Annotated in this window: 213 protein-coding genes, 2 tRNA genes and 1 pseudogene (1 of these 216 cut by a window edge); 149 read left to right on the top strand and 67 right to left on the bottom strand. The window is 71.3% G+C overall.

The window, feature by feature from the left end; genetic code table 11:
• Positions 1-312, top strand: a 312-nt coding sequence (locus AB4030_RS08760) for a hypothetical protein (protein WP_442278834.1), incomplete at its 5' end; no start/stop codon positions are given.
• A 54-nt stretch (positions 313-366) separates the two neighbouring features.
• On the opposite strand, the gene AB4030_RS08765 is transcribed toward AB4030_RS08760, so the two are convergent.
• Together AB4030_RS08765 and AB4030_RS08770 are read right to left on the bottom strand one after the other, a co-directional pair.
• Positions 367-819, bottom strand: a complete 453-nt coding sequence (locus tag AB4030_RS08765; RefSeq protein WP_442278835.1) for a hypothetical protein — start codon at positions 817-819, stop codon at positions 367-369.
• 715 nt (positions 820-1534) lie between these two features.
• On the bottom strand, positions 1535-2092 hold the full coding sequence (locus AB4030_RS08770; protein WP_442278836.1) for a hypothetical protein: 558 nt from the start codon (positions 2090-2092) through the stop codon (positions 1535-1537).
• Between the two features lie 178 nt (positions 2093-2270).
• Here AB4030_RS08770 and gatC point away from each other — a divergent pair, with 178 nt between their 5' ends.
• The 3 genes from gatC to gatB all read left to right on the top strand — a co-directional run bounded on the left by gatC (position 2271) and on the right by gatB (position 5766).
• Entirely contained in the window at positions 2271-2567 is a 297-nt protein-coding gene (gene gatC, locus AB4030_RS08775) for an Asp-tRNA(Asn)/Glu-tRNA(Gln) amidotransferase subunit GatC (protein ID WP_442278837.1), read from the top strand.
• Positions 2568-2687: 120 nt separating this feature from the next.
• Positions 2688-4217 (top strand): Asp-tRNA(Asn)/Glu-tRNA(Gln) amidotransferase subunit GatA, encoded by a 1530-nt coding sequence (gatA, locus tag AB4030_RS08780; protein WP_442279109.1) that lies wholly within the window; start codon positions 2688-2690, stop codon positions 4215-4217.
• Position 4218: 1 nt separating this feature from the next.
• Complete coding sequence (gatB, locus tag AB4030_RS08785) at positions 4219-5766, top strand: Asp-tRNA(Asn)/Glu-tRNA(Gln) amidotransferase subunit GatB (RefSeq protein ID WP_442278838.1); 1548 nt, start codon at positions 4219-4221, stop codon at positions 5764-5766.
• Positions 5767-6024: 258 nt separating this feature from the next.
• On the opposite strand, the gene AB4030_RS08790 is transcribed toward gatB, so the two are convergent.
• The 3 genes from AB4030_RS08790 to AB4030_RS08800 all read right to left on the bottom strand — a co-directional run bounded on the left by AB4030_RS08790 (position 6025) and on the right by AB4030_RS08800 (position 8757).
• The gene (locus AB4030_RS08790) at positions 6025-6711 is read right to left on the bottom strand and encodes a DUF937 domain-containing protein (RefSeq protein WP_442278839.1); all 687 of its coding nucleotides are present in this window, start codon (positions 6709-6711) and stop codon (positions 6025-6027) included.
• 108 nt (positions 6712-6819) lie between these two features.
• Complete coding sequence (locus AB4030_RS08795) at positions 6820-7782, bottom strand: PQQ-dependent sugar dehydrogenase (protein WP_442278840.1); 963 nt, start codon at positions 7780-7782, stop codon at positions 6820-6822.
• 315 nt (positions 7783-8097) lie between these two features.
• On the bottom strand, positions 8098-8757 hold the full coding sequence (locus AB4030_RS08800; RefSeq protein WP_442279110.1) for an MOSC domain-containing protein: 660 nt from the start codon (positions 8755-8757) through the stop codon (positions 8098-8100).
• 74 nt (positions 8758-8831) lie between these two features.
• On the opposite strand from AB4030_RS08800, the gene AB4030_RS08805 reads away from it, so the two are divergent.
• From AB4030_RS08805 to AB4030_RS08815, 3 genes are read left to right on the top strand one after another with little or no spacing between them, the layout of a single operon-like run.
• The gene (locus AB4030_RS08805) at positions 8832-9788 is read left to right on the top strand and encodes a 2-hydroxyacid dehydrogenase (protein ID WP_442278841.1); all 957 of its coding nucleotides are present in this window, start codon (positions 8832-8834) and stop codon (positions 9786-9788) included.
• A 14-nt stretch (positions 9789-9802) separates the two neighbouring features.
• Positions 9803-10885 (top strand): WD40/YVTN/BNR-like repeat-containing protein, encoded by a 1083-nt coding sequence (locus tag AB4030_RS08810; protein ID WP_442278842.1) that lies wholly within the window; start codon positions 9803-9805, stop codon positions 10883-10885.
• 17 nt (positions 10886-10902) lie between these two features.
• Complete coding sequence (locus AB4030_RS08815) at positions 10903-11199, top strand: MoaD/ThiS family protein (protein WP_442278843.1); 297 nt, start codon at positions 10903-10905, stop codon at positions 11197-11199.
• A gap of 12 nt (positions 11200-11211) precedes the next feature.
• Here AB4030_RS08815 and AB4030_RS08820 read toward each other — a convergent pair whose 3' ends face one another.
• Positions 11212-11826 (bottom strand): TetR/AcrR family transcriptional regulator, encoded by a 615-nt coding sequence (locus AB4030_RS08820; RefSeq protein ID WP_442278844.1) that lies wholly within the window; start codon positions 11824-11826, stop codon positions 11212-11214.
• Between the two features lie 58 nt (positions 11827-11884).
• On the opposite strand from AB4030_RS08820, the gene AB4030_RS08825 reads away from it, so the two are divergent.
• The 4 genes from AB4030_RS08825 to ilvD all read left to right on the top strand — a co-directional run bounded on the left by AB4030_RS08825 (position 11885) and on the right by ilvD (position 16976).
• Positions 11885-12568, top strand: a complete 684-nt coding sequence (locus AB4030_RS08825; RefSeq protein ID WP_442278845.1) for a hypothetical protein — start codon at positions 11885-11887, stop codon at positions 12566-12568.
• Positions 12565-14628, top strand: coding sequence for a YhgE/Pip family protein (locus AB4030_RS08830; protein ID WP_442278846.1), 2064 nt, complete (start codon positions 12565-12567; stop codon positions 14626-14628). Before AB4030_RS08825 ends, AB4030_RS08830 begins: the two co-directional genes overlap by 4 nt.
• A 44-nt stretch (positions 14629-14672) precedes the next feature.
• Positions 14673-15206: a SixA phosphatase family protein gene (locus tag AB4030_RS08835; RefSeq protein ID WP_442278847.1), complete on the top strand. Its 534-nt coding sequence runs from the start codon at positions 14673-14675 to the stop codon at positions 15204-15206.
• 69 nt (positions 15207-15275) lie between these two features.
• Positions 15276-16976 (top strand): dihydroxy-acid dehydratase, encoded by a 1701-nt coding sequence (gene ilvD, locus AB4030_RS08840; protein ID WP_442278848.1) that lies wholly within the window; start codon positions 15276-15278, stop codon positions 16974-16976.
• A gap of 12 nt (positions 16977-16988) precedes the next feature.
• Here the strand turns inward: ilvD and AB4030_RS08845 are convergent, their stop codons facing one another.
• The gene (locus AB4030_RS08845; protein ID WP_442278849.1) at positions 16989-17822 is read right to left on the bottom strand and encodes a helix-turn-helix domain-containing protein; all 834 of its coding nucleotides are present in this window, start codon (positions 17820-17822) and stop codon (positions 16989-16991) included.
• A 128-nt stretch (positions 17823-17950) separates the two neighbouring features.
• On the opposite strand from AB4030_RS08845, the gene AB4030_RS08850 reads away from it, so the two are divergent.
• Positions 17951-18778, top strand: coding sequence for a phytanoyl-CoA dioxygenase family protein (locus AB4030_RS08850; RefSeq protein WP_442278850.1), 828 nt, complete (start codon positions 17951-17953; stop codon positions 18776-18778).
• 5 nt (positions 18779-18783) lie between these two features.
• On the opposite strand, the gene AB4030_RS08855 is transcribed toward AB4030_RS08850, so the two are convergent.
• The gene (locus AB4030_RS08855) at positions 18784-19209 is read right to left on the bottom strand and encodes an SRPBCC family protein (protein WP_442278851.1); all 426 of its coding nucleotides are present in this window, start codon (positions 19207-19209) and stop codon (positions 18784-18786) included.
• Between the two features lie 9 nt (positions 19210-19218).
• A complete protein-coding gene (locus tag AB4030_RS08860; RefSeq protein WP_442278852.1) occupies positions 19219-20184 on the bottom strand; it encodes a GNAT family N-acetyltransferase in 966 nt (321 codons plus the stop codon).
• Positions 20185-20487: 303 nt separating this feature from the next.
• Here AB4030_RS08860 and AB4030_RS08865 point away from each other — a divergent pair, with 303 nt between their 5' ends.
• From AB4030_RS08865 to ilvC, 3 genes are all read left to right on the top strand, one after another.
• Entirely contained in the window at positions 20488-22347 is a 1860-nt protein-coding gene (locus AB4030_RS08865) for an acetolactate synthase large subunit (protein WP_442278853.1), read from the top strand.
• A 2-nt stretch (positions 22348-22349) separates the two neighbouring features.
• Positions 22350-22862 carry an acetolactate synthase small subunit gene (gene ilvN / locus AB4030_RS08870; RefSeq protein ID WP_442278854.1) on the top strand — a complete coding sequence of 171 codons (513 nt, stop codon included), beginning with the start codon at positions 22350-22352 and terminating at the stop codon, positions 22860-22862.
• 64 nt (positions 22863-22926) lie between these two features.
• The gene (gene ilvC / locus AB4030_RS08875; RefSeq protein WP_442278855.1) at positions 22927-23955 is read left to right on the top strand and encodes a ketol-acid reductoisomerase; all 1029 of its coding nucleotides are present in this window, start codon (positions 22927-22929) and stop codon (positions 23953-23955) included.
• A 74-nt stretch (positions 23956-24029) separates the two neighbouring features.
• Here ilvC and AB4030_RS08880 read toward each other — a convergent pair whose 3' ends face one another.
• Positions 24030-24794, bottom strand: coding sequence for an SDR family oxidoreductase (locus AB4030_RS08880; RefSeq protein ID WP_442278856.1), 765 nt, complete (start codon positions 24792-24794; stop codon positions 24030-24032).
• Between the two features lie 183 nt (positions 24795-24977).
• On the opposite strand from AB4030_RS08880, the gene serA reads away from it, so the two are divergent.
• The 3 genes and pseudogenes from serA to AB4030_RS08895 all read left to right on the top strand — a co-directional run bounded on the left by serA (position 24978) and on the right by AB4030_RS08895 (position 27676).
• Positions 24978-26561 (top strand): phosphoglycerate dehydrogenase, encoded by a 1584-nt coding sequence (gene serA, locus AB4030_RS08885; RefSeq protein WP_442278857.1) that lies wholly within the window; start codon positions 24978-24980, stop codon positions 26559-26561.
• 142 nt (positions 26562-26703) lie between these two features.
• Positions 26704-27057, top strand: a pseudogene (locus AB4030_RS08890) (ATP-binding cassette domain-containing protein); the annotation flags it as partial.
• Between the two features lie 148 nt (positions 27058-27205).
• On the top strand, positions 27206-27676 hold the full coding sequence (locus AB4030_RS08895; RefSeq protein ID WP_442279122.1) for a hypothetical protein: 471 nt from the start codon (positions 27206-27208) through the stop codon (positions 27674-27676).
• Positions 27677-27678: 2 nt separating this feature from the next.
• Here the strand turns inward: AB4030_RS08895 and AB4030_RS08900 are convergent, their stop codons facing one another.
• Positions 27679-28974 carry an AI-2E family transporter gene (locus AB4030_RS08900; RefSeq protein WP_442278858.1) on the bottom strand — a complete coding sequence of 432 codons (1296 nt, stop codon included), beginning with the start codon at positions 28972-28974 and terminating at the stop codon, positions 27679-27681.
• 303 nt (positions 28975-29277) lie between these two features.
• Here AB4030_RS08900 and AB4030_RS08905 point away from each other — a divergent pair, with 303 nt between their 5' ends.
• The 11 genes from AB4030_RS08905 to cimA all read left to right on the top strand — a co-directional run bounded on the left by AB4030_RS08905 (position 29278) and on the right by cimA (position 41469).
• A complete protein-coding gene (locus AB4030_RS08905) occupies positions 29278-29358 on the top strand; it encodes a 3-isopropylmalate dehydrogenase (protein WP_081633825.1) in 81 nt (26 codons plus the stop codon).
• 111 nt (positions 29359-29469) lie between these two features.
• On the top strand, positions 29470-30534 hold the full coding sequence (locus AB4030_RS08910) for a 3-isopropylmalate dehydrogenase (protein ID WP_442278859.1): 1065 nt from the start codon (positions 29470-29472) through the stop codon (positions 30532-30534).
• A gap of 173 nt (positions 30535-30707) precedes the next feature.
• Positions 30708-31805: a branched-chain amino acid aminotransferase gene (locus AB4030_RS08915; protein ID WP_442278860.1), complete on the top strand. Its 1098-nt coding sequence runs from the start codon at positions 30708-30710 to the stop codon at positions 31803-31805.
• A gap of 13 nt (positions 31806-31818) precedes the next feature.
• On the top strand, positions 31819-32673 hold the full coding sequence (locus AB4030_RS08920; RefSeq protein ID WP_442278861.1) for an HAD family hydrolase: 855 nt from the start codon (positions 31819-31821) through the stop codon (positions 32671-32673).
• A 101-nt stretch (positions 32674-32774) separates the two neighbouring features.
• On the top strand, positions 32775-34307 hold the full coding sequence (locus tag AB4030_RS08925; RefSeq protein ID WP_442278862.1) for an amino acid permease: 1533 nt from the start codon (positions 32775-32777) through the stop codon (positions 34305-34307).
• A gap of 1 nt (position 34308) precedes the next feature.
• Positions 34309-35061, top strand: a complete 753-nt coding sequence (locus AB4030_RS08930; RefSeq protein ID WP_442278863.1) for a FadR/GntR family transcriptional regulator — start codon at positions 34309-34311, stop codon at positions 35059-35061.
• 9 nt (positions 35062-35070) lie between these two features.
• Complete coding sequence (locus AB4030_RS08935; RefSeq protein ID WP_442278864.1) at positions 35071-36432, top strand: glutamine synthetase family protein; 1362 nt, start codon at positions 35071-35073, stop codon at positions 36430-36432.
• Between the two features lie 94 nt (positions 36433-36526).
• A complete protein-coding gene (locus AB4030_RS08940) occupies positions 36527-37909 on the top strand; it encodes an aldehyde dehydrogenase family protein (protein ID WP_442278865.1) in 1383 nt (460 codons plus the stop codon).
• A gap of 49 nt (positions 37910-37958) precedes the next feature.
• Positions 37959-38726, top strand: coding sequence for a 3-oxoacyl-ACP reductase (locus AB4030_RS08945; protein WP_442278866.1), 768 nt, complete (start codon positions 37959-37961; stop codon positions 38724-38726).
• A gap of 51 nt (positions 38727-38777) precedes the next feature.
• Positions 38778-39503 carry a gamma-glutamyl-gamma-aminobutyrate hydrolase family protein gene (locus AB4030_RS08950; RefSeq protein WP_442278867.1) on the top strand — a complete coding sequence of 242 codons (726 nt, stop codon included), beginning with the start codon at positions 38778-38780 and terminating at the stop codon, positions 39501-39503.
• A gap of 385 nt (positions 39504-39888) precedes the next feature.
• Complete coding sequence (cimA, locus tag AB4030_RS08955; protein ID WP_442278868.1) at positions 39889-41469, top strand: citramalate synthase; 1581 nt, start codon at positions 39889-39891, stop codon at positions 41467-41469.
• Here the strand turns inward: cimA and bioD are convergent.
• From bioD to bioB, 4 genes are read right to left on the bottom strand one after another with little or no spacing between them, the layout of a single operon-like run.
• Complete coding sequence (gene bioD / locus AB4030_RS08960) at positions 41448-42152, bottom strand: dethiobiotin synthase (RefSeq protein WP_442278869.1); 705 nt, start codon at positions 42150-42152, stop codon at positions 41448-41450. The two genes, cimA and bioD, sit on opposite strands and share 22 nt — an antisense overlap.
• Positions 42145-43443, bottom strand: a complete 1299-nt coding sequence (locus AB4030_RS08965) for an 8-amino-7-oxononanoate synthase (protein ID WP_442278870.1) — start codon at positions 43441-43443, stop codon at positions 42145-42147. The genes bioD and AB4030_RS08965 overlap by 8 nt, the downstream gene beginning before the upstream one ends.
• Complete coding sequence (bioA, locus tag AB4030_RS08970) at positions 43440-44780, bottom strand: adenosylmethionine--8-amino-7-oxononanoate transaminase (protein ID WP_442278871.1); 1341 nt, start codon at positions 44778-44780, stop codon at positions 43440-43442. The genes AB4030_RS08965 and bioA overlap by 4 nt, the downstream gene beginning before the upstream one ends.
• Entirely contained in the window at positions 44773-45849 is a 1077-nt protein-coding gene (gene bioB / locus AB4030_RS08975; RefSeq protein ID WP_442278872.1) for a biotin synthase BioB, read from the bottom strand. Before bioB ends, bioA begins: the two co-directional genes overlap by 8 nt.
• A gap of 122 nt (positions 45850-45971) precedes the next feature.
• Here bioB and AB4030_RS08980 point away from each other — a divergent pair, with 122 nt between their 5' ends.
• Positions 45972-46529 carry a TetR family transcriptional regulator gene (locus AB4030_RS08980; protein ID WP_442278873.1) on the top strand — a complete coding sequence of 186 codons (558 nt, stop codon included), beginning with the start codon at positions 45972-45974 and terminating at the stop codon, positions 46527-46529.
• A gap of 269 nt (positions 46530-46798) precedes the next feature.
• Here AB4030_RS08980 and AB4030_RS08985 read toward each other — a convergent pair whose 3' ends face one another.
• A complete protein-coding gene (locus AB4030_RS08985) occupies positions 46799-47689 on the bottom strand; it encodes a 3-methyladenine DNA glycosylase (protein WP_442278874.1) in 891 nt (296 codons plus the stop codon).
• A 106-nt stretch (positions 47690-47795) separates the two neighbouring features.
• Between AB4030_RS08985 and AB4030_RS08990 the strand changes: the two genes are divergently transcribed.
• The 9 genes from AB4030_RS08990 to AB4030_RS09030 all read left to right on the top strand — a co-directional run bounded on the left by AB4030_RS08990 (position 47796) and on the right by AB4030_RS09030 (position 55445).
• Positions 47796-49331, top strand: coding sequence for a phospholipase D family protein (locus AB4030_RS08990; RefSeq protein WP_442278875.1), 1536 nt, complete (start codon positions 47796-47798; stop codon positions 49329-49331).
• 49 nt (positions 49332-49380) lie between these two features.
• Complete coding sequence (locus AB4030_RS08995) at positions 49381-50160, top strand: fumarylacetoacetate hydrolase family protein (RefSeq protein WP_442278876.1); 780 nt, start codon at positions 49381-49383, stop codon at positions 50158-50160.
• A gap of 28 nt (positions 50161-50188) precedes the next feature.
• Positions 50189-50368, top strand: coding sequence for a hypothetical protein (locus AB4030_RS09000; RefSeq protein ID WP_442278877.1), 180 nt, complete (start codon positions 50189-50191; stop codon positions 50366-50368).
• A gap of 78 nt (positions 50369-50446) precedes the next feature.
• Positions 50447-51886 (top strand): glutamate--tRNA ligase, encoded by a 1440-nt coding sequence (gene gltX, locus AB4030_RS09005; protein WP_442278878.1) that lies wholly within the window; start codon positions 50447-50449, stop codon positions 51884-51886.
• A 10-nt stretch (positions 51887-51896) separates the two neighbouring features.
• The gene (locus AB4030_RS09010; RefSeq protein ID WP_442278879.1) at positions 51897-52541 is read left to right on the top strand and encodes a GNAT family N-acetyltransferase; all 645 of its coding nucleotides are present in this window, start codon (positions 51897-51899) and stop codon (positions 52539-52541) included.
• Positions 52538-53290: an HAD family hydrolase gene (locus tag AB4030_RS09015; protein ID WP_442278880.1), complete on the top strand. Its 753-nt coding sequence runs from the start codon at positions 52538-52540 to the stop codon at positions 53288-53290. Before AB4030_RS09010 ends, AB4030_RS09015 begins: the two co-directional genes overlap by 4 nt.
• 57 nt (positions 53291-53347) lie before the next feature.
• Positions 53348-53419: transfer RNA gene (locus AB4030_RS09020), tRNA-Gln, on the top strand.
• A 91-nt stretch (positions 53420-53510) separates the two neighbouring features.
• Positions 53511-53583: transfer RNA gene (locus AB4030_RS09025), tRNA-Glu, on the top strand.
• Between the two features lie 134 nt (positions 53584-53717).
• Positions 53718-55445 carry an alpha/beta hydrolase gene (locus AB4030_RS09030; RefSeq protein ID WP_442278881.1) on the top strand — a complete coding sequence of 576 codons (1728 nt, stop codon included), beginning with the start codon at positions 53718-53720 and terminating at the stop codon, positions 55443-55445.
• Here the strand turns inward: AB4030_RS09030 and AB4030_RS09035 are convergent.
• The 4 genes from AB4030_RS09035 to AB4030_RS09050 form a co-directional block, all read right to left on the bottom strand.
• Positions 55430-57595, bottom strand: a complete 2166-nt coding sequence (locus AB4030_RS09035) for a bifunctional lysylphosphatidylglycerol flippase/synthetase MprF (protein ID WP_442278882.1) — start codon at positions 57593-57595, stop codon at positions 55430-55432. The genes AB4030_RS09030 and AB4030_RS09035 overlap by 16 nt on opposite strands.
• Positions 57596-57692: 97 nt before the next feature.
• A complete protein-coding gene (fgd, locus tag AB4030_RS09040; protein WP_442278883.1) occupies positions 57693-58700 on the bottom strand; it encodes a glucose-6-phosphate dehydrogenase (coenzyme-F420) in 1008 nt (335 codons plus the stop codon).
• Between the two features lie 64 nt (positions 58701-58764).
• Complete coding sequence (locus tag AB4030_RS09045; RefSeq protein ID WP_442278884.1) at positions 58765-59730, bottom strand: peptidoglycan-binding protein; 966 nt, start codon at positions 59728-59730, stop codon at positions 58765-58767.
• A gap of 147 nt (positions 59731-59877) precedes the next feature.
• Positions 59878-60630: an IclR family transcriptional regulator gene (locus tag AB4030_RS09050; protein ID WP_020142814.1), complete on the bottom strand. Its 753-nt coding sequence runs from the start codon at positions 60628-60630 to the stop codon at positions 59878-59880.
• A 152-nt stretch (positions 60631-60782) separates the two neighbouring features.
• Between AB4030_RS09050 and leuC the strand changes: the two genes are divergently transcribed.
• The 3 genes from leuC to AB4030_RS09065 all read left to right on the top strand — a co-directional run bounded on the left by leuC (position 60783) and on the right by AB4030_RS09065 (position 63924).
• Complete coding sequence (gene leuC, locus AB4030_RS09055) at positions 60783-62228, top strand: 3-isopropylmalate dehydratase large subunit (RefSeq protein ID WP_442278885.1); 1446 nt, start codon at positions 60783-60785, stop codon at positions 62226-62228.
• 3 nt (positions 62229-62231) lie between these two features.
• Positions 62232-62825 carry a 3-isopropylmalate dehydratase small subunit gene (gene leuD, locus AB4030_RS09060; RefSeq protein ID WP_442278886.1) on the top strand — a complete coding sequence of 198 codons (594 nt, stop codon included), beginning with the start codon at positions 62232-62234 and terminating at the stop codon, positions 62823-62825.
• 286 nt (positions 62826-63111) lie between these two features.
• A complete protein-coding gene (locus AB4030_RS09065) occupies positions 63112-63924 on the top strand; it encodes an HU family DNA-binding protein (protein ID WP_442278887.1) in 813 nt (270 codons plus the stop codon).
• A 79-nt stretch (positions 63925-64003) separates the two neighbouring features.
• On the opposite strand, the gene cofC is transcribed toward AB4030_RS09065, so the two are convergent.
• Positions 64004-64882 carry a 2-phospho-L-lactate guanylyltransferase gene (gene cofC / locus AB4030_RS09070; protein WP_442278888.1) on the bottom strand — a complete coding sequence of 293 codons (879 nt, stop codon included), beginning with the start codon at positions 64880-64882 and terminating at the stop codon, positions 64004-64006.
• Positions 64883-64996: 114 nt separating this feature from the next.
• Here cofC and AB4030_RS09075 point away from each other — a divergent pair, with 114 nt between their 5' ends.
• Together AB4030_RS09075 and AB4030_RS09080 are read left to right on the top strand one after the other, a co-directional pair.
• On the top strand, positions 64997-65797 hold the full coding sequence (locus AB4030_RS09075) for a lysophospholipid acyltransferase family protein (RefSeq protein WP_442278889.1): 801 nt from the start codon (positions 64997-64999) through the stop codon (positions 65795-65797).
• Positions 65794-66792: an NAD(P)H-dependent glycerol-3-phosphate dehydrogenase gene (locus tag AB4030_RS09080; protein WP_442278890.1), complete on the top strand. Its 999-nt coding sequence runs from the start codon at positions 65794-65796 to the stop codon at positions 66790-66792. Before AB4030_RS09075 ends, AB4030_RS09080 begins: the two co-directional genes overlap by 4 nt.
• 181 nt (positions 66793-66973) lie before the next feature.
• On the opposite strand, the gene AB4030_RS09085 is transcribed toward AB4030_RS09080, so the two are convergent.
• A complete protein-coding gene (locus tag AB4030_RS09085; protein ID WP_442278891.1) occupies positions 66974-67579 on the bottom strand; it encodes a phosphatase PAP2 family protein in 606 nt (201 codons plus the stop codon).
• Positions 67580-67675: 96 nt separating this feature from the next.
• Positions 67676-68734 (bottom strand): trans-sulfuration enzyme family protein, encoded by a 1059-nt coding sequence (locus AB4030_RS09090; protein ID WP_442279111.1) that lies wholly within the window; start codon positions 68732-68734, stop codon positions 67676-67678.
• A 76-nt stretch (positions 68735-68810) separates the two neighbouring features.
• Between AB4030_RS09090 and AB4030_RS09095 the strand changes: the two genes are divergently transcribed.
• Positions 68811-69950: a D-alanine--D-alanine ligase family protein gene (locus tag AB4030_RS09095; RefSeq protein ID WP_442278892.1), complete on the top strand. Its 1140-nt coding sequence runs from the start codon at positions 68811-68813 to the stop codon at positions 69948-69950.
• 33 nt (positions 69951-69983) lie between these two features.
• On the opposite strand, the gene AB4030_RS09100 is transcribed toward AB4030_RS09095, so the two are convergent.
• Positions 69984-70349: a hypothetical protein gene (locus tag AB4030_RS09100; RefSeq protein ID WP_442278893.1), complete on the bottom strand. Its 366-nt coding sequence runs from the start codon at positions 70347-70349 to the stop codon at positions 69984-69986.
• A gap of 91 nt (positions 70350-70440) precedes the next feature.
• Complete coding sequence (locus tag AB4030_RS09105) at positions 70441-70674, bottom strand: Lrp/AsnC ligand binding domain-containing protein (protein ID WP_142177321.1); 234 nt, start codon at positions 70672-70674, stop codon at positions 70441-70443.
• A 218-nt stretch (positions 70675-70892) separates the two neighbouring features.
• On the opposite strand from AB4030_RS09105, the gene thiL reads away from it, so the two are divergent.
• Positions 70893-71861, top strand: coding sequence for a thiamine-phosphate kinase (gene thiL / locus AB4030_RS09110; protein WP_442279112.1), 969 nt, complete (start codon positions 70893-70895; stop codon positions 71859-71861).
• A 172-nt stretch (positions 71862-72033) separates the two neighbouring features.
• Here thiL and rpmB read toward each other — a convergent pair whose 3' ends face one another.
• Positions 72034-72222 carry a 50S ribosomal protein L28 gene (gene rpmB / locus AB4030_RS09115; protein ID WP_020142801.1) on the bottom strand — a complete coding sequence of 63 codons (189 nt, stop codon included), beginning with the start codon at positions 72220-72222 and terminating at the stop codon, positions 72034-72036.
• Between the two features lie 168 nt (positions 72223-72390).
• Positions 72391-73167: a fructosamine kinase family protein gene (locus AB4030_RS09120; protein WP_442278894.1), complete on the bottom strand. Its 777-nt coding sequence runs from the start codon at positions 73165-73167 to the stop codon at positions 72391-72393.
• A gap of 141 nt (positions 73168-73308) precedes the next feature.
• On the opposite strand from AB4030_RS09120, the gene AB4030_RS09125 reads away from it, so the two are divergent.
• The 8 genes from AB4030_RS09125 to mutM all read left to right on the top strand — a co-directional run bounded on the left by AB4030_RS09125 (position 73309) and on the right by mutM (position 81009).
• Positions 73309-75105: a DAK2 domain-containing protein gene (locus AB4030_RS09125; RefSeq protein WP_442278895.1), complete on the top strand. Its 1797-nt coding sequence runs from the start codon at positions 73309-73311 to the stop codon at positions 75103-75105.
• A 2-nt stretch (positions 75106-75107) separates the two neighbouring features.
• Positions 75108-77369, top strand: a complete 2262-nt coding sequence (locus AB4030_RS09130; protein ID WP_442278896.1) for an ATP-dependent DNA helicase RecG — start codon at positions 75108-75110, stop codon at positions 77367-77369.
• Between the two features lies 1 nt (position 77370).
• Positions 77371-77952, top strand: coding sequence for a 16S rRNA (guanine(966)-N(2))-methyltransferase RsmD (gene rsmD, locus AB4030_RS09135; protein WP_442278897.1), 582 nt, complete (start codon positions 77371-77373; stop codon positions 77950-77952).
• A 41-nt stretch (positions 77953-77993) separates the two neighbouring features.
• The gene (coaD, locus tag AB4030_RS09140) at positions 77994-78482 is read left to right on the top strand and encodes a pantetheine-phosphate adenylyltransferase (RefSeq protein WP_442278898.1); all 489 of its coding nucleotides are present in this window, start codon (positions 77994-77996) and stop codon (positions 78480-78482) included.
• 89 nt (positions 78483-78571) lie between these two features.
• Positions 78572-79147 (top strand): YceD family protein, encoded by a 576-nt coding sequence (locus tag AB4030_RS09145; protein WP_442278899.1) that lies wholly within the window; start codon positions 78572-78574, stop codon positions 79145-79147.
• 1 nt (position 79148) lies between these two features.
• A complete protein-coding gene (gene rpmF, locus AB4030_RS09150) occupies positions 79149-79343 on the top strand; it encodes a 50S ribosomal protein L32 (protein WP_030146690.1) in 195 nt (64 codons plus the stop codon).
• A gap of 19 nt (positions 79344-79362) precedes the next feature.
• Positions 79363-80142 (top strand): ribonuclease III, encoded by a 780-nt coding sequence (gene rnc / locus AB4030_RS09155; protein WP_442278900.1) that lies wholly within the window; start codon positions 79363-79365, stop codon positions 80140-80142.
• A gap of 6 nt (positions 80143-80148) precedes the next feature.
• Complete coding sequence (gene mutM, locus AB4030_RS09160; RefSeq protein ID WP_442278901.1) at positions 80149-81009, top strand: bifunctional DNA-formamidopyrimidine glycosylase/DNA-(apurinic or apyrimidinic site) lyase; 861 nt, start codon at positions 80149-80151, stop codon at positions 81007-81009.
• 49 nt (positions 81010-81058) lie between these two features.
• Here the strand turns inward: mutM and AB4030_RS09165 are convergent, their stop codons facing one another.
• From AB4030_RS09165 to AB4030_RS09175, 3 genes are read right to left on the bottom strand one after another with little or no spacing between them, the layout of a single operon-like run.
• Positions 81059-81391, bottom strand: a complete 333-nt coding sequence (locus tag AB4030_RS09165; protein WP_442278902.1) for a hypothetical protein — start codon at positions 81389-81391, stop codon at positions 81059-81061.
• A 13-nt stretch (positions 81392-81404) separates the two neighbouring features.
• Positions 81405-83165, bottom strand: coding sequence for a sodium:solute symporter family protein (locus tag AB4030_RS09170; protein WP_442278903.1), 1761 nt, complete (start codon positions 83163-83165; stop codon positions 81405-81407).
• 60 nt (positions 83166-83225) lie between these two features.
• Positions 83226-84500, bottom strand: a complete 1275-nt coding sequence (locus tag AB4030_RS09175) for an NAD(P)/FAD-dependent oxidoreductase (protein ID WP_442278904.1) — start codon at positions 84498-84500, stop codon at positions 83226-83228.
• 23 nt (positions 84501-84523) lie between these two features.
• Between AB4030_RS09175 and AB4030_RS09180 the strand changes: the two genes are divergently transcribed.
• The 3 genes from AB4030_RS09180 to AB4030_RS09190 all read left to right on the top strand — a co-directional run bounded on the left by AB4030_RS09180 (position 84524) and on the right by AB4030_RS09190 (position 88690).
• A complete protein-coding gene (locus AB4030_RS09180) occupies positions 84524-85819 on the top strand; it encodes a hydroxyacid-oxoacid transhydrogenase (protein ID WP_442278905.1) in 1296 nt (431 codons plus the stop codon).
• Between the two features lie 91 nt (positions 85820-85910).
• On the top strand, positions 85911-87836 hold the full coding sequence (locus AB4030_RS09185; RefSeq protein ID WP_442278906.1) for a M3 family metallopeptidase: 1926 nt from the start codon (positions 85911-85913) through the stop codon (positions 87834-87836).
• Positions 87837-87847: 11 nt separating this feature from the next.
• Positions 87848-88690: an MOSC domain-containing protein gene (locus tag AB4030_RS09190; protein ID WP_442278907.1), complete on the top strand. Its 843-nt coding sequence runs from the start codon at positions 87848-87850 to the stop codon at positions 88688-88690.
• A 25-nt stretch (positions 88691-88715) separates the two neighbouring features.
• Here the strand turns inward: AB4030_RS09190 and AB4030_RS09195 are convergent, their stop codons facing one another.
• Entirely contained in the window at positions 88716-90740 is a 2025-nt protein-coding gene (locus tag AB4030_RS09195; protein ID WP_442278908.1) for an acyltransferase family protein, read from the bottom strand.
• 107 nt (positions 90741-90847) lie between these two features.
• On the opposite strand from AB4030_RS09195, the gene AB4030_RS09200 reads away from it, so the two are divergent.
• Together AB4030_RS09200 and AB4030_RS09205 are read left to right on the top strand one after the other, a co-directional pair.
• On the top strand, positions 90848-91162 hold the full coding sequence (locus AB4030_RS09200) for an acylphosphatase (protein ID WP_442278909.1): 315 nt from the start codon (positions 90848-90850) through the stop codon (positions 91160-91162).
• A gap of 18 nt (positions 91163-91180) precedes the next feature.
• Positions 91181-91483 (top strand): chorismate mutase, encoded by a 303-nt coding sequence (locus tag AB4030_RS09205; protein ID WP_442278910.1) that lies wholly within the window; start codon positions 91181-91183, stop codon positions 91481-91483.
• Between the two features lie 22 nt (positions 91484-91505).
• Here AB4030_RS09205 and AB4030_RS09210 read toward each other — a convergent pair whose 3' ends face one another.
• Positions 91506-92165, bottom strand: a complete 660-nt coding sequence (locus tag AB4030_RS09210; protein WP_442278911.1) for an MSMEG_1061 family FMN-dependent PPOX-type flavoprotein — start codon at positions 92163-92165, stop codon at positions 91506-91508.
• Between the two features lie 114 nt (positions 92166-92279).
• Between AB4030_RS09210 and smc the strand changes: the two genes are divergently transcribed.
• The 6 genes from smc (at position 92280) to AB4030_RS09240 (ending at position 102002) form a co-directional block, all read left to right on the top strand.
• Positions 92280-95858 carry a chromosome segregation protein SMC gene (gene smc, locus AB4030_RS09215; protein WP_442278912.1) on the top strand — a complete coding sequence of 1193 codons (3579 nt, stop codon included), beginning with the start codon at positions 92280-92282 and terminating at the stop codon, positions 95856-95858.
• 143 nt (positions 95859-96001) lie between these two features.
• Positions 96002-96184, top strand: coding sequence for a hypothetical protein (locus tag AB4030_RS09220; RefSeq protein WP_442278913.1), 183 nt, complete (start codon positions 96002-96004; stop codon positions 96182-96184).
• Between the two features lie 133 nt (positions 96185-96317).
• Entirely contained in the window at positions 96318-97532 is a 1215-nt protein-coding gene (ftsY, locus tag AB4030_RS09225; protein ID WP_442278914.1) for a signal recognition particle-docking protein FtsY, read from the top strand.
• Between the two features lie 224 nt (positions 97533-97756).
• Complete coding sequence (locus AB4030_RS09230) at positions 97757-99223, top strand: ammonium transporter (RefSeq protein ID WP_442278915.1); 1467 nt, start codon at positions 97757-97759, stop codon at positions 99221-99223.
• Positions 99220-99558 (top strand): P-II family nitrogen regulator, encoded by a 339-nt coding sequence (locus AB4030_RS09235; RefSeq protein ID WP_442278916.1) that lies wholly within the window; start codon positions 99220-99222, stop codon positions 99556-99558. Before AB4030_RS09230 ends, AB4030_RS09235 begins: the two co-directional genes overlap by 4 nt.
• 80 nt (positions 99559-99638) lie before the next feature.
• On the top strand, positions 99639-102002 hold the full coding sequence (locus AB4030_RS09240) for a [protein-PII] uridylyltransferase (protein ID WP_442278917.1): 2364 nt from the start codon (positions 99639-99641) through the stop codon (positions 102000-102002).
• Here the strand turns inward: AB4030_RS09240 and AB4030_RS09245 are convergent.
• A complete protein-coding gene (locus AB4030_RS09245; protein WP_442278918.1) occupies positions 101977-102363 on the bottom strand; it encodes an NUDIX hydrolase in 387 nt (128 codons plus the stop codon). The genes AB4030_RS09240 and AB4030_RS09245 overlap by 26 nt on opposite strands.
• A 95-nt stretch (positions 102364-102458) precedes the next feature.
• Here AB4030_RS09245 and ffh point away from each other — a divergent pair, with 95 nt between their 5' ends.
• The 7 genes from ffh (at position 102459) to trmD (ending at position 109051) form a co-directional block, all read left to right on the top strand.
• Positions 102459-104105, top strand: coding sequence for a signal recognition particle protein (ffh, locus tag AB4030_RS09250; RefSeq protein WP_442278919.1), 1647 nt, complete (start codon positions 102459-102461; stop codon positions 104103-104105).
• Between the two features lie 126 nt (positions 104106-104231).
• Positions 104232-105320: an amidohydrolase family protein gene (locus tag AB4030_RS09255; protein ID WP_442278920.1), complete on the top strand. Its 1089-nt coding sequence runs from the start codon at positions 104232-104234 to the stop codon at positions 105318-105320.
• Positions 105310-106248 carry a GNAT family N-acetyltransferase gene (locus AB4030_RS09260; RefSeq protein ID WP_442278921.1) on the top strand — a complete coding sequence of 313 codons (939 nt, stop codon included), beginning with the start codon at positions 105310-105312 and terminating at the stop codon, positions 106246-106248. The genes AB4030_RS09255 and AB4030_RS09260 overlap by 11 nt, the downstream gene beginning before the upstream one ends.
• Before the next feature lie 191 nt (positions 106249-106439).
• Positions 106440-106916, top strand: a complete 477-nt coding sequence (rpsP, locus tag AB4030_RS09265; RefSeq protein WP_442278922.1) for a 30S ribosomal protein S16 — start codon at positions 106440-106442, stop codon at positions 106914-106916.
• A gap of 2 nt (positions 106917-106918) precedes the next feature.
• Positions 106919-107161, top strand: a complete 243-nt coding sequence (locus AB4030_RS09270) for an RNA-binding protein (RefSeq protein ID WP_442278923.1) — start codon at positions 106919-106921, stop codon at positions 107159-107161.
• A 127-nt stretch (positions 107162-107288) separates the two neighbouring features.
• Positions 107289-107816 carry a ribosome maturation factor RimM gene (gene rimM, locus AB4030_RS09275; RefSeq protein WP_442278924.1) on the top strand — a complete coding sequence of 176 codons (528 nt, stop codon included), beginning with the start codon at positions 107289-107291 and terminating at the stop codon, positions 107814-107816.
• Positions 107817-107857: 41 nt separating this feature from the next.
• On the top strand, positions 107858-109051 hold the full coding sequence (gene trmD, locus AB4030_RS09280) for a tRNA (guanosine(37)-N1)-methyltransferase TrmD (RefSeq protein WP_442278925.1): 1194 nt from the start codon (positions 107858-107860) through the stop codon (positions 109049-109051).
• Between the two features lie 12 nt (positions 109052-109063).
• On the opposite strand, the gene AB4030_RS09285 is transcribed toward trmD, so the two are convergent.
• Positions 109064-109822: an ABC transporter permease gene (locus AB4030_RS09285; RefSeq protein WP_442278926.1), complete on the bottom strand. Its 759-nt coding sequence runs from the start codon at positions 109820-109822 to the stop codon at positions 109064-109066.
• A 250-nt stretch (positions 109823-110072) separates the two neighbouring features.
• Between AB4030_RS09285 and rplS the strand changes: the two genes are divergently transcribed.
• The 9 genes from rplS (at position 110073) to AB4030_RS09330 (ending at position 117501) form a co-directional block, all read left to right on the top strand.
• Positions 110073-110447, top strand: a complete 375-nt coding sequence (rplS, locus tag AB4030_RS09290; protein WP_026863786.1) for a 50S ribosomal protein L19 — start codon at positions 110073-110075, stop codon at positions 110445-110447.
• Positions 110448-110489: 42 nt separating this feature from the next.
• Positions 110490-111260 (top strand): signal peptidase I, encoded by a 771-nt coding sequence (gene lepB / locus AB4030_RS09295; RefSeq protein ID WP_442278927.1) that lies wholly within the window; start codon positions 110490-110492, stop codon positions 111258-111260.
• The gene (gene lepB / locus AB4030_RS09300) at positions 111260-112147 is read left to right on the top strand and encodes a signal peptidase I (protein WP_442278928.1); all 888 of its coding nucleotides are present in this window, start codon (positions 111260-111262) and stop codon (positions 112145-112147) included. The genes lepB (AB4030_RS09295) and lepB (AB4030_RS09300) overlap by 1 nt, the downstream gene beginning before the upstream one ends.
• 17 nt (positions 112148-112164) lie before the next feature.
• Positions 112165-112935: a ribonuclease HII gene (locus tag AB4030_RS09305; RefSeq protein ID WP_442278929.1), complete on the top strand. Its 771-nt coding sequence runs from the start codon at positions 112165-112167 to the stop codon at positions 112933-112935.
• A complete protein-coding gene (locus AB4030_RS09310; RefSeq protein ID WP_030146655.1) occupies positions 112932-113252 on the top strand; it encodes a DUF2469 domain-containing protein in 321 nt (106 codons plus the stop codon). Before AB4030_RS09305 ends, AB4030_RS09310 begins: the two co-directional genes overlap by 4 nt.
• A 146-nt stretch (positions 113253-113398) precedes the next feature.
• Positions 113399-113764 (top strand): YraN family protein, encoded by a 366-nt coding sequence (locus AB4030_RS09315; protein ID WP_442278930.1) that lies wholly within the window; start codon positions 113399-113401, stop codon positions 113762-113764.
• On the top strand, positions 113764-115320 hold the full coding sequence (locus AB4030_RS09320) for a YifB family Mg chelatase-like AAA ATPase (protein ID WP_442278931.1): 1557 nt from the start codon (positions 113764-113766) through the stop codon (positions 115318-115320). The genes AB4030_RS09315 and AB4030_RS09320 overlap by 1 nt, the downstream gene beginning before the upstream one ends.
• A gap of 66 nt (positions 115321-115386) precedes the next feature.
• Positions 115387-116493: a DNA-processing protein DprA gene (gene dprA / locus AB4030_RS09325; RefSeq protein WP_442278932.1), complete on the top strand. Its 1107-nt coding sequence runs from the start codon at positions 115387-115389 to the stop codon at positions 116491-116493.
• Between the two features lie 57 nt (positions 116494-116550).
• Entirely contained in the window at positions 116551-117501 is a 951-nt protein-coding gene (locus AB4030_RS09330) for a tyrosine recombinase XerC (RefSeq protein WP_442278933.1), read from the top strand.
• Between the two features lie 19 nt (positions 117502-117520).
• Here the strand turns inward: AB4030_RS09330 and AB4030_RS09335 are convergent, their stop codons facing one another.
• From AB4030_RS09335 to AB4030_RS09345, 3 genes are all read right to left on the bottom strand, one after another.
• Positions 117521-118063 (bottom strand): murein hydrolase activator EnvC family protein, encoded by a 543-nt coding sequence (locus AB4030_RS09335; protein WP_442278934.1) that lies wholly within the window; start codon positions 118061-118063, stop codon positions 117521-117523.
• Positions 118064-118226: 163 nt separating this feature from the next.
• A complete protein-coding gene (locus AB4030_RS09340; protein ID WP_442278935.1) occupies positions 118227-119408 on the bottom strand; it encodes a pyridoxal phosphate-dependent aminotransferase in 1182 nt (393 codons plus the stop codon).
• Between the two features lie 52 nt (positions 119409-119460).
• Positions 119461-121377, bottom strand: coding sequence for a DUF6541 family protein (locus tag AB4030_RS09345; RefSeq protein ID WP_442278936.1), 1917 nt, complete (start codon positions 121375-121377; stop codon positions 119461-119463).
• Positions 121378-121664: 287 nt separating this feature from the next.
• On the opposite strand from AB4030_RS09345, the gene rpsB reads away from it, so the two are divergent.
• The 14 genes from rpsB (at position 121665) to AB4030_RS09415 (ending at position 136118) form a co-directional block, all read left to right on the top strand.
• The gene (gene rpsB, locus AB4030_RS09350) at positions 121665-122612 is read left to right on the top strand and encodes a 30S ribosomal protein S2 (RefSeq protein WP_442278937.1); all 948 of its coding nucleotides are present in this window, start codon (positions 121665-121667) and stop codon (positions 122610-122612) included.
• 72 nt (positions 122613-122684) lie between these two features.
• On the top strand, positions 122685-123515 hold the full coding sequence (tsf, locus tag AB4030_RS09355) for a translation elongation factor Ts (RefSeq protein ID WP_442278938.1): 831 nt from the start codon (positions 122685-122687) through the stop codon (positions 123513-123515).
• 155 nt (positions 123516-123670) lie between these two features.
• Positions 123671-124279, top strand: coding sequence for an antibiotic biosynthesis monooxygenase (locus tag AB4030_RS09360; protein ID WP_442278939.1), 609 nt, complete (start codon positions 123671-123673; stop codon positions 124277-124279).
• A 111-nt stretch (positions 124280-124390) separates the two neighbouring features.
• Positions 124391-125638 (top strand): type III sulfide quinone reductase, selenoprotein subtype, encoded by a 1248-nt coding sequence (sqr, locus tag AB4030_RS09365; protein WP_442278940.1) that lies wholly within the window; start codon positions 124391-124393, stop codon positions 125636-125638.
• Between the two features lie 21 nt (positions 125639-125659).
• Positions 125660-125974, top strand: coding sequence for a TusE/DsrC/DsvC family sulfur relay protein (locus AB4030_RS09370; RefSeq protein WP_442278941.1), 315 nt, complete (start codon positions 125660-125662; stop codon positions 125972-125974).
• Positions 125974-126501, top strand: coding sequence for a DsrE/DsrF/DrsH-like family protein (locus tag AB4030_RS09375; RefSeq protein ID WP_442278942.1), 528 nt, complete (start codon positions 125974-125976; stop codon positions 126499-126501). Before AB4030_RS09370 ends, AB4030_RS09375 begins: the two co-directional genes overlap by 1 nt.
• An 84-nt stretch (positions 126502-126585) precedes the next feature.
• A complete protein-coding gene (locus tag AB4030_RS09380; protein WP_442278943.1) occupies positions 126586-127332 on the top strand; it encodes a response regulator in 747 nt (248 codons plus the stop codon).
• Positions 127329-130034, top strand: a complete 2706-nt coding sequence (locus tag AB4030_RS09385) for a DUF4153 domain-containing protein (protein WP_442278944.1) — start codon at positions 127329-127331, stop codon at positions 130032-130034. Before AB4030_RS09380 ends, AB4030_RS09385 begins: the two co-directional genes overlap by 4 nt.
• Before the next feature lie 19 nt (positions 130035-130053).
• Positions 130054-131181, top strand: a complete 1128-nt coding sequence (locus AB4030_RS09390) for an aminotransferase class V-fold PLP-dependent enzyme (protein ID WP_442278945.1) — start codon at positions 130054-130056, stop codon at positions 131179-131181.
• A gap of 83 nt (positions 131182-131264) precedes the next feature.
• Positions 131265-131993 (top strand): UMP kinase, encoded by a 729-nt coding sequence (gene pyrH / locus AB4030_RS09395; RefSeq protein ID WP_442278946.1) that lies wholly within the window; start codon positions 131265-131267, stop codon positions 131991-131993.
• Between the two features lie 87 nt (positions 131994-132080).
• The gene (gene frr, locus AB4030_RS09400) at positions 132081-132638 is read left to right on the top strand and encodes a ribosome recycling factor (RefSeq protein WP_442278947.1); all 558 of its coding nucleotides are present in this window, start codon (positions 132081-132083) and stop codon (positions 132636-132638) included.
• Positions 132639-132685: 47 nt separating this feature from the next.
• Entirely contained in the window at positions 132686-133624 is a 939-nt protein-coding gene (locus AB4030_RS09405; protein WP_442278948.1) for a phosphatidate cytidylyltransferase, read from the top strand.
• A gap of 61 nt (positions 133625-133685) precedes the next feature.
• Complete coding sequence (gene rlmN, locus AB4030_RS09410; protein ID WP_442278949.1) at positions 133686-134885, top strand: 23S rRNA (adenine(2503)-C(2))-methyltransferase RlmN; 1200 nt, start codon at positions 133686-133688, stop codon at positions 134883-134885.
• An 84-nt stretch (positions 134886-134969) separates the two neighbouring features.
• Entirely contained in the window at positions 134970-136118 is a 1149-nt protein-coding gene (locus tag AB4030_RS09415) for a N(5)-(carboxyethyl)ornithine synthase (protein WP_442278950.1), read from the top strand.
• A 14-nt stretch (positions 136119-136132) separates the two neighbouring features.
• On the opposite strand, the gene AB4030_RS09420 is transcribed toward AB4030_RS09415, so the two are convergent.
• Positions 136133-137137, bottom strand: coding sequence for a GlxA family transcriptional regulator (locus AB4030_RS09420; RefSeq protein ID WP_442278951.1), 1005 nt, complete (start codon positions 137135-137137; stop codon positions 136133-136135).
• Positions 137138-137208: 71 nt separating this feature from the next.
• Between AB4030_RS09420 and AB4030_RS09425 the strand changes: the two genes are divergently transcribed.
• Both AB4030_RS09425 and AB4030_RS09430 read left to right on the top strand, forming a co-directional pair.
• On the top strand, positions 137209-138576 hold the full coding sequence (locus AB4030_RS09425) for an MFS transporter (protein ID WP_442278952.1): 1368 nt from the start codon (positions 137209-137211) through the stop codon (positions 138574-138576).
• Positions 138577-138580: 4 nt separating this feature from the next.
• Complete coding sequence (locus AB4030_RS09430) at positions 138581-140494, top strand: propionyl-CoA synthetase (RefSeq protein WP_442278953.1); 1914 nt, start codon at positions 138581-138583, stop codon at positions 140492-140494.
• An 82-nt stretch (positions 140495-140576) separates the two neighbouring features.
• On the opposite strand, the gene AB4030_RS09435 is transcribed toward AB4030_RS09430, so the two are convergent.
• The gene (locus AB4030_RS09435; protein ID WP_442278954.1) at positions 140577-141686 is read right to left on the bottom strand and encodes an LOG family protein; all 1110 of its coding nucleotides are present in this window, start codon (positions 141684-141686) and stop codon (positions 140577-140579) included.
• Positions 141687-141768: 82 nt separating this feature from the next.
• On the opposite strand from AB4030_RS09435, the gene AB4030_RS09440 reads away from it, so the two are divergent.
• Positions 141769-142707, top strand: coding sequence for an AEC family transporter (locus AB4030_RS09440; RefSeq protein ID WP_442278955.1), 939 nt, complete (start codon positions 141769-141771; stop codon positions 142705-142707).
• Between the two features lie 89 nt (positions 142708-142796).
• On the opposite strand, the gene AB4030_RS09445 is transcribed toward AB4030_RS09440, so the two are convergent.
• Positions 142797-143339 (bottom strand): hypothetical protein, encoded by a 543-nt coding sequence (locus AB4030_RS09445; protein ID WP_442278956.1) that lies wholly within the window; start codon positions 143337-143339, stop codon positions 142797-142799.
• A gap of 296 nt (positions 143340-143635) precedes the next feature.
• Between AB4030_RS09445 and AB4030_RS09450 the strand changes: the two genes are divergently transcribed.
• On the top strand, positions 143636-144556 hold the full coding sequence (locus tag AB4030_RS09450) for a DUF1996 domain-containing protein (protein ID WP_442278957.1): 921 nt from the start codon (positions 143636-143638) through the stop codon (positions 144554-144556).
• 11 nt (positions 144557-144567) lie between these two features.
• On the opposite strand, the gene AB4030_RS09455 is transcribed toward AB4030_RS09450, so the two are convergent.
• Positions 144568-146007 (bottom strand): aspartate aminotransferase family protein, encoded by a 1440-nt coding sequence (locus tag AB4030_RS09455; RefSeq protein ID WP_442278958.1) that lies wholly within the window; start codon positions 146005-146007, stop codon positions 144568-144570.
• A complete protein-coding gene (locus AB4030_RS09460; protein WP_442278959.1) occupies positions 146004-146516 on the bottom strand; it encodes an Lrp/AsnC family transcriptional regulator in 513 nt (170 codons plus the stop codon). The genes AB4030_RS09455 and AB4030_RS09460 overlap by 4 nt, the downstream gene beginning before the upstream one ends.
• Before the next feature lie 113 nt (positions 146517-146629).
• Between AB4030_RS09460 and AB4030_RS09465 the strand changes: the two genes are divergently transcribed.
• The 8 genes from AB4030_RS09465 (at position 146630) to AB4030_RS09500 (ending at position 156151) form a co-directional block, all read left to right on the top strand.
• The gene (locus AB4030_RS09465) at positions 146630-148078 is read left to right on the top strand and encodes a gamma-aminobutyraldehyde dehydrogenase (RefSeq protein WP_442278960.1); all 1449 of its coding nucleotides are present in this window, start codon (positions 146630-146632) and stop codon (positions 148076-148078) included.
• 100 nt (positions 148079-148178) lie between these two features.
• Entirely contained in the window at positions 148179-149420 is a 1242-nt protein-coding gene (locus AB4030_RS09470; RefSeq protein ID WP_442278961.1) for a polyamine ABC transporter substrate-binding protein, read from the top strand.
• On the top strand, positions 149420-150556 hold the full coding sequence (locus AB4030_RS09475; protein ID WP_442278962.1) for an ABC transporter ATP-binding protein: 1137 nt from the start codon (positions 149420-149422) through the stop codon (positions 150554-150556). Before AB4030_RS09470 ends, AB4030_RS09475 begins: the two co-directional genes overlap by 1 nt.
• Entirely contained in the window at positions 150553-151473 is a 921-nt protein-coding gene (locus AB4030_RS09480) for an ABC transporter permease (RefSeq protein ID WP_442278963.1), read from the top strand. The genes AB4030_RS09475 and AB4030_RS09480 overlap by 4 nt, the downstream gene beginning before the upstream one ends.
• A gap of 35 nt (positions 151474-151508) precedes the next feature.
• Positions 151509-152282, top strand: a complete 774-nt coding sequence (locus AB4030_RS09485; protein WP_442279113.1) for an ABC transporter permease — start codon at positions 151509-151511, stop codon at positions 152280-152282.
• A gap of 19 nt (positions 152283-152301) precedes the next feature.
• Positions 152302-153549 carry a saccharopine dehydrogenase family protein gene (locus AB4030_RS09490; RefSeq protein ID WP_442278964.1) on the top strand — a complete coding sequence of 416 codons (1248 nt, stop codon included), beginning with the start codon at positions 152302-152304 and terminating at the stop codon, positions 153547-153549.
• Between the two features lie 58 nt (positions 153550-153607).
• The gene (locus tag AB4030_RS09495; protein WP_442278965.1) at positions 153608-155077 is read left to right on the top strand and encodes an NAD-dependent succinate-semialdehyde dehydrogenase; all 1470 of its coding nucleotides are present in this window, start codon (positions 153608-153610) and stop codon (positions 155075-155077) included.
• A gap of 57 nt (positions 155078-155134) precedes the next feature.
• Positions 155135-156151: a DnaB-like helicase C-terminal domain-containing protein gene (locus AB4030_RS09500; protein WP_442278966.1), complete on the top strand. Its 1017-nt coding sequence runs from the start codon at positions 155135-155137 to the stop codon at positions 156149-156151.
• Between the two features lie 65 nt (positions 156152-156216).
• On the opposite strand, the gene AB4030_RS09505 is transcribed toward AB4030_RS09500, so the two are convergent.
• From AB4030_RS09505 to AB4030_RS09515, 3 genes are all read right to left on the bottom strand, one after another.
• Positions 156217-156537, bottom strand: a complete 321-nt coding sequence (locus AB4030_RS09505) for a GYD domain-containing protein (protein ID WP_442278967.1) — start codon at positions 156535-156537, stop codon at positions 156217-156219.
• Positions 156538-156644: 107 nt separating this feature from the next.
• Entirely contained in the window at positions 156645-156992 is a 348-nt protein-coding gene (locus AB4030_RS09510; RefSeq protein WP_442278968.1) for a barstar family protein, read from the bottom strand.
• Positions 156989-157447 carry a ribonuclease domain-containing protein gene (locus tag AB4030_RS09515; protein ID WP_442278969.1) on the bottom strand — a complete coding sequence of 153 codons (459 nt, stop codon included), beginning with the start codon at positions 157445-157447 and terminating at the stop codon, positions 156989-156991. Before AB4030_RS09515 ends, AB4030_RS09510 begins: the two co-directional genes overlap by 4 nt.
• A 103-nt stretch (positions 157448-157550) precedes the next feature.
• On the opposite strand from AB4030_RS09515, the gene AB4030_RS09520 reads away from it, so the two are divergent.
• Complete coding sequence (locus tag AB4030_RS09520) at positions 157551-158072, top strand: pyridoxamine 5'-phosphate oxidase family protein (protein ID WP_442278970.1); 522 nt, start codon at positions 157551-157553, stop codon at positions 158070-158072.
• A gap of 33 nt (positions 158073-158105) precedes the next feature.
• The gene (gene dxr, locus AB4030_RS09525) at positions 158106-159305 is read left to right on the top strand and encodes a 1-deoxy-D-xylulose-5-phosphate reductoisomerase (RefSeq protein ID WP_442278971.1); all 1200 of its coding nucleotides are present in this window, start codon (positions 158106-158108) and stop codon (positions 159303-159305) included.
• A 67-nt stretch (positions 159306-159372) separates the two neighbouring features.
• On the opposite strand, the gene AB4030_RS09530 is transcribed toward dxr, so the two are convergent.
• The gene (locus AB4030_RS09530) at positions 159373-160290 is read right to left on the bottom strand and encodes a hypothetical protein (RefSeq protein ID WP_442278972.1); all 918 of its coding nucleotides are present in this window, start codon (positions 160288-160290) and stop codon (positions 159373-159375) included.
• Between the two features lie 175 nt (positions 160291-160465).
• On the opposite strand from AB4030_RS09530, the gene AB4030_RS09535 reads away from it, so the two are divergent.
• The 5 genes from AB4030_RS09535 (at position 160466) to AB4030_RS09555 (ending at position 165127) form a co-directional block, all read left to right on the top strand.
• A complete protein-coding gene (locus tag AB4030_RS09535; RefSeq protein WP_442278973.1) occupies positions 160466-161812 on the top strand; it encodes a M50 family metallopeptidase in 1347 nt (448 codons plus the stop codon).
• Positions 161813-161872: 60 nt separating this feature from the next.
• Positions 161873-163033, top strand: coding sequence for a flavodoxin-dependent (E)-4-hydroxy-3-methylbut-2-enyl-diphosphate synthase (gene ispG / locus AB4030_RS09540; RefSeq protein ID WP_442278974.1), 1161 nt, complete (start codon positions 161873-161875; stop codon positions 163031-163033).
• Between the two features lies 1 nt (position 163034).
• Entirely contained in the window at positions 163035-163712 is a 678-nt protein-coding gene (locus AB4030_RS09545; protein WP_442278975.1) for a uridine kinase, read from the top strand.
• A 113-nt stretch (positions 163713-163825) separates the two neighbouring features.
• Positions 163826-164692 carry a GNAT family N-acetyltransferase gene (locus tag AB4030_RS09550; RefSeq protein WP_442278976.1) on the top strand — a complete coding sequence of 289 codons (867 nt, stop codon included), beginning with the start codon at positions 163826-163828 and terminating at the stop codon, positions 164690-164692.
• Between the two features lie 24 nt (positions 164693-164716).
• A complete protein-coding gene (locus tag AB4030_RS09555; RefSeq protein WP_442278977.1) occupies positions 164717-165127 on the top strand; it encodes a DoxX family protein in 411 nt (136 codons plus the stop codon).
• A gap of 4 nt (positions 165128-165131) precedes the next feature.
• Here the strand turns inward: AB4030_RS09555 and AB4030_RS09560 are convergent, their stop codons facing one another.
• The 5 genes from AB4030_RS09560 to mmsA form a co-directional block, all read right to left on the bottom strand.
• On the bottom strand, positions 165132-165980 hold the full coding sequence (locus AB4030_RS09560; protein ID WP_442278978.1) for a GNAT family N-acetyltransferase: 849 nt from the start codon (positions 165978-165980) through the stop codon (positions 165132-165134).
• A 63-nt stretch (positions 165981-166043) separates the two neighbouring features.
• Positions 166044-166847 (bottom strand): methyltransferase domain-containing protein, encoded by an 804-nt coding sequence (locus AB4030_RS09565; protein WP_442278979.1) that lies wholly within the window; start codon positions 166845-166847, stop codon positions 166044-166046.
• A 154-nt stretch (positions 166848-167001) separates the two neighbouring features.
• A complete protein-coding gene (locus AB4030_RS09570) occupies positions 167002-168105 on the bottom strand; it encodes a substrate-binding domain-containing protein (RefSeq protein ID WP_442278980.1) in 1104 nt (367 codons plus the stop codon).
• Between the two features lie 118 nt (positions 168106-168223).
• Positions 168224-169525 carry a multiple monosaccharide ABC transporter permease gene (gene mmsB, locus AB4030_RS09575; RefSeq protein WP_442278981.1) on the bottom strand — a complete coding sequence of 434 codons (1302 nt, stop codon included), beginning with the start codon at positions 169523-169525 and terminating at the stop codon, positions 168224-168226.
• Between the two features lie 53 nt (positions 169526-169578).
• The gene (gene mmsA / locus AB4030_RS09580; RefSeq protein ID WP_442279114.1) at positions 169579-171126 is read right to left on the bottom strand and encodes a multiple monosaccharide ABC transporter ATP-binding protein; all 1548 of its coding nucleotides are present in this window, start codon (positions 171124-171126) and stop codon (positions 169579-169581) included.
• 420 nt (positions 171127-171546) lie between these two features.
• Between mmsA and AB4030_RS09585 the strand changes: the two genes are divergently transcribed.
• The 7 genes from AB4030_RS09585 to AB4030_RS09615 all read left to right on the top strand — a co-directional run bounded on the left by AB4030_RS09585 (position 171547) and on the right by AB4030_RS09615 (position 178685).
• On the top strand, positions 171547-173313 hold the full coding sequence (locus AB4030_RS09585; protein WP_442278982.1) for a proline--tRNA ligase: 1767 nt from the start codon (positions 171547-171549) through the stop codon (positions 173311-173313).
• Entirely contained in the window at positions 173310-174107 is a 798-nt protein-coding gene (locus tag AB4030_RS09590; RefSeq protein ID WP_442278983.1) for an HAD family hydrolase, read from the top strand. Before AB4030_RS09585 ends, AB4030_RS09590 begins: the two co-directional genes overlap by 4 nt.
• A complete protein-coding gene (locus tag AB4030_RS09595) occupies positions 174104-174886 on the top strand; it encodes a TSUP family transporter (protein ID WP_442278984.1) in 783 nt (260 codons plus the stop codon). The genes AB4030_RS09590 and AB4030_RS09595 overlap by 4 nt, the downstream gene beginning before the upstream one ends.
• Before the next feature lie 122 nt (positions 174887-175008).
• Positions 175009-176430 (top strand): ferredoxin reductase family protein, encoded by a 1422-nt coding sequence (locus tag AB4030_RS09600; protein ID WP_442278985.1) that lies wholly within the window; start codon positions 175009-175011, stop codon positions 176428-176430.
• A gap of 60 nt (positions 176431-176490) precedes the next feature.
• Positions 176491-177078, top strand: coding sequence for an FMN-binding protein (locus tag AB4030_RS09605; protein WP_442278986.1), 588 nt, complete (start codon positions 176491-176493; stop codon positions 177076-177078).
• Between the two features lie 35 nt (positions 177079-177113).
• The gene (locus AB4030_RS09610; RefSeq protein ID WP_442278987.1) at positions 177114-177905 is read left to right on the top strand and encodes an FAD:protein FMN transferase; all 792 of its coding nucleotides are present in this window, start codon (positions 177114-177116) and stop codon (positions 177903-177905) included.
• A gap of 366 nt (positions 177906-178271) precedes the next feature.
• Positions 178272-178685 carry a hypothetical protein gene (locus AB4030_RS09615; RefSeq protein ID WP_442278988.1) on the top strand — a complete coding sequence of 138 codons (414 nt, stop codon included), beginning with the start codon at positions 178272-178274 and terminating at the stop codon, positions 178683-178685.
• Positions 178686-178714: 29 nt separating this feature from the next.
• Here AB4030_RS09615 and AB4030_RS09620 read toward each other — a convergent pair whose 3' ends face one another.
• Together AB4030_RS09620 and AB4030_RS09625 are read right to left on the bottom strand one after the other, a co-directional pair.
• On the bottom strand, positions 178715-179536 hold the full coding sequence (locus AB4030_RS09620) for a response regulator transcription factor (RefSeq protein ID WP_442278989.1): 822 nt from the start codon (positions 179534-179536) through the stop codon (positions 178715-178717).
• Between the two features lie 85 nt (positions 179537-179621).
• Positions 179622-181592, bottom strand: coding sequence for a thioredoxin domain-containing protein (locus AB4030_RS09625; protein WP_442278990.1), 1971 nt, complete (start codon positions 181590-181592; stop codon positions 179622-179624).
• Positions 181593-181682: 90 nt separating this feature from the next.
• On the opposite strand from AB4030_RS09625, the gene AB4030_RS09630 reads away from it, so the two are divergent.
• Both AB4030_RS09630 and AB4030_RS09635 read left to right on the top strand, forming a co-directional pair.
• On the top strand, positions 181683-182177 hold the full coding sequence (locus AB4030_RS09630) for a hypothetical protein (RefSeq protein WP_442278991.1): 495 nt from the start codon (positions 181683-181685) through the stop codon (positions 182175-182177).
• Entirely contained in the window at positions 182119-182304 is a 186-nt protein-coding gene (locus AB4030_RS09635) for a hypothetical protein (protein WP_442278992.1), read from the top strand. Before AB4030_RS09630 ends, AB4030_RS09635 begins: the two co-directional genes overlap by 59 nt.
• Before the next feature lie 8 nt (positions 182305-182312).
• Here AB4030_RS09635 and AB4030_RS09640 read toward each other — a convergent pair whose 3' ends face one another.
• From AB4030_RS09640 to AB4030_RS09650, 3 genes are all read right to left on the bottom strand, one after another.
• Positions 182313-183701, bottom strand: coding sequence for an MATE family efflux transporter (locus AB4030_RS09640; RefSeq protein WP_442278993.1), 1389 nt, complete (start codon positions 183699-183701; stop codon positions 182313-182315).
• Between the two features lie 114 nt (positions 183702-183815).
• Positions 183816-184784: an aminoglycoside phosphotransferase family protein gene (locus AB4030_RS09645; protein ID WP_442278994.1), complete on the bottom strand. Its 969-nt coding sequence runs from the start codon at positions 184782-184784 to the stop codon at positions 183816-183818.
• Positions 184781-185788, bottom strand: coding sequence for a hypothetical protein (locus AB4030_RS09650; protein ID WP_442278995.1), 1008 nt, complete (start codon positions 185786-185788; stop codon positions 184781-184783). The genes AB4030_RS09645 and AB4030_RS09650 overlap by 4 nt, the downstream gene beginning before the upstream one ends.
• 132 nt (positions 185789-185920) lie before the next feature.
• On the opposite strand from AB4030_RS09650, the gene rimP reads away from it, so the two are divergent.
• From rimP to rodA, 8 genes are all read left to right on the top strand, one after another.
• Positions 185921-186565 carry a ribosome maturation factor RimP gene (rimP, locus tag AB4030_RS09655; protein WP_442278996.1) on the top strand — a complete coding sequence of 215 codons (645 nt, stop codon included), beginning with the start codon at positions 185921-185923 and terminating at the stop codon, positions 186563-186565.
• On the top strand, positions 186565-187620 hold the full coding sequence (nusA, locus tag AB4030_RS09660) for a transcription termination factor NusA (protein WP_442278997.1): 1056 nt from the start codon (positions 186565-186567) through the stop codon (positions 187618-187620). The genes rimP and nusA overlap by 1 nt, the downstream gene beginning before the upstream one ends.
• 104 nt (positions 187621-187724) lie before the next feature.
• The gene (locus tag AB4030_RS09665; RefSeq protein WP_442278998.1) at positions 187725-187985 is read left to right on the top strand and encodes a YlxR family protein; all 261 of its coding nucleotides are present in this window, start codon (positions 187725-187727) and stop codon (positions 187983-187985) included.
• 179 nt (positions 187986-188164) lie between these two features.
• Positions 188165-191110, top strand: a complete 2946-nt coding sequence (infB, locus tag AB4030_RS09670) for a translation initiation factor IF-2 (RefSeq protein WP_442278999.1) — start codon at positions 188165-188167, stop codon at positions 191108-191110.
• Between the two features lie 187 nt (positions 191111-191297).
• The gene (gene rbfA, locus AB4030_RS09675) at positions 191298-191804 is read left to right on the top strand and encodes a 30S ribosome-binding factor RbfA (protein ID WP_442279000.1); all 507 of its coding nucleotides are present in this window, start codon (positions 191298-191300) and stop codon (positions 191802-191804) included.
• Positions 191801-192751: a tRNA pseudouridine(55) synthase TruB gene (gene truB / locus AB4030_RS09680; protein ID WP_442279001.1), complete on the top strand. Its 951-nt coding sequence runs from the start codon at positions 191801-191803 to the stop codon at positions 192749-192751. The genes rbfA and truB overlap by 4 nt, the downstream gene beginning before the upstream one ends.
• A gap of 56 nt (positions 192752-192807) precedes the next feature.
• Positions 192808-193779, top strand: coding sequence for a bifunctional riboflavin kinase/FAD synthetase (locus AB4030_RS09685; protein WP_442279002.1), 972 nt, complete (start codon positions 192808-192810; stop codon positions 193777-193779).
• Positions 193743-195005 (top strand): rod shape-determining protein RodA, encoded by a 1263-nt coding sequence (gene rodA, locus AB4030_RS09690; RefSeq protein WP_442279003.1) that lies wholly within the window; start codon positions 193743-193745, stop codon positions 195003-195005. Before AB4030_RS09685 ends, rodA begins: the two co-directional genes overlap by 37 nt.
• A gap of 130 nt (positions 195006-195135) precedes the next feature.
• Here rodA and AB4030_RS09695 read toward each other — a convergent pair whose 3' ends face one another.
• Positions 195136-196857 carry a DUF222 domain-containing protein gene (locus tag AB4030_RS09695; RefSeq protein ID WP_442279004.1) on the bottom strand — a complete coding sequence of 574 codons (1722 nt, stop codon included), beginning with the start codon at positions 196855-196857 and terminating at the stop codon, positions 195136-195138.
• A gap of 273 nt (positions 196858-197130) precedes the next feature.
• Between AB4030_RS09695 and AB4030_RS09700 the strand changes: the two genes are divergently transcribed.
• The gene (locus tag AB4030_RS09700; protein ID WP_442279005.1) at positions 197131-198993 is read left to right on the top strand and encodes an AMP-dependent synthetase/ligase; all 1863 of its coding nucleotides are present in this window, start codon (positions 197131-197133) and stop codon (positions 198991-198993) included.
• A 12-nt stretch (positions 198994-199005) separates the two neighbouring features.
• Here AB4030_RS09700 and AB4030_RS09705 read toward each other — a convergent pair whose 3' ends face one another.
• Complete coding sequence (locus AB4030_RS09705) at positions 199006-200172, bottom strand: MBL fold metallo-hydrolase (RefSeq protein WP_442279006.1); 1167 nt, start codon at positions 200170-200172, stop codon at positions 199006-199008.
• 116 nt (positions 200173-200288) lie between these two features.
• Between AB4030_RS09705 and AB4030_RS09710 the strand changes: the two genes are divergently transcribed.
• A complete protein-coding gene (locus AB4030_RS09710; protein WP_442279007.1) occupies positions 200289-202280 on the top strand; it encodes a TIGR03960 family B12-binding radical SAM protein in 1992 nt (663 codons plus the stop codon).
• Positions 202281-202341: 61 nt separating this feature from the next.
• Here the strand turns inward: AB4030_RS09710 and AB4030_RS09715 are convergent, their stop codons facing one another.
• A complete protein-coding gene (locus tag AB4030_RS09715) occupies positions 202342-202875 on the bottom strand; it encodes an NUDIX hydrolase family protein (RefSeq protein WP_442279008.1) in 534 nt (177 codons plus the stop codon).
• Between the two features lie 335 nt (positions 202876-203210).
• Between AB4030_RS09715 and ileS the strand changes: the two genes are divergently transcribed.
• The 11 genes from ileS to AB4030_RS09770 all read left to right on the top strand — a co-directional run bounded on the left by ileS (position 203211) and on the right by AB4030_RS09770 (position 215499).
• Positions 203211-206504: an isoleucine--tRNA ligase gene (gene ileS, locus AB4030_RS09720; protein WP_442279009.1), complete on the top strand. Its 3294-nt coding sequence runs from the start codon at positions 203211-203213 to the stop codon at positions 206502-206504.
• Positions 206505-206541: 37 nt separating this feature from the next.
• A complete protein-coding gene (locus tag AB4030_RS09725) occupies positions 206542-207102 on the top strand; it encodes a GNAT family N-acetyltransferase (protein ID WP_442279010.1) in 561 nt (186 codons plus the stop codon).
• Complete coding sequence (locus tag AB4030_RS09730; protein ID WP_442279011.1) at positions 207099-208490, top strand: bifunctional folylpolyglutamate synthase/dihydrofolate synthase; 1392 nt, start codon at positions 207099-207101, stop codon at positions 208488-208490. Before AB4030_RS09725 ends, AB4030_RS09730 begins: the two co-directional genes overlap by 4 nt.
• A 37-nt stretch (positions 208491-208527) precedes the next feature.
• Positions 208528-208974 (top strand): hypothetical protein, encoded by a 447-nt coding sequence (locus AB4030_RS09735; protein WP_442279012.1) that lies wholly within the window; start codon positions 208528-208530, stop codon positions 208972-208974.
• A 41-nt stretch (positions 208975-209015) separates the two neighbouring features.
• Entirely contained in the window at positions 209016-209435 is a 420-nt protein-coding gene (locus tag AB4030_RS09740) for a DUF4233 domain-containing protein (protein ID WP_442279013.1), read from the top strand.
• Positions 209432-209860, top strand: coding sequence for a nucleoside-diphosphate kinase (gene ndk / locus AB4030_RS09745; protein ID WP_442279014.1), 429 nt, complete (start codon positions 209432-209434; stop codon positions 209858-209860). The genes AB4030_RS09740 and ndk overlap by 4 nt, the downstream gene beginning before the upstream one ends.
• A gap of 18 nt (positions 209861-209878) precedes the next feature.
• Positions 209879-210913 (top strand): rod shape-determining protein, encoded by a 1035-nt coding sequence (locus AB4030_RS09750; protein ID WP_442279015.1) that lies wholly within the window; start codon positions 209879-209881, stop codon positions 210911-210913.
• A 4-nt stretch (positions 210914-210917) separates the two neighbouring features.
• The gene (gene mreC, locus AB4030_RS09755) at positions 210918-211763 is read left to right on the top strand and encodes a rod shape-determining protein MreC (RefSeq protein ID WP_442279016.1); all 846 of its coding nucleotides are present in this window, start codon (positions 210918-210920) and stop codon (positions 211761-211763) included.
• Positions 211760-212260 carry a rod shape-determining protein MreD gene (locus tag AB4030_RS09760; protein ID WP_442279017.1) on the top strand — a complete coding sequence of 167 codons (501 nt, stop codon included), beginning with the start codon at positions 211760-211762 and terminating at the stop codon, positions 212258-212260. The genes mreC and AB4030_RS09760 overlap by 4 nt, the downstream gene beginning before the upstream one ends.
• Positions 212257-214266 (top strand): penicillin-binding transpeptidase domain-containing protein, encoded by a 2010-nt coding sequence (locus tag AB4030_RS09765; protein WP_442279018.1) that lies wholly within the window; start codon positions 212257-212259, stop codon positions 214264-214266. Before AB4030_RS09760 ends, AB4030_RS09765 begins: the two co-directional genes overlap by 4 nt.
• Positions 214267-214362: 96 nt before the next feature.
• Positions 214363-215499: an FUSC family protein gene (locus AB4030_RS09770; RefSeq protein ID WP_442279019.1), complete on the top strand. Its 1137-nt coding sequence runs from the start codon at positions 214363-214365 to the stop codon at positions 215497-215499.
• A gap of 106 nt (positions 215500-215605) precedes the next feature.
• Here AB4030_RS09770 and mctP read toward each other — a convergent pair whose 3' ends face one another.
• Together mctP and AB4030_RS09780 are read right to left on the bottom strand one after the other, a co-directional pair.
• On the bottom strand, positions 215606-217279 hold the full coding sequence (gene mctP / locus AB4030_RS09775; protein WP_442279020.1) for a monocarboxylate uptake permease MctP: 1674 nt from the start codon (positions 217277-217279) through the stop codon (positions 215606-215608).
• Positions 217276-217581 (bottom strand): DUF3311 domain-containing protein, encoded by a 306-nt coding sequence (locus AB4030_RS09780; protein WP_442279021.1) that lies wholly within the window; start codon positions 217579-217581, stop codon positions 217276-217278. The genes mctP and AB4030_RS09780 overlap by 4 nt, the downstream gene beginning before the upstream one ends.
• Positions 217582-217755: 174 nt before the next feature.
• Between AB4030_RS09780 and lpdA the strand changes: the two genes are divergently transcribed.
• Entirely contained in the window at positions 217756-219153 is a 1398-nt protein-coding gene (gene lpdA / locus AB4030_RS09785) for a dihydrolipoyl dehydrogenase (protein ID WP_442279022.1), read from the top strand.
• Positions 219154-219235: 82 nt separating this feature from the next.
• Here lpdA and AB4030_RS09790 read toward each other — a convergent pair whose 3' ends face one another.
• Entirely contained in the window at positions 219236-219394 is a 159-nt protein-coding gene (locus tag AB4030_RS09790; RefSeq protein ID WP_442279023.1) for a DUF6131 family protein, read from the bottom strand.
• Positions 219395-219636: 242 nt separating this feature from the next.
• Between AB4030_RS09790 and rpsO the strand changes: the two genes are divergently transcribed.
• The gene (rpsO, locus tag AB4030_RS09795; RefSeq protein ID WP_030146552.1) at positions 219637-219906 is read left to right on the top strand and encodes a 30S ribosomal protein S15; all 270 of its coding nucleotides are present in this window, start codon (positions 219637-219639) and stop codon (positions 219904-219906) included.
• A 168-nt stretch (positions 219907-220074) separates the two neighbouring features.
• A complete protein-coding gene (locus tag AB4030_RS09800; protein WP_442279024.1) occupies positions 220075-222327 on the top strand; it encodes a polyribonucleotide nucleotidyltransferase in 2253 nt (750 codons plus the stop codon).
• A gap of 70 nt (positions 222328-222397) precedes the next feature.
• Here AB4030_RS09800 and AB4030_RS09805 read toward each other — a convergent pair whose 3' ends face one another.
• The 4 genes from AB4030_RS09805 to AB4030_RS09820 all read right to left on the bottom strand — a co-directional run bounded on the left by AB4030_RS09805 (position 222398) and on the right by AB4030_RS09820 (position 227274).
• Complete coding sequence (locus AB4030_RS09805) at positions 222398-223438, bottom strand: cytochrome c oxidase assembly protein (RefSeq protein WP_442279025.1); 1041 nt, start codon at positions 223436-223438, stop codon at positions 222398-222400.
• Positions 223439-223481: 43 nt separating this feature from the next.
• Positions 223482-224753, bottom strand: a complete 1272-nt coding sequence (locus AB4030_RS09810) for a YncE family protein (protein ID WP_442279026.1) — start codon at positions 224751-224753, stop codon at positions 223482-223484.
• Positions 224750-225361 carry a polysaccharide deacetylase family protein gene (locus AB4030_RS09815; protein ID WP_442279027.1) on the bottom strand — a complete coding sequence of 204 codons (612 nt, stop codon included), beginning with the start codon at positions 225359-225361 and terminating at the stop codon, positions 224750-224752. Before AB4030_RS09815 ends, AB4030_RS09810 begins: the two co-directional genes overlap by 4 nt.
• A 302-nt stretch (positions 225362-225663) precedes the next feature.
• On the bottom strand, positions 225664-227274 hold the full coding sequence (locus tag AB4030_RS09820; protein WP_442279115.1) for an FG-GAP-like repeat-containing protein: 1611 nt from the start codon (positions 227272-227274) through the stop codon (positions 225664-225666).
• Between the two features lie 140 nt (positions 227275-227414).
• Between AB4030_RS09820 and dapB the strand changes: the two genes are divergently transcribed.
• On the top strand, positions 227415-228203 hold the full coding sequence (dapB, locus tag AB4030_RS09825) for a 4-hydroxy-tetrahydrodipicolinate reductase (RefSeq protein ID WP_442279028.1): 789 nt from the start codon (positions 227415-227417) through the stop codon (positions 228201-228203).
• 28 nt (positions 228204-228231) lie between these two features.
• Positions 228232-229095 (top strand): oxygen-dependent tRNA uridine(34) hydroxylase TrhO, encoded by an 864-nt coding sequence (gene trhO / locus AB4030_RS09830; RefSeq protein ID WP_442279029.1) that lies wholly within the window; start codon positions 228232-228234, stop codon positions 229093-229095.
• A 28-nt stretch (positions 229096-229123) separates the two neighbouring features.
• Here the strand turns inward: trhO and AB4030_RS09835 are convergent, their stop codons facing one another.
• On the bottom strand, positions 229124-229246 hold the final stretch of the coding sequence (locus AB4030_RS09835; protein ID WP_442279030.1) for an MmcQ/YjbR family DNA-binding protein. The gene runs 234 nt beyond the window's last position; only the last 123 of its 357 coding nucleotides appear in the window; its start codon lies off the right edge, out of view; its stop codon occupies positions 229124-229126.

The following is a 229246-nucleotide window of genomic DNA, read 5'->3' on the forward strand; positions in this document are numbered from 1 at the left end:
CATCGAGGAGAGGATCAGGCCATGGGCTGCCTGTTCGTGCTGTTGGCCGGCGTGTTCCCGCGACTGGCCCTGCTGATCGTCTGGATCGCCCGACCGGCCATGGTCAACGCCGCCTTCACTTCGTGGATCTGGCCGCTGCTCGGTCTGCTCTTCCTGCCGTTCGCGACCCTGATGTACGTCATCCTCTGGCGGGCCGGTGGCCTGAGCGGCTGGGACTGTTTCTGGGTTGCCATCGCCGCGCTGCTCGACCTGAGCCACTGGGGCGCCGGCGCGGCCCAGCGCCGCGCGTCGACCTCGGCCACCACCGCGTAGCCGTGGTGGCCAGCCAGGAGGACAACCCGGCTGGGCAGCACGGCATGGCGCGGTTCAGGACGGTGGCTCTCCGGCGATGACGATGGCGCAACCCACCAGGCCGGGAAGGGTGAGCAGTGCCCACTGCCCGAGTGTGGACCGGTCCGAGACCAGGTTGCCCTGGAAGGTCCAGGCCCAGCCCGCCGCAAGCACCGCAAGCAGGATCGCGCTGGCCAGGGCCAGTGGACGTTGTCCGGGCCTGCGCCGCAGGACGGTGACGGCGGTCGCGGCGAAGAGTCCGGCTCCGGCGATGGTCGCGGGGCCCGCGAGCAGTCCCCAGTCGACGATCCGCTGCTTCAACTCCGTGTCACCGCCCTCCCAGAGGCTCCCGAGGAACATCATCGCGATCACGGGCAGCGCGGCCAGCAGGAGCACGGCCTGCAGAATGTGGAGCAGACCCGCGACGTAGGACAACGACCGCCTGCTGGCCAGCGCGTTGCCGTCGCCATGAGCTCTTTCGCCTGGCATGTGCACCCCCCGTGGACAGGTTGCCCCAACTGAGGCCCATCGGTGGCGTAACGGAGCAAGACCGCAGAAACCGCTTCGGACCGGCGAGCTTCTCGGCCCTGCGTAGATGTTCTGGCTGTTGACCTCCTGTGGTGACGCTCAGGGGCTCACCTGTCAGCCCGCTGGCGATCGCGGCGCAACGGTTGTCGGGACTCCGGCGTCAGAAGTACATGACAGCGCTTCACGTCCGGGCCGGCTCGCGGCCGGTCTGGCCCCGTCGCCATGTGTGCCGGATGCAGCGCGCTCCGTCCCGAGCTGCCCCTCCCAGCCCGCATCGGCCGCCCACCCGGCCGGCCGACTGCGACGACCTGCCCCGCTCGGCGGGACCCTGGCTTCCTGCTCGGCAGCGACTGGTCAGGGGAACACCACGACTACCGGGACACGGTCGTGGTCTACGGCTGCGTCTCGACGTCGCTGGGCGGACGCGTGTCACTGCTGACGACCGGGACCGGCGTCCAGAGACGCCCCGCCGTCGTCTCGTTCGACGGTCGGGCAGCGGCATCTTCGCGCTTCGAGTCACCGTCTCCAAAGATGCGTCGGGGGGAGTGCGGCTACAGCAGAACGGCGGTCGTGGTGGGGCCGATCTTCCTGGACCGCTGGTGGCCGTCGAAGGCGACGGCTGGCGCTTCGTCCCTCACGCGGTGTGACGAGTTCGTGGCCGACCGCCGACCCGGCGTCAGGGGGTGAGGATGCGGCGGGCGAGCCGACCGACGACGAGCCACGCGACCGCGCCGAGCCCCCAGTTGGTGAGGGCGTTCTTGACGACGGCGCCGTCGCCGGTGAACTGCTTGACACCCGCGGTGCGGCTGAAGACGCCGAGGTCGGCCCAGTCCGCAGCACGCAGGACGGCCTCCACGAGCGCGTTGCGCGTGTTGGCCTCGAGCACGACGAGCACGGCACCGAGCAGGAGGGCCGTCGCCGCGAGGAGGCAGGCGAACCACACGAGCTGCCCCAGCAGCGTGCGCAGCCGCGCGATGCCGGCACCCGTGAGGCTGACCGCCCTGCGCGCGCTGGCGCGCACGTCGAGGGAGCGACGCGCCGGGACAGCCTCCGCCTTGGCGGTCGCCCGGTCCGTGGGAGACGCCGAGGTCGGGTTGTTCGGCACGGGGCTGGACGGTGCGGACGGAGGCGTCGCCGGTGGTGGCGTGGTCGTCGGCGCGGCGGTCGGCGTGGTTGGTGTCGCGGTGTCCGCAGGCTCGGGCGTCGCGGTGGTCGGGCTGGCCGGGCTCGTCATCGAGGGGTCTCCTTGGGCTGTTCGTGGATCCGGTGTGGTCAACGAGCGACCCCGGCCGCAGGACACGCCCGCACCTGCGTGAGTTCACCCGCGGTCCACCGTGGGCCGGCCGGCGGGCCGCCCCGAGCACCCGGATGCGTGGTCCGCGCCCGAGGGAGCGCCCCATAGACTGGCCCGCATGTCATCCCTGTCCCGCGACGACGTAGCCCACCTGGCCGCCCTCGCCCGCATCGAGCTCTCCGACGCCGAGCTCGACCGCATGGTGGGTGAGCTCGGGGTCATCCTCGAGTCCGTGGCCAAGGTCCAGCAGGCCCCCACCGACGGCGTCGCCCCGATGTCGCACCCGATGCCGCTGACCAACGTGACCCGCCCCGACGTGGTGCGCCCGAGCCTCGGCGCCGAAGCCGTCCTCGCCGGAGCACCGGAGGCCGAGCAGCAGCGCTTCTCGGTGCCGCGCATCCTCGACGAGGACTGAGCGCTCACACGCAGCCCGCGTATGCCGTGTCGCCCACCACCCGGCATACGCCCCGCCCGTCACGGGCACCCACGAGACCTGTTGTCGCAGCTACGAACCGAAGGCACTGACGTGACCGACCTGCCAACCGACCTGACGAGGGCCACGGCCGCCGACCTGGCCGACGCCCTCGCGAGCAAGACCATCAGCTCCGTCGAGGTGACGCAGGCGCACCTCGACCGGATCGCCGCCGTCGACGGCCAGGTGCACTCCTACCTCCACGTCGACACCGACGGCGCCCTCGCCCAGGCGCGCGCGGTCGACGAGCGACGCCAGGCGGGCGAGAGCCTCGGCGCCCTCGCCGGCGTGCCGATCGCGGTCAAGGACGTCATGACGACGAAGGGCGTGCCCACGACGTGCGGCAGCCGGATCCTCGAGGGCTGGATCCCGCCGTACGACGCGACCGTGGTCACGAAGCTGCGCGACGCCGGTCTGCCGATCCTCGGCAAGACGAACATGGACGAGTTCGCGATGGGCTCCTCGACCGAGCACTCGGCGTACGGCCCGTCGCACAACCCGTGGGACCTCGACCGGATCCCCGGCGGCTCGGGCGGTGGCTCGAGCTCGGTGCTCGCCTCGTTCCAGGCGCCGCTCGCGACCGGCACCGACACCGGTGGCTCGATCCGCCAGCCCGCGGCGGTCACGGCCACCGTCGGCACGAAGCCGACGTACGGCGGCGTCTCGCGCTACGGCCTCGTCGCCCTCGCCAGCTCGCTGGACCAGGCCGGCCCCTGCGGTCGCACCGTGCTCGACACCGCGCTGCTCCACGCCGTGATGGGCGGCCACGACCCGATGGACTCGACGTCCATCGACGCACCCGTCCCGGCGGTCGTCGAGGCGGCCCGCGCCGCCGACGTGCGCGGCATGCGGATCGGTGTCGTCAAGGAGCTCGGCGGCGAGGGCTACCAGCCGGGAGTGCGCGCCCGCTTCGACGAGTCCGTCGCCCTGCTCGAGGAGCTCGGCGCCGAGGTCGTCGAGGTCAGCTGCCCAAACTTCGACTACGCCCTCGCGGCCTACTACCTCATCCTCCCGAGCGAGGCCTCGAGCAACCTCGCCAAGTTCGACGCGATGCGCTACGGCCTGCGCGTGCTGCCCGAAGGTGTCGACGCCCCGAGCGCCGAGCAGGTCATGGCGGCCACGCGTGACGCCGGCTTCGGCGACGAGGTCAAGCGCCGCATCATCCTCGGGACGTATGCGCTGAGCTCCGGCTACTACGACGCGTACTACGGCTCGGCGCAGAAGGTCCGCGCGCTCATCGCCCAGGACTTCGACGCGGCATACGACAAGGTCGACGTGCTCGTCAGCCCGACGGCGCCGACCACGGCGTTCAAGCTCGGCGACAAGCTCGAGGACCCGATGGCGATGTACCTCAACGACATCGCCACGATCCCGGCCAACCTCGCCGGCGTGCCCGGCATGTCGATCCCGTCCGGCCTCGCCGACGAGGACGGCCTGCCCGCCGGCATCCAGATCCTCGCGCCCGCGATGAAGGACGAGCGGCTCTACTCCGTGGGCGCGGCCCTCGAAGCCGCCCTCGTCGACCGCTGGGGCGGTCCGATCCTCGACCGCGCGCCCGCGCTGGGCGGCGCTGCTGCTGTGAAGGGAGCCTGAGATGACCACCGTCGCGACCGACGCCGTCATGGACTACGACGAGGCCATGGCGAAGTTCGACCCGGTCATGGGCCTCGAGGTCCACGTCGAGCTGCACACGGCGACCAAGATGTTCTGCGGCTGCCCGACCGAGTTCGGCGCGGAGCCGAACTCGCAGGTCTGCCCGGTGTGTCTGGGCCTGCCGGGCGCGCTGCCCGTCGTCAACGAGAAGGCCGTCGAGTCGGCCATCCGCATCGGCCTCGCGCTGAACTGCGAGATCGCCGAGTGGTGCCGCTTCGCCCGGAAGAACTACTTCTACCCGGACATGCCGAAGAACTTCCAGACGTCGCAGTACGACGAGCCCATCGCCTTCGAGGGACACCTCGACGTCGAGCTCGAGGACGGCACTGTGTACCGCGTCGAGATCGAGCGCGCGCACATGGAGGAGGACACCGGCAAGTCGCTGCACATCGGTGGCGCGACGGGCCGCATCCACGGGGCCGACCACTCGCTCGTCGACTACAACCGCGCCGGCATCCCGCTCATCGAGATCGTCACCAAGCCGATGGTCGGCGCGGGGGAGCGGGCGCCCGAGGTCGCCAAGGCCTACGTCTCGGCGCTGCGCGACCTGCTGCGCGCCCTCGACGTCAGCGACGTCAAGATGGAGCAGGGCTCGATGCGCTGCGACGCGAACGTCTCGCTGCGCCCGCGCGTCGGTGCCCCGCTGGACGAGGCCCAGCTCGCCGTGCCGCTCGGCACCCGCACCGAGACGAAGAACGTCAACTCGCTGCGCTCGGTCGAGCGGGCGGTGCGCTACGAGATCTCGCGCCACGCGGCGATCCTCGACGGCGGCGGCTCGATCCTGCAGGAGACGCGTCACTGGCACGAGGACACCGGCATCACGACGTCGGGCCGCGTCAAGTCCGACGCCGAGGACTACCGCTACTTCCCGGAGCCCGACCTCGTGCCCGTCGCGCCGACTCGCGAGACCGTCGAGGCACTGCGGGGCACCCTGCCCGAGAACCCCGCTGCGCGTCGCAAGCGGCTCCAGTCCGACTGGGGCTACAGCGATCTCGAGATGCGTGACGTCGTCAACGCCGGCGCGGTCGAGCTCATCGAGGAGACGGTGGCGGCCGGTGCCAGCGCCGCCGCCGCGAAGAAGTGGTGGCTCGGTGAGCCCTCGCGGCGGGCCAACGCAGAGGGCCAGGACATCGTCACGTATGCCGCCGGGCTGGGCCTGACGCCCGCGCACATCGCCGAGCTCGACGGGCTCGTCGCCGCCGGACGGCTCAACGACTCGATGGCCCGCCAGGTCCTCGACGGCGTGCTTGCCGGCGAGGGAACCCCGACGGCGGTTGCCGACGCCCGCGGGCTCGAGCTCGTCCAGGACGACGGTGCCCTCGAGGCTGCCGTCGACAAGGTCATCGAGGCCAACCCTGCCGTGGCGGACAAGATCCGCGACGGCAAGGTCCAGGCCGCGGGTGCGCTCATCGGCCAGGTGATGAAGGAGATGAAGGGTCAGGCCGACGCCGGCAAGGCCCGCGAGCTCATCCTCGCCAAGCTCCAGTAACCCCCGCCGCCGCCCTCAACCGTCGAAAGGCCACGTTCGGCCGCTTCCCAACCGTCGAAAGGCCACGTTCGGCCGCTTCGCCCATGTCGAGAGGCCACGTTCGGCCGCTTCCCAACCGTCGAAAGGCCACGTTCGGCCGCTTCGCCCATGTCGAGAGGCCACTTCTGGTCACAGGAAGTGACCTCTCGACGGGCGCAGGGCGGCCATTCGTGGCCTCTCGACGGTTGAGGTTTGAGGTTGAAGGGGGAAAGGGAGGGGTCAGCGCTTGCCGTTGCCGAGGAGGCCGCCGAGCAGGCCACCGAGGATGTCGCCGGCCCCACCGCTGTCGCCCGACGAGCCGGCACCCCCGCCGAGCACCTGGCCGAGGATGTCCTGCAGCGGGCCACTCCCGCCCGATGCCGCGCCCGTCGGGGTCGCGCTGCCCGGAGCCTGGACCGGTCCGCTGTCGGCGCCCGCACCGCCGGGGAAGAGCGGGCCGGCGTCGGCGGAGCCCGCCCCCGCACCGGCACCTGCCCCGTCGGTCGAACCCGGGCCACCGCCGAGCATGCCGCCGAGGCCGCCCTGACCCATCTTCTTCGCGAGCCAGGACATGACGATCGGCGCCAGGAGCGGCAGCAGCTTCTGCACGAGGCTCCCGGACGTGCCGCCCAGGCCACCGAGCCGGCCCACGACCTGGTCGGTGTTGCCACCGAAGATGTTGCCCACGATGGCACGACCATCCTGCTCGTCGACGTCGCCCAGGCTGTTGACGGGCCCCTGGTGGTCCGACAGTGCTGCCAGCAGCGAGTCGGCTCCCGCCGGGTCCGAGGCGTTGGCCTGGAGTCCACCCAGGAGCGCAGGCAGGGCGTGCTCCGCCGCCTGGCGGACCTCGTCGCTGCCAACCCCGAGCTGGCCCGCCAGCTGGTCGATCGGAACCTGGTCGAGGATCTCGTCGTACGAACCCATCTGGTGCCCCTCTGATCGTGGGCGGCGCTGGCGCCGTCCCTGCCCGTCAGGCTAGTCACGTCGTGCGTGGGCAGCAGCGCCAGGCGCGGTGCACGCCCACGGCCAGGGTCAGCCGGCCTTGGTCCCGACGGCGGAGAGGGGCAGCGAGAGCAGTCGGTCGGCGCGGTCGTTGTTGCTCGTCGTGATCCAGACCCTGTTGCCGACGAAGTGGATGTCGCGGATGCGGCCGTAGGCCCCTTGCAGGTGGCGGGTCGGCGTGCCCGCCGAGCCGTCGGGGTTGAGGGGCACGCGCCACACCGACTGACCGCGCAGCGCGGCCAGGTAGACGGCGTCGTCGGGGCCGACAGCGATGCCGCTCGGTGACATCACCGACGTCGGCCACTCGGCAACCGGGTCGACGTACTCCGGGTTGCCGGCTCGGCCCTCCACCTCGGGCCAGCCGTAGTTCTTGCCGGGCTCGATGAGGTTGAGCTCGTCATACGTGTCCTGACCGAACTCGCTGGCCCACAGGCGTTTCCGGCTGTCCCAGGCAAGGCCTTGGACGTTGCGGTGACCGTAGGACCAGATGGGCGACCCGCCGAAGGGGTTGCCCGGAGCAGGATCGCCGTCGGTGGTGATGCGCAGGATCTTGCCGCCGAGCGACCCGAGGTTCTGCGACAGGGAGGTGTCGCCGGCCTCGCCCGTACCGACGTACAGGTAGCCGTCGGGCCCGAAGGCGATGCGGCCGCCGTTGTGGTTCCGGCCGCGGGGTATGCCCGAGAGGATGACGACCGGTTCGCCGATGGTGCCGTCGCGCCATGGCATAGCCGCGATGCGGTTGTCGCTCTCGGTCGAGTAGTACGCATAGAGCACGGGGTCGGCGTCGAAGTCGCCCGGGACGGCGAGCCCGAGGAGGCCACCCTCTCCTTCCGTTCTGGTGATGGGGAGGCGTCCGGCGAGGGTGGCCTTGCCCCCGGTGCCGGGCTTGGGTACGTGCAGGATGCGGCCGGTGTTTCGTTCGCTGACCAGGGCGCTGCCATCGGGCAGCACCGCCACCGACCACGCGATGTCGACGCCACCGAGCAGGGTCACCGGCGGGGCCGAGTCGGCAACGGGCGGAGGGGCTGTCGTGGTGGCCCTCGCCGTGCCGGTGCCGGAGCCGGACGCCGTGGCCGGGCTCCGCGCCGCGGTGCCCTGTGTGGTCGGGCTACGTGTGGTCGGGCTACGTGTGGTCGGGCTCTGCGTGGTCGCGATCCCGGTACCCGGCGGGGGAGCGGCGGGCTCGCCCGCCGAGCACGCTGCCCCGACCATGGAGACGGCGACGCCCACCACGAGGGCGCGCCCGAATGACCGGGACGGGTGCGGCATACCTCATTGTGTCCCACGGGACGAGGCGACCGCTGTGGCTCAACCCTCGCGACGCGAGAGGGTGTCGACGAGCCCGGCCTGGACGTCGGGGTGGACGACGTCCGCGTCCACCACCCGCCGCGCGGCGGCGAGGTCGCCACCGAAGGCCCGGAAGAGCAGGAGGAGGTCGATGTCGTGGCCGGGTCGCTCGACCTCGATCGTTGCGCCGGTGTGCACGACGCCCGGAGTGACGACCGAGAGGTAGGCGCCGGTGCGCCCCGCCTCGGTGAACCGCCGCACCCACCGGGGCTCGCCCATGTGCGCTGCGAACGTCTGGCACGGGATGCGGGGGACCTCGACGCGCAGCACGACGTCCCCGATCCGCCAGAGCTCGCCGACGAGAGCATGGGTCGCCTCGACGCCCCTCGTCGTGATGTTCTCGCCGAATCCTCCTGAGGGGACGGGCCTCCCGATCTGCTGCTCCCAGAACTCCTGGTCCTCGCGCGCGTAGGCGTAGACAGCTTGCAGCTCACCGCCGTGGTGCCTGGGGTTGCCGATCTCGTCACCGACGACCCCGCTGCCGAGCCCTCCGCGCTTGGGTCCCGGGTCGCGCACCTCGAACATGTCGACGGGCTGCTTGTCGATGGCGGTCGGGCGCCCGCCTCCGCTCGGGACGGCGCTTCGACCCGAGCTGAGGGTCAGGACGTGGGGCTGGGGCATCACCGCGCGAGCCTAACCCGCACGGGCGCGGCCGGCTCCCGCGTTTTCGCGCAGTCTTCGTTAGCGTGATCGACATGGCTGCCGATCCGCTTGTCGTGTCCGTCCCCGACCCCGAGTTCGTCGACGCGCTCGCCGACCTCGAGGGCGTCGACGCCGTCGTCTGGGACATGGAGCAGCCGCACCCGCGCGGCAGCGAGATCCGCTTGGCCGTCGTGCCCTACATGACGCAGGTGAGCCTCGCCGGCGTCACGCCGGGGCTCGACGCGCTCGAGGTCGTCCAGCTGCAGAGCGCCGGCTACGAGCAGTACGTCGCCGAGCTGCCCGACGGAGTGAACCTGTGCAACGCGGCAGGAGTCCACGATGCGTCCACGGCCGAGCTGGCCCTCACGCTGACCTTGTCCTCCATCCGTGGCATACCCGACTTCGTTGTCTCGCAAGGGCGTTCGTACTGGGAGCCACTGCGGTTGCGCTCGGCGCTCGCCGACAGCCGCGTCCTCGTCGTGGGATACGGCCAGATCGGCCGTGCGGTCGCCCGCCGGTTCGCGCCCTTCGAGGTGGCCCTGACGGCGGTCGCCTCGCGGGCGAGGTCCGGCGATGAGCTCGTGCCGCACGTGCACGGCATCGACGACCTGCCCGACCTGCTGCCGGAGCACGACGTCGTCGTCGTGATCGTGCCGCTCACCGATGCGACGCGCGGACTCTTCGATGCCACGATGCTCGGTCGTATGCCGGAGGGCGCGCTGCTCGTCAACGTCGCCCGTGGGCCGGTGGTCGACACCGAGGCCCTCGTCGCCGAGTGTGCCTCCGGGCGCCTGCGGGCGGCACTGGACGTCACGGATCCCGAGCCCCTTCCGGAGGGTCACCCGCTGTGGACGACCCCGGGCGTCCTCATCACCCCGCACGTCGGAGGTGCGACCCGGGCGATGCGGCCCCGCGCCCTCGCGCTGGTGCGTCGGCAGGTGCAGGCCATGCTGTCCGGTGAGCCGGTCGACAACGTCGTCGCCGGGCCCTTGTCTGCATCCCACGCATAGTGGACACTGTCAACATGACCGAGACCATCGTCGCCATCGGCACGCGCAAGGGACTCTGGATCGCACGCAGCACCGATCGTCGGGAGTGGGTCCTCGAGGGTCCGCACTTCCTCATGAGCGAGGTCGCGTCCGTTGCCGTCGACACGCGCCAGGGTCGAGCGTCGGTGCTCGCGGGCGTCAAGTCGTGGCACTGGGGGCCGACGGTCCAGGCGAGCACCGACGGCGGGCGCACGTGGACCGAGAGCGCCGAGCGGGCACTGTCGTTCCCGAGTGACACGGACACGGCGCTCGAGCGCGTCTGGCAGCTGACGCCCGACCCCAATGACGCCGACGTCGTGTGGGCCGGCGTCGAGCCGCATGCCCTCTTCCGCAGCACCGACCGGGGTGAGCGCTACGAGCTCGTGCGTGGCTTGTGGGACCACCCGCACCGCCCGAACTGGGAGCCCGGGTTCGGCGGCGGAGCCGTCCACACCGTCCTCCCCGAGCCCGGGCATCCGGAGCGCCTCCTCGTCGCCATGAGCACCGGGGGCGTCTACCGCTCGCTCGACGGCGGCGAGACGTGGGCGCCGAGCAACCCGGGCATCAGAGCCGGTTTCATGCCCGACGACGAGTACCCGGAGTACGGCCAGTGCGTGCACAAGGTCGCTCGCGGTCAGGGTGACGGCGAGCTCTTCGCCCAGAACCACAACGGCGTCTACCGGTCCGGTGACAACGGACAGACGTGGGAGTCCATCGCCGAGGGCCTGCCGACCGACTTCGGGTTCACCGTCCTCGCCCACCCACGCCGGGCGGGCGTGGTGTGGGTCGTGCCGGTCGCAGACGCCGGCGAGCGCATCCCACCGGACGCCCAGCTGCAGGTGCAGCGTTCCGACGACGCAGGCGCGACGTGGCGCCAGCAGGCGAACGGCCTGCCCCGCCACAGCTACACGTGCGTCCTGCGCGACGCGGCATCCCTGGACGAGGCCGACCCGGTCGGGGTCTACCTCGGCACCCGCAACGGTGACGTCTTCGCGTCGGCCGACGAGGGTGAGTCGTTCCAGCGCATCGCCACCCAGCTGCCCGACGTCCTCGTCGTGCGCGCCGCCCAGCTCAACTGAACCGCAAGGGATTCCGTATGCCGCCAGCCCCTGTCCGCGTCATCCTGCCCGGTATGTTGCGCGACCTCGTGGGAGGCGTCGCGGAGATCGAGGTCGAGTCGCCCGCCGAGGCGCAGACCGTTGCCGCCCTGCTCGACCGCGCGTTCTCCGAGCACCGGATCCTCGACGGCAAGGTGCGTGACGAGCGCGGTCAGATCCGTCGCCATGTCAAGGTCTTCGTCAACGGCGAGGACGCCACGCGAGGGGAGGGCGTGCGGACCCCCGTGCCGGCTGGTGCACGGGTGCACATCATCAACGCGGTGTCCGGCGGCTGACGGTCTGCAGCGTCAGGAGTCGACCCCGAGCAGGATCGGCAGGACGGTCCGCTCGAGCTCGCCGACGGAGAGCGAGCTCGGCTCGACGAGGCGCTGGGTCATCGACCCCTGCGCGAGTGAGATCGCCGCGAGCACGAAGAGCTCGGTGGGGATCGGGAGCCTCAGCCCCTGGCGAGCGACGGCTTCGTCGACCACCGTCACGAGCTCGTCCCTGACGCGGCGCTGCTGGGCTGCCCAGGCCCGGCGGGCGTTCGCGTCGCGGATGGCGTGCAGGGTGAACTCCGTCGTCAGCACGAGCCAGCGTTCCTTGCTGCGGCTGTCGTCGGCCAGCGCCGCGAAGACGTCGCGCAGGACCTCCTCGGCGGTCGCGTGCTCGCGCTTGCTGGCCCGGCGGATGCGTTCGACGAGCTTCTCGGCATGGCGCTGCGACAGCTCGAGGACGAGGTCGTCCTTGGAGGAGAAGTTCGAGTAGAAGGCCCCGCGGGTGAAGCCGGCGCGCTCGCAGATGTCCTCGACCGTGGCGCCGTGGAACCCCCGCTCGGCGAAGACCTCGCTCGCCGCCTCCAGGACCCGCTCCCGGGTCGCCTGGCGTCGGGCGCTGATCCGGGGCTCGGCCGTCGTGGTCATGACGACAGGATACGTTGCCGAATTGAATACACACCTGTATTCGATGCATACTCGTATCGTGAATGAAGTTGAAGCAGACCGCCGGTTCGGACCGGACCTGCCCACCGTCGTCGTCGACGACGTCAGCGTCGCCGGCACCCACGAGCCCTTCGTTGAGCACGTCGCCTTCACCGCGCCCTCCCGCGAGGTCACCGTGGTCGCGACCGACCCCGGCATCCCCCAGATCGCCCTCGCGCTGGCCGTCGGCGGCCGTGTCGAGCTGCTCCGGGGCCGGATCAGCATCGGCGGGGTCTCGGACCTGGACGACCTGCAGCTGCTCACCAGGCTCGTCGACGTCGCCGACGTGACTGCGCCGGAGGACAGCATCGCCGTCAAGGCGGTCGTGCAGGAGGAGCTGGCGCTGGCCGAAAGGCCGGCGACGCGAGCGGCCGTGGCGGCCTTCCTCGCAGCGCACGACCTGTCCGACCGAGCGGGTCGGCCGTGGGAGCAGCTGCCGGCAGGGGTCCGCACGGGCCTGCTGCTGGAGCTCGGCGCCATGCACCCGCGGGTGCGCGTCCTGGTCCTCGCCGGTCCGGAACGCCATGGCGGCGACCATGCCGTGTGGTTCGAGACGTGCCGCCGCCTGGCGGCGTCCGGACTCGTCGTCATCGTCCTCACCACGGCCGCAGCCGCCGCGGCGCTGCCGGCGGCCGTCGAGTCCGCGACCGTGGTCGAGCTCTCCGAGAAGGAGCTCTCGGCATGAACCCGGTCCGTCTGGCAGTCGCCGAGCTGCGCCGCCTCACCGCCTCGCGGCTGGCGCGGCTGGCACTCGCTGCGCTCGTCCTCATCCCCACGCTCTACGGCGGTCTCTACCTCTACGCCAACCACGACCCGTACGGCGCCTTCCCGCAGGTGCCCGCCGCCGTCGTCAGCGACGACACCGGCACGACCCTGACCACGGGGGAGAAGCTGCAGGTGGGTGGCCAGGTGGCCGACCACCTCGTCCAGTCGAAGTCGTTCGACTGGCACCGTGTGTCGCACGCCGAGGCGATGAGCGGCGTCGACGACGGAACGTACGCCTTCGCCGTCATCCTGCCGCGGACGTTCTCGGCCGACCTCGCCTCGACCGCCGAGTTCACCCCGCGCCAGGCCACCGTGGTGCTGGAGACCAACGATGCGAACAACTACATGACCTCGATGATCGGTAACCAGGTCATCAAGCAGGTGACCGCGTCCGTGGCGAGTGAGGTCAGCCAGACGGCGGCGAGCAAGCTGCTGCTCGGGTTCAGCCAGGTGCACGACCAGCTCGTCAAGGCCGTGGACGGCTCCGAGCAGCTGCGGGCCGGTGCTGCGAAGGCCGGTTCAGGCGCCCACCAGCTCGCGACGGGCGCCACGAGTCTCGCCGGCGGCCTGCACGATCTCGCGTCCGGCGCCAAGCGACTCGACACCGGAATCGGCCAGGCAGCCTCCGGCGCCGACAACCTCGAGGCCGGCGCTGCACAGCTCGCGTCGGGGCTGGGCACGCTCCAGGCGCGCACGGCGACGCTGCCGTCCCAGACCGACCAGCTGGCCGACGGGGCCGAGCAGGTCGCGGCCGGGAACCGAGCCGTCGCCGGCTACGGCAGCCAGGCCGCGACGGCCTCCGCCGACCTCCGCAAGCGCATCACCGCCGACCGCGCCACGTTCCTCGCCGACCTGCGCGCCCAAGGCCTCACCGACGCCCAGCTCTCGGTCGTCGAGTCGCGCCTCGACGCCATCGACGGCTACGTCGGCACGGCGGACGCGACGATCCAGTCGGCCTCCCGTGACCTCACGCGTCTGTCGACCGGAGCCGACCAGGTGGCCACCGGCGCCAGGTCGCTCGCGAACGCCACCCCGGCCCTGACCGACGGCATCGCGCAGGCGCACTCCGGGGCGGTGCAGGTGCGCGACGGCGCAGCATCCCTTGCCGGCGGCCTCGACACCCTCAAGAAGGGGTCCGCCCAGCTCTCGAGCGGTGCGGCTCGAGCGGCATCGGGAGGCGACACCCTGGCCTCGGGCGCGACGTCGCTCACGTCGGGTGTCGACGCGCTGACCAAGGGCGCCACCGACCTGCACGCCGGGCTCGTCAAGGGTCGCGACTCCGTGCCCGACCCCAGTGACGCCCAGCGCAAGGCGATGGCGCAGACGATCGGCAACCCCGTCGGGGTGTCCAACGGGTCGCTGTCGTCGGCCGGCTCCTACGGCGCCGGCCTGGCTCCTCTCTTCATGAGCCTGGCGCTGTGGATCGGCGCCTACGTGCTCTTCCTCTTCGTCCGGCCGCTGTCGCCGCGAGCCCTCGCGACGAGCCAACGCTCGGTCCGAACGGCTCTCGGCGGTTGGCTCGCACCGACGCTGGTCGGGCTCGTCCAGGTCGCGGCACTCGTGCTCGTCGTCGGGCGCGGCGTCGACATCCGGATCGCCCATCCGGTGCTCGCGTTCCTCTTCCTCTGCTTCACCTCGATGACGTTCGTGGCGATCCTGCACGCGCTGGCGGCGCGCCTCGGTGCGGTCGGCAAGTTCCTCGGACTCGTCTTCATGGTCGTCCAGCTCGTCAGCGCGGGCGGCACGTTCCCGTGGCAGACGCTCCCCGCGCCGCTACAGGCCGTGCACCACGTCGTGCCGATGAGTCACGCCGTCGACGGCCTGCGACGGCTGCTCTACGGCGCCGATCTCGGACCGGTGACCGGCTCGGTCGGCGTCCTCGCCGCGTACCTGCTCGCCGCGCTCGCAGTGTCGACCGTCGCTGCACGCCGGTCGAGGATGTGGACGCCGAAGCGGATCAAGCCGGCCCTGGAGCTGTGACCCCGGGCTGACAAGGGGGCCCAGCGGGGAGCATGCTCGGAACCATGAGCAGCGCCGCGAGAGAGAAGACCCTCGTCCTGATGCGCCACGCCAAGGCCGAGGAGGGTCTGGGCAAGGCCGACCACGACCGCGAGCTCGCAGCCCGTGGCCGGCGGGACGCGAAAGCCGCTGGGAAATGGCTGCACGAGCAGGGGCTGGTGCCCGACCTCGTCATCTGCTCGACCGCGCAGCGCACGCGCCAGACGTGGGAGGAGGCCTGCCGCGGCGGCGCCCACAGCGAGTTCGTCGAGTACCGCCGCAGCGTCTACCTCGGAGGTTCGGAGCAGACCCTCGAGACGGTGCGCGAGGACGCCGGTGACACCGCGACCGTCCTCGTCGTGGGGCACAACCCGACCATGGCGCAGCTCACGAGCATGCTCACCGACGGGGAGGGATCGCTCGAGGCGCACGAGGCCCTGGGCCGGGGGTTCGTGACCGGCGGACTGGCGGTGCTGTCCTACGCGGGGGACTGGACCGACATCGACCTCGGCACATGCGCGCTGAGGCGCTTCCACGTCAGTCGCGGGGCGCGGGACTGAGCTCGCTCGTCAGGATCATGCTGTGAGATGCGGTGTCCACCCAGCGGACACGGTCCTATGCTGCAGGGCATGACGCAGACGCCTGACATCAAGCCCCGCAGCCGCGACGTCACCGACGGTCTCGAGAAGACCGCCGCGCGGGGGATGCTCCGGGCCGTGGGCCTCGGCGACGACGACTGGGTCAAGCCACAGATCGGCGTCGCGAGCTCGTGGAACGAGATCACGCCGTGCAACCTCTCGCTCGACCGGCTCGCCAAGGCCGTCAAGGACGGCGTCCACGCGGGCGGCGGCTACCCGCTCGAGTTCGGCACGATCTCCGTCTCGGACGGGATCTCGATGGGACACGAGGGGATGCACTTCAGCCTCGTCTCGCGCGAGATCATCGCCGACTCCGTCGAGACCGTCATGAACGCCGAGCGACTCGACGGCTCAGTGCTGCTCGCCGGTTGCGACAAGTCGCTGCCGGGCATGCTCATGGCCGCCGCGCGCCTCGACCTGGCCTCCGTCTTCCTGTATGCCGGCACGATCCTCCCGGGTGTCGCCAAGCTGTCCGACGGCACGGAGAAGGAGGTCACGATCATCGACGCCTTCGAGGCCGTCGGGGCGTGCAACGCCGGTCTCATGTCGCGCGAGGACGTCGACGCCATCGAGCGCGCCATCTGCCCGGGTGAGGGCGCCTGTGGCGGCTTCTACACCGCCAACACGATGGCCGCCGTCGCCGAGGCGATCGGCATGTCGATCCCGGGTTCGGCCGCGCCGCCCGCCACCGACCGCCGCCGCGACATGTACGCCCGCAAGTCGGGCGAGGCCGTCGTCGAGCTGCTCCGACGCGGCATCACGGCGCGCGACATCATGACCAAGCCTGCCTTCGAGAACGCGATCGCCGTCGTCATGGCCTTCGGCGGCTCGACCAACGCCGTGCTCCACCTGCTCGCCATCGCGCACGAGGCCGATGTCGACCTGACGATCGAGGACTTCCGTCGCATCGGCGCCAAGGTGCCGCACCTGGCCGACGTCAAGCCGTTCGGCAGCTTCGTCATGAAGGACATCGACCACATCGGCGGCATCCCCGTCGTCATGAAGACGCTGCTCGAGGCGGGACTGCTCGACGGGGACTGCCTCACCGTGACCGGCAAGACGATGGCCGAGAACCTCGACGAGATCAACCCGCCGCACATCGACGGCCGAGTCATCCGCGAGATGGCCCGGCCGATCCACAAGACGGGTGGCCTGACGATCCTCACCGGCTCACTCGCGCCCGAGGGTGCGGTCGTGAAGTCGGCCGGTTTCGACGAGTCCGTCTTCGAGGGCACCGCCCGCGTCTTCAACGGCGAGCGCGCCGCCATGGACGCCGTCGAGCAGGGCTCCCTGAAGAAGAACGACGTCGTCGTCATCCGGTACGAGGGGCCCAAGGGTGGCCCCGGCATGCGCGAGATGCTCGCCGTCACCGGCGCGATCAAGGGCGCCGGGCTCGGCAAGGACGTCCTGCTCCTCACCGACGGTCGCTTCTCCGGTGGCACGACCGGACTGTGCGTCGGTCACGTCGCGCCGGAGGCCGTCGACGAGGGGCCCATCGCCTTCGTCCGAGACGGTGACACGATCCGCCTCGACGTGGCGAGCGGCACGCTCGACGTGCTGGTCGACGACGAGGAGATGGAGCGCCGCCGCGCCGAGGGCATCACGCACCCGGAGCCGAAGTACACCCGGGGCGTCCTCGCGAAGTACCGCAAGCTCGTCGGCAGCGCGAGTGGCGGCGCCGTCTGCGGCTGACGCCGGTCAGGCTCAGCGCCCCGCGTCCCTGTAGGCGCGGGGCGTGAGACCCGTGGCCTCGCGGAAACGCCTGATGAGGTGCCGCTCGTCGGTGAACCCGGTGGTGGCGGCGATGTCGCGCACGCTGAGCCCGGTGTGCACGAGCATCTCGGTGGCGGCGGAGAGCCGCCGGGCCGCCCGGTGCGCGTACGGGCCGGTTCCGGTCTCGGCCCGGAACCGCCGCCGCCACGTCTCGTAGGGCAGCCCGACCTCGGCCGCCACCGAGGACAGCTCGAGGGTCTCGGCGAGGTCGCCCTCGAGAAGCTCGACCGAACGCGCGAGCCAACCGGCGTCGGCGACGGGACCGCGTCGCCGCTGGTGGTCGACGAGCTCTCGCGCCTGGAGCAGGGCTGCGAGCAGGTCGAGCGCCTCGGCGTCGCGCGCGTCGAGGGTGGCGGGTCGCGGCCGGTCGAACGCGGCGAAGCGGGCGGCCCACCGGCGCACCGGCAGGCCGTGCACGAGCGGGCGGTCGGGGGAGAGGGCGCCGGTGCGGCCGGCACAGTCGAAGACCGCGCCGTCGAACACGACGAAGTGCTCGTCCCAGCCGCCGGGGTCTGCGCCGTACCAGTGCGGGTGGCCCGGGTGGACGACGACGAGCGTGCCCGCGCCGATGGGCTCGTCATGACGGGCGTCGCGGTAGCGACCAGTGCCGGACGTGAGGAAGGTGAGACCCCATGTCGGGTGCCGTCGGGTCGTTCCCGGCGGCAGCCCGCTCCCTGCCGTGATGCGGGCCGCGATGAGGACCCGACCGAGGCGTCCGGCTGCCGGCCGCGGTCCGACCTCAGGCGTCGACGGGGTATCGCTCACGCCCACATCAAACCAGAACGTACCCCGGTGACCATGCGGTCCGGGGCACCCTCATGACGCGTCTGGTGGGCTGCACCCATCCGACGGCCACTCCGGTCGTGGATGATCCGCGAAGGACGGTCTGCATCATGCCCACTGAAACGCTTCCCGAGCTCACCACGGCATACCCCATCGACGCCGAGCAGGTGGCGGCCTACCGGGCCCAGGGCTTCCTCCGGCTCTCGGGAGTGGCGGACGCCGGCGACGCGGCGGCCTACCGTGGCCCCATTGCCGCGGCGGTCGAGCGGCTCAGCACCGAGACCCGGCCGCTCGCCGAGCGTGACAGCTACGGGATGGCGTTCCTGCAGGTGATGAACCTATGGCGCCACGACGAGAGCGTGGCCCGCTTCGTCATGGCGTCCCGATTCGCCGACGTGGCCGCGAGGCTGCTCGGCGTCCCGCGGGTGCGGCTCTACCACGACCAGGCGCTGTTCAAGGAGCCTGGCGGCGGCTACACCCCGTGGCACCAGGACGCGATGTACTGGCCGCTCGACGGCGCGCGGTGCCTCACGATGTGGATGCCACTCGTGGACATCACGCCGGCCCACGGTGGGCTCGCCTTCGCGACCGGCAGCCACGTCGACGGCCCGCTCAGCGACATCGGGATCTCCGACGCCTCCGAGGAGCACTTCGACCGGCTGGTCGCGGAGGGCGGCCTCGTCGTCGACGAGCCGGTCGCGATGCGTGCCGGTGACGCGTCGTTCCACTCGGGATGGACGGTGCACAAGGCGCTCGGCAACACCTCGGCGCAGATGCGCGAGGTCATGACGGTCATCTGGTTCGCCGACGGGCTCACCGTGCTCGAGCCGGCCAACTCCGCCCAGGCGAACGACCTCGCGACGTGGCTGCCCGGCCTCGCCCCGGGTGACGTCGCAGCGTCACCGGCCAACCCGGCCCTCGGCGCAGCCTCGGGCTGAGACCTCTAACCCTCGGTGGACTCGGCTCGCGCCTTGAGCCCGGCGGCCTCCAGGGCGAGGTAGCGGTCGGTGAGGGACCGGTAGCCGCGCCCGACGAGCGAGCCGACCCAGCCCGACTGGGTGATCGAGAGGGTGGCCCGGCAGGTGCCCGGCCCGGTCGCCTCGACGGTGTGCCGGCCGGTGGTCCGCCTTCCGGGAGAGCTGGCCTCCCATGTGAAGTCGCGCCCCTCGGTCAGGTCGGTCACGGTCCAGACCGTGGTCGGGATGCGCGGCTGGTCGATGCGCGCCCGTGCCCCCACCCGGAGCGCGCCGTCGAGCAGCGTGACCGCGCGCACCGATGCGGTCCACTCGGGCCACTGCTCCACGTCGCGCATGATCGACCATGCCCGCGCGACCGGGGCCTCGATGTCGATGCTCGCGTGCTGCTCCACGACGCCTCCTCAGGCCTGCGCGGCCACCGGCTCCGGCGTGACGTCCGCCGCCCAGTGGCGCCACACCGACGTGACCTGCATCCCGACCTTCTCATAGAGACCGAGCGCGCCGGTGCGGGAGTCGGTCGAGAGCTCCGACCGGTCCCCACCATGTGCGCGGGCCACCTCGAAGGCGTCCACGAGCAAGGCGCGGGCCAGCCCCTTACCGCGCTCGTCGCGTCGCACCGCAAGCTTGTCGACGTAGGCGCAGCCGCTCGAGACGACGACGAAGGCCATGCCGACGACCTGGTCATCGCGGTCGACCATGAGGCGCAGCTGCCACGGCTGGTAGCCGGGCCGCCGCGACACGTTCGCCGCCCACTCCTCGAAGGTCGCGCGCTCGCGGTCGGACCACTCGAGGAAGGCGTCCTCGTTGACGGTCCACGTCGCTCGCAGATCGCCCTCGTCGCGCGGCTCGCGGATGACGTATCCCTCGGGAACGGGTTGAGGGTCGATCGCCTGCCCGGCCGGCACCTGGAGGACCCACGAGGTCCAGAGCGTGCGGTAGCCGAGGGAGGCGAGCAGCCGCTCGGCAGGGGAGTCGCCGGGGACGGGCTGGCCCACGAGCGTGCCACCGTCCCGCGCGGCGACGGCCCGGGTCCAGTGCGACAGGGCCGTCCCGATGCCGCGTCCCCGGTAGTCGGGGTCGACGGCGGCGTCGGCCCAGCGGCCCTTGTAGACCTCGGCGTACGCGACGAGGCGCTCGCCGTGGAGGACGCCCACCGACTGCGACGCGAGGTCGAACGCGGGGCGCTGCCAGTCGCCGACGATGTCGGCCTCCTCGATGAGCACGTCGCCGACGTCGTGCTGCTCGCACCCGGCCACGAGTGCCGTGACGGCGGCCGCGTCGCTGCGCATCAGGGGGCGGGTGCTGAGACCATCGGTGTCGCCGGGCAGCACGAGCGAGACGGGCGGCGGGGTGCCGACAGTGGTCATGGCGGCCAGTGTCCCGAGCGGGCCGGCGCGCGGACAACCGACTTTCCACCCGAACGTCGCCAGTGACAGTACGTGAGACTCCGAGTTCACATGTTGAGACGCACGAGACGGCCGATTGACACTTCTGGGCCTGGGTAGCACGGTGGTCACGTGGCCAGACTCCTCGTACTTCCCTAGCGCGCCGACCAGCTCGAACGGTCAGCGCGCTCCCTTCCGTCCCACCGCGGGACCGAAGGGTTTTTTTGTGGGTGGAGCCGGCCCGAACCGGCAGGACAACGATGTGCTCGAGACAAGGAAGAGATCGTGAGCGACACGACGAAGCAGGCGCCCTCGCCCGCTGACGTGGCCTCCCTGGCCCGTCCCCGACCCACGGCAGAGCCGCAGCCCGCGGGGGCCGTCACGGCGGCCCTCGAGGTCACCGGGGCACAGGCGCTCGTACTCTCCCTCGAGGCCATCGGCTGCGACACGGTCTTCGGCATCCCGGGCGGCGCGATCCTCCCGGCGTACGACCCGATGCTCGACTCGAAGAAGGTGCGCCACATCCTCGTGCGCCACGAGCAGGGCGCCGGCCACGCGGCCGAGGGGTACGCCTCGGCGACCGGCAAGGTCGGCGTGTGCATGGCGACGTCGGGGCCGGGCGCGACGAACCTCGTGACGCCACTCGCCGACGCGCACATGGACTCCGTCCCGGTCGTCGCGATCACGGGACAGGTCGCCAGCGCGGCCATCGGCACCGACGCCTTCCAGGAGGCGGACATCCGCGGCATCACGATGCCGATCACCAAGCACAACTACCTCGTGACCGACCCGGCGAAGATCCCGCAGGCCATCGCCGAGGCGTTCCACGTCGCGAGCACCGGTCGCCCCGGCCCGGTCCTCGTCGACATCAGCAAGGACGCCCTTCAGGCGAGGACGACGTTCAGCTGGCCGCCGCAGATCGACCTGCCGGGCTACCGTCCGGTCCTGCGCCCGCACGGCAAGCAGATCCGCGAGGCCTCCCGGCTCATGGCCGCGGCCAGGCAGCCGATCCTCTACGTCGGCGGCGGGGTCGTCCGGGCCCACGCTAGCGAGGCGTTGCGCCGCCTCGTGGAGCTGACCGGCATCCCCGTCGTGACCACGCTCATGGCGCGGGGCACCGTGCCCGACAGCGAGCCGCTCAACCTCGGCATGCCCGGCATGCACGGCACCGTGGCCGCCGTCACCGGCCTGCAGAAGTCCGACCTCATCATCGCGCTCGGGGCCCGCTTCGACGACCGCGTCACGGGCCAGCTCTCGACGTTCGCCCCGCACGCCAAGGTGATCCATGCCGACATCGACCCCGCCGAGATCTCCAAGAACCGCATCGCCGACGTCCCGATCGTCGGTGACGTGGGCGAGGTCATCCAGGACCTCATCGAGCAGGTGAGGCTCGACCGGGCGGCCAGCGAGGCAGACGCCGGCGGCTGGGACTATGCCGCCTGGCGCGAGCGCGTCGCCGAGTGGAAGCAGACCTTCCCGCTGGGCTACACCGACAGCGAGGACGGAACGCTCTCGCCGCAGTACGTCATCGAGCGCATCGGCGCGCTGACCGGCCCCGAGGCCACCTACGTCGCGGGCGTCGGGCAGCACCAGATGTGGGCCGCCCAGTTCGTGCAGTACGAACGCCCCAACGCGTGGATCAACTCGGGGGGTCTTGGCACGATGGGCTTCTCGGTCCCGGCGGCCATGGGCGCCAAGGTCGCCGAGCCCGAGCGCACCGTCTGGGCCATCGACGGCGACGGCTGCTTCCAGATGACGAACCAGGAGCTCGCGACCTGCGTCATCAACAACATCCCGATCAAGGTCGCGATCATCAACAACAGCTCGCTCGGCATGGTGCGCCAGTGGCAGACGCTCTTCTACAACGAGCGCTACTCCAACACCAACCTGCAGCCGCTCGAGCAGCGCGTGCCCGACTTCGTCAAGCTCGCGGACGCCTACGGCTGCCTCGGGCTGCGCGCCGAGACGCCCGAGGAGGTCGACGCCGTCATCAGGCAGGCGCTCGAGACGAACGACCGCCCGGTCGTCATCGACTTCATCGTGCACCGGGACGCCATGGTGTGGCCCATGGTGCCGGCGGGCGTCAGCAACGACATGATCCAGGCCGCACGCCACGAGGCGCCGGTCTGGGAGCGGGAGGACTGAGCATGAGCAAGCACACCCTGTCGGTGCTCGTCGAGGACAAGCCCGGCGTCCTGACCCGCGTGGCGGCGCTCTTCTCGCGCCGGGGCTTCAACATCAACTCCCTCGCCGTCGGCCCGACCGAGCTGCCGGAGATCTCGCGCATCACGGTCGTCGTCGAGGTCGAGGGCACCGCCCTGGAGCAGGTGACGAAGCAGCTCAACAAGCTCATCGAGGTGCTCAAGGTCGTCGAGCTCGAGGCGCACGCGTCGGTCCAGCGCGAGATCCTGCTCGTCAAGGTCCGCGCCGACGCAGCGACCCGCAGCCAGGTCATCGACACGATCCAGCTCTTCAAGGCCAAGGTCGTCGACGTCACGACCGACGCGATCGTCATCGAGGCGACCGGCACCTCGGACAAGCTCCGCGCCCTCCTCGACGTGCTCGAGCCGTTCGGCATCAAGGAGCTCGTCCAGTCCGGCCTGGTCGCCGTCGGCCGCGGCTCGAGGTCCATCACCGACCGGAACCTCCGCAGCGCCTGAACGACCCCAGGCCTCACCGTCCCACCCAGACCACCGCACACCGCAACCGAAGGAGAAGGCCACCATGGCCGAGATGTTCTACGACGACGACGCCGACCTGTCGATCATCCAGGGCAAGAAGGTCGCCGTCATCGGCTACGGCAGCCAGGGCCACGCCCACGCGCTCAACCTGCGCGACTCCGGCGTCGACGTCCGCGTCGGCCTCGCCGACGGCAGCAAGAGCAGGGCCAAGGCCGAGGCCGAGGGCCTGACGGTGACGTCGGTCGCCGACGCCGTCAAGGAGGCCGACCTCGTCGTCATCCTCACGCCCGACCAGGTGCAGCGGACCGTCTACGCGAACGACATCCAGCCGAACCTCAAGGAGGGTGCCGCCCTGCTCTTCGGCCACGGCTTCAACATCCGTTTCGGCTACATCAAGCCCGAGCCCGACGCCGACGTCCTCATGGTCGCCCCCAAGGGGCCCGGCCACATCGTGCGCCGCGAGTTCGTCGACGGCCGTGGGGTGCCCGTGCTCCTCGCCGTCGAGCAGGACGCCTCGGGCACGGCGTGGGACCTGGCCAAGGCCTACGGCAAGGCGATCGGTGGCCTCCGTGCCGGCGGCATCAAGACGACCTTCACCGAGGAGACCGAGACGGACCTCTTCGGTGAGCAGGCCGTCCTCTGCGGTGGTGCGAGCCAGCTCGTCATGTACGGCTTCGAGACCCTCGTCGAGGCGGGCTACCAGCCCGAGGTCGCCTACTTCGAGTGCCTCCACGAGCTCAAGCTCATCGTCGACCTCATGATCGAGGGCGGCATCGCCAAGCAGCGCTGGTCGGTCTCCGACACGGCGGAGTACGGCGACTACGTCTCCGGACCGCGCGTCATCGACCCGCACGTCAAGGAGAACATGAAGGCCGTCCTCGGCGACATCCAGAACGGCACCTTCGCCAAGCGCTTCATCGACGACCAGGACGCCGGTGCGCCGGAGTTCAAGTCCTTGCGCGAGAAGGGTGCCCAGCACCCGATCGAGGCCACCGGCCGCGAGCTGCGGGGGCTCATGGCATGGGTCAAGCAGACCGACTCCGACTACGTCGAGGGCAGCGCCGCGCGCTGACTCGTCCCTGCGGTCCGACGGCCGGCGTCCCGTTCGTGGGGGCGCCGGCCGCTCGCACATGCCGGGGGGGTCCTTCAGCGCCCCGTCAGCCGTTCGGGCTGGGTGGCCAGCCAGTCGGCGAACGACAGGCCGCCCAGGTCGGCCGTGCCGGTAGCCGGGACGTTGCGGCTCTCGGAGATCGCCCGCATGAGGCGGCCGAGCGGCGGGACCCGGACGACGCGAGGCGCCGAGGCGCGGCGATGGGCGCGCACCAGCCTCGCCACCTCGCCGATCGGCAGCACGTCGGGGCCGGCGACGTCCGGCGCCCGGACGTATCCCGTCGGCCGGGGCCCTGCCGCGACATCGACGAGACGACGAGCCACGAAGTCGGTGTCGACCGGCTGGAAGGCCATGTCGCCGATCGTCACGGTGAACGGGCCGACACTCAACCTTCGGGCGAAGAACGCTGTGAGGGAGTGGAACTGGGTGGCTCGCAGGACGGTGGCCGGACCACCGGCCGCATCGATGCCCTGCTCGGCGCGCAGCTTGCGGCGGTAGTAGGTCATCGGCTGCTGGTCGATCCCGACGATCGAGATGTGCACGAGGTGGACGTCGTGGGCGGCTGCCGCGTCGGCCAGGCGGCGGGTGGCGTAGACCGTCACCGTGTCACCCCGGGACGGATCGTCGGCGCAGTGCACGACGGTGTCGGCACCGAGGAGGGCATCCTCGAGGCCATCGCCCGTCGCGAGGTCCACGCCGGTCCGGCGGCTGGCCGGCACCACGTCATGGCCACGAGCCGTGGCCTCGCGGACGACTCGCGACCCCAGGTCGCCCGCCCCTCCCGTCACGACGATGCGCATGGTCCAGAGTGTCCTGTGGTCCTGCTGGAGCGCAACGATCCCCCCGACCCTCGCGGATCCGGCCCGGTGGTCGCTCCGTGATTCTCGGAGGCCGAGCCCCTAGACTCGCCGACGGCACGCCGAGGTGCCTCCGACGGCCCGCGCCCGGCACGCGCGGCCTCGCCCCTCCGGAAGGGACCCCTTGTGAGCAGACCTGTCGTCCTCATCGCTGAAGAGCTGTCACCCGCCACGATCGAGGCACTGGGACCAGACTTCGAGGTCCGTTCGGTCGACGGGGCCGACCGCGACGAGCTCCTTCCGGCTCTCGCCGACGTCGACGCGATCCTCATCCGCTCGGCCACGAAGATGGACGCCGAGGCGATCGCCGCGGCGAAGCAGCTCAAGGTCATCGCCCGCGCCGGTGTCGGGCTCGACAACGTCGACGTCCAGTCGGCCACCCGCGCCGGCATCATGGTCGTCAACGCACCGACCTCGAACATCACCTCGGCCGCCGAGCTCGCCGTGGGCCTGCTCCTCGCCACCGCCCGCAACATCGCCCCGGCCAACCAGGCCCTCAAGGCGGGGGCGTGGAAGCGCAGCAAGTACTCCGGTGTCGAGCTGCTCGACAAGACCGTCGGCGTCGTCGGTCTCGGCCGCATCGGCGCGCTCGTCGCCGAGCGGCTCAAGGGGTTCGGCATGAGGATCCTCGCCTACGACCCCTACGCCTCGCCCGCCAAGGCCGGCCAGCTCGGTGCCCATCTCGTCGGGCTCGACGAGCTGCTCGCCCAGTCCGACTTCATCACGATCCACCTGCCGAAGACGCCCGAGACCATCGGCCTCATCGGCGAGGAGGCGCTGTCCAAGGTCAAGCCGTCGGTGCGGATCGTCAACGCCGCTCGTGGCGGCATCGTCGACGAGGCCGCCCTCGCGCGCGCCATCGCCGAGGGTCGTGTCGCCGGCGCCGGCATCGACGTCTTCGCGTCCGAGCCGACCACCGAGTCGCCGCTCTTCGAGCACGAGTCCGTCGTCGTGACCCCCCACCTGGGCGCGTCGACCGAAGAGGCCCAGGAGAAGGCCGGCATCGCCGTCGCCAGGTCGGTGCGCCTCGCCCTCGGGGGCGAGCTCGTCCCCGACGCCGTCAACGTCTCCAGCGGCTTCATCGCCGAGGAGGTCCGCCCCGGGATCCCGCTGGTGGAGAAGCTCGGCCGCATCTTCACGGCCGTCGCCGGCACCGTGCCGGCCCAGCTCGACGTCGACGTCCGCGGCGAGATCACGGCCCATGACGTCAGCGTGTGGAAGCTCGTCGCCCTCAAGGGGCTGTTCACGGACGTCGTCGAGGATCCCGTCACCTACGTCAACGCGCCGGTCCTGGCCGAGCAGCGGGGCTGCGTCGTGCGTCTCGTGACCGACCCGGACTCCGGGGACTTCCGCAACGTCACGACGCTGCGCGGCACGCTGGCCGACGGCACGGTCGTCTCGGTCTCGGGCACGCTCACCGGCCCGAAGAGGGTCGAGAAGCTCGTGGGGGTCAACGGCTACGACCTCGAGGTCCCGCTCTCCGAGCACATGCTCGTCTTCGAGTACTCCGACCGCCCCGGCGTCATCGGCGGTGTCGGCCGCATCCTCGGCGACGCGGGCATCAACATCGGCGGCATGCAGGTCTCGCGGCAGGACGACCGCGCCATCGGCGTGCTCAACGTCGACAGCGCCGTCCCCGCCGCACTGGCGGCCGAGCTCTCCGAGGTCGTCGAGGCCAAGACCTTCTCGGTCGTCGACCTGCACGACTGAGCCGTCGGCGCGGACGCGCCACGCGGCATACGCGATGGGTTCAGGTCTTTCGGCCCTGTCGCGACGCCGTCCCGACGGCGACGGTGGAGGGGGCTACCTCGGGCCCAACGGCGCCGGCAAGACGACGATGTCGCGGATCATCATGGGACTCACCAGGGCCACAGCGGGCCGCGTCGAGCTGGCCGGGCTCAATGCCTGGGCGCGCCGGGACGAGCTGCACCGGAGGGTCGGCTACGTCCCGGGAGACGTCTCGCTCTACCCGCGGCTCACCGGGGTGGACCACGTCGACTACGTCGGTCACCTCCACCGGCTCGGGCGGCCTGCCGGCGCCGGAACGCTGGCGGAGCGGCTCGACCTCGACGTGCGCAAGCCGGCTCGCCAGCTCTCCCGCGGCAACCGGCAGAAGCGGGCCCTCCTGCTCGCGCTCATGATCCGACCCGAGCTGCTCGTGCTCGACGAGCCGTCGAGCGGTCTCGATCCGCTCGTGCAACGGGAGTTCCACGCCCTCCTCTCGGAGCACGTGGCGCGGGGCGGCACGGTGCTGCTCCGCTCGCACGTCCTCAGCGAGGTCCAGCGGGTCGCGACCCGGATCGGGGTGCTGAGCGCCGGCCGGGTGGTGGCGGTCGAACAGCTGGACGCCCTGCGTGGTCGTCGACAAGGCGCTAGCCACGGTGATGGGAACCCTGGGGCTGTCGGCACTGCTCGGCCTCGCCCTCGTGGCCGAGGGAGCGCTGGTCGGCTTGGACCTCCCCGCCGGCAACGTCGCCGCCGCCATGCTCCACCTGGCCCTGCTCGGTCTCGTGTTCGGCGCGCTCGCCCTGGCCATCGGGGCCGGGACGGGTCGGCTCGGGCTGAGCCGGGCCGTCCCGGTCTTCGTTGCCGTGGTGGCCTACGTCGTCAACGGCCTCGGTGGGCTCGTCGACTGGCTGGCTCCGGTGCAGAAGCTGTCGCCCTTCTACCAGTACGGCGCCCACGACCCGCTGCGGAACGGTGTGTCGTGGCCGGCGGTCGGCGTCGCCGTCGGCACGGTGGTCCTGCTCGTGGCCGCGGCAGCTCTCGGCTTCGACCGCCGCGACGTCACCGCTTGGATGTCACCGCTTGATGTCACCGCTTGATGTCACCGCTTGACGTCAGGGGAGTCGTGCGGTTCGCCCGTCGTCCGGGTGGTCGTCACGGTCGTCGTCCGGTCTGCGGGTTCCGGAGCCACCTCGTCGGCCAGGTCGTCGGACAGCTGCTCCTCGTCGTCGACGGGCTCGAGGCTGGCGAGCTCGGGAACGAGCTCGTGGCGCTTGCTGAAGGTGTCGATGATGGCGAGCGCGACGGCGGCGATGGGGATGCCGATGAGCGCACCGATGGGGCCGAAGAGCGCGGCCCCCGCGATGACGGACCCGAGCGCCACCGCCGGGTGCACGTCCATGGTGCGTCGGCTGATGCGCGGGGTGAAGACGTAGTTCTCGAGCTGCTGGTAGACCGTCGCGAACACGGCGATCCACAGGGCGTTGATCGGCTTGTCGAGCAGCGCGAAGAGCGCCGGCAGGGCCACCCCGATGTAGGTGCCGATGGTCGGGATGAACTGGCCGACGATGCCGGCGAAGATGCCGAGCGGGAGCCAGAACGGCACGTCGATCAACCAGAAGAAGGCCACGTGGAAGACCGCTGACACCGAGGCAAGCACGAGCTTCGACACGACGTAGCCGCCGGTCTTCTCGACCGAGATCGTCCAGACGGTGATGAAGACCCGCTGGTAGCGCTGGGGGAGCCAGGAGCCGATCGTCTGACGCAGCCGCGGGCTGTCGGCGGAGAGGTAGTAGGCGAAGACCCCAATCGTCAGGGCGTCGAAGATGAAGGTGAAGAGCGATCCGAAGATGCCGACGATGCCGCCGCCGTACTTGCCCGCGAGCTCGCCGAGCTTGTCCGGGGTCAGGCTGAGAGCCGACTGGATCTGCGCGAGGTCGAAACTCGTGTGGAAGGTCGAGTTGACCCAGTTGATCGCCGAGGTCACCGCGCCGGGCAGCTGCGTCCCGAGCTGGGAGAGCTGCGAGATGAAGACCTGGCCGAAGAGCTCGCCGAGGCCCACGAAGAGCAGGAGCAGGCCGAGCATCGTCAGCCCGGTCGCGAGACCACGCTTCATGCCCCGGCCACTGAGCCAGAGGACGACCGGTTCCATGGCGATCGAGACGAGCCACGCGAGCAGGAGCAGGAAGAGGAAGCTGCTCATGGCCTGGAACGCCCATGTGGCCACGGACAGCAGGACGACGGCCGCGAGCACGGTGAACGTCACGCGACGGGCGTTGCCGGGCGTGATCGCGATCCAGCGGGCCTCGTCGTCGAACGGCACCCCGGGCACGGCGTGGCTGATGTGCCGCTGGTGCGGTGGAGAGCTGGGGTGATCCTGGTGGTGGTCGGCGCTCACGCGCCGAGCCTACGGCCAGCGGTCTCCCGAGCGGGGGATGCGGATCACGGAGGGCGGCGTCGTCCGGCCGAATGCCGGACACCGTGTCTCACGTTCTGGAAACCCCCTGTACCGCTGGGGAGCCCGGCGTACCGTGAAATGCATGACGCGGCAGGTCGTACTCATTCTCCGCCGCGGCGAGTCCAGGTAGTCAGCACTCTCGCCGCGGAGATCCCGCGCACCCCTCGTGCTGACCGGTTCGCCCACCAGGGCTGGAGCCACCTGAGACCACCATCCGCAATGAGACCGAAAGACGTGATCACCATGAGCGAAGACGCCAAGGCAGCCCGCCAGGCCCTGCAGGAGTCGATGGACCTGCGCGACCAGGGTCACACCGAGGACTGAGTCCCGAGCGACCGCTGACGAAGGCCCCGCCCACCCGGGCGGGGCCTTCGTCGTGCGTTCACGAAATGAGACGCTGAGTCCACATCACAAGACGGGTCCTAGGCTGGCGGCATGGCACAGACGCAGGTCAAGGACGCGTACTCGATCGCGGTCATCGGCGGCGACGGCATCGGACCCGAGGTGGTCGCAGAGGGCCTCAAGGTCCTCGAGGCGGTCACCGGTGACGGCGGCCCGACCTTCACGACGACCGACTACGACCTCGGCGCCCGGCGCTGGCACGCCACCGGCGAGACGCTCCCGGACACCGTCCTCGACGAGCTGCGCGGCCACGACGCGATCCTCCTCGGCGCCATCGGCGACCCGAGCGTCCCGAGCGGCGTGCTCGAGCGGGGAGTCCTGCTGCCCCTGCGCTTCGCCCTCGACCACTACGTCAACCTGCGCCCGGCCAAGCTCTTCCCCGGAGTGGCGAGCCCGCTCGACGTCGCCCGGGTGGCACCCGACGGCATCGACTTCGTCGTCGTCCGCGAGGGCACGGAGGGCCCCTACACCGGCAACGGCGGAGCCCTGCGCGTCGGCACGCCACAGGAGATCGCGACCGAGGTCAGCGTCAACACGCGCTACGGCGTCGAGCGCGTCGTCCGCGACGCCTTCGCCCGCGCCCAGGCCCGGCCTCGCAAGCACCTGACCCTCGTGCACAAGCACAACGTCCTCACGTATGCCGGTCACCTCTGGCGCCGCACCGTCGAGGAGGTCGGTGCCGAGTTCCCCGACGTCGAGACCGCCTACCAGCACGTCGACGCAGCGACGATCTTCATGGCCACCGACCCCGGCCGTTTCGACGTCATCGTCACCGACAACCTCTTCGGCGACATCCTCACCGACATCGCCGCGGCCATCGCCGGCGGCATCGGCCTCGCGGCGTCGGGCAACATCAACCCGGCCCGCACGACGCCGAGCATGTTCGAGCCCGTCCACGGGTCGGCTCCTGACATCGCCGGCAAGTCCAAGGCCGACCCGACCGCGGCGATCCTCTCGGTCGGCATGCTGCTCGCCCACCTCGGCCTCGACAAGGAGGCGGCGCGCGTCGACGACGCCGTGGCCGCAGACCTGGCCGAGCGCGGCGACGCCGTCCGCAGCACCACCGCCGTCGGTGACGCCGTGGCCTCCCGACTCTGACGACGCGCGCCTGCAGGCGAGCTCGCCGGGCACCCGGTCACGTATGCCGTGTGGCCGGGGGTGACGGCATACGCCCGCTCCCGCGAGCGCGGGTCCCCGGCTTCTCCGTCTCACGATGTGGGCGATAGCCTGACAACCGGATCACCGCTGATTTTGCCCCTGGAGGTTTTGTCATGACCCAGCTGTCCTTCGAGGTCACGCGCCGCGACGAGGTCACCTCGCCCGAGCGCATCGCCGAGATCCTCGAGAACCCCGGTTTCGGCAAGACCTTCACCGACCACATGGTCGTCGCGACGTGGACGGCCGACGGTGGCTGGGCCGACGCGCAGGTCAAGCCGTACGGCCCCTTCCAGCTCGACCCGGCGGCGGCGGTGCTCCACTACGCCCAGGAGATCTTCGAGGGCATGAAGGCCTACCGTCACACCGACGGCTCGATCTGGACCTTCCGCCCCGAGGCCAATGCGGCCCGCTTCGCCCGGTCGGCCCGTCGCCTCGCGCTGCCCGAGCTCCCCGAGGCCGACTTCATCGAGTCGCTGCGCCAGCTCGTCTCCGTCGACCAGGCCTGGGTGCCGGCGGGTGACGCGGGGGAGAAGAGCCTCTACCTGCGCCCCTTCATGTTCGCGTCCGAGGCCTTCCTCGGCGTGCGTCCGGCGCAGCGGGTCACCTACTCCGTCATCGCCTCCCCGGCCGGTGCCTACTTCTCCGGCGGGCTCAAGCCCGTCACGCTGTGGATCTCGACCGACTACGCGCGTGCGGGCGAGGGCGGCACCGGCGCCGCCAAGTGCGGTGGCAACTACGCCAGCTCGCTCGCGGGCCAGCTCGAGGGCATCGAGCACGGCTGCGACCAGGCCGTCTTCCTCGACTCCTCGACGCACACCTACATCGAGGAGCTCGGGGGCATGAACCTCTTCCTCGTCACCAAGGACGGGCGCATCATCACGCCCGAGCTCACCGGGACGATCCTCGAGGGGGTCACGCGCAGCTCCATCCTCGAGATCGCCAAGGAGCAGGGACTCGAGCCCGAGGAGCGCCGCATCCCGATCGAGGAGTGGAAGGAGGGCGCTGCGAACGGCGACATCGTCGAGATCTTCGCGTGCGGTACCGCCGCCGTCGTCACCCCGGTCGGCGAGCTGCGCTGGGCCGGCGGCTCGGTCGACCACCGCCGCGACGGTCACGAGGACCGCTACGCCGAGGCGATCCGCGCCCGGCTCCTCGACATCCAGTACGGCCGCGCCGAGGACTCGCGCGGCTGGCTCACCCGCCTCGTCTGACGGGCCGTCGTCGATGGGGCCCGTGACCGGATGGGCGCAGCCCGGGTCGGCAGTCGAAGACATCGCCCCGCCCCGGCTCGTCGCGTCCGACCTCGACGGCACCCTGCTGCGCACGGACGGCTCGCTGTCCGGGCGCACGGCCGCGGCCTGGTCCGCCGCGGCGCACGCGGGCATCGAGACGGTCCTCGTCACGGCCCGGCCGCCGCGCTGGCTGCACGATCTGGAGCGGGTCGTCGGGCCGCGCGGCACGGCGATCTGCGGCAACGGCGCGTTCGTCTACGAGGTGGCCACCCACCGGGTCCTCGAGACGCACTGCTTCGACAGTGGCGTCGTCGAGGACGTCGTCGCCGACCTGCGTCGCGCCGTGCCGTCGGTCACGTTCGCGGCCGAGCGGGCCAGTGGTCCCTTCGTGGCCGACGGCTACCCGGACCCGCACCGCGACCGGGGCGCCGAGCGGTCGGTGCGCGGGTCCTGGCGCGAGGTCGCTGCCGAGCCGGTCGGCAAGCTGCTCGCGCTCGCTCCTGACCTGCCCGTCGAGGAGTTCCTGTCCATCGTCGAGGAGGTCGTCGGCGACCGTGGCCACCTGCACTTCTCCGGCGCGCACGGCCTGGCGGAGATCAATGCGCCCGGGGTGACCAAGGCCGCCGGCCTGGAGCGGTGGGCCACCGGACTCGGCATCGACGCCGCGCACGTCTGGGCCTTCGGCGACATGCCCAACGACCTGCCGATGCTCGAGTGGGCCGGAGTCGGCTGGGCGGTGGCCAACGGTCACGAACGGGTGCGCCGCGCCGCGGACCGGCTGTGCCCGCCCAACGACGACGACGGGGTTGCGCACGTCCTCGAGGCGGTCCTCGCTCAAAAGGTTTGATCCAGAACCATTGACGACGTTCGTCGTGCGGGTACAGGATGCCTCACATCATGGTGGAGCAACGAACAATGGTTCGTTGCACGATGTTTGTGAGGTAGTGCATGAGCGTTCCTCCGTCCCCTGAAATCGCCACCGGCACATCCGGTGCCGCCACCGACGAGGCCATGCTGGCCGAGCTCGGCTACAAGCAGGAGCTCCATCGAGGGATGAGTGGCTTCTCCAACTTCGCCGTCTCGTTCTCGATCATCTCGGTCCTGGCCGGCTGCATCACCAGCTACGCGATCGCCATGAACGCCGGCGGCCCGATCGCCATCTCCATCGGCTGGCCCCTCGTCGGCGCGTTCGTCCTGCTCGTCGCCCTCGCGATGGCCGAGATCTGCTCCGTCTACCCGACCGCGGGTGGGCTCTACTTCTGGGCAGGGCGCCTGGCCCGGCGCAACAAGCGGGTGTGGGCCTGGTACGTCGGGTGGTTCAACTTCCTCGGCGAGGTGGCCGTGACCGCCGCGATCGACTTCGGCGCAGCGGTGACGTGGATGGCGCTGCTCAGCCTCGTGACCGGTCTCGAGGTCACCGCGGTGTCGACCTTCGTGGCCTTCCTCGTCATCATCGGGCTGCACGGGCTGCTCAACACCTTCGGCGTCAACCTCGTCAAGCTGCTCTCCAACGTCAGCGCCTGGTGGCACCTCGTGGGCGTGGCGATCATCGTCGCGGTCCTCGCGTTCGTGCCGGACCACCACCAGAGCCTCTCGTGGACGTTCTTCCACTTCGAGAACCGCACCGGCTGGGACGCGCCGTTCTACGCCTTCCTCATCGGCCTGCTCATGGCGCAGTACACCTACACGGGCTTCGACGCCTCGGCGCACGTCGCCGAAGAGACGATCAACGCCTCCACGGAGGCACCGAAGGGTCTCGTCCGCAGCGTGTGGGTCTCGATCCTCGCCGGCTGGGTGCTCCTCGTCGCGGTGACGGCCGCGATCCAGGACTACGACGCGGCCCTGGGCACCGACATCGGTCTGCCACCCGCCCAGATCTTCATCGACGCCGCAGGGCGCTCGCTCGGGATCTTCCTGCTCTTCATCGCCGCCGTCGCCCAGTTCTTCTGCGGCATGGCCTCGGTGACGGCCAACTCGCGGATGTCCTACGCCTTCTCGCGCGACAACGCACTGCCCGGCTCGCGGTGGTGGTCCCAGGTGAACCCGCGCACCGGGACGCCGACGAACTCCATCTGGCTGTGCGTCGTCTGCTCGATCGTGCTGACCGCTCCAGCCCTCTTCTCGACGACCGCGTACCTCGCCGTCACGTCCATCGCGGTCATCGGTCTCTACATCGCCTACGTCGTCCCGGTCTTCCTCAGGCGGACGAACCCCGAGTTCCGTCCCGGGACGTGGAACCTCGGTCGGTGGAGCGCCCCCATCGGATGGGTGGCGGTCACCTGGGTCGGCTTCATCGTCATCCTCTTCATGCTCCCGCCGGCCAGTCCGATCACCGTCAACACGTTCAACTACGCGCCGATCGCGGTGCTGGCCGTCCTCGTCTTCTCGACGGTGACCTGGTTCGCGGGTGGCCGGGTCCACTTCATGCGTGACGTCCCGAAGGGGCACGAGACGAAGCCGGCCACGGAGATCTTCGGCTGACATGGATGCGGTCGGGGGTGGGCGCGACCTCGCGCTCACGGCGTTGCCGGACGCCGTGCTGCGGCCGGCGTCCGGCAACGCGTTCGAGAACACCGTCGAGCAGCTCGCCAGGGCGATCCGCCTCGGGGTGCTGGCCGACGGCGAGCAGCTGCCGCCCGAGCGTGACCTCGCGGCGCGCCTCGGCGTCAGCCGCACCACGTTGCGCGAGGCCATCGCCGCGCTCCGCGACTCGGGCCTCGTCACGACGAGACGGGGGCGTGGCGGCGGCACGACGGTCACGTATGCCGCCGAGATACCTACGTCGTCGCGTGGCGTCACGGGCACGTTCGTCCGCAGCGGTGCGGCGATGCTCGACGCCCTGGCCTTCCGTCGCGTCGTCGAGCCGGGCGCGGCGTGGTTGGCAGCGAACCAGCCGCTGGCCGGCGACCAGCGGGCCTGGCTCACGGGGTGCCTGCGCGAGGTCGAGGACGCCTCCGACGCGGCGGCGCACCGGGTCGCGGACTCGCGGCTGCACCTCGCGATCGCGACGCTCTCGGGCTCGCCGATGCTCGTCGACGCCGTGACGCGTGCCCAGGCCGCCCTGCACGACATGCTCACGGCCATCCCGGTCCTGCGGCGCAACATCGAGCACTCCGACACCCAGCACGAGCAGGTCGTCGCCGCCATCCTCGGCGGCGACGCGGACCGGGCGCGGGCGGTGATGGAGGAGCACTGCGACGCGACCTCCGCGCTGCTGCGTGGCCTCATCGGATAGGAAGAGGACATGGCGAAACCACCACCCCTGACCGTCGACCAGCTGCGTGCGGAGATCGAGGCAGGCGACATCGACACCGTCGTCGTCGCGTTCACCGACATGCAGGGTCGCCTGCAGGGCAAGCGGCTGCACGGCCACTACTTCCTCGACCACGTCCTCGAGGACGGCACGGAGGGCTGCAACTACCTGCTCGCCGTCGACGTCGACATGAACACCGTCGACGGCTACGCGATCTCCTCGTGGGAGCGTGGCTACGGCGACATGTTCTTCGACCTCGACCTCGACACGCTGCGCCGCACCCCGGGCAGCCGGCACTCGGCCACCGTGCAGTGCGACCTCACCTGGCTCGACGGGAGCGGGGCGGTCAAGCAGTCGCCGCGGTCGGTGCTCAAGGCGCAGGTGGACCGGGCGGCCGGCCTCGGGATGGTTGCGCACTGCGGCACCGAGCTCGAGTTCATCGTCTTCCAGGAGTCGTACGAGCAGGCCTGGGACGCGGGCTACACGGACCTCACGCCGGCGAACCGCTACAACGTGGACTACTCCATCCTCGGGGGGGACCGCGTCGAGCCGCTGCTGCGCGAGATCCGCAACGAGATGTACGGCGCCGGCGCGGTCGTCGAGAGCGCCAAGGGCGAGTGCAACCTCGGGCAGCACGAGATCGGCTTCCTGTTCGACGAGGCGGTGCGCACGTGCGACAACCACGTCGTGTACCGCAACGCGGCCAAGGAGATCGCGGCCCACCAGTCCCTCACCTTCATGGCGAAGTTCGACCAGCGCGAGGGCAGCTCGTGCCACATCCACCTGTCGTTGCGCGGCCTCGACGGCGAACCCGTCTTCGTCGACGCCGACCGCGAGCACGGGCACAGCACGATGTTCGAGCACTTCCTCGCCGGCATCCTCGCCACCCAGCGAGAGCTGACATACTTCTACGCGCCGAACATCAACTCCTACAAGCGATTTGCGTCGGCGAGCTTCGCTCCGACGACGGTCGCATGGGGGCGGGACAACCGCACGTGCGCGCTCCGCGTCGTCGGTCACGGCGCCGGGCTCCGGGTCGAGAACCGCATCGGCGGTGGCGACCTCAACCCCTACCTCGCCGTGGCCGCCATGCTCGCCGGCGGCCTCCACGGCATCGAGAACGAGCTCCCGCTCGAGCCGGCCCTCGACGGCAACGCCTACACCTCCGACAAGCCCCACGTGCCCTCGACGCTCCAAGAGGCGCGGGACCTGCTCGCCGGCTCGGCCGTAGCTCGAGCGGCCTTCGGCAACGAGGTCGTCGACCACTACGTCAACGCGGCCGACGTCGAGATCACGGCCTTCAACGCCGCGGTCACCGACTGGGAGCGCAAGAGAGGATTCGAACGACTGTGACCCGCCCCCAAGCCGCCCCGCCCCACCCCGGTTCGATGTATCTCCGCGGCCCAGGGGCCGCGCAGATACATCGAACGAGGGAGAGGGGCGAGGCATGACCACCGCCAGCCAGACGCACGACGTCATCAACCCGGCGACCGAGGAGGTCGTCGCGACGGTGCCACTCGCCTCCCTCGAGCAGGCCGACGAGGCGATCGCCCGAGCGAGAGCGGCCGCCTCGGGGTGGGCCGCCGTCGCCCCCGCGGACCGCGCGCTGCTGCTGCGGCGCTTCTCCGACCTCGTCGGTGAGCACCAGGAGGAGCTCGCACTGCTCGAGGTCGCGAACGCCGGGCACACGATCGGCAACGCCCGGTGGGAGGCGGGCAACGTCCGCGACGTGCTCGCCTACTACTCGGGGGCGCCCGAGCGGAACTTCGGACGACAGATCCCGGTCGCCGGCGGCATCGACGTCACGTTCCGGGAGCCGCTGGGGGTCGTCGGCATCATCGTGCCGTGGAACTTCCCGATGCCGATCGCCGGATGGGGGTTCGGTCCCGCGCTCGCCGCCGGCAACACCGTGGTGCTCAAGCCCGCCGAGCTGACGCCGCTGACAGCGCTTCGGCTCGGTGACCTCGCCCTCGAGGCCGGCATCCCCGAGGGCGTTTTCACCGTGGTGCCGGGCCAGGGTGCCGTCGTGGGGGAACGGTTCGTCACGCACCCCGACGTGCGCAAGGTCTGCTTCACCGGCTCGACGGCCGTCGGACAGCGCATCATGCGGGGCGCGGCCGAACAGGTCAAGCGGATCACCCTCGAGCTCGGCGGCAAGAGCGCCAACATCGTCTTTGCCGACTCCGACCTCGAGCTCGCCGCCGCGCGGGCCCCCTACGGCGTCTTCGACAACGCCGGCCAGGACTGCTGCGCCCGCAGCCGGATCCTCGTGCAGCGCAGCGTGTTCGAGAAGTTCATGGAGCAGTTCGAGACGGCGGTGCGCGGCGTCGTCGTCACCGACCCGCGTGACGAGGCAGCCGAGATGGGTCCGCTCATCAGCGCCGGCCAGCGCCACACCGTGCGCTCCTTCGTCGAGGACGCCGCCGAGGACGTCGACGTCGCGTTCCGCGGGGAGGCCCCGGACGGCAGCGGCTACTGGTACCCCGCGACCGTGGTCCTGCCCCGTTCCACGAGCGACCGGGTCTGGCAGGAGGAGGTCTTCGGGCCCGTTGTCGCGGTCATGCCGTTCGACGACGAGGCCGACGCCCTCGCCAAGGCCAACGACACGGCATACGGCCTCTCGGGGTCGATCTGGACGCGCGACATCGGTCGCGGCCTGCGCGTCGCACGCGGCGTCGAGGCGGGCAACCTGTCGGTCAACTCGCACAGCAGCGTCCGCTACTCGACACCCTTCGGCGGGTTCAAGCAGAGCGGCATCGGACGCGAGCTCGGGCCCGACGCCCTCGAGTCCTTCACCGAGGTCAAGAACGTCTTCATCTCGACCGACTGACGATCACTGCTCACCGGACACGTAATTCACTGGGCTGGAAGGAAATCCCATGGCAGGCAGACTCGACGGCAAGGTCGCGGTCATCACGGGCGGATGCTCGGGCATCGGTCTCGCGACGGTGCGGCGGTTCGCCGAGGAGGGCGCGAAGGTCGTCATCGGCGACCTCGACGAGGCGAACGGCAGCCGCATCGCCGACGAGGTCGCGGGCACCTTCGTGCGCGTCGACGTCGTGAGCAAGGAGGACGTCGACACGCTCTTCCGCACGGCGAAGGAGACCTACGGCGCGGTCGACATCGCCTTCAACAACGCCGGGATCAGCCCACCGGAGGACGACTCCATCCTCGACACCGACCTCGATGCCTGGCGCAAGGTGCAGGAGGTCAACCTCACCTCGGTCTACCTGTGCTGCAAGGCAGCCCTGCCCTACATGCTCGAGCAGGGCAAGGGCTCGATCATCAACACGGCATCGTTCGTCGCCGTCATGGGCGCGGCCACGTCGCAGATCTCCTACAGCGCGAGCAAGGGCGGGGTCCTCTCGATGTCCCGCGAGCTCGGAGTCCAGTTCGCCCGTCAGGGTGTCCGCGTCAACGCGCTGTGCCCGGGACCGGTCAACACGCCGCTGCTCCAGGAGCTCTTCGCCAAGGACGAGGAGCGGGCCGCGCGCCGCCTCGTCCATGTCCCGATGGGACGTTTCGGGGAGCCCGAGGAGATGGCCAATGCCGTGCTCTTCCTCGCCTCCGACGAGTCGAGCTTCATCACGGCCTCGACGTTCCTCGTCGACGGCGGCATCTCGGGCGCCTACGTCACCCCGCTCTGAGGCTGGTAGGAGGAGGCTGGGTAGGACGCTGGGCAACGGCAGGAGGTCGGCATGGCTCGCCCCGTCATCGGGATCACCGCCTACATCGAGCGGGCGTCGTGGGGGAACTGGGTGGACGTGCCCGGGGCCCTCGTGCCGCACCGCTACGTCCGGCAGGTCGAGGATGCCGGCGGGATCGCGGTCGTGATCCCGCCGCGTCCGGACGCCGACGACGGGACCGCCCTCGAGATCGTCGACCGCCTGGACGGCGTCATCCTCGCGGGTGGGGTCGACGTGGCGCCCGAGCTCTACGCCGACGAGCGCCACGCCTCGGTGCAGGCGTCGAGGCCCGACCGGGACTCGACCGAGATCGCCATCGCGCGGGCGACAGCCGGGACCGACGTGCCGGTCCTCGGGATCTGCCGAGGCATGCAGGTCATGGCGGTCGCGGCAGGCGGTCTGCTCGAGCAGCACCTGCCCGACCGCGTCGGCCACCAGGAACACTCGCCCGCGCCGGCGACGTACGGCAGCCACCCGGTGCGTACCGTGGCCGGGACGCGCCTCGCCGGCATCCTCGGTGAGGAGGCCGACGTGCCGAGCTACCACCACCAGTCGGTGCTGACCCACCCCGGCTACGCGGCGTCGGCGTGGGCCGACGACGGCACGCTCGAGGCGATGGAGGACCCGGATGCCTTCTTCCGCCTCGCGGTCCAGTGGCACCCAGAGGTCGGCACCGACCCGCGCCTCTTCAGGGCGCTCGTCGAGGCGGCCGCGAGCCGGCGTCGGCGACCGTCGTGACGCCGGCTCAGGCTCCCTGTTGTGCCTTGGCGTATGCCGTGTGGGCACCGCGCCGTCGTCAGCATGGGCCGCGACGCCGGGTCCACGATCCGGACGTGGTGTTTCGCCGGGGTTTCGCGCGCCCTAGCGTGAGCGTGTGACGAAGCGACCCGTGCCCACCGGCACCCTCATTATCGAATAGCGCGACGAGCACCCCTCGTCGCGCAGACCTCCCAACCCTTGGGGGGTCTTTTTGTTTCCCGAACCACCCCGACGGAGACACCGCGAAGGCCACCACCCCGGCTGACGCGATCACGAGAAGAGACCGGGACGCCACCCACACCCGCGTCGGCCGACCTGCAACAGGTGGTCGGCCGAACCCCCGAGATCAAGGACAATGAAGGTCATGGAAGCGCTGCACGTCTACGACACCACCCTGCGCGACGGCGCCCAGCAGGAGGGACTCAACCTCTCGGTGTCGGACAAGCTCGCCATCGCCGGGCTGCTCGACGATCTCGGGGTCGACTTCATCGAGGGCGGGTGGCCCGGGGCCAACCCGAAGGACACCGAGTTCTTCGAGCGCGCCCGGACCGAGCTCGACCTGCGCCACGCGACCCTCGCCGCCTTCGGGGCCACCCGTCGGGCCGGCGGGGTCGCGTCGCAGGACCCCCTCGTCCAGGCGCTCGTGGACTCGCAGGCGTCCGTGGTGTGCCTCGTCGCGAAGTCGCACACCGGACACGTCGAGCGGGCGTTGCGCACCACGCTCGAGGAGAACCTCGCGATGGTCCGTGACACGGTCGGGCACCTCGTCGGCCACGGGCGCCGCGTCTTCGTCGACTGTGAGCACTTCTTCGACGGCTGGCGCCTCGACCGCGACTACGCCCTGTCCGTCGTCCGCACCGCCCACGAGGCCGGGGCCGAGGTCGTCGTGCTCTGCGACACCAACGGCGGCATGCTGCCGCACCAGGTCGAGGAGGTCGTCGCCGACGTCCTCGACTCGACGGGCGCCCGGGTGGGAGCGCACTGCCACAACGACACCGGCTGCGCGGCCGCCAACTCCGTCGCCGCTGTGCGGGCCGGGGCCACCCATGTGCAGGGCACCGTCAACGGCTACGGCGAGCGCACCGGCAATGCCGACCTCATCACGGTCGCGGCCAACCTGCAGTTCAAGCTGGGGCTGCACGCGATGGAGCCGGACGCCTTCCGCCGGGCCATGCACATCGCCCACGCCATCAGCGAGGTCACCAACGTCCCGGCCTACAGCCGCCAGCCGTACGTCGGCGCTAGCGCCTTCGCGCACAAGGCCGGGCTGCACGCGAGCGCCCTCAAGGTCGACCCCGACCTCTACCAGCACATGGACCCGGCCCTCGTCGGCAACGGCATGCGCACCCTGGTCTCCGACATGGCGGGCCGCGCGAGCATCGAGCTCAAGGCGCGCGAGGCCGGTCTCGACCTGTCCGACCGCCCCGACGTCGTCGCCTCCGTGCTCGCCGAGGTCAAGGCCCTCGAGCTGCGCGGCTGGACCTTCGACGCCGCCGACGCCACCGTCGAGCTGATGCTCCGCGAGGCGCTCGAGCCCGGCTGCACCGACTACTTCGAGGTCGAGTCGTGGCGGGTCATCACGGACTCGTCGGGAGAGGGCGACGCCACCTCGGAGGCCACGGTCAAGCTGCGCGCCGACGGCGCACGCCTCATCGCCACTGGTGAGGGCAACGGCCCGGTCAACGCCCTCGACCACGCGCTGCGTGAGGCCCTGACCCGGGCCTATCCCGAGATGGAGAAGATCGAGCTCATCGACTTCAAGGTGCGCATCCTCGACGCGTCGCACGGCACCGACGCCGTGACGCGCGTGCTCATCGAGACCTCGGACGGCGAGACGTCGTGGGACACCATCGGTGTCGCCGGCTCGATCCTCGCCGCGTCGTGGCGGGCCCTCACCGACGGCATCGTGCACGGCCTGCTCCGTCAGGGCGTCCCGAGGCGCTGAACGAGTCCTGGCAGCCACGCGGGAGCGCTCGTCCGGAACGTCGAGACAGGCAGGGTCGGCGCACCCCGTGGGATCGCGCCGAGGAGTCCCTCGGGCAGCGTCTCGAACTCGTCGCGGTTGGTCCGCTCGATGACGTCCGGGTCGTCCGGCCATGAACCGATGACGATGCCGAGTTGTCGGATCCCTCTGTGCGACAAGGCCTCTCGCGTCAGCATCGTGTGGTTCAGGGTGCCGAGCGTGCTCCGGGCGACGACGAGCACCCCACTGTCGGGAAGCGCGGAAGCGAGGTCGGCCAGGGTCTCACCGGCGTCCGTCAGCTCGACGAGCAGCCCTCCCGCACCTTCGACGACGACGAGGTCGTGGCATACGGCCAGCGCAGCGACGCGACCCACGTGGTCCTCCAGAGTGGGCAGCCCGGCACTCTCGAGACGCGCCGCCGGTCGCGGCGCCATGGGCGCCCTCAGGCGCACCCCCTCGACCGCCGCCGCACCCGTGAGCCGATCGACCTCGGCCATGTCGCCGGGCTCGCCCGGCGCCACGCCCGTCTGCGTGGGTTTGTATGCCGTCACGCGCAGCCCCGCGGCCAGGGCCGTCGCGACGACCGCCGCCGTGACGGCCGTCTTGCCCACGTCGGTGTCGGTGCCCGTGACCAGGACCACCGGGGGCAGCCGCGACTCACTCATCGTCGCCGTGGGGTGAGGCGGCGCCGAGGGGCGACGGAGGCACCGGTCCCTGCGGCCCCTCGACGGCCGCGACCGACGGGAGGCCACGGGCGGGGGAGGGAGCGTCCCCTGCCCGTGGCCCCTCGACGGTATCGGGACGGCGGGGCGCTCCGTGCAGGGCGGCAACGCGAGCGACGAGCCGCGCGGCCTGGGAGAGGTCCTCACCGTCGAGGTCGGCGCGCGCCGTGACCCGGAGCCGCGACACGCCGTCGGGCACGCTGGGCGGCCGGAAGCAGCCCACGAGGACCCCGTGGGCGCGCAGCTCGAGCGCTGCGGCGACGGCGCTGTCGGGCGACGGCATGGGGAGTGACTGCACCGCCCCGGCCGCCTGCTCGATCCCGCAGATCGCCGCGATGGTGCCGGCGTTGGCACGCACTGCCGCGGCGAGCGTCGCGTCGCCAGCGACGATGTCCGCGGCCATGCACGCGGCGGCGGCTGCGGCGGGCGCGAGGCCCGTGTCGAAGATGAAGCTCCGCGCGGTGTTGACGAGGTGGTCGCGCACCGCGGTCGACCCGAGCACGGCGCCGCCTTGCGAGCCAAGGGCTTTCGACAGCGTCACGGTGACGACGAGGTCGCGGGCACCAGCCAGGCCGAGCTCGTGGACGAGGCCGCGCCCGTGCCCGGCCACCCCGATGCCGTGCGCCTCGTCGACGACGAGGAGCGCGCCATGGCGGTGGCAGACCTCGACGAGGTCGCCCAGGGGAGCGGCATCGCCGAGGACGGAGTAGATCGACTCGACGGCGACGACCACCCTCCGGTCGGGCCGGGCGGCCAGCTCTCCGTCTAGGGCTGCGGGGTCGTTGTGGGCGAAGGTGGCATACGGTGCCCGCGCCATGCGGGCCGCGTCGTGCAGGGACGCATGGGCGTGGGCGTCGAGGAGGATCTCCGCCCCACGACCACTGAACGCGGTCAGCACGCCCAGGTTGGCGGCATACCCGGTCGAGAAGGCCAGGCCGCTCGGCTGCCCGGCCAGCCGGCAGAGGGCGGCCTCGAGGTCCCGGTGCACGGGCAGCGTCCCGGTGACGAGACGGCTGGCGGTCGCGGAGGCGCCGTAGCGGTCGAGGGCCTCGTGAGCCGCCCCCACGACACGCTCGTCCCGTGCGAGGCCGAGGTAGTCGTTCGAGGCGAGGTCGATGGGGTCGCGTGGTCCGTGGCGCGGACCACCAAGGCGCAGGACGGCGTCGAAGCGCTCCACGCCCTGAGCGGCCCGGAGGTCGGACCGCTCCGCCAGCCAGGCGTCCCAGTCGCTCATCCGTGCACCTCGGCCACCGCGCCGACGATCGCCTCGGCGACGAGCCGCACGTCCTCGGCGGTGCAGACGTAGGGAGGCATTGTGTAGACGAGGTTCCGGAACGGTCGCAGCCAGACGCCGCGCCGCAGGGCTGCGCGCGTGACCGGGACGACGTCGACCGGTGACGTGAGCTGCACGACTCCGACGGCACCCAGGGTGCGCACCTCGAGGACCTGGGGGAGGTCGGCTGCCGGAGCGAGGTGTTCGGCGAGCAGGCGACCGACCCTGGGGACGTGCTCCTTCCACGTGCTGTCGACGAGCTCCACGGCGGCGTTCGCGACTGCACAGGCGAGCGGGTTGGCCATGAAGGTAGGTCCGTGGAGGAGGGCCCGGAACTCCGATCGGGTGATGGCCTCGCCGACCTCGCGTGTCATGAGTACCGCTGCGAGAGAGAGGTATCCGCCCGTCAGGGCCTTCCCGACGCACATGACGTCTGGGGTGACGTCCGCCCACTCGGAGGCGAACATCCGGCCCGTGCGGGCGAAACCGGTCGCGATCTCGTCGACGACCAGAAGGAGTCCGTGCTCGTCGGCCACGTCGCGCAGGACCCGGAGGCAGTCGGGGTGGTAGACGTGCATGCCGCCCGCACCCTGGAGCACCGGCTCGACGACGACAGCGGCGAGCTCGTCGCTGTGTGTCGCCGCGAGGGCGCGCACCTCTGCGGCCCAGATCTCGAGGGCCGAGCGGTCCGTCTCCCAGCGCTCGTCGCCGGTCGAGGTGGTCACCTGGCGCGCCGCGGGCGGGCGTGGGGCGAAGAGCTGGCGGGCCAGGACGCCCGGGAAGGCCGAGTGCATCCCGTCCACGGGATCGCACACGCTCATCGCGGCGAACGTGTCACCGTGGTAGCCGCCTCGCACGGTGAGGAAGCGCTGTCGCCTCGGTCGTCCGCGCGCCGCCTGGTACTGGAGCGACAGCTTGAGGGCGACCTCGACCGACACCGAGCCGGAGTCGGCGAAGAAGACATGGGCCATCGGTCCCGGGGACATCGCCGTGAGGCGCTCGGCGAGCCGGACGGCGGGCTCGTGGGTCAAGCCGCCGAACATGACGTGGCTGAACCGGCCGAGCTGCTCGTGGGCCGCCGCGTCGAGGACGGGGTTGCCGTAGCCGTGGACCGCGCACCACCACGAGGCCATCGCGTCGACGGCCTCGAACCGCTCGCCCTCCGGCGACGTGAGGGTCAGGCGGACGCCAGAAGCACCCTCGACGGCATACGGCTCAGGGCCGTCGAGGGGTGCGTACGGGTGCCAGACGAGGCCGCGGTCGCGGGCGCCGAGCGGCGAACCCGTCGGGTCAGGCATTGGCGGGGAGGCCGGTTCCGGCCCCGCGTCGGCGCTTGGCGGGGTCGTGCGTGGAGACGGCCTCCGGCCTCGGACCGGTTGCCCGGTCGTCGGCGCCGAGGACGACGAAGCCGTTGTCCCGGATCAGCTCCAGGTCGGACTCCGCCGCCTGGCCCTCGGACGTGAGGTAGTCGCCGAGGAAGATCGAGTTCGCGACGTGGAGGGCGAGCCCCTGCAGTGATCGCAGATGCATCTCGCGGCCTCCGGCGATGCGGATCTCCTTGTCGGGACAGATGATTCGCGCCATGGTGAGGATGCGCAGGCAGCGCCCGGGCGTGAGGTCCCACGTCCCCTCGAGGGGGGTGCCGTCGAAGGGCATCAGGAAGTTCACGGGGATCGAGTCCGAGCCCAGGTCACGCAGGGCGAGCAGTGCCTCGACGAGCTGCTCGTCGGTCTCGCCCAGCCCGGCGATGAGGCCCGAGCACGGCGAGAGGCCGGCGTCCTTGGCCTTGGTGACGGTCTCGACCCGGTCCGCGTAGGTGTGGCTCGTGACGATCTCGTCGTGGTGGGACTCGGCGGTGTTGAGATTGTGGTTGTATGCGTCGACACCGGCCGCGCGCAGCCGCTCGGCCTGCCCGTCCTTGAGCAGTCCGAGGCACGCGCACACCTCGACGTCCGGGTGCTCCTGCTTGAGCGTGCCGACCATGCCGGCCACCCGTTCGACGTCGCGGTCGGTGGGCCCGCGGCCGCTCGAGACCATGCAGATGCGGGTGGCGCCCCCACGGAGCCCGGCAGCAGCCTGCTCGACGGCTTCGTCCGGCTTCAACCACGTGTACCTGAGGATGTCGGCCTGCGAGCCCAGCCGCTGGGAGCAGTAGTGGCAGTCCTCGGGGCACAGTCCCGACTTGAGGTTGACGAGGTAGTTGACCTTGACGGTGTTGCCGAAGTGCTTGCGGCGCAAACGGGCCGCTGCGGCGACGGCTGCGAGCAGCTCGTCGTCGGTGACGCGCAGGACGTCGAGGGCGTCGTCGGCGGTGGCCGGTGTCCCGGCGAGGACGGCATCGGCGAGGTCGTCGAAGCGGCGGGTCATGCGGGCTCCTTGCGCTCGGCGTTGAACGGTGTTCAACTTGAACGGTGTTCAGTATGCCGAGTCGATAGGCTCGGCTGTCAACGCGGGTCCACCGGGACCGTGCGCCGAAGTCGGGGGAGCGCGTGGCACTCAGCCGTGAGCAGGTCGTCACGACCGCCGTCGACCTCCTGCGCCGCTACGGTCTCGCAGACCTCTCGATGCGGCGGCTGGCCCGCGAGCTCGGGGTCGCGCCCGGGGCCCTCTACTGGCACGTGGCGAACAAGCAGGAGCTGCTGGTCGAGGTGGCTGACGTCCTGCTGGCCGAGATCCCCGTCCCGCCACCCGACCGGCCGCCGGCAGAGGCGCTCGTCGGCGTGGCGGTGGCCGTCCGTGACGCCCTCGTGCAGGTCCCCGACGGTGCCGACGTCGTCGGCCTCGCGTATGCCGTGGAGCCAGGTGCCGCGCGCCCGCTCCGAGACCTCGCCCGACTCGTCCACGACGCCGGGGCGCCGGCGTCCGAGCGGGACGAGGTGGCGGCGCTCATCGTGCACCACATCCTCGGGTCCGTTGCCGGACAGCAGGATCGGGCCCTCGCCGCATCTGTCGACCTCGACCTTCCTGCACCCGACGCCACGACGGAGTCCAAGGCGTTCGAGGTCGGTCTCTCGGTCATCGTCCGCGGGCTCGCGCGTTCCCGCTGACCATCCCGGACGTGCAAGTGCTGGGCGGTTCAGGCCCCGCCCAGCACCACCCCTGAGGGCGGAGGTTTGTCGGCGCGCGTGCCTGGACCTTCGCCGACACCTTCCAGAGTGACGGCCCCGCCGGGTTGATACAGGGGAATGGAGGTTTCTCCGGCCGCAACGCGCGGCAACGGGGTTGCCTCCACACGTGACCAGCTGGCGGAGTGTTGCGGAGAGACGGCCCGGTCGGCCTCCACAGAGGCGCAGGTGGCGGCTTGTCGTGGCCGGGGTCAGTCAGGTGCGGCGGTCAGGCACAGCGCCGCGTCGACCGCGTCGACGGCGTCGACGAGACGCGCACGCAGCGCCTGCCCGCGGGCGGAGAAGCCACGCTGCGCGGCGGCATACGCGGCCTTGCCCTCCGGGGTCTCGATGCAGACCGGCTCGTAGCCGAGCTCGCGCAGGTCGTACGGCGCCGCGCGCATGTCGAGCGTCCGAATGTCGCGCGCCAGCTCGAAGCAGTCCAGGACGAGGTCGCTCGAGACGGCAGGGACGAGCTTGTGCGCCCACTTGTAGAGGTCCATCCCGGCGTGGAGGCACCCCGGCTGCTCGAGCGCCGTCTGGCTCTCCCGGGTCGGTTTCAGGGCGTTGAGCGGTGCTGCCTCGGGCGTGAAGAAGCGGTGGGCGTCGAAGTGCGAGCAGGCGATCTGGTGGCTGTCGACGACCGCGTCGGTGCCCGAGGCGCCCAGGCGCAGCGGCCAGCCCGAGTGACGGACGTCGGACGGGTCGAGGCGATAGACCATGGCCCACTCGTGCAGCCCGAAGCAGCCGAACCGTGCCGGCCGTTCGGCTGTACGCACCAGCAGCTCGCGGACGAAGCGCAACGTGTCGCCGCGCGCGCTGCTGAAGGCCTGGACATCGACGCTGACGACGTCCCCGTCGACGGCGTAGAAGCGCCACCCGGGGTGTGGGGACCCGGCCGCTCCGGCGAGACCCGTTCCCACCCCCGGGTGCCAGCGCCGCAGCTGAGCCGGCTTGAAGGAGTAGTAGGTGAAGAGGAAGTCCTCGACCGGGTGCTTGCGGTGGTCGCGACGGCGGGCGAGGTGCGCCGCAGTGGCGGAGTCGACGCGCGCCTCGTGCGCCGCCGCCCGTTCCCGCCACTCCGGCTCGCCCAGGATCTCCACCCGACGAGGGTAGGCGAGGCGCCAGGTCGGCAGGCAATCGTGCGGCGCGCGACCCGCGAGGTCGCCCTCGGCCCGCTGGGCCACCCCACGGCATACGCTCGGTCCCGTGCTTCCCGCCGACTGGTACCTGACCGCCGACGAGCGGGGCAATCCCTCGACCCGGCTCGACCGACGCCATCCCGACGGACGGTCCTGGACCGAGGGCAACCTCGTGACGCCGCTCGTGCACGGGAAGGCCTACTTCGCGGCGCTCGGAGAGCGCGTCTCGCGGATGCGAGAGGGCGACCTGCTGCTCTTCGTCGACTGGCGCGGCGACCCCGACCAGCGCCTGACGGGCGAGCGCGGCAGCGAGGTCGCTGCGCTCTTCGCCGACGCAGCACGTCGCGGCGTCGACGTCCGCGGCCTGGTCTGGCGCTCCCACTGGGACCGCCTGGCGTTCTCGGCCGGCGAGAACCGTCACCTCGGCGAGGACATCAACGCGGCCGGCGGCGAGTGCGTGCTCGACATGCGGGTGCGGCTCGGCGGCTCGCACCACCAGAAGTTCGTGGTCCTGCGACACCCCGGCCGGCCCGAGCTCGACATCGCGTTCCTCGGCGGGATCGACCTGTGCCACAGCCGCCGCGACGACTCCAGCCACGCCGGCGACCCGCAACCACAGACCATGGCGAAGGTCTACGGCCCCCGGCCCCCGTGGCACGACGTCCAGCTCGCCCTCACCGGCCCGGTCGTGGGGGACGTCGAGACCGTCTTCCGCGAGCGGTGGGAGGACCCCCAGGCGCTCAGCCGCTCGCCCATCCGCTGGGCCGGCGACGCCATCCGCCGCGACCAGGCCCCTCGTCGCCCGCTGCCCCCGCAGCAGCCCGATCCGGCGCCGACGGGTCCGCACCCGGTCCAGCTGCTGCGCACCTACGGTCGCCGCCTCGGTGGCTATCCCTTCGCGCCGCGCGGCGAGAGGAGTGTCGCCCGTGCCTACACCAAGGCGGTCGCGAACGCGCGACGCCTGATCTACCTCGAGGACCAGTACCTCTGGTCCTCCGAGGTGAGCGCACTGCTCGTGGCGGCGCTGCGACGGTCACCTGACCTCCGTCTCGTCGCGGTCCTCCCGCACCAGCCGGACCAGGACGGGGCCGTGAGCTACGCCCCGAACCTCGTGAGCCGTGCCCGACTGCTCGACGAGCTGCACGCCGCCGCGCCCGGTCGGGTCGCCGTCTACGGGATCGAGAACCCGGACGGGACGCCCGTCTACGTCCACGCCAAGGTCTGCGTCGTCGACGACGAGTGGGTCACGGTGGGCTCGGACAACTTCAACCGGCGCTCGTGGACGCACGACTCCGAGGTGTCCGCCGCGGTCGTGCACCCGGACTTCGCCCGCAGCCTGCGGCACGAGCTCGCCCGGGAGCACCTCGACACCGAGGCCGACGTGCCCCTCGAGGACCACTTCGGGGCGTATGCCGCCAGTGCCGAAGCGCTCGCGGCGTGGCACCGGGCGCCCGGTGCCGTCCCACGGCCGCCCGGGCGCCTCCGGCCGCTGGACAGTCCCGAGCAGAGCCGGCTGACCCGGCTGTGGGCCGGCCCGCTCTACCGCCTCGTCTACGACCCGGACGGCCGACCGCTGGACCTGCGGCTGCGACGGACCTTCTGACAGGGAACCGCCGCCCGACCCGGGGTGGCTCTCGTCGTAGGGTGGGCGCGTGCGCATCGCGAGGTACACGACCGGGGACGACCCGGCATACGGCATCGTCCAGGGCGACCCCGGCAGCGAGGTGATCACGCCGCTGGCCGGCGACCCGCTCTACATCGGCCTCCAGCCGAGCGGGCAGCCGCCCGTCATGCTCGAGGACGCGCGCCTGCTCGCTCCGGTCATCCCGCGCTCCAAGATCGTCGCGATCGGCAAGAACTACGCCGACCACGCCAGGGAGATGGGCGGCGAGGCCCCGGCCGAGCCGATGATGTTCTTCAAGCCGAACACCGCCGTCGTCGGCCCGTTCGACCCCGTCGTCCTCCCGGCCGGCAGCGAGGAGATCTCCTACGAGGGAGAGCTCGCCGTCGTCATCAGGACGATCACCAAGGGTGTCAAGGCCGAGAACGCCGCCGAGTGCATCTACGGCTACACCATCGCCAACGACGTCACGGCGCGTGACTGGCAGCGCACCGACGGTCAGTGGGCGCGTGCCAAGGGCTTCGACACGAGCTGCCCGCTCGGCCCATGGGTGGAGACCGAGCTCGACGCCGCCGACCTCTCGATCCGCACGACGCTCGACGGCGACGTGAAGCAGGACGGCACGACGGCCGACATGATCCACGACATCGCCACCATCATCGAGTACGCCTCGGCGGCCTTCACGCTGCTGCCCGGTGACGTCATCCTCACGGGCACCCCGGCCGGCGTCGGGCTCGTCGAGGCCGGCCAGCAGGTCACCGTCGAGATCGCCGGCATCGGCTCGCTGACCAACACGTTTGTCAGGCGCTGACGGGGCCGCACCATTTAGGGTCGTGGCCATGAGCAACGACGACCTGAGCCCGAAGACCTCTCCGGAAACCGAGCAGCCCACGGCCGAGACCGGTTACGCCGGTCGCCACGCGCGTCCGGGGAAGCCTGACCAGGGTCCCGACGAGGACGCCACCTACGACGCACGGCACGACGACATCGACGGCCCTCCCGGAGCGGTCGGGGCCTGACCGGTCCGCAGACCCACCTCGTGCAGAGACGACGTCGCCCGACCTGATGGTGGTGACCCGCACGTCGGCACGGCCTACATGTCGCTCTTCAACCTCGCCTTCACGCGGCAGCAGGGCGGCCAGTTCGTCCTGCGCGTCGAGGACACCGACCGTGCGCGCTTCCGCGAGGACAGCGAGGCGCAGCTCTACGACACCCTCGCGTGGCTCGGGCTGCACTGGGACGAGGGCCCGGACCTCGGTGGGCCCTTCGCGCCGTACCGCCAGTCCGAGCGCCTCGACACCTACCGGCCCTACGTCGAGCGCCTCATCGAGGACGGCCACGCCTACCACTGCTGGTGCTCCACCGAGCGCCTCGCGCAGATGCGTGAGGTCCAGCAGAAGACGAAGCAGCCCACCGGCTACGACCGCCTCTGCGTCGGCAAGAGCCGCGAGGAGCGCGCCGCGCTGCCCGGCTTCAGCGAGACGCCCGTGGTGCGCATGCTCGTGCCCGATGACGTGCCGCTCGTCTTCGACGACGTCATCCGCGGCAAGGTGTCGGCCCCGCGGCCCGACGACCAGGTCATCCTCAAGGCCGACGGATTCCCCACGTACCACCTCGCCGTCGTCGTCGACGACCATCTGATGGGCATCACCCACGTCGTGCGCGGCGAGGAGTGGATCAGCTCGACGCCGAAGCACATCCTGCTCTACCGCTGGCTCGGGATCGACGCGCCGAAGTTCGCGCACATGCCGCTGCTGCGCAACACCGACAAGTCCAAGATCTCCAAGCGCAAGAACCCCGCCGCGCGTCTGACCTGGTTCCGCGAGCAGGGCTACCTGCCCGAGGCTCTCGTGAACTTCCTTGCGCTGCTTGCCTATCCGCCGCAGCAGGACGCCGAGGGCGCCGACGTCGAGGTCTTCACCTTCGACGACTTCAGCCGCACCTTCGACTGGGCCAAGGTCAACCCGATCGGCCCGATCTTCGACCTCAAGAAGCTCGACTGGCTCAACGGCGTCTACATCCGCTCGCTCGACGTGGGCGAGTTCGCGAGCCGGCTGCTGCCCTACCTCGTCGCCGAGGACGTCCTCGGCGAGACGCAGTCGCTCGGTGAGCTGGCCCGTCTCAAGGCGGTGGCTGAGCTCATCCAGACGCGGATGGCCCACCTGACCGAGGCGCCGGCGCTCGTGCGCCCGTTCTTCGTCGGCGACGACCAGCTCGTCATCGACGAGGACGCCCGCGCGCAGCTCAAGGACGACGCCCCCGCGGTGCTCGATGCGGCCCTGAAGGTGCTCGGCGACATCGACGACCACGGCGCCGGCGTCCTGGGCACCGGGAGCGCCTGGAACGCCGCGGGGATCGAGGAGGCACTGCGTGCCGCGATCGTCGACGGTCTCGGCATCAAGCCGCGATTCGCCTTCGGCCCGCTGCGCACCGCTGTCTCGGGCGCACGCATCTCGCCACCGCTCTTCGAGTCGATGGAGATCCTCGGCAAGACCTCGACCCTGAGTCGTCTCCGGTCGCTGCGCGACTCGCTCTGAGGCAGGCCGGGTGGAGGGCTGGTCCTGGCCGTTGCACGGCATCCGTCTGCGCACGGCCGACCTCGACCTGCAGGTCATGACCGAGGCCGACCTCCCGAGCCTCTGCGCCCTCCTGCCGGACGACCTCCCGATGAACCCGCACGCGACGACGTATGCCGGTCTCGACGACCGCGCGAACCGCCGGGCGGTCCTCGTGCAGGGCTACTGGCGCGCCCTGGGCCTGTGGTCGCCCGACGACTGGGCACTGCCCTTCGTCGTGCGTTCGGGAGGCGAGGTCGTGGGCGCCCAGTGGCTCGAGGGGCCGGACTGGCGCGCGGACCGCACCGCCGACTCCTCGTCGTGGCTCGTCGCCCCGGCACGGGGGAGAGGCCTGGGCAAGCAGATGCGGGCCGCCGTGCTGGCGCTGGCCTTCGGCCCGCTACGGGCCGACGCGGCGGTCAGCTCGGCCGTCGTCGACAACGGGCCGTCGCTCGGCGTCTCGCGGGCCCTCGGCTACCGCGACACGCACCGCTCGGTCCTCGAGCACTCGGGGGAGACGCTGCAGCACGTGCGTCTCGAGCGTGCCGCGTGGGAGCGGTCGGGCCAGGCCCACGACGTCGTCATCGCCGGGGTCTCACCGGCCCTTCCCCTCTTCGGCATCGACGGGGACGCATGAGCCCCGTGCCCCTGCCGGCTGCGCTGGCCGGCGCGCACGCGCTCCTGCTCGACGTCGACGACACGATCGTCGACACGCAGGAGGCGATGGTGGTGGCCGGCACCGAGGCTGCGGCCGCGATCTGGCCGCACCGGGCCGCGGAGCACCGAGTCATGGCTCAGCGCTACTACGACGACCCCGAGCGGTGGTTCCCGCGGTACGCCTCCGGTGACGTCGCCTTCGAGGCGATGCGTGCCGGACGGCTGACCGAGGTCGCCACGGCCTTCGGTCTCGAGATCCCGAGCGGGGCCCACCGCGCCTTCGAGGAGGCGTATGCGCCGGCCTTCCGCGGTGCCCAACGGCTCTTCCCCGACGTGCCCGACCTCCTGGCCGCAGCCGAGGGCGAGGGCTTGCCGGTCGCGCTGCTGACCAACTCGGCCCACGCGCCGACCCGGGTCAAGCTCGAGGCCCTCGACCTCGTCGAGAGGTTCGACGTCGTCGTGACGACCGACACGCTCGGGTTCGGCAAGCCCGACCCTCGCGTCTACCTCGAGGCGTGCCGACTCCTGGCTGCCGAGCCCGGGCGGGTGGTCTGCATCGGCGACAACGTCGAGTGGGACGTCCTCGGTGCGGAGGCGGCCGGACTGCGTGCCGTGTGGCTCGACCGTGCGGGCCGCGGGACGACCCATCCGGTCACGTCCGTGCGTGGACTGGACGAGGTCGCCGCGGTGCTCGACCGCCGATTTGGGCCACCGCGCACGGACCGGTAGTATTCCCATTCGGTTCACCCCGTACCGGCCGCGAGGCTGGCTTGGAGTGAAACCCCTTGGGGTATGGTGTAATTGGCAACACTACGGTTTCTGGTTCCGTCATTCTAGGTTCGAGTCCTGGTACCCCAGCTCTGGTCCACGGCAACGTGGGCCGATTCGGAGAAATCCACCCTTCACGGTAAGGTTTCTTCTCGTGCCGAGCTCGCTCGGCACCGCTCACGGCCCCGTTGTGTAGCGGCCTAGCACGCCGCCCTCTCAAGGCGGTAGCGCGGGTTCGAATCCCGTCGGGGCTACGTGATGCTCGAGAGAGCGACAGAAGACCCCGGTCCACACGGACCGGGGTCTTCTGCCATCTCCGGGGTGCTCCCTGTCGGCGCGGCCTATGCTGGCGCTCGTCATTGGCCACGCCGAGCAAGGAGCAGACGCCATGACCGCACGGACCGTCGCCTTCCCTCCGACGGTGGTGCAGCGGCGTCGCTCGTGGCGGCCGGCCCTCGGCGCCCCGCGCCACGTCCTCGACACGACGTTCTCGGGCGTCGGCCTCACCATGGCGGCCTGGTTCTTCGCGCTCTCCCTGCTGCCGTCGCTCCTGCCTCGCGCAGCGCTCGTGCAGGGGATCGTCTCGGGCGTCACCGTCATGATCGGCTACGGCATCGGAGCGGGCACCCAGGCCCTCTGGCGCTACCTCGGGATCCCCGGAGTGCCGGGTCGTGCCCGACGGGTCCTCGTGGCGATCTTCGTCGGGCTGGGCCTGTGGGCGGCAGTCTTCACCGGTTGGCGGCTGGTCGGCTGGCAGAACGAGATCCGGACGCTCTACGGCATGGAGCCTGCCTCACCCACCGTCTGGCCCGTCATCCTCGGTCTCACCGCGCTGCTGGCCGTGCTCATCCTCGTCGTCGCCCGAGGTGCGCGCCTGCTCTTCCGCACGGTCTTCCGGTGGCTCGGGCGTCGGCTGCCCCGCCGCGTCGCGGCCGTCGTCGGCTCGGCCGTGCTCCTCGCGGTCATCTGGTCACTGCTCACCGGCGTCCTCGTCAACGGCTTCTTCGCCGTCGCCAACAACATCTTCGCGCCGCGCGACACGCTCATCGCCGAGGACATGAACCGGCCTCAGGTGCCGCAGCGCTCGGGCAGCCCGCAGTCGTTGTCGAGCTGGGAGCTGCTCGGGCGGCAGGGCCGCTACTTCGTCGGTGGCGGCCCGTCGGTGGCCGAGCTCAACGCCGCGAACGGTGGCGGCGCCAAGGAGCCCATCCGCGTCTACGCCGGACTGCGTTCCGCCGACACGGTGCAGGGAAGGGCGAACCTCGTGCTGGCGGAGCTGAAGCGCACCGGCGCCTTCGACCGCAAGCTCCTCGTCGTCGCGACGACGACCGGCACCGGCTTCCTCGACCAGAACGGTACCGACCCGCTCGAGTTCCTCTGGAACGGCGACACCGCCATCGCGGGGGTGCAGTACTCCTACCTCCCGTCGTGGATCTCGCTGCTCGCCGACCAGGACGCCGTGCGTGAGACGTCACGCGTCGTCTTCGACACGGTGCACCAGTACTGGTCGACGCTGCCCGCGTCGAGCCGGCCCAAGCTCTACCTCTACGGGCTCTCCCTCGGCTCGCTCGGGGTCGAGAGCATCCTCAGCTCCGTCAACGTCATCAACGAGCCGATCGACGGCGCGCTCATGTCCGGACCGCCGTTCGTCAACGAGATGCACGCCCGGCTCACCGCGGGACGCCAGCCCGACAGCCCGGCATACCTCCCCGTCTACGAGCAGGGCCGCACGGCCCGCTTCACCGCCGAGCAGGACGGGCTGGAGCGCGGGGGCCAGGACTGGGGACCGACCCGACTCGTCTACCTGCAGCACGCCAGTGACCCCATCGTCTTCTTCTCGCCGAGTCTGGCGTTCTCCTCGCCCGAGTGGCTCAAGGACGGGGAGCGGGGTCCGGACGTGTCGGCCCGGATGGGGTGGTTTCCCCTCGTGACGATGTGGCAGGTCCTGCTCGACCTGCCGGGCGCCGGCAGCATCCCGATGGGCTACGGCCACCTCTACTCCGCCAAGGCCAACCTCGAGTCCTGGGTCGGGGTGACGGACCCGCCCGACTGGACGCCCGAGAAGACGGCCGCCCTGGCGTCCCTGCTCGCGAAGCGGCCCTACAAGGACACGTGATCCTCGTCCCTGCGGGACTGGAGCCCCGCCCGGACCAGGTCCCGCAGGGACGCGTCGGGCAGGTAGGCGGACGTCAGGGCCAGGCCGACCCGGGGCAGCGCCGCCTCGTCGGAGAAGACGAGGTGGACCGGTTCGTGCCGCGGACGGAACTTCCGCTTGAAGCTCTCGAGCGAGCGGAAGCCGTAGAGCGGCTCCAAGGCCTCGCCGAGCTGGTCGAGGAGGCGCTCGAGCGCGGCCCGCTCCGCCGTGCCGCCGCCCGAGTGGGCCAGCGGGGCACCCGAGAGGGAGACGAAGGCGGCCCCCTGCTCACGGAACGACAGGCAGGCGCTCGCGATGAGGAACTCGGTCACGGGCCCGAAACCGTCGGGGAGGCGACGCATGACGTCCAGGGTCCGGCCGGTGACGGTGCCGCCGGCCGAGTACACGGGCAACCACGACGTCACGCCGTGGACCGTCACGTCGGCGTCGAGGGCCAACCCGACCACCGTGTCGGGGTCGAGGGCCTCGTCGACGCCACCCAGCGTGAAGCCCATCTCCGGCAGGCCCTTGTCGGAGACCCACAGCTCCGAGATGGCACGGGCCTGCGAGATCAGCCCGCGCGGCATCTCGGCCAGGCGTCCCTCCCGATAGGTGATCCCGTCCTTCGCGGCACGGTTGAGGGCGGTGCGCACGCTCTGCCACGACTTGCCCTTGAACTCCAGACCGGGCAGGTCGATGATCGCCTCCTCGGCGACGAGCACGTCGCGCCGGCCGTGCCTCCGTCCCCAGTCCGCGACCTCCTGCGTGACCGAGAAGAAGCACACCTCGAGGCCGTGCGTCTCCTCCTCGTCGACGAACGCCTGGATCACGGCAGCGCGTGTGTCCGCGTCGGCCGCGACCGGGTCACCGAGAGCGATGGCGGTGCCTCGGTGCATCTGGAAGGCGACGTAGCCGAGCGGTGCACCGTCGGGGTCGCGGTGGATGAACCAGTGGTTGTCGGGCCACGTGCCCATCCACGACATCGTGGACCCGCCGTGGGTCTTGAGCAGGCCGATCGCGGTGCCACGGTCGCCGGCCCCGGTGGCGAGCTCGGCGCGGCGTCGGCGCCCCGAGCGCGCCTGGAAGGCCGAGCGTCCGAGCACGAGCACGGCGAGCTGCACCGCGGTGATCCCGAGGCTGACGACGAGCTCAGGCAGGGACGACACGGCGTTCCCGCCGGCGTTGAGCTGTTCGGGGGCGACGACCTCGACCACGATGAGCAGGGCCTGGGCCACGAAGGAGAGCGCGGCGATCCCTCCCGCGAGGAACCACACCCGTCGGGAGCCGCGTCGCAGGCCGTTGGCGAGCAGGAGCGAGATGCCCGCGCTGACGAGGACGCCCAGCGCGTCCGTGTCGTCGGTCGACGCCCCGAGCGGCCCGTCGGACGGCGTGAAGTAGAGCAGGATCTGCACCACCGCGCTGGTCACGTAGAACGCGGATGACACGACGCGCCACTCGTGCCGGCTGAAACGAGGAGGGGCCAGTGACGGCCTGCTGCCGAGCAGGAGCGGTCCGAGGGCCAGGCCGCCCATGACGGCGATCGCGTGCTCGAGGTCCCAGAGCAGCCCGACGTAGAGCAGCGCGATGACGGCATACAGGGCGAGGACGGCACGGACGCGCCCGCGCCAGGGTGGTCGGAGCGTGACGCTCGCGGCGGCCGCCGCACCCAGGACCCCCGCGCTGAAGCCGACGTCGAGCACGGCGGCCGTCCGGTCCGCCCAGGGCCAGCCGTCGTCCGACAGCACCAGAAGGACGAGCGAGGCGCCCAGCACTCCGAGAAGGTGGCAGGCGACGGCCGCGATCGCGACCCTCCGGCTGCTGAGGCGCAGCTCGGACCAGCCCAGGAGCAGGAGCGCTCCGCCGGCGATCGGGAGGTACTGCGCCGGCACGAGCCCGAAGAACGCCCCGCTCACCGGCGTCCACCAGCGCCCCTCCTGCAGGGCGGGGAGGCCGTAGGCGACGGTGCGGAGCAGCTCGCGGTCCTTCAGCGGCGACCACAGCGACTGCGTCGCGACGCCCAGGACGACCATGGCCGACACCACGGCGACGGTGAAGGGCACCTGCCGAACCAGACGGGACAACCGGGCGACCGGCGTCTCGTTCGCGGCTTCGTCGATGACCCCTGCCGCCATCCCTCCCGCCCCTACGCGTCGGTGGTCGACCACACCCCTGACCTGGATGCTAGTGGCCCGGCGTCCGCAGCGGCCCGGGTTGCGCGAAGGCCAGGCGTCAGGTCAGCTCACGCAGACCCGGCAGCACGTCGGCGGAGAACTGCTCGAGGAACCGTGCCTGGTCGTGGCCCGGCGCGTGGAAGACGACATGGTTGAAGCCCCAGTCGACGTACTGTCGCACCGCGTCGACCGCCGCGGCGGGGTCGCTCGTGACGATCCAGCGCTTGGCGATCTCCTCGTCGGACAGCTCGTCGGCGAGCCGCTCCATCTCGACCGGGTCGTCGACACCGTGCTTCTGCTCGGCCGTGAGCGACAGGGGGGCCCAGAAGCGCACGTTGTGCAGGGCCTGCTCGGGATCCCGGTCGTAGGACAGCTTGATCTCGATCATCCGGTCGAGGTCGTCGCGGGTGCGCCCCGACTTGGCCAGGCCCTCGTCGACGGCGGGTAGCAGCTTGTCCTCGTAGAGCTCGCGACCCTTCCCGGAGGTGCAGATGAACCCGTCACCCGACCGGCCGGCATACCTCGCCACAAGCGGTCCGCCCGCGGCGACGTAGACGGGGATGGGCTGCTCCGGGCGGTCGTAGACCGTCGCCGCATGGGTCCGGTAGTAGTCGCCGTCGAAGTCGACTCGCTCCTCGGTCCACAGCCTGCGCATCAGCGTCACTGCCTCGCGCAGTCGCGCGAACCGCTCCTTGAACTCGGGCCACGGTGAGCCGGCGGCGCCGACAGCGACCTCGTTGAGCGCCTCTCCGGTGCCGATGCCGAGCACGACGCGGCCCGGGTTGAGGGCGCCGAGCGTGCCGAATGCCTGGGCCACGACGGCCGGGTTGTAGCGGAAGGTCGGCGTCATGACCGACGTGCCGAGCTGGATGCGCTCGGTGCGCTCGCCGACGGCCGCGAGCCAGCTCATCGCGAACGGCGCGTGCCCCTGCTGGTGGCGCCAGGGTTGGAAGTGGTCGGAGATGAAGACCGAGTCGAGCCCGACCTGCTCGGCCTGCGCGGCATACGTGACGAGGTCGCGTGGGCCGAACTGCTCCGCGGACGCCTTCCAACCAACCTTGAGCACACTGACTCCTTCGGGCCGTGGGGGAGTGGTCCCGCCAGCCTACGGCCGGGCCCTCGGCAGTCCGTCACCAGTGGACGACGACCTTGTCGCCGATGCGCACCTCGTTGTACAGCTGGATCAGCAGCGGCTTGTCGCGCACGTTGATGCAGCCGTGCGACGCCCCCGCGTAGCCGAGCCGTGCGAAGTTCGAGGAGTAGTGGACCGCCTGCCCGCCGGAGAAGAACATGGAGTACGGCATGGGCGTGTGGTAGAGGTTCGAGATGACGTCGACCTGCTTGTGGTAGACGGGGAAGACGCCTTCGCGGGTGGGCAGCTCGTCGCTGCCGAAGCGGACGTCGAAGCCGTACTGCGGCACGCCGTCGACGACCCAGGTGAGCATCTTCGTCGTCTTGCTGACGCACATGACCCGACCCGTCATGCAGCGTTCGTCGAGGTCCCACGCGATGGTCTCGGGCTTGGGCTGCGCCGGCTTCGGCACGACGTTGGCGAGCTCGTCGCTCGTGGGCGCGTGCGTCATGGAGACGAGCTTGTCCCAGGTCTGCTCGTCGACGGTGCCGGTGGTCGCGAGACCGCGCTTGGCCTGGAAGCCGTGCACCGCGGTGGTGGTCGTCGACCCGTAGCGGTCGTCGACGTCGCCCTGGAACCAGGCGATCTGACGCAGCCGGGCCTGCAGGGAACGCACCTTGGGGCCCGTGTCACCGGGGCGCAGCACGATCACGGGCGCAGCCACGGGCTTCGGCGGAGCCGGGGGCTTGGTCGTGGCGATGGGGCCTGGCGTCGCGGGCGGCGTGGTGACCGGTGGTGTCGTGGGCGGTGGGGACGTCGGCACCTGGGTGGGGGCCTCGCTCGTCGTCATCGCGGGAGTGCCGGTGCCGGTTGAACTGGTCGCGCCGACGTGCGTGGGGGTGGCGCCGACGTTCTGGTCGGGGGTGCAGGCCGTCGTCGCGACGACCATCACGATGGCGCCGGCGAGGGCGAGGGCCCGGCGCACCCCGGCTGCGGTGCGGAACGGTGAGCTGGCTGCCTGCATCGTGACCCCTTGTCTGAAACGCGACGGTGCCGTGCGTCGTTGCACTGCACTGAGAGTGACGCGACGTCCCGGTCAATGGTTGTCCGGGCGGGGGTGCTGATACAGATCGTGACCGATCCGTTGTGTGGCGGCCGTCCAGCCGTGCGGTCAGGCGTTGTGTTGCTGCTGTTGCTGCTGCTGCATCGCGTGGTGGCGGCGCAGCACCTCCGTCAGCTTGTTGGCGCCGGCGACGACCGTGGCGGCGTGGAGGCGGCCGGGCTGGCGGGACAGGCGCTCGATCGGCCCCGAGATGGACACGGCCGCGACGACGCGCCCCGACGGTCCGCGCACGGGGGCAGACACCGACGCGACGCCAGCCTCACGCTCGGCGACGCTCTGGGCCCAGCCCCGTCGCCGGACCCCGGACAGTGCCGTGGCCGTGAACGCCGCGCCCTGCAGGCCCCGGTGCAGGCGGTCGGGCTCCTCCCAGGCCAGCAGCACCTGCGCGGCAGATCCCGCGAGCATCGACAGCGTCGCGCCGACGGGGATCGAGTCACGCAGGCCGACGGGCCGTTCCGCCGCGGCGACGCAGATGCGCTGGTCGCCCTGGCGGCGGAAGAGCTGGGCGCTCTCGTTCGTGTGGTCCCGCAGGGCGCCGAGGACCGGACCGGCTGCTGCGAGCAGGCGGTCCTCGCCGGCCGCGGAGGCCAGCTCGCCGAGGCGCGGGCCGAGCACGAAGCGTCCCTGCATGTCACGCGAGACGAGGCGGTGGTGCTCGAGGGCCACCGCCAGGCGGTGGGCCGTCGGTCGGGCGAGTCCGGTGGCGCCGACGAGCTGGGCGAGCGTGGCCGGGCCGGCCTCGAGGGCGCCGAGCACGGTAGCGGCCTTGTCGAGAACGCCGACTCCTGAAGAGTTGTCCATGCACTGATATTGACGTCTCAGGCACTGAGACGTCAATCCATGGCACGCACAAAGGGTTCAGTCTTGCCGAAGAGCGATGTCGCGACCGGATCCTCGATGGCGCGCGCGCTCGAGCACCGGAACGTCGCCGCGGAGGGAAGTCAGAGGAAGCCATGGCAGGGACACTGGCCGAGAAGGTCTGGGACGCACACGTCGTACGTCGCGCCGAGGGGGAGCCCGATCTCCTCTACATCGACCTCCATCTGCTCCACGAGGTGACGAGCCCGCAGGCGTTCGACGGGCTCCGTCTCGCCAGCCGCCCCGTCCGGCGCCCGGACCTGACGCTCGCGACCGAGGACCACAACGTCCCCACGACGCCCGGTCCCATCACCGACCCCGTGTCGAAGGTCCAGGTCGAGACCCTGCGCCGCAACTGCGAGGAGTTCGGCGTCCGTCTCTATCCGATGGGCGACGCCGACCAGGGCATCGTCCACGTCGTCGGCCCGCAGCTCGGCCTGACGCAGCCGGGCATGACCGTGGTCTGCGGCGACAGCCACACCTCCACCCACGGCGCCTTCGGGGCACTCGCCTTCGGCATCGGCACCTCCGAGGTGGAGCACGTGCTCGCCACGCAGACGCTGCCGCTCAAGCCCTTCCGCACGCTCGCCGTCAACGTGCGGGGCGCCGTCCCCGACGGTGTCACGGCCAAGGACATCGTCCTGGCCGTCATCGCCAAGATCGGCACCGGCGGGGGTCAGGGCTACGTCATCGAGTACCGAGGCGAGGCCATCGAGGCCCTGTCGATGGAAGCCCGGATGACCGTCTGCAACATGTCCATCGAGGCCGGGGCGCGCGCCGGGATGATCGCGCCCGACCAGACGACCTTCGACTACCTCCAGGGCCGTCCGCACGCGCCGACGGGCACCGACTGGGACGCTGCGGTCGCCGAGTGGACCGCGCTGCGCAGCGACGACGACGCCGTCTTCGACGCCGAGGTCGACCTCGAGGCAGCCGAGCTGACTCCCTTCGTCACGTGGGGCACCAACCCCGGACAGGGGCTGCCGCTCTCGGCCGCAGTGCCGGATCCCGAGGAGTTCGCCGACGAGAGCGACCGCCTCGCCGCCGCGAACGCCCTGGCCTACATGGGCCTCGAGCCCGGAACGCCGCTGCGGGACATCAAGGTCGACACCGTCTTCGTCGGCTCCTGCACCAACGGCCGCATCGAGGACCTGCGCGCTGCAGCCGCCGTCGTGCAGGGCCACCGCGTCGCGGACGGCGTGCGCATGCTCGTCGTGCCCGGGTCGGCGAAGGTACGCCTGCAGGCCGAGTCCGAGGGCCTCGACCAGGTCTTCACGGCAGCCGGCGCCGAATGGCGCCTTCCCGGCTGCTCGATGTGCCTCGGCATGAACCCAGACACGCTCGCCCCGGGTGAGCGCAGCGCATCGACGTCCAACCGCAACTTCGAGGGTCGCCAGGGCAAGGGCGGCCGAACCCACCTCGTCAGCCCGCTCGTCGCAGCCGCCACCGCCGTCCGCGGCACGCTGTCGAGCCCCGCCGACCTCGACGACCGACCCCAGTCGCCGGGCGAGCTGGCGTCCGCGACGACCGGAGAGGCCTGAGCCATGGAGAAGTTCGAGACCCACACGGGTGTCGGCGTCCCGCTGCGCCGCAGCAACGTCGACACCGACCAGATCATCCCCGCGGAGTACCTCAAGCGCGTGACGCGCACCGGCTTCGAGGACGGCCTCTTCGCCGCCTGGCGCAAGGACGAGTCCTTCGTCCTCAACAACCCGGTGTATGCCGACGGCTCGGTTCTCGTCGCCGGCCCTGACTTCGGCACGGGCTCGAGCCGAGAGCACGCCGTGTGGGCCCTGATGAACTGGGGTTTCCGGGTCGTCATCAGCTCGCGCTTCGCCGACATCTTCCGCGGCAACAGCGGCAAGCAGGGACTGCTCACCGCGATCGTGGCGCAGGACGACGTCGAGCTGATCTGGAAGTACCTCGAGAACAACCCCGGTGCCGAGATCACGGTCGACCTCGTCGCCCGGACGGTCCACGCCGGAGAGATCGTGGCGCCCTTCGAGATCGACGACTACACCCGCTGGCGGCTGCTCGAGGGCCTCGACGACATCGGCCTCACCCTGCGACACGAGGATCTTGTCGCTGATTTCGAGGCGCGCCGCCCGAACCACAAACCGGTGACCAGCCCCGCCTGACGAGCCTCCGGCGGGCCGGCGTCGCTGGCCAGAAGATGGAACGGATTCCTTTGCCTTGCAAAGGGATCCGTTCTCATATCCGGAGGAGTCGGTGGTGTTTCGAGGGTGCCGTGTTCGCCACGGGACCTGCCCGAAACTCGTCAAAGTCCTTGCGACACAACGAAAAACCCATCGGAGGGTGATGGACGTGCTCCCCGAGTCGGCCTAACGTCAGGAGGTAGCCGGACCGGTTCCGGACTCACATCGTCGGGTCGCCTGACACCGACAGTCCTCTGGAGGGGAAGACGTGAACAAGGCAGAACTGATCGACGCGCTCGAGGCGAAGCTCGGGAGCAAGAAGGTCGCATCCGACGCGCTGGAGGCGTTCCTCGACGTCGTCATCCGGGAGGTCGCGAGGGGTGGCAAGGTCGGGATCACCGGTTTCGGCACCTTCGAGCGCGCCGACCGCGCCGCGCGCACCGGCCGCAACCCGAAGACCGGGGCGACGGTGAAGATCAAGAAGACCCGCGTCCCCAAGTTCCGCTCGGGCACGAACTTCAAGGAGGTCGTCTCCGGCGCCAAGAAGCTCTCCAAGACCGAGTCGGCCGCATCGCGGGCCTCCGCCGGGTCCACGGCCGTCGCGGCGCCGGCCAAGAAGACGACGGCCAGGAAGACTGCCACCAAGGCCGCCCCGGCCAAGGCGGCAGCGAAGCGGACGGCGGCGACGTCCAAGGCCGCGACGTCGAAGGCCGCGACGTCGAAGGCCGCTGCGACGAAGGCCGCTCCGGCCAAGCGCGCGACCGCGACCAGGGCTGCAGCGTCCGGGGCGACGGCTCGCAAGACGACGACGAAGGCGGCCACGGCCTCACGCGCCGCCACCACGAAGGCTGCGCCGGCCAAGGCGACCGCCAAACGGACGACGGCGACGTCGAAGGCGGCGACGGCCTCGCGCGCCGCCACCACGAAGGCCGCTCCGGCCAAGCGCGCCACGACGACCAAGGCGGTTACGGCCGGCGCCGCCAAGACGGCAGCGACGACCAAGGCCGCCGCGTCCAGGACGGCCGCTGCGAAGAAGACGACGGCTCGCAAGACCACCGCGAAGAAGACCGCCTCCAGGTGACGACAGCCCGGCGCCCGAGCTCGGCCGCCGGTGAGTGCGACGTGGGCCCGGCCGTCTGACGGTCGGGCCCTCGTGCCTGTCAGCGGATGGCTTGCCCCGGACCGACCCCGACGATGTGAAGGGCGACCACGAGGTCGTCGACGACCTCGACCGTGAGCCGCTGGCCGAGACGCAGCAGGCGGAGGCCGCTCGACTCGAAGGCCGATGCCTCGAACGCCAGCTCGACGCCGTCGTCCCGCAGCACGCTGCCGGTGTGGGTCTCGGGATCGAAGCGGTGGACCGTGGCCTGCATGCTCCTGATCCAACCAGATGCTCGGTGCTGCAGGACGGCTCGTGTGGCCGGGCCGAGGCCCAGGCGTCGCGCGTCTGACAGGCTCCGGGCGTCGTCGACGTCGGTGCGCAGGCGCGGGAGCGGCAGCTCGAGGCGCACCGCACCGTCGGCCTCGTGGCGCGAGGCGCTGCCGGCGCCGAAGCGAGGGGTGAAGTCGCGGCCGCAGCGCAGCACCGTGCCCGTCCCGTCCGCGTCCGGCACGAATGACTCAGGGTGCTGCCCCGCGGCCTCGAGGGCCAGTCGCAGGGAGTCGCGGTCGAGCGCGGGGAGGTCTCCGAGCAGGGCGGCCACGGGCACGCCGGGCCCGGCTGCACGCATACCGGCGCAGATGGCGTCGTTGAGGCCCGTGCCCGGGTCGGGCACGACGTGCACCCCACGCGCCCGCCAGGCGGTGGACAGGCCCTCGTCGCTACTGACGAGGACCAGGCGACCGGGGGCGACCGCCTGCACGGCGGCCGAGAGCGTGTCGGTGGCGATCGCAGCACTGAGGTCGGGGCGGTCCGAGCCGACCGCTCGGGCCAGGCGGGACTTCCCGTGGCTCGTGTCCTTGACGGGGACCACGACGTGCCAGCGGGTGGGCCGGCCGGTCGGGGGGTACGGCGGGGACGTGGGGGAGGAGGTCGACATGCTGGCGATATCGTCCCACTCGCCGCGCTGCTGCTCGACACCGCGCCGCGAGGTGGACAAGATGAAGGCCAGCCACGTCGACCGGCGTGTGCACGACGAGAAGGACGTGACAACGTGACTGCCGGCGCACGCAAGAGGCGGCTGCCCTGGGCCTACCGGTCCGTGGCGTTCGTGCTCCGGCCCCTGTTGATGCGGGTGACGAAGCGCGACTGGCGCGGCCTCGAGAACATCCCGGCCGAAGGCGGGTTCGTCGTGTCGACCAACCACATCTCCTACGTCGACCCGATCGTCTTCGCCCACTTCATGTTCGACAGCGGCCGCGAAGCGTACTTCCTCGGCAAGGACAGCCTCTTCGCGATCCCGGTCGTCGGGTGGCTGCTGAAGAAGTGTGGCCAGATCCCGGTCTACCGGAACTCGGTCGCCGCCACCGACTCCTACCGCGCCGCGGTCGACGGCGTGCGCGCCGGCAAGGCGCTGGGCATCTTCCCCGAGGGCACCATCACGCGCGACCCCGACCTGTGGCCGATGCGTGGCAAGACCGGCGCCGCCCGGGTCGCGCTCGAGACGCGCTGCCCGCTGATCCCGGTGGCGCAGTGGGGTGCACAGGAGATCCTGTCCCCGTACGGCCACCGGCCCTCGCTCTTCCCGCGCAAGACGATGATGATGTATGCCGGTCCGCCCGTGGACCTGTCGGACCTCTACGGCCGACCCCTCGACGCGTTGGTCCTTCGCGAGGCGACCGACCGGCTCATGGACCGCATCACCGACCTGCTCGAGGTGCTCCGTGACGAGAAGCGCCCCACCGAGCGGTTCGACCCGCGCACCCACGGTGTCCCCGAGATCGGGAACCCCTTGAAGCACGATGAGATTGGGCGCCACCGGCGATCGAAGGACTCGGACGGGAAGCACTCGTGACGCGGGTCGCCGTCCTGGGCAGCGGCAACTGGGGCACCGCGTTCGCGATGATCCTGGCGGACGCCGGCTGTGACGTCACCATGTGGGCCCGCCGGCGGGAGGTCGCTGACGCCGTCAACGCCGGGCGCAACGACGCCTACCTGCCGGAGCTCGAGCTGCCGGCGAGGGTCCGCGCCACGGTGGACACCGGCGAGGCGCTCGAGCAGGCCGACGTCGTCGTGCTCGCCGTGCCCTCGCAGACCCTGCGGGACAACCTGACCCAGTGGGGCCACGCGATCCCCGCGGGCGTGCCGGTCGTCTCCCTGATGAAGGGGGTCGAGCTCGGCACGACGATGCGCATGAGTGAGGTCATCGCGGAGGCGGGGAACGTCGAGCAGGACCGCGTCGTGGTCGTGTCGGGGCCCAACCTCGCCACGGAGATCGCCCGTCGGCAGCCGGCGGCCGCCGTCGTCGCGTGCCGCGACATGGCCACGGCCGAACGGGTGGCCGCCGCGTGCGCGACGCCGTGGTTCCGGCCCTACACCGACACCGACGTCACAGGTGCCGAGGTCTGTGGTGCGACGAAGAACGTCGTGGCCCTCGCCTCCGGCATGGCCGAGGGCATGGGTTTCGGTGACAACACGAAGGCCACGATCATCACGCGCGGGCTGGCCGAGACGACGCGCCTCGGTCTGGCGCTCGGCGCCGACCCGCAGACGTTCATGGGGCTCGCCGGCGTCGGCGACCTCATCGCGACATGCATGTCCCCGCTCTCGCGCAACCACAGCTTCGGTGTGCGACTCGGGCGCGGCCTGACCGTCGCGGAGGCGACTGCCGAGCTGCGCACGACGACCGAGGGGGTCAAGTCGTGCGAGTCGATCCTCACCCTCGCCGAGCAGCACGACGTCGAGATGCCGATCTGCGAGCAGGTGGTCGCCGTCATCCGCGACGGACACCCGGCCAGCGAGGTGGGACCGCGCCTCATGTCCCGTGACCTCAAGGCCGAGAAGCGCTGAGCCGTAGTCCGGCCCGCCTTGCCGTCAGCTCGGACGCTGCCGGCCGGCACCCGCCGGATGCCGACGGACGACCGTTGCTGCACGGCATACGTCCTCGGCCGGTGTGTCGGCCGGCGTGTCGGGACGGTTCAGTGACCAACGGTCGTCGGCCGGCGCGGCACGCGCCCAAAGGGCGGGGTTCTCACGCCTCCTGGGCGTCGGGGGCGAGCACGCGGTCCACGACGGGCAGCGAACGCGCGCGGTGCACCAGCCAGGTCAGCGGCCGGCGGAGCAGCAGCCAACCGAGACCTGCGACCGCGGCACCGAGCAGCAGCCCGGCCACGACGTCGTGGGGGTAGTGCGCGCCGACGTAGACCCGGGTGGCGGCCATGAGCAGCGCTGCGACGACCGCGAGGGCTCCCAGCCGCTTCGACACGATGAAGAGCCCGACGGCGGCGGCTCCCGCCATCACCGCGTGGTCAGAGGGGCAGGACCAGTCCGTGGTCCGGTCGATGAGCACGAGCGCCGCCGGGTGCGCGGCATACGGCCTGACCTCGGCCACCGCGGCAGCGACGGGCACGTTCACGGCGACGGCGAGCAGGGTCCCGAGTCCTGCCCAGATCGCCGCGGCGAGCAGCCGGTCAGTGTCCCCGCGTCGCCGCCAGACACCCACGAGGATCAGCGCTGCGAACACGACGAGGCCGTACTTCGCGTAGGCCACGGCCGGCGCATGCAACCACGTCGAGGTGCGCGCGAAGTCGTTGACGCGCAGGAACAGGGCGGTGCTGAGGTCGAGCAGGTTGCTCACGGAACGGATCCTTCAGATGGGAGGCGACGACGACGCAGGGTCGCGGCGGCACGCCCACTCTCCCCGACGATTCTGAGGAGAATCTCAGAGACCGACTCAGGCGGCGTCCAGGGCCCGGGCGAGGTCGGCCCAGAGGTCGTCGACGTGCTCGATGCCGACGGAGAGGCGCAGCAGGTTGACCGGCACCTGCTCGGACTCCGAGGGGTGGCGACGGCGGCGTTCGACCTGGGACTCCACGCCCCCGAGGCTCGTCGAGTGCAGCCAGAGCCGAGTGGCGGCACACACCCGTTCCGCTGCCTCGGCGTCGCCCGCGACGTCGATCGACAGGATGGCGCCGGCCCCCGGGTACCGGACCCGCGCCACGGACGGGTGGGCCGCGAGCCGTCGGGCCAGCTCGGCGGCGGTGGCGCTGGCCCGCTCGAACCGCACCGAGAGCGTGCGCAGCCCGCGGAGGGCGAGGAAGACCTCCATCGGCCCCGCGATCGCCCCGTGCAGGGTGCGGTGGCGACGCAGGCGCTCGCCGATCTCACGGCCCCGGTCCGTGTCGGCCACGACGGTCGCACCGAGCACGACGTCGCTGTGTCCTGAGAGGTATTTCGTCACCGAGTGCACGACGACGTCGGCGCCGAGCGACAGCGGTCGGCACAGCAGCGGCGTCGAGAGCGTGTTGTCGACGACGCTCGTCACCCCGAGCTCACGCGCGCGGGCGAGCACGACGTCGAGCTCCGTGACGTCCATGAGCGGGTTCGTGGGCGACTCGAGCCACAGCATGTCGGCCGACTCGAGGGCGTCGCGGAACCCGGCCGTGTCGGTGGCGTGAACGCGTACGACGGTGCCGCCGGCCGCCTCGTGGGCGGCGAGCAGGTCGCCGGTCCCGTTGTACGTCGTGTCGGGCGCGACGACCGTGCCCCCGGCGGGGACGAGCGACAGCGCTGCCGAGATGGCTCCCATCCCAGAGGCGTGCACGAGCGCGCGACCGCCCTCGAGGCCTCCGAGGGCCTCCTCGAAGGCGTTCCACGTGGGGTTGCCGGACCGGGCGTAGTTGACGGACCCGTCGGCGGCATACGTGGAGGTGAGCTCCACGGGCACGTTCACGGACGCACCGGGGGAGCGCTCCGGGCGACCGGACGCCACGAGGAACGTCTCGACCTGCATCTGCTGCGAATCCTCATCCCTGACCACGCCGTCAGCGTACGAGGGGGTCCGGAAGGTCGGGATAGAGTCTCGTCTGATGACCACGGACCAGCCCCAGCCCGAACAGCCGAGCCGCCGCCCCCGCGTCGCCATCGTCTTCGGAGGACGTTCCTCGGAGCACGCCGTCTCCTGCGCCACCGCAGCCGGAGTGCTCCGGGCGATCGACCGGAGCAAGTACGACGTCGTGCCGATCGGCATCTCCCGCGACGGCCAGTGGGTCCTCGCCGCTGACGACCCGAGCCGCTTCGAGCTGACGGCGAGCCGCACACCCGAGGTCGAGCCGAGTGCCGCGCACGTCGTCCTGCCGCTGTCGACACGTGAGAACGCGCTCACCGTCCTCGAGGCAGGTCGGCCGCCCCAGGAGCTCGGGCAGGTCGACGTCGTCTTCCCGCTGCTGCACGGCCCCTTCGGTGAGGACGGCACGCTCCAGGGCTTCCTCGAGCTCTCGGACGTCCGCTACGTCGGCTCCGGGGTCTTCGCCTCGTCAGCGGGCATGGACAAGCACTACATGAAGGTGGTCTTCGCCGGGCACGGCCTCCCGGTCGGGCCGTATGCCGTCATCACCGACCGCGCGTGGCGCACCGACCGGGCGGCAGCCATGGACGCCTGCGCCGGCCTGCGCTACCCGCTCTTCGTCAAGCCGGCGCGGGCCGGCTCGTCCATGGGGATCACCCGTGTCGACGATCCTGCCGGGCTCGAGGCCGCGATCGAGGTCGCGCGCGAGCACGACCCGAAGGTCCTCGTCGAGGAGGGCATCGCCGGGCGCGAGATCGAGTGCGCGGTGCTCGAGGGCCACGGCACGTCCGGGCCGCGCACGTCCGAGGTGGGCGAGATCGCCATCCACGACAACCACGCCTTCTACGACTTCGAGGCGAAGTACCTCGCCGAGGCCGACGTCGACCTCAGCTGTCCGGCCGACGTGCCGGAGGAGGTCGCCAAGGAGGTGCGGCGCCTCGCCGCCGAGGCCTTCGAGTCGCTGGGCTGCGAGGGGCTCGCGCGCGTCGACTGCTTCTACACCGACGACGGCCGTGTCGTCATCAACGAGATCAACACGATGCCGGGCTTCACCCCGCACTCGATGTACCCCCGGATGTGGGCGGCCTCGGGTCTGGAGTACCCCGACCTCATCGACGAGCTCGTGTCGCTCGCCCTGGAGCGCCGCACCGGCCTGCGCTGACGGCCTCGTCGCCCGGCCACACGGCATACGCCCTCAGGAGCAGTGCCGGCCGTTCGCGGGCAGGGACCTCGCGACGGCCGTGAACGCCGGCAGGAGCAGGGGCACGGCTCCGTAGGACCCCGGCGCGAGCACCTCGATCGCGGGGTCGCGGCCGTAGGTCGTGGCAGCCGAGCCGTCGGTGAGCTGCCGCACGACCCAGTCGACCCCGTCGACGGTGACGCAGTCCTGCGTCGTCGGAGCGAGCGGGTCGAGTCCGCAGCGCGCGATGATGGCCGGATCGCCCCACGCCGCCACCGACCGGTCGTCGGGCTGCGTGGCGACGCGGGGGTGGCCGCTGACGTCGCCCGGCCAGGCAGCGGACGAGCACACCGGCGCCGACGCCTGCGGCGCGAGTGCCACCTCCGGTGCGCGCGTGCACGCGGACAGCACGACGGCGGCGCCGATCAGCGCCGCCGTCGTGAAGGACGTGCGTCCGGTCAGGGGGCCGGCCTCAGACGTGGACGACCGTGCAGGTCAGGGTCCGCGTGATGCCCGGGACGTCCTGGAGCTTCGCGATGACGAGACGACCGAGGTCGTCGACGTTGGAGGCCTCGACGCGGGCGATGACGTCGTAGGGACCCGTCACGTCCTCGGCGAGAGTCACGCCGGAGATCCCGGCGATCGCCTCCGCCACGGTCGCGGCCTTGCCGACTTCGGTCTGGATCAGGATGTAGGCCTGGACCACGTGTCACCTCACTGTGTGTCGATCGTTGGACGGTCGAGCACGGGCACGGTGCCACGGCACGACCGGTCGGAACGGCAGGCCTCAGTGTGACTGCGGCCGTGCCCTGACGCTACCTTGCCATGGGGCCTCACGTCCCCTGGAAACCGGGCCCCCGAGGGCCGTCCATCGAAAGGGTGTGTGATCCCGTGCCGAACGTCGACCGGCTCCAGCGAGGGCCGATGATGACGGGCGGCACACCGCTGCGCTCGCTGGACGAGGACGAGCTGCTCGCACGCATCCTGCCGGGATTCCCGGCGGGCGACGACCTCCTCGTACCGCCCGGCGACGACGCTGCCGTGCTGGTCGGCTCGGAGCGCATCATCGCCACGACCGACACCGTGGTCCTGGGCCGCGACTGGCTGGACGCGTGGTCGTCGGGGGCCGACATCGGTCACAAGGTCGTGGCGCAGAACCTCGCCGACGTCGCGGCGATGGGCGGACGTCCGACCGGTGTCCTCGTCACCCTCGTCGCCGACCCCGAGCTCTCCCTCGAGTGGGTGCTCGACCACGTGCGGGGTCTGGCCGAGGCGTGCCGGGCAGCCGGGGTGGCGGTGCTCGGCGGCGACCTGTCGTCGGCGCCCGCCGGGGTCGTCATGGTCTCGGTCACCGCCCTCGGCCGACTCGCGGGTGACCCGGTGCTCCGATCGGGCGCGCGGGCCGGTGACGTCCTCGCGGTGCACGGGTCGCTCGGTCTCGCCGACGCCGGCCTGCGGCTGCTGAAGGCCGAGGCGGTCGACCGGCTCCCGCTCGCGGTCGAGCGCCAGCGCCGTCCGGCACCGCCGCTCGCCGCCGGGCCAGAGGCGTCCGCCGCTGGTGCGACGGCCATGCTCGACGTCAGCGACGGGCTGCTGCGCGACGGTGGGCGCATCGCCCGGGCGAGCCACGTCGTCATCGACCTCGACCTGCAGGCGCTCGCGGGCGACGTCGACGCCCTGGCCGGAGCGGTCGGGGCCGAGGCGGCGCTCGACTGCGTGCTCGCCGGCGGCGAGGAGCACTCGCTGCTCGCGACCTTCCCGGCGGACGCGCTGCCGGACGGATGGCGGGTGGTCGGGGCCGTCCGGGCGCCCGGGGAGGACGAGCCTGCCGGCATCCTCGTGGACGGCCGCCACGTCAGCCACACCGGGTGGGACCACTTCCGCAACGGTTGACCCGCGGTCGGGGCCGCTGCGTCCCCGATCGCGTATGCCGCGTGCCCGGTCCGTCGGTCACCGCCGCCGGCAGGTGGGCGAGGAGCGCCCGACGAGCGGGAGGACGCGCCGCGCGAGAGGAAAGGCCGGCCCCCGTTGTGGGGACCGGCCTCTCAACGTTGGTGAGGGACGTTCAGCGAACGACCTTGCCCGCCTTGAGGCAGGAGGTGCAGACGTTGAGTCGCTTCGGCGTCACACCGTCCACCAGCGTCCGAACGCGCTGGATGTTGGGGTTCCAGCGGCGCTTGGTGCGGCGGTGCGAGTGCGAGATGTTGTGACCGAAGCTCGGTCCCTTGCCGCAGACGTCGCAGTTGGCAGCCACGGGTATCTCCTGAAGTTCGATGTTGACGAAATGCTGAGCTCCACCACCGGATCGGGTCGACGCACACGAGGGCGCGCGTCACCCCGAAGTGCACGGGGGGAACCGGTAAAGAGTAGCCGACGAGTCGCTCGGACGACAAAACGGCGGCGCAGGCGGGCGCACCGCACCTCATGCGAAGGCGCGGGCGGCCTCGACGAGCTGGACGGCATACGCGGGGCCGTGCGACGACGCGTGCACGGCGAGAGGGTGCAGCTGGTGGAGCCCGACGAGGTCGCGCCAGCCGGCGTCGAGCCCGGCGGCCTCCTCGTAGGCGGCTGCGACGCGGTCGAGGCCCGGGCACCCGAAGAGGGCCAGCATCGCGAGGTCGGTGAGTCCGTGCCCGCCGTGGGCGGCCGGGTCGATGAGGACGGCGCCGTCGGAGGTGAAGACGACGTTGCCCGACCACAGGTCGCCGTGGATGCGCGCAGGCGGTCGGTCGTCGTCGAAGTCCCCGGCCGTCAGACGGTCGCAGACCCGGTCGACGGTGCGGGCGCCGGCGTCGTCGAGGTGCCCGCGGTCGAGTGCCCGACGCACGAACGGGCGCACCCGCTGCTCCGCGTAGAACAGGCCCCACGACGGAGTCGGCTCGTTGGTCTGCGGCTGCCGGCCGATCCAGGCGTCACCGGTCCAGCCGGGCGGTGGGGACCCGAAAGCCGTGGCGCCCGCGCCGTGGGTGACGGCGAGGCCCCGCCCGAGTGCCTCTGCGGCCTCGGCGGTGGGGCGGACGGGTCGAAGGCGTGTCAGCTCGATGTGGTCGGTGCCCACGTCGCAGACCTCGACGACGTGTGCGCCCCCGTTGGGCTCCGCCTGCGCGAGCCACCGCAGGCCGGCAGCCTCGGCCTCGAAGAAGCCGGAGGGGGCGTCGGACCACGACTTGCGGTGGCGGGCGGGGGAGGGACTCGACACGGTGACCACGCTAGCTGCCTCCGTCCGGGCCGGAGCGGTGCATGCGACCGTCCGAGCGAGGCGCTAGCCTGCCGAGATCGGCGAGCCCGCTACCCGTCCGATGTCCAGACGCCAGGTCACGCACGACGAGCAGGAGGTCCGATGTCCGGCGCCACGCCGCCGCCCGACGGGCCCCTGACCTCGCTCGACCTCGTCGCCGTGCGCCGCTGGGCGGTTCTGACGCGTTCGCTGTTCGCCGCCCGACGGGTCGAGATCGACGCCATGAACGTCTTTCCCGTGCCCGACGGCGACACGGGCACGAACCTCTACCTCACCTTCGACGGGGCGGTCGAGCGCACCCTGGCCACCGCCGACGTCACCACCGCCGACGAGCTGCTGTCGGTCTTCGCCAAGCACCTGCTGTGGACCGCTCGGGGCAACTCCGGGGTCATCCTCAGCCAGCTGGCCCGCGGCCTGGCCGAGGGCTGTGCGGGTGCCGCCCGGATCGACGGCCGCATCCTGGCTGCTGGACTGCGCCACGCCGAGGTGCGCGCGCGGCAAGCGGTGACCGACCCCAAGGAGGGGACCATCCTCACCGTCGCCAGCGCGATGGCAGAGGCCGCCGAGCGTGCTGCCCACCAGATCGCCCAGCACGCCGGGGGCTCACCGACCTCGTATGCCGCCCACGACGTGAGTCGTGTCCCCCCGTCCGGTGGTGACTCGGCCGACCACGCTGCCGTGAGCGTGCACGACGTCGCGTTGGCGGCGGTCGAGGCCTCGCGGGAGGCGCTCGCACGCACCCCGGAGCAGCTTGCGGTGCTCGCGCGCGCCGGTGTCGTCGACGCCGGCGGCGCGGGACTCGTCGTGCTGCTCGAGTGTCTCGAGCGCGTCTGTGCCGGACAGCGTGCGCGCTCGGGGGCCGACGACTCGGACTGTCGCTTCCGGCGTCGTCCCGACCTGCCTGGTGCTGCCCACGACGTCCACCCGAGCGGGGGTTCCGACGAGGAGGGCATGCCCGAGTACGAGGTGATGTACTTCCTCGCCGACTCCGACGACGCGGCGGTGGACGTCCTGCGCAGCCGCCTCGTGCAGCTCGGTGACTCCGTGCTCGTGGTCGGTGGGGACGGCGAGTGGAACGTCCATGCGCACGTCGACGACGCCGGCGCGGCCGTCGAGGCCGGCATCGAGGCGGGGCGGCCGCATCGTGTGCGCATCACGCGCCTCACGGGAGCCCACGGCCTCGGCCGCAGGGTCGAACCGTCCGAGGGGCGCACCGCGTCGCCGCGCTCGGGTGCCGCGATCGTGGCCTGCGCGGCCGGCGTCGGCCTCGAAGGCCTCTTCGAGGATGCCGGTGCGGTCGTCGTGCGCTCCGGCCCCGGCCGGAGAGCCTCCACCGGCGGACTCATCAGCGCGATCCGCGAGCAGCACGCCCGGGGCGCGTCGGGCGTCGTCGTCCTGCCCAACGACGGCGACACGCTCCTCGCCGCGGCGGCAGCAGTGCGCGCGGTCGCCGACGACGGCATCGAGGCGCACCTCGTCCACGTGCGCACCGCCGTCCAGGGCATCGCCGCGCTCGCCGTCTTCGAGCCGGCCGCCGCCGCCTCGGCCAACGTCCTGGCGATGCAGGCAGCCGCGTCGGCCACCCGGCACGGCGCGGTCACCGTCGCCAACCGGGCGGCGCTCACGAGCGGTGGCCCGTGCCAGGCGGGCGACGTCCTCGGGGTCGTCGACGGCGACGTCGTCATCGTCGGTTCCGACCAGCTCGACGTGACCCGCGAGGTCGTCCGGCGGCTCCTCGCGAGCGGAGGCGAGCTCGTCACCGTGGTTGCCGGCATCGACGCGCCGGACGGCCTCATGCCTGCCGTCGCCGCTGAGGCCCGCCGCGACCAGCACGGCATCGAGGTGTCGCTCATCGACGGCGGACAGGCCGTCTATCCCGTGCTGCTGGGGGTGGAGTGAGGTTGCCCGTGCTCACCGAGGACTCGCCGCTGACCAAGCTCGTCAAGAAGAACGAGGCCGAGCAGCTCGCCCGCACCAAGGGCCTGCTGAGCGTGGCCGACCTCTTCGAGTTCGTGCCGAGGCGCTACGTCCGACCCGGCCAGCTGACCGACCTCTCGTCGCTGCACGTCGGCGAGGACGTCCTCGTCGTGGCCGAGGTCAAGAAGGCGACGACCCGGTCCATGCGCAACCGTCGGGGCAAGATGCTGACGGTCGTCATCGGCGACGACCTCGGCAACGAGCTCGACGTGACCTTCTTCAGTGCCTACGGCCACGAGGGCAAGCTCCAGCCGGGTGCGCGCGGCTTCTTCGTCGGGCAGATCGGCGCCTACGGTCGTCGCCTGCAGCTGACGCACCCGGAGTACGAGCTCTTCGACGACGAGGAGGCGGGGGAGGCCGCGGTCGAGTGGTACCGCACGCACCGCGTGCCGGTCTACTCCACGACGGGCAAGCTCAACTCGCTGCGGCTGCGCAAGCTCGTCCACACCGCGCTCGACACGGTCGACCGCATCCGTGAGCCCGTCCCCGACGACGTACGCGTGGCGCGCGGCCTCGTCGACCGTGCCGTCGCGCTCGAGCTCGTCCACCGCCCGGCCGTCGACGACCAGCCCGCCCGGGGCCTCGACCGGCTCAAGTTCGACGAGGCCTTCGTGCTCCAGACGATCCTCGCCCAGCGCCGCAAGGCCACTGAGTCCGAGCTCGCGACGCCACGGCCACCACGCCCGGGAGGCCTGCTCGCGGCCTTCGACGCCCGGCTGCCCTTCGACCTGACCGAGGGCCAGCGCGAGATCGGTGAGGTCCTCGCGTCCGAGCTCGCGTCCGAGCGACCGATGCACCGGCTGCTGCAGGGGGAGGTCGGCTCGGGCAAGACGGTCGTCGCCCTGCGGGCGATGCTGGCCGCCATCGACGCCGGCGGCCAGGCCGCGCTGCTCGCCCCGACCGAGGTGCTGGCGGCCCAGCACCACCGGTCGATCACGGCCATGCTCGGCGACCTCGCGCAGGGCGGGATGCTCGGCGGCTCCGAGTTCGGCACCACCGTGGCCCTGCTCACCGGCAGCCAGAACGCCGCGGCGCGCAAGCGCTCCCTCCTCGACGCCGCGTCGGGCGGGGCCGGCATCGTCGTGGGGACCCACGCCCTGATCCAGAAGCACGTCCAGTTCGCCGACCTCGCGCTCGTCGTCGTCGACGAGCAGCACCGGTTCGGTGTCGAGCAGCGGGACGCGCTGCGCGAGAAGGGCATCCGTCCTCCCCATGTGCTCGTCATGACCGCGACGCCGATCCCGCGCACCGTGGCCATGACCGTCTTCGGCGACATGGAGACCTCCACGCTGCGCGAGCTGCCCCGCGGACGTTCGCCCATCGCGACGCACGTCGTCGACGCCGACAAGCCCGGCTGGGTCGACCGCACGTGGCAGCGCGTGGCCGAGGAGGTCGCCAAGGGGCACCAGGCCTACGTCGTGTGTCCCCGCATCGGTGACGTCGACGACGAGCCGGGCTCGGCGCCGGCGCTCTCCCGGGACACGTCCGACGAGGACGCCGGCTGGGACGCGCACTGGGACGGCGACGACGAGGCGGGGCCGGACGGCGAGCCGGACGCGCCAGCGAAGGAGCTCACCGGCGTCTACGCGATGCTCAGCACCCTGCGCGCCACCCCGGCCCTCGAGGGTGTGCGCATCGGTGTGCTGCACGGCCGTCTCGACCCCGACGCCAAGGACGCCACGATGCGCGCCTTCTCCGCGGGCGAGATCGACGTGCTCGTTGCGACGACCGTCATCGAGGTCGGCGTCGACGTGCCGAACGCCTCGGTCATGGTCGTCGTCGACGCCGACCGTTTCGGCATCTCCCAGCTGCACCAGCTCCGCGGCCGCGTCGGTCGTGGTGCGGTGCCCGGCCTCTGCCTGCTCATGACCCAGGGCGCGGGGGAGCGGGCGGCCGAGCGCCTCGACCAGGTCGCTGCGACGACCGACGGGTTCGAGCTCGCCCGGGCCGATCTGCTGCTGCGCCGCGAGGGCGACGTTCTCGGCGCACGACAGAGCGGACGGGGCAACTCGGTCCGGCACCTGCGCCTCGGCCGCCTCGAGGACGAGCAGATCATCGCCGACGCCCGCGAGGACGCCTTCGCCCTCGTCGACCGTGATCCCGAGCTGCGTGAGCACCCGGCGCTCGCCGCAGCCGTGGCGATGCGGCTCGACGAGGACCAGGCCGTATGGCTCGAGCGAGGCTGAGATGACGCGCATCATCAGCGGCGTCGCCGGTGGACGGCGTCTGCAGACACCCCCGGGGTCATCGACCCGACCGACGTCGGACCGGGTGAGGGAGGCCCTCTTCAGCCGCCTCGAGCACCGCGGGCTGCTCGAGGGCGCCCAGGTCCTCGACCTCTACGCCGGCTCCGGCGCCCTCGGGCTCGAGGCGGCCAGCCGCGGGGCCGCGCTGGTGCTGCTCGTCGAGTCGGACCGGAAGGCCGCGAAGGTCATCCACAGCAACGTCGGTGTCGTGGGCCACCCCGGGGTCCGGGTCCTCGCCGACACCGTCGAGCGAGCGGTTGCCGCGGGTCCACCCGCCGGCGTCCGCATGGACCTCGTGCTGCTCGACCCGCCCTACGACGTGACCGAGGACGCCCTCGCCGCGGTGCTGGCGGCCCTGGTCGAGCGCCAGTGGCTCGCCCCGGACGCGTTCGTCGTCGTCGAGCGCTCCAGCCGGTCCCCGCAGCCCACCTGGCCGGACGGACTCGAGCTCTCGGGCGAGAAGCGCTACGGCGAGACCGCGGTGTGGTTCGCCGAGCCGACGCCGGGCGACGTCGTGGCGTGAGGCTCCCGCCACGGCGACGACCCGGACGGTAGGTTGGGCGCGTGACGAGCGAAGCGCGCCGCTGTGTGTGTCCCGGCTCCTACGACCCGATCACCAACGGTCACGTCGACGTGGTGACCCGCGCCAGCAGGCTGTTCGACGAGGTCGTGGTGGCGATCCTGCACAACCCGGGCAAACAGGGCACGTTCGGCATCGAGGAGCGCACCGCCCTCATCGAGCAGTCCGTCGGCCACCTGCCCAACGTGCGCATCGGCGCCTGGGCGGAGACGCTGGTCGTCGAGGTCTGTCGGGAGGTCGGTGCGGCGACGATGGTCAAGGGACTGCGCGGCGGCACCGACTTCTCGTACGAGTTGCCCATGGCGAACATGAACCGTCACCTCACCGGCGTCGAGACGCTCTTCCTCGCCGCCGACCCGACGCTGGCCCACGTCTCCAGCTCGCTCGTCAAGGAGGTCGTGCGCTACGGCGGCGACGTCACGGGGCTCGTCCCGGACCCGGTACTCGCGGCCCTGAGCGGGCGTCTCGTCTGATTTGGGCGCACGGCGCCCCTCTAGTAGCCTTGGAGGTCGGTCCACGTCCGTCTTGGCGCGGACCGAATCCTCTACTGTGCGCAGGAGCCATGGACCGTCCTGATCCCCGTTCTTCTCTGGTGCTCGACACCAGGGAGCTGGTTCGGCGACCCGGGACGATGCTCGAGCTCTCGCGCACGGTCACGTTGCCCGACGACCTCGGAACCGACATCATCTCGATCACGTCCGGCCAGCCGGTCGCGGTCGAGGTGCGGATGGAGTCCGTCGTCGAAGGTGTCCTCGTGACGGGTTCGGTCAGTGGCACGGCGACCGGCGCGTGCGTGCGGTGCCTGGATCCTCTCGAGCTCGCTGTCGAGGGGCGCTTCCAGGAGCTGTTCGCCTACGCCGACCGGGCGGCGCACCACCACGAGGTGGGAGCCGACTCGGACGAGGACGAGGTGCACGAGCTGGTCGGTGACCTCATCGACCTCGAGCCCGTGCTCCGGGACGCTGTCGTGCCGACGCTGCCGTTCCAACCGGTGTGCCGGCCTGACTGCCCGGGGTTGTGTTCCGAGTGTGGGATGCACCTCGCGGAGGACCCGGACCATCATCATGAAGTGATCGACCCGAGGTGGTCGTCCCTCAGTGGACTGCTGAGCGACGACCCGCAAGAGAAGAGGAACTGACGTGGCTGTCCCGAAGCGGAAGATGTCGCGCTCCAACACCCGTTCGCGTCGTGCGAACTGGAAGGCAACGCCGACGACGCTCACCACGTGCCCGCAGTGCGGTGCGGCGACCCAGCCGCACATCGCGTGCCCCTCGTGTGGCACGTACAAGGGCCGTCACTACGCCGTTGCCGAGCGCACCGAGCACCAGGCCTGATCACACCGTGAGCAGCCCCATGAGCGACCTTGGCGCTGGGGGTGTTCCGGCGGTGCCGCAGCGGCCCGTCGATGCTCTGATCGCCCACCTCCGTGAGGTGGTCGGCCGGGACATCGACGAGCCGCTGCTGCTGCGTTCCCTGACGCACCGCTCGTACGCCTACGAGAACGGTGGCCTGCCCAACAACGAGCGTCTCGAGTTCCTCGGTGACTCCGTGCTGGGTCTCGTCGTCACCGAGTCGCTCTACCGCGAGCACCCGGACCTGGCCGAGGGGCAGCTGGCCAAGCTGCGCGCGGCCGTCGTCAACATGCGCGCGCTCGCCGACGTCGCCCGGATGTTCGACCTCGGGCAGTACGTCATGCTCGGCAAGGGCGAGGAGGCGACCGGCGGCCGCGACAAGGCCTCGATCCTGGCCGACACCCTCGAGGCGCTCATCGGCACCGTGTTCCTCTCGACGGACATCGACTTCGCCGCGCGCTTCGTGCACCACCACTTCGACCCCCTCATCGAGGAGGCCGCCACGCTCGGGGCCGGACTCGACTGGAAGACGAGCCTGCAGGAGATGGCGGCCGGCTCGGCGCTCGGGTCCCCGGAGTACCGCGTCGGTGAGCAGGGGCCGGACCACGAGAAGGAGTTCCACGCCCGCGTCGTCGTCGGCGAAGAGGTCCTCGGCGAGGGTCACGGCCGGTCGAAGAAGGAGGCCGAGCAGAAGGCCGCCAAGGAGGCCTGGCACACGCTCGACGACCGCCGGGGCACGTCCGGACCCGCGGCCGACACCGCGGGCCCCAGCCCGACCTGACGCCTCGTGCCGGAGCTGCCCGAGGTCGAGGTCGTGCGCCGTGGTCTCGAGGACCACGTCGTGGGTCGCCACGTCACTCGCGCTCGGATCACGGGGGTGCGGGTGGCCCGTCGCCACGACGCCGGTCCCGACGACCTCTCCGCACGGCTTCACGACGTGACCGTCACCGCGGCCTCGCGCCGCGGGAAGTACCTCTGGCTCGCCCTCGACGGCGAGGACGCCCTCATCGTCCACCTGGGGATGAGCGGGCAGATGCTCGTCGAGCCGGCTGACGCGCCGCTGGAGAAGCACTGCCACGCCCGTTTCGACTTCGCCGACGACGGCCCGCAGCTGAGGTTCGTCGACCAGCGCACGTTCGGCGGTCTGGCCCTGTCACCGCTGCGGCCCGACGGCATCCCGGAGTCGGTTGCGCACATCGCGCCCGACCCCTTCGAGCCGGCCTACGACCAGGCCGCCGTCGTGCGCCGGATGAAGCAGCGCGACAGCGCCGTCAAGCGGGCCCTGCTCGACCAGACCCTCGTGTCGGGCATCGGCAACATCTACGCAGACGAGGCTCTCTGGCGCGCCCAGGTGCACGGCGAGCGCCTCTGCTCGTCCCTGACCAAGCCGGCGCTCGCCAGGATCCTCGACCACGCCCGGGACGTCATGGCGGAGGCGCTCGGCCACGGCGGCACGAGCTTCGACGCGCTCTACGTCAACGTCAACGGGGCGAGCGGCTACTTCGACCGCTCGCTTCACGCATACGGACGCGCGGGCACCCCATGCGACCGGTGCGGTGCCATCATGCGCCGCGAGCAGTTCATGAACCGCTCCTCGTTCTCCTGCCCCGTCTGCCAGCCGCGCCCGAGACGCCGCAGCCCGTCCTGACCGTCTGGGACGGGGGACGGGCTGCGAGGTCGCGAGGGCTGCGGGTGGGTCAGTGGCCGGTCGGCCGACGCTTCGGAGCCGGTCGTGAGGGGTCGTCGTCGACGGGCTCGACGTGCGCGGGGACGACGATCGGCTTGATCCTCGCCCACACGATGAAGAACGCACTGATGACGAGCAGGACGATGCCGGCGTAGAGGTTGGCGTTGACGTTGCCCGTGCGGTCGTAGGCCTTGTCCCCGAAGATCCCGAGCAGCGTCAGGATCACGCCGTAGAGGCCGAGCAGGGCGCCGATGAAGTTGCGGATGTCGAAGGCGCCGGCCGTGTGCTTCTGGCCGCGCTTCCCGCCGGCGGCAGAGGAGTCGAGATCGTGGGAGTCACTCATGTCGGAGCTCCTGTCAGAACAAGAAGTTGAGGATGATGACCATGCCGAGCGAGATGCCGGCGAGGGGCAGCGTGCGGCGGAACCACGGCAGCTTGCGCTCCTCCGGGTCCACGAGGTCCTCCCGTGGCGTCTCGGAGTAGACGAGGCCGCGCAGCGAGCCGGCCGGCTTGGGCTCGGTCACGAGGGACACGACGACACTCAGCGCGATGTCGACCACGAAGGCCGCGGAGGCTGCGACGAACGCGGCGCCCTGGCCCTTCAGTGGGATGACCCCGAGGCTGAGGGTCCCGAACGCGTCCTCGCTGAGGAAGGCGACGAGCACGGCCGAGAGCGTTCCGGCCGAGAGGCCGACCCAGCCGGCGGTTGCGGTCATCCGCTTCCAGAACATGCCGAGGATGAACGTCGCGAAGAGCGGGGCGTTGAAGAACCCGAAGAGCGTCTGGAGGTAGTCCATGATGTTGCTGAACGAGCTCGCCACGATCGCAGTGAAGATCGCGATGACCGTCGCACCCACCGTTGCGAGACGCCCGATGCGCAGGTAGTAGTCGTCGCTGTGGTCCTTGCGGATGTAGCGCTGCCACAGGTCGTAGCTGAAGACGGTGTTGAAGGCCGAGATGTTGGCGGCCATGCCGGCCATGAACGCCGCGAGCAGGCCGGCGATCGCGACGCCGAGCAGGCCGTTGGGCAGGATGTCGCGCATCAGCAGCAGCAGGGAGTCGTTGTACTTGACGCCCTCTCCGGAGGCGCCACCGGGCGGCGAGCCACCGGCCTTGAGCTGGCCGATCTCCTTGACGAGGACGGCCGCGATCATGCCCGGCACGATGACGATGAAGGGCACGAACATCTTGGGGAAGGACCCGATGATGGGCGTCTTGCGCGCCGCCGAGATCGAGTTGGACGCCATGGCGCGCTGGACCTCGACGAAGTTCGTCGTCCAGTAGCCGAAGGACAGCACGAAGCCCAGGCCGAACACGATGCCGACCACCGACCAGAACGGTGAGTCGAAGCCGGAGAGCGCCTGGCCCGGCCACGAGTGGAGCTGCTGTTCGGCGGAGGGGACCTTCGCGGCCACCGCGGCGGGTGTGGATGCGAACTCGGTGATCTTGTCCTTGAGGCCCTGCACGCCGCCCACGCGGTTCAGGCCGATGAGGGTCAGCGGCAGCAGCGCGGCGACGATGACGAAGAACTGGAGCACCTCGTTGTAGATCGCCGCGGAGAGGCCGCCGAGCGTGATGTAGGACAGCACGATGGCGGCCGCGACGAGCAGCGTCACCCACAGCGGCCAGCCGAGCAGCGCATGCACGATCGAGCCGAGCAGGTAGAGGTTGACGCCGGCGATGAGCAGCTGAGCGAAGGCGAAGCTGATCGCGTTGACGAGGTGGGCGCCCGTGCCGAAACGGCGGAACATGAACTCGGGGACCGAGCGCACCTTGGAGCCGTAGTAGAAGGGCATCATCACGACGCCGAGGAAGAGCATGGCGGGGATGGCCCCCACCCAGAAGTAGTGCACGGCCGAGATGCCGAGCTGGGCCCCGTTGGCCGACATGCCCATGATCTCGACGGCACCGAGGTTCGCCGAGATGAAGGCGAGGCCGGTGACCCAGGCCGGGAGCGACCGCCCGGAGAGGAAGAAGTCGATCGAGTCGGACACCGATCGCCGTGCCATGACCCCGATGCCGAGGACGAAGACGAAGTAGAGGGCGATGATGACGTAGTCGACGGGATTGGCGTTGATCAGGGTGCCTGCGGTGGGCAGACCCGCCAGAGCGTGCATGCGATCAGTCCCTTCGTTGGGCGACGACCCACGCTAGCGCAGGCTCCGGCGCCGGGCGCGTCAGGGCGAGCGGGTGTCTCGTCCCCTCGTGATGAGCCGCTTGAGCGGGACGGAGGAGTCCGCCGCGGAATCGGCCGGAATCGTCATACCCTTCTCGAGCGCCCTCTTCACGGCGAGGTAGTCCGTCGGGCTCCCCACCGACTCGATGGCGATGAGCAACCCGTCTCGGTAGCTGAGGAGCGAGAACCGCTCTGCCGCAGGATCGCCGCGAACGACGGTGTGGTCGGCGCCGTGGGGGAGGCCGGCGATCTGCAGCCGCAGGTCACCCTGGTCGCTCCAGAACCACGGCACGGACGCGTATGCCGCCGGGCGCCCCGTGAGCGTCGCTGCGGCAGCGCGTGCCTGGTCGGTGGCGTGCGCCACGCTCTCGAGCCGGGTCGGTCCGACCAGCCCCCGGGCGAAGGGGTTGGGTCCAACGGCGCAGTCGCCGGCCGCGACGGTGAGCCCGTCCGACGTGCGGGCGTGCTCGTCGACGACGATCCCGCGCGGGTCGACCGTCAGCCCGAGCTGGGCGGCGAGGTCGGTGCGCGGGTCGACGCCGACGCCGACGACCACGACGTCGGCATCCAGCACGGAGCCGTCGGCCAGCGCGACCCCCACCGCGTGCCCGTCCTCGCCGATGAGGCCGACAGCGCTGGCGCCCAGCAGGACCCGCGTGCCGCGGCGCTCGTGCGCGGCCCGGACCGTGTCGGACAGCAGCGGAGTGACCGAGCGGCCGAGAAGGCGGTCGCTCGCCTCGAGGACGGTCACGGCGGCGCCGAGGGCGCGGGCGCTCGCGGCGATCTCGAGCCCGATGAAGCCACCCCCCACGACGACGACCTCGCGTGCGACCCGGAGCCGCGGCGCCAGCCGGTCGGCGTCGGTCAGGGTGCGCACCGAGTGGACGCGCTCGAGGTCGGCGCCTTCGAGGGGAAGCGTGCGGTTGACCGCGCCCGTCGTCAGGGCGAGGCGGTCGAACTCGAGCGCGCGGCCGGAGCCGGTGACGGCGCGTCCGCCCCGGGCATCACGCTCGATCGTCGTCACGGCGTCGCCGGTGACGAGCTCGACGCCGAGGTCGGCGAACCAGGCGGCGTCATGAAAGACGAGTGTGGGGCGGTCATGCTCGCCGCGCAGGTAGCTCTTCGACAGCGGGGGGCGCTCGTAGGGCGCTTCGGGCTCGTCACCGACGAGGGCGATGGGCGCGGTGTCCCCGAGCTCGCGCAGGGCCGTGACGAGCGAGATGCCGGCTTGGCCGGCGCCGACGACGAGCGTCCCGGCGGTCTCGTCTGTGGCCATGGGTGCCACCCTAGGGTGGGCGCATGACGTGGTCACCAGCCAACCCCGAGTCCGTCTTCACCTACGGAGCTCCACAGCTGAAGTTCGGCGCCGGCGCCGCCGACGAGATCGGGCACGACCTCGGGGCGCTCGGCGTGCACCGGGTCCTCGTCGTCACCGACGCCGGTGTGCTGGCGACCGGATGGCCCGAACGGGTGGCCGAGGGCATCCGGGGGTTCGGCATCGAGGCTGTCGTCCACGACTCGGCGCACGTCGAGCCGACGGACGCCAGCCTGCAGGTCGCGGTCGACCGGGCCCGCGCCGACGGACCGTTCGACGGCTACGTGGCGGTCGGCGGCGGTTCGGCCATCGACACGGCGAAGGCGGTCGACCTGCTGCTCAGCGACGGCGGAGACCTCATGGACTACGTCAACGCGCCGGTGGGGGAGGGGCGGGCCCCCACGCAGCAGCTCGCGCCCCTCGTGGCGGTGCCGACGACGACGGGCACCGGCGCCGAGAGCACGACTATCTGCGTGCTCGACGTCCTCGCGCTCAAGGTCAAGACGGGCATCAGTCATGTCCGGCTCCGTCCCAGCCTGGCGGTCGTCGACCCGCGCCTGACGGCGACGCAACCCGCGGGCGTCACGGCAAGCGCCGGGATGGACATCCTGTGCCACGCCCTCGAGAGCTGGACGGCGCGCCCGTTCACCAGCTACGAGCGCAAGCAGCCGGGCGAGCGCGTGCCCTACTGCGGCAGCAACCCGATCTCCGACATGTGGTCCGAGCGCTCGATGTCGCTGCTGGCCAAGGCCTTCCGCACCGCCGTGCGAGACGGCGGCGACGAGGCCGCCCGCGGCGACATGGCCCTCGCGGCGACGTTCGCGGGGCTCGGGTTCGGCAACGCCGGCGTCCACGTGCCGCACGCCAACGCCTACCCCATCGCCGGTCGGGTTCGCGACTTCCACCCGGACGGCTACCCGCGGGACGAGCCGATGGTGCCGCACGGCATGGCCGTCGCGCTGACCGCACCCGAAGCATTCCGTTGGACGTTCGAGTCCGACCCGGAGCGCCATCTGGCCGCTGCCCGCCTGCTCGACCCCGGCCACGGAGATCGCTGGGACTCCGACTCGCGCGATGTGCTGCCCGGCGTCCTCGTCGACCTGATGCGCGACATCGGACTGCCCAACGGCCTGCGCGCCGTCGGCTACGGCGAGCACGACGTCGACGACCTCGTCGACGGGTCGCTCAAGCAGCAGCGGCTGCTCGCGACGAGTCCGCGCGAGGTCGGCCCCGACGACCTCGTCGGGATCATGACCCGCTCGCTGCAGCTCTGGGACTAGCGAAGGCAACCACGCGGGTTTTTCGGGGGAACACGGGGGCGCAGGCCGGTAGCGGCCGTGAGCTCCCGTGCGTCGGCATACAGTGCCGTCTGTGACGACCGAGCCGACCCACCTGCCCCTTCCCCTCGAGAGCGACTGGCTCGACTGGGTCGGTGCCCGCGGCGAGCAGCAGCTCGCGCTGGCCCGGTCCCTCGTCGAGGGCCTGCGCAGCGACCCGCCCAAGGAGCCGCTCGAGGTCCTGCGGGTCTGGAACGACGCCCAGACGGCACTGTCCAACGCCGCCTCGGTCGGCTCGCTCTTCTCCGAGGTCCACCCGGACGGTGCGGTGCGCGAGCGTGCCGAGTCGGTGGCGCAGCAGGTGCAGAAGCTCGACACCGACCTCGGCCTCGACACCGGGTTGTATGCCGTCCTCGCCGGCCTCGACGCGAGCGGTCTCGACGCCGACGCGACCCGGGTCCTCGAGCGCACCCTGCGCGACTTCCGCCGCTCGGGCGTCGACCAGGACGAGGCGACGCGCGACCGGCTGCGCGAGCTGAGCGAGCGGGCCATCCTGCTGAGCCAGGAGTTCAGCAAGAACATCCGCGAGAACGTCCGGAGCATCCGCGTCACCCCCGACCGCCTGGCCGGGCTGCCCCAGGACTGGGTCGACGCGCACCCCGTCGAGGACGAGGGGCTCGTCACGGTGACGACCGACTACCCCGACGTCGTGCCGTTCCGCACCTTCGCGCGGGACGCTCAGGCCCGCCGCGACCTCGTCACCGAGTTCCTCACCATCGCCTGGCCCGCCAACGACCGCGTGCTCCAGGAGATCTTCGCCGTCCGTCGCGAGCACGCCGCGCTGCTGGGCTACGCGTCGTGGGCCGACTACGACGCCGAGGTCAAGATGATCGGCAGCGGCAAGGCCATCGGCGAGTTCATCGACCGCATCGCCGAGCTGTCGACGGCGAGCGCCGAGCGCGACAAGGCCGTGCTGCTCGAACGGTTGCGGCAGGACCGCCCCGAGGCCACCGACATCGACGGCGCCGACACCTCCTACTACGCCGAGCTCGTCCGCAAGGAGCAGCTGGCCGTCGACGCCCAGCAGGTCCGCACGTACTTCCCGTTCGAGTCGGTCCGCCAGGGCCTGCTCGACGTGACGGGACGTCTCTTCGGGCTCGAGTGGTCACCGGTCCCGCGCGAGGACGCCCGCACGTGGCACGAGGAGGTCGCGACCTACGACGTGTCGTTCTCGGGCGAGCGCGTCGGCCGCATCCACCTCGACCTGCACCCGCGCGAGGGCAAGTACAAGCACGCGGCCCAGTTCGACCTCGTCCGTGGCGTCGCCGGCACGCAGCTGGCCGAGGGCGTGCTCGTGTGCAACTTCAACCGCGGCCTGCTGGAGCACGACGAGGTCGTCACGCTCTTCCACGAGTTCGGTCACCTCGTGCACCACGTCCTGGCCGGCCGGACCGAGTGGGTCCGGTTCTCGGGGGTCGCGACCGAGTGGGACTTCGTCGAGGCGCCGAGCCAGATGCTCGAGGAGTGGGCCTGGGACGCCGACGTCCTCGCCACCTTCGCCCGCAACGCGGACGGCGAGGTCATCCCGGCCGAGCTCGTCGAGGCGATGCGCCGGGCCGACGACTTCGGCAAGGGCTACGACGCCCGCACCCAGATGTTCTACGCCGCGCTGTCCTACGACTTCCACGTGCAGGAGAGCGACGACCTCACGGCCCGCCTGCGCGAGCTGATGGACCGCTACTCCGTCTTCCCGTACCTGCCGGGCACGCACATGCAGTGCCACTTCGGGCACCTCGACGGCTACAGCTCGGCCTACTACACCTACATGTGGTCGCTCGTCATCGCCAAGGACATGTTCTCGGCCTTCGACCGCGGTGACCTCTTCGACCCCGAGGTCGCCGGTGCCTACCGGGACAAGGTGCTCGTGCAGGGCGGCCGACGCGACGCCGCGGACCTCGTCGAGGACTTCCTCGGCCGGCCCTACACCTTCGACGCGTATGCCGCCTGGCTCGCCGAGTGACCCCGCGCGGGATGGAGGGGGTGCACGTCACGTCGCTGACGGCATACCCCGTCAAGTCGCTCGGCGGGGTGAGCCTCGACGCGGCGGTCGTGGAGGCGCAAGGGCTGCGGGGTGACCGTCGGTGGGCGGTCATCGACCCTGACGGCACCAAGGTCACCGCCCGCGAGGAGCACGCCCTGCTCGGGCTGCGGGCCGAGCCGCTCGACGGTGGGGGAGTGCGCCTGCTCGCCCCCGGCGCGGACCCGCTCGAGGTGGCACGGCCCTGCGACGCCGCACCCGTGCCGGTGAGGTTCTCCGGGCAGGACCGCGCCCGACCTGCCGGTCCCGGCGCCGACGGGTGGCTGACCGAACGGGTGGGGCGTCCGCTGCGCCTGGTGTGGCAGGACGACGCGACGCACCGCCCGATCCGACCTGACCTGGGCGGCGTCGAGGGCGACCGCAACTCGCTCTCGGACGCCGCGCCCGTCCACGTCACGTCGGAGTCGTCGCTGGCGCGCCTCAACGACTGGGTGCTCGAGACGGCCCTCGAGCGAGGTGAGGAGCCCCGGGATCCCCTGTCGCACCAGCGGTTCCGGCCCAACGTCGTCGTGGCCGGCGGCGCACCCTTCGCCGAGGACCAGTGGTCGTCGGTGCGCATCGGCAACGTGCCGTTCCGCACGACGATGGTGTGTGACCGCTGCGTCATGACGACGATCGACAGCGACGACCTGCGCTCCGGCAAGGAGCCGATCCGCACCCTGGCTCGGCACCGGAAGTGGGACGGCGCCACGTGGTTCGGCATCAGGCTCACGCCCGTGCTGCCCCTCGACCCCGGCGCGACCCTCCGCGTGGGCGACCCGGTGATCGCCGGCTGAGGTTACGACCGGGCGCCGGCGGCGCTCACGGGATCGGGAGCTCCTTGAGCACGACCGTCTTGCCGGTGTTCCTCGCGGAGAGGTCGGCCATCGCCTGACGCACCGTCTTGGAGAAGAGGTGGGCGCCCCTGATCGTGGGGTGGATGCGGTCGGACTGGACCTGGTCCGGGTGGGCGCGGATGGCATCCGCCCAGTCGGCGACGACGACGTTGGGGCGGCCTCGAGCGACGAGCTCGAGCGTGGCGTTGTCGGTGTCGACGCGTGCGAAGGGGGCCATGATGTTGACGAGGACGACCATGCGGTCGGGGCCGAGGGTGTCGAGCACCTTCTTGACGGCGTCCTCGTCGACCCCGGCGTTCGTGCCGAAGGCGAGGATGACCGCGCGCCGGTTGCCGACGCCGCGGTCCGCGACCTCCCTGAGCCCGTCGGACCACCGACGGTTGGACTTCGCGTCGATCCGGATGCCGGGGAAGTAGTAGCGCAGGGCCTGCAGGCTGCCGACCATGATCGAGTCGCCGTAGGCGTCGATCTCGCCTCCGCTCGGCATCGTGAACGAGGCGTTCGCGGCGGACGCGGTCCCCGACGGCGGGCCGCCCGTGGTCGTCGCCGGAAACGGTGTGCTCGTCGCCGCTGGTGCGGCGCCCGCCGATGCGGCCGGCGTCGGCGTCGCGTCTGCCGCCGCCTCGTTCTCGGCGAGCATCCTGGCGGTCTCACTCTGGTCGGGAGCCGTGACGACGATGACGGCGGTCACGACGGCCAGGACGGCGACGACCGCGCCGAGGCCTCGCTTGCCGCGGAGGGTCAGTCCCGACACGCCCCGGCGCAGGCTCGACGCCACCCCTCGGAAGCCGAGGGTCCGGAACGGGGTCTCGACGAAGCGGAAGGTCAGGTCGGCGAGCGCGAGCGTCACGAGCACGCACCACAGGCGGGTCAGCAGGTGCGAGGTCGTGCCCGGGGCGGACGGGTTGTCGAGGGCCACGAGGAGGATGACGGGCCAGTGCCAGAGGTAAATCGAGTAGGACCTGGCCCCGACCCACGACGCGGCGGGATGGCGCATGACCCGCCGGACCGGGGTCACACCGTTCGCCCGGGTCATGCCGTCGGGGCGCCGCTCGACCAGACCCATGACGAGGACGGCTGTCGCCAACGACGCCGCCACGATGCCGCCGCGGAAGGTCAGCGTCGACTGCTCGTCGAGGAAGGCCATCTCGGCGAGCAGGATCCCGAGAGCGAGGGGCACGGCATACGACCCGAACCGCCCCCAGCGCGACGGCGCCACCCACGACGCCAGGCGCGGACTCGCCCAGGCGAACGCGAGCGCCGCGCCGGCCATGAGCCCCATGACGTGCGTGTCGGTGCCGTAGTAGACGCGCGTCGCGTCGGTGCCGGGCGTGAAGAGCGCGGCCATGAGCAGCGAGGAGGCCGCGCCGACGGCGACCGCCACGGCCACCCGCATCCGGCTCGATACCGCCAGCAGCGCGAGGGTCAGGAGGGGCCAGAGCAGGTAGAACTGCTCCTCGACCGCCAGGGACCAGAAGTTCATGAAGAGCTGCGGTGCGGTCTGGTCGAAGTAGCTCGTGCCCGCCGTGATCTCGAGCCAGTTCGTCGAGAAGGTGAGGGCGCCGAGCATCTGGCGTCCCACGTCGACGAGGAGGTCCTGGCTGACACCGCGGGCGATGAGGACGCTCGTGACGACGCAGAGGACGAGCGCGGGAAGGAGACGACGCGCGCGACGGACCCAGAACTGCGACAAGGCGATCCGGCCGCTGCGGTGGTGCTCGCGCAGCAGCAGCGTCGTGATGAGGAAGCCCGAGACCACGAAGAAGACGTCGACCCCGACGAAACCGCCGGGCAGCCACGACGCGTTGAGGTGGTAGACGAGGACACCGACGATGGCGAGGGCCCGCAGCCCGTCGAGGCCCCCGATGCGCTCCCCGTGTCCCGCCGGGGTCTGCTCCGGGCGAGCACGCCCCGATCGCGGGATGGCCCCCGTGGCCGTCTGGGCGGTCCGGCTCGTGCCGGCCGCCCGTGAAATCGCCGACGTCGTCACGTCGCTCCTTCCGTGGGCCTCGGTGGGTGGAGCCGCCGCTGTGCCTGCCGCGAGCATAGTGACGGGTGGTGCTGACGCTGCGACGCCACGCGGCATACCGTGTCGGGGTGGACGAGGGAGCGAACGAGGCGGCGCGCCCGCCGGTCAGGGTCACGATGTTCGTGCGTGGCACCGTGCAGGGCGTCGGCTTCCGGTGGTGGACGCGCGCACGCGCGCTCGAGCTCGGTCTCGTCGGGCACGCCCGCAACACCACTGACGGACGCGTGGAGATCGTGGCCCAGGGAAGCCCGGAGGCCGTCGACGCCCTCGAGGCCCTGCTGCGCGAGAGCCCGTCGACGACCAGACGGCCCGGACACGTCGAGGGCGTCGTCGCGCAGCCCGGCGTTCCGAGGGACGGGATCGCCGGATTCGCGGAGCGCTGAGCCGCCTAGGCTGGCGGCGTGAGCGACGTGCCCGAGGTTCCCGCAGAGCTCGCCCGGCTGCGCAGCAGCATCGACAACATCGATGCAGCGCTCGTCCACCTGCTGGCGGAGCGCTTCAAGTGCACCCAGCAGGTCGGCCGGCTCAAGGCCGAGCAGCACCTGCCCGCCGCCGACCCGCAGCGCGAGGAGCGGCAGATCGCGCGGCTGCGGTCGCTCGCCGACAGCGCCGGCCTCGACCCGGTGTTCGCCGAGGCGTTCCTGAACTTCATCATCGCCGAGGTCATCCACCACCACGAGCGCATCGCGAACGGCAACGCGTAACCCCAACCCCACCGGGGACGCCTCAGTAGAGGGTCGCGTCCTGCCGCTCGTCGAGGGCCGCGTCGTAGGCCGCGACCTCGGCGTCGGTCGTGAAGCCCCCGGCCTCACGCGTCATCGTCCCCGCGGTGGGCAGCGTGCTCGGGTCGACGCGGGACTCGTTGGCCCACAGCCGACTCCGCTTGACCGCGCGGGCGCACTGGAAGTAGATGCGCTCGACCGTGACGACGAGCACGGAAGTCGGCCGGACACCCCTGACCTCGTGTCGTGCCAGCTCGTCGGGGTCCGTGGAGATGACCGCCGAGCCGCGCACGCGCAGCTCCTCACCGAGGCCCGGGACGAGGAACAGCAGGCCCACCCGCGGGTCGGCGATGACGTTGCGCAGCGTGTCGAGCCGGTGGTTGCCGCGCCGGTCCGGGATGACGAGGGTGCGCTCGTCGCGCACGACGACGAATCCGGGCAGGTCGCCGCGTGGTGACTGGTCGAGACCGCCGTCGCCGACCGTGGCGACGACGACGAACGGCGCCGCCGCGATGATCCGGGCGTGGCTCGGGGTGATCGTCGGGGACTCCTTGGCGAGGCTGTTCGGCGCCGGTGTGCCGGGGTAGACCTCGAGCAGCCCCTCGATCGAGGTGACCCGGTGCGCGTCGTCCGCAGGCTGGTGTCGGTGCTCGTCGGCGTCCACCCGTCCACGGTATGCCGTTCGCACCCGCCAGGCGCTCGCCTCCCCGGGGCAGCGACCGCTGGCTAGTACGCTGACCGGGATCGCTGGCCGGCTGGACAAAGGATTTCTCGGGTCGTGTACGTCAAGAGCCTCACCCTGAAGGGCTTCAAGTCCTTCGCCTCGGCGACCCACATGCGTCTCGAGCCCGGCATCACCTGCATCGTGGGCCCCAACGGGTCCGGCAAGAGCAACGTCGTGGACGCGCTCGCCTGGGTCATGGGCGAGCAGGGTGCCAAGTCGCTGCGCGGCGGGAAGATGGAGGACGTCATCTTTGCCGGCACGTCGGGCCGCGCCCCGCTCGGCCGGGCCGAGGTGGCCCTGACGATCGACAACACCGACGGCGCGCTCCCGATCGACTACACCGAGGTGACGATCGCCCGGACGATGTTCCGCAACGGCGGGTCCGAGTACGCCATCAACGGCACCCCGTGCCGGCTGCTCGACGTGCAGGAGCTGCTCTCCGACAGCGGCATCGGGCGCGAGATGCACGTCATCGTCGGCCAGGGCCAGCTCGACACCGTCCTGCGCGCGACCCCCGAGGAGCGCCGCGGTTTCATCGAGGAGGCCGCGGGCGTCCTCAAGCACCGCAAGCGCAAGGAGCGCGCGCTGCGCAAGCTCGACACCATGGAGGCCAACCTCACCCGCGTGAAGGACCTCACCGGCGAGATCCGCCGCCAGCTCGGCCCGCTCGGTCGCCAGGCCGAGACGGCTCGCAAGGCCGCCGTCATCCAGACCGACGCCCGCGACGCCCGGCTGCGCCTCCTCGCCGACGACCTCGTCCAGCTGACCTCGACGCTCGAGCAGGAGGTCGCCGACGAGTCGGCCCTCATCGAGCGCCGGTCGGAGGTCGAGGAGTCCATCGGCGACCTCGCGCACCGGCTGTCGACGCTCGAGGAGGCGGCCGAGGCCGCCCGCCCGGCCCTGACCCGGGCGCAGGACGAGTACGTCTCGCTCGGCCGCCTCGTCGAGCGGATGGCGTCGACGCGGTCGCTCGCCGCCGAGCGGGTGCGCCTGCTCAGCGAGGACGACGAGCCGGAGGCCCCCGGTCAGAGCAGGGACCCGGAGCAGCTGCGCGTCCAGGCCGCCGAGGTCCGCGAGCAGGAGGCGTTCCTCCTCGAGGAGATCGCCGAGGCCAAGGCCGCCCTCGAAGAGGCGGTCATGAACCGCACCGACGCCGAGCGCGGCCACGCCGAGGAGACCGCTCGACTGCAGCGCGAGGCCCGCGCCGCCGCCGACCGCCGCGAGGGCCTTGCCAAGCTCGGCGGCCAGGTCGGCGCCAAGGCCTCGCGCATCGAGGCCCGCGAGGCCGAGGTCGGGCGCCTGCGGAGCACCATCGAGGCCGCCCAGGCCCGCGCCGCCGAGGCGGAGCACGAGTTCTCCCGACTCGAGTCCAGCGTCGCCCAGGACGAAGAGGGCGAGGAGGGGCTCGACACCGCCTACGAGGAGGCCGCCGCGCGCCTCGAGGCCGCCGAGGCCGAGCTCGCCCGGTGGAAGGAGGCCGAGGCCACCGCGGAGCGCGCGCGCACCACGGCCGCCGCCCGGGTCGAGGCGCTCGGCCTCAGTCTGAGCCGCAAGGACGGCGCGGCAGCGCTGCTCGCCGCCGCCGACGAGGGCCACGAGATCCTCGGGTCGGTCGCCTCGCTCGTCACGGTCGAGCCCGGTCTGGAGAATGCCGTCGCCGCCGCTCTCGGATCCGCCGCCGAAGCGCTCGCCGTCGGCTCGCTCGATGCCGCTGCCGCGGCCCTCGACGCCCTCCGCGACGGCGACAACGGGCGGGCCAGCCTCCTCGTGGCCGAGTCTGCGACGCACGTCGACCGGGCGTCGTGGCCCAGCCTGTCGGGTGAGGCCCGCTGGGCCCGGGACGTCGTCGAGTGCCCGGAGTCCGTGCGTCCCGCTGTCGAGCAGGTGCTGGACCGCGTGGCTCTCGTGCCGGACGGCTCGGCTGCCCGGGAGGTCGTCCGCACCCATCCCGGCGTCACCGCCGTGACTCGCGGCGGCGACGTCTATGCCCCGGGCACGGTGCGAGGCGGCAGCACGACTGCTCCGAGCCTGCTCGAGCTGCAGGCCGCGCTCGACGACGCCCAGGACGCCATGGCCCGGGCCACCCGCGAGGGTGAGGAGGCCCGCTTCCGCGTCGTGGGCGCCGAGGCGACGTGCGCCGAGCTCACCGACGCGGTCGAGGCCGCGCTCGAGCGGCTCAACGAGAGCGACGCCCGGATGGCCGCGATCGCCGAGAAGCTCGGCTCGCTCGGGCAGACCCTGCGGGCCGCGCGGTCCGAGGTCGAGCGCACCGAGAAGGCCATCGCCGACGCCATGACGGCCCTCGAGGCCGACCAGACCGAGCACGCAGCCCTCCTCGAACGACTCGAGGCCGCGAGCGGCGAGGGCGACTTCGCCGACGAGCCGTCGACGGAGGAGCGCGACCGCCTCGAGGCCGTGGCCCGTGAGGCCCGCGCGGCCGAGACCGAGCTGCGTCTCGCGCTGCGCACCCGTGAGGAGCGCTCACGTGCCCTCAAGGACCGCGCCGATGCGCTCGAGCGCAGTGCTCGCCACGAGGAGGAGACCCGCCGGCGGCTCGCGGAGAAGCGAGCGCGTCGGCAGCGTGAGGCCGCGGTCGCCGACGCCGTGCGCACCGCGGCGACGTGGGCGCACACGCTGCTCGCCGAGTCGGCCGAGCAGGCGGGGCACGCCCGTGCGGCAGGCGAGGCCGAACGCACCGAGCGTGACGCCGAGCTCGCCGTCGTGCGGCGTGACATCTCAGTCCTGCAGGCCGAGCTGCGTGAGCTGACCGACTCCGTGCACCGCGACGAGGTGGCCCGCACCCAGCAGCGCCTGCGCATCGAGCAGCTCGAGACCAAGGCGGTCGAGGAGCTCGGCGTCGCGCCCGCCGACCTCGTCGAGGAGTACGGCCCGCACCAGCTCGTCCCGACGGTGCCCGACCCCGACGCGGATCCCGATGCGCCACAGCCCGATCCCGTCCCGTTCGTGCGTGAGGCCCAGGAGAAGCGGTTGCGCCAGGCCGAGCGCAAGCTGAACGCACTGGGGCGCATCAACCCCCTCGCCCTGGAGGAGTTCACCGCCCTCGAGGAGCGTCACAAGTTCCTCACGGAGCAGCTCGAGGACCTCAAGAACTCCAAGCGGGACCTGCTGGACATCGTCAGGGAGGTCGACGAGCGCGTCGAGCGCGTGTTCGCCGAGGCCTTCGAGGACACCGCGGTCCAGTTCGAGCGGGTCTTCCAGCGGCTCTTCCCCGGCGGTGAGGGACGGCTCGTCCTCACCGACCCGTCGAACATGCTGACCACGGGCCTCGAGGTCGAGGCCCGGCCGCCGGGCAAGAAGATCAAGCGGTTGTCGCTGCTCTCCGGTGGCGAGCGTTCGCTCGTCGCCGTCGCGCTGCTCGTCGCGATCTTCAAGGCTCGCCCCTCGCCGTTCTACATCATGGACGAGGTCGAGGCCGCGCTCGACGATGCCAACCTCGGCCGACTCATCACCCTCTTCGAGGAGCTGCGCGACAGCTCCCAGCTCATCGTCATCACCCACCAGAAGAAGACGATGGAGATCGCCGACGCCCTCTACGGCGTCAGCATGCGCGGCGACGGCGTCACGACGGTCGTGTCCCAGCGCCTGCGCGACGTCGCCGACCGCTCGGCCTGAGGCACCCGGCATACGCCCGGATCGTGCGTTTTCCGCGGTCGGGCGCCGGGTCCCGTGACCGGGGGTTCGGCGGGTCAGGAGTTTGCCAAATCGTCACCCAGCGATATTTGCGCCACAGGAGTCACATGCGTCACTCTTGTCACATGGTTTTCTTGGTCCTCTCGATGCTCGTCGTCACCGTGCTCGGTGTGGCGGTCGTCGGCGTCGTGGCGGTGCCCGCGCACCGTGGCGGCCGCGACCTGCTCACCGCCAAGGGGGAAGGGGTCGCACGCTCGGCACGCCGCCGCGCCGGCACCCTCGGTCGCCCGCGCGCCCGCACCCACTAGGCCGCGTCAGACCGCCTGCCCACCACACTCAGCCACCGGCACACGCCGGTGGCTGATCGGCGTTCGGACAGGCTGTCGCCGCCCCGGGGGACGACCTCGAGGGCGCACGGAGGGCCCCTGCGACCGTGGTTGGATGGCTGACGTGGACACAGTCTTGATCTACGTCATCATCGGCGTCGCCATCATCCTCGGGGCCGTCGGCTACGGCATCAGCCTCCTGCGCGGGCGCGGCCGCACCCTCGAGCGCCAGGCGCCGCCGGCACGCCCGGGCCTGCCCACCGAGGACCTCGACCGCCGACCACCCGCGGGCTCCCCAGGCTCGACGGACACCGTCGCGCCGCCCGAGACGCCCGGTGCGCCCGCCCGGGTCGAGGTCGAGGAGCCGGTCGCACCGACGGCTCCCGAGCCCACGCTCGAGCGGCCCGAGTCCGCCCGCGGCCGGCTGCAACGACTGCGGGCGCGTCTGGCCCGGTCCAACTCCTCGATCGGGCAGGGCCTGCTCGCCCTGCTCTCGCGCGGCAAGCTCGACGAGGAGGCGTGGGAGGAGGTCGAGGACACCCTCATCTCCTCCGACCTCGGCGTCGAGGCGACCATGGAGCTCGTCGACTCGCTGCGCACGCGCGTCAAGGTCGACGGAACCACCGACGAGGCCACCGTCCGCGGCTGGCTCCGCGAAGACCTGCTCGCGCTCGTCCAGCCCGACATGGACCGTCGCATCGCGAGCAGCCGTGTCGGCGAGCGGCCCGCCGTCATCCTCGTCGTGGGTGTCAACGGCACCGGCAAGACGACGACCGTCGGCAAGCTCGCCCGCGTCCTCGTGGCCGAGGACCGCGAGGTCCTCCTCGGGGCGGCCGACACCTTCCGCGCGGCGGCGGCGGATCAGCTCGAGACGTGGGGCGCCCGTGTCGGGGTCGCCACCGTGCGGTCCGAGAAGGACGGTGCCGACCCGGCCGCCGTTGCCTTCGACGCCGTCAAGGCCGGCATCGAGGAGGAGGTCGACGTCGTCATCATCGACACGGCCGGCCGCCTCCACAACAAGGTCGGCCTCATGGACGAGCTCGGCAAGGTCAAGCGCGTCATCGAGAAGCAGAGCGAGATCGACGAGGTCCTGCTCGTCCTCGACGCCACGACGGGCCAGAACGGCCTCCAGCAGGCCAAGGTCTTCTCCGAGGCCGTCGACGTCACGGGCATCGTCCTGACCAAGCTCGACGGCACCGCCAAGGGCGGCATCGTCGTCGCGGTGCAGCGACAGCTGGGCGTCCCGGTCAAGCTCGTCGGCCTCGGTGAGGGACCGGACGACCTGGCGCCGTTCGACCCCGAGGCCTTCGTCGACGCCATCGTCATGTAGCCAGCCCCCGACCCCTCGCGTATGCCGCCCGGCCCGGCCGGGCGGCATACGTGCGTCCCGGGATGGTTGGGCAGCATGGGGCTGTCCGTGGGGTGGGCGGGAGAGTCCACGATCCGGACGGCCACGGCGGGTGAAACCATCCGCTAACACCGCTCCGGCGTTGTTGACACGGCTGTAACAAACGGCGTGCTCGGACGACATCCGACCCGTCCATCGTTCTCGCCATGAGCGCACTTACCTTCGTGACGGCAGACAAGCCGTTCACCGACAGCGGGAACACCGCGTGGGTCCTCGCAGCAGCCGCCCTGGTGCTGTTCATGACCCCCGGTCTCGCCCTCTTCTACGGCGGCATGGTTCGCACCAAGAGCGTCCTCAACATGATGATGATGTCGTTCATCACCATGGGAACGGTCGGCACGGCGTGGATCCTCTGGGGCTACAGCGAGACGTTCGGCAACGACGTCGGCGGCGGCCTCATCGGCAATCCCTTCGAACACTTCGGGCTCAAGGGCGTGCTCGGTGCCATCTACGGCTACGTACCGGCTGCCGCGGGCACGCCGGCGGCAGGCGGCATCCCCGGCGGTGCCTTCGTCGCCTTCCAGGTCGTCTTCGCGATCATCGCCGTGGCTCTCGTCTCGGGTGCGATCGCCGACCGGGCCAAGTTCGTCACGTGGACCGTCTTCACGGTGATCTGGGCGACGCTCGTCTACTTCCCGGCAGCCCACTGGGTCTTCGCCTTCAACGGCTTCGCGGCCGAGACGGGTGGCTGGATCGCCAACAAGGCCGACGGACTCTTCCTCGGTGGCCTCGGCGCCTACGACTTCGCGGGCGGCACGGCCATCCACATCAACGCCGGTGTCGCGGGCCTCGCCCTGGCGATCCTGCTCCGCAAGCGGGTCGGGTGGCCCAAGGAGCCGATGCGTCCGCACAACCTGACCCTGGTCATGATCGGTGCCGGCATCCTGTGGTTCGGCTGGTTCGGCTTCAACGCAGGCTCGGCCCTCAGCGCAGGCACGCTGGCCTCGGGCGTCTGGGTCAACACCCTCGGTGCCACCTGCACGGCCATGCTCGGCTGGCTCATCACGGAGAAGATCCGCGACGGCCACGCCACCTCGCTCGGCGCGGCCTCCGGTGTCGTCGCCGGCCTCGTCGCCATCACCCCGGCGTGCGCCACCGTCTCGCCGTGGGGTGCCCTCGTCGTCGGTCTCGCGGCCGGTGTGGGCTGTGCCCTCGCCGTCGGCCTCAAGTTCCGCTTCGGCTTCGACGACAGCCTCGACGTGGTCGGCGTGCACCTCGTCGGCGGCCTCATCGGCACCCTGCTCATCGGCTTCCTCGCCGACGCGACCAACAGCCCGACCGGCACGGCCGGCCTCACGATGAACGACGGTCTCTTCTTCGGCGGAGGCTTCGGACAGCTCTGGGCCCAGACCCTGGGGGCCGTAGCGGTGCTGATCTACTCCTTCGTGGTGACCTTCGCCATCGGCTGGGTCCTGCACAAGACCATGGGCTTCACCATCTCCGAAGAGGAGGAGGTCAGCGGTATCGACCTGCTGGAGCACGCGGAGACCGCGTACGACCTCGGCTCGTTCACGGGTGGCAGCCGTAGCCTGCCCACCTCGGGCATCGTGGCCGAACGAACCCGACAGCCCGTCGCCGACGAGCCGTCCTCCAAGGAAGGGGCATCCGCGTGAAGCTCATCACCGCCATCATCAAGCCGCACCAGCTCGACGAGGTCAAGGAGGCCCTGGAGGCCTTCGGGGTGGCCGGCATGACCATCAGCGAGGCCAGCGGCTACGGACGCCAGCGCGGCCACAGCGAGGTCTACCGCGGCGCCGAGTACACCGTCGACTTCGTGCCGAAGGTGCGGCTCGAGGTCCTCGTCGACGACATCGACGCCCCGGACGTCCTCGACGTGATCCTCAAGGCCGCGCAGACCGGTCGCATCGGTGACGGCAAGATCTGGTCCGTCCCGGTCGAGGAGGTGGTGCGCGTCCGCACCGGCGAGCGGGGCGTCGACGCCCTCTGAGCGCCGACGGACCGCTCCACAGCACGACGAGCACCAGAGACACCCGCAACACCAAACCCAAGGGGACGGCGAGACCTGACATGACGGATGTGACCTCACGACGTCTGGACCTCGCCGGCACCCGGACCTTCGCGACGCCCGGCGCGGGCCAGACCCGCCGCCGGGCGCTCGCGGAGTTCGGGTTCGGATGGCTCCAGGAGCTGTGGCGCGAGGCGTGCTCCGGGCGCCGGCACGAAGGTGTCGCGCTCGCTGCCGTCGGCTCACTGGCCCGCAGCGACGGCGGACCGCTCAGCGACTACGACCTGGTGCTGATGCACCACCCCCGCGGCCTCTCCGGCAAGGAGGTCGGCGCCTTCGCCGACAAGCTCTGGTATCCCATCTGGGACGCCGGGGTGCGCCTCGACCACAGCGTCCGCACGGTCGCCGAATGCCGCGCCGTCGCCTCCGACGACCTGTCCGCGGCGGTCGGGCTGCTCGACCTGACCCACGTGGCCGGTGACGCCGACGTCGTCAACGCGGCCCGCTCCACGGTGGCGCACGACTGGCGGGCCAACGCCCGCACCCGTCTCGGCGAGATGCAGGAGTCCGTGGTCCAGCGACACGCCCGCCAGGGCGACCTCGCGCACCTCATCGAGCCCGACCTCAAGGAGGCCCACGGCGGCCTGCGGGACATGTCGGTGCTGCGGGCCCTCACGGCCGCGTGGCTCACCGACCGCCCGCACGGTGAGGTCGACGAGGCCTACGAACGCATCCTCGACGTCCGCGACGCCATCCACGTCGTCACCGGGCGCGGCCGGGACCGGTTGACGCGCGACGACCAGGACGCGTGCGCGGCGCTGCTCGGCTACACCGACGCCGACGACCTGCTCACCGACCTGTCGACGTCGGCACGCACCATCGCGTATGCCGTCGACGGCACCCTGCGCCGCGCCATGCAGTCCCAGCGCGCCCGCACGCTGCGCGTCGRTCCCCGCCGCCCGCAGCTGGCGCCGCTCGGCTACGGCCTCTACCGGCACGACGGGGAGGCGGTTCTCGGACCGTCGGCCGACCTGTCGTCCGACCCGATCACCCCGCTGCGGGCCGCTGTCGTGGCCGCGCGTGGCGGGATACCCCTGTCGCCGACGACACTGAAGAACCTCGCCGCCACCGCGCCCTCGCTGCCCGAGCCGTGGCCCGAGGTGGCCCGCAACCTCTTTGCGGACCTGCTCGCGTCGGGGCCCGGGCTCGTCACCGTGTGGGAGGGGCTCGACCTCGCCGGCGTCGTCGAGCGGTGGATCCCGGAGTGGCAGGCGGTGCGCAGCCGCCCGCAGCGCAACGCCGTGCACCGGCACACCGTCGACCGGCACCTCATCGAGACCGTCGTGGCGGCGAGCGGCATGGTCCGCGACGTCGCGCGGCCCGACCTGCTCATGCTCGCGGCGGTGCTCCACGACATCGGCAAGGTGCCCGGCTCGCAGGACCACTCCGTGACCGGGGCCGGGCTCGCCGACTCGGTGCTCCGGCGGATGGGTGTCACCGACGCCGACCGCGGGACCGTCGTGCGCCTGGTCCGGGAGCATCTCACCCTCGTCGAGCTGGCCACCCGTCGCGACCCCGAGGACCCGGCGACGATCATCGCGCTCTCGGACGCCGTCGACGGTTCGGCCACGACCCTCGACCTCCTGCGCGCCCTCACCGAGGCCGACGCGTCCGCCGCCGGGCCCAAGGCCTGGAGCGACTGGCGGGCCGGCCTCGTCCAGCGCCTCTACCAGGCCTGCCGTTCGGCACTCATCGCCCAAACCCCAGGAGAGGGGCCTCTCGTCGTGGAACCGATCGAGACCCTGGCGCTCGGGGGCGACGCCCTCGACCGCATCGCGTCCGGAGAGCCCTACGTCACCGTGTCATCCCTCGGTGGCGCCCACCGCATCGACATCATCGACCGCGACCGCGCCGGCCTCTTCGCCGACACGGCCGGCCTGCTCGCCGCGCACGGCTTCGTCGTGCGCTCGGCCATCGTCCGCACCATCGACGGCGTCGCCGTCAACGAGTGGTGGGTCGACTCGCCCTCCGGCGAGACCCCGCTTCCCGGGGTGATCGGCCGCGACCTCATGCGGGTCGCGAAGGGCGACCGCGCGCCGCTGGGCAAGCTGCAGCGACGCAAGTCCTCGGGGGTCCGAAGCCCCGGCTCGGGGTCGGTCGACTCGACGCGGGCCATGGTCATCAGCAGCGCGTCCGACACCGCGACGGTCATCGAGGTGCGCGCCACCGACCGCCCGGGACTGCTGCAGGACATCGGCATCACGCTCGCCCGGGCGTCGTTGTCGGTGCGCTCCGCCCACATCGCCACGTATGCCGGCCAGACCCTCGACACGTTCTACGTGACCGAGTTCGGTGGTGGGCAGCTGGCGCCCGCCCGGGCCGCGCAGGCGGTCGCGATGATCATCGACACCTGCGACGCCGACTGAGCAGCCGCCTCCTCCTCCTCCTCCTCCTCACCACTCCCAGGCGGTTCGAGGTATCTGCGCGGCCCCCGGACCGCGCAGATACGCCCGTGTGGAGGGCGGTGTAGCAGGTGAGGCGCACGAGGAGGCCGTCCGTACGCGCGTCGGCGAGCGCCTCGAACGTGCCGACGTGCCTGGCCGTCGCAGCATCAACCGTGACCGCCAGCTCCTCGTCGAGTTCGCGGACCAGCGTCTCCACGTCGCTCTCGCCCGGCTCGCGCTTGCCGCCGGGCAGGTAGAACCGCTCGCGGCCGGCGTTGCGGGCCACGAGCAGGCGCCGCTCGTCCAGGTGGATCCACGCGATCTTGTCGATGAGGTCAGCCATCCGACCAACGTAACCTCCGCGCGCCACCGCGGCTCACGGCATACCTCCTCGGACGTCGGGTCGGACCCACGCGCCGGAGCGGATAACCTTGCCCGGTGTTTGCATCCCTGTCTGACCGCCTGACCGCGACGTTCAAGAACCTCCGCGGCAAGGGCCGGCTCACGGAGTCCGACGTCAACGCGACGATCCGCGACATCCGCCTCGCCCTGCTCGACGCCGACGTCGCCCTGCCCGTCGTCAAGCGGTTCACCAGCTCGGTGCGCGAGCGGGCCCTCGGCGCCGAGGTCAGCCAGGCGCTCAACCCGGCCCAGCAGGTCGTCAAGATCGTGCAGGAGGAGCTCGTCGCCATCCTCGGCGGGCAGACGCGCACCATCCGCTTCGCCAAGCAGCCGCCGACGGTCATCATGCTGGCCGGCCTCCAGGGCTCGGGCAAGACGACCTTCGCCGGCAAGCTCGGCAAGTGGCTCAAGAGCCAGGGGCACACGCCGCTCCTCGTCGCGGCCGACCTCCAGCGCCCGAACGCCGTGACCCAGCTCGAGGTCGTCGGCGAGCGAGCCGGCATCCCCGTCTTCGCGCCCGAGCGGGGCAACATGGGCGGCCACGACGCCGTGCTCGACTCCGGCGAGGGCACCCGCTCGTTCGGTGACCCCGTCCACGTCTCCCGGATGGGTATCGAGCAGGCTCGCGCCAAGCAGTACGACGTCGTCATCGTCGACACCGCAGGCCGCCTCGCCGTCGACGCCAACCTCATGCAGCAGGCCTCCGACATCCGCACGGCCATCGCGCCCGACGAGGTCCTCTTCGTCCTCGACGCCATGATCGGCCAGGCTGCCGTCGAGACCGCCCAGGCGTTCCACGAGGGCGTCGCCTTCACCGGTGTCGTCCTGTCCAAGCTCGACGGCGACGCCCGTGGTGGTGCCGCCCTGTCGGTCGCCGAGCTCACCGGCGAGCCGATCATGTTCGCCTCGACGGGTGAGAAGGTCACCGACATCGAGGTGTTCCACCCCGACCGCATGGCCAGCCGCATCCTCGACATGGGTGACGTGCTGACCCTCATCGAGCAGGCCGAGAAGGCGTTCGACAAGCGCCAGGCCGACGAGATGGCGCGTAAGTTCCTCGCCGAGGAGGACTTCACCTTCGAGGACTTCCTCCAGCAGATGAACGCCATCAAGAAGATGGGCTCGCTCAAGTCGATGCTCAAGATGATGCCGGGCATGCAGGGGATGCGCGACCAGCTCGACGCCTTCGACGACCGCGAGTTCGACCGCGTCGAGGCGATGGTCCGCTCGATGACCCCGTTCGAGCGCACCCACCCCAAGCAGATCAACGGCTCGCGCCGCGCCCGCATCGCCAAGGGCTCGGGCGTCACCGTCACCGAGGTCAACCAGCTGCTCGAGCGCTTCGGCCAGGCCCAGAAGATGATGAAGTCGATGGCCCGCGGCGGCGGTGGCGGCCTCCCGGGCATGCCCGGCATCCCCGGTGCCGGCAAGCGCGGCAAGCAGGCCCCGCAGCGCAAGAAGAGCAAGAGCGGCAACCCCGCCAAGCGCGCCGCCGAGGAGCGGGCCGCCGCGGAGAAGGCCGCCTCGGGGCGTGCCGCCTCCGCCGCGAGCGCGTTCGGGGCTCCGGGCGCGGGCGATGCGGGCGGCCCCGACCGTGCGGCCGACGACGCCGACCCGATGGCCGGTTTCGACCCGTCGAGCCTGCCCAAGGGCTTCGAGAAGTTCCTCGGCGGCGGTCGCTGACCGAGCGCTTCCGGCAGGGGTCCGTCCCGCGCCCGTGTGCAGCGGGTGGGGTCCTGACCCCACACGCTGCACACGGCGACGCGTCGCTGGCTGGGCCCGCGCAGGTCGGAGGTTAGGGTCGGTGCCATGAGTGCACCGGTGCTCCACGTCCGCGGTCGGGTGCTCGTCGGTCCCGACGACGTCGTCGACGAGCTGTGGGTCGTCGACGGGCGGCTGTCGTTCACGCCCCCCTCCGGCGGTGCCGACGTGCAGACCCTCGAGGGATGGGTGCTCCCGGGTCTCGTGGACGCCCACTGCCACGTCGGGCTCGGCCCCCACGGCGCCGTCCCGCCCGAGGAGGCCGAGCAGCAGGCGATCACCGACCGCGACCGCGGCACGCTCCTCATCCGCGACGCAGGGCAGCCCGGCGACACGCACTGGGTCGACGAGCGCGAGGACCTGCCGAAGATCATCCGCGCCGGTCGGCACATTGCCCGCACCCGCCGCTACATCCGCAACTACGCCCACGAGGTCGAGGAGGACGAGCTCGCCCGCCACGTCCGCCTCGAGGCGCGCCGTGGCGACGGCTGGGTCAAGCTCGTGGGCGACTGGATCGACCGTGACGTCGGCGACCTGGCCCCGAGCTGGTCGCGCCAGGCCGTGGCCGACGCGATCGCCGCCGCGCACGAGGAGGGGGTGCGCGTCACGGCGCACTGCTTCGGTGAGCAGTCCCTGCGCGACCTCGCCGCGGCGGGCATCGACTGCATCGAGCACGCGACGGGACTGTGCGAGGACTCCATCGACACCTTCGCCGAGCAGGGCATCGCCATCGTCCCGACCCTCGTCAACATCGCCCAGTTCCCCGAGCTCGCCGAGCCGGCCAAGGAGAAGTTCCCGGACTACCACCGCCACATGCTCGACCTGCACGAGCGGCGCTACGCCACCGTCGCCGCGGCGCACGAGGCCGGCGTGCCGATCTACGTCGGCACCGACGCCGGCGGGAGCCTGCCGCACGGCCTCGTCGCCCAGGAGATGGTCGAGCTGACCAAGGCAGGGCTGACCAACACCGAGGTGGTCGCCGCAGCGACGTGGGGCGCGCGCGAGTGGCTCGGGCGTCCCGGCATCGTCGAGGGCGAGGACGCCGACCTCGTCGTCTACGCCGCCGACCCCCGCGCCGACGTCACCGTCGTCGCCGACCCGCTGGGTGTCGTCCTGCGAGGTCGCGTTGTCGTCTGAGCACGCCCGCGAGCCGGACGCCGACGAGCCACCGTTCACCGCGACGGGCGACCGCGTCGAGGTGCGGCCACCCACCCCGGCCGACATCCCGGCCTACACCGCCGCCGTCACCCTCTCGGCGCGGCGCCTCGCCGACTTCGCCATGCCCGACCCGCACAACCTGCCGGTCGTCATCGCCAACCAGTCGCCGACCTACCGCACCTTCATGGTGCACGCGCTCGACGCCGAGGGCTCGCACGGGCTCGTCGGGCGCGTCAACGTCGCCAACGTGGTCGGCGGGTCGTTCCGCAACGCCACCGTCGGCTACGACTCCTACGACCCGTATGCCGGCCGTGGCCTCTTCGCCGAGGGGCTGCGCCTCGTGCTCGACCTGCTCTTCGCCGACCCGCCCCGGGGGATGGGGCTGCACCGCGTCGAAGCCAACATCCAGCCGGCCAACCACCGATCCGCAGGGCTCGCCCGCTCGATCGGTTTCGTGCACGAGGGCTACTCCCGCCACTTCCTGCACCTGCCCGGCGTCGACGGACGCCGCGACTGGCGCGACCACGAGCGCTTCACGATGCTCTCCACCGACTGGCCGTCCGTGCCCTACCGCGCCCAGGGCCACCGCCGGGTCGCCTGTGTCGTGGACGGGCCCGGCGTCCCCGGCTACGGCGGGACCAGCCTCGCTGCCGCCGTCGCCGCGGAGCTCGGGGTGCCGCTCTTCTCGTCGACCGTCGTCCCGGACCCGGCCACTGTCTTCGAGCTGCTCCGGCTGTCGCCCGTCGGCGGGGTCCTCGAGTGCCGGCTGCACGGGCCGGAGCTGCGGACGGGCCTCGCCCGCGCGGGCTTCGAGCCCTCGCGGGTGCCTGTCATCGAGGGCGGCGCCGACGTCTCCCGGCGGGACGTCGTCCGCCACGCCCTGGCGGTGCGTGCCGCCCACGCGTGAGGGCGCGGGCGGCATACGCACGTCGTCGCCGGGCCCGTGTCCGGAGCACCCTCTCCGGTCTGGCAGAATGGAGGGCTGTACCCGTCCGGCCCCCTCTCGGCTGGACCGGACGCCTACACACCGAGCGTCGGCACCCCGGCTGAACCCAGTCGGTCTCGCCGCGCTCACTACTGGTTGAGGAGACCGCCACCATGGCAGTCAAGATCCGTCTGAAGCGCATGGGCAAGATCCGTGCACCGTACTACCGCGTCGTCGTCATGGACTCGCGCACCAAGCGTGACGGCCGTGCCATCGAGGAGATCGGCAAGTACCACCCCACCGAGCAGCCGTCGCTCATCGAGATCGACATCGAGCGCGCGCACTACTGGCTCGGCCAGGGTGCGCAGCCGACCGAGGCCGTCGCGGCGCTCATCAAGATCGTCGACGAGGGCAAGCTCCAGACCAAGGAGCCGAAGACCCCGAAGAAGGACCTCTACGAGGCCGCAGTCGCCGCTGCCGGTGGCAAGAACGACGCCGGCACCGACGGCCCGACGCCGCGCAAGAAGGCCGCGAAGAAGGCCGAGCCGAAGGCTGAAGAGGCCAAGGCTGACGAGGCCAAGGCCGACGAGAAGGCCACCGAGGCTCCGGCCGAGGCCGCTGCCGACGACACCGCGAAGGCCGAGGCCTGAGCATGCTCGAGGAGGCGCTCGAGCACCTCGTCAAGGGCATCGTCGACCACGACGAGGACGTCGTCGTGCGCCGCAAGGATCTGCGCCGCGGAGAGCTGCTCGAGGTCCGGGTCCACCCCGACGACCTCGGCCGCGTCATCGGCCGCTCCGGCCGCACGGCGAGCGCGCTGCGCACCGTCGTCGGCGCCCTCGCGGGCAACAACAACGTGCGCGTCGACATCGTCGACACCGACCGCGCACGCTGAGCGCCGACGACTCCACCCGAGTCACCGAGAGGGGCGCCCCGGATCTGCCGGGGCGCCCCTCTCGCGTTCTCGCACCGCTTGCGGCCAGTGGTCTCCTGCCGTCGCCAGAACTGAGAGGATTCGGCCCATGAACGTCGTGCTCGCCCGCATCGGCAAACCCCACGGTCTGCTGGGAGAGGTGACCGTCCAGCTGCACACCGACGACCCGGAGACGCGGTTCGCCGTCGGCACCGTCGTCGCGACCGAGGCCGAGCCGGGATCCGGCGTCCCGACGGCGCTGACCATCGCGTCGACGCGGGTGCACCGCGGCATCTGGCTGCTCACCTTCGAGGAGATCCCGGACCGTACCGGCGCTGAGAGCCTGCGTGGCACGCGCCTCGTGCTGCCCGAGTCCGACCCCCAGGCCGAGGACGAGGCCTACTACGAGGAGGACCTCGTCGGTCTCGAGGTGCGCGACACGAACGGCGAGACGGTCGGCACCGTGAGCGGGCTCGAGATCGGGCCGGCACAGGACCGCCTCGTCGTCACGCTCACTGACGGGGTCATGGCATACGTCCCGTTCGTCAAGCGCATCGTGCCCGTCGTCGCCGACGACCACGTCGTCGTCGACCCGCCGGCCGGTCTCTTCGACCTCTACCGCGAGGGCGCCGAGTGACCTTGCCCGAGCAGCCGCCGACACCTCGCGCTCGTCCGGCCATGCGTGTCGACGTCGTCTCCATCTTCCCGGACTACCTCGCCCCCCTCGACCTCTCGCTCATCGGCAAGGCGCGCGAGGACGGGCTGCTCGACGTCCGCATCCACGACCTGCGCGGCTTCACCCACGACCGCCACCGCACCGTCGACGACACCCCGTACGGCGGGGGAGCGGGCATGGTCATGAAGCCGCAGCCGTGGTCCGAGGCGCTCGACCACGTTCTGGCACAGGACAACCCAGAGGGCCTGAAGCCGCGGCTCGTCGTCCCCGGCCCCGGCGGCCAGCCGTTCACGCAGGCGCTCGCGCGCGAGCTCGCGCAGGAGCCGTGGCTGGCCTTCGCCTGCGGCCGCTACGAGGGCATCGACGAGCGCGTCTACGACCACGCGCGTGAGGACCTCGGTCTCGAGGTCTCGGTCGTCAGCCTCGGCGACTACGTCCTCAACGGCGGCGAGGTGGCCGTGCTCGCCATGGTCGAGGCGGTCGGCCGGCTCGTCCCCGGCGTCATCGGCAACGCCGAGTCCCTCGTGGAGGAGTCGCACGAGGACGGTCTGCTCGAGTACCCCGTCTACACCAAGCCCAGCTCGTGGAACGGCCGCGAGGTCCCGCCGGTGCTCCTGTCCGGCAACCACGGCGCGATCGCGGCCTGGCGCCACGAGCAGCGGCTCGCGCGCACCGCCGCACGCCGGCCCGACCTGCTCCACGCCTCCCACGGAGCCGTGGGGGACCAGGACGTCGACATCCGCGCCGCGACGCCGGGGGACGTGCCCGAGCTCGCCGTCCTCATGCGCGCCTGCTGGGTGCAGGAGGCGGTCGTCAACGACACGCTCGACATCCCCGCGCTCCGCGAGAGCCTCGACGACGTCCGCGCCAGCCTCGACACGACGCAGACGTGGGTGGCCCGCAGCGGCGGCCGCCTCGTCGGCGCGGTGCGGACGTCCCGGCCGTCGGCCCCCGGTGACGACTGGTTCATCGGGCGTCTCTGCGTCGTCCCGGACCTCCAGGGTCGCGGACTCGGCCGCCGTCTGCTCGAGCACGCCGAGTCGACGGCGCCGGACGGCATACGCACGTTCACGCTCCACACGGGCGCCCACAGCGCCGAGAACCTGCGGATGTACAAGAAGGCGGGCTACCGCCTCGTCGACTCGGAAGCTCCCATCCCCGGGGCGGTCACCCTCGTCAAGCGTCGGCGCGGCTGACCGGCGCGCCCGTCACGACACGAGGGCGAGCCCGAGGTCGTCCGGCAGCAGCAGGCGCCGGCGGATCAGCGCGGCCTGCACCCCGGCGGTGATCGACTGCGTCGCCATGATCGCGAAGAGGACGAGCACCTGGGCGGTCGCGGCCTGGACCGCGCTGCCCCCGCCGAGCATGACGCCGATGAAGGCCCCCGGGAGCGTGACGATGCCGGACGTGCGCACCTGGTCGAGGCTCGGGACGATCCCCTCGGGCACCCGTCTCGCGATGATCTCGTCGATGGCCTGGCTCGAGGTGAGCCCGAGCGACAGTGACGCCTCGTACTGCCCGTGCTCCTCGCGCAGGGCCGCGAACGTGCGCCGCCCGACGAGCGTGTGCACGGTCATGGTGTTTCCGATGACGATGCCCGCGACGGGGATGACCGCGATCCCGGTCAGCGGCACCGACCCCGTGGCCAGCACGATGGCCACCACCGGCACGATGCCGCAGGCCATCGCGGCGGCGGCCCAGGGCCAGGTGCGGGGAGCGCCCACCCGCTTGGACGTCGTGGCGACGGCGGTGGCGAACATCGCGCCCACCGCGAGGAACGACCACCACAACGAGCCGACCACGGCGGTGATGACGAGCGCAACGAGCGACAGCTGCACGACCGCCCGGGCGCCGGCGACCGCTGACTGCCGCTCGAGGCCGATGCCGCTGACCCGGTTGGCGACCACGGTCACGGCGAGGAGGATGACGAGGCAGAGGTAGACGGGCCAGCCGGGGGAGACGCTCACGGGCCCACGCTAGGGCACCCGCGCCCCCGAGCCGCGACCGCCGATTTCTGGTATGCCGGGTGCTCTGGCAGACTTGCTCCTTGCGTCCGGCACACGACGGCCCCTGCCACAGGGGGAGTCGGGTCACCACCCAGCACCACCCAGCACCACCCAGCACCACCGAGCAGCACCGGTGACTCGACGCGGCCCGACGGACGCGTCCAGACCTTTGTGACGAGGTGGCCTGTGGCACCCAGGAAAGCGAAGCATCATGCACACGTTTGACGAGATCAACGCCGCATCGCTGCGCTCGGACGTTCCCGAGTTCCGCGCCGGCGACACCCTCAAGGTCCACGTCAAGGTCATCGAGGGCACGCGCTCGCGTGTCCAGGTGTTCCAGGGCGTCGTCATCCGTCGCCACGGTGGCGGCATCGGCGAGACCTTCACCGTCCGCAAGATCTCCTTCGGTGTCGGCGTCGAGCGCACCTTCCCGGTGCACACCCCGGTCATCGACAAGATCGAGGTCGTCACCCGCGGTGACGTCCGTCGCGCGAAGCTCTACTACCTCCGTGGTCTGCGCGGCAAGGCCGCCAAGATCCGCGAGAAGCGCGACAGCATCCCCGCCAAGACCGGCGCGAAGAGCTGACGACCTGCTGACGCGGTCGTCCTTCTAGGCACGAGAGGCGCGGTGGACCCCGAGCGGGCCGTCCGGAAGACATCCGGGACGCCCCCCGAAACGGGGTCGGCCGCGCCTTCCTCGCGTCCGGGGGGACCCGCGGCGCCGACGTCGCACGCCGGGCGGTCACGGGCGTATGCCGCCGCGCGCCGGCGCCGGTGGCTGCTCGGGCCCGCGCTGCTGGTGCTCGCGGTCGTGCTGCTCCGCGCCTTCCTCGTGACGCCGTTCGGCATCCCCAGCGCGTCGATGCAGGACACGCTGCTCGTCGGCGACCGCATCCTCGTCAGCCGCACGACCTCCCCGGCGGACCTGCACCGCGGCGACATCGTCGTCTTCGACGCGTCCCGGGCCTTCCACGTCCCAGCCCCCGAGCGGGGGGTCCTCCAGACGCTTGTGGCCGCCGTCCAGAGCCTGGCCGGTCAGGGGCAGCCGACGGACTACGTCAAGCGGGTCATCGGCCTGCCCGGCGACCACGTGCGGTGCTGCGCGCCCGACGGACGCCTGGAGATCAACGGGGTCGCCGTCACCGAGCCGTACATCGCGGCGGGCCAGAAACCGAGCGAGCTGACCTTCGACGTGACGGTGCCCGCGGACCGCTTCTGGGTCATGGGAGACAACCGGGGCTCCTCCGCCGACTCACGCGCCCACCTCGGCGACCCGGGTGGCGGCATGGTGCCGGGTGACGACGTGGTCGGCAAGGTTTGGGTGCGATACTGGCCGCTCGATCGGCTCGGACCGGTCGACGCAGCACCAATTGCCCCCGTCCCACGAAATGGTGAGTGATGTCGCAGTACACCGGACGCCCCGAAGACCCGACCCGAGGGCGCACTGCTGACGACACCGACGACCTCGACGACGACTTCGACGACGACTACGACGAGCCTCGCAGCTTCGGGGCGACGATCCTCGCCGGCCTCAAGGAGCTCGTCATCGTCGTCGTCCTCGCGATGGCGCTCTCCTTCGTGGTCAAGACGTGGCTCTTCCAGGCGTTCTACATCCCGTCCGGCTCGATGGAGAACACCCTCGTCAAGGACGACCGCGTCATCGTCAGCAAGCTGACGCCGGGCCCCTTCGACCTCAAGCGTGGCGACGTCGTCGTCTTCGAGGACCCGGGGGTGCCGAGCCCCTGGCTCGGCGGACTCAGCGAGACGCACAGCACCGTCGGTGGGCCGTTCCACGACGCGCTCGTCTTCGTGGGGCTGCTCCCCGAGGACTCGGAGAACCACCTCATCAAGCGCGTCATCGGCTTGCCCGGCGACCACGTCCAGGCCAACGGTGACACCGGCAAGATCAAGGTCAACGGCGTCGAGATCACCGAGCCCTACGTCAAGCCGGGCGACTTCCCCAGCGAGGGCAAGAAGTTCGACATCACCGTTCCCGCCGGTCGCATCTGGGTCATGGGCGACCACCGCAGCGACTCGTCCGACAGCCGCTGGCACGACGACGGGACCGGGGCCACGGGCTCGGTGCCCATGGACAAGGTCGTCGGCCGCGCCCTCTTCGTCGTCTGGCCGATCGACCACGTGACGTGGCTCGGCGTGCCGGAGCGCACCTTCTCGCAGGTCCCCACGGCCACCACCCCGTCGACGAAGCCCGCGCCGAAGTCCACGGTCAACCCGAGCCAGGGCGCCACGCCGAGCGTGTCGGCGACGAAGGCCGCGGCCAGCTGATCGGCGCACCCCGCACCATGGCACGTCCTGCACCCTCCAAGAAACCGTCGCTCCGGGTCGAGCGCGCCCTGCAGCGTTCCGGACACCGTCTGCTCGCCGGCATGGACGAGGTCGGCCGGGGCGCGCTCGCGGGGCCCGTCAGTGTCGGTGTCGTCGTCATCGACGAGACTGTGCGCTCGGCACCGATCGGGGTCAAGGACTCCAAGCTGCTCACCGAGCGGGCCCGCACGGTGCTCGTGCCGCGCATCGAACGGTGGGCCGTCGCCCACGCGGTCGGCCACGCGGGCCCCCACGAGATCGACGAGATCGGCATCATGGCGGCGCTGCGCCTCGCCGGCCTGCGCGCCCTCGGCGGACTCGGTGTCGTGCCCGACCTCGTCATCCTCGACGGCAACCACGACTGGCTCACGGCACCGATCGAGGTGGGGCTCTTCGCGTTCGCCGACGCCTCGGGCCCGACGACCCCGCCGGTCACCACCATGATCAAGGCCGACCTCAAGTGCTCCTCGGTCGCCGCCGCGAGCGTGCTGGCCAAGGTGGAGCGGGACCAGATGATGGTGGCCCTCTCGAGCGACCACCCGGCATACGGCTGGTCGCTCAACAAGGGCTACTCCGCACCCGAGCACATGGACGCCCTGGCGCGCCACGGGCCGTGCGAGCTGCACCGACGCTCGTGGCGCCTGCCCGGCGTGTACTCGACGGAGCCTGTCGAGGTGTTGAATGAGGGCACGGAGACGTTCGCTCCGGAGCCCGCCACGGCAGATCAGACAGGGACGGCGATCAGGTGAGTTCGGAAGATCTCGAGAAGTACGAGACCGAGATGGAGCTCCAGCTCTACAAGGAGTACCGCGACGTCGTCGGCCTCTTCACCCACGTCGTCGAGACGGAGCGACGCTTCTACCTCGCGAACTCGGTCGACGTGAAGGTGCGCAGCGACGGCGGCGAGGTCTTCTTCGACGTGACGATGGCCGACGCGTGGGTCTGGGACATCTACCGCCCGGCGCGCTTCGTCAAGAACGTCCGCGTCGTGACGTTCAAGGACGTCAACGTCGAGGAGCTGCCCAAGCCCGACATCAAGCTCCCCGAGAGCGGCGACTTCTCCTGACGCGGTGACGCGCACGGCGACTCGCGCCACGAGGCTCGGGTCGGCTGACGTCCCTTTGTCCACACCCCCTCGCCGACGACGTATGCCGTCCACAGCCCGGCGCTGACGGGTGTCCTCCCCGGGCGGTCGCCGGGAGGGTGGTCGGCATGGACCTCTCCAGCCGCGCCCTCGGCGACTACGGCGAACGCCTCGCCTGCCGCTACCTGCTCGCGCAGGGACTGACGATCCTCGACCGCAACTGGCGGTGCGTGCGGGGCGAGATCGACGTCGTTGCGGTCGACGGCCGTGAGCTCGTCGTCTGCGAGGTCAAGACCCGCACGACGGAGGCCTACGGCGCACCCTTCGAGGCGGTGACGCGGAGCAAGCAGCGCCGGCTGCGGCGGCTGGCCGGGCTCTGGCGCGACGACCACGCCGACCTCGCGCGCGGTCTCGCCCTGCGGATCGACGTCATCTCCATCCTGCGCCCGCCCTCCGGTCGGGCACACCTCGAGCACCTACGGGCGGTGTGCTGATGGGACTCGGGCGCACGAGGTCGGTCGGGCTGCGCGGGGTGCACGGGTTCGTCGTCGACGTCGAGGCGCACGTGACCCCAGGGTTGCCGGGCTTCGCGATCAGCGGCCTGGGCGACTCGGCCGTCAAGCAGTCCTCCGACCGCATCAAGGCCGCAGCCGCGCTCATCGAGAAGATGCCGGTGAGCCAGCGCCGCGTCACCGTCAACCTGTCCCCGGCGGGGGAGCGCAAGGTCGGCACCGGCTTCGACCTCGGCATCTTCATCGCCGTCGCCGCCGCCATGGATCTCGTGCCGGTCGGCGTCGTGCGCGACGTCGTCCACATCGGCGAGGTCGGTCTCGACGGCACCGTGCGTCCGGTGCCAGGGGTGCTGCCGCTCGTGCGAGCGGCGTCCCTCGTGGGGGTGCGACATGTCGTGGTACCGGTCGCCAACGCGGGGGAGGCCCGCCTCGTGTCCGGCGTGCGGGTGCACCCGGTGGCCGACGTCACGGAGCTCGTCCGGCGCTACGCCGCCCTCGGGAAGGGACGTGGCGTGGCGGAGGTGCCGGTGCCCCTGGTCGCCCCACCGCCACCGGAGCCGGTGCGCGACCTGAGCGAGGTCGTCGGCCAGTCGGACGCCAAGCTCGCGCTCGAGATCTCGGCTGCCGGAGGTCACCACCTGCTGCTCGCGGGTCCGCCGGGCGCCGGCAAGACGATGCTGGCCGAGCGGCTGCCCGGACTGCTGCCGGCGCTCGGTGAGGCCGAGTCGATGGAGGTCACGGCGATCCACTCGGTGCTCGGAGCGCTCGGGCCCGGGCAGGATGCGCGGCTCATCACCCGGCCTCCCTTCGTCGCTCCTCACCACGGCGCGTCGCAGGCCGCGGTCATCGGCGGCGGCAGCGGGCGCATCCGCCCCGGTGCGATCACCCAGGCCCATCACGGGGTCCTCTTCCTCGACGAGACGCCGGAGTTCGACAAGGGCGTTCTCCAGGCGCTGCGCACGCCGCTCGAGAGCGGGTCGGTCTCGATCGCCCGGGCTCAGGAGACGGTCACCTTCCCGGCTCGCTTCCAGCTCGTCATGGCGGCCAACCCGTGCCCGTGCGGCCACGGGTGGGGCAAGGGCCTCGACTGCACGTGCACCCCGCTCATGCGTCGCGCCTACTTCGGCAAGCTGAGCGGCCCGTTGCTCGACCGCGTCGACCTGCAGGTCCACGTGCAGCCTCYGGGGCTCTCGCTGGCGGGCGCGGCGCCGGGGGAGCCCACAGCCTCGGTGGCCGCGCGGGTGGCCGCCGCCCGCACCGCGCAGGGGGAGCGGTGGCGCGAGGCGCTGGAGCGGCGGGGAGGGGTGAACGCGGACGTGCCCGGTTCGGTGCTGCGGGCTCGCCCGTGGCGGCTGCCGAGCAGCGCCACGACCACGCTCGACCGTGCGCTCGAGAGTGGGGCCCTCAGCCTGCGCGGCTACGACCGCACGTTGCGGTGCGCGTGGACCATCGCCGACGTCCTGGGGCTCCAACGTCCCGGACGAGACCAGGTCGACCTGGCCATGTCGCTGCGACACCGGGCCGGGGTGGCCGCATGAGCACCCGACGACGGCCCGGGCCCGTGGCCGACGGTGGTCCCACGAACGTCCTGCAGGGGGTGGACGGTGGACGCTGACCGGTTCGCGCGGGCATCGCTGTCGCGACTCGCGGAGCCGTGCGACAAGGAGGTGCCCGGTCTGGTCGAGCAGCTGGGTGCCGTCGAGACCGTCGAGCGCATCCGCGCCGGGCGCGGCACCATGGCACGCTTCGCCGCGAGGCTCGCGGTGCTCGACACCGACCGCGACCTCGACATCGCGGCGAAGGTCGGGGCCCGGGTCGTCGTCCCCGGCGACGACGAGTGGCCCGAACGGCTCGGACAGGTGGCCGTCCCGCCCTACTGCCTCTGGGTGCGCGGTCCGCTCGACCTCGCCGAGACCGTCGAACGATCCGTGGCGGTCGTCGGCTCACGCTCCGCCACGGCGTACGGCGAGCAGGTGGCCGCCGACATCGCCGCCGGACTGTGCCAGCGGGGGTGGGCCGTCGTGTCGGGGGCGGCCTTCGGCATCGACGGCAGTGCCCATCGAGGCGCCCTGGCCGTCGACGGTGCCACGGTCGCGGTGCTGGCGGGCGGGGTGGAGCGGCCCTATCCCTCGGGGCACGCCACCCTCATCTCACGGATCGCGCGTGACGGGCTCGTGGTGTCGGAGGTGGCTCCCGGCTCGGCCCCGATGAAGTCGAGGTTCCTGGCGCGCAACCGCCTCATCGCCGGGATGACCCGCGGCACGGTCGTCGTCGAGGCCGACCTGCGATCCGGCTCACGCAACACCGTCAAACACGCGATCGAGGCCGGACGACCGGTCGGGGCCGTTCCCGGCCCGGTCACGTCGATGACCTCGTCCGGCTGCCACCAGGAGATCCGTGACGCGCGGGCGGTCCTCGTCACGAGTGCCGAAGAGGTCGTCGATCTCGTGGGCGACCTCGGCGACGACGCGTGCGAGCCGGGCCGAGGCCCCGTGCTCCCCGAGGACGACCTACCGCCGCTCGACGCGTCAGTCCTCGAGGTCGTGCCGTTCCGCTCCGGGCTCACCCTGGACGTGATCGTCCGTCAGGTGGCGCAGGCGCCGCTCCTGGTCCGGGCGGCGCTGGGACGCCTCGAGCGGCTCGGCCTCGTCACCGAGTCCGCGGGCACGTGGCGCAAACGGCCCCGACGCCATCAGCTCCCACTCGGCTGAAGGGACATCCGGGGGAGGGGGCTTGCCAAGCGTGGGGCGCTTTGCGATGGTGCGGGAGTGACGGATGTGGCGCAGGCCGGACGACCGACCGATCGGGCGGTGCCCGAGCGGTATGCCGAGCTGCTCCATGCGTACTCCCGCCACCTCGGCGCCGAGCGTGGCAGATCGGACCACACCCGCCGTGCCTACCTCGGGGACGTCCGCCACCTGCTGACCTTCGCGGTGGACCGCGGCATCGGCGAGATCGCCGACCTGCGCATCGGTGACCTCCGGGCGTGGCTGGGCGTCCAGGCCGACGCCGGTGCGGCCCGGGCGACGATCGCTCGCCGGGCGGCCTCGGCCCGGACCTTCCTGCGCTGGGCCGAGCACACCGGGCGCATCCCGACCGATCCGTCCCTCCGCCTGGTGGCACCGAAGCGACTCGCCAGCCTCCCGGGGGTGCTGCGCCAGGGGGAGGCGACCGAGATGCTCGACCTCGCCGCCACCCGCGCCGACGACGAGGACCCGATCCATGTCCGCGACCGCGCGATGCTCGAGCTGCTCTATGCCAGTGGCATCCGCGTGGGCGAGCTCGCGGCGCTGGACATCGACGACGTGGACCTGGCGCAGGGCGTGGTGCGCGTGATGGGCAAGGGGGCCAAGGAGCGGATCGTGCCCTTCGGTGCGCCGGCGGCGCGCGCCATCGAGGCCTGGCTCGCTGTCCGGCCGCGACTCGTCGGCGAGCACTCCGGCCCGGCGCTCTTCCTCGGACGGCGTGGTCGCCGCGTGGACGCGCGGCAGGTGCGGTCCGTCGTGCACGAGCTGCTCTCGCACCTCCCCGACGCTCCTGACCTCGGTCCGCACGGCCTGCGGCACAGTGCGGCCACCCACCTGCTCGAGGGAGGTGCGGACCTTCGCATGGTCCAGGAGATCCTCGGCCACGCCAGTCTCGCGACGACCCAGATCTACACGCACGTGTCCGTCGACCGCCTGCGCCGCAGCTACGAGCAGGCGCATCCCCGAGCCTGAGCGCCGACCCGCCGCGGTCTCACGGGAGCGGGAGGAGGATGACCCGCGATCGACCCACGAAGGTCAGCGGGTCGAGGTAGGTCTCGCCCCGCAGCACGCCCCAGTGCAAGCAGGTTCGGGGAGCGCAGTGGCCGGGTGTCGACGTCACCTGTCCGATGGCGTCTCCTCGTGTGACGAACGTGCCGACGGGCCGGGCTGCGGCGACGGGTTCGAAAGTGCTTCTCAGACCCCCGTCGTGCAGGACGACGACCACGGCTCGCCCCGCGATGACCCCCGTCCACGAGACCCGTCCGTCGGTCGGTGCCAGGACAAGCTGCCCGACCGACGCGGCCAGATCCACTCCGCGGTGGCCGGACGTCCACGCCCGGGCGGGCGGGTCGAACCGGCGCGCGACCTCGGGCTCCGGGTCGAGGGGCCATGACCACCGGCCAGCCGGTGGCGCGGGGGCGACCCGACGGTCACTGGCAGGGCCAGGACCCGCGGACGTGGACGCGACGGCGCTCGCACTCGTCAGGGAGACGGTGGCAAGGACGGCGCCCAGCAGTGCTGACCCGATCGACATGCCGCCATGCTGGTCGAGCCTGATGGTGCTGCGCGTCAGGGCGGGTCACCTGTGGACGGGCGCGCGTCTGCCTGCGGGGGTGTGGACGACGACCGTCACGTGGTGGTGGTGTTGCGGCGTGGCCCCGAGTGGGGCCGGGCGGCCACTCGGGTGGCGGTGGGGTTCACCCGGCGGAGACGTGGGGCGGCCTGCCTGCAGCGGCGAGGCGGTGGCTGGCCTCGAGCAGGACCTCGTCCCTCTTGCAGAAGGCGAACCGGACCAACGTGGGTGCCGCAGCCTCGTCGTCGTGGAAGACCGAGACCGGTACCCCCACCACGCCGGCGATGTCCGGCAGCCGCCGCGCGAACTCGAGCCCGTCGACGGCCCCGAGGGGTGCGGCGTCGGCGATGACGAAGTACGTGCCCGACGGGCGGGCCACCTGCAGGCCCGACGCCTCGAGGGCCGTGCACAGCAGGTCGCGCTTGGCCTGCAGCGAGGCGCGGATCCCGGCATACACCTCGTCGCCGAGCCCGAGAGCCAGCGCGACGGCCGGCTGGAAGGGCCCCGACGCGACGTAGGTGAGGAACTGCTTGACGGTGCGCGCGGCTGTGACCGGCTCGGCCGGACCCGAGAGCCAACCGACCTTCCAGCCCGTGGCCGAGAACGTCTTGCCCGCCGAGCTGATCGTGATGGTGCGGTCGAACATGCCCGGCAGCGTCGCCATCGGCACGTGCCGGGCGTCGTCGAAGACGAGGTGCTCGTAGACCTCGTCGGTGACGACCCACGCGTCGTGCTCCCGCGCCAGGTCGGCGACAAGCTCCAGCTCGGCCCGCGTGAAGACCTTCCCCGTCGGGTTGTGCGGCGTGTTGAGCAGGACGAGGCGCGTGCGCGGCGAGAAGGCCGCCCGCAGCGACGCCTCGTCGACCGCGAAGTCGGGGAACCTCAGGACCGACGTGCGGCGGGTCGCGCCGGCGAGGGCGATCGTGGCGGCATACGAGTCGTAGTAGGGCTCGAAGGTCACCACCTCGTCGCCGGGCTCGCACAGCGCGAGGACCACCGCCGCGATCGCCTCGGTGGCCCCCGCGGTGACGAGGACCTGTGACCCGGGGTCGAGGGTGAGGCCGTAGAAGCGCTGCTGGTGCGCGGCCACCGCTTCGAGCAGCTCGGGCACGCCGGGGCCGGGTGGGTACTGGTTGCGACCCGAGTCGATGGCGGCCTTCGCCGCCTCGAGCATCTCGCGGGGCCCGTCGGTGTCAGGGAATCCCTGGCCGAGGTTGATGGCGCCGGTCCGGGTCGCGAGCGCCGACATCTCGGCGAAGATCGTGGTTCCGAACGGCTGCATGCGCGAGATCAACGGCGAGCTCATGGCCCGAGCGTAGCCACGGCCGCGACATCCGCAGCGTGGCCCGCCTCGTCGCTCAGGACGAGGGGGCGCCACCCAGTCCGCAGCCGGTGACCCGGTAGAGCGTGTAGTCGCCGTCGGTCCGAACCGGCTCGACGCCGTCGACCTTCGCGAGGTTCTTCAGCCCCGAGGAGCGCTCGGGCACGTCGAGCCAGTAGACGTGGGGCGAGTCGATCGCCCACCGGACGTCGTGCCGAGCCATCGCAGCGCACACGTCAGGCCGGTGTGCCATGTCGTCGAACCCCGTCCCGATGACGATCCCGTCGCCCGCGGCGGGGATCGGGATGGTGCGGTAGAGCGTGTTCGTGCCGAAGAGCGCCCACATGAGCGGGGAGCCGTTCTCCGGTCGACCGACCACTCCCTGACCGGCCGGGACGAGGGCGGCGAGCCGGCGCAGCGAGTCCTGCGCCTCGAAGGAGAGGATCACCTTGTCGGGGTCGGCCGGTCGGAAGAAGCCGGCGAGCACGGTGTTGCGGGTGCCGCCGTTGACTCCGAGCGTGAGCAGCGGGATGACGAGCACCGCCAGGAGGGCGGTCACGACGGGCCGAGCGCCCACCAGCGGTACCTTGCGCAGCAGCGCGCGCACCGCGGGCGCGGACGCCGCGACGAGGACGACGCCGGGCACGGCCGCGAGGGAGGCCAGGCGCACCTTGTCGTTGTACCAGTAGCCCGTGACGAGCGAGGTCCACGAGCTCGTCGAGGAGGCCGCGAGGGCGTAGAGCGCGACGCAGGCCACCCACATCGCGACCACGGGCAGGGCGGCGCGTGCGCGCAGCACGATCCAGCCGATGCCGAGGGCGATGAGCACGACGAGGCCCCACAGCACCTGCGAGATCTGGAGCTGGCCCCCGACGACCTCGACGAGCGCCGTCCAGACGGAGACCCGGTCCTTCCACTCGTAGGACTGGGTCGAGGCCAGCAGGCTCGACACGGACGGGGCGGCGACGAGGGCGGCGGCGCCGACGACGACGACGATCGCCAGGTCCCTCGCGACGGTCCACCAGGACACGTGTCGCAGCAGGCCCGCCCGCACGCGGGCCGTGACGAACCAGACGAGGGCGAAGAGGACGAGCGCGACGAGGGCGTTGGGCTGGATGAGGGCCAGGCCGAGCATCGCCACCGCGAAGCCGAGCCACTGCGCGACGCGCCCGGAGCGGGCGGCCTGGAGCATGAGGGCGAGCGCTCCCGGGGTCAGGGCCGTCGCCATGAGGTTGGGCCACAGCACGCCCCAGCCGAGCAGGAGCGTCGGGAAGGAGATGAAGGCCGCGGAGGCGAACCCCCCGGCATACGTGACGAGGCGCGAGGTGCCGAGCGCGTGGCGCACGAGCGCCACGCAGCCGATCGGCCACACGACGGCGGCGAGCACGACGGTCGCGACATTGGTCCCCGGTAGCACGTCGGCCCAGCCGGGCAGCAGGCTCGTCGCGACCCAGGAGTGGAAGCCGGTGGGATAGAGCGTCGGGTTGCCGATGGAGAAGTCGCCGCTGGCGAGGAAGGTCTTGATGCGGCTGAGGTGGAAGACGACGTCTGGCGAGTCGACGAGCTCGTCCGGGCGGCCGATCGCGGGCAGGATCGTCGCCAGCGCCAGCACGATCCCGATGGCGACCGCGATGACCGCGTCGGGACGTGGTCGACCGAGCAGACGACGTGCCGGGCGCAGCTCGGCGTCGTGGTGGCCGAACACTCGCATCCCGAGCCACGCGGCGGCGACCGTCCCCGCCGTCACGACGACGAGCGGGAGCAGTCCCCAGCGCACGCCGAGCCGTGCGGCGAGCGTCGCGTAGCCGGCCACGAGCCCCGTCGACACGGCAGGGGAGACGGCGAGCGCCTCGAGGCCGCGCGTGCCGAAGGCGCGCACGACGAGCCAGCCCGGCAGGAAGAGCACGAGCAGGAGGACCCCGAAGGTCGGGACCGTCTCCACCCACTGCGCCATGCGGGTCATTGTGTCGGGTCACGACGATTTCTCCACCACCCGGGTCAGGACGTACGATGGCCTGCGGTCCCGTGTGCTCGTCACACGGACCGCAAATTCGCGCGTCTTCTGCCGGTCCGTCGGACCGGGTCACACCACGGCAGTCCCCACCGCATGCGGCGGGGCGGGGTGGGTCAGGCGCCAGGAGTGAGGTCGTATGCCGCCCGTCGGCTCACGTGCTCCACGTGAGCTCCCGAGCGTCCACGCCCCACGCACAACTGACAACACGACACAAGGGAGAACACGGCATGGCCGTCGTCACCATGCGCCAGCTCCTCGAGAGCGGCGTCCACTTCGGGCACCAGACCCGTCGCTGGAACCCCAAGATGAAGCGCTTCATCATGACCGAGCGCAATGGCATCTACATCATCGACCTGCAGCAGTCGCTGACGTACATCAACAACGCGTACGAGTTCGTCAAGGAGACCGTCGCCCACGGCGGCAGCATCCTCTTCGTCGGCACGAAGAAGCAGGCCCAGGAGCCCATCGCCGAGCAGGCGACGCGCGTCGGCATGCCCTACGTCAACCACCGCTGGCTCGGTGGCATGCTCACCAACTTCCAGACGATCTCCAAGCGCCTGACGCGCCTCAAGGAGCTCGAGGAGCTGAACTTCGACGACGTGGCCGGTTCGGGCTACACGAAGAAGGAGCTGCTCATCCTCAAGCGCGAGATGATCAAGCTCGAGCGCACCCTGGGCGGCATCCGCACGATGGCCAAGGTCCCCTCGGCCGTGTGGATCGTCGACACGAAGAAGGAGCACCTCGCCGTCGACGAGGCCCGCAAGCTCGGCCTGCCGGTCATCGCGATCCTCGACACGAACTGCGACCCCGACGAGGTCGACTACAAGATCCCCGGTAACGACGACGCGATCCGTTCCGTCACGCTGCTGACGCGGGTCATCGCCGACGCCGTCGCCGAGGGTCTCGTCCAGCGCTCGTCCGGCAAGTCCGGTGGCGACGCGCAGGCCGAGGAGCCCCTGGCCGAGTGGGAGCGCGAGCTCTACGCCGACGCCGCGGCCGCCACGACGCAGGCGCCGGCCGGTGCCGCCGAGATCGACGCCGCCGAGGCCGCTGCCGAGGCGCCGGTCGAGACCCCCGTCGAGACGCCGGCCCCCGAGGTTGCCGCCGAGATCGCGGTCGATGCCCCCGCTGAGGCCCCGGCCGCTGACGCGACGGCCGGTGCTGAGAAGGCCTGACGGTCTCTCGCACCAGCCCGACCCAGCTGACACACGAGTCAATCTCCACTGACGAAAAGAGCGATACAGAGCATGGCGAACTACACCGCCGCTGACATCAAGGCGCTGCGCGAGCAGACGGGCGCCGGCATGATGGACGTCAAGAAGGCGCTCGACGAGGCCGACGGCGACCGCGCCAAGGCCGTCGAGATCCTTCGCGTCAAGGGCCTCAAGGGCGTCACGAAGCGTGAGGGCCGCTCGGCCTCCAACGGTCTCGTGGCGGCCTCGGCCACCGACGGCGTCGGCACCCTCGTCGAGGTCAACTGCGAGACCGACTTCGTCGCCAAGGGCGAGAAGTTCATCGCCCTCGCCGACCAGGTCCTCACGCAGGCCGTCGCCGCCGGCGCGACCGACGCGGACTCGCTCCTTGCGAGCACGCTCGAGGACGGCAAGTCCGTCAAGGAGCTGCTCGACGAGGCCAACGCCACCATCGGCGAGAAGATCGAGGTCCGTCGCGTGGCGCGCCTCGAGGGCGACAAGGTCGTGTCCTACCTCCACAAGACGAGCCCCGACCTGCCTGCGCAGATCGGTGTCCTCGTCGCGCTCGAGGGTGGCGACGAGGCCGTGGGCCGCGACGTCGCGATGCACATCGCGGCGTTCAGCCCGACCGTGCTGACGCGTGACGAGGTCCCGGCCGAGACGGTCGAGAACGAGCGTCGCGTCGCCGAGGCCACGGCCAAGGAGGAGGGCAAGCCGGAGGCCGCCCTTCCCCGCATCATCGAGGGTCGCGTCAACGGCTTCTTCAAGGAGAACGTCCTGCTCGAGCAGGCCTTCGCCAAGGACGCCAAGAAGACCGTCGGCAAGGTGCTCGAGGAGGGCGGCGCCACGGCGACGTCCTTCGCGCGCTTCCGCGTCGGCCAGTGAGGTCCTGACCTCCCTCGTGTCACCGCACCACGCGTAGCGCAGAACCCGCGCATCACGACGACGTATGCCGGTCGCCCCCCTCGGGGCGGCCGGCATCGTTGCGTCCCGGGGCCCTCGCCGGCCCGTCGCGGGACGCGTCCCCCAGGAGGAGCACCATGAGCGCCCACACCGACATCCATGCCGGCACCCACACCGGCGCCGCGGCCGCGGACAACGGCCCGCTGACCGTCTCGATCACCCGGCGGGTGGCGGCGGAGGACGAGGTGCTCATGCAGGCATGGGTGCATGCCGGCACGTCGATGGCGGAGCGGTTCGAGGGCTTCCTCGGTGCCGGCTGGGTGCGCTCCGGCAGCGAGGACTGGCACATGCTCTACCGCTTCGACTCGCGTGGGCACCTCGACGCCTGGGAGCGCTCGCCCGAGCGGATCCGCTGGCTGCGCTCGGCAGCCGACCTGGTCGAGCACCGTCGCACGGAGTACCGCACCGGCATCGAGGGCTGGTTCGACGAGCCGACGTCTTCGTCGGTGTACGAGCAGGCCCCGCCCGTGCAGCCGGCGCCACCCCGCTGGAAGCAGGCCAGCGTGATCTGGATCGCCTTCTTCCCGACGAGCCTCACCCTGACCTACCTGCTGTCGCCGTTCAGCGCGGGCTGGCCGGTGGTGGTCCGCGTCCTCGTGACGACCCTTCTCGCGACGCCGTGGATGACGTACGTCCTGCTGCCTTTCGTGACGAGGCTCTTCGGTCGGTGGCTCAAGGCCGCCTGACGCCCAGATGGGCCGGATGCCCCTGTGAGGCAAGCCTTTGTCTCACAGGTCACAGCTGAGGTGTCTCGTCGCTCACAGCGCCCCAGATACCCATGGGGGTACCGTCGAAGCATGACCACCACCATGAGGTCCCTCGTGGTGCTGGGAGCGGGCACGGCCGGCACCATGGTCGCGAACAAGCTGAGGCACCGCCTCCCCACCAGCGAGTGGCGCATCACCGTCGTCGACAAGGACGACATCCACGACTACCAGCCCGGCTACCTCTTCCTGCCCTTCGGACTCATCGAGCCCGAACAGGTCAGACGCAGCCGCCATGCCCTCATCACCGACGGCGTCGAGCTCGTCCTCGGTGACGTCGACCTTGTCGACCCCCGGGCCCGTGAGGTCTCTCTCGTCGACGGGCGGACCCTGGGCTACGACGAGCTCGTCATCGCGTCCGGTACCACGCCCCGGCCCGACCAGACGCCTGGCATGCTCGGACCGGAATGGCACCGCAGCGTCGGCGAGTTCTACACCTACGAGGGCGCGATGGCGCTCCGCGAGTCGCTCGACGCCTTCTCCGGTGGCCGTCTCGTCGTCCACGTCACGGAGATGCCGATCAAGTGCCCCGTGGCGCCACTGGAGTTCACGTTCCTCGCCGACGACCACCTGCGCCGCCGGGGGCTGCGTGACCGCACCGAGATCGTCTTCGTCACGCCGCTGGACGGCGCCTTCACCAAGCCCGTGGCCAGCCGCGAGCTCGGCCACCTGCTCGCCGACAAGGGCATCACGGTCGAGACCGACTTCATGGTCGAGCACGTCGACCAGGAGCGGCGCGTCCTCGTCTCCTACGACGAGCGCGAGGTCGCCTACGACCAGCTCGTCACGATCCCGCTCAACATGGGCGCCGACTTCGTCGCTCGTTCGGGTCTCGGCGACGAGCTGAACTACGTCCCGGTGGACAAGCACACGATGCTCTCGACCGAGCACCCGTCCATCTTCGTCCTCGGTGACGCGAGCAACATCCCGACCTCGAAGGCCGGTTCCGTGGCGCACTTCTCGGTCGAGGTGTTCGTGGACAACTTCCTCGAGTACGCCCGTGGCGAGCAGATGACCCACTCCTTCGACGGGCACGCCAACTGCTTCGTCGAGTCCGGTGGTGGCAAGGCGATGCTGCTCGACTTCAACTACGACACCGAGCCCCTGACCGGCACGTTCCCGCTGCCGCACCTCGGCCCGATGACCCTGCTCAAGGAGTCGCGCGCGAACCACCTCGGCAAGCTCGCGTTCCGCCACATCTACTGGAACCTCCTGCTCCCCGGACGACCTCTCGGCCTGCCCGCGCAGATGTCGATGGCGGGGAAGGTCCCCGCCGCCTGAGCTCAGACAAGGAGCGCCACCATGCCCACCACGACGATCGCCGGCCATGCCGTCGAGGTCAACGACGAGGGCTTCCTCACGCGTCCGGACCAGTGGTCCGACGACCTCGGGGCCGAGCTGGCCCGGCTCATCGGGATCGAGCTGACCGACGGCCACTGGAAGCTCGTCCACTTCCTGCGCGACGACTTCGCGCACCAGGGGGAGACCGCCACCCTTCGCCGCGTCAGCACGCAGACCGGCACCCCCATCAAGGCCCTCTTCGACCTCTTCCCGGGCAAGCCCGCCAAGAAGATGGCCTACGTCGCGGGCCTGCCCAAGCCGAAGGGATGTGTGTGATGACCACCGAGACCGCACCGACCGCCACCACGGCCCCGTTCGTGCCGACCTTCGACGCGCCCGATTCGCAGGGCCGCAAGCTCGCGATCATCTGCAGCAAGGGCAACCTCGACATGGCCTACCCGGGCCTCATCCTCGCCAATGCGGCGCTCGGTGAAGGGGTCGAGACGCACCTGTTCTTCACCTTCTGGGGCTTCGACATGATCAACAAGAAGACCTCGGGCGAGCTGAAGTTCACGATGCTCGGCAACACCGCCACACACATGCCCCAGGGCCTGGGCGGCATCCCCGGGATGACGCACCTCGCGACCTCGCAGATGAAGAAGGCCATCGCCGACCTCGACGTCCCCGAGGTGCCGGAGTTCCTCGACCAGATCGTCGCCTCGGGTGGCCACCTGTGGGCGTGCCGGATGTCTGCGGACATGCAGCACCTGACGGAGACGGACCTCCGTGACGACGTCGAGGGCATCATCTCGGCCTCGGACTTCATCGAGCTGACCGAGGGGGCGCAGCTGCTCTTCATCTGAGCCGCTGTCCGGCCCGCTCCACCTTCACACGATCTCCACACGTCGCACCCGCGCCGCCCGCGTGGCCGCTCCTAGGCTCGGGGCATGAACCAGGGGTATGCCGCATCGCCACCCGACGTCGCCGCGCCGACGCTGCTTGTCGTCGAGGATGACCCGACGATCAATCAGGCTGTCACGGATCGCCTTGTGGCAGAAGGCTTCCGAGTCGTCCAAGGGTTCGACGGGCCGGGTGCGGTCGCCGCCCATGGTGAGCATGCGCCCGACCTCGTAGTCCTCGACCTCATGCTGCCCGGCTTCGACGGGCTCGAGGTCTGCCGTCGCATCCAGGGCGACCGCCCGGTGCCCGTGCTCATGCTCACCGCGCGGGCCGACGAGACCGACCTGCTGGTCGGTCTGGGGGTCGGCGCCGACGACTACGTGACCAAGCCGTTCCGGATGCGTGAGGTCGTCGCCCGGGTCCGGGCGCTGCTGCGCCGCGTGGACCGGGCGCGCCAGCTCGCCGCGGAACAGCCGCCGGTGGTCGCCGTCGGAGACCTCACGGTCGACCGGGGATCGCGCCGGGTCACGACCCGGGGGAGCGAGGTCCACCTGACACCGCTCGAGTTCGACCTGCTGCTGGCTCTCGCCGCCGAGCCGGGCGCGGTGCGTGGCCGCGACGAGCTGATGCGCGAGGTGTGGGGGTGGGCCGACGCCGGCGGCACGCGCACTCTCGACAGCCACGTGAAGTCCCTGCGCGCCAAGGTCGGGGCCGCCCGCGTGCGCACCGTGCACGGCGTCGGCTACGCGCTCGAAGCCGGCCCGACCGCCTCCGACGCCACCGACGCACCGTGAACGCCGACCGGCCCCTCGACGGCATCCGCTCGATCAAGGCCAAGCTCGGCCTGCTCGTCGCGGCCAGCATCGTGGTCGCCTCGCTCGTGTCGGTCATCGGCGACCGCGCCGACGTGCCGGGCTGGTTCAGCCTGCCCGTGACGATCGCCGCGGCGCTCGGGGTCACCCAGTGGCTGGCCCGCGGGATGACCTCCCCGCTGCGCGAGATGACGGCTGCGGCGTCGCGGATGGCGACGGGCGACTACTCCCGCAGGGTCACGGCGACGTCGGCCGACGAGGTGGGGGTGCTCGCCCAGGCCTTCAACACGATGGCGGCCGATCTCGCCGGCGCCGACCAGCAGCGGCGGCAGCTCGTGGCGACCGTCTCCCACGAGCTGCGGACCCCGCTCGCCGCACAGCAGGCGCTGCTCGAGAACCTCGTCGACGGGGTCGTGCGTCCTGACGACGCCGTGCTGCGGACCGCTCTGGCGCAGGCCGAACGGCTCGGGACCCTCGTCGGTGACCTGCTCGACCTCAGCCGCGTCGACGGCGGCCGCGCGCCCCTCGACCTCGCCGCGGTCGACGTCCGGGCCCTCGTCGAGCGCGCCGTGGCGGAGGCCGGCGTGTCCCGGCGCGGCACCGTCCACGTCGTCGACGTCCCGGCCGACCTGCACGTCACCGCGGACGCGGCCCGTCTCGAGCAGGTCCTCGCCAACCTGCTCGACAACGCCGACCGGCACAGCCCGTCCGGTGGGCGCGTGACCGTGAGCGCCGGCCCGGACGGTCCGGACCACTGGTGGCTCATGGTCGCCGACGAGGGCAGCGGCATCCCGGCCGAGCACGTCCAGCACGTCTTCGACCGCTTCGGCTCCGGCGACGACGCGGGCGGTGGCACGGGCATCGGGCTGGCCATCGCCAGCTGGGTCTGCGAGCTGCACGGCGGGTCCATCGCCGCCGTGACCCCGCCCGTGGGGGAGCAGGGCGCCCGGATCCGGGCCGTCCTCCCACGGACCCCCGCGCCCGCGCCCCCGTATGCCGTCGAGCGATCCACCGACACCCCCACCGACACCCCCACCGACACCCCCACCGACACCCCCACCGACACCCCCACCGACACCCCGGTGGGCGTCCGCACCGAGGAGACCACCGTGCCCGCACCCGTCCCTGCCGCAGCAGGACCCAGTCCCGTCCCCGCGCAGGGGAGCCCGGGCGCGTCGGCCGGCCCCACGGCATACGCCCCCGTCCCGCTCGGTGCGCCCAGGCCGGTCATCGACTCGCTCTTCGGTGACCTCTGGCCGGAGCGAGGGCTCGCGCCCCAGGTGAGCATGCTGCTCACGTGCCTGGGCGTCGGCCTCCTCTCGGCGGTCGTGCTGCCCTACCGCTCGTTCGGTGTAGCGCTCTTCGGCGTGCTCGTCGTCGGCGGCGTCGTCCTCTGGCGCACCACGAGCCGCCGGGGGCGGTGGACGGTCCTCAGCAGCGTCCTGTGCGTCGCGCTCGCCTCGCTCTGCGTGCTGCGGGCGGCCGAGTGGTTGACTGTCATGGCCGTCATGCTCGGAGTCGCGGTGCTGACGACGGCGCTCACCGACGCCAAGGGTCTGCTCGCGCTCCTGGCCGGACTGGCGTCCTGGCCTCTCGCGGCCGTGCGCGGGCTGCCCCTGCTCGGGCGGACCGTCGCCGTGACGAGCCGGATCAGCGTCGTCTGGCCGGTCGTGCGCACCGCGGCGGTCTCGCTCGTCGCCCTCGTCGTCTTCGGGGGACTCTTCGCCTCGGGGGACGCGGTCTTCGGGTCGTGGACGCAGGCGCTGGTGCCCCACCTCGCGTGGGACAGCCTGACCCTCCGCGTCTTCGTCGGGTTCGTCATGGGGGGCGCCCTGCTCGCCGCGGGCTACGTCGCCCTCAACCCGCCGCGCGTCGAGCGTGTGGCGGTGCCGCAGGGGCGTCCGGTCGCGCGACTGTGGGAGTGGGCCGTCCCGGTCGGTCTCGTCGTGGCACTCTTCCTCGCCTTCGTCGTGGCCCAGGCGGCTGCCCTCTTCGGCGGCCACGAGTACGTCCAGCGGACGACCGGCCTGACGTATGCCGACTACGTGCACCAGGGCTTCGGCCAGCTGACCGCCGCCACGGTCCTCACCCTGGCCACCGTCGCGCTGGCCGTGCGCAAGGCGCCGCGGTCGACGGCACGTGAGCGGCTCGTCCTGCGCGTCACGCTCGGCACGCTCTGCGGTCTGACCCTCGTCGTCGTCGCGTCGGCGCTGCACCGGATGGACCTCTACCAGCAGGCCTACGGCTTCACCCTGCTGCGGGTCCTCGTCGACGCCGTCGAGCTCTGGCTCGGGCTGCTCGTCGTCCTCGTCCTCGTGGCCGGCGTGCGGCTCTCCGGGTGGTGGCTGCCGCGCGCAGCGCTGGTCTCGGCCGCCGCCTTCGTGCTCGTCGGAGGTCTTGCGAACCCCGAGGCGTGGGTGGCGCAGCGCAACATCGACCGCTACGTCGCGACGGGCAGGCTCGATGCCTCCTACCTCGTGACACTCGGCGACGACGCCCTGCCGACGATCATGACGGGGCTGCCCGCAGAGGTCTCGGCGTGCATCGCCGGTGCACGTCCCGACGACGCCCCGAGCGACGTCCTCGAGTGGAACCTCGGTCGCAGCAGGGCGGCGGCCGTGCGACCTCCGACCGCGGTGTTCGGCGCGTCCTCGCCGTCGTGCCTGTCGAGGTATGACTCCTGAGGTGCGGCAGGATGACCGGGTGCGTCACGACATCGCCGAGCTGTTCGAGCTCGACCCGGCCCTGACCCACCTCAACCACGGTGCGTTCGGGGCGGTGCCGCGCTCGGTCCGCGAGGCCCAGGACCGGGCCCGCACCCGCATCGAAGGAGCGCCGATGCGGGCCTTCCGCGACGAGCTGCCGGCGGCGCTGGCCGCAGCGCGCGGGTCGGCGGCCGCCTTCCTCGAGGTGCCGGCGGACTCGACCGCCCTGGTGCGCAACGTCACCGAGGCCGTCGGGGTGGTGCTCCAGGGGCTGCGCCTCGGTCCCGGGGACGATGTCGTCGTCAGCAACCACGGCTACCTCACGGCCGGCTGGTCCGTCGAGGCCCGCGGTGGCACGCTGCGTAGCGCGGACTTCGACGTCGAGAGCGACCCGGACACCGTGGTCGCGGCCTTCGCCGACGCGGTGACCGATCGCACGCGCCTGGTCGTGATCGACCACATCACGTCGCCGACCGCTCTCGTCCTGCCCGTCGCGCAGGTCGCCGCGGCCGTGGCGCCGGTGCCGGTCCTCGTCGACGCGGCGCACGTTCCCGGCAGCCTGCCCGGGGTCGACGTCGAGGCGCTCGGCGTCGCGTTCTGGGCCGGCAACCTGCACAAGTGGGCCTACACGCCGCGAGCTGCAGCCGCGCTGTGGGTCGCGCCCGAGCACCGTGAGGCGATGCGGCCCCTCGTCACCTCCTGGAGCCACGGACTGCCCTTTCCCGAGCGCTTCGACCTGCAGGGCACCGTCGACCACTCCGCGTGGGTCGCGGTGCCGGACGGTCTGGCCGCCTGGCACGCCTTCGGCGGGTGGGAGCAGGTCCAGCGCAGCGCGGACCTCCTCCTCCGCGGGGCGAAGCTCGTCCGGGACGCGCTCGGGACCCCGAGCCCGCACGGCGGCATACCGTCGGCTCCCTGCCTGCGGCTCGTTGCGCTGCCCGACGGCGTCGCGACGACGACGGAGGACGCCGAGGCGCTGTGGCAGCGGCTGTACGCCGCCGGCTTCGTCGTGCCGCCGGTCGCCTTCGGCGGGCGGGGATACCTCCGTCTTGCCGCGGCCCCCTACAACGACGAGGACGACTACGCGCGCCTCGCGGCCGCGCTGCCCGGGGTCCTCACCCCCTGAGCCACCTCGATGCGGCCGATGACCTCGGGATGTGGAAAGATCGACCGACCCCCGGAACGCTGCCCTCGAGGAGGCCCTGCGCCATGACCGACGCCCAGACGACCCCCTTCCACCGGGTTCTTCTCAAGCTCTCCGGCGAGGTGTTCGGCGGTGGCCGCATCGGCCTCGACCCGGCCGTCGTGTCCGGCATCGCCAAGCAGATCGCCGACGCGGTGCGCGGCGGTGTCGAGGTCGCCGTCGTCATCGGCGGCGGCAACTTCTTCCGTGGCGCCGAGCTCCAGCAGCGAGGCATGGACCGCACGCGTGCCGACTACATGGGCATGCTCGGCACCGTCATGAACTGCCTCGCGCTGCAGGACTTCCTCGAGAAGGAGGGCATCGAGACGCGGGTGCAGTCCGCGATCGCGATGCAGCAGGTCGCCGAGCCCTACATCCCGCGCCGGGCCATCCGCCACCTCGAGAAGGGCCGTGTCGTCATCTTCGGCGCCGGTGCCGGCATGCCGTTCTTCTCCACCGACACGGTCAGCGCGCAGCGCGCCCTCGAGATCAAGTGCGACGCCGTGCTCATCGCCAAGAACGGCGTCGACGGTGTCTACGACGCAGACCCGCGCACCAACCCCGAGGCCAAGAAGCTCGAGACGATCACCTTCCAGGACGCCATCGTCGAGGGCCTCAAGGTCGTCGATGCGGCGGCCTTCAGCCTCTGCATGGAGAACAAGCTGCCCATGGTCGTCTTCGGCATGGAGGGCGCGGGAAACATCACGCGGGCCCTGCTCGGTGAGAAGATCGGCACGCTGGTCACCAACGCCTGAGCCCGGCCGCCGCGCCCGGTCGCGTGATCACGCGAGCAGCGCCGCACCGCATACGACCACGAACGAGGGACGAGGAACCGAAGACCCATGATCGAAGAGACGATGTTCGAGGCCGAGGAGAAGATGGACAAGGCCGTCGAGGTCCTCAAGGAGGACTTCGCGGGCATCCGTACCGGCCGCGCCAACCCGGGACTGTTCAACAAGCTCACCGTCGAGTACTACGGCGCGCCGACCCCGCTCCAGCAGCTGGCCTCGTTCCAGAACCCCGAGCCGCGCACCATCCTCGTCATCCCGTTCGACAAGTCGGCGATGCACGAGATCGAGCGTGCCATCCGTGACTCCGACCTCGGCGTCAACCCGAGCAGCGACGGCAACCAGATCCGCTGCGTCATGCCGGAGCTGACCGAGGAGCGCCGCCGCGAGTACATCAAGCTCGCCAACCACAAGGCCGAGGAGGCGCGCGTCTCCGTGCGCAACATCCGTCGCAAGGCCAAGACCGACCTCGACAAGCTCGTCAAGGACGGCGAGGTCGGCGAGGACGACGGGACGCGCGCCGAGAAGGAGCTCGACGGGCTCACGAAGAAGCACACCGACCTCGTCGACGTGCTCGTCAAGGCCAAGGAGGCCGAGCTGCTCGAGGTGTGACCTCGGTGCTCGACCCGATGATGACGACTGACTCCCCGTCGGAACCCGTGGAGCCCACACCCACGGCGCAGGCCGACGACGGCGGGGGCGGGCCCCTCGAGCCCGTCCCGTACGACCCGGAGCTCGACGAGCTCGCGGGGGTCCCCGCCGAGCAGGTCCTCGAGAAGAAGCAGAGCCGCGCCGGTCGCAACCTCCCCGCCGCCATCGGTGTCGGACTCGGACTGGGCGTCCTCATCGTCGCCACGCTGCTCCTCAAGGAGGAGTCCTTCCTCGCGCTCGTCGCGGTTGCCGTGGGGATCGGCATCTGGGAGCTGCGCGGCGCCCTGCGCAACGCGGGCGTCGAGGCGCCCCTCGTCCCTCCGCTCGTCGGCTTGGTCGCGATGCTCTGGGCCGCCTACGTGCACGGCCCGGCCGCGCTGGTGGTGGCCTGGTCCCTGACGTGCCTCGCCGTGGTGCTCTGGCGAGGCGCCGGCCGCCTCGACGGCGCCGGGCGGGACGTCCTCGGCGGCATCTTCGTCTCGACCTACCCGACGTTCCTCGTCGGCTTCGCGGCGCTGCTCCTCGCGCCCGAGGACGGCGTCGGCCGGATGTTCGTCTTCCTCATCACGACGGTGTGCAGCGACGTCGGCGGATATGCCGCGGGCGTGCTCTTCGGCAAGCACCCGATGGCCCCGAGCATCAGCCCCAAGAAGTCGTGGGAGGGGTTCGCCGGCTCGGTCGTGTTCTGCATCGTCGGTGGCTCGCTCACGGTCCACCTCCTGCTCGACCGCTCGTGGGTCATCGGCGTCGCGCTCGGCGTCGGCGTGGCTGTCGCCGCCACGGTGGGCGACCTCATGGAGTCGCTGATCAAGCGCGACCTCGGCATCAAGGACATGTCCAACGTCCTGCCGGGCCACGGCGGCATCATGGACCGCCTCGACTCCCTCGTCGTCGTCGCCCCGATCGTGTGGGCCGTGCTGACGCTGCTCGCGGCCAAGCCGGCCTGACGGCATACGTCCTCAGGTCGTGACGGGGCGTTTTGACTCCACCTGAGACACTGGAGGGGAGATGACCGATACCCCAGCCCCCGCCACAGAGGGCGCGCCCGTGGCGCTGCCCGAGCCGACGACCTCCCGGCCCGAACCCGGGCAGCTGACCTTCACCGCGCCCCGCCGTGGCAAGCCGCCGCGGCACCTGGCCGACCTCACCCCCGCCGAGCGCAAGGAAGCCGTGGAGGCCCTGGGTCACAAGGGGTTTCGGGCCAAGCAGCTGTCGACGCACTATTTCGAGCGGCTGGAGGTCGATCCCGAGCAGATGACCGACCTGCCCAAGGCCGTGCGGTCCGAGCTCGTCACGGGGCTCCTGCCGACGCTGCTGACGCCCATCGTCCAGCGCGTCGCCGACGACGGCCAGACGATGAAGTACGCATGGCGCCTGCACGACGGCGCGATCGTCGAGTCCGTGCTCATGCGCTACCCGAAGCGCGTCACCATCTGCATCTCGAGCCAGGCCGGGTGCGGGATGAACTGCCCGTTCTGCGCCACCGGCCAGGCGGGCCTGACCCGCAACATGTCGGCTGGCGAGATCGTCGAGCAGGTCGTGTGGGCCGCCCGGGCGCTGCGACGCGGCGAGCTCGCCGGTGGGGGAGACGAGGACCGCGAGGCGCCGCTGCGCGTCAGCAACGTCGTCTTCATGGGCATGGGCGAGGCCCTCGCCAACTACAAGGCCTCGATCGGTGCGATCCGCCGCCTCACGGACCCCACGCCCGACGGTCTCGGCATCTCGGCCCGTGGCATCACGATGTCGACGGTCGGGCTCGTGCCGGGCATCGACAAGCTCACGGCCGAGGGCATCCCGGTGACGCTCGCGCTGTCGCTGCACGCGCCCGACGACGAGCTGCGCAACGAGCTCGTGCCGATCAACACCCGGTGGTCGGTCGACGAGGCGCTCGACGCGGCGCACCGTTACTACGAGGCCACGGGTCGACGCGTGTCGATCGAGTACGCCCTGATCCGCGACATCAACGACCAGGGCTGGCGCGCGGACCTGCTGGGCGAGAAGCTCAACCGGCGGGGGCGTGGCTGGGTCCACGTCAACCCCATCCCGCTCAACCCGACGCCCGGCTCGAAGTGGACGGCGTCACGGCCCGGCGTCGAGCAGAACTTCGTCGAGCGCCTGCGGGCCCACGGCATCCCGACGACCATCCGCGACACACGGGGCCAGGACATCGACGGGGCGTGTGGCCAGCTCGCCGCGGCAACCGCCTGACCCGCGTACGCTGGCGTCGTCGGGCTCGATCCTGGTGAGGAGTCGCCGGGCAGGGCACGTGGCGGCCCACCAGGAGGTACGCGCATGGTCCAGTTCAGCGTCGGCGTCATGGCCCGGTCGCTCAAGGAGAACGAGCACCGGCTGCCGTTGCACCCCCGGCACGTCCACCGCATCCCCGAGCTGCTGAGGCCGGGCATCTTCCTCGAGCACGGCTACGGCCAGCGCTTCGGCGTGGCCGACGACCAGCTCGAACGCTACGTCGGCGGCTTCCGCAGCCGCGAGGAGCTCGTGGCGGAGTGCGACGTCATCCTCGCGCCCAAACCGCTGCTCAGCGACATCTCCGCCCTCCGGGTGGGGCAGGTGCTCTGGGGCTGGCCGCACTGCGTGCAGGACGCCGACCTCACCCAGGTCGCGATCGACCGGCAGCTGACGCTCATCGCGTTCGAGGCGATGAACCACTGGAACCGGGACGGGTCGTTCAACCTGCACGTCTTCCACAAGAACAACGAGCTCGCAGGCTACTGCTCGGTGCTGCACGCCTTCCAGATCGCCGGGATCTCCGGCGACTACGGTCCGCACCGTCGAGCCGTCGTCATCGGGTTCGGCGCCACGGCCCGTGGAGCGGTCACGGCCCTCAACGCGCTGGGCATCGGCGAGGTCGACGTGCTCACGCACCGGCAGAGGGCCGCCGTCGCGGCACCCATCCACTCGGCCACGATCGTGCACTTCGACACCGACGACACCACGGCGCACGTCAGCCACGCGGTGACGGACGACGGACCGGTCGCGCTCGAGGAGTACCTCACCGAGCACGACATCGTCGTCAACTGCGTGCTGCAGGACACCGACGCCCCGCTGACGTTCATGACCGAGGACGACCTCAAACGCATGAGGCCCGGGAGCCTCGTCATCGACGTGTCGTGCGACGAGGGGATGGGTTTCAGCTGGGCCAGGCCCACCAGCTTCGCCGATCCGGCATTCGTCGTCGGCGACCACGTGCTCTACTACGCCGTCGACCACAGTCCGTCCTACCTCGGGGATGCCGCGACCTGGGAGATCAGCGAGGCGCTGCTGCCCTTCCTGCCGACCGTCATGGCGGGCCCGGAGGCGTGGGAGGTCAACCCGACGATCCGCCGCGCCATCGAGATCCGCGGCGGCGTGGTCCAGAACCCCGCGATCCTCTCGTTCCAGGGCCGCTCGCCCCTGCACCCGCACCTGCCACTGGCGACCTGACGGGCGGGCCAGCCTCAGGCCGGCTCGGCGCGGTAGGTCCGGCGATACGCCAGGGGTGACAGGCCCACCGACCCGGCGAGGTGCTGGCGCAGCGACGCGCTGCTGCCGAATCCAGCGGCGGCAGCGACACGGTCGACGGGCAGGTCGCTCGTCTCGAGCAGGTGGCGGGCCCGGTCGACGCGAGCGCGTGACAGCCAGGTGCCCGCGGTCTCGCCGGTCTCCTCCCGGAAGCGCCGGGTGAAGGTGCGCACGCTCGTGCCCGCATGACGGGCCATGTCCGACAAGCTGATCGGTTCGTCAAGGTGCTCGAGCACCCAGGCCCGCGTCGCACCGGTGCCGTCGTCGGACTCGTCGGGCACGGGGCGGTCGATGAACTGGGCCTGGCCGCCGGCTCGCCACGGCGCGACGACCGCGCCCCGGGCGACGCGGTTGGCGGCCTCGGTGCCGAGGTCCGAGCGCAGCACGTGGAGCAGCAGGTCGATGCCGGCGGCGTTTCCGGCGGAGGTGAGCACGTCGCCGTGGTCGACGTAGAGCACGTCGGGGTTGAGCACCACGTCCGGGAAGTGCCGGCGGAAGGTGTCGACGTGGCACCAGTGCGTCGTCGCCTCGCGCCCGTCGAGCTTGCCGAGGCCGGCAAGGACGAAGGCGCCGGTGCAGATGGAGAGCCAGCGGGCATCGGGACGGGCCGTCGCGGCGAGGCGGCGCAGCTCCTCGGGGAGCACGCCGGTCTCGACGATGTCGCCGTTGATGCCGGGGACGACGATGGTGTCCGCGTGGGCGAGCTCGGTGTTCGGGTGCGTCGGCAGGACGGCATACCCCGCCGAGGTCGTCACGGGCCCGTCGTCGAGCGTCACGAGGCGCACGTCGTAGGGCGGAGCCGCTCCCGTGGGAGGTCCGGGCCATCCGGGGTCGAGCGCGCCCGCGCGCAGGAAGCGGTGGGGGAGCCCGATCTCGAACGCGATGGCGGTGTCGAGGGCCAGGACGACGACGAGGTGAGGACGCCCTGCGGCATGTCTCATGGCCAGATTCTTGCACATGATGTCCGTCTGGCCACTCGTTCGCCGGGTCGCGTATGCCACAGTCTTGACCCGTGAGCATCACCGACCGACACTCCGCCTCCGACGACACCGTCCAGGGCCCGCCGTTGCCCTCTGCCGGGCCGCGTCGCATCCACCCCGCGTGGTGGGTCGCGGTCGTCACCTTCCTGACGATCATCGGGGCGGCGGGCTTCCGGTCCACGCCGGGCGTGCTCATGACGCCGCTGCACGACGAGTTCGGCTGGCCGATGGGTGTGATCGGTGGTGCGGTCTCGGTCAACCTCGTGCTCTTCGGGCTCGCGGCGCCGTTCTCCGCGGCCCTCATGGAGCGGCTCGGCATCCAGCGCGTCATCGCCGTGGCACTCGTCCTCGTCAGCGTCGGGTCGCTCCTGCCGATCTGGATGACGCAGTCGTGGCAGCTCGTGCTGTGCTGGGGGATCGTCGTCGGGATGGGCACCGGCGCCATGTCGATGGGACTGGTGGCGACCGTCACGGGTCGCTGGTTCGTCGCCCGCCGCGGACTCGTGACCGGCATCCTCACCGCCGCCGGCGCCACCGGTCAGCTCGTCTTCCTGCCCTTCCTCGCCTGGCTCGCCGCGCACCACGGGTGGCGCAGTGCGGCCATCGCCACCTCGGCCGCAGCGCTGACCGTCGTCCCGCTCGTGCTGTGGAAGCTGCACGACCACCCCAGCGTCCTCGGCATCACGGCCTACGGCGCGCCCGCCGGCACGCCCGTGGCGCGGCCGCCGCGGCCGACGGGCCACCCCGCCCGCCTCGCGGTCGACACCCTGCGCCACGCCGCCCGCACCAAGGTCTTCTGGCTCCTCGCCGGCAGCTTCGCCGTGTGCGGCGCGTCGACGAACGGCCTTGTCGGCACCCACTTCATCCCCGCCGCCCACGACCACGGCATGCCGACGACGACCGCGGCCGGGCTGCTCGCGCTCGTCGGCGTCTTCGACGTCGTCGGCACCATCTTCTCGGGCTGGCTCACCGACCGGGTCGACCCGCGGATCCTGCTCGCTGCGTACTACTCCCTCCGCGCGGGGTCGCTCTTCCTGCTGCCGTCGCTCTTCAGCGACTCGATGCATGTCAACATGCTGGCCTTCGTGCTCTTCTACGGTCTCGACTGGGTCGCCACGGTGCCCCCGACGATCGCCCTGTGCCGCAGCGCCTACGGCGAGAAGGCCCCGATCGTCTTCGGCTGGGTCTTCGCCTCGCACCAGCTCGGGGCGGCGGCCGCGGCACTCGGCGCCGGGCTCGTGCGCGACCACCTGGGTGCCTACACCCTCGCCTGGTACGTCGCCGGGGCCCTGTGCCTCGCGGCCGCCGTGATGTGCGTCGCGATCACGACCGCTCGTCTGTCAGATGCGTCACCTCGGCGCACGGACTCTGGCGCGGAGGCCGCACCGGCGGCACAGTGAGGCCATGAGCGATGGCGCGGCGACGGCATACCAAAGCATCTACGACGCCAGCCTGCGCGACCCGGAAGGGTTCTGGCGCACGGCTGCCGAGGGCATCGACTGGGTGACGCCGCCGACGCGGATCCTCGACGACTCACGGCCGCCGTTCTACCGGTGGTACCCCGACGCCGAGCTCAACGTGTGCTTCAACGCCGTCGACCGCCACGTCGCCGCGGGCCGTGGCGAGCAGGCGGCCATCCACTACGACTCACCCGTGACCGGCACCAAGAGCACGATGACGTATGCCGTCCTCCTGGAGCGGGTGCGCGCCGTGGCCGGCGGCCTGCGCGGGCTCGGAGTCAGCAAGGGCGACCGGGTCGTCATCTACATGCCGATGGTCCCGGAGGCCGTCATCGCCATGCTGGCCTGCGCCCGCATCGGTGCCATCCACTCCGTGGTGTTCGGTGGTTTCGCGCCGCAGGAGCTTGCCGCGCGCATCGACGACGCGGCCCCCAAGGTCGTGCTGTCGGCGTCGTGCGGCGTCGAGCCGAGCCGGGTCGTGCCCTACAAGCCGTTCCTCGACGAGGCCATCCGGCGCTCGGAGCACCAGCCGGAGCACTGCGTCGTGCTCCAGCGCGAGCAGCAGGCCGCCGAGCTCGGCGAGCGCGACATCGACTGGGCCGAGTTCGAGTCCGGCGACGCCGCCCGCGAGGGCAGCGAGTGTGTCACCGTCGCGGCGACGGACCCGCTCTACATCCTCTACACGTCCGGCACGACGGGGAAGCCCAAGGGGATCTACCGCGACAGCGGCGGCTACGCCGTGGCGCTGCGGTGGTCGATGGCCAACCTCTACGACGTCGCGCCCGGCGAGACGATGTTCACCGCGAGCGACGTCGGCTGGGTCGTCGGTCACTCCTACATCGTCTACGCGCCGTTGCTCACCGGGGCGACGACCGTCCTCTACGAGGGCAAGCCGGTCGGCACTCCCGACGCCGGCACGTTCTGGCGCGTCATCGAGGAGTACGGCGCCGTCTGCCTCTTCACCGCGCCGACGGCCTTTCGCGCCATCAAGAAGGACGACTCGACGGCGTCCAAGGTGGCCGACCACGATCTCTCGGGCTTCCGGGCCCTCTTCCTCGCGGGGGAGCGCCTCGACCCCGACACCTACGAGTGGGCCTCGGCGGCCCTCGGCAAGCCGGTCATCGACAACTGGTGGCAGACCGAGACCGGATGGCCGATCGCCGCCAACCCCAAGGGGATCGGGCTCCTGCCGATCAAGCCGGGGTCGCCGACCGTCCCGGTTCCGGGCTATGACGTGCAGGTCCTCGACGGCACGGGTGAGCCGGTCGACCCGGGGGTCGAGGGGGCGATCTGCATCAAGCTGCCGATGCCGCCCGGCACGCTGCCGACCCTCTGGGGCGACGACGACCGCTACGTCAGCTCCTACCTCTCGGCCTACCCCGGCTACTACCTGACCGGCGACGGCGGCTACGTCGACGAGGACGGCTACCTCTACGTCATGGGCCGCACCGACGACGTGCTCAACGTCGCCGGTCATCGGCTCTCCACCGGGTCGCTCGAGGCGGCGCTGGCCGGGCACGAGGCCGTGGCGGAGTGTGCCGTCATCGGCGTCCACGACGACCTCAAGGGTCAGGTGCCCCGTGCGCTCGTCGTGCTCAAGTCGGGCATCGACGGCGACGCGGACGGCGACCGGATCAGGCGAGAGCTCGTCGCCCGGGTCCGCTCCGAGGTCGGCGCGGTCGCGGCCCTGCACCAGGTCGACATCGTGGCCGGCCTGCCGAAGACGCGCTCCGGCAAGATCCTGCGCAAGACGATGCGTGAGATGGCCGACGGCAAGAGCCCGTCGGTGCCGGCCACGATCGAGGACGCCTCGGTGCTCGACACCCTCGCGCCGGTGCTGCGCGGCCCCACCGCGTGACCCCTGCACCCTGATCGAGAGAGCGATCCGTCCGGCCGGATCGCTCTCTCGATCAAGGGAGGGATACGGAGTACCCCGCGGGTCAGCGAGGCGCGAGGAGGGGGAGGACCTCGTCGATCGAGTCGACGAGGTGGATCGCCTCCGACATGGGGCGGCCCGCGGCGAGGGCCTGCAGAGCCGTCCAGACGGGCACGCGCTCGGTCCAGTGGGGGCGGCCGACGAGCACGAGCGGGGGCAGCGGGGCGTCGTCCGGTGCGTAGTAGAGGGGGGTCGCCGCCTGGAAGACCTCCTGCACCGTCCCGGCGGCGCCGTCGAGCACGACGATCCCGGCGTTCGACCGGGCGAGCAGGCCCTCCTCGCGGATCGCGTTGGAGAAGTACTTGGCGATGACGTCGCAGAAGACGTTCGGCGGCTCGTGACCGTAGAACCACGTCGGGATGCCGAGGGAGCGGGCCGACGGACCGAGCGTCTCCGAGGGTGCCTGGGGCTCGTCGCCGACGACGACGTCTCGTGCCGCCAGCGCTGTCGCAGCCCACGGCGTGATGTCGGGCCGGAAGCCCGGCACGCCGACGATGCGGCCGACGGTCTCCTCGACGGCCGCCGTGCTCCGGCACAGGGCACCGAGGTTGGCCGCCTCCATCGCCCCGGGGCCGCCACCCGTCGCGACGAGATGCCCCTCCTCCGCGAGAGCGTGCCCGAGGCCGGCGGCGGCAGCGTAGGCGGGGGAGTCCCGTTGCAGCGCATGCCCGCCCATGATCCCGACCACCGATCGACCCTGCACGAACTCGTCGAGCTCGTCGGTCACCGAGTCGTCGTGGATGGCGCGCACGAGGGTGCAGTAGGCATCGGTGCGCAGCCGGGCGTCGACGAACCAGGCGTACGCACGGGCGTCGGGGGTGGCGGCATACCCGCCTTCGAGGCCGGCGTAGAGGTCGGACGGGAAGTAGAGCCCGCGCCACGGGTCGACCGGAGCATCGGCCACACCGGGGAAGAGGATCGCGCCACGCACGAGGAGCAGCTCGGCGACGGGAACGGGCACGGTGCCTCCGAGGACGACGAGACCGGTGAGATCCCCATGGGCCGCCAGGCGCTCGCCGTAGGAGGTGAGGTCCAGGTCCTGGAGGCGCAGGCCGCGCAACGGTCCGGCGGAGTCGAGGTGGTCGTCCAGCTCGTCCAGCGTCTCGATCTCCATGCGTCCCATCCTGCCTCGCCCGGAATGCCGAGGAGCGGACCCGCGACTCGGCGTGTGCGCCGGCGCTGCAAGGATCAGCGTCATGGTCGGCGTGCTGGAGGGCTTCGCGACGATCGCGATCATCGTCGCGGTCGGGTGGCTGCTCGCCGACCGTCGCGTGCTCGACGACTCGGCGCAGGTCACCCTCTCGCGGCTCGCCTTCCACGTCGCCTCGCCGGCGCTGCTGCTCACCGTCATGCAGCGCACGTCGCTCGACGCGGTGCTGTCGGCAAACCTCGTGACGTCACTCATCAGCTTCGCCCTGGTCATCGGCATCTACCTGCTCGTGGCCCGGTTCCGTTGGGCGGGAGGCACGCTCGGGTCACGACTCATCGGAAGCCTCTCTGCGGCCTACGTCAATGCCGGCAACCTCGGCATCCCCATCGCGCTCTACGTCCTGGGTGACGTCGCGTGGGTCGCGCCGACACTCCTCATGCAGCTGCTCATCATCACGCCCGTCTACATGGCGCTCTTCGACAGCGACGCGCGTGGCGAGCGACCCACTCTCGGTCGCAGCGTGCGCCGGATGTTCAGCAACCCGATCACCCTGGGCGCGGTCGCGGGCCTGCTGATCGCGGTCTTCGACATCCATCTGCCGCGCGTCGTCGCGGCGCCCATCGACCTGCTCGGGGCGATGGCCGTGCCCTCGATGCTCGTCGCGTTCGGCATCTCGCTGCGGCGCGGCCCGCGGCCGGCAGCCGGCCGATCCGCCGAGCACGTGTGGACGATCGTCGTCCTCAAGACCCTGCTCATGCCTGCGATCGCGCTCGGGGTGGGGCTCGCGCTCGGCCTTCGTGGTCAGGCCCTCTTCGCCGTCGTCGTGACGGCCGCCCTCCCCACAGCGCAGAACATCTTCACGTATGCCGTCCGCTACCGCCGCGAGGTCAACCTCGCCCGCGACGTCATCTTCGTCAGCACGTTCGCGTCGGTCCCCGTCATCCTCGGCATCGCGGCGCTGTTCCACTGGCTCGCCGGCGTCTGACACCACGCCGGCGCCCGGTTCCGCGGCCACCCGTCAGCGGGGGGCCGCGCGAACCGAACGCCGCTCGCCGATCCGTGCTGCGGATTCAGTCAGAAGCCACCGAAGTCGCCGTTGGCGTCCCCGGCCTCGTGGGCCTCGGGCGAGGAGTCGTAGCCAACGAGCATCATGTCCGCCAGGGCCGAGCCCACGACGACACCCGCAATGGTCCCGAGCATCGAGCCGGCGATCATGCCGCCCATCCCCATGCCGCCCCCGCCACGGCCGCCACCGAAGGCGCCCTGGAGGTAGCCGGGCCGGGAGATCTCGGCGCGGGTGGCGCTGCGAGCAAGGTCGGCCGGCTGGTCGCTGCGCGGCCGCTCACTCGCCGGGAGGTCGTCCGTGAGGCGCTGGAGCACCATCTGGCGCTGCTCGGGGGTGAGTTTCGCGAAGGCCTCGGCGTGGACCTTCTCGATGTCCTCGGGGTCGGCGGTGCGCAGGAGGTACGTGTAGCGGGCGATGGCGCGCTCGTCCTCGGTGGAGGCGCCTCCTCGGGGCGACGGGACGGCATAGGGCTCGCCGGTGGGCGGCGGCGGTTGCTGGGGGCGCTGCTGTTGCAACGGCTCTCGGCCCAGCAGCTTGTCGAGGAATCCCATGTCTTCTCCTTGGGTCGGTGGTGCGTCGGCGTCGCACTCATCACACCTACCCCAACGAACGCGTCGTCCGAGCGTTCCGGAGGTCGGTCGTCCTCGGAGCGTTCCCGGCTCGGCGCACCATCCGGCAGAGCCGGCGGCGGAAGCCGGACGACGGGTGCTGGACGAGTGGCAGACGGCAGCCATGATCTTCGACACACTTAGGGTTGCATCGGGCCGAACAAGAACGGCTGATCGCGACGCGGAAGAGCGGTGGCGCCGAGACCACTCCGGTCCGGCGAGAGCGAAGGGTGGGGGACATGCACAGGCGAAGGAAGATCCTCGTGGCGCTCCTGTCGGCCCCGGGTGTGGTGGTGGCGATGCTGCTGCCTTCCAGCCCGGCGTCGGCGCTGGGGAAGGTGGGGTGCGACGCGTCCGGGCAGCCGACGGTGTCGGTCGCTTCGTACGACCCGATCGTCAATCACAACGGCACGGGTTCGGCGCACGAGCACCAGCTGTTCGGGAACATCGCGTGGTTCTCCCTGCCCAACCCGAACGCGGCGAACTACGCGGATCTGGTGGGGCGGGCGAACAACTGCCGGAAGGTGCTGGGGCTGTCGAACTCGGCGGACTCTGCGGGCTACTGGACACCGACGCTGCGGTACGTCTCGGGGCCGCAGGCCGGACAGCTGGTGCCGGCGCAGCAGTTCACGGCGTACTACCGAGCGGCGTCGGGTGACCAGTTCGGTCCGGCTCGGGCGATCCCGGCGGACACGCGGCTGATCGGGACCGAGTACAACTGGACGTGCGGGCAGAACTCGGGGAGACGATCCGCGCCGGTGCTGAGCATCCCGGACTGCTCGGGTCTGCCGGGAACGCCGGGGCGGACGCTGACGGCGCACATCGACTTCCCGTCGTGCTGGGACGGGGTACTGCCGAGCCACCCGGCGAGCCAGTCCGGTGACACGAGGGACAACGCGCACTACGCGTACCGGGTGGGACAGTCGTGCCCCGCGGGGTTCCCGGTCGGTGTGACGGAGCTGCGGGAGACGGTTCAGTTCGCGTACGCGGGGACGGGCGCTGACGTGGCGCTCTCGTCGGACGCTGCGATGGGCACGAGTGACGGCCGATCGATGCACGCCGACTTCTGGCAGACGTGGTCGCAGAAGGACTTCGAGGCCTTCGTGCAGACGTGCGTCGTGGACCACCGGGCCTACTCGCGGGCGGCGTGCCAGCCCTGACATGACTCAGGTCAGAGGTGGTTCTCCGCCTCGGTCAGCACCGAACGCAGGCGGGACTCGATGTCGTCGAACTGCTCCGGGCCCATGATGAGCGGCGGCGCGAGCTGGATGACGGGGTCGCCGCGGTCGTCGGCGCGGCAGTAGAGGCCGGCGTCGAAGAGCGCCTTGGAGAGGAACCCGCGCAGCAACCGCTCGGACTCGGCGTCGTTGAAGGTCTCGCGGGTCGCCTTGTCCTTGACGAGCTCGATGCCGTAGAAGTAGCCCGCTCCGCGGACGTCGCCGACCAGCGGGAGGTCGAGCAGCTTGTCGAGCGTGGCCTTGAAGATCGGGGCGTTCGTCTTGACCCGGTCGTTGAGGCCCTCGCGCTCGAAGATGTCGAGGTTGGCCATGGCGACCGCGGCCGAGACCGGGTGGCCACCGAAGGTGTAGCCGTGCGGGAAGTACGTCGTGCCCGACTTGAACGGCTCGAAGAGCCGGTCGCTCGCGATCATCGCGCCGATGGGGGAGTAGCCGCTCGTCATGCCCTTGGCGCAGGTGATGATGTCGGGCACGTAGCCGAAGTCGTCGCAGGCGAACATCGAGCCGATGCGGCCGAAGCTGCAGATCACCTCGTCGGACACGAGCAGCACGTCGTACTCGTCGCAGATCTCGCGGACGCGCTCGAAGTAGCCGGCGGGTGGCGGGAAGCAGCCTCCGGAGTTCTGCACCGGCTCGAGGAAGACGGCCGCGACGGTGTCGGGCCCCTCGAACTCGATGGCCTCGGCGATGCGGTCCGCGGCCCAGCGGCCGAAGGCCTTCTCGTCGCCCTGGAGGTGCTCGGGGGCGCGGTACAGGTTCGTGTTGGGCACCTTGTGCGCACCGGGCACGAGCGGCTCGAACATCTCCTTGGCCGCCGGGATGCCCGTGATCGACAGGGCGCCCTGGGGCGTGCCGTGGTAGGCGACGTTGCGGGAGATGACCTTGTGCTTCGTCGGCTTGCCGGTCAGCTTGAAGTACTGCTTGGCCAGCTTCCAGGCGGTCTCGACCGCCTCGCCGCCGCCGGTCGTGAAGAAGACGCGGTTGAGGTCGCCGGGAGCGTGGGATGCGAGCCGCTCGGCCAGCTCGATGGCCTTGGGGTGGGCGTAGCTCCACAGCGGGAAGAAGGCGAGCTCCTTGGCCTGCTTCGCCGCCGCCTCGGCGAGCTCCTCGCGCCCGTGGCCGACCTGGACGACGAAGAGGCCGGCGAGACCGTCGATGTACTCGTTGCCGCGGTCGTCCCAGATCTTCCAGCCCTGGCCCTTGGTGATGATCGGGACCGTGTGGCCCAGGCCGCCTTCGGTCCGGTCCTCGAAGACCGAGTGGCGCGTGAAGTGCATCCAGAGGTGGTCGCGCGCGGCCTCTGAGTGGAGGGTGCCGGCAGGCGTGCGGTGGTCCGAGGTCGGTTCCCAGATCTCGTTCGGGTTGATGCTCATCGTGTACCCCAGTTGTAGAGCTGTTTGTTGAGTTTCAGGTAGACGAACGTCTCGGTGGCCGTGACGCCCGGAAGGGGGCGAATGCGACTCGTGAGCAGCTCGAGCAGGTGGGAGTCGTTCTCGCAGACGACCTCGGCGAGCACGTCGAAGCTCCCGGCCGTGGTCACGACGTAGGAGACCTCGTCCATCTTCGTCAGCGCGTCGGCCACCGCCGTCATGTCTCCCGACACCCGCAGCCCGACCATCGCCTGGCGCTGGAACCCGACCTGCAGCGGGTCCGTCACCGCGACGATCTGCATGACGTCGGCGTCGAGCAGGCGTTGGACGCGTTGGCGCACCGCGGCCTCGGAGAGGCCGACCTCCTGCGCGATCGACGCGTACGACTTGCGCCCGTCGTGCTGCAGGAGCTCGATGATGGTCTTGCTCACGTCGTCGAGGTTGACCGAGGGTTTCTTGGCTGCGTTGCCCCCGGAGCCGGCCGTGTTGGCCACGCCGCGGATGGTCGTCATGCGCCGATACTGACCTGTGGAACGCACTGTTGGCAAGTCTTCGGGCAACTGATTCCGAAGAATTCTCTCGACAAGTCTTCACGATTGCGAAGGTATGCGTCTAGCATTCCCGCATGACTTCGCAGCCACGCCAGCTCCGCAACTTCCTCGGTGGGCAGTACGTCGACCCCGCCGGCGACACGACCCTCGACATCGTCGACCCGTCGACCGCCCGTGTCGTGGCCACGGCTCCCGTCAGCGGGCAGGCCGACGTCGACCGGGCGTATGCCGCCGCGTCCACGGCGTTCGAGACGTGGGGTGACACGACCCCCGGGGAGCGCCAGGCGGCACTGCTGAAGTTCGCGGACGCCATCGAGGCCCGCGCCGAGGACTTCGTCCGCCTCGAGGGTGAGAACACCGGCAAGCCGCACGCGCTGACCCGGAGCGAGGAGATCCCTCCGATGCTCGACCAGCTGCGCTTCTTCGCCGGTGCCGCGCGGGTGCTCGAGGGCAAGTCCGCGGGGGAGTACATGAAGGGGCACACCTCGTTCGTGCGTCGTGAGCCGATCGGGGTCGTCGGCCAGGTGACGCCGTGGAACTACCCGATGATGATGGCGATGTGGAAGATCGCCCCGGCCCTCGCCGCGGGCAACACCATCGTCCTCAAGCCGTCCGACACCACGCCCGAGACGACGCTGCTCCTCGCCGAGCTCGCCTCGGAGTTCCTGCCCGAGGGCACTTTCAACGTCATCACCGGCGACCGCGAGACCGGACGCATGCTCGTCGAGCACCCGACGCCGGCGCTCGTGGCGATCACCGGCTCGGTCCGCGCCGGCATGCAGGTGGCCGAGAGCGCGTCGCGCGACGTCAAGCGCGTGCACCTCGAGCTCGGGGGCAAGGCGCCGGTCATCGTCTTCGACGACGCGGACATCGAGGCCGCCGTCGAGGGCATCGCGGGAGCCGGCTACTTCAACGCCGGCCAGGACTGCACGGCCGCAACGCGTGTGCTGGCGGGTCCTCGGGTCCACGACGACTTCGTCGCCGCGCTCGCTGACTACGCCCGGACCTCGGTCAAGGTCGGGATGCCGCACGACGAGGACGCGAGCCTCGGCCCGGTCAACAACGCCAACCAGATGGCGCACGTCTCCGGCTTCATCGACCGGCTGCCCGACCACGCGCGCGTGGCCGCCGGAGGCTCGCGGGTCAACACGCTCGGCGACGGCTTCTTCTTCGAGCCGACCGTGCTGGCCGGGCTCCGCCAGGACGACGAGCACATCCAGAGCGAGATCTTCGGCCCGGTCATCACGGTGCAGCAGTTCACCGACGAGGCGGAGGCGCTCGCCTGGGCCAACGGGGTGCAGTACGGCCTCGCGTCGAGCGTCTGGACGAAGGACTTCGGCAGGGCGATGCGCATGAGCAAGAAGCTCGACTTCGGCTGCGTCTGGATCAACACGCACATCCCGATCGTTGCAGAGATGCCGCACGGGGGATTCAAGCACAGCGGCTACGGCAAGGACCTGTCCATGTACGGGCTCGAGGACTACACCCGCATCAAGCACGTCATGGCCAACATCGAGTCCTGAACGGGACACCACAGGGGAAGCAGCACGGACGGACAGGGACGTCCGGACGCCCGGCCCACTCGGACCGGGTGCGTTCACCAGCACGTGAAGGAGAGAAGGCGTGAACAGCCGTCGCCCCCCCTCGGATCCCGGCATCCGAGCCCTGGCCTCCCTGGCCGCCTCATCCGGACTCTCACGACGCGGGCTCCTCGGGGGCGGCGCTGCCGGACTCGCTGCCCTGGGCCTGTCCGCGTGCGCGCCGCCGGTGCCACCGAGTGCAGGCGCCGGTGCGGCACCGACACTGACCCTGCCCAAGGACGTCTCCGACACCGAGAAGATCGTCAAGTTCGCGAACTGGACGGCATACCTCGACTACGACGACAAGACGAAGACCTACCCCACCCTCGAGGCGTTCCAGAAGCTGACCGGCATCACGGCCACGTACTCGGAGGACATCGAGGACAACGACTCGTACGCGACCAAGATCGGGCCGCAGCTGCAGGCGAAGCAGGACATCAACCGCGACATCTTCGTCTTCACGGACTGGATGGCCAACCGGATGATCCAGCAGGGCTTCGTCCAGCCCCTCGAGCTGATCCGCATGCACAACGCCCCCAACCTCCGGCCCATCCTGCAGGAGGTCTCCTTCGACCCGGGCCGCAACCACTCGCTGACGTGGCAGAGCGGGTTCGCCGGCATCGGCTACCACAAGGGCAAGGTCGGACGGGAGCTCAAGACGCTCGACGACCTCTGGGCCCCCGACCTCAAGGGCAAGATCACGGCCCTGTCGGAGTTCCGCGACACCGTCGGGCTCATCATGCTCTGGCAGGGCGTCGACATCGCGCAGAACTTCACCGAGGCGCAGTTCCAGAAGGGTGTCGACGAGGTCTCGAAGCAGCTGGCCAACGGACAGATCCGCCGGATCAAGGGCAACTCGTACCTGCAGGACCTCACGAGCGGCAACGCGATCGCGGGCATCGTCTGGAGCGGTGACATCGCCCAGCTCCAGACGAACACCAAGGACGACAACTGGACGTTCGTGCTGCCCGAGTCCAAGGGCACGCTCTGGAGCGACAACATGATGGTCCCCATCACCTCGCGCCACCGTCGCAACGCCCAGCGGCTCATGGACTACTACTACGACCCGCTCGTGGCCGCGAAGGTCGCCGCGTACGTCGCGTACATCTGCCCGGTCCAGGGTGCCCAGGAGCAGATGAAGAAGGTCGACCCGACCCTTGTCGACGACCCGATGATCTTCCCGACCGAGGAGTACCTCAGGGCCGAGACCCGCAGCTTCCGGGCCCTGTCACCGGCGGAGGACCAGAAGTTCTCCCAGATCTGGAGCACGGCGGTGGGCAACTGATGGCCACGAACACGCGCGAGGCGCACGGCGACCTCGTCCTCGAGAACGTCACCAAGGAGTTCTCCGACTTCACGGCGGTCGACGACCTGTCGCTCGTCGTGCCGCGCGGCTCGTTCTTCGCCTTGCTGGGGCCGTCCGGCTGCGGCAAGACGACGACGCTGCGCATGGTCGCCGGACTCGAGCAGCCCACGGCCGGAAGGGTGCTCATCGGAGAGACCGACCTCACCGGCACGCGCCCGCACGAGCGTCCCGTCAACACGGTCTTCCAGAGCTACGCGCTCTTCCCCCACCTGACCGTCCGGGAGAACGTCGCCTTCGGGCCCAAGCGCCGCAAGGCCCCCGACGCGATGCGCCTGGCCGACGACGCGCTCGAGCTCGTCCAGCTCTCGCACCTCGCCGGCCGCAAACCGATGCAGCTCTCCGGAGGCCAGCAACAGCGTGTGGCACTTGCTCGCGCCGTCGTCAACCAGCCGGAGGTGCTCCTGCTCGACGAGCCCCTCGGTGCCCTCGACCTCAAGCTGCGCCGCCAGATGCAGGTGGAGCTCAAGCGGATCCAGAGCGAGGTCGGATTGACCTTCATCCACGTGACGCACGACCAGGAGGAGGCCATGACCATGGCCGACACCGTCGCCGTCATGAACCGTGGCCGGATCGAGCAGATGGGGCCGCCCGAGCGGCTCTACGACCTGCCCCGGACCGTCTTCGTGGCCAACTTCGTCGGCCAGTCCAACCTCGGAGTCGGACGGATCCTCGGCACCGACGGTGACTTCATCATGGCCGAGGTCAGCGACACGAAGGTTCGGATCCCCAAGCAGCGCACGCAGATCCATGACGGCGAGGTGATGTTCGGCGTGCGTCCGGAGAAGGTCCGGATCCACGAGTCCCAGCCCGACGGCACCGGCAACGACGTGCGGGCCAAGGTCACCGACGTGTCCTTCAGCGGTGTCGCCACGCAGTACCTCGTCACCGTCCCGAGCGGCGCCAACTGGACCGTCTACGAACAGAACCTCGACGTCGACCCGATCAGCCTGCGCCCGGGTGACGACGTGTGGCTGTCGTGGGACCCGACGCATGCCTTCGGCGTCCCCGTCGACGAGGACGGCCGCAAGGCCGCACTCGCGGAGGCCGGGGCATGACGACCGCCATCGCCGCGAGCGCACGCGAGGCGGGCGACCCGCAGCTGACGCCGCCCCGCCGCGGCGGGAAGCGCCGCAGGTGGACGCCCTACCTCCTTCTGGTGCCCGGGCTGCTCTGGCTGACGCTCTTCTTCATCGTCCCGCTCGTCCAGCTCGGCTCGGCGAGCCTGCAGTCCCAGTGGCCCGGCGCTCCGGGCTACTACTACCGCGACGTCAACGTGGGCAACTACGTCGAGGCCCTCAGGACGTACGGCGTGCACTTCCTCCGCTCGCTGCTCTACGCGGGCACGGCCACGGTGCTCTGCTTCGTCATCGCGTTCCCGCTCGCCTACGCGATGGCGTTCAAGGCCGGCCGCTGGCGCAACGTCATGCTCATCCTCGTCGTCGCGCCGTTCTTCACCTCGTTCATCCTGCGCACCATTGCCTGGCGCCAGATCCTCGCCGACGAGGGCCCGCTCGCGCGCACCCTCAACGCCCTGCACCTGCTCCCCGGCGGACACATCACCGAGACCTGGGTCGCGGTCGTCGCCGGGCTGACCTACAACTTCCTGCCCTTCATGGTGCTACCGATCTACACCAGCCTCGAGCGCGCCGACCCGCGCCTGCTAGAAGCCGGTCGTGACCTCTATGCGGACCGGTTCACGACGCTGCGCACCGTGACGATCCCGCTCGCGGCCCCGGGCATCCTGGCCGGCACCCTGCTGACCTTCATCCCCGCCGCGGGCGACTACGTCAACGCCGAGCTGCTCGGTTCGGACACGAGCACCAAGATGGTCGGCAACGTCATCAACAGCCAGTTCTTCACGGTGCTGGGAGGCTATCCGACCGCAGCGGCGCTCTCGATCAGCCTGATGATCCTCATCCTCGTGCTCGTCCTCGGGTACGTCCGCCGCTTCGGGACGGAGGAGGTCCTGTGAGCCGCGCCCGTGCCTGGGTCAGCGAGAACATCGCGATGATCATCGCCGTCTGTGTGCTCGTCTACCTGTTCCTGCCCGTCTTCTACACGTTCGTCTTCTCCTTCAACAACTACCGCCGATCCAACATCACGTGGAACCCGGAAGGCAGCCCGACGCTCAAGCACTGGGCCAACCCGTGTGGTGCGCCCGGAGTCTGCCCGGCGCTCGTCGAGAGCATCAAGATCGGGACGATCGCCACCCTCGTGGCCACGATCCTCGGCACGCTCATCGCGTTCGCGCTGGTCCGCTACTCCTTCCGTGGCCGCGGCTCGACGAACATCCTCGTGTTCCTCCCGATGGCCACCCCAGAGGTGGTGCTGGGCGCGAGCCTGCTGACGATCTTCATCCAGGGATTCCGCATGGACCTCGGCTTCTGGACGGTCGTCATCGCGCACATCATGTTCTGCATCAGCTTCGTCGTGGTCACCGTCAAGGCGCGGCTGCAGAGCCTCGACCCACGCCTGGAAGAGGCTGCCTCGGACCTCTATGCCAACCCGCGGACGACGTTCCTGCGGATCACCTTCCCGCTGGCGCTCCCGGGCATCGTCGCGGCGGCCCTGCTGTCGTTCTCGCTCTCCTTCGACGACTTCATCATCACCAACTTCGTCTCCGGCAACGAGACGACGTTCCCGAAGTTCGTCTACGTCTCCTACACCCGCGGCATCCCGGCCCAGGCCAACGTCATCGGGTTCTCGATGTTCCTCATCGCCGTCCTCTGCGTCATCGCTGCCCAAGTCATCGGCAGTCGACGTCGCGGGGCGTCGGCCTGACCCCCTGGAGTGAGCTGCCTTGCGCGTCCTCATGATCGGCTCCGGTGGAGTCGGTGACGCCGCCGCGCGCATCGCGGCCGAGCGTGCCTTCTTCGACACCTGGGTCGTCGCCGACTACGACGTGGCGCGGGCCGAGCGCACCGTCGCTGCCGTGGCCGTGCGACATCCGGCAGACACCCGGTTCGTGGCGGCCCAGGTCGATGGCTCATCGGCCGAGGCCGTGACGAGACTGGCCCGGGAGCATGCCGCCACCCACGTCTTCAACGCCGTCGACCCGAAGTTCAACATGCCGATCTTCAATGGCGCCAAGGCTGCCGGGGCCGACTATCTCGACATGGCGATGAGCCTGTCCCAGCGCCACCCCGAGCGACCCTTCGAGCAGGTCGGCGTCATGCTCGGGGACGAGCAGTTCGCGGTGGCAGGGGAGTGGGAGGCCGACGGCCGCCTGGCGCTCGTCGGCATCGGCGTCGAGCCAGGGCTCTCCGACGTGTTCGCCCGGTATGCCTCCGACCACCTCTTCGACGAGATCGACGAGCTGGGCACGCGGGACGGCGCGAACCTCGCGGTGCACGACGACGAGGGCAACGAGGTCTTCGCGCCGAGCTTCTCGATGTGGACGACGATCGAGGAGTGCCTCAACCCTCCCGTCGTCTGGGAGAAGGACCGTGGCTGGTTCACGACCGCGCCCTTCAGCGAGCCGGAGGTCTTCGACTTCCCGGAGGGCATCGGGCCGGTCGAGTGCGTCAACGTCGAGCACGAGGAGGTGCTCCTCATGCCGCGCTGGGTCGACGCCAAGCGGGTCACCTTCAAGTACGGCCTCGGGGACGAGTTCATCACCATCCTCAAGGTGCTGAACACCCTCGGTCTCGACCAGACCTCGCCGATCACCGTCAAGGGTGTGCAGGTCTCGCCACGTGACTTCGTGGCCGCTGCGCTACCGGACCCGGCGACCATCGGGCCCCGGATGACCGGCAAGACGTGCGCCGGCCTCTTCGTCACCGGCACGGGCAAGGACGGCCGGCCGCGTCGCACGTACCTCTACCACGTCGTCGACAACGCCGAGACGATGGCGGCGTATGGCGCGCAGTGCGTGGTGTGGCAGACGGCGGTCAACCCCGTGGTCGCGCTCGAGCTGCTCGCCCGGGGCACGTGGAGTGGCGCGGGTGTGCTCGGCCCCGAGGCCTTCGACGCCGTCCCGTTCCTCGACCTGCTGGCCGCCGACAAGCCCGCGGGCTACGGCTCCCCGTGGGGCATCGACGAGCGTTGACGGGGCGCCCGCCACGGGCCGCCGACGACGACCACCAGGAGAGGAATAGGGTTCAGGCATGGCAGCGGTGACGCAGAAGTCAGTGATCGACGCGGTCCCGAAGGGCCTGCTCATCGGAGGGCAGTGGCGCGACGGCAGCGACGGCGAGACGATCGCCGTCGACGACCCGTCGACCGGGAAGGTCCTCACCCATGTCGCCGCGGCGTCCGTCGCCGACGGTCGCGCCGCGCTCGACGCCGCCGTGGCGGCACAGAGCGACTGGGCCCGGACGGCGCCGCGCGAGCGCGGCGAGCTGCTGCGGACGGCATACGAGAAGATCACCGAGCGTGCCGACGAGTTCGCGATGCTCATGACCCTCGAGATGGGCAAGACGCTCGCCGAGAGCCGCGGCGAGGTCGCCTACGGCGCCGAGTTCTTCCGGTGGTTCTCCGAGGAGGCCGTGCGCATCTCGGGCCGCTGGTCGACCGCCCCCAACGGCGCGACCCGACTCATGACGATGAAGCAGCCCGTCGGCCCGACGCTGATGATCACCCCCTGGAACTTCCCGCTCGCGATGGGCACGCGCAAGATCGGCCCTGCCATCGCCGCTGGCTGCACCATGGTCGTCAAGCCGGCCAGCCAGACGCCGCTGACGATGCTCGCCCTCGCTGAGCTGCTCCGCGAATGCGGGCTGCCCGACGGCGTCCTCAACGTCGTCATGACGACGCACGGCACGACCGGAGACGTCATGGAGCCGCTCATCCGCGACCCGCGCCTGCGCAAGCTGACCTTCACCGGCTCGACCCCGGTCGGGCGATCGCTCATGGAGCAGGCCTCGCAGGGGATCCTGCGCGTGTCGATGGAGCTCGGCGGCAACGCGCCGTTCCTCGTCTTCGAGGACGCCGACGTCGACCAGGCCGTCGAGGGCGCGATGCTCGCCAAGATGCGCAACATGGGCGAGGCGTGCACCGCCGCCAACCGCTTCTACGTCCACGAGTCGCTCGCCGACGAGTTCAGCGCCGAGCTGGCCCGCCGGATGGGCGCGCTCACCCTCGGCAAGGGCACCAAGGACGGCGTCGACGTCGGCCCCCTCGTCGACGAGAAGGCCCGCGACAAGGTCTCGGCGCTCGTCGACGACGCGGTCTCCAAGGGCGCGAAGGTCCTCGTGGGCGGCAAGGCGCCCGACGGCGCCGGCTGGTTCTACGAGCCGACCGTGCTCGCGGACGTGCCCAACGACGCCGACATGGCCCGCGAGGAGATCTTCGGCCCGGTCGCACCGGTCACGACGTTCCGCACCGACGCCGAGGCAATCCGCCTCGCCAACGACACCGAGTACGGCCTCGTCGCGTACCTCTTCACCAAGGACCTCTCGCGTGCCATCACGATGAGCGAGGCCCTCGAGTACGGCATGGTCGGTGTCAACCAGGGCATCGTCTCCAACCCGGCGGCGCCCTTCGGCGGGGTCAAGGCGTCCGGTGTCGGGCGCGAGGGCGGCTTCGAGGGCATCGACGAGTACCTCGAGACGAAGTACGTCGGAATCGCCCTCTGACGCTGGACATTCGCTGATCCGACCCGGCGCGGGGGTGCGTTGTGGTGCAATCTGCGCATGGTCACTCCAACCGGTCCTCGTGACGCGGGAACCCTGCGTCCGCTCGACGCCCTGCTCAACGAGACGGACGACGTCCTGCGCCGCGGCCTCCCTGCCGGGGCGCGCGTGTGGTCGACCGGCTTCCCGGCTCTCGACACCCTCCTGACGGGCGGCTTCCGTTCCGGTGAGCTCGTCCTGCTCGGCGGTCCGGCCGGGCACGGCAAGACGACGCTCGGTGTGCAGATGGCGCGTAACGTCGTCGCCGCCGGTGGGAGCGCCCTTGTCTTCTCCTATGAGCACGACAGCCACACCCTGCTGGAGCGGCTCATCTCGATGGAGGCCGCCGAGGGCGACCCGGGCGAGGTGGCCGGAGTCATCGACGTGCGTCTCGCGCTGGAGAACGCCGTGGACGCCGGATCGCTCGACGGGGTCCTCGGCAGCCTGAGCGGCGGCGCGCGAGCCCAAGCCGCGCTCGTCGGATACGGCGACCGGCTCCAGATCCACGAGTCGTCCGGGGCGACGACGACGCTCGAGCAGGTCTGGGCCACCGTCGACCGCGTCACGAAGGCGACGGGACAGGCGCCCTTCGTGCTGCTCGACTACATCCAGAAGCTGCCCGTCGACCGCGCCGAGGAGAGCGACCGGATCACTGCGGCTGCCGAGGGCCTCAAGGACCTCGCGCTCTCGGCCCGCGTGCCCGTCCTGGCGATCTCGGCCGCCGACAAGGCGGCCCACGCCGCCGGGCATCGGATGCGCACCCACGACCTGCGCGGGTCGTCGGCGCTGGCCTACGAGGCCGACGTCGTCCTCATCGTCAACGACAAGGTCGACGTCGTCTCGCGGGAGCACCTCGTCTACGACCTCGGCAACATCCAGCGCTTCCGCGGCTGGTCAGTGGTCAGCGTCGAGAAGAACCGCCACGGCAAGGCTCACGTCGAGCTCGAGTTCGCCAAGGACTTCGAGCACGGCCGCTTCCACACGGCGGGACAGGAGATCGCCGAGCGGCTCATCGACGACCGCGTCTTCGTCTCTTGAGGCCCACTCCCGACGGCGTATGCCGTCCCGCCGAGAGGGCGTGCCCGCGGTCTCGCGGGCGGACGTCACCTGCCAGGGGCGGTGTAGCTGACCTGCTGCTTCGAGGCGGCGTCGACGTCCTCGGGGCTGATCAGGACGACGGTCCGGACATGCGCCAGACCAGTGGAGTTGACGGCCAGAGCCACCGCGGCAGCGGCCTTGTTGTCGGGCAGCTCGCAGAGGGTGTAGACGTCGTCCTCGCCGAAGGCGAAGTCGAACGTCACCATGCGGCCACCCGCATCGGCGGCTGCCTTCTCGATCACTGCCGCCCGGGCAGAGCCGCCCTTGGCCAGGACACCCTGGACCCCGGCGCTGTCGTAGCGGGCGATGTACATGTAACGGGGCATTGCGCTCTCCCTCGTTGCCGATTCGGGTAGGAGAGCCACGCTTGCACAGCGCTGTCGCTCGCGCCTCCGGCAAAAGGGCTAGCCCGGCGGCTCCGTGGGTGCCGGGGTCACCGGGTCACCACGGTGATGAGCAGGTCGTCGCGCTCGTCGGCGACCTGCTCGAGGATCTCGACGACCGTGTCGAAGGCGTCGCGGTCGCGCTCGCGCAGGGCGGCCGCGTGGTCCCAGACGAGCTCGATCGGCACCCCCCGTGGGGCGTCGAGGTCGCGCAGGGCGTCCACGAGGGCATCCCAGTTGCGCCCGAACCAGTCGGGCAGCTCGAGGTCCGTCGCGAAGGCGTCGAGCACACCCGCCTTGTCGTCGCCGCCCGAGACGATGCGCACGTCGTGACCCAGCCACCGCAGCTGTGCGATGTGGTCGTCGGGCTCGCTGTGCGTGCCGAGGAACGTCGTCACGTGCCCTCCCTGATCCGGCTGAACGATGCGTAGTGGTCGTCGGTCCAGTACTTCTCGCCGCTGCTGCCCGTGATGATGCGGCGGGCACCGCGGTCGTCCGATCCCGGTGTCACGACGGTGAACTCGCGGTAGTAGCCGCGGGCGTGCAGCGGTAGCAGGCGTTCCCGGTTGTCGAAGACCTGGTTGTCGCTGCGCGGGTAGGGAAAAGGCCCGCCGGCGCGGATCAGTGCCAACGTGTCGAGGGCCTGCGGGGGGAGTGCCGACTCGGCGACCCACGCACGCCTCGAGTCCGGGTCGGTGCCCAGAGGGCCGAGCGTGTAGGTGGCGCTGGCCACCGCTCTTTGTCCCGCAGACGTGGACGGGGCCTGCGTGGCGCGGACGACGACCCAGGCGAGCACGACGACGGCCACGGCGAGCACACCGAGCAGGACCTGACGCGAGCCGAGCGACTTCACCTCGCCATCATGCCCGAAGGGGTGACGGCGCGAGTCCCCTGACTGCTCCACTGCACTGGGCGGACCCGGGTCGAACGTCGGCAGCCGGCGCTAGCGTCGGAGGATGCTGGAGACACCGGAGGAGACAGCTGTCCTGCAGGCCCTGCTCGATGCCTCGCACGCGAGGTCGACGGGGCACCTGCGCAGCATCATCGGCGACGACCGCACCCTCACCGCCGAGCAGCTCGTCGCTCTGCTGACCGGCATGAAGGTGCTCGCGGTCGCCACGGTCACGGCGGCGGGGGAGCCGCGCATCAGCGCCCTCGACGGACACTTCCTCCACGGAACGTGGACGTTCGGCACGTCGGGCGACTCCGCCAAGGCGCGACACCTCGCCGCGCGGCCCGCGGTCAGCGTCGCCCACATCGACGGCGAGGACCTCGCGCTCTTCAGCCACGGCCACGCCGAGCTCATCGCGCCGGGACCCGAGCGCGACGAGGTGGATGCCCACTGGACCGCCCACTACGGCAGCAGCCCGTACTCGTGGGGCGACGACATCCGCATGTACCGCCTCCGCATGACGTGGGCCGTCGCCTACGCCTTCAAGCGCGAGGAGCTCCTCCGGGCGAGAGGAGTGACCACCTGACCGCCACACCGGAGGCTGCGCGAGAATGCCGGGGTGACTGACACCCCGACGCGCCTTCGCCGTATCGTCCTGCTCGGCTCGACCGGCTCGATCGGGACGCAGGCCCTCGACCTCGTCCACCGCAACCGTGACCGCTTCGAGGTCGTCGGTCTGTCGGCCGGCGCCAACGTCCAGCTCGTCGCCGAGCAGGCCGTGGCGCTGCGGGTGCCCGTCGTCGCGGTGGCGAGCGGGACGCAGGAGGACCTGGCGCGAGCGGTCGCGGCCGCGGCAGACGCGGCGGGCGTGACGGCATACGACCCCGAGCTGCTCGTCGGCCCCGGCGCGAGCACGACCCTCGCAGCGCGCGAGTCGGACGTCGTCGTCAACGGCATCACCGGCGCCATCGGCCTCGAGCCGACGCTCGCCGCGCTGCGCGCCGGCACCGCGCTGGCGCTCGCCAACAAGGAGTCGCTCATCATCGGCGGCCCGCTCGTCAAGGCGATCGCGGCGCCCGGCCAGATCGTGCCCGTCGACAGCGAGCACTCGGCGATCGCCCAGTGCCTGCGCGGCGGTCGCGCGGCGGAGGTGCGCCGCCTGGTCGTCACCGCGAGCGGTGGTCCGTTCCGGGGACGCTCACGCGCCGAGCTGGCCGACGTGACGCCCGAGCAGGCCCTCGCGCACCCGAACTTCGCGATGGGCCGCGTCATCACGACGAACTCGGCCACCCTCGTCAACAAGGGGCTCGAGGTCATCGAGGCGCACCTGCTCTTCGACATCCCCTTCGAGCGCATCGACGTCGTCGTGCACCCGCAGCAGATGATCCACTCGATGGTCGAGTTCGTCGACGGCTCGACCATCGCCCAGGCCGGTCCGCCGCGGATGCTCGTGCCGATCGCGCTGGGGATGAGCTGGCCCGAGCGGCTCGCCGACGCGGACGTGCCGGTCGACTGGACCCGGGCGCAGTCGTGGGACTTCGAGCCGCTCGACGACGAGGCCTTCCCGGCGGTCGCACTGGCCCGCCGGGTGGGCGAGGCGGGTGGCACGTGGCCGGCCGTCTACAACGCCGCCAACGAGGTTGCGGTCGATGCGTTCCACGACGGCCGCATCGGCTTCGTCGACATCGTCGACACCGTCGCCGAGGTCGTGAAGGCGTATGCCGCCGAGCCGGCCTCGCACGTCACCGACCTCACGCTCGACGACGTCCTCGCGGCCGACACCTGGGCTCGGCGGGCTGCCGCCGCGCGCACCTCCTGACGGTTCGATGTATTTCCGAGGCCCAGGGGCCTCGGAAATACATCGAACCGGCGGTCCGGAGAGCCGCTCACGCGGCGCGACGGTGGACGAGACCGCGCTCGACCTGGTCGAGGAAGCGGTCGGTCTCGAGGCGGAGGCCGATGATGTCGATCCGCAGCACACGGTCGCCCGAGAGAGTGACGTCGTTCTGCCTCAGGTTGTCGAAGGTCACGGCGATGCCCCAGCGGTGCTGGGCCCCGTCGATCTCGACCACGAGGTCGTAGCCGTCCCAGGCGACATCGAGGTAGATGCGGCCCCCCGGCGTCTGGCGCACGACCTGGCGCGACGGCTCCGGGAGGCCGCGAGATCGACATAGCCGGGCGAAGTCGAGCTCTCCGAGGCTTTGCACACCGAAGGCGATGTCACGCACGACCGCCCTGACGAAGGCGCGGCGGGTGCGGCCGCGGACGACGCGTTGCGCGGCGGCGAGCCGAGCAGGAGTCGTCAGCCTCTGCTGCACGGTCATGAGGAGAACCAGGGCAGCCTGTCGGTCCGACCTCGCCCAGTGAGCGGCCCGGACCGCCGCCACCTCGGAGGAGGTCCGATGCAGGCCGCCAGGGGTGAGCTCGCCGGACACCCGGCGGATGACCTTGTGCACCGTGACCCCTGGGAGCCGATCGGCGTTGTGGTTGTGGACGGCCGACACGTGGATGTCGTCGTCCTCGAAGCCGGCGAGTCCGGCGTGCTGCAGCGCCGTCACGCCGTCGACCGCGGCGATGGTGGTGCCCGTCTCGAAGACGGCGGTCCATCGCCGAGCCACGACGCCGAGCGGGCCGTTGTGCACGGCCACCGTCTGGCGCCCGTGCAGACGCCACCGTCCGCCTTCGACCTCGCAGCGGACGTCGTGTCGAGTGACCCCGGCCGCCGCGAGCATTGCCCTCGAGACGACTCCGTCCGCGGGCTCGGCGAGCTCGAGGGCCAGGCGGCGACGTGCGATTCTCTCCACCAGCCCACCATGCGGGTGGTCACTGCGGCGAGTGGCGGGGTCGTGCCCGGCGGTGGACAACCGAGGCCTGTGGCCAAGGGCTGTGGATCCACCCCGTTCGATGTATCTGCGCGGCACAGGGGCCGCATAGATACATCGAATCGGCTTCACAGGGACGGGGTGTGACAATGAACGGGTGCTGTTCTTCCTAGGGGTCCTGGTCGTCGTCGCCGGCGTGGCGCTCAGCATCGCCCTCCACGAGATCGGCCACCTCGTGCCGGCCAAGAAGTTCGGGGTCAAGGTGACCCAGTACATGGTCGGCTTCGGGCCCACGGTCTGGTCACGCCGGCGCGGTGAGACCGAGTACGGCATCAAGGCGATCCCGCTCGGGGGCTACGTCCGCATGATCGGGATGCTCCCGCCGCGCCCCGGTGACAAGCCCGGCGAGCTGCGCACCCTCTCGACCGGCCGGTTCAGCCAGATGGTCGACCAGGCCCGCGCCGACTCCATGGAGGAGGTCCAGCCCGGCGACGAGGACCGCGTCTTCTACAAGCTGCATCCTGCGAAGAAGGTCGTCATCATGCTCGGCGGCCCGGTCATGAACCTCGTCATCGCAGCGGTGCTCCTGACCGGCGTCATCACCATCTACGGTCTGCCGCAGGTCGCCCCCAAGGTCGGGCTCCTGTCGTCCTGCGTGCCGACGGCAGCGCCCACCCTCCAGGTGCCGCAGCCGCAGTGCAAGCCCAGGGACCCCGTCGCACCGGCCAAGGCGGCGGGACTGCAGGAACGCGACCGCATCGTCTCCGTCGACGGCCGCCCCGTGACCTCGTGGGACCAGGTCACCGCCGCGATCCGCGACAGCAAGGGCAAGACGATGGCGTGGGTCGTCCAGCGTGGTGACCAGCAGGTGCGGATCTCGATCACGCCGGCCGTCATCGAACGCGCCACCTACGACGACCAGGGCAACCCGATCGCCAAGGACGGCAAGCTCGTCCTGGCGTCGATGGGTTTCGCCGGCCTCACGCCCGGCCAGGAGCTCGTCCGGACCCCGATCATCCAGGCGCCCAAGTTCGTCTGGGACCGCCTCGTCGACACGGCATCGATCATCGTCAAGATCCCGCAGAAGATGGCCGGCGTCGTGCAGGCCGCCTTCGGGTCCGAGGCGCGCGACCCCAACGGCCCCATCTCCGTCGTCGGCGTCGGCCGCATCGGCGGTGAGGTCGCCGCGCTCGACATCCCGGCCGACGAGGGTGGCAACTGGGTGAAGCTCGCGCAGCTGATCCTGCTCATCGCCTCGCTCAACCTCGCCCTCTTCGTCTTCAACCTCGTGCCGCTGCTCCCGCTCGACGGCGGGCACGTGGCGGGGGCGATCTGGGAGTCGATCAAGAAGGGCTGGGCACGCCTGCGCCACCGCCCCGACCCCGGCTTCGTCGACGTCGCCAAGGGCCTGCCGATCGCCTACGGCATGAGCCTCGTGCTCATCACCATGTCGGTGCTGCTCATCTACGCCGACATCGTCAAGCCGATCAGGCTCTTCGGCTGACGCGGAAGCTTCCCGGGGGTGCTCGGGGGCGGAGCCCCCGAGGGCGGTCATAATGGCGGGATGAGCGTCTCCCTCGGTATGCCGCCCCTGCCCCCGCCGGTCCTCGCGCCCCGTCGCCAGACCCGTCAGATCCACGTGGGCAAGGTCGGCGTTGGCAGCGACTTCCCGGTCTCGGTCCAGTCGATGACGACGACCCCGACGACCGACATCAACGCGACCCTCCAGCAGATCGCCGAGCTCACGGCCAGCGGCTGCGACATCGTGCGCGTCGCCTGCCCGAGCCAGGACGACGCCGACGCGCTGCCCGCGATCGCGCGGAAGAGCCAGATCCCGGTCATCGCCGACATCCACTTCCAGCCGAAGTACGTCTACGCCGCCATCGAGGCCGGCTGCGCAGCGGTGCGCGTCAACCCCGGCAACATCCGCCAGTTCGACGACCAGGTCAAGCAGATCGCGCGCGAGGCCAAGGACGCCGGCGTCTCCATCCGCATCGGCGTCAACGCCGGCAGCCTCGACAAGCGGATCATGGAGAAGTACGGCAAGGCGACCCCCGAGGCGCTCGTCGAGTCGGCCGTCTGGGAGGCGAGCCTCTTCGAGGAGCACGACTTCCACGACTTCAAGATCTCGGTCAAGCACAACGACCCCGTCGTCATGGTGCGCGCCTACGAGCTGCTCGCCGAGCGCGGCGACTGGCCCCTGCACCTCGGTGTGACCGAGGCCGGCCCCGCCTTCCAGGGCACCATCAAGTCGGCGACGGCCTTCGGCGCGCTGCTCTCGCGCGGCATCGGCGACACGATCCGCGTCTCCCTCTCGGCCCCGCCGGTCGAGGAGGTCAAGGTCGGCATCCAGATCCTGCAGAGCCTCAACCTGCGCCCGCGCAAGCTCGAGATCGTCTCGTGCCCGTCGTGCGGCCGCGCCCAGGTCGACGTCTACACGCTCGCCGACCAGGTCACCGCCGGACTCGAGGGCATGACCGTGCCGCTGCGAGTCGCCGTCATGGGCTGCGTCGTCAACGGTCCCGGCGAGGCCCGCGAGGCCGACCTCGGCGTCGCCTCGGGCAACGGCAAGGGCCAGATCTTCGTCAAGGGCGAGGTCATCAAGACCGTGCCCGAGGCGCAGATCGTCGAGACCCTCATCGAGGAGGCCATGCGCCTCGCCGAGGAGATGGGCGAGCCGGTCGACGACGAGTCGGCCGGGGCCCCCAGCGTCAGCGTCAGCTGACGTGCGGACCCCCGTCCCCGCGACGGTGAGGTATGCCGTCCTGCGGTGCCTCGCGGACCGCGTCCTCGCGCTCCGGCCGGGTGAGCGCGTCGCCGTGGCCGTCGACGGCTTCGACGGCGCCGGCAAGACCGTGCTGGCCGACCAGCTCGCCGAGGTGATCGGCGCCGTGGCCGGCTCGCGCGACGTCGTGCGCGTCTCGATCGACGGGTTCCACCGGCCGAAGGCCGAGCGCATCGCCCGCGGCCGTGGACCCGAGACCTTCTACGAGGACTCCTACGACTACGCCGCGTTCCGCCGGGCGGTCGTCGACCCGTTCCGACGAGGCGAGCCCGTGACGCCTGCCGTCAACGACGTGGATGCCGATCTGCCGGTGCACCCGGCCCCGGTCGCCGTCGCGGCGGACACGGTGCTGCTCGTGGACGGGATCTTCCTGCAGCGACCCGAGCTCGCCGACGTGTGGGACGCGACGGTGTGGCTCGACGTGCCCTTCGAGGTGTCGGTGCCCCGAGGCAACGAGCGCTTCCCCGGCGACCACGACCCGCATCCCGAGGCGGAGGCGAACCGCCGCTACGTCGACGGCCAGCGGCTCTACCTCGCCGCTGCCGACCCGCGAGCCCGAGCCACTTGGGTCCTCGACAACACCGACCTCGACCGGCCGGTCCTGCACCCCACCAGCTGACTCGATCGACAGAGCAGTTCATCCAACGCGAGCCGCTGGCTCGATCGGGCGAGGGGCGGTCCCCGGGCGGGCTGTGACGCGTTCGTGGGGCGCGCCGGGGTGACACCCGGGCCGTGGGCAGGCAGTCTGGGGAGGTGCTCCGCCAACGCCTTCCCGTGCGGCCCCTGTCCGGGGCCGACCACGACGCTGCCCTCGAGGTGTGCGCGCGTGACCGCGTGGCCAATGCCTTCGTGGCGGCGCGCATCGTCGAGGGCTCGCTCCGCAGCTCTCCCGGGTCACTCCTGGGCCATTGGAGCGACGGTGAGCTGCGTGGTCTCGTGTGGGTCAGCGCCAACGTCGTGCCGGTCGAGCTCGACCAGGACGGCGTGGCGGCTGTGGCGGCGCGGATCATCCGGATGCGCCGCCAGTGCGCCTCGATCTTCGGCCCGAGCGGGCAGGTCATCGGCCTGTGGGACCGCCTCGGCCCCACGTGGGGTCCTGTCCGTGCCATCCGCGCGCACCAGCCGCTGTTGACCACCCGCGACATGCCGTCGAGCCTCGGCCTCCCGCTCGATCCCGACGTGCGCCCCGCGCGCCTCGACGAGGTCGACCTCGTGCTGCCCGCCGCCGCCAGCATGTTCACCGAGGAGATCGGCTACCCGCCGTACTTCGGCTCCGACCGCAGCTATCGGGCGAGCATCGCCGCGCTCATCCGGGCGGGCCACACGTTCGTCAGGGTCGAGGACGGCGAGGTCGTCTTCAAGGCCGACGTCGGCTCGCTCGCCCTCGGCTGCGCCCAGGTGCAGGGGGTGTGGCTGCACCCACGCCTGCGGGGACGGGGCCTCTCGGTGCCGGCCATGGCGAGCGTCGTCGAGCAGGTGCTGTCGAGCATGGCCGACGAGGTCTCGCTCTACGTCAACGACTTCAACGCCGCGGCGCGCGCCACCTACGCCCGCTGCGGCTTCCACGAGGTCGGGGCCTTCACCACGGTCCTGCTCTAGCGCCGACGCCCCTAGGGTGAGGTCATGAAGACCGCGACGAACGCACCGCTCGGCAGGGACGCCATCGCCCTGGCCGGCCTCTTCCTCACGTCGGGGACGATGCACTTCGTCAAGCCCGCGCCGTTCGAGGCGATGGTGCCGAAGCAGCTGCCGTCGCGCAGGACGCTGGTATATGCGTCGGGCGCACTCGAGATCGCCTGTGCCGTGGGGCTCTTCCTTCCACGCACCCGGCGTGTGGCGGGTCTGGCCTCGGCTGCCCTGCTCGTCGCCGTCTTCCCGGCGAACGTCACGATGACGGGCCAGGCGAAGCGTCGGTTCGACCGCGACCCGGAGGATCCGAAGAGGCAGGGTTATCTCGCGGCGACCGTCGCGCGGTTGCCGCTGCAGTGGCCGATGATCCGCACGGCGCTGCGTGCCGGCGGCGTCCTGCGCTGAGACGTCAGGCGTCGAACCTGATGCTGATGCTGTCACCGATGCGGCGGTATCCCATCGCCTGGTAGATGGCGTTGGACGTCGGGTTGGCCAGGTCGGTGTAGAGCATGCACGCCTCACCCGCGTCGAGGCGCGCGGTGCTGAGCGCCGCGACGACCCCGCTCGCGTAGCCGTGTCCGCGCAGGTCCGGTGGGGTCCACACGCCGGAGATGCGTGTGACACCTCCGTTCGCAGGGGAGGCGTACGCCATCGACACCGGTCGGCCGTCGTCCTCCCAGAGTCCGACCCGACCGTCGGCGAGGTGCTGTGTCAGGGGTGACGCGGCACGCCCGCCGCCCTCGATGGCGTCCACGAACTGCTGGTGCCAGCGATGGACGAGCGGTGCGTCCGCGTCGGTGGCGGCCCGGAAGGAGCCGCTGACCTCGAAGGCCAGGCGTGGTCTCGTCGGCAGGTCGAAGCGCCCCACCTCCATGGAGACCGTCGACGTCGCGCCCGTGAGTGCGGCCCACTCGTCCGCGAAGGCCTCGGCCGCTGTTCGCTGCCCGCCCACACCGGGGAGGCTGCCGCCCGCATCGGCGAGCAGCGCGGCGAGGTCACGCGCCTGGTCAGCGGTGGCCAGCGCGATGTGCAGCGGGTGGGGCGGCGTGTGCATGAAGGCGGCGACGACCTCACCCGACGCGTCCGCGTCCGTCCACCAGCGCGGCTCGACGTAGCGGCTGGGATCGGTGACGAGGGCCTGCGTCACGCTCGCGATGACGCTGAGCGCCTCCGGCTCACGCTCCACGAGGGTCGCGAAGCGCGCCTGCGCCTCGGCGGGGTCGGCGACCAGGGTGAAGGTGCATGAGGTTCGCGGCATGGGGCCACTCTGGCAAAACCGCAGCGCACCTCGCGAACCGTTTCCCGGCCCGAGGCCGCGGAGTCAGACGTGGGCGATCACCTCGGCGTGGGTCATCGCGAACCACGCGTCGGGGTGCGTCGACCACGCCTGCCAGTCAGCGCTGATGGCCGCCAGGTCGTCGGGCGTCACGAGCCCGCGCTCGAGCGCCTGCGTCGCGAAGGTCGACTCGAGCGCGCGGCGGGCCCAGGTGCCACCCCACCACGCGCACTGCTCCGGCGTCGCATAGGTCCACAGCGAGGCGGACGGCTCGAGTCGGGTCAGCCCCGCGGAGTGTGACCAGGCGACGAGGTGGCGCCCTGCATCGGGCTCGGCATGGTTGAGGCGAGCGAGGCGTCGGTAGACCCCGAGCCACCGGGTCATCCCCTCGGACGCCGGGTGCCACACCATCGACGCGTAGTCGACGTCGCGCATGGCTACCAGACCACCGGGACGTGCCACGCGCGCCATCTCGCGAAGGGCGCCGACGGGGTCGGTGAGGTGCTGGAGCACCTGGTGGGCGTGGACGACGTCGAAGGAGGCGTCGGCATACGGAAGGTCCCTGACGTCGGCCAGGTCGAACTGCGTGCGCGCGTCACCGCGTGCGGCCGCGTTGCGGCGCGCGTGCTCGAGCGGGCCCTCGACGTTCTCGATGCCCGTGACGGCGCCCGTCGGCGCGACCGCCTCTGCGAGGTCGAGGGTGACGGTGCCGGGCCCGCAGCCCACGTCGAGGACGCGCATCCCGTCTCGCAGCCGGGGGAGCAGGTAGGCGGCCGAGTCCGCCGCAGTTCGCGCGCCGTGCGCCGAGAGGACGCTCGCGTGGTGCCCGTGGAGGTAGACGTCCGCCATGGCGCGACGCTACGCCCTCGGCACTCGGTGGGGGCGGCTGTCCGGGTCCGCGAGGTCGACGCGAGGTCGACGCGGGGACGGACGTGGGGACGACGAAGGCCCGCCCCGGACGGGGCGGGCCTTCACCGTGGTGCGGTGACCGTGCTGTGTCAGCTCACTTGGTGAGTGGGGCCAGCGTCGGGTCGTTCGCGTAGGCCTCGGCCGCGTTCTCCTTGGTCACGATGACCGGCGGGAGGAGGTTGGCCGGGACGACCTTGACACCGTTGTTGTAGGACTTGGTGTCGTTGACGGTCGGCTTCTGCCCCTTCTGCAGGGCGGAGACCATGGCGATGGTCTCCTTGACGAGGTTGCGCGTGTCCTTGTTGATCGTGGAGTACTGCTCACCCGCCATGATCGACTTGACCGACTCGACCTCGGAGTCCTGACCGGTGACGATCGGCGTCGGCTTGCCGGCCGCCTTCACCGACGTGAGGATCGCGCGGGCCAGCGTGTCGTTGGGCGACAGCACGCCGTCGAGGGGAGCGCTCGTGTAGCTCGCCGCGAGAAGCGTGTCCATGCGCTTCTGCGCGTTCTCGGCCTTCCAGCCCTGCGTGACGACCTGGTTGAAGTCCTTCTGGCCGGAGACGACCTTCAGGGTGCCGTCGTCGATCTTCGGCTTGAGCACCTTCATGGCGCCGTCGAAGAACACCTGGGCGTTCGCGTCGTCGGGCGAGCCGGCGAAGAGCTCGATGTTGTACGGGCCGTTGGGCTTCTTCTTGGCCATGCCGTCGAGCAGGGCCTGGCCCTGCAGCTCGCCGACCTTGAAGTTGTCGTAGGCCACGTAGTAGTCGACGGCGGGCGTGTTCTTCACGAGGCGGTCGTAGGCGATGACCGTGGCGCCGGCGTCCTTCGCGGCCTTGAGCTGGGACCCCAGCTGCGAGCCGTCGATGGCACCGACGACGATGACCTTGGCGCCCTTGGTGACCATCGCCGAGATCTGGTTCTGCTGCTCCGACACGCCACCGTTGGCGAACTGCACGTCGCCCTGGAAGCCGGCCGCGGACAGGCCGTCCTTGAACAGCTGCTCGGCGAGCACCCAGTTCTCCGACGTCTTCTGCGGCAGCGCGACGCCGATGACCGCGTTGGCGGGGAAGCCCGCGGCAGCGGATCCTCCGTTGGACGCGCCCGGCGTCGTGCCGGTGTCGCTGTTCCGACCGCAACCGGTCAGAACAAGGGCGGCCACAGCCGTGACGCCCAGCACCTTGGTGAAGGTACGCATGTGCTCTCTTTCCTCTCATCGCGTCCAAGCGGAGCGCGGATCCTGCTCGGTCTCGGGCGGCGCCCTGACCGGGTTTGTGGGGTGGTCCGTGGGGTGATGGTGCGGCCGAGCCGTCCGCTCAGCTGGACTGGCGGATGGTCTCGGAGACCGGACTGGTCTCCGTGGCCGCGGAGGGTGGCGGCAGCGGCGAGGAGTCTTCGTCGTCGCCGCCGGACCGTCGGAAGCTCGTGGTCAGCAAGCCGAGGATCGACACGCGGCCCGCCGACTTGTTGTAGACGTCGAAGGCGACGGCGACGAGCAGCACGAGGCCCTTGATCATCTGGGTTGCGTCGGCGCCGATGCCCTTGAGCTGCAACCCGTTGTTGAGCACGGCCATGACGAGGCCTCCGACGATCGAGCCGACCACGGTGCCGACACCGCCGGTGACGGCGGCGCCACCGATGAAGACGGCCGCGATGGCGTCGAGCTCCCAACCGACGCCGTCAGACGGGCCCGAGGCGGTCGAGCGTGCGACGAAGATCATGCCGGCGAGGGCCGCCAGGATCGACATGTTCATCATGACGAGGAAGCTGACCTTCTTGCTCTTCACGCCGGAGAGCTCGGCCGCGTGGCGGTTGCCGCCGACGGCGTAGATGTGCCGGCCGATGACGGTGCGGTTGGAGATGAAGCCGTAGAGCAGCACGAGCACTGCGAGGATGATCCCGGAGATGGGGAACGACGTGCCCGCACGACCCGAGCCGAAGAGCAGGGTCGCACCGATGATGGCGGCGCAGATGAGCCCGAGGCGCACCCACATGATCCACGCGTCCTCGACCTCGGCGCCGAGCTTGACGAGGGCGCGACGGCTGCGCACGGCACCGACGACGATGCCCACGGCGAGCACCACCCCGATGAGCACGGTCAGGTTGTTGTAGCCGGTGTTGGGTCCGACCTCGGGGAGGTAGCCGGCGCCCATGACCTGGAAGTCGTCCGGGACCGGCACCGAGTTGGACTTGCCGACGTACTGGTTGGCGCCGCGGAAGAGGAGCATCCCCGACAGCGTGACGATGAAGGCGGGGATGCCGACGTAGGCCGTCCACATCCCGTGCCACGCCCCGACGAGCGCGCCGAGGGCCAGCCCGAACAGGATGCCCATCCACCAGCTGAGTCCCCAGTCACGCATCGCGATGGCGACGCAGATGCCGACGAACGCCGCGACGGAGCCGACGGAGAGGTCGATGTGACCGGCGATGATGACGAGCACCATGCCGATGGCGAGCACGAGGATGTAGGAGTTCTGCTGGAAGATGTTGATGACGTTGTCCGGTGTGAGCGTCAGCCCGCCGGTCCAGATCTGGAAGAAGATGATCAGCGCCACGAGGGCGAAGATCATGCCGAGCTGACGGGTGTCGCCACCGAAGATCTTCTTGACCTTGTCCATGGGTGCAGTCCTGGCTGTGTCGAAGGTGGATGGGGGAGGTGTCGGGGCGCCGCTCACGCGCTCTCGCGCGTGGGCGTGGTCTCCTGGGAGCCGCCATGGGTGCGGCGGGTCATGAGGCGCATCAGCGACTCCTGGTCCGCCTCCTCGCGGGAGAGCACACCCGTGACCGCGCCCTCGGCGATCGTGTAGATCCGGTCGGACAGGCCGATCAGCTCGGGGAGCTCGGACGAGACGAGGATGACGCCCTTGCCCTCCGAGGCCATGCGCTGGATGATCCCGTAGATCTCGAACTTGGCGCCGACGTCGATGCCGCGCGTCGGCTCGTCGAGGATGAGCAGGTCGGGCTCGGTGAAGAGCCACTTCGCGAGCACGACCTTCTGCTGGTTGCCGCCGGAGAGCTTTGCGACCCCTTCGTCCACGGTGGGAGCCTTGGTGCGCAGCGACTTGCGGTAGGCCTCGGCGTAGTTGTACTCCTCGCGCTCGTCGACGACGAAGCCGCGCGTGATGCGCTGGAGACGGGCCGAGACCGTGGTGCGCTTGATGTCGTCGAGGAGGTTGAGACCCAGGGTCTTGCGGTCCTCCGTGACGTAGGCGAGGCCGGCGTCGATGGCGTCGGAGACGGACCGCAGCCGAACCTGCTTGCCGTCCTTGACGATCGTGCCCTCGACGTACGTGCCGTAGGAGCGGCCAAAGAGGCTGCGCATCAGCTCGGTGCGCCCGGCGCCCATGAGACCGGCGAAGCCGACGATCTCGCCACGACGGACGAAGAAGTCGCTGTGCTTGGCCACGAGGCGGTCCGGGACGCTCGGGTGGCGCACCGTCCAGTTCTTCACCTCGAAGAAGACCTCACCGATCTCGGGGGTGTGGTCGGGGAAGCGCGACTCGAGGTCCCGACCGACCATCCCGCGGATGATGCGGTTCTCGTCGACGCCGTCCTCCTTGACGCGCAGCGTCTCGATCGACTTGCCGTCGCGGATGATGGTGATGGAGTCGGCGATCTGCTCGATCTCGTTGAGCTTGTGGCTGATCATGATGCAGGTCACGCCCTTGGAGCGCAGACCGGCGATGAGGTCGAGCAGGTGCTGGGAGTCACCCTCGTTGAGGGCGGCGGTCGGCTCGTCGAGGATGAGCAGCTTGACGTCCTTGGACAGCGCCTTGGCGATCTCGACGAGCTGCTGCTTGCCGACGCCGATGTCGCGGATCTTCGTGTCGGGCCCCTCGTCGAGGCCCACGCGAGCGAGCAGCTCGCGCGCCTTGGCCCGAGTGGCGAGCCAGTCGATCACGCCGCCCTTGGCCGCCTCGTTGCCGAGGAAGATGTTCTCGGCGATCGACATCTCCGGGATGAGCGCGAGCTCCTGGTGGATGATGACGATGCCGGCGTGCTCGCTGTCGCGGATGTTGTTGAACTCGCAGAGCCGGCCCTCGAAGTGGATCTCACCGTCGTAGGAGCCCGCCGGGTGGACGCCCGAGAGCACCTTCATCAAGGTGGACTTGCCGGCGCCGTTCTCCCCGCAGATGGCGTGGACCTCTCCGCGGCGCACTGCCATCGACACGTTCGAGAGCGCCTTGACGCCCGGGAACTCCTTGGTGATGTCGCGCATCTCGAGGATGACGCTGCCGGGCGGGGCGGCGGGGTCGGCCGCTGCGCCCGTCGCGTCGGCGCTCGATGATCCAGGAGCCGGGATGGAGGGGGTGCTCATCTGGTCGTCAACACTCCTTTGTGGTTTTCGTCAGGCGCACGCGCCTGTCCCGATTGTTCCGTACGGTTCGTGCTCACGTGGCGGAACACCGCGGCGTGTGGTCACAAGGACGTCACGATCTCCGGACACGCTCTGGGTGGCGTCCGGCAGGGTCACTGAACCCCCGACCGGTTCGTCGGTCAAGTGCGTGACCGCATCCTGTCCGGTCCGGACAGGATGCGGACAAGCCGGGCGCGGACGGCTCACCCCCAGCGGCCGATATCCTGCCAAGGTTCCGCATCCAAGTACTGAGCCCGCACGAGGAGACCCGTGGTCCTGCACATGTCGTCCCTGTTCCTGCGAACCCTTCGCGAGGACCCGGCGGACGCAGAGGTCCCGAGCCACCGCCTCCTCGTCCGCGCCGGCTACGTCCGCCGCGTGAGCCCGGGTGTCTACACGTGGCTGCCGCTCGGCCTGCGTGTCCTGCGCAACGTCGAGAGGATCGTCCGCGAGGAGATGGACGCCATCGGCGCCCAGGAGCTGCTCTTCCCGGCGCTGCTGCCCAAGGAGCCCTTCGAGGCGAGTGGCCGCTGGACCGAGTACGGCGACAACATCTTCCGACTCCAGGACCGCAAGGGCGCCGACCACCTGCTCGGCCCGACCCACGAGGAGATGTTCACCCTCACGGTCAAGGACCTCTACAGCTCCTACAAGGACCTGCCGCTCTCGATCTACCAGATCCAGACGAAGTACCGCGACGAGGCGCGCCCCCGTGCGGGCGTGCTGCGCGGCCGTGAGTTCGTCATGAAGGACAGCTACTCCTTCGACATCGACGCTGCCGGGCTCGACAAGAGCTACCAGCTGCACCGCGAGGCCTACGTCCGCATCTTCGACCGGCTCGGCTTCCACTACGTCATCGTCGAGGCGATGGCCGGCGCCATGGGCGGGAGCAAGAGCGAGGAGTTCCTCGCCACGGCCGAGGTCGGCGAGGACACCTACGTCCACTGCACGAGCTGCGGGTATGCCGCCAACGTCGAGGCCGTACGCGTGCCCGCGCCCGACGCCGTCGGCTGGGACGGCGTCCCTGTGGCGCACGCCGAGGACACCCCCGACACCCCGACGATCGAGACGCTCGTCGCCCACCTCAACGAGCGCTTCCCGCGCGAGGACCGTCCGTGGGCGGCCGGCGACACGCTCAAGAACGTCGTCGTGACCCTGGTGAACCCCGACGGCACGCGCGAGCCGCTCGCCATCGGCGTGCCCGGGGACCGCGAGGTCGACGAGAAGCGGCTCGGCGCACAGGTCGAGCCGGCCGAGGTCGAGGCGTTCACCGAGGCCGACTTCGCCGCCAACCAGGCCCTCGTCAAGGGCTACATCGGCCCCGGCGCACTCGGGCTGGAGGGCACGAGCGGCATCCGCTACCTGCTCGACCCCCGTGTTGCGGAGGGCACCCGGTGGGTGACCGGTGCCGATGTCGCCGGGCAGCACGTCATCGACCTCGTCGCGGGCCGCGACTTCACGGCCGACGGCACCATCGAGGCCGCCGAGGTGCGGGCGGGTGACCCCTGCCCGAACTGCGACCACACGCTCTCGACGGCGCGCGGCATCGAGATGGGCCACGTCTTCCAGCTCGGCACGAAGTACGCGGAGGCGCTCGACCTCAAGGTGCTCGACCAGAACGGCAAGCTCGTCACGGTCGTCATGGGGTCCTACGGCGTCGGTGTCTCGCGGGCGGTGGCCTGCGTCGTCGAGGGCAACCACGACGAGTCCGGCATCATCTGGCCGCGCGAGCTCGCGCCCGCCGACGTCCACATCGTCGCCGCGGGCAAGGACGAGGCGCTCTTCGTCAAGGCCGAGGAGATCGCCCGTGAGCTCGAGGTGCAGGGGCTCACCGTCATCGTCGACGACCGCAAGGGCGTCAGCCCCGGCGTCAAGTTCAAGGACTCCGAGCTCATCGGCGTCCCGACGATCCTCGTCATCGGTCGCGGCCTGGCCGACGGCAAGGTCGAGATCAAGGACCGCCGGACCGGCGAGCGCCGCGAGGTCGCCGTCGACGACGCCGTCGCGGCGCTCACCGCCGAGGTCACTGCCGAGGTCGAGCGCTCGTGACCGCACCGGAGCGACCCGTCCAGGCGGTGATCTTCGACTGGGGCGGCACCCTGACCCCGTGGCACGAGGTCGACGTGCCGCAGCAGTGGCGCGTCTACGCGCGCACCGTGCACGGGCTGGCCGTCGATGACCCGAACATGCCCCTGGACGAGCTGGCCGAGGCCGACTCGCTCGCCCTGCGCATCCACGAGGCGGAGGACCGGGCGTGGCGCCGGGGCCGCGAGAGCCACCAGAGCGCCTCGCTCGCCGCCATCCTGGCCGAGGCGGGCGTCGACCCCGAGCACGACCGGCATCACCTGGCGCTCGCGGCATACCAACGCTTCTGGGAGCCCCACACCCACACCGACCCACAGGTGCGTCCACTCTGGGAGACCCTGCAGCGCATGGACATTCGGGTCGGAGTGCTGTCCAACACGATCTGGAGCCGCGCCTACCACCGTGAGGTGTTCGCGCGCGACGGGGTCCTGGACCTGCTCGACGCCGACGTCTACTCGTCCGAGATCCACGTCGTCAAGCCGCACCCGGACGCCTTCCGCGCGGCCTGCGACGCCGTGGGTGTGGCGCCCGAGCGCAGTGTCTATGTCGGCGACCGCCTCTTCGAGGACATCCACGGTCCGCACCAGGTCGGCATGCGCGCCGTCCTCGTGCCGCACTCCGACATCCCGGCTGGTCAGCGCATGCCCGTCGAGGCCGCGCCGGACGCGGTCGCCCACGAGCTGCTCGACGTCGTGGACATCGTCGCCCGGTGGAACGAGGGCACCGACGACTCCGAGCCGTACGGCGCCGGGGCGTGAGCGACCCGACCCTGACCACCCTCGCCTTCCTCGCAGTGGCAGCGTTCGTCGCCGGCTGGATCGACGCCGTCGTCGGCGGGGGAGGCCTGGTCCAGCTGCCGGCGCTGCTGGTCGGGCTGCCGGGGGCGTCGCCGGCGCAGCTGCTCGCGACGAACAAGTTCGGCTCGATCTTCGGCACCGCCACGAGCTCGGTGACCTTCTACCGACGCGTGCGCCCCGACCTGCGCACGGCCCTGCCGATGGCGGCCGTCGCCTACGTCGGGTCGATCGGGGGAGCCCTCATCGGGCTGCACATCCCCAAGTCGGCGTTCAACCCGATCATCCTCGTGCTGCTCGTGCTCGTCGGGAGCTACACGCTCTTCAAGCCCGACCTCGGCAAGGAATCCATCCGGCGGTTCCACGGCGCTCGGCACACGGTGCTCGCGATGCTGACCGGCTTCGTCATCGGCGGCTACGACGGCGCGCTCGGCCCCGGCACGGGCAGCTTCCTCGTCTTCGCCCTCGTCGGCCTGCTCGGCTACAACTTCCTCCAGGCGAGCGCCAAGGCCAAGATCGCGAACTTCGCGACGAACCTCGGCGCTCTCACGGTCTTCCTGCCCATGGGTCTCGTCCTCTTCAAGGTCGGGCTCGTCATCGCATCGGCCAACCTGCTCGGGGGCTACGCGGGCGCCCGGACCGCCGTGGCGAAGGGGAGCGGCTTCGTGCGTGCGGTGTTCGTGGCGATCGTCAGTGCATTCATCCTCAAGATCGGCGGCAGCCTCCTCGGCTGGTGGCCGTGACCCGATCGGTCGAGGGGCCGCTCACCGTCGCCCTGGTCGGGCGCACGGGGCGCCGAGCGCTCACACCAGTGCCATCCCCGTGACACAGCACACACACAGGGTCACGGCCCAACCTGAGTGCCATGACCTCACTCGCCCTCCCCGAGAGCCGTGATCTCTCGGTGCCGGCCTCGTCGCAGCAACACGCCGTCGCCCCGACGCCCCGGTGGTGGAGGGACGCCTCCGCCGTCTTCGCCTGGGGCGCCACGCTGTTCGTCGTCGCCCTCTGGGTCGCTGGTGGTGGCCTGACCGCCTTCGGCTCGCTCGGCGAGGGAGTCACGAACGTCGGCCGCCTCACGGGCCTGGTCGCCTCGGTGCTCATGCTCCTGCAGGTCCTGCTCATGGCGCGCGTCCCGTTCGTCGAGCAGGCCTGGGGTCAGGACGAGCTCGCTCGGGTGCACCGGCTCGTCGGATTCACGTCGTTCAACCTCATGGTCGCCCACATCGTCCTCACGACCGTCGGCTACAGCGCCGGCACCGACCTCGGCGTCATCGCCACCTTCGTCGACCAGGTGCTGCACTCTCCGGGCATGCTCCTCGCCCTCGCGGGGGCCGTCGCGCTCGTCATGGTGGTCGTCACCTCGGTGAAGAAGGCGCGTTCGAAGCTGCGCTACGAGTCGTGGCACCTGTTGCACCTCTACGCCTACCTCGGCGCCGGCCTCGCGCTGCCGCACCAGCTCTGGACCGGTCAGGACTTCAAGGCGAACCTTGCCGCCACTGTCTTCTGGTGGGGCCTCTATGCCCTTGCGCTCGTCGCGGTCCTCGTCTACCGGGTCGCTCTGCCGCTCATCCGCTCGAGCCGCCACCGGCTGGTCGTCTCCGAGGTCGTCGCCGAGTCGCCGAGCGTGACGTCGGTGGTCATGACGGGGCGCCGCCTCGACCGGCTGCCGGTCCGCGCCGGTCAGTTCTTCCAGTGGCGCTTCCTCGACGGGCCGGGCTGGACGCGCGGCAACCCGTACTCCCTCTCGGCGGCCCCCGACGGCCGCTCGCTCCGGATCACGGCCGAGGGGGTGGGGGCCTCGAGCGCGCGCCTCGCGACGCTCCGTCCCGGCACCAAGGTCCTCGTCGAGGGGCCGTACGGCCGGTTGCACGCAGGGGTCCGCACCAGCGACAAGGCGGTGCTCATCGGTGCCGGCATCGGCATCACGCCGCTCCGCGCCATCCTCGAGGAGCTGCCCGCCTCACCCGACGGCGTCGTCGTCATCTACCGGGTCGGCCGCCAGTCCGACATCGTCCTCGCCGACGAGCTGTTGGATCTCGCTCGCGCCAAGGGTGGCCGTGTCGTCGCCGTCGTCGGCCACCGCAACCGCGAGCGCGTCAGCTGGCTGCCCGTCGAGTCGCGGCACGTCACCGACGTCGAGGCGTTGAGGCGGATCGTCCCCGACATCGCCGAGCGCGACGTCTACGTCTGCGGCAACCCTGCCTGGATGGACACCGTCATCGCCGCAGCCCACGAGGCAGGTGTGCCGCACGGCGCCGTCCATTCCGAACGTTTCTCCTACTGACTCCGCGCGGCCTGCGCGCACGCCCGCACCGCCCTTCTCACCGACCGGAATCGAGCCACCATGCGACGCATCGTCATCTGGGCCATGAGCACCCTGACCGTGCTCGTCCTCCTCTTCAGCTACAACACGTCCCGCAGCTCGTCCGCCATCGTGGCGGCCGAGACCCGGACGGTGACAGCGACCAGCAAGACCTCAGGCAGCACGGGTTCCGCGTCGGGATCGTCCTCCGCCTCCGCAACCGACTCCTCGGGCCAGCAGCCCAACCCGGCCGCCACCACCGACTCGGGGACCACCTCGAAGACCACCGCGGGCGGCTCCTCGGGGTCCTCCGGATCGTCCGGTTCGGCAGGTTCGTCCAACACGTCGTCGGCAGCGACCACCTATGCCGGTGACGCCGTCATGACCCGCTACGGCAACGTCCAGGTCCAGATCACGGTCAAGGACGGCAAGATCACCGCAGCCGACGTGCTGCAGGTCCCGTGGAACGACCGTCGCGACCAGATGATCAACTCGTCAGCCGTCCCGGTCTACAACCAGGAGGCCGTCAGCGCGCAGTCGGCGCAGATCGACGTCGTGTCCGGGGCCACGTACACGTGGGACGGCTACACGCAGTCCCTGCAGTCCGCCATCGACCAGGCCCACCTGTGAGGCACCCTGGAGAACCGGCGACCAAGGAGCGAACCGTGAGCCGACCCGCCACCCCGGCCGACCAGCCCGAGGCCACACCTGCTCCGGCCCGGCGCGCGTGGGTCGAGCAGATCATGGGGATGCCGATCTCCATCCACCTGCGCGGCGAGGACGTCGACCGGTTCGAGGCTCAGGAGGCCGTGGCCGACGCCTTCCGGATCCTTCGCGAGATGGACTCGATCTTCTCGACCTACCGGCACGACTCGGATCTCATGCGGTTGCGGCGCGAAGAGGTCCAGCTGTCGCAGTGCAGCCCCCTCGTGGACCAGGCGCTGCGCATCGGACAGGAGGCTGAGGTCCTCACCCGCGGGGCCTTCACGACCCTCCTGCCGACGGGAGACGGCGACCTCGCCTTCGACCCGACCGGCCTCGTCAAGGGGTGGGCGGTCGACCGTGCCTCGGTGCCGTTGCTGGCGCTCGAACGGATCTCCTTCTGCATCAACGCCGGTGGTGACATCCTCATCGGTGCGCACCCGGCCATGCCTGCAGCCGGCGCAGACGCGATCGTGTGGCGCGTCGGCATCGAGGACCCGCTCGACCGGCAACGGGTGGCCCGCACCCTGACGCTGGTGCGCGGGGCTGTGGCGACGTCCGGGACGGCTGCCCGGGGCGCGCACCTCTACGACCCGCAGTCGCGAGAGCTCGTCGGCCGCACGGGGTCCGTGACCGTGACCGGACCGACCCTGCTGTGGGCGGACATCTGGGCGACGGCACTCTTCGTCGGTACGGACCGCACGAGGCAGGCCTTCGCCGCGAGTGCGCCCGACTACGTGGCGACAGCTCTCTGACCGGCCTTGCGGCTTTCTTGCGGAAACCAAGCGCGGCACGGCCTTCGGCCCTTGCAGTTGGCGCGGCAGAGTCGTCCTCACCAGCAGGACCGGTCGGGGGACCGGCTGCTGACACAGAGACCTTCGGGCGAGTGCCCGCCGACCGGGGAGAGGACGCCATGACCACCAGCACCAGCACTGACCCTGCAGTGACGGTGCGCGGTCGCGGTGCCCTGTCCGGTCGGCGGGTCAACTCGAGGACTCAGGTGGGGGTAGGGAGCCGGAACGGGGCGGGCCGCCTGGTGGGAGGCCGGTCCGCCCCGATCCAGTCCCGTCGTTCCCGGGCCCGTGTCAGCCCGCAGGCGCCGTGCGTCGTCGGCAGCTGTTGTGGCTGCTGAGCAGGTCGTGGGTCCGGTCTTCCCCGGGCTCACGGTCGAGGAGCTCGACCCCACCGCGCTGAGGCGGCTCGCCTGCGAGCTCGAGAGCGACGCTCTCGCCCGATCCATCGCGCAGACCTACCTGCGGATGCTCGACGCCCGGCTCACGCGCGCCGCCGACGCCCTCGAGTGCTGCGACGAGGTCGCGGCCATGGACGTCCTGCTCAGCCTTCGCGTCTCGTCGGCCACCGTCGGTCTCGTCCGGCTCGAGTCGGCCGTGCGCTGGGTCATCGACGCGGTGCGTCGCGGCGAGCCGGAGGTGGCTCGCGAGCGTGGCTCGTCCATGCTGGGTCTCGCGACGGGTGCGCGTCACGCGCTCCGGTCGCACCTCGAGCACACCGTCCCCGCGGCAGCCCCGGTCTGAAGGGTCTGCGCACCGGGAGGGGCCCGGGCTCAGAACCCGTCGGGCTCTTCCATCCGGTAGCCCACGCCTCGAACGGTGCGGATCGGGGCTCGCATGCCGTCGGGCCCGAGACGGCTCAGCTTGCGACGGAGGTTGCCGACGTGCACCTCGACGAGGTGCTCCTCCGACCATCCCGGTCCCCAGAGGCTGTCGAGCAGCACCGCACGGGACCACACCCGGCGCGGCGCGCCGAGCAGGGTCGTGAGCAGGTCGAACTCGGTGCGGGTGAGGTCAGCCTCCCGGCCGTCGACCGTGACGACGCGACCGTCCGGGTCGACCGCGATACGGCCGTGGCGCACGAGCGCGTGCCCCTCCTCGGCCGGCGGTGCCTCTGCCGTCGCGACCGATCCGGGTGATGTGGGCTGCGAGCCCTGGGCGGCGACACCACCGTGAGCGCTCGACCCGTTGGAGGCCGTCGGGGCGCCGTTGGAGACCGGAGTCCGCGGACGTCGGAACATCGCGTTGACCCGAGCCTGCAGCTCGCGCGGGCTGAACGGCTTGGTGAGGTAGTCGTCGGCGCCGATCTCCAGCCCCATGAGGCGGTCGATCTCGTCGGTGCGCGCGCTGATCATGACGACGTAGGCCTGGCTCACGTCTCGCACCCGACGGCACACCTCGATCCCGTCGAGGTCCGGCAGGCCGAGGTCGAGCGTGACGAGGTCCGGGGCGGTCGCGACGACGAGATCGAGACCGGCCTGGCCCGACGCTGCGGTCGACACCGCGAAGCCCTGCATCGTCAGGCTGTGGGTGATGAGTTCGCGGATGTCGTCGTCGTCCTCGACGACGACTGCGGTGCGTGCTGAGCCCATCATGAGTTGATTCTTGCAGAATGCGTGGGTTTGGCCCGTCAGTTCCGGTTATTGGGCGGTTCGCGGGCCAGGAGGGCGAGGACGCCCGTCACCGCAGCTGCTCGACCAGGGCCGACGGGTCGGCGGTCGGCAGCTCGCAGACCATCCCCCGGCAGACGTAGGCCGCAGGCTTGCCGTCCACGAGCGGGCGTCCGGCGAGCAGTGGGATTCCCGGTGCGTCCGGCTCTCCGTGGACGACGACGAGTCCGGGACTGGGGGAGCGCCGGGCCGTCTGCGCGAGCTCCCGGGCGGCCGGACCCGACCCGACGACCGCGACCTGGAGCGGACCGGCGACGAGTGCTTCGGCGACGGCGAGCGACCACCCCCCGAAGCGCGGCTCGCGGACGGCCAGTCCGAGGCCTGCGGCTGTGGCGCGGGCGCCGGCGTCCAGTGCTCCTGCCTCGCCCGTCACCGCGCCGAGCGTCACTAGGGCTGCTGCGAGAGCGGACTGCCCGGCCGGCTCCGCGTTGTCGGCGGCGCTGCGCGGGCGCAGGTAGAGCGGCTCTGCATGTTCGGCAGTGTCGTGGAACCCGCCGTCCTCGGCCGCGAAGTCGCGGGCAGCGCGCAGGATGTCGCGGGCCGCGTCGAGCCAGCGCCGCTCCCCGGTGGCCTGGTGCAGCACGAGGAGTCCCTCGGCGAGGTTGCCGTGGTCGTCGGCGACGGCCCGAGCCGTGCCGACCTCTCCGAGGCGCGAAGCCCGTCGCAGCTCGCCGTCGACGACGTGGACGTCGAGGACGTGGGCGGCACACCGCTCGGCCGCCGCGACCCACTCCGGCCGGTCGAACGTGGCGCCGGCGCCCGACAGTGCGGCGACGGCGAGACCGTTCCACGACGTGACCACCTTGTCGTCCCGGCCGGGCTGCGGTCGCTGCGCACGAGCGACGAGGAGGCGCCGGCGGACGTCGTCCAACCACGCGCGGTCGGAGGGTTCGACGGGAAGCTGCAGCGTCGACGCGCCGTGCTCGAAGGTCCCGGTCTCCGTGACGCCGAGCACCTCCGCCGCAGCGGAGCCCTCGTCGTCGCCGAGGACCTCTCGAAGCTGCTCGCGCGTCCACGCGTACGTCAGCCCCTCGACGCCATCGGCGTCGGCGTCGAGGGACGACGCGAAACCGCCGCGTTCGGTGCCGAGGTCGCGCAGCAGGAAGGCCGCCGTCTCGTGGGCGATGCGTGCGGCGAGCGGGTCGCGAGTGACCTTCCACCACGTCGTGTAGGCGCGCAGGAGCAGGGCGTTGTCGTAGAGCATCTTCTCGAAGTGCGGCACGACCCAGCCGGCGTCGACGGCGTAGCGGGCGAAGCCACCGGCGAGCTGGTCGTACATGCCGCTGCGGGCCATCGCCTCGAGAGTGCGGGAGGCCATGTCGAGGGCGGAGGGGTCACCGGTACGGGCATGGTGACGCAGCAGGAACTCGAGCACCATCGACGGCGGGAACTTCGGCGCACCCCCGAAACCGCCTGCGACACGGTCGAACTGGCGCGCCAGCAGGCCAACCGCACTGTCGAGAGCGTCGGGCTCGACGGCATACGGCGTCGGCGCCTGGAGTGCGTCGGCGAGGCTCGTCGCGACGTGCGCACCGGACGCACGGACCTCGTCCTCGCGGGTGCGCCAGGCCTCGTCGAGCGCGGCCAGGACGCGCAGGAAGTGGTCGCGAGGGAAGTACGTGCCGCAGAAGAACGGCTCGCCGTCAGGGGTGAGGAAGACCGTCATCGGCCAACCGCCGTGGCCGGTCGTCGCGGTCACGGCCGACATGTAGGCGGCGTCGATGTCGGGACGCTCCTCGCGGTCGACCTTGACCGAGACGAAACGGTCGTTGAGCACGGCGGCGACGGTCTCGTCCTCGAACGACTCGTGCGCCATGACGTGGCACCAGTGGCACGCTGCGTAACCGACCGAGAGCAGCACCGGAACGTTGCGGCGACGAGCCTCGGCGAAGGCCTCCTCGCCCCACTCCTGCCAGTGGACCGGGTTGTCGCGGTGCTGCAGCAGGTACGGGCTCGTGGCGGATCGCAGTCGGTTGGACATGCCCCCACTCTCGCGCACTCGCGCCGGAGTGCTGGGTCTGCTCGGTCACACCCGCCCGTGCTCGATACCCCCCGGGGTTATCGTCGAGCCATGGCCAGGTGTCGTCGCCGCAGTGCTCGTCTCCGGCTCGGAGTCACGGTCGCAGCCGTCGGTGCGCTGCTCGCCGCCTGCTCCAGCGGCACGGTGACGACGACCCCGATGGGCGGCTCGGGCGGGGTCATGGGAGGCCTGCGGGTCGCGTCGACACCGGGTGTCGGCATGGCGGCGCCCCTGTCCTGCCACGCCCCGACCGACCTCCCCGGGAAGCGGGTGACCGTGCGTCTGGTCGACATGGGGATGTCGCGGATGATGGGAGGCGTCGCTCCGATGGGCGCTCCGATGCTCCTCACCGTCGATCCCGCGACCCTGCCCACCGGTCAGGTCGGCCTCGTCGTCGAGAACACCGGCTGGCGCACCCACGAGGTCGTCATCCTCCCGCTGGCGCCTGGAGTGGCCGCCGGGCAACGGGTGCCCGTCGGACGGCACGGTGGACGAGACGGGGAGCCTGGGCGAGGCGTCCGGCACGTGCGCCGCGGGCGCGGGTGACGGCATCGCCTCGGGCGCCGTCGGCTGGGTCACCCTGACCCTGGCGCCGGGCCACTACGAGCTCGTGTGCAACCTGCAGAACCACTACGCGAACGGGATGCGCCAGGAGCTCGTGGTGACCGGCTGAGGCCGCGCTCAGGCAGCCGCGCCGACGAGCCGGTTCCACCGAACGCGCTTGGCCCGCCAGGAGAAGATCGCCAGCTTGGCCAGCTCCTCGAGGATGCGTGCGACGAAGATGCCGACGTAACCGAGTGGGGTGTGCAGCCCGAGGAGCACGGCGAGCGGCAACCCGATCGCGAAGGCGCCGACCACGTCGCCCATGATGACGCCGCGGACGTCGTTGGCGCTGGGCAGGACGCCGGCGCCGACGATCATGTTGCGCACCTTGACCACCTGGAAGGCGGCGTTGATGAGGATGCCGACGCCCGCCATGGTCCGCACGTCGCGACCGGCCTCGCCGAACAGCACGTCGAGGAGCAGGACCGAGGCGGCGAAGAGCACCCCGAAGACCGCGGCCGTCCCGATCCCGGCACGCATGAGCCGCCGCACCCAGGCCATCGCGTCGTCGACGTCGCCGCGACCGACCGAGCGGCCGACGAGAGTCGTCGTCGCGCTCATCAGACCGATGCTGCCGACGATGAAGACGCCCTCGAGGGTCGTGACGATCTGGGCCGCCGCGAGGGCCTCGTCGCCGAGCTTCTGGAAGACGACGTTGTACAGGAACGTCCCGACGGTCCAGAACAGCTCGGTGACGCCGAGGGGCACGGCCAGCACGAAGAGCGGCACGACGACGGCCCGCCACTGCCGCACGCTGTCGGGCAGGCTCCAGCCGACGACGCCCCGCCGGCCGTAGGCCATCCACAGCAGGATGAGCGCCTTGGCGACCGCGGTGACGAGGGTGGCCCAGCCGGCGCCGGCGACGCCGAGCGACGGCAGCGGCCCGAGCCCGACGACGAGGGAGTAGGCGATCGCCGAGTTCGCGACGACGGTCACCATCGTCGCGATCATCGGGCTGGTGGGCTGACCGGCCGAGCGCAGCACGCCCGACAGGATCGCGCTGATCATGACGGGCAGCGTCGCCAGCACGGTGAGGCGCAGGTAGTCGGTCCCTGCCGCCGCGACCGAGGGGGAGGCCCCGACCAGCGACATGAGGTGGTCGGCGAAGAGCCACGGCACGACCGAGACGACGATCCCGAGGCCCACGGCGACGAGCAGCGCTGCCGTGACGGTGTGGTCGAGGTCGCCGCGCCGACCGGCGCCGTGGGCGCGGGCCACGAGGATGCTCACCGAGGTGCCGAGACACCCCAGGGTCACCGCGAGGATGAAGGTGAGGCTGTTGGAGAAGCCCACCGCGGCGATCGCGGTGGCACCCAGGCTGCCGACGACGATCTGGTTGACGAAGTTCAGCACGAGCATCAGGACGAACTCCATGCTCACCGGCACGGCGATGCGCGCGATCTCGCGGGCCGGCGTCGGCGGCGCCGACCGACGGTCGCGGGAGATGGGCATGGCAAGGGGAGGCATGCGAGTGCCTTTCGACAACGAGGTGGGGGAGCCCGACAAGGTTAAGGGTTCAAGCACCCGCGGTCGAAACGATTTGATCCGGGGTGTCGCGAAGGGGACGGCACCCCTGACACGTCAGTCGTTCATCGCCTTGATGATCGTCACGGCGAGACTGATCCGGTCGTGCGCCCACGCCTCGTCGGCCGGCCCGTCGGACAGCCTCCCGGCGGCCTCGAGCGCGTTGTCGGCCTCGCGGACGATCGTCCACGCCCGGGCCCGCCCCTCGTCGAGGCCGGCGCGTTCGCAGATGATCTCGAGCCGCCGTCGCAGCGACCACCTCACCTCCGAACCGGTGCCGAGCTCGTCGGCGCGGTTCCACAGGGCCGGAGCCACCTCGAAGGCCGGGTCGCCCACCATCGGCTTGGGGTCGATGGCGAGCCAGGGGGAGCGGTAGGCGGCGAGCACGTTCGTGTAGTGCAGGTCGGTGTGCAGCAGGCGGTCCTCGGTCGACGCCCGCTCGGCGAGCTCGCCGGCGAGGGACGCCGCCTGGTCGAGGTAGCGCCGCGGCAGGACCGCCGGAGCCGCCCGCAGCTCCTCCGCCTGCCGGAGGGCGTATGCCGCGAGGCTGGGAACGCGGGGATGGGCCGGTCGCTCGAGCCGCGCCAGCAGGTCGCCGATGACGGTGCACGCGTCGTCGATGTCGACCCGGCTCAGGTCGCGGGTGTGCAGCCGCTCGAGCAGCAGGGCGAACCGCGAGGGGTCGGCCCGCACGAGGCGCACCGCCCCGTGACCGTTCCACGTCTGCAGCGCGAGGTGCTCCGTGGCGGCCTCCGGGTGCGGCCAGGTGATCTTGAGGATGCCCTCACCGCTCACCCCGACGAGGTCGCGGCCGGTGCCGAGCAGCCGGACCGGGATGGCGACGGCACACACGCCGCTCGAGCTGCGGCCGATGGGCTCGAGCTCCCACTCCGCGAGCAGGTCCCGGATGAGGCCCGGCAGGGCGTCGATCCAGTCGTCGCCCGACTCGTAGCCGTCGGGCTCGTAGCTGCTGACGGCGTGCGCGAAGTGCGCGGGGATGAGGTCGTACATCGGGTCGTAGCTCATCGTTTCGCTCCAGGGAAGGCGGTCAGGGGCACGTGCCAGTCCACGGCGAGTGCCTGGAGGTGCGCGCTCCAGCGCGCGACGTCCTCGAGGGTGGCTGCATCGGGACCGGAGCCCGCGAGCTCGGTCCCGGCCTCCACCGCCGACGAGAGGGTCTGGGCCGCGAGCCGTCGGGCGGCGTCCGGGGTGGTCACCGGGTAGGGCAGGGCCCACCCGGCAGGCGTCGTCGAGCTCGAACCCGAGACCGCGACCTCGAGCCGCACGAGCGCGGCGAGCGTCCGCTCGGCGGCCCGGCGCTGCTCACCCGCGCTCTGGGCGGCGACCACCTCGAAGGCATAGACGAGCGGCTGGGTGCGCGCGACGATCGCGGGCCTGGCGCTGCTGGGCGAGGCCGTCGCGACGTCGCGACCCAGCAGCACCGCCGCTGCCAGCTGCTGGGACCAGGCGGCGGCCAGCAGCTCGCGGGTGCTCGCAACGGCGGTGGTCAGGGTGGCCCAGTCAGCGGGTCCGAGCGAGTCGAGCACGGCGGCCAGTGCCAGGGGGGTCCGCACGGGGGCGTCCGGCGACGAGGTGCTCCCCGAGCCCGTCGGTGCGGGCGTCCCCGTAGACGCGTGTGTCGACGGGGACGGCCCCGCAGCGACCGCGGCATCGATGACGCTGGTCGGTACGCCGGCGTTCGTCAGCCGACCGCGGAGCACGCGCAGCTGGTCCTGGCTCACCGTGCGCAGTCGCTGGACCAGGGCCGTCTCCTTCCCGCCAGCGAGGACCGAGGTCTCGGCCTCGACGACGCGGTCCAGGGCGCCCACGGCCCGGAGGAGCAGCGCCTCGTCGGGCGCAGGTCGTCGTGTCGGCACCGGCGGCGGAGGTGGCGGGACGTCGATGCGCAAGCCGTGGTCGACGAGCACGGCGACGGCGGCGGCGCCCAGCCCGAGCGCGAAGAGACGGCGCGGCGGACGACCCATACCGTCCGTCACCCGTGCCCCGAGCCCACGGGTGTCGCCGTCCATGCCGAGATCTTCGCACGCAGGCGGCGGTCGGCGACCACCCGCCGGCGCCGATAGAGTGGTGGGCACGCGGTTGCTCGTCCCCCCTCGGGGCGTCGGCTCCGGACATTCGAGAAGAGCAGGAGGCGTCGACTGATGAGCACGGCCCAGGAGATCAGAGCGACCCTCGAGCCGGTGCTCACGCCCCTCGGGCTCGTCGTCGAGGACGTCTCCGTCTCTCCCGCAGGCAAGCGGCGCCTCGTGCGCGTGCTCGTCGACTCCGACATCAGCAGCCTCGACGTCGCCGACACGTCGAGCACCGTCCCCCCGTTGTCGCTCGACGCGGTCGCGGACGCGACCCGCGCGGTGAGCGACGAGCTCGATGCCAGTGACGTCATGGGCGCGGCGCCCTACGTCCTCGAGGTCTCCTCGCCGGGGGTGGGTCGACCGCTCGCCTCCCGCGACCAGCTCCGCCGCCAGGTGGGTCGCCTCGTCGAGGTCGTCCACCAGGGTGGCACCGACACGGGACGGCTCACCGAGGTGGGCTCGGACGCCATCACCCTCGAGATCCCGGCCACGAAGAAGACCGCCGCACGAACCGTGACCCTCGACCTCGACACCGTGCAGCGCGGCACCGTGCAGGTCGAGTTCACCCGGCCCGCAGCCGCAGACGCCCCCGAGGCCGCCGGCGACGACACCCCTGAAGACACCTCCGAAGAGATCTTCGAAGACCTCCCTGACGACAGCCTTGCCGACCTCGACGACCCGGACGAGACGTCCGCCCTGGAAAAGGACCACTGATGGACATCGACCTCGCAGCCCTGCGCGCCCTCGAACGAGAACGCGACATCAGCCTCGACGTGCTCATCCCGGCCATCGAGCAGGCGCTGCTCGTGGCCTACCACCGCACCGACGGCAGCCAGCGCATCGCCCGCGTCGAGCTCGACCGCAAGACCGGTCACGTCATCGTGTGGGCGCGCGAGGAGGGTGACCTGCTCCCGGTGACCGAGGAGGGGGAGCGCCCCCAGCGCGGCGAGCCCGGTCCCGAGTTCGACGACACCCCAGTGGGCTTCGGCCGCATCGCCGCCTCGACGGCCCGCCAGGTCATCGTCCAGCGGCTGCGCGACCTCGAGGACGAGGCGATCCTCGGAGACTTCAAGGGTCGCGAGGGCGACGTCATCTCGGGCATCATCCAGCAGAGCCAGGACCCCCGGAACGTCCTCGTCGACTTCGGCACGGTCGAGGGCATCCTGCCCCTCGCCGAGCAGGTGCCGGGCGAGCGCTACGTCCACGGCGAGCGGCTGCGGTGCTTCGTCGTCAGCGTCAAGCGGGGGCCGAAGGGCCCGCAGGTCGGCCTCAGCCGCACCCACCCCAACCTGGTGCGCACCCTGTTCAAGTTCGAGGTGCCCGAGATCGCCGACGGCACGGTCGAGATCGCGGCCCTCGCCCGAGAGGCCGGCCACCGCACCAAGATCGCGGTCCACAGCAAGGTCGCCGGGGTCAACGCCAAGGGCGCGTGCATCGGCCCGATGGGCGCTCGCGTGCGTGCGGTCATGACCGAGCTGCGCGGAGAGAAGATCGACATCGTCGACTACGCCGACGACCCGGCGACGTTCGTCGCGGCCGCGCTGTCCCCGGCCCGGGTGCAGTCGGTCGAGATCGTCGACGCGGCGGCCCGGACGGCCCGCGTCGTCGTGCCCGACTACCAGCTCAGCCTCGCGATCGGCAAGGAGGGGCAGAACGCCCGCCTCGCCGCCAAGCTGACCGGGTGGCGGATCGACATCCGTCCCGACACCGACGCGGGTGCAGGCCCCGCCTCCCGCCGCGGCGTCGAGGCCGCCACCGAGGACCGCTGAGCGCAGAGGTGGCGGCACCCCGTGGAGCGGGGAGCCGCCCGGACGCGGTAGACTTGTCTGTGGCCGACCGGACTGGACTCCGTGCTGAGCCGTCCCGCACCTGTGTGGGATGTCGAGGAACGGATAGCTGGTCGGCACTGCTGCGAGTGGTCGCGGCGACGGACGGAGACGGCTGGGGCACCCCCCCGGTCACGCTCTGCCCCGACCTTCGACACCGGATGCCGGGACGCGGTGCATGGTTGCACCCGACCCCCGGCTGCTTCGAGCTGGCAGTGCGCCGCAAGGCGTTCGGACGTGCCCTGCGCCTGCAGGTGGCGGTCGACGTGAGCGCGGTGGCACGACACCTCGGGCTCCAGCACGAGTAGCACGCACCGGTGCAGCCTCCAGACGGGGTTGCGCCAGATCAGTCAGAGATCAGTCAACGAACCACAAGGCGGGTTGAAACGCTATGAGCACCCGATGAGTACTCAGCGATGAGCAAGCCCCAGCAATAACCCACGGTTCGGCCACTTCCTGTTCAGGCCGGACCAGGAACAGGAGAGATGTGGCTAAGGTCCGGGTCTACGAGCTCGCCAAGGAGCTCGGAGTCGAGAGCAAGACACTGCTCGCGCACTTGAAGAGCCAGGGAGAGTTCGTCCGGTCGGCATCGTCGACCATCGAGCCCCCCGTCGTCCGCAAGATCATCGAGACCTTCCCTCGGGAAGGCTCCTCCGGCGGCGACAAGAAGCCGGCGGCCCCCAAGGCCGCCCCCACCGGCGCGGTTCCCAGCGCGCCCCAGAAGGCTGCTCCGGCGCCGTCGGCCCCCGCGCCGGCCGCTCCCGCAGCCGCTGCGCCGTCGGCCCCTGCGCCGGCTGCTCCTGCAGCACCTGCCGCTCGCGAGGCCGCTCCGGCGCCCGCCAAGGCAGCTCCTGCACCCGCCGCCCCGGCCCCGAAGGCCCCGGCACCGGCCGCACCGGCTCCCGCCGCGCCGGCTCCCGCCGCGCCTTCCGCGCCTGCGGCGTCGGCTCCTGCCCGGGTGCAGTCCAGTCGTGACGAAGGCAAGCAGACCTCCGGCGTCCCGGCCTCCCCGCGACCGGCTCCCCGCCCGGGTCAGCCGCGTCCGGGCAACAACCCCTTCGCGCCGAGCCAGGGCATGGGCCAGTCCCGTCCGCCGCGTCCCGGTGGCGACGCCGGCCCGCGTCCGGGCAACAACCCGTTCAGCCCCAGCCAGGGCATGCCCCGTCCGCAGCAGCGTCCGGGCGGCCAGGGTGGTCCGGGCGGGCAGCGTCCCGGTGCTCCCGGCGGCGCCCCGCGCCCCGGTGCCGCCGCTGGCGGCCGTCCCGGTGCACCCGGTGGCGCCCCGCGTCCCGGTGGTACGCGTCCCAGCCCCGGCATGATGCCGGAGCGCAGCACCGTCGGCCGACCGGGCCAGCGCCCGGCCGGTGGCCCYGGCCGTGGTGGCCCTGGTGGCGGCGGCGGCCGGGGCGGCTTCGGCGGTGGCCCCGGTGGCGCCCCCGGTGGTCCCGCCCGCGGTGGCTTCGGTGGTCCCCGCGGTGGCGGTGCTGGTCGTGGCTCGACGGCTGGTGCCTTCGGACGCGGCGGCGGTCGCCCCGTGCGAGGCCGCAAGTCCAAGCGCGCGAAGCGCCAGGAGTTCGAGCAGATGCAGGCCCCGAGCCTGGGTGGCGTCACCGTCCCCCGTGGTGACGGCAAGACGACCATCCGTGTGCGTCGCGGCTCCTCGCTGACCGACTTCGCCGACAAGATCAACGCCAACCCCGCGTCGCTCGTCACCGTGCTCTTCCACCTCGGTGAGATGGCCACGGCGACGCAGTCGCTCGACGAGGACACCTTCAAGGTGCTCGGCGCCGAGCTCGGCTACGACATCCAGGTCGTCTCCCCGGAGGAGGAGGAGAAGGAGCTCTTCGACTCCTTCAACATCGACCTCGAGACCGGTATCGAGGGCGAGGAGGACGAGGACCTCGAGGCCCGTCCCCCGGTCGTCACGGTCGTGGGTCACGTCGACCACGGAAAGACCCGCCTCCTCGACGCGATCCGCAACGAGGACGTCGTCGCAGGCGAGGCCGGTGGCATCACCCAGCACATCGGTGCCTACCAGGTCCACCGCGAGCACGAGGGCGTGGAGCGCGCGATCACCTTCATCGACACCCCGGGTCACGAGGCGTTCACCGCCATGCGTGCCCGTGGTGCCAAGGTGACCGACATCGCGATCCTCGTCGTCGCCGCCGACGACGGCGTCATGCCGCAGACCATCGAGGCGCTAAACCACATGCAGGCCGCCGACGTGCCGATCGTCGTCGCCGTCAACAAGATCGACGTCGAGGGTGCCAACCCGGCCAAGGTGCGCCAGCAGCTGACCGAGTACAACCTCGTCGCCGAGGAGTACGGCGGCGAGACGATGTTCGTCGACGTCTCGGCCCGTCAGGGTCAGAACATCGACGGTCTCCTCGAGGCGGTCCTCCTCACGGCGGACGCCGCCCTCGACCTCCGGGCCAACCCGGACAAGGAGGCTCGCGGTGTCGCGATCGAGGCCAACCTCGACCGTGGCCGCGGTGCCACGGCCACGGTTCTCGTCCAGACCGGAACGCTGCACGTCGGTGACTCCATCGTCGCCGGCTCGGCCTACGGTCGCGTTCGCGCCATGCTCGACGAGCACGGCCAGAACGTCGACGAGGCGGGTCCGTCCCGCCCGGTGCAGGTGCTCGGACTCAGCTCGGTGCCGCGCGCCGGCGACACGTTCGTCGTGGCGCCGGACGACCGCACGGCCCGCCAGATCGCCGAGCGGCGTGAGGCAGCCGACCGCCAGGCCGTGCTCGCCAAGTCCCGCAAGCGCATCTCGCTCGAGGACCTCAACGAGGCCCTCGCGGCGGGCAAGGTCGAGACCCTCAACCTCATCCTCAAGGGTGACGTGTCGGGCTCGGTCGAGGCGCTCGAGGACGCGCTGCTCAAGATCGACGTCGGCGACGACGTGGACCTGCGCATCATCGACCGCGGTGTCGGCGCGATCACGATGAACAACATCAACCTCGCGATGGCCTCCAACGCGGTCATCATCGGCTACAACGTCCGGGCCGAGGGCCAGAACGCCGACTACGCCGAGCGCGAGGGCGTCGAGATCCGCTACTACTCGGTGATCTACCAGGCCATCGACGAGGTCGAGGCGGCGCTCAAGGGCATGCTCAAGCCGGAGTTCGAAGAGGTCGAGCTCGGCACGGCCGAGATCCGCGAGATCTTCCGTTCGAGCAAGTTCGGCAACATCGCCGGATCGATCGTGCGCAGCGGCGAGATCAAGCGTGGCTCCAAGGCCCGCATCACCCGCAACGGTGTCGTCGTGTCCGAGAACGTCGAGGTGGCCGGTCTGCGCCGCTTCAAGGACGACGTCACGGAGGTCCGCGACGGCTTCGAGTGCGGTATCAACCTCGGGTCGTACAACGACCTGCAGCTCGGTGACCTCATCGCCACCTACGAGATGCGCGAGAAGCCGCGCGCCTGAGCGCGGTTGGACCGACGGCGCCGGCCCCCACGGGGGTCGGCGCCGTCGCCGTCCGCAGGGGTCCCCACCCGACCTGCGGACGCCGGGCCGGGTATGCCGTGTGCGCCCGCCCCACTACTAGGGTGGTCACCACGTCGGCCCGGCTCGGACCGGACCGACCGCACGACACACGAAAGCAGAGGTAGTCATGGCTGACCCCGCCCGCGCCCGCAAGATCGCCGACCGGATCAAGGTCATCGTCGCCGAGTACCTCGAGTTCCGGCTCAAGGACGAACGCCTCGGGTTCGTCACCATCACCGACGCCCGCGTCACGGGCGACCTGCAGCAGGCGTCGGTCTTCTACACCGTCTTCGGCAGCAACGAGGACCGTCAGGCCACCGCCGACGTGCTCGAGGCCAACAAGGGCCGCATCCGCTCGGCGGTCGGCAAGGGCATCGGGATCCGCCTCACGCCGTCGATCGAGTTCATCGCCGACGCGCTGCCCGAGGGGGCGGCGCACCTCGAGGACCTCGTGGCGCAGACGCGCGCCCGTGACGAGGAGCTGGCCCGGGCCGCGGCGAACGCCAAGCCCGCGGGCGAGGCCGACCCGTACCGCAAGCCCGTCGACCGCTCCGAGGGCAGCGACGACGCCGACAGCGCCCGGGACGACGCCGAGGACAACGCCGAGGTGGACGCGGACGTCGACGCGCGATGACGGAGCGCTCGAGTGGCCTGCTCGTCATCGACAAGCCGGCCGGCTGGACGAGCCATGACGTCGTGGCTCGGGCGCGCCGCCTGTGTGGGACGCGCCGCGTCGGCCACGCCGGCACGCTCGACCCGATGGCGACGGGGGTGCTGGTGCTCGGCGTCGAGCGGGGCACCAAGCTCTTGACCTTCCTCGTGGGCTGCGACAAGTCGTATGCCGCGACGATCCGCCTGGGCATGGCGACCCTCACCGACGACGCCGAGGGGGAGACGACCGAGGCGCGCGGCGTCGATGACGTGCCGGCGCTGGAGGCCGCCCTGCCGGCCGCCATTGCGGCACTCACCGGTGACATCGAGCAGGTGCCGAGCGCCGTCAGCGCGATCAAGGTCAAGGGCGTGCGCAGCTACACGCGCGTGCGCCAGGGCGACGCGGTGGACCTCCCGGCGCGCCCGGTGACGGTGAGCCGGTTCGACGTCCTCTCGGTGCGTCCGGGCACCGCGACGCCCGAGGTCGGTCCCGCCATCGACGTCGTCGACGTCGTGGTCGAGCTCGACGTGTCGTCGGGCACCTACGTGCGCGCCCTCGCTCGCGACCTCGGCGCCGCCCTCGGCGTCGGGGGGCACCTGACCGCGCTCCGACGCACGCGCGTGGGCCGGTTCCGGATCGGCGACGCCGCGTCGCTCGACGACCTCACGGCCACGTCCGAGGCGGACGGGTCGGACGGCATACCCCTGATCCCGATCGCGGAGGCGGCTCGGGCGCAGCTGCCCGTGCACGAGGTCTCGACGGAGGAGGCCACCGCGCTCGGCTACGGTCAGCGCATCCCGAGCGTCGTGGCGGGCGCAGCTGCCGTCGCTGCCATCGACCCCCACGGACGCCTGGTGGCCGTGCTCGACGAGACGCGGTCGACGGCGCGCGCCAAGGTGGTCTTCGCCGCGTCCGGGGCGGGGGTCTGAGCCACGTGCCCGAGCCCTCGGACGTCCGCTCCTGCGCGCCCACTACAGTGGTCGCCGTGCAGCGCTGGTACGGACTCGACGACATCCCGGCCGACCTCGGGCCCACCGTCGTCACCCTCGGAAACTTCGACGGGGTGCACCGCGGGCACCGCGAGGTCCTGACGCGCGTCGTGCGCGAGGCCGCCCAGCGGGACGCCCTTCCCGTCGCCGTGACCTTCGAACCGCACCCGATCGCGGTCCTCTACCCCGACCGGGCGCCGGCGGCGGTCATGTCGCTCGACCAGCGTCTCGACGCCCTCGACTCGGTGGGCCTCGCGGCGGTCCTCGTCCTCGAGTTCACCCGTGAGTTCGCCCAGCAGACGCCGGAGGAGTTCGTCCACGGCACCTTCGTCGAGGCCTTGGGGGCGTGCGCAGTCGTCGTCGGCAAGGACACCCGTTTCGGCGTGCGCAACTCCGGCGACGTCGACACCCTGCGGGAGCTGGGGGCCACGCACGGCTTCGAGGTCATCGCTCTCGAGGACATCGGCGAGGGGGCCAGCGATGGTGCTCGCTGGAGCTCGACGCAGCTGCGGGCGGAGCTGCTCGCCGGCAACACTGACCACGCCGCCCAGATCCTTGGCCGTCCGCACCGCGTCACCGGCACCGTCGTGCACGGGGACCACCGCGGCCGTGAGCTCGGCTACCCGACGGCGAATCTCTCCCAGGACCACGAGGGTCTCGTGCCCGCCGACGGGGTGTATGCCGGGTGGCTCGTCCGCCTCGACCTCGACGAGGGTGCCCCGGACCGCGCCCTGCCGGCCGCCGTGTCGGTCGGGTCCAACCCGACGTTCGACGGCCACCAGCGCCGGGTCGAGGCCTACGTCCTCGACCGCACCGACCTCGACCTCTACGGTGAGCGCGTCGCGGTGGAGTTCGTCTCGCACCTGCGGCCCACCCTGAAGTTCGAGACGATCGACGCGCTGGTGGAGCAGATGGCGCAGGACGTGGCGCGGTGTCGCGAGATCCTGTCGGCGATCGTCCCGTCCTAGCGCGCCCCCTCCCGCGGCCCGCTCGCGTCGTGGGGCGCCCCGGCGCCGCCCGCGGCGGGCGTCGCGTCCGATCGTCGTGGGTGCAGCTCGACCTCGGCCTGCTCATCGGGGCGCTCGGGCTCTCCGTCGTCGGCGTCGTGCTCGTCTGGTCGGCCACCCGGGCGGCGTCCGGTGGCACGGCGGCGCTCAAGCAGCTCGTGGCGCTCTGCGTCGGCCTGGCCTGTGCAGCGGCCGTGACCCGCCTCGACGTGCGAACGGTGCGCGCGGCGGCCCCGGTCGGGTACGTGCTCGCCGTCCTCGGCCTCGCGGCCGTCGTCTCACCGCTCGGGTCGACCGTCAACGGGTCCCGGTCCTGGATCCGGGTGCCGGGCGGCATGAGCCTGCAGCCGTCGGAGCTGATGAAGGTGGCTCTCGCCGTCGGACTCGCCATGCTCCTCGCGGAGCGTGCCGAGCGTGGGCTGCGCCAGCGGCACCGCGACGTCGTGCTCGCGTGGGTCGCGGCCGGCATACCCATCGTGCTGGTCCTGGCCCAGCCCGACCTCGGCTCGGCGCTGGTGCTCGTGGCCATGGCGGTCGTCATCATCGCTGCAGCTGGGGCACCGGGGCTGTGGACGGCGGCGGTGCTCGTGGCGGGGGCCGCCGCCGTGGCGGCGGCCTTCCTCACGCCGGTGCTCTCGGGCTACCAGCGCAACCGGCTGCGGGCCTTCCTCGACCCGTCGCTCGACCCGCAGGGCATCGGCTACCAGACCCGTCAGGTGCGCATCGCCATCGGTTCCGGCGGCCTCGGCGGCCAAGGCCTCTTCGAGGGGCGCCAGACCCAGGGCGGGTTCATCCCGTTCCAGGAGACCGACTTCGTCTTCTCCGTCGCGGGGGAGGAGCTCGGCTTCCTCGGCGCCGCCGGGATCGTCGTGCTCATCGCCTTCATCGTCGTGCGCTGCGTCGTCGTGGCGCGCCGGGCGGACGCGTTCGGCCGGCTCGTCGCGATCGGCGTCGCCGTGTGGATGGGCGTGCAGGCGTTCGAGAACATCGGGATGAACCTCGGGCTCATGCCCGTCACCGGTCTCCCGCTGCCGTTCGTGTCGAGCGGAGGGTCCTCGCTCATCGCCTCGTGGGTCGCCGTCGGCCTCGTCGGCAACGTCGCGTCGGGGTCGCACCGGGACGGGCGCGCGCGCTCGGGTCCGATGTCCACCCCGGCCATCCGGACCCGGGGTGGGCTCCACGGCTAGGCCGGGTCTCCCCGCTCTCGCGGCCAGGTGATGGTCGAAGCCGGCACGACGCCGAGCGCGATCCCGGTGTCATGGCCGGTGCCACGGCCGGTGCCACGGCCGGTGCCACGGCCGGTGCCACGGCCCGGGGTCACGGCCCGGGGTCGGCACAGGGGGCGGCGCTTCGACGGGCCGCGGGATCCAGGTCTCCCGTCGGGTGGCCTCGGCTGCGCCAGTCACGTCTCCACTGCTGCCAGGTGTGCCAGCTGACGCGGGCGCCGGTGACGGTTGCGGTGAGGCCGTGACGGTGGACGTGGAGGTGGTGGCGCCGGCAGAGCAGTGCGAGGTTCTCGAGGCTGGTGGGGCCGCCGTCGATCCAGTGGGTGACGTGGTGCGCGTCGGTCCAGGCCGCGGGCACGGTGCAGCCGGGGAAGCTGCAGCCCTTGTCGCGCAGGACCAGTGCGGTGCGGATGGCGGGGGTGACGAGCCGGTGGCGGCGTCCGACGTCGAGCGGTTCGCCCTGTGTGCCGAGGACGGCGGCGATCAGCGAGGCGTCGCAGGCGAGCCGGCGCACGGTCGTCGGGGAGAGCACATCGCCCGAGGCCGACACCCCGAACAGCGCCCCGGGACCGCATTCAGGACCCGATTCGGGACGTGACCCTGGGGCTGCCCCGGATCGACGGCCGCACCCGGTGGAGCCGACGCCCGGCGTGCGGTCGGAGGCGGTGAGTGTGCGGGCGAGCGTGTCGTAGTCGATGGTCACGACGATCTTGGCCTTGTCGGTGCTCGGCTGCTCGCCGGGGGCGGCCACGCCGCGGCCGATGATCTCGACGAGGGCATCGAGCCGGCGCTGGTGCGCCGGGCGGGGGTCGGGCTCGATCGTGGCGCCGGTGTCCTCGTCGACCAGCGGTCGTGGCGCTGCGAGGGGGTCGATGGCGCCCTGGACGATCGCGGCGTTCTCTGGGTCGAGCACGCCCTTGAGGTTGACCATGCCGGTCCTGTTGGGTCGGGAGAACCAGAGGCCGCGGGCGCCGCGGCGAGCGTCGTCGAGCTCGTCGAGGTCCTTGGGCGGCCGGAGCTGGTCGGCGTGCAGCCGGCAGGCGCGGGCCAGCTCCTCCGGACGCAGCTTCGCCGCCTGCCCGATGAGGTGCTCCAGGGCGTGGTGCAGCTCGCTCGGGTCGGCCACCGGGTCGAGACGCTGACCGAGGTCAATGATCTGGGCGGCGTTGCCCACCGGGACCGAGCCGGCGAGCACGTCGTCAACCAGCGCCTGGTGCAGCGCGCGTCGCGCGGCGGCCGTCGCGTCGTCGAACGGGCTCGGCGCCTGCCCGGCGGCGGCAGCCCGGGCGACCGTCACGACCGACCTGGCCGTGGCCGCGGTCAGCGACGGGTCGAGCGAGCGGAGCCAGTCGATGCGGGACAGACCATCGGGCGAGTCGACGCCGCGGGCCTCGAGCTCGGTGACGACCCGCACCAGCAGCAGGTCACGGGCCTGCGACAGCCGGGCGAGGGCCCCGACGGTGTCGAGCAGGTCACCCTCGCGGCAGAACGACAACGGCGCCTGCCATGCCCGGGCGATCTGGCTGGCGACGTCCAGGCTCGACGACAGCCGGGCATCGACGTTCTCCCACACGACCCCGTCCGCATCCACCGCCGTCGCGAGCGGTGCCGGCTCGGACCATACGTGCTCCGCCTGCCCCTCACTGGCACCGGCACGACCCCCACCATCACCGAGGCCATGACCGGCACGGACGGACGCCGCCCACGCCGCCCACGCCGCATCCGCCACCCCGCCAGCCGCGCGCTGCCGCGCCTCGAGATCACTCAGGCGTGATCTGAGCTCCTCGAGCGTGATGGCGGTGCCGGCTTCCATAGGAGAACGCTACGGCCGACCACCGACACCGCTCGGACCCCAATCCGCTCTGTCCACAGCCGGATCCAGACACCGGCCCCTTCACCACCCAGCTGTGGACGACGCCCGCCCGGCCGAGCCGGACGGCCTACGCCCACGAAGTTACCGGCGGTCACGGTTCGATGTGGAAGCCGACGAATACGTGACTGTCAGGCGGATTGTTGACAGGATCCGGGCATGGCGGCAGCCCGCAGACGCCGATGACGGGCAGCCGAGCGACGAAGGAGTCCACACATGCCCCTCCAGGCACTCGCCGACCGGCACGTCGACCAGAGCATCCTCGACGGGCGCGCTCCCAGCGTGGGCGCGCTCTTCCGCAGCCGGGTCCGGGCGACGCCTGACGCTGCCGCCTACCTCCACTTCGCGGACGGTTCGAGCGAGCTCACCACCCTGACGTGGGGGCAGACCCACGAGATCGTCGAGCAGTGGGCCGCCGGACTCATCAGCCTCGGGGTGCAGCTCGAGGACCGCGTCGCCATCGCTTCGACGACCCGGGTCGAGTGGATCCTGGCCGACCTCGCCGTCATCTGCGCCGGTGGCGCGACGACGACCGTCTACCCGACGACGATCGCCGAGGACGTCGCCTACATCCTGGATGACTCTGGCAGTGGCATCGTCTTCTCCGAGAACGAGGAGCAGGTCGCCAAGCTCCAGGCCGTGCGGTCCGAGATCCCCGGCGTGCGGCAGGTCATCGCGCTGACCGGCCCGGGCAGCGACGACGGCTGGGTCATCACGACCGACCAGCTCGCCGAGCGCGGACGGGAGTGGCTGGCCGCCACGCCCGACCTCGTGGACTCGCGCATCGACCAGCTCGGACCCGAGTCCCTGGCCGTTGTCATCTACACGTCCGGCACGACGGGCCGCCCCAAGGGCGTGCGGCTGGTGCACGACAGCGTCGTCTACGAGGGCGCCGTCATCGACGCCATGGGCACCTTCACCAGGGACGACCTCCAGTTCCTCTGGCTGCCGCTCTCGCACGTCTTCGGCAAGATGCTCGTCGCCACGGGGCTGCAGATCGGCTTCCCGACAGCCGTCGACGGCCGCGTCGACAGGATCGTCGAGAACATGGCGGTCATCAAGCCGACCTTCATGGCCGGTCCGCCGCGCATCTTCGAGAAGGCGCACGGGCGCATCGCGCTGATGTTCGCAGGGGAGACGGGTGTCAAGAAGAAGCTCATCGACTGGGCGCTCGCGGTCGGCGGCGAGATGCGCGACGTGCGTGCCCGTGGTGACGAGCCCTCAGCGGGACTGCGCCGCAAGCACGTCCTCGCGACGAGGCTCGTGCTGAACAAGGTGCAGGAGCGCTTCGGCGGGCGGGTCCGTTTCATGATCAGCGGGTCCGCCCCGCTCAACGCCGACGTCGCGCGCTGGTTCGGCTCGGTCGGCCTGCTCGTCCAGGAGGGCTACGGCCTGACCGAGACGTCGTCCGGCACGACCGTCAACGCACCCGACCACGGCTCGTACCAGTACGGCTCGGTCGGCTGGCCGCTGCCGGGCACCGAGGTGCGCATCGCGGAGGAGGACGGCGAGATCCTCGTCAAGGGCCCAGGCGTCATGCGCGGCTACCACAACAACGCCGAGGCGACGGCTGAGGTGCTCACCGAGGACGGCTGGTTCCACACCGGCGACATCGGCCGGGTCGACGAGCGTGGCTTCCTCTACGTCACCGACCGCAAGAAGGACCTCTTCAAGACCTCGGGCGGGAAGTACGTGGCTCCGGCCGAGATCGAGGCGCGCTTCAAGGGCCTGTGCCCGTTCGTCAGCCAGTTCCTCGTGCACGGCGCCGGCCACAACTACGCGACGGCGCTCGTGACACTCGATCCCGACGCGGTGGCCGGTTGGGCGGCGACGGTGGGGCTGGCCGGCAAGCCGTACGCCGAGGTCGTGGCCTCGCCACAGGCGCACGCGCTGGTCCAGCGCTACGTCGACCAGCTCAACGAGGGTCTCAACCGCTGGGAGACGATCAAGAAGTTCACGATCCTCGACCAGGACCTCACCGTCGAGGCGGGGGACCTCACTCCGAGCATGAAGCTGCGCCGCAAGGCCGTGACCGAGAAGCACCGCGCCGAGCTCGACGCGATGTACGACGGCGTCTGACGCCTCGCGGGCTCAGCGCCGCGCCGGGAGGTCGAGGACGATCCCGGCGTCGGCGTGCGCGGGGTCGGGGAAGGTGACGTGGTAGCCGTGCTGCGCGACGAGACGCGGGTCGGCCCACCGCTCGGTGCGCGGGGTGCGGTAGTTGAAGCGCAGCGTCGGGCCGGCCGGGGCGTCGAGCACGACGCGCGCCATCGCGGCATCGTCGGGGTGGTGGAAGACGTCGCCGTTGGTGGAGACGAGGTAGTGGCTGGCCGGCGCGGCGGCGAGCAGCGCCGCCACGACGTTGGCCTGGCTGCCGTGGTGGGGCAGCTTGACCGCATCGACGGTGAGGTTCTGCAGCCCCCGCGCCCGGGCCACGCCGTGCAGTCCCGCGGCGAGCACGTTGCCGTAGGCGTCGGCCCCGAGCACGATGCTCGCGCCGCGGCGCTCGAGGAGCAGCGCGATGCTGCTGCCGTTGGGCACCGATGAGTCCGAGGGGGTCCGTTCGCCGGCGAGGTGGGGGAGGTCGTCGAGCGGTCCGAGCACGTCTGCCGGCGGCGCGAGGCCGCGGTCGCGGGGCTGCAGCGCGTCGTGCAGGCTCGACGACCAGGAGTCCGCGAGCCGGGCGAGGCCTCCGGTCGTGGGGGAGAGCACGGTGATCGTGGGCCCGTCGGGCACCGTGACCGAGATGACGCCGCCGGTGGCGCCGGTGGCGCCGGTGGCGCCGGGGGCGCCGGGGGCTGCTGTCTCGACGGGCCCGCCGCCGAAGGCGGCGTTCCACGGCAGGGCGCGGCCAGGAGGCTTGGCCCCGGGATTGCCGGAGGGTGGGCCGAGCAGGGCGGTGACGAGGCTCTCGCCCTGCTCGATGCTGCGGGCCCGTCCGGGGGCGCTCGCGGACAAGTGCGTGCGCCCGTTGAACCAGAAGTCCCCGACGTCAGCCGCGAGGTCGCTCGAGAGGAACGCGAGCATTCCGCCGATGTGATCGTTGTCGATGTGGGTGATCACCGCGACGTCGATGTGGCGGTCGGCAGGGTCGAGGCGACGCAGCCGCGCCTCGAGGAGCGGCCAGGTGTCGGGCGGCCCCCCGTCGACGAGCATCCGCCACGTCGGACCCGCGAGGCGCGGGCACTCGACGATGAGGCAGTCGCCCAGCCGCGCGGGCAGCACCTCCACGTGGATCGCCGTCGGCTCCGTGGTCACCCTTGCCTCCTCCGCCTCAGGGTAGGGCGGACAGCCCTTGGGCGTCCGGTGCTTGAGGCAGGGTGCGCCGTTCGCCCACGTTTCGGCGTCCGGCAGCGCGCACGTACCATGGTCCAATGCCCGGAGAGTCACTGTTCAACGCCCTCGAGCCCCTGCTGGAGCGGGTCAACAAGCCCATCCAGTACGTCGGCGGCGAGCTCAACTCCACGGTCAAGGACTGGAACGTCGGCGGCCACGGTCCCGACGGCACGGAGCTGACCACGCGATGGGCGCTGATGTACCCCGACGCGTACGAGGTGGGTGTGCCCAACCAGGGCGTCATGATCCTCTACGAGGTCCTCAACGAGCGTCCCGACGCCCTCGCCGAGCGCACGTATGCCGTGTGGCCCGACATGGAGGCCCAGCTGCGCGAGGCGGGCCTGCCGCAGTTCACGGTCGACGCGCACCGCTCGGTGCGCGACTTCGACCTCTTCGGCCTCAGCTTCTCGACGGAGCTGGGCTACACCAACATGCTCACCGCGCTCGACCTCGCCGGCATCCCGCTCCACTCGGTGGACCGCGACGTCGACGACCCGATCGTCATCGCCGGCGGTCACGCGGCCTTCAACCCCGAGCCGATCGCCTCGTTCATCGACGCCGCCATCGTCGGTGACGGCGAGCAGGCCGTGCTGGCGGTCACGGACATCGTGGGGGAGTGGAAGGCCGAGGGTCGTCCCGGCGGTCGCCGCGAGATCCTGCTGCGTCTGGCCCGCACCGGCGGCGTCTACGTCCCGGCGTTCTACGACGTGAGCTACCTCCCCGACGGACGCATCCAGCGGGTCGCGCCGAGCTCGGACGCCCCCGGCGTGCCGTGGCGCGTGTCCAAGCACACCGTCATGGACCTCGACGCCTGGCCCTACCCGAAGCAGCCGCTCGTCCCGCTCGCCGAGTCGGTGCACGAGCGCATGTCGGTCGAGATCTTCCGCGGCTGCACCCGCGGCTGCCGCTTCTGCCAGGCCGGCATGATCACCCGCCCGGTGCGGGAGCGGTCCATCACCGGCATCGGCGAGATGGTCGAGCGCGGTCTCGCGGCGACGGGTTTCGAGGAGGTCGGCCTGCTCTCGCTGTCGTCCGCCGACCACTCGGAGATCGCCGACCTCACCAAGGGCCTGGCCGACCGCTACGAGGGCACGCAGACGGGGCTGTCGCTCCCGTCGACCCGCGTCGACGCCTTCAACATCGACCTCGCCAACGAGCTGACCCGCAACGGGCGCCGGTCCGGCCTGACGTTCGCGCCCGAGGGCGGGTCCGAGCGCATCCGCAAGGTGATCAACAAGATGGTGTCCGAGGAGGACCTCATCTCGACCGTGGCCGCGGCCTACGGTGCCGGCTGGCGCCAGGTCAAGCTCTACTTCATGTGCGGGCTGCCCACCGAGACCGACGAGGACGTGCTCCAGATCGCCGAGCTCGCCAAGCGCGTCATCGAGACCGGACGCCAGGTCTCCGGTCGCCGCGACATCCGCTGCACCGTGTCGATCGGTGGCTTCGTGCCCAAGCCGCACACGCCGTTCCAGTGGGCCTCGCAGCTCGGCGTCGAGGAGACCGACGCCCGCCTCGCCAAGCTCCGTGACGCCATCCGCGCCGACAAGCGCTATGGCTCGTCCATCGGGTTCCGTTACCACGACGGGCAGCCCGGCATCGTCGAGGGCCTGCTGTCACGCGGCGATCGCCGCGTCGGCAAGGTCATCGAGGCCGTGTGGCGCGACGGTGGTCGCTTCGACGGGTGGAGCGAGCACTTCTCCTACGAGCGGTGGATGCGCTGCGCCGACGAGGCGTTCGCCGACGTCCCGGTCGACCTGGCCTGGTACACCACGCGCGAGCGCGGCGAGTCCGAGGTGCTGCCCTGGGACCACCTCGACTCCGGCCTCGACAAGGACTGGCTCTGGGAGGACTGGCAGGACGCCCTCGACGAGACCGAGGTCGACGACTGCCGCTGGACCCCCTGCTTCGACTGCGGCGTCTGCCCGCAGATGGGCACCGAGATCGAGATCGGCCCGACCGGCAAGACGTTGCTGCCCCTGACCGTCCTGGGTTCGGGCCGTCAGGAGCTCCTCGAGCACCAGCACTGACACGGGCACTCGCTCAGGAGTCCCTGAGCGAGTGCCCGTGCGGGCGGTGGCCCGCTGACGTTCAGACGGGGAAGCCGACGTGCGCGAGGGCCTGGCGCACGAGGACGCCGTGGGAGCCGGACATCTCGCCCCGGACCGCGATCGACGCGGCCTCCTCGGGGGTCACCCAGGACAGGTCGAGGGCATCCTGCTGAGGCCGGCAGTCGCCCGTGACCGCGACGACGAAGGCCATCGAGACGGCGTGCTGGCGAGGGTCGTGGAAGGGAGTGACGCCAGGCGTCGGGAAGAACTCGGCGACCGTGAACGGCTGCGGCGACAACGGGATCCGGGGGAGCGCCATCGGGCCGAGGTCGCTCTCGACGTGGCGCACGAGGGCGTCGCGGATGCGCTCGTGGTAGAGCACTCGGCCGCCGACGACCTCCTGACCGATGCCGCCGTCGCTGTCGGCCCGCAGCAGCAGGCCGACATGGGTGACGACGCCGCGGTCGTCGACCCGGACCGGGATCGCGTGCACGTAGAGGATCGGCAGCCGGTCCCGGGCGTTGTCGAGGTCCTCGCGGCTCAGCCATGCACCTGTCGTGTCCACTTCGGTCATGACGTCATCCTGCCAAACGCGGCCCGCGACCTCGGGCCGGGTCTCAGCAGGCCGGCATACCCGGTCGATCAGGCTAGACTGGCGCGCACAGGCGTTCGAGCCGTCATCAGCGGCGAGCCTCCGGAAGAACAGGGCGCAAGCCCCCACTAGACCCGGACGGGTGGGCCCGTCACAGCCTTCGACAAGAGCGGCCGTATGCCGTCTGCCCGAGAGGGTGGGAGCGTGCGGCAAGCGGGGTGGTACCGCGGCAGCCTCCGGCAGGAGACGTCGTCCTCGTGGCACGGACGAGTGACCAGACGAGCGACCAACAGACGCGAACGCAGGAGACCACGAGCATGACCTACCCCCGGGTCACCACGAACGACGACGCCGACCAGCCCGCGACCGGCTCCGGCGTCCCGTCCAACCCGCGCTTCCCCGAGATCGAGCAGCGCGTCCTGAAGTACTGGGCCGAGGACGGCACGTTCCTCGCGTCGGTCGAGGGCCGCGAGGCCGGGACCGACGGCGACAACGAGTTCGTCTTCTACGACGGGCCGCCGTTCGCCAACGGCCTGCCGCACTACGGCCACCTGCTCACCGGTTACGTCAAGGACATCGTCCCGCGCTACCAGACGATGCGCGGCAAGCGCGTCGAGCGCCGCTTCGGCTGGGACACCCACGGCCTGCCCGCCGAGCTCGAGGCGCAGCGCCAGCTCGGCCTCAAGACCAAGCAGGACATCGTCGAGCTCGGCATCGACAAGTTCAACGACGCCTGCCGCAGCTCGGTGCTGAAGTACACCGGCGAGTGGCGCGACTACGTGACGCGCCAGGCCCGCTGGGTCGACTTCGACCACGACTACAAGACGCTCGAGCCCGACTACATGGAGTCGGTCATCTGGGCGTTCAAGCAGCTCCACGACAAGGGCCTCGTCTACGAGGGCTTCCGCGTGCTGCCCTACTGCTGGAACGACCAGACGCCGCTGTCCAACCACGAGCTGCGCATGGACGACGACGTCTACAAGATGCGCCAGGACCCGGCCGTCACCATCGGCCTGCGCCTCGAGACCGGCGAGCTCGCGCTCGTCTGGACGACGACGCCGTGGACCCTGCCGGCCAACCTCGGCATCATGGTCGGCCCCGACATCGACTACGTCGTCGTCGAGTCCGACGTCACCGGCACGACGGAGCGCTACGTCATCGGCGAAGCCCGCCTCGCGGCATACGCCAAGGACCTCTTCGGTCCGGACGTCGACCGGGCCACGCTCGACGAGCGGATCGTCCAGCGGCTCAAGGGCGCCGACCTGATCGGCCGTGCCTTCACGCCTCCGTTCTCGTACTACCGGGGGCACGAGCGCGCGCACTTCGTCTTCCCGGCCGACTTCGTCACCACCGAGGACGGCACCGGGCTCGTGCACACGGCCGGTGCCTTCGGTGAGGAGGACAAGATCGTCACCGACGCGGCGGGCATCGAGCCGGTCATCCCCGTCGGCCCCGACGGCCGGTTCCTCTGGCCGGTCACCGACTACGAGGGCATGCACGTCTTCGACGCGAACGCCCACATCATCGACCACCTCAAGGCGGCCACCCGCGGCGAGGGCGAGACCGGCTCGGTCACGGCAGGCACGGTGCTGCTGCGCCGTGAGACCTACGACCACAGCTACCCGCACTGCTGGCGCTGCCGCGAGCCCCTCATCTACATGGCGGTGTCGTCGTGGTTCGTCGAGGTGACGAAGATCAAGGAGCGGATGCTCGAGCTCAACCAGGAGATCGAGTGGACCCCCTCGCACATCAAGGACGGCCAGTTCGGCAAGTGGCTCGCCAACGCCCGCGACTGGTCCATCTCGCGAAACCGCTTCTGGGGCAGCCCGATCCCCGTCTGGAAGTCCGACAACCCGGAGTTCCCGCGCGTCGACGTCTACGGCTCGTTCGAGGAGCTCGAGCGTGACTTCGGTGTCGAGGTCACCGATCTGCACCGCCCCTTCATCGACGGTCTGACGCGCCCGAACCCGGACGACCCTTCGGGGAGGTCCACGATGCGCCGGGTCGAGGACGTCCTCGACGTCTGGTTCGACTCCGGATCCATGAGCTTCGCGCAGGTGCACTACCCGTTCGAGAACGCCGACTGGTTCGAGCACCACTTCCCGGGCGACTTCATCGTCGAGTACATCGGCCAGACGCGCGGCTGGTTCTACACGATGCACATCCTCGCCACGGCGCTCTTCGACCGGCCCGCCTTCAAGACGTGCGTCAGCCACGGGATCGTGCTCGGCTCCGACGGCCAGAAGATGAGCAAGTCGCTGCGCAACTACCCCGACGTGAGCGAGGTCTTCGACCGCGACGGCGCCGACGCCATGCGCTGGTTCCTCATGAGCAGCCCGATCCTGCGCGGCGGCAACCTCGTCGTCACCGAGCAGGGCATCCGCGACGGGGTGCGCCAGGTGATGATCCCGCTGTGGAACGCCTGGTCCTTCTTCGCGCTGTACGCCAACACCGCGCGCGGCGGCGAGGGCTACGAGGCGAAGCGCTCGACGGCCTCGACCGACGTCCTCGACCGCTACCTGCTCGCCAAGCTGCGCGAGTTCGTCGGCGACATGACCGAACAGCTCGACGCCTACGAGATCGCCGCCGCGTGCGACACCATGCGCGGCTTCCTGGACGTGCTGACGAACTGGTACATCCGCCGCTCGCGGGACCGGTTCTGGGGCGGCGAGAGCGACGGGTCGCTCGCGGCGTTCGACACGCTGTGGACGGCCCTCGAGACCGTCACGCGCGCCACGGCACCCCTGCTGCCGCTCGTCACCGAGGAGATCTGGCGCGGGCTGACGGGAGAGCGGTCGGTGCACCTCGCCGACTACCCGACGGTCGACGACCTGCCGGCCGACCACGAGCTCGTCGTCGCGATGGACCGGGCGCGCGAGATCTGCTCGACGGCGTCCAGCCTGCGCAAGGCCCGGGGCCTGCGGGCCCGCCTGCCGCTCGCCGAGCTGACGGTCGTGGCTCCGGAGCCGGCGAGGCTCGAGCCGTTCCGCGGGATCATCCAGGACGAGCTCAACGTCAAGGCGTTGACCCTCGTCGAGCTCGCTTCGGCGAGCGAGTCCGACTTCGGGGTCAGCCAGCGCCTCACCGTCAACGCGCGCGCGGCCGGGCCTCGGTTGGGCAAGGACGTCCAGCGCGCCATCAAGGGCAGCAAGTCGGGCGACTGGAGCGTCGACGCCGACGGCACCGTCACCGCCGGCGGTCTAGCGCTCGTCGAGGGGGAGTACGCCCTCGAGACCGTCGTCGCCGGCGACGCCGCCGAGGCCGGTGCCACGGCGATGCTGCCCTCGGGAGGCTTCGTCGTCCTCGACACGGCCGTGACGCCCGCCCTGGCCTCCGAGGGCCTGGCTCGCGACCTCGTCCGCGCCGTCCAGCAGGCCCGTCGCGACACCGGGCTGCACGTCAGCGACCGCATCAGCCTGACCGTCCTCGGTGGGGCCGAGGTGTTCGAGGCGACGGTCACCCACCGCGACCTCATCGTCGGCGAGACGCTCGCGACGCAGTTCGCCGCCGCCGGACGCGACCACGCGCTGGCCGGCAGACTGCCGGGCACGCCGACCGACGTCGTCGTCGGCGACAACCACCCGGCGACGATCCTGGTGGTCAAGCGATGATCGCCGCAACCGCGGGCACGAGCTGGAGGACGCTGACGTGAGCACGACCCCCGACCCCCATGGCAGCGCCTTGGGGACTGCGACCGACGGCGCCGCCGCAGACGGCGTCATCATCCGAGGTGCCGTGGGCGACGACCTGACGGGAGTGCTGTCCGTCGGACACCGCACGTGGCTCGCGACCTACGAACCCATCGCGGGTCCGGAGTACGTCGCGATGGGCCTCGCGAAATGGTGGACGAGCGACGTCGTCACCGACTCGATCCGCAAGGGGCGCACCCTCGTGGCCGTCGAGGAGGACGACGTCGTCGGCGTGGCGACGTTCGGCCCGCAGGACGACGCCTTCGTGCTGTGGAAGCTCTACGTCCTGCCCGGCCACCACGGGCAGGGGATCGGTTCTCGCCTGCTGGACGCCGTCGTCGAACGGGCGCTCGAGAGCGAGCACCCGCGCATCACGCTGTCCTACCTCGAGGGCAACCAGCAGGCGGCGCGTTTCTACGTCAGGCACGGGTTCGCCGAGACCCACCGCGAGAGGCCGGGTTCCGGGCTTCCGGAGAGTGTGTGGATGGTCCGCGAGCTGAACGGCGGGGCGTCGTCATGAGCGGCCGCCCGGATGCCGCATCCCTCGAGGCGGCCCGCAACCTCGAGGAGATGAAGCGGATGCGCGAGATCGAGGAGGAGATCCTGGCCCGCGCCCCCGAGAACGACATCGGCCCGTCGCTCGACCGCATCCGCGCGGTCATGGAGCTCGCCGGCGACCCGCAGCGGACCTACCCCTCGATCCACCTCACCGGCACCAACGGCAAGACGTCGACGAGCCGGATGATCGACGCGATCCTTCGCGAGAGCGGCCTGTCCACGGGACGCTTCACCTCGCCGCACCTGCACGACATCCGTGAGCGGATCACGTTGTCGGGCAAGCCGATCCCGCGCGAGAAGTTCATCGCCGCCTACGACGAGGTCGCGCCGCTCATCGAGCTCGTCGATGCCCGGTCCCTCGAGTCCGGCGGCCGCCGGATGAACTTCTTCGAGGTGCTGGTCGCGCTCGCCTACGCCGCCTTCGCCGACGCCCCGGTCGACGTCGCGATCATCGAGGTCGGCCTCGGCGGCTCGTGGGACGCGACCAACGTCATCGACGCCCAGGTCGCCGTCGTCACCCCGGTCGACCTCGACCACACCCACCTGCTCGGCGACGACGTCGTCTCCATCGCAGAGGAGAAGAGCGGCATCATCAAGGCCGACTCGGTCACCGTGTCCGGTGTCCAGGACGAGGACGTCGCCCGCGTGCTCATCGACCGCGTGGAGGAGGTCGGTGGATCACGGATCGTCTTCGAGGGCAACGACTTCGGCGTCCTCGCCCGCGAGGTCGCCATCGGCGGGCAGCAGGTCTCGATCCGCGGCCTCGCGGGGGAGTATGCCGACCTCTTCCTCCCGCTCCACGGCGCGCACCAGGCGAGCAACCTCGCCACCGCCGTGGCGGCCGTCGAGTCCTTCATCGGTGGCGGCGAGCAGCGCATCGAGCCCGAGGTGCTGACCGCGGCGGCCGCGGCGATGACCTCGCCCGGACGCCTTGAGATCGTCCGACGCTCACCGACCGTTCTCGTCGACGCGGCCCACAACCCGCACGGCGCCCGCTCGCTCGTGACGGCGCTGGAGGAGGCCTTCGCCTTCACCCGACTGGTCGGCCTCGTCGGCATCGTCGCCGACAAGGACGCAGCCGGCATGCTGGAGGTGCTCGAGCCCGCCCTCGACCACATCGTCGTCACCCGTTCCTCGTCGCCGCGCGCCATGCGGCCCGAGGACCTCGGCAAGCTCGCCGTCGAGCTCTTCGGCGAGTCCCGGGTGACCGTCGTCCGGGACCTGCCCGACGCCCTCGAGCAGGCCGTGACCCTCGCCGAGGCCGACGGCATGGGTGGCGGCGTCATCGCCACGGGGTCGGTCATCACGGCCGGCGAGGTGCGCCTGCTGCTCGGCCACACCGACGTCTGAACCCGACCGCCCCTCGCCCCGACCTAGGCTGGCACCCATGCACCCCTTGGTGAAGCTCGTCGTCCTCCTCGTCCTCGTCGGCGTGGCGGTCGTCGTCTGGGGTCGGGTCATGGGCCGCAAGGATCCCGACCGGGAGCTCGTCGGCCTCACCGACACCGTTCGTGCCAGGGTGAGCCGCGAGATCAGCGCCGGGCACAAGCTCAACGCGATCAAGATCTACCGTGAGGCCACCGGAGCTCCGCTCGCCGACGCAAAGCGCGCCGTCGACGGTTGGTTCGTCCCGGGTCGTGGCCCGGGCGTGCGTGACGCGGCGGCGTCGTATACCGACGGCCGTCTCACCGACGAGGCCCGCGCCAGGATCAGTGAGCTGATCCTGGCCGGGCGGCGCGAGGACGCGATGAGCCTCTATGCCGAGGCGACCGGAGCCAGCGACTCGGAGGCGCGGGCCATCATCCGCACCTGGGACACCGCACAGAACTACTGAGCCACACCGCACACCACCAGACAGCCGAGGCGACCCCTTCCATGCGCTCGATCATCTTCCATGGCCAGACCGGCAAGTTCACCTTCCGCATGCTCGCGACGGTGCTCGGCGGCCAGTCCATCTGCATCCTGCTCGGCGCCCTCGTGGCGCGGGCGATCGCGGCGACCGACGGTGGCGACGCGTCGAGCACGGCCTACCTCGTCGTCGGCCTCGGTCTCGGCGCCCTGTGCATCGTGGCTGCAGGACTCATGCGTCGTCCCTGGGGCGTGACGCTGGGCTGGGTGGTGCAGGCGCTCACCCTGCTCAGCGCCCTCGTCGTGCCGATGATGCTCGTCGTCGGGCTCTTCTTCCTCGCCCTGTGGGTCACCTGCCTCGTCAAGGGCGCCCAGGTCGACGCCGAGATGGCGCGGCGCCGAGCGGCGGCGGGCGAGGGAGACCCGGCCGATAGGGTGGACGGGTGACCATCGAACGCTCCCTCGTCCTCGTCAAGCCCGACGGATTCCAGCGCGGCCTCACCGGTGAGGTGCTGCGGCGCATCGAAAGCAAGGGCTACCAGCTCGTGGCCCTCTCCGTGCTGACGCCCACTCGCGAGCAGCTCGCGGCCCACTACGCCGAGCACGAGGGCAAGCCGTTCTACGAGCCCCTCGTCGAGTTCATGAGCTCGGGTCCCGTCGCGGCCGTCGTCGTCGAGGGCCAGGACTGCGTCAAGGGCTTCCGCAGCCTCGCCGGCGCCACCAACCCGACCGACGCGGCTCCCGGCACCATCCGTGGCGACCTCGGGCGCGACTGGGGCACCAAGGTGCAGCAGAACATCGTGCACGGCTCCGACTCCCACGAGTCCGCCACACGCGAGATCGGCATCTGGTTCCCCGATCTCGCGGGCTGATCAGGGCACAATCTGGACATGACCTCCCGATCGTGGCTGCGCCCCCTGGGGCGTGACCTCGCGATCGACCTCGGCACCGCGAACACCCTCATTCACGTGCGTGGGCGCGGGGTCGTCATCGAGGAGCCGTCGGTCGTCGCCGTCGAGGTCGGCAGCGGGCGGCTGGTCGCCGCGGGGAGCCGCGCCAAGGAGATGCTCGGCCGCGCGCCGGGGACCATCCGCGCCGTTCGCCCCTTGCGCGACGGCGTCGTCTCCGACGCCGACGAGACCGAGCGCATGCTGCGGTGGTTCATCGACCAGGTGCGCACGTCGCGGCTCGTCCGCCCGCGCATGGTGCTCTGCGTCCCGAGCGAGGTCACCGGCGTCGAGCGTCGCGCCCTGGAGGACGCCGCCACCCGGTGCGGTGCGCGTCGCGTCTACATGATCGAGGAGCCGATGGCCGCCGCCATCGGTGCGGGGCTGCCGGTCTACGAGACGGCCGCGAGCATGGTGGTCGACATCGGCGGCGGCACGACCGACGTCGCGGTCATCAGCCTCGGGGGCATCGTCACGTCGAGCTCGCTGCGCATCGCGGGCGACGAGATCGACGAGGCCCTCGTCAGCCACGTCAAGAGCGAGTACTCCCTCCTGCTCGGAGAGCGCAGCGCCGAGGACATCAAGGTCGCGGTCGGCTCGGTCTTCCCGCTCCGCGAGGAGCTGACGACCCGACTGCGCGGGCGCGACCTCGTGACCGGACTGCCCAAGACGGTGCAGGTGGGCTCGGCCGAGGTGCGCCGGGCCATCGAGACACCGGTGCTCCAGATCATCGAGCTCGTCCGGGCCACGCTCGACGTCTGCCCACCCGAGCTCGCCGGCGACATCCTCGACCGCGGCATCACCCTGACCGGAGGCGGAGCGCTCCTGCGCGGCCTCGACGAACGGATGCGCCACGAGCTCGGCGTGCCCGTCCAGGTCGCCGACGACCCGCTGCGCGCCGTGGCGCGTGGGGCCGGCCGCTGCGTCGACGACTTCGACAGCCTCGAGCGCGTCCTCGTCGGGGACCACCGCCTCTAGCCGCATGCCGCCCACCCTCCGCCGCCGTCTCCTCGTCGTCCTCGCCTCGCTGACCCTCGCGCTCCTCGTCTCGGACCTCGCCGGCTCGGGGGTCGCAGACGGTGTGCGCAGGGCCGGAGGCCTCGTTCTCGGTCCCGTCCAGCGCGCCCTGGCGGGGGCCCCGCGTGACGAGCTCGCTGCGGTCGAGGGCGAGAACACCAGGCTGCGCGCCGTCACCGCGGAGCAGCAGCACCGCCTCGACGAGCTGGCCCGTCTCGACGAGCTGCTCGGGTCAAGCGTCACGAAGGGCCGCTCGCTGATCCCGGCGCGTGTCGTCGCCACCGACCTCAGCCCGCTCGGAGGGCGCAGCGTCACCATCGACGTCGGGTCGCGCGACGGCATCCGCGCGGACTCCACGGTCGTCGCTGCGGACGGTCTCGTCGGTCGGGTCGTGGCGGTGTCGCCCTGGACGAGCGACGTCCAGGTGCTGGGCAGCGCCGGCTCGGTGGTTGCCGTGCGCGTCGGACCCGCCGGCACGCTCGGCACCGTGTCGCCGTCAGCCCCGGGCGACTCCGAGTCGCGTCCCCGCGGCTCGCTCCGGCTGTCTAGCGTCGTCCCGTCGACCCCCGTCGTCGGTGACGTCGTGCGCACCCTCGGCAGCATCGACGAGACCCCGTATGCCGCCGGCATCGTCGTCGGGACCGTGACGGCCGTCGACCCCGACCGGGGGCAGCTGACCCGCAGCGCGACGGTGCGCCCCGCGGTCGACCCGGACGCGATCGACGTCGTCGCCGTCCTGGTGCCATCCGCACGGAGCGCGCCGAGAGTGGCCACCCGTGCCACGCAAGCCTCGACGGGCACCCCACGATGAGGCCGACGCTGCTGGGAGTGCTGCGGACGGCATACGTCCTCGTCACGGCCCTCGTCGTGGCGACGTTGCTGCCCCGTCTCGGCGTGCCGCCGCGGTGGGTGCCCGACCTCGTGCTCGTCGGGGTCGTCGCGACGGCGGTACTCCGCGGCCCCGTCCACGGCGCCCTCGTGGGACTGCTCGCCGGCTGGGTCGTCCAGCTCGTCCCGCCGGTCGGGAGCCCGCTCGGGCTCACCCCCCTCGTGATGATGGTCGCCGGACTCGTCGCCGGCTCCTTCCGCCGCACGTCCTCCCGCTCCCGACTGCGCGCCCCGGTCGCGCTGCTCGCTGCGGCCGCCGTCGTGCTCGTCGGACGCCTCGGGTCCGCCGTGCTGGCCGAGGGTGGAGTCGAGCCCGCCGACGACCTGTGGCGGCTCGTGGCGACGGTGGCCGTGGGTGGCCTGCTGCTGCCGCCCCTCCTCGCGCTCGATCGGGCCCTGGTGCGCCGGAGACTCGGATGAGCGCGCGTCCCCGGCGCTCCCGAGTCGGGGTCGTCGGCGTGGTCCTCGTCCTGCTCGTCACACTCTTCGGGCTGCTGCTGGGTCGGCTGGGTCAGCTCCAGCTCATCCAGGGTCCTGACCTCGCCCGGGCCGCCGTCACCATCAACACCCGGACGGTGACGGAGCACGCGCTGCGCGGTCGCATCCTCGACCGCCTCGGGGCGCCCTTCGTCGAGAACACCTTCGACACCGTCGTCACGGTCCAGCGCTCGGTGCTCGTCGACTCCCGCGACGGCGGCCGCGACCTCGTGACCCGGGTCGCCGCAGTGCTCGGCCTGCCGTTCGAGCGGCTGTGGGGCAAGACGATGCTGTGCGGGACCAAGGGCGCTCCGGCCGCGCCCGCCTGCTTCAACGGCTCGCCCTACGTGCCCATCCCGGTGGCGACCGGCGTCGACGCCCGTCGGGCCCTGACCCTGCTCGAGCAGCCGGAGAAGTTCCCCGGCGTCGGCGTCACCGCCGAGCCCGCTCGCGCCTACCCCCGACCCGACGGTGCCCTCGCGTCGCACCTGCTCGGCTGGGTCGCCCGGGCCGGCGCCGACGACGTGACGCGTGGCCAGGGACGCATCGACGCGGAGGACGCCGTCGGCAGGTCGGGTCTCGAGGAGCAGTACGACTCGGTGCTGCGCGGCTCGAACGGCAGCACGGTCGTCGCCATCGACCCGCGCGGGATCGTCACGGGCACCGTCAGCTCGACCCCGGCCGTGCCCGGGCGTGACGTCGTCACCCACCTCGACGCCCGGCTGCAGGCGCGCACGGAGGCCGCTCTCGTCCGGGCCGTCGCCGCGGCCCGGGCCGACCACCTGCGCGCGGACACCGCCGCCGCGGTCGTCCTCGACGTCACCAACGGCGCCGTCGTGGCCGCCGCGAGCTACCCCTCCTACGCCCCGTCCGTCTTCGCCGGCGGCATCACCGCCCCCGACCTTGCGCGCCTGACCGACGAGCGGGCCAGCACGCCGCTCCGGTCCCGGCTCACCGCCGAGACCTTCCCGCCCGCGTCGACGTTCAAGGTGATCTCGGTGCCTGCGGCCGTCAACGCCGGGGCGGACCTCACGGGGACCTTCGACTGCTCGCCGAACGTCTCGGTCGGCGGTCGCGTCTTCAACAACTACGAGTCGCGCGGCTACGGCCCCATCGACCTGCACAAGGCCCTCGTCGTCTCGTGCGACACGGTCTTCTACCGCCTCGCGTATGCCGCGTGGCTGGCGCAGGGCGGTCTCACGGCCCCCGTGACGGCCGCAGACCCCTTCGTCGCGATGGCGAAGGCCTTCGGGCTCGGCCGGCGCACCGGCGTCGACCTGCCCGGCGAGGCGGCCGGTCGCGTCCCCGACCGCGCGTGGAAGGAGCAGTACTGGCTCGCGACCCGGGCGCAGACGTGCAAGCGGGCGAGCACCGGCTATCCCGAGGTCGCGCGCACCGACAAGGCTCGGGCCGACTACCTCACGCGGCTCGCGTCCGAGAACTGCACGGCGGGCTACCAGTACCGCGCCGGTGACGCCGTGAACTTCTCCATCGGGCAGGGCGACACGGCCGTGACGATCCTGCAGATGGCAGGCGTCTACGCCGCGATAGCCAACGGCGGCACGCTGTGGCAGCCGCAGGTGGCGGCCGGCTACCGGACGCCGGCCGGGGCGACGACGGCGATCCCGCCGAGGCGGGTCGCCACGGTGCCCCTGCGACCCGACGTGCTGGCCTACGTCCGCTCGGCCCTCGGCGACGTGACGCGCCCCGGTGGCTCGGCCGGTACGGCCTTCAAGGGCTTCCCGCAGGACCGCTACCCGCTCGCCGGCAAGACGGGTACCGGCGAGGTGTTCGGCAAGCAGGCCACCGCGTGGTTCGCGGGCTACGGGCCGACGATGAAGCCGAAGTACGCCGTCGTGGTCGTCGTCGGGCAGGGCGGCTCCGGTTCGAAGGTCGCGGCCCCTGCCGTGCGACAGATCTTCGATGCCATCCTTGCCCTGGGCCTCTAGCCCGCACGACCGGCACGACGTGCACGACCCGCACGACCTGCACGACCTGCACGACTCCCGTCCGACCCGGGGTGGGACCTGACGAGAGGTGCGTCCGTGGACGACTACCTGAGGAGCGACGCCCCGGTCGTCGAGGCCCTCGACCGCGCCTGGGACCACAGCCGACTCAGCGTCCGCACCCGGTTCGAGCGGCTGCGGTCACGGATCTTCCTCATCGTCCAGTGCGCCGTGGCGGCGGGTGTCGGCTGGTGGGTCGCGACCGACGTGTTCCACCACCCGTCGCCCTTCTTCGCCCCGATCGTGGCCGTCGTCTGCCTCGGCATGTCCTACGGGCAGCGGCTGCGGCGGGTCTTCGAGGTCGCCATCGGGGTGGCGGTCGGCGTCTTCACGGCGGATGTGTTCGTGCACGTCGCGGGCAGCGGTCCGTGGCAGATCTCGGCCGTCGTCCTCGTCTCGATGGCGATCGCGACCCTCCTCGACGGCAGCCCGGTCATCGTCACCCAGTCAGCGGTGCAGGGCATCGTCATCGCGGCGCTGGTCGCGACTCCCGGCCAGGCCTTCGGTCGCTGGACCGACGCGCTCATCGGTGGCGGCGTCGCCCTGGTCGCGGCGACCGTCGTGCCCCAGGCGCCGCTGCGGCGCCCCCGGGTCGCGGCCGCCGAGGCGGTGCGCAAGATCGGGGAGTTGCTCCGGCGCGCGGCGGCGAGTGCCCATGACGGGGACGTCGAGGGGGCTGCGGAAGTGCTCGCCTCGGCCCGCGGGACCGAGTCGCTGCTGCGCGAGCTGAGGTCGGCGGCGGACGAGGGCCTGTCGGTCATCACGTCGTCGCCGTTCAAGCGGCACCACAAGCCGGGTGTGCGCAAGATGGTCGACCTCGTGGAGCCCCTCGACCGGGCGATGCGCAGCACGCGGGTGCTCGTGCGCCGCGTCACCGTGGCGGTCGGACGCGGCGAGTCCCTGCCGCCCGGCTACGAGGCGCTCCTGCTCGAGCTCGCGGCCGCCACGGACGTCATCGCGCGGGCCCTGTCGGAGAACGCCTCGCCCGAGATCGGCCGGCCGGCGCTGCTGCTGGTCGCGGCGGCGACGGGGGAGGTGCCGCGCACCCCGAGCCTCGCGACCGAGACCGTCCTGGCCCAGATCCGGTCGACGGTGGTGGACCTGCTCCAGGTGACCGGGCTCGACGTCGACCAGGCCATCGCCGCCCTGCCGCCCGAACGTCCTCGCTCCTCGTGACCCGCACCCCACCCGGGGCCTCCTCGTCACCCCCGGTCGGGCGGGTCGGGGACGCGCAGGGCCGGGTCCGTGCGGACCCGGCCCTGCGCATACGTGCTCTGACCCGTCAGGCGGACGGCGTCAGCTCGTGCGGACCGACCTCGATCTTCTCGACCTTGGGGTCGCCGGCGTCGGCGAAGTAGTCGGCGGGGATCGTCTCGTCCTGGCCCTCGGGCGCCTTCAGGGCGCGCAGGACGAGGGTCAGCACCGCGGCCACCACGACGTTGAACGCGAAGGCCGTCACCGCGATGTAGCCGAGCTGGCCGACCACCGGCATGTTGGCCACGGACCCCGCGAAGGGTGCACCGGTCGCCTTGTTCGTCACGTTGTACGCAGCCAGCGTGCCGTACACCATGCCGACCGCCCAGCCGGCGAGCAGCGCCCACCGGTGGAACCACCGCGTGTAGAGGTAGAACACCAGCGCCGGGAACGTCTGGAGGATCCAGATGCCGCCGAGGAGCTGGAAGTTGATCGCGTTGCTCTTGTCGAGCGTCAGCACGAAGATCAGCGCGAACGCCTTGACGACGAGCGAGGTGAGCTTGCTGACCTTGGCCTCCTGCTGCACCGTCGCGTCGGGCTTGAGCCACGCCTTGTAGATGTTCCGCGTGAACGTGTTGGCCGCGGCGATCGACATGATCGCCGCCGGCACGAGCGCACCGATGGCGATGGCGGCGAAGGCGACTCCCGCGAACCACGACGGGAACATGTCCTCGAACAGCTGCGGGATGACGAGCTGTCCGTTGACCTTGCCGTCGAGGCCGACCGGCTTGGTGCCGGCGGCGATCGCGACCCAGCCCAGCAGGGCCAGCAGGCCGAGCAGGAAGGAGTATGCCGGGAGGATCGCGGCGTTCTTGCGGATCGTGTTGCGGCCCTTGGCCGACAGCGTCGCCGTGACCGAGTGCGGGTACATGAACAGGGCCATCGCCGACCCGAGGGCGAGGGTCGCGTAGGCCCAGTAGGCCTTCGGTCCGGGGATGAAGACGTTGGGGTTGCCCGTCGCGGCGTTGGTCGTCGTCTTCATCTTGTGCTCGGCGGCGTCGAAGACGTGGCCCCAGCCGCCGACCTTCGAGGGCAGGTAGATCACGGCGACGATGATGACGATGTAGATGAGGATGTCCTTGACGAACGCGATCAGCGCCGGAGCGCGCAGGCCCGAGGTGTAGGTGTAGAGCGCGAGGACGAGGAACGCGACGAAGAGCGGCAGGTCCTTCGCGACCCAGTTGCCGCCACCGCCGACGCCGGCGACCTCGAGCACGGCCTGGATGCCGACGAGCTGCAGCGCGATGTAGGGCATCGTCGCGAGGAAGCCGGTGACCGCGACCGCCAGGGACAGGCCGCGCGAGCCGGACCTCCCGTGGACGAAGTCGGCCGGCGTCACGTAGCCATGGCGGTGCGAGACGGACCACAGGCGCGACATGAAGATGAAGATGATCGGGTAGAGGATGATCGTGTAGGGCACGGCGAAGAAGCCGTTGACGGCGCCGAAGGCCCACATCGCGGCGGGCACCGCGACGAACGTGTAGGCCGTGTAGAGGTCGCCGCCGAGCAGGAACCACGTCACCCAGGTGCCGAAGGAGCGCCCACCGAGGCCCCATTCCTCCAGGCTCTCCATGCTCTCGGGGCGCCGCCAGCGCGCGGCCCAGAAGCCGGCGCCGGCCACGACGACGAAGAAGAAGATGAGGACGGCGAGCGCGACGCCGTTGACGCCACCCGTGTCGGCGGCCGGTGCGATGGCGGTCATCGGGTGCCGTCCTCTCGGGACGCGTCGTCGTCGAGGAAGGCATCACCCTCGGGGTTCATCGGCACGTGCGGACGCGCCTTGAGGACGAGGCGGTAGGCCGTGTAGGTCAGGGCCGAGCAGATGATGACCCACAGGAACTGGTACCAGATGAAGAAGGGGAAGCCGGCGAGACGCGGCTCGTCCTTGGCGTAGGTGCCCACGAGCATCAGGGCGACGATGGGAATGACGAGGAGCACAGCGGCCAGGGCCAGCAGGCCCTTGTTCGCCGGCGGCGCCTGGTGGCGGTGCGGAGTGGTACTCACGCGGGTGACCTCCGTTGGTCGGGCCGGAAGAGTTCGGCCGTGCGTCGCGGAAACTTACTCTTGCGGCGGCCTCCCAGGTGGTCTGCGACACAGCAAGTTGCCGAGGTCTGTGCAGATCGTGATGTGCGGACGGGTGCGGTCCGGACGTCTCGAGCGCACGGATAGGGTGTCGACATGGCTGATTTCGATGTCGTTGTGCTCGGTGCCGGTCCTGGTGGCTACGTCGCGGCGATCCGCGCGTCGCAGCTCGGCAAGAAGGTCGCCGTCGTGGAGAAGCAGTACTGGGGCGGCGTCTGCCTCAACGTCGGCTGCATCCCGAGCAAGGCACTGCTGAAGAACGCCGAGCTCGCGCACACCCTGACGCACGAGAAGGCGAAGTACGGCATCGAGGGTGACGCGACGATGTCCTTCGGCCCGACGCATGCCCGCAGCCGCAAGGTGTCCGAGGGCATCGTCAGGGGCGTCCACTTCCTCATGAAGAAGAACAAGATCGAGGAGATCGACGGCTGGGGCACGCTGACCTCGGCGTCGTCGATGGACGTCGCTCTCAACTCCGGTGAGAAGCGCTCGATCACCTTCGACAACCTCATCCTCGCGACCGGCTCGGTCACCCGCATGATCCCGGGCGTCGAGGTCAGCAAGAACGTCGTCACCTATGAGGAGCAGATCCTCGACCCGGAGCTGCCCGGATCGATCATCATCGCCGGCTCCGGCGCCATCGGCGTCGAGTTCGCCTACGTCATGAAGAACTTCGGTGTCGACGTGACGATCGTCGAGTTCCTCGACCGGATGGTGCCCACCGAGGACGCCGACGTGTCCAAGGAGCTGCTCAAGCACTACAAGAAGCTCGGCGTCAAGGTCATGCTCGGCACGAAGGTCGAGTCCGTCGAGGACACCGGCTCGGGCGTGCGTGTCACGGTGAGCCCCGCAGCCGGCGGCGACCAGCAGGTCCTCGAGGCCGACCGCCTCCTCTCGGCGATCGGCTTCGCGCCGCGCACCGAGGGCTTCGGCCTCGAGTCGACCCGTGTCGAGCTAACCGAGCGTGGCGCGATCGCCATCGACGAGTTCGGCCGCACCAACGTGCCGAACGTCTACGCGATCGGTGACGTCACCGCCAAGCTCATGCTCGCCCACGTCGCCGAGGCGATGGGCATCGTCGCGGCCGAGACGATCGCCGGAGTCGAGACGATGGCCATCGACTTCCGCTTCATCCCGCGGGCGACCTACTGCCAGCCCCAGATCGGCTCGATGGGCCTGTCCGAGGCGCAGGCCCGCGAGGCCGGTCACGATGTCAAGACGGCGACCTTCCCCTTCTCGGCCAACGGCAAGGCGATGGGGCTCGGCGAGCCCGTGGGCTTCGTCAAGGTCATCGCCGATGCCGAGCACAACGAGATCCTCGGCGCTGCGCTGATCGGTCCGGACGTCACGGAGCTGCTCCCGGTCCTCAACCTCGCCCAGACCTGGGACCTCACCGCCGACGAGGTGTCGCGCACCGTCTTCGCGCACCCGACGCTCGGCGAGGCGGTCAAGGAAGCCGTCCACGGCATCGCCGGACACATGATCAACTTCTGAGCACCGGCTCCCGAGCCGACACAGCAGGACGCCCCCGCGGATCCCGCGGGGGCGTCCTGCACTTGCCGGTTGCTGCGACCGATCAGTACCAGTGCTTCCGGCCGCCGATGGCACGACCCGTCGCGCCGAGCACGAAGAGCACGATGCCAACGACCAGGATGATGGCGCCGATGGTCACAAGGATGCTGAGGGACTTCACCAGAAGTCCGATGATCAGCAAGATGAGTCCGAGAACGATCATGGTGTCGCTTAGCTCCTTCAAGATGGTTTCCCCGAGCAACGCATCTCATACCCACGCTGGGGCCGTCCCCGAACGTCGCAATGGTCACGAAACGGTCACGCACCCCGGTCGGGTCGATTAGGGGCCGCGCGTGGCGCGCTGTTACCCTTGGAGACGCCGTTGACCGGCCGCGGATCGATAGCGCCCAGGTGGACATGCCCTGGAGCACCGCGCAACGAGAATGAGAAGGAGTCGGTTCATCCATGCCTTTGGACGCTGACGTGAAGAAGCAGATCATGACCGAGTACGCCACGGTCGAGGGCGACACCGGCTCTCCCGAGGTCCAGATCGCGATGCTGACGCAGCGCATCAAGGACCTGACCGAGCACTCTCGGGCCCACAAGCACGACCACCACAGCCGTCGTGGTCTCCTCCTGCTGGTCGGCCGCCGCAAGCGCATGCTGCGCTACCTCGAGGCGACCGACATCGAGCGCTACCGTTCGCTGATCAAGCGACTCGGCCTGCGTCGATGAGTTCGTGACGAAAGGCGGTCACCGCGTCCTGCGGAGACCGCCTTTCGTCGTAGGTGCAGGCGTCCGACGTCCGTCGGTACCGCACCAGGGCCAGCCGGCCCGAAGAAGGAACCCCGCACACAACGACGATGTGCGTGGCACATGAGAAAAAAGAAAGCGAGGGCCCACATGGAGGGTCCAGACATCACCTTCGCCGAAGCCGTCATCGACAACGGCTCCTTCGGCACCCGCACCGTCCGCTTCGAGACGGGACGCCTGGCCAAGCAGGCCGGCGGCGCCGTCGCGGCGTACCTCGACGACGACACGATGCTGTTGTCCACCACGTCCGCCGGCAAGCAGCCCAAGGACCAGTTCGACTTCTTCCCGCTGACGGTCGACGTCGAAGAGCGCATGTATGCCATCGGCAAGATCCCCGGGAGCTTCTTCCGTCGTGAGGGTCGTCCCTCGACCGAGGCCGTGCTCACCTGCCGCCTCATCGACCGGCCGCTGCGCCCGACCTTCAAGAAGGGTCTGCGCAACGAGGTCCAGGTCGTCATCTCGGTGTTCTCCCTGAACCCCGACCACCAGTACGACGTGCTCGCGATCAACGCCGCGTCGGCCTCGACCCAGATCTCCGGTCTGCCGTTCTCCGGCCCCGTCGGTGGCGTGCGTGTCGCGCTCATCGACGGCCAGTGGGTCGCGTTCCCCAACTTCTCCGACGCCGAGCGCTCGGTGTTCGACATGGTCGTCGCCGGTCGCGTCGTCAAGCACACCGACGGCAGCGACGACGTCGCGATCATGATGGTCGAGGCCGAGTCGACCGAGTCGACGTGGGACCTCGTCAAGACCGAGGGCAAGCAGGCCCCGACCGAAGAGGTCGTCGCCGAGGGCCTCGAGGCCTCCAAGAAGTTCATCAAGGTGCTGTGCGAGGCCCAGGCCGAGCTCGCCGCCAAGGCTGCGAAGCCGGTGCAGGACTTCCCGATCTTCCTGGATTACCAGGACGACGTGTATGCCGCTGTCGAGGCGGCCGCGGCCGGTGACACCGCCGCCGCACTGACCATCGCCGGCAAGTCCGAGCGCGAGAGCCGGCTCGACGAGGTCAAGGACGCCGTCAAGGCGCAGCTGGCCGAGCAGTTCGCCGGGCGCGAGAAGGAGATCTCCGCAGCCTTCCGCTCCGTGCAGAAGAAGCTCATCCGCGAGCGCATCCTGCGCGACAAGGTCCGCATCGACGGCCGTGGCCTCGCCGACATCCGCGCCCTGGGCGCCGAGGTCGAGGTGCTCCCGCGCGTGCACGGCTCGGCGATCTTCGAGCGTGGCGAGACCCAGATCATGGGTGTCACGACGCTCAACATGCTCAAGATGGAGCAGCAGCTCGACACGCTGAGCCCCGTCACGCGCAAGCGCTACATGCACAACTACAACTTCCCGCCCTACAGCACCGGTGAGACCGGCCGCGTCGGGTCGCCGAAGCGCCGCGAGATCGGTCACGGCGCGCTCGCCGAGCGGGCCCTCATGCCGGTCCTGCCGACGCGCGAGGAGTTCCCGTACGCGATCCGTCAGGTGTCCGAGGCGCTCAGCTCCAACGGCTCGACGTCGATGGGTTCGGTCTGTGCCTCGACCCTCTCGCTGCTCAACGCCGGTGTGCCGCTGCGCGCCCCGGTCGCAGGCATCGCGATGGGCCTCGTGTCCGACACGGTCGACGGTGAGACGCGGTACGCCGCCCTGACCGACATCCTCGGTGCCGAGGACGCCTTCGGCGACATGGACTTCAAGGTCGCCGGTACCAAGGAGTTCGTCACGGCCATCCAGCTCGACACGAAGCTCGACGGCATTCCCGCCTCGGTCCTCGCCGGCGCGCTGACCCAGGCCCGCGACGCGCGTCTGCACATCCTCGACGTCATGGCCGAGGCCATCGACGTGCCCGACGAGATGAGCCCGTACGCCCCGCGCATCATCACGGTGAAGGTCCCCGTCGACAAGATCGGTGAGGTCATCGGCCCGAAGGGCAAGATGATCAACCAGATCCAGGACGACACGGGCGCCGACATCTCGATCGAGGACGACGGCACGGTGTTCATCGGTGCGGTCGACGGCCCCTCGGCCGAGGCGGCTCGCGCGGCGGTCAACGCCATCGCCAACCCGACGATGCCCGAGGTCGGGGAGCGCTTCCTGGGCACGGTCGTCAAGACGACGACCTTCGGCGCCTTCGTCTCGCTGCTGCCCGGCAAGGACGGTCTGCTGCACATCTCCGAGGTGCGCAAGCTCGTCGGTGGCAAGCGGATCGACAACGTCGACGACGTCGTCAAGATCGGCCAGAAGATCCAGGTCGAGCTCAAGGAGATCGACCCCCGCGGCAAGCTCAGCCTCGCGGCGGTCCTCCCCGAGGGTGACAGCGGCGACTCTGCGGCGGAGGCTCCGTCCACGGAGTCCGCTGACGCCTGAGCGACCTTCCGGTCACGATCGGCCCGTCACCCCAAAGGGGGTGGCGGGCCGTTCGCGTGTCCAGCGGGCGTCACGGGGTCGCGTCGTCGTCCACCCCGGAGCCCGTCCCCGAGGTGGACCGGCGGTAGCGCCCGGCCAGCCGCGCGTCCTGCTCCCACCACAGGCCGGAGCCGCCCGTGTCCGGGGACGCCGGCGTGGCCGCGCCGACCCCGCCGACCCCGCCGGTTGGGGAGGTCTCGTGGTGCGGCTGGACCGTCGCTGCCCGGGCATTCTCGTCCTCGAGGAGGTCGGAGGCGCGAGCGTCCCGCTCGTCGCTTCGCACCCACTCGAGGAAGACGGCGGCGATGACCGGCAGCCCCACCGACTCGGCCACGGCGAGCAGGGCGCCGCCGCCCAGTCGCTGGTCGAGCAGCGGGTCCGGGCCGCTGACACCACTGGAGAAGCCGGGGTAGCCGGGGGAGAGCAGCGTCGTGGCGGTCATCACCACGATGCCGGGCACGGCGTCCAGCAGGCCGTCCACGAAGGCGAGGAAGGTGCGGACCGGTGGCGTGGCCCAAGCGGGCAGCAGGTCGTCGGCGAGCAGGGGCACGACGAAGATCAGCCCCGTGCCGAGGAGGACGAGGTCGAGCACGACGCCGGCGGCCGGCGAGGTGACGGAGCGGACGAACACCGGCGTCACGAAGACGAGGAGCAGCGTGCCGGTCGCGAGCAGGGTGCTCACCGCCGGGAAGGTGAGCACCCGGGCGACCCGCCCGTGGAGGACCCGCAGCAGGACGTGGTCCCCGTCAGGGTGCAGGCGCTGGAGCACGCCGACGGGGTCGCCGAGGGCGAGGCCGATCGGCGTCACCGTCGCCAGCACCCCGACCCGGAGGGCACCGAGCCAGAAGACGTCCGCCCGGAACACCGCCGGCGCACCGCAGGTGGCGTACGCGAGGGTGCCGACGCCGAGGACGGCGTAGAGGACGATGCGCCCCGCCGCCGGTCGCGAACCGGCCCTGGCGGCGCGTCGCACGAGCAGGGCGTAGGGCACCACCGCGAGCAGGCACAGCGCCAGACCCTCGGGGTCGGCGGTCCACGCCGTGAGCAGGTCGCTCGGGGTGAAGGTGCTCACCGCTGGTGGCGCCGCCCGACCTGTGGTGGGAGCGCGGCCGCCGTCATCGCGTGTTCCCCGTGTGGCCGAGCGAGAAACGGCCGGGTTGCGGCCAGACCAGCAGCCCGTGGGGGCCCGCGTCGGTGGGGATCCGCGCGATGAGGTGGCCGTCGCGCGTGTCGATGACGTAGACCTCCGCGCTGTAGCGTCCGCTCAGCCACAGCTGTGAGCCGTCGGCGGTGACCCCGCCCATGTCGGGAGTGGCGTGGCCCGGCAGCTTCCACGTCGTCGCGGGTCGGTCGGTCGCGGCGTCGAAGACGGTGATCGATCCCTCGTCGCGGTTGGAGACGAAGAGGCGGCGCGCATCCCGGGAGGGGTAGATGCCGTGGGCGCCCATGCCGGTCTGCACGAAGTGGTCGTAGGTGAAGGTGGCCGAGTTGATGAACCACACGCCGTTGCGCAGCATGTCGGCCACCATGAACCATCGGCCGTCCGGCGTCAGCCGCACGTCCTGCGGCATCGCCGTGGCGCCCTTGGCGAGCTCGTTTCGCGGACCACCCATGGGGCTGTTGGGGGGCGTCGCGCCCGGCGTCTTCACCTGGTTGAGGTCGATGACCTTCTCCACGTGCGTGGCCGCCGCGTCGACGACGACGAGACGGCCGCTGAACTCGCAGCTGGCGACGAACGTCTTGAGGTCGGCGGTGAAGTCGGCGTGGTTGACGCCCGCGCAGGTCGGCACGGCCAGCGACCGCACGAGCTTCATCGTGTGCGCGTCGCGCACGTCGATGGCCCGGAACCGTGAGGCCATGACGAGGGCGTACTTGCCGTCGGGGGTGAAGTAGAGGTTGTAGGGGTCGCGGACCGCGACCGGCCGGCCGACCTCCCCGGTGGCCGGGTCGATGGGGGTGAGGGCATCGCCCTTGTCGGAGTTGACCCAGAGGCGGGTCATGTCCCACGTGGGCACGACGTGCTCGGGCGAGCTCGGGACCCGGACGTGCTTGATGACGCGCCGCGTGTCGGGATCGATCACCTCGAGCGTTCCCGCGACCTGGTTCGGCACGTAGACCAGCCGTTTGGCGTGCAGCGCCGCGCCGGTGAGCGCGTTGGCGCCTGCGTGCGCGTAGGGCCCCTCGGGCGCCTCCGTCGTCGTGGCGGACCGCTGCTGGGCCCCACTCGTCGGGGTGGTGGTGGGCGTGACGGGACTGGACGTCCGGATGACCGAGGTCTGGGCCTCCGCGCCCGTCTGCGGGCTCGTGCACCCGCTGGCCGCGACGGAGAGCAGGGCGGCAGCGCCCACCACGAGAAAGCGGGAGCGGCCCGCTCGTGCCCCGGTCATGCGGCCAGCCTCGTCATGGTGACGGCATGGAGGCCGCGTGAGGCAAGCCCGGCGAGGATGGTCGGCAGGGCCTCGATCGTCCCGGGGTGCCCCAGGTGCAGGCTGACGATGGATCCGGCGCGCACGGCGTCGAGCGTTCGCGCCGCGACGGCGGCGGAACCCGGGTCCTGGTAGTCCGCAGGGTCGACGTCGAAGGAGATGCAGCGCGCGTAGCCGCTGGCACGGGCGGCCGCCCTGATCGTGGGCGTCGAGGTGGGCGTGCCCGAGGGACGGAACAGGTAGGGGGAGGACCCGTCGATCGCGGCGACGGCCTTCGCGCCCTTCTCGATCTCGGCCGTGGCCGCTGCCGCCGACAGCCGGGGGAGGGTCTGGTGCGACCAGGTGTGGTTGCCGAGGTCATGGCCTGCAGCCACGATGGCGCGACCGAGCTCCGGGTGATCCGAGAGCCACGTGCCCACGGCGAAGACCGTCACGTGGGCACCGTGATCGCTGAGGATCTGGAGCGCGCGATGCGTCAGCGCCGGGTCGCCCGCACCGTGGAAGGTCAGCGCCACGGCCGGGACCGACGAGCTGCCCTGCCGGATGTCGTCGCCCGGCGTGCGCAGCACAGCGGGAACCGACGGCGCGTGCGCCGGCGAGCTGGTCGGTGCCGACGTCCCGGGCTTGGGAACCGAGGACGGGGCGGGGGCTGCAGGGCTCCCCGCGGTCGCGGACGAGGAGGGCGCCGGTCCACCGACCTCGGAACCGTTCGTCGAACAGGCAGCGAGGCCGAGGCCGACCGCGGAGGCCAGACCGCCGCCGATCAGCGCGCGGCGACCGACAACATGAGACTCTTCAGACACCAGGGCATCATGGCCCAACGCGCTGAAGGTCGGCTGGGACCACGCCGTGCGGCCCCCGCGTTCGCGGGTCACAGGATCGCCGTCGCGATGTTCCAACCGGTGCTGACCAGGGACCGAGGACCCCAGCCGCCGGAACCGTTCCCCGGGTAGAGCCACAGCTGGCCGGAACCGTCGCGCCCCAGGAGGTCGGCAGCCCGGTCGCCGGTGAGGTCACCGGCGCCGACGATCGCCGTCATGACGTTCCAGCCCGATCCGACCCGGACCCGGGGTAAGAAGCCGCCGGAACCGTTCCCAGGGCAGAGCCACAGGTAGCCCGTCGAGCTCTCCCTGGCGAGGAGGTCGGCGCGACCGTCGCCGGTGAGGTCGCCGGGTCCGACGATCGCGCTCATGACGTTCCACCCGCGGCCGACGACCACAGGGGTGCGCCACCCGCCGGTGCCGGTCCCGGCGTAGAGGTAGAGGTTGCCGTCGCTCGCGCGACGCGCGAGGAGGTCGGCTCGCTGGTCCCCGGTGAAGTCACCGGGACCCACCACGGCGTTGAAGATGTTCCACCCACGACCCACCAGGGCAGGCGGCAGGTTCCACCCTCCCGTGCCGTTGCCCTTGTAGAGCAGCAGGTCCCCGGTGGAGGTGACGCGGGCGACGACGTCGAGGGCGCCGTCACCGTTGAGGTCGCCGGCGGTGTCGATGAAGTTGAAGGCGCCCCAGCCCCTCCCGATCTCCACGCTGAGCGCGAGGGAGCCTCGACCGTCGCCGGCATAGAGCCGCAGCGAACCCGAGCTCCAGCGGGCGAGCACGTCATTGCGCCAGTCCCCGTTGAAGTCGGCCGTGCTGTTGGAGAGCGAGGACGACGGCATCGGCAAGGACGTGAAGGCGTAGGTGCCGCACGTGCGGTCGTAGTCGCGCGTCGCGTCCCACCACTGGGACAGGTACACCGTTCCGCCGGAGAAACTTGCCTGGGTGCATCGGTCGAGCGCCTCGGTCGGGTAGTCGAGGCTGCCCGCAGTAGCCCAGACCGGCACGCCGGGGAGCCACCAGTCGCCCGTGACCGCCTGCCAGCCCGCCGCGTAGGAGTAGACGCCGTAGGCGTAGCCGGCCTCCCGCAGGCCGCGCATGAGGCCTTCGATGACGTACCGGTTATCGAGGCGCTGGGCAGCCGCGGTCGAGGGCCACGGCTGGGCGGGTCGCGGCTCGACGTCGACCCACACCACCGGCGGACGCCAGCCGACCTTCGCGAGGGAGCCGACGGCATACCTCGCCTCGGCGTAGCCGACGTTGGAGAGCTGGGCCGCGCGCGTGGTCGGGCGCCAGGGGCCGCTCGAGCCGTAGGCCGTCAGCTGGGCGGAGGTGGGGAAGCCGGCCATCGTGTAGGCCTGGGCGGCCTTGGACCGGTCACGGAACCACGTGGCCTGGCTGGCGAGGCACGGGTTCTCGGTGAAGGGCAGGCCCTTCGTCAGGCCGACGACGACGAACTGCGTCGTCTCCGGCGGCATCGGCGCGCCGTATCCGCCGACCGCGGTCGGGCACTGCGGCCACGACACGTCGTTGCCGAAGAGGACCGCGGCCTGTGCGCCCGGTGCCACCCAGAGCCCCAGCGTCAGCCCGACGGCCATCAGGGGGACCAGGGCCAGACAGCGAAGCCGGCCCGGGATGCCGACGGTGGGCAGGCGCACGAACATGCGGATCACTTCCTCGGTCCCTTCCAGTGTGCGTCGGACTCCTCACTCCCCGTGGGGGAGTGTGACGCGCGAGTCCGTATGCCGTGTGCCAGGCCGGGTGCCCCACCTCCGGGGCCGAGTCGGCTCGTTAGGCTGGCCGGGTGAGCGACTCGACACCCCAGCCGTCCCGCGACACCAAGGTCGCCGTCATCGGAGCGAACGGCCGGATGGGGTCCGAGGCGGTGCGAGCCGTCGAGAGCGCTCCTGGCCTGTCCCTCGTCGGCGCCTACGGTTCCGGGGACGACCTCGGCGACCTCGGTGGGGCGGAGGTCGCCGTCGAGCTGACCGTCCCCGGCGCCTCCCCGGCCAACGTCGCCCACTGCGTCGAGCGGGGCGTCCACGTCGTCGTCGGCACCACCGGGTGGAACGACGCGCGGCTCGAGACCCTCCGCGCACAGCTCGCCGACGCACCTCCCGCTGCGACCGGCGCCGGGGTCGGAGTCCTCATCGCGCCGAACTTCGCCATCGGGGCGCTGCTCATGATGTCGTTCGCTGCCAAGGCCGCACCCTTCTTCGAGTCGGTGGAGGTCATCGAGCTGCACCACCCGGACAAGGTGGACGCCCCCTCCGGCACGGCCGCGCGCACCGCGGCGATGATCGGGCAGGCCCGGACCGCGGCCGGCTGCACACCTCCGCCGGACGCGACGACGCACGACCCCGACGGCGCCCGCGGCGCCCGGGTGGACGGCATACCCGTGCACTCCGTGAGGTTGCGGGGGCTCACGGCCCACCAGGAGGTGCTGCTCGGCAACGCGGGGGAGCTGCTGACGCTGCGACACGACTCGTTCGACCGGGTCAGCTTCATGCCGGGCGTCATCGCCGCGGTGCGCGCCGTGGGAGACCACCCCGGCCTGACCGTCGGGCTCGAGCACTACCTCGGACTGGCCTGAGCCGGTTCGAGCACCAGTCGAGTCTGCCGTGGCCATCCCGAAGGTCGTCCTCTTCTATGCGTTCCGTCCGCTCGCCGACCCCGAGGCTTTGCGCCTGTGGCAGCGCGACCTCTGCGAGGGCCTGGGCCTGCGCGGCCGGATCCTGCTGTCCCCACACGGGATCAACGCCACGGTCGGCGGCGACGTGACGGTCCTCAAGACCTACGTCCGCAAGACGCGGGAGTATGCGCCGTTCCATGACATCGACGTGAAGTGGAGTGACGGGACCCGGCTGGACGACCGAGGCCGCAGCCTGGACTTCCCGCGGCTGGTCGTCAAGGTCCGTGAGGAGCTCGTGTCGTTCGGGGTCCCCGACGAGGTCGTCGTGGACGCGCAGGGCGTCGTCGGTGGCGGCACCCGGCTGCGCCCCGAGGAGCTCGACGCGCTCGTCGCCCAGCGCGGTGACGAGGTGGTGCTCTTCGACGGACGCAACGCCGTCGAGGCACAGGTCGGGCGTTTCCGGGGCGCAGTCGTGCCGGACATCCGGCGCACGAGCGACTTCGTCCGCGAGCTGGACGCGGGTCGCTGGGACGAGCTCAAGGGCCGTCCGGTCGTCACCTACTGCACGGGCGGCATCCGGTGCGAGGTGCTGACGCGCCTCATGCGCTCACGTGGCTTCGACGAGGTCTACCAGCTCGACGGCGGCATCGTGCGCTACGGCGAGGAGCGGGGAGACCGTGGGCTCTGGGAGGGTCACCTCTACGTCTTCGACGAGCGGATGACCGTGGGCTTCGGCGACGATGCCGTCCACCGTGCCGCCTGCCACGTCTGCGGCGCGCCGACGAGTCGCCTGCACAACCGCGAGGACCTGCCGGGGCGGCCGCTCCAGCCGGTGTGCGACGCCCACGCGTGAGCGTGAGCGTCGGCAGGGGTCGGAGCGCTCAGTCGTCGAGCAGCTCGGCCGGGGCGCGCATCCGCCAGGCGTCCGTGACGAGCTCGGCGAGCCGGTCGGTGTCGACCTGCTCGAGACGGAGCATGACGAGCGGGGCGCCGTCGTAGGCGGG

The organism is Terrabacter sp. 2YAF2, from assembly GCF_052114705.1.
Lineage (GTDB): Bacteria > Actinomycetota > Actinomycetes > Actinomycetales > Dermatophilaceae > Terrabacter.

Coding starts and splice junctions, on each gene's coding strand:
- AB4030_RS09180 (WP_442278905.1), top strand. CDS start 84,524: ATGACGTGGTCACCAGCCAACCCCGAGTCCGTCTTCACCTACGGAGCT.
- AB4030_RS09475 (WP_442278962.1), top strand. CDS start 149,420: ATGGCCACGAACACGCGCGAGGCGCACGGCGACCTCGTCCTCGAGAAC.
- mmsB (WP_442278981.1), bottom strand. CDS start 169,525: ATGGACAAGGTCAAGAAGATCTTCGGTGGCGACACCCGTCAGCTCGGC.
- AB4030_RS08965 (WP_442278870.1), bottom strand. CDS start 43,443: ATGAGCGACTGGGACGCCTGGCTGGCGGAGCGGTCCGACCTCCGGGCC.
- gatB (WP_442278838.1), top strand. CDS start 4,219: ATGACCACCGTCGCGACCGACGCCGTCATGGACTACGACGAGGCCATG.
- sqr (WP_442278940.1), top strand. CDS start 124,391: ATGACCACCACCATGAGGTCCCTCGTGGTGCTGGGAGCGGGCACGGCC.
- AB4030_RS09230 (WP_442278915.1), top strand. CDS start 97,757: ATGAGCGCACTTACCTTCGTGACGGCAGACAAGCCGTTCACCGACAGC.
- AB4030_RS08805 (WP_442278841.1), top strand. CDS start 8,832: ATGGCTGCCGATCCGCTTGTCGTGTCCGTCCCCGACCCCGAGTTCGTC.
- ilvD (WP_442278848.1), top strand. CDS start 15,276: ATGACGCAGACGCCTGACATCAAGCCCCGCAGCCGCGACGTCACCGAC.
- bioA (WP_442278871.1), bottom strand. CDS start 44,780: ATGCCTGACCCGACGGGTTCGCCGCTCGGCGCCCGCGACCGCGGCCTC.
- AB4030_RS09505 (WP_442278967.1), bottom strand. CDS start 156,537: ATGCCCCGTTACATGTACATCGCCCGCTACGACAGCGCCGGGGTCCAG.
- AB4030_RS09015 (WP_442278880.1), top strand. CDS start 52,538: ATGAGCCCCGTGCCCCTGCCGGCTGCGCTGGCCGGCGCGCACGCGCTC.
- trmD (WP_442278925.1), top strand. CDS start 107,858: ATGCGTGTCGACGTCGTCTCCATCTTCCCGGACTACCTCGCCCCCCTC.
- AB4030_RS08930 (WP_442278863.1), top strand. CDS start 34,309: ATGGATGCGGTCGGGGGTGGGCGCGACCTCGCGCTCACGGCGTTGCCG.
- leuC (WP_442278885.1), top strand. CDS start 60,783: ATGGCAGGGACACTGGCCGAGAAGGTCTGGGACGCACACGTCGTACGT.
- AB4030_RS08860 (WP_442278852.1), bottom strand. CDS start 20,184: ATGACCACTGTCGGCACCCCGCCGCCCGTCTCGCTCGTGCTGCCCGGC.
- AB4030_RS09125 (WP_442278895.1), top strand. CDS start 73,309: ATGTCCGGCGCCACGCCGCCGCCCGACGGGCCCCTGACCTCGCTCGAC.
- AB4030_RS08765 (WP_442278835.1), bottom strand. CDS start 819: ATGCCAGGCGAAAGAGCTCATGGCGACGGCAACGCGCTGGCCAGCAGG.
- AB4030_RS08940 (WP_442278865.1), top strand. CDS start 36,527: ATGACCACCGCCAGCCAGACGCACGACGTCATCAACCCGGCGACCGAG.
- AB4030_RS09375 (WP_442278942.1), top strand. CDS start 125,974: ATGACCACCGAGACCGCACCGACCGCCACCACGGCCCCGTTCGTGCCG.
- pyrH (WP_442278946.1), top strand. CDS start 131,265: ATGACCGACGCCCAGACGACCCCCTTCCACCGGGTTCTTCTCAAGCTC.
- AB4030_RS09740 (WP_442279013.1), top strand. CDS start 209,016: ATGCGCTCGATCATCTTCCATGGCCAGACCGGCAAGTTCACCTTCCGC.
- AB4030_RS09270 (WP_442278923.1), top strand. CDS start 106,919: ATGCTCGAGGAGGCGCTCGAGCACCTCGTCAAGGGCATCGTCGACCAC.
- AB4030_RS09370 (WP_442278941.1), top strand. CDS start 125,660: ATGCCCACCACGACGATCGCCGGCCATGCCGTCGAGGTCAACGACGAG.
- AB4030_RS08910 (WP_442278859.1), top strand. CDS start 29,470: ATGGCACAGACGCAGGTCAAGGACGCGTACTCGATCGCGGTCATCGGC.
- lpdA (WP_442279022.1), top strand. CDS start 217,756: ATGGCTGATTTCGATGTCGTTGTGCTCGGTGCCGGTCCTGGTGGCTAC.
- AB4030_RS09485 (WP_442279113.1), top strand. CDS start 151,509: ATGATCATCGCCGTCTGTGTGCTCGTCTACCTGTTCCTGCCCGTCTTC.
- AB4030_RS09360 (WP_442278939.1), top strand. CDS start 123,671: ATGAGCGCCCACACCGACATCCATGCCGGCACCCACACCGGCGCCGCG.
- AB4030_RS09700 (WP_442279005.1), top strand. CDS start 197,131: ATGCCCCTCCAGGCACTCGCCGACCGGCACGTCGACCAGAGCATCCTC.
- AB4030_RS09560 (WP_442278978.1), bottom strand. CDS start 165,980: ATGCCGCGAACCTCATGCACCTTCACCCTGGTCGCCGACCCCGCCGAG.
- AB4030_RS09380 (WP_442278943.1), top strand. CDS start 126,586: ATGAACCAGGGGTATGCCGCATCGCCACCCGACGTCGCCGCGCCGACG.
- AB4030_RS09445 (WP_442278956.1), bottom strand. CDS start 143,339: ATGGGATTCCTCGACAAGCTGCTGGGCCGAGAGCCGTTGCAACAGCAG.
- mmsA (WP_442279114.1), bottom strand. CDS start 171,126: ATGCGCGACATCACCAAGGAGTTCCCGGGCGTCAAGGCGCTCTCGAAC.
- AB4030_RS09820 (WP_442279115.1), bottom strand. CDS start 227,274: ATGTTCGTGCGCCTGCCCACCGTCGGCATCCCGGGCCGGCTTCGCTGT.
- nusA (WP_442278997.1), top strand. CDS start 186,565: ATGGACATCGACCTCGCAGCCCTGCGCGCCCTCGAACGAGAACGCGAC.
- AB4030_RS09415 (WP_442278950.1), top strand. CDS start 134,970: ATGGTCCAGTTCAGCGTCGGCGTCATGGCCCGGTCGCTCAAGGAGAAC.
- ilvN (WP_442278854.1), top strand. CDS start 22,350: ATGAGCAAGCACACCCTGTCGGTGCTCGTCGAGGACAAGCCCGGCGTC.
- AB4030_RS09460 (WP_442278959.1), bottom strand. CDS start 146,516: ATGACGACCATCCGCGGCGTGGCCAACACGGCCGGCTCCGGGGGCAAC.
- AB4030_RS09650 (WP_442278995.1), bottom strand. CDS start 185,788: ATGGACGGCGACACCCGTGGGCTCGGGGCACGGGTGACGGACGGTATG.
- AB4030_RS09170 (WP_442278903.1), bottom strand. CDS start 83,165: ATGCACGCTCTGGCGGGTCTGCCCACCGCAGGCACCCTGATCAACGCC.
- AB4030_RS08935 (WP_442278864.1), top strand. CDS start 35,071: ATGGCGAAACCACCACCCCTGACCGTCGACCAGCTGCGTGCGGAGATC.
- rimP (WP_442278996.1), top strand. CDS start 185,921: ATGAGCACGGCCCAGGAGATCAGAGCGACCCTCGAGCCGGTGCTCACG.
- rbfA (WP_442279000.1), top strand. CDS start 191,298: ATGGCTGACCCCGCCCGCGCCCGCAAGATCGCCGACCGGATCAAGGTC.
- AB4030_RS08925 (WP_442278862.1), top strand. CDS start 32,775: ATGAGCGTTCCTCCGTCCCCTGAAATCGCCACCGGCACATCCGGTGCC.
- cofC (WP_442278888.1), bottom strand. CDS start 64,882: ATGTCGACCTCCTCCCCCACGTCCCCGCCGTACCCCCCGACCGGCCGG.
- rnc (WP_442278900.1), top strand. CDS start 79,363: ATGAGCGACCTTGGCGCTGGGGGTGTTCCGGCGGTGCCGCAGCGGCCC.
- AB4030_RS09090 (WP_442279111.1), bottom strand. CDS start 68,734: ATGCAGGTCGAGACGTTCCTCGTGGCGTCCGGTCGCCCGGAGCGCTCC.
- AB4030_RS09800 (WP_442279024.1), top strand. CDS start 220,075: ATGGAGGGTCCAGACATCACCTTCGCCGAAGCCGTCATCGACAACGGC.
- AB4030_RS09465 (WP_442278960.1), top strand. CDS start 146,630: ATGACTTCGCAGCCACGCCAGCTCCGCAACTTCCTCGGTGGGCAGTAC.
- gltX (WP_442278878.1), top strand. CDS start 50,447: ATGTCGCTCTTCAACCTCGCCTTCACGCGGCAGCAGGGCGGCCAGTTC.
- rpsP (WP_442278922.1), top strand. CDS start 106,440: ATGGCAGTCAAGATCCGTCTGAAGCGCATGGGCAAGATCCGTGCACCG.
- rplS (WP_026863786.1), top strand. CDS start 110,073: ATGCACACGTTTGACGAGATCAACGCCGCATCGCTGCGCTCGGACGTT.
- truB (WP_442279001.1), top strand. CDS start 191,801: ATGACGGAGCGCTCGAGTGGCCTGCTCGTCATCGACAAGCCGGCCGGC.
- AB4030_RS09640 (WP_442278993.1), bottom strand. CDS start 183,701: ATGCCTCCCCTTGCCATGCCCATCTCCCGCGACCGTCGGTCGGCGCCG.
- AB4030_RS09165 (WP_442278902.1), bottom strand. CDS start 81,391: ATGAGTGACTCCCACGATCTCGACTCCTCTGCCGCCGGCGGGAAGCGC.
- mreC (WP_442279016.1), top strand. CDS start 210,918: ATGCCGCCCACCCTCCGCCGCCGTCTCCTCGTCGTCCTCGCCTCGCTG.
- AB4030_RS09565 (WP_442278979.1), bottom strand. CDS start 166,847: ATGGCGGACGTCTACCTCCACGGGCACCACGCGAGCGTCCTCTCGGCG.
- AB4030_RS09035 (WP_442278882.1), bottom strand. CDS start 57,595: ATGGCGGCAGGGGTCATCGACGAAGCCGCGAACGAGACGCCGGTCGCC.
- leuD (WP_442278886.1), top strand. CDS start 62,232: ATGGAGAAGTTCGAGACCCACACGGGTGTCGGCGTCCCGCTGCGCCGC.
- AB4030_RS09335 (WP_442278934.1), bottom strand. CDS start 118,063: ATGTCGATCGGGTCAGCACTGCTGGGCGCCGTCCTTGCCACCGTCTCC.
- AB4030_RS08835 (WP_442278847.1), top strand. CDS start 14,673: ATGAGCAGCGCCGCGAGAGAGAAGACCCTCGTCCTGATGCGCCACGCC.
- AB4030_RS09585 (WP_442278982.1), top strand. CDS start 171,547: ATGTCGTCCCTGTTCCTGCGAACCCTTCGCGAGGACCCGGCGGACGCA.
- AB4030_RS08790 (WP_442278839.1), bottom strand. CDS start 6,711: ATGGGTTCGTACGACGAGATCCTCGACCAGGTTCCGATCGACCAGCTG.
- rlmN (WP_442278949.1), top strand. CDS start 133,686: ATGACCGATACCCCAGCCCCCGCCACAGAGGGCGCGCCCGTGGCGCTG.
- lepB (WP_442278928.1), top strand. CDS start 111,260: ATGTCGCAGTACACCGGACGCCCCGAAGACCCGACCCGAGGGCGCACT.
- gatC (WP_442278837.1), top strand. CDS start 2,271: ATGTCATCCCTGTCCCGCGACGACGTAGCCCACCTGGCCGCCCTCGCC.
- AB4030_RS09555 (WP_442278977.1), top strand. CDS start 164,717: ATGAAGACCGCGACGAACGCACCGCTCGGCAGGGACGCCATCGCCCTG.
- AB4030_RS09190 (WP_442278907.1), top strand. CDS start 87,848: ATGGAGGGGGTGCACGTCACGTCGCTGACGGCATACCCCGTCAAGTCG.
- rpsO (WP_030146552.1), top strand. CDS start 219,637: ATGCCTTTGGACGCTGACGTGAAGAAGCAGATCATGACCGAGTACGCC.
- AB4030_RS08815 (WP_442278843.1), top strand. CDS start 10,903: ATGCCGCCAGCCCCTGTCCGCGTCATCCTGCCCGGTATGTTGCGCGAC.
- AB4030_RS08920 (WP_442278861.1), top strand. CDS start 31,819: ATGGGGCCCGTGACCGGATGGGCGCAGCCCGGGTCGGCAGTCGAAGAC.
- AB4030_RS08830 (WP_442278846.1), top strand. CDS start 12,565: ATGAACCCGGTCCGTCTGGCAGTCGCCGAGCTGCGCCGCCTCACCGCC.
- AB4030_RS09520 (WP_442278970.1), top strand. CDS start 157,551: ATGCTGGAGACACCGGAGGAGACAGCTGTCCTGCAGGCCCTGCTCGAT.
- AB4030_RS09050 (WP_020142814.1), bottom strand. CDS start 60,630: ATGGACAACTCTTCAGGAGTCGGCGTTCTCGACAAGGCCGCTACCGTG.
- AB4030_RS09255 (WP_442278920.1), top strand. CDS start 104,232: ATGAGTGCACCGGTGCTCCACGTCCGCGGTCGGGTGCTCGTCGGTCCC.
- tsf (WP_442278938.1), top strand. CDS start 122,685: ATGGCGAACTACACCGCCGCTGACATCAAGGCGCTGCGCGAGCAGACG.
- AB4030_RS09315 (WP_442278930.1), top strand. CDS start 113,399: ATGGACCTCTCCAGCCGCGCCCTCGGCGACTACGGCGAACGCCTCGCC.
- AB4030_RS08810 (WP_442278842.1), top strand. CDS start 9,803: ATGACCGAGACCATCGTCGCCATCGGCACGCGCAAGGGACTCTGGATC.
- AB4030_RS09570 (WP_442278980.1), bottom strand. CDS start 168,105: ATGCGTACCTTCACCAAGGTGCTGGGCGTCACGGCTGTGGCCGCCCTT.
- AB4030_RS09045 (WP_442278884.1), bottom strand. CDS start 59,730: ATGCAGGCAGCCAGCTCACCGTTCCGCACCGCAGCCGGGGTGCGCCGG.
- rpsB (WP_442278937.1), top strand. CDS start 121,665: ATGGCCGTCGTCACCATGCGCCAGCTCCTCGAGAGCGGCGTCCACTTC.
- AB4030_RS09810 (WP_442279026.1), bottom strand. CDS start 224,753: ATGACCGGGGCACGAGCGGGCCGCTCCCGCTTTCTCGTGGTGGGCGCT.
- ilvC (WP_442278855.1), top strand. CDS start 22,927: ATGGCCGAGATGTTCTACGACGACGACGCCGACCTGTCGATCATCCAG.
- AB4030_RS08880 (WP_442278856.1), bottom strand. CDS start 24,794: ATGCGCATCGTCGTGACGGGAGGGGCGGGCGACCTGGGGTCGCGAGTC.
- AB4030_RS08820 (WP_442278844.1), bottom strand. CDS start 11,826: ATGACCACGACGGCCGAGCCCCGGATCAGCGCCCGACGCCAGGCGACC.
- AB4030_RS09695 (WP_442279004.1), bottom strand. CDS start 196,857: ATGGAAGCCGGCACCGCCATCACGCTCGAGGAGCTCAGATCACGCCTG.
- AB4030_RS09435 (WP_442278954.1), bottom strand. CDS start 141,686: ATGGAGATCGAGACGCTGGACGAGCTGGACGACCACCTCGACTCCGCC.
- AB4030_RS09305 (WP_442278929.1), top strand. CDS start 112,165: ATGGCACGTCCTGCACCCTCCAAGAAACCGTCGCTCCGGGTCGAGCGC.
- AB4030_RS08945 (WP_442278866.1), top strand. CDS start 37,959: ATGGCAGGCAGACTCGACGGCAAGGTCGCGGTCATCACGGGCGGATGC.
- AB4030_RS09420 (WP_442278951.1), bottom strand. CDS start 137,137: ATGAGACATGCCGCAGGGCGTCCTCACCTCGTCGTCGTCCTGGCCCTC.
- AB4030_RS09030 (WP_442278881.1), top strand. CDS start 53,718: ATGACCGCACGGACCGTCGCCTTCCCTCCGACGGTGGTGCAGCGGCGT.
- AB4030_RS08800 (WP_442279110.1), bottom strand. CDS start 8,757: ATGCCCCAGCCCCACGTCCTGACCCTCAGCTCGGGTCGAAGCGCCGTC.
- AB4030_RS09340 (WP_442278935.1), bottom strand. CDS start 119,408: ATGAGCTCGCCGTTGATCTCGCGCATGCAGCCGTTCGGAACCACGATC.
- ileS (WP_442279009.1), top strand. CDS start 203,211: ATGACCTACCCCCGGGTCACCACGAACGACGACGCCGACCAGCCCGCG.
- ispG (WP_442278974.1), top strand. CDS start 161,873: ATGAGCGTCTCCCTCGGTATGCCGCCCCTGCCCCCGCCGGTCCTCGCG.
- AB4030_RS09765 (WP_442279018.1), top strand. CDS start 212,257: ATGAGCGCGCGTCCCCGGCGCTCCCGAGTCGGGGTCGTCGGCGTGGTC.
- AB4030_RS09630 (WP_442278991.1), top strand. CDS start 181,683: ATGGCCAGGTGTCGTCGCCGCAGTGCTCGTCTCCGGCTCGGAGTCACG.
- AB4030_RS08770 (WP_442278836.1), bottom strand. CDS start 2,092: ATGACGAGCCCGGCCAGCCCGACCACCGCGACGCCCGAGCCTGCGGAC.
- AB4030_RS09450 (WP_442278957.1), top strand. CDS start 143,636: ATGCACAGGCGAAGGAAGATCCTCGTGGCGCTCCTGTCGGCCCCGGGT.
- AB4030_RS08850 (WP_442278850.1), top strand. CDS start 17,951: ATGCCCACTGAAACGCTTCCCGAGCTCACCACGGCATACCCCATCGAC.
- AB4030_RS09715 (WP_442279008.1), bottom strand. CDS start 202,875: ATGACCGAAGTGGACACGACAGGTGCATGGCTGAGCCGCGAGGACCTC.
- AB4030_RS09500 (WP_442278966.1), top strand. CDS start 155,135: ATGGTCACTCCAACCGGTCCTCGTGACGCGGGAACCCTGCGTCCGCTC.
- bioB (WP_442278872.1), bottom strand. CDS start 45,849: ATGACCCGCCGCTTCGACGACCTCGCCGATGCCGTCCTCGCCGGGACA.
- cimA (WP_442278868.1), top strand. CDS start 39,889: ATGGAAGCGCTGCACGTCTACGACACCACCCTGCGCGACGGCGCCCAG.
- AB4030_RS09000 (WP_442278877.1), top strand. CDS start 50,189: ATGAGCAACGACGACCTGAGCCCGAAGACCTCTCCGGAAACCGAGCAG.
- AB4030_RS09620 (WP_442278989.1), bottom strand. CDS start 179,536: ATGATGGGCTCAGCACGCACCGCAGTCGTCGTCGAGGACGACGACGAC.
- frr (WP_442278947.1), top strand. CDS start 132,081: ATGATCGAAGAGACGATGTTCGAGGCCGAGGAGAAGATGGACAAGGCC.
- AB4030_RS09430 (WP_442278953.1), top strand. CDS start 138,581: ATGAGCGATGGCGCGGCGACGGCATACCAAAGCATCTACGACGCCAGC.
- AB4030_RS08905 (WP_081633825.1), top strand. CDS start 29,278: ATGAGCGAAGACGCCAAGGCAGCCCGCCAGGCCCTGCAGGAGTCGATG.
- AB4030_RS09710 (WP_442279007.1), top strand. CDS start 200,289: ATGCCCGGAGAGTCACTGTTCAACGCCCTCGAGCCCCTGCTGGAGCGG.
- AB4030_RS09645 (WP_442278994.1), bottom strand. CDS start 184,784: ATGAGCTACGACCCGATGTACGACCTCATCCCCGCGCACTTCGCGCAC.
- bioD (WP_442278869.1), bottom strand. CDS start 42,152: ATGAGTGAGTCGCGGCTGCCCCCGGTGGTCCTGGTCACGGGCACCGAC.
- AB4030_RS08915 (WP_442278860.1), top strand. CDS start 30,708: ATGACCCAGCTGTCCTTCGAGGTCACGCGCCGCGACGAGGTCACCTCG.
- AB4030_RS09175 (WP_442278904.1), bottom strand. CDS start 84,500: ATGGCCACAGACGAGACCGCCGGGACGCTCGTCGTCGGCGCCGGCCAA.
- rsmD (WP_442278897.1), top strand. CDS start 77,371: ATGACGCGCATCATCAGCGGCGTCGCCGGTGGACGGCGTCTGCAGACA.
- AB4030_RS09345 (WP_442278936.1), bottom strand. CDS start 121,377: ATGGCGCAGTGGGTGGAGACGGTCCCGACCTTCGGGGTCCTCCTGCTC.
- AB4030_RS09220 (WP_442278913.1), top strand. CDS start 96,002: ATGGTTTTCTTGGTCCTCTCGATGCTCGTCGTCACCGTGCTCGGTGTG.
- AB4030_RS09625 (WP_442278990.1), bottom strand. CDS start 181,592: ATGTCCAACCGACTGCGATCCGCCACGAGCCCGTACCTGCTGCAGCAC.
- AB4030_RS09440 (WP_442278955.1), top strand. CDS start 141,769: ATGGTCGGCGTGCTGGAGGGCTTCGCGACGATCGCGATCATCGTCGCG.
- AB4030_RS09495 (WP_442278965.1), top strand. CDS start 153,608: ATGGCAGCGGTGACGCAGAAGTCAGTGATCGACGCGGTCCCGAAGGGC.
- AB4030_RS08950 (WP_442278867.1), top strand. CDS start 38,778: ATGGCTCGCCCCGTCATCGGGATCACCGCCTACATCGAGCGGGCGTCG.
- AB4030_RS09730 (WP_442279011.1), top strand. CDS start 207,099: ATGAGCGGCCGCCCGGATGCCGCATCCCTCGAGGCGGCCCGCAACCTC.
- AB4030_RS09600 (WP_442278985.1), top strand. CDS start 175,009: ATGACCTCACTCGCCCTCCCCGAGAGCCGTGATCTCTCGGTGCCGGCC.
- AB4030_RS09145 (WP_442278899.1), top strand. CDS start 78,572: ATGGACCGTCCTGATCCCCGTTCTTCTCTGGTGCTCGACACCAGGGAG.
- AB4030_RS09760 (WP_442279017.1), top strand. CDS start 211,760: ATGAGGCCGACGCTGCTGGGAGTGCTGCGGACGGCATACGTCCTCGTC.
- AB4030_RS09455 (WP_442278958.1), bottom strand. CDS start 146,007: ATGAGCATCAACCCGAACGAGATCTGGGAACCGACCTCGGACCACCGC.
- AB4030_RS09605 (WP_442278986.1), top strand. CDS start 176,491: ATGCGACGCATCGTCATCTGGGCCATGAGCACCCTGACCGTGCTCGTC.
- AB4030_RS09750 (WP_442279015.1), top strand. CDS start 209,879: ATGACCTCCCGATCGTGGCTGCGCCCCCTGGGGCGTGACCTCGCGATC.
- AB4030_RS09790 (WP_442279023.1), bottom strand. CDS start 219,394: ATGATCGTTCTCGGACTCATCTTGCTGATCATCGGACTTCTGGTGAAG.
- AB4030_RS09735 (WP_442279012.1), top strand. CDS start 208,528: ATGCACCCCTTGGTGAAGCTCGTCGTCCTCCTCGTCCTCGTCGGCGTG.
- AB4030_RS09095 (WP_442278892.1), top strand. CDS start 68,811: ATGACCACGGACCAGCCCCAGCCCGAACAGCCGAGCCGCCGCCCCCGC.
- rimM (WP_442278924.1), top strand. CDS start 107,289: ATGAACGTCGTGCTCGCCCGCATCGGCAAACCCCACGGTCTGCTGGGA.
- thiL (WP_442279112.1), top strand. CDS start 70,893: ATGATGACGGGCGGCACACCGCTGCGCTCGCTGGACGAGGACGAGCTG.
- mctP (WP_442279020.1), bottom strand. CDS start 217,279: ATGACCGCCATCGCACCGGCCGCCGACACGGGTGGCGTCAACGGCGTC.
- AB4030_RS09245 (WP_442278918.1), bottom strand. CDS start 102,363: ATGGCTGACCTCATCGACAAGATCGCGTGGATCCACCTGGACGAGCGG.
- ftsY (WP_442278914.1), top strand. CDS start 96,318: ATGGCTGACGTGGACACAGTCTTGATCTACGTCATCATCGGCGTCGCC.
- AB4030_RS09480 (WP_442278963.1), top strand. CDS start 150,553: ATGACGACCGCCATCGCCGCGAGCGCACGCGAGGCGGGCGACCCGCAG.